The following is a 229,525-nucleotide window of genomic DNA, read 5'->3' as shown; positions in this document are numbered from 1 at the left end:
CTCATAGCCGAGCTGGACGAACACCGAGGTATCGGCCGAGATCGAGATTTCACCGCGACCGCCGCCGCGATAGACGTCACGGTTGCGGCTCGACTGATCCAGCACCGTGCCCGCAAAGGTGCGGACACTGGCGAAGGTGAAGCCGTTATAGTCGAACGTCAGTTGTCCGCGCGTCTTGCCGCCGGTGAAGTTGATCGTCGCGCCCGCTTCGTTCTGGCGATACTGCACCGGCTCGGACGCGGTGAGCGGCACGGCCGCAGAGGTGCGTGGTTCGACGGCGCGGGAGGCCCGCAGCCGGGCCGACAGCGACAGGCTGGAATTTGCATCGAAACGCCCGTTCGCCCCGGCGAACCAGGTATTCTCGTCGCGCTGCGATTCCGAGAAATAGCGACGCCCGGCATAGCCCGCGCTCACATCCAGCGAATAGCGGATGTCGTTGTTCGACAAGGTAGCACGCGGGGCGAAGGCGACATAACCATCGCTCGTCCGCGGCGATTTGACCGCGTACACGTTGTCCGAGAAGCCGACTTCGCTGTCCAGCCGCGGAAACAGCGTGAAGCTGCCCAGCCGCAGACCCAGCGCCTCATATTCCGGGCGCGGACGATCGAGCACCGATTCGTTACGGCCGCGATCATATTGTAGCGGCAGATCGGGGGCGACGAGGCTTTCGCCGACATTCTGCGCCCGCGCCTGCGCCGAGCAGACGACGCCAAGTGCCAAACACGCCCATGCTGAACCATAGCCACGCACGATCAATCCCCCAAAACTGCGCTGGCGCTGGCGCTTACTGCGTCAGATAGTTTGACGTGCCACCGCCCACAGAGACCCCCGGTCCCTGCTCCACCTGCTGGTCCGCGACGCTTCCCGTCGCGCCCGTGCCTTCGTTCTGGCACCGCGAAACCGTGGTGCTCAGGTTGCGTACCGCCGCCCGCGCGGTGCCCGACAGATTTCCCTGCAGAACCGCACTGAGCGCCTTGGTTGTTGCACCGCAACCACCACCGGACTGATCCAGCACGAACGCAAGCTGGGCCTCGAGCGCGCCGATGCGCCCGTCATCGGCCTTCCCCTCCAAGGCCGCACGCAGTGCCTGCACGACTGCATCAACCTGCTTCGCCTCATCCTCAGGGGTCGGCACCGGAGCGGCCGCGACGGGCCGCTCCGCACTGCCCGTCTGGGTGGCGGCAGGATTGGCAATCAATAGCGAAGACCCTGCAATAGCTGCAAAAATTCCGCGCACCAAATCCATCCCCCTGTCCGACCCTGCCCCAAAAGGACAGGAATTTCTCAACCATCGCGGCGCTTGCCCCTACCGGCACCCTACCGCAGAAACGCGAATACTCAGAAGAAGCGCTCGCCAATACGAATGGTATCACCGGGCGACACAAGCGTAGAGGCTTCCAAGCGAATCTTCTGTTCTTTCAATTCCCCAGCACGCTTTACATACACGAATTTGCGGCCCGCACGATAGCTAAAGCCTTCTGCCGTGGCCACTGCGTTCAGAACTGTTAACCCGGAGGAATAGGGATACTGTCCCGGCTTTTTCACTTCTCCGAGAATATAATAGGGGCGGAAGCTTAGAACATCGATACTGACTTTGGGTGCGCGGATATAACCATCCGCCAGCTTCGCGCGGATCTCTTCTGCTACATCGCTGGCAGTCCGGCCCTGTGCCCGAACATCGCCGATGAGCGACATCGAGATGGAACCATTTGCGTTTACAAGAAATTCCCCGGAAAGCGTCGGCTCATCATAGACAAGGATTCGCACCTTGTCTGCAACCCCCAGGTGATAATCCTGCTCCACGGACACCACGGGTGCCGCCGGCGCAACTTCCTGCGCAAATGCGACACCGCCGAAAGACAGCAGCAAGAAAACAACGGTTAGAAAACGCTTCACCTCGTTATTCCCCTTTCGCCCCGAGCTATCAAGAAACCGAATATTAAGCAATGCATTACGGCGACGTAACGGGGTTTTTGCAGATTCCGCGGGGGCGAATTGTAGTGACAAGGGGCAAATGATCCGATCCCAACCGTGGCCCGCGATGGATGGATACGACGCGCCAGTTCGGGCCCAGGAACAGGTGGTCGAGCGGCAATAGCGGTTGCATTGCAGCATCGCCGATCCGCGCCGGCCAGGTCGGCAGGAGCTGGGTCGCGCGACGCATCGGCGCGAATTGTGCCTCCAGCTGCCGCATATGTTGCTGCCAGGCCGGCAAGTTGAAGTCCCCGGCGATCAGCAGTCGGTCACGCGGCAGCCGCGCGACTTCCTCGCCCAGCCGAGCAAGATCGGCGCGCTGACCAGCATAGGGCCAAGGACGCGCCAGATGCACGGCAAGCACGTCCAGATCGCCGCACCCGCCGTCCAGCCGCGCCCAGGCGGCAGAAAGCGCCCGACGATTCTCGGAGTCGCCCTTCGCCAATCCCTCCGCCGCGCGGACCGGCAGCCGCGTGAGAATCCAGGTCGAGCAACGATCGCTGGCCGCGCAATTGATCCGCCGCGGTACCAGCGGCGACAGCAACCGCAGCAGCGGCGATTGCGGGCCGACTTCCGCCAGCAGCACGATGTCGGGTCGCTGCGCCAGGATCCAGCGGGCCGCAACCACGGGCGTCGGATTGTCCTTCCAGGCGTTGAACTGGACGATCCGCAGATCGTGCGCGACGCTCCCTGCTTCCGCTGCCGGTGCGGCGCGAAGGCCGGGCAGCAGGATCACCGCCGCATATCCCAGCCCCGAAATCCCCGTCGCCAGCGCGATCCGCCGATGCCTGGCCGCAAGGCAGATCGCCCCTGCAAGCGCCAATAATGGCCAGGCCGGCGCGACAATGTTCGCGGCGTCGCCCGCCTCCCACCAGCCTCCGAGCAGGCCGCAGCCCATGGCGAGCAGCGCGACGCCCGCAAGCACGGCGCCCAGCGCCTGCCGCAAGCGCCCCGATGCGGGCCAGCGGAATCGCGCGCGCGCCCAACCAAGTCGCCGCATGGACCCGATTCCCCCGTGGTGATGGAAATTGCCGAAGCGTTAAGCGTTCCGTAACGATTATCTGCGCAGAAATACAGCATGGCCAAGCTCCAGGAAACCGCAGACGCACGCGCAACGGCATCGACGCAGCGTCCATCCCTGTGGCCGGCCTCCGCCGATCGCCGGGATTTCGTACCTTCGCCGGTGCATGGCTATCAGACCCGAATCGCCATCGCGGCGGCCTGCCTCGACGATAGGCCCGAGGACCATGCCCGCTGGCCCGGCGCGGTTCGCATCGCCATCCTGGCGGGCGGCGTGGCGGGATCCTGGTGGCTAGCGTTCCAGATCGCTCGCCTGCTCTTCTAAGAGACCGTTTGGGAATTCGGCGGCGGAGGGCTGGCGAAGGATTTTTTGTCGCGCGCAAGAAGCCAACCGCAGGCGATGCCGGAAGCATCGGCGAGGATTGGCGACGCTGCGGCGGCGAAAAAGACCCGCCAGGCCGACCCGATCGAATTTCCAAACGGTCTCTGAGCAGCACCAGATCCAGGCAGCACGGAATCGAAGCGACGCCCTGTTCGCGTCGCCTTAACCTTCTGTAAACCATAGTCCTTTAGCAGATATAAGCCACTCCTCCGCTACGCCGATCCTGCATCAGGCGGAGTATGCAGGATGGGTAAGCGTATCGCGGCAGCGTGTATTGCCGTGCTGTTTGTGTTACCGAATACCGTTGCAGCCCAGGACAACCGGTACGTACCGGTCACCGGATCGGCGGAGGCCCCCCGCGGCTTTGTGGCGCTCTGCCGGGAAGACGCGCAGCTATGCAGCGCGCTCGGCGGCACCCCCGAACGGGCAGACGCGCCATTGACCGAAGCGACGGCCAGCATCGTGCCCGCAGTGCATTCCCTGCCGTTGCCGTCGACGCCCCCCGCCCAACCCGATGCCGATCCTGCAACGCTGCTTGCACGCGTCAATCGGCTGGTGAATGGGCATGTCCGCCAGCGCACCGATCTTGCGCAATTCGGCCAGGGCGAGTTGTGGCGCCGCAGCGGCATCGGCCGCGACGCGGTCGGCGACTGCGAGGATATCGCGATCGAGAAGCGCCTGCAGTTGATCGCCGCGGGCTATCCCGCCGAACGGCTGTTCTTCGCCGTCGTCTATCGCCGCGATCTTGGCCTCCATGTCGTGCTCGTCGCCCGCACCGACGCCGGCGACATGGTACTGGATAGCCGCTCCCCCTATGTCCGCCCCTGGTCCGAGGCCGCCTATGACTGGATCAGCGCCCAGGCGCCGGGCGAAGCCGGGCGCTGGAAGATGGTTGCCGCCTCCGCTGGACGCTCCTGACGCGCTCGGGGTTGATCCTCCGATCAATTTCGCGGAGCAGGGCCGCGGTTCGATCGAAGGAACAAGGCATGTCGAAGGCGACGCGCGCGACACGCGCGCTCGAAGGGGCGAAGATCCCGTTCAGCGTGCACCGCTATGATTATGATCCCGATGCCGACCGAATCGGGATGCAGGCCGCCGAAGCGCTGGGCGAACCACCCGCCCGCGTGCTCAAGACGCTGATGGCGCTGGCCGATGGAAAGCCCGTGCTCGCCATCCTGCCCTCCGATCGACAGGTGGCGATGAAGCGGCTGGCGGCGGCGCTGGGGGCGAAGTCCGCGGAAATGATGAAGCCCGCCGATGCGGAGCGGCTTTCCGGGTACAAGGTGGGCGGGATCAGCCCGTTCGGACAAATGCGGCGCGTGCCGGCGGTGATCGAGGAATCCGCATTGGCCGAACCCTTCGTCTATATCAATGGCGGCCAGCGCGGCCTGCAGGTTCGCCTCGCGCCTGCCGATGCAGCCCAACTGCTCGCCGCAACAGTCGCGGCGATCACCGCCTGACTCCGCCTAGAGCGGCTGCGCGTGCCGCGCCGCTTCCCGGAGCAGATCGACGACGTGCTCGAGCATCGAAGGCCGCCCTTTGGGGCCCTTCACCACCGTGGCGACGACATAGGCGTGCACCTTCGCCCGCAACCGGGCCTCGGCGCGCAGCCGCATCCAGTCGCCGGGCGTCGCGCCCCGGCCCCCCGCCGCGTCCCCGAACGGCAGCGTCGTGGCGGCCCCGCGCATCAAGCCGGAAAGGGCCGCGCCGCCGGCCGCCGCCCAGTCGCCCAGTTCCTCCATCATGTCGCGCATCAAATGGGTATCGATCGGCTGCGGGCGCCAGTGCAGCGGATAATAGGCGATCGTCTGCAGCGTGCGATCGGCCTCTTCGACCACCCGCCGCGCCAGCGGATCGGCGACCCGCCGCACGACCGGGGCGATGCGCGTCGCCACGAAGCGCGTCTGTTCGATCAGCCCATCCTGCCAGTCCGCCTGGGAGAGTTCGGCGTCCAGCGTCTCGATCAGGTCCGCCGCCGCCTGTTGCAGGACCGCCCGTGCCAGCGCGACATGGGTGTCGCGCCAGCGCCGGATCGGGCCACGTCCGAAAAGGCGCATCAAGACCAAGCGAAGGGCTCCGGTAGGTTCATGCGACGACCTGACCAGAAATGGCGGCCAATCTCAACCGTTCAGCGCACACCGAAAGCAGGCACGCCCGGCGGCACCGCCGCGTTGCGCCAGCGTTCGACCGGCACCGCTTCCAGCACCCCCTGCGGCGTCGTGCGGCGCTGGATCAGCGTCGCTTCCTGCTGCCGGGTCGATCCGATCGTGGCGGCGGTGCGGACCCAGAAGCTGCTCGACTTGAACGAGGTGCCCCAGGGCAACGTCACATGCTGGTCGTTCAGATCCTTGAGCGTCAGATAGCCCTGCCGCGCCCGCACCGCGACCAGCCGGCTGGCAATCAGCGGATCCTTGAACAGGATGCGCATCAGCTCCGGCTCGGCGGCATTGAGGTTGATCGTGGTGATGCCCGGCAGCGCCGTCACCACCCGTTCCAGCTTGTCGGCAACCTTGGGTTCGATCCCTGCCAGCCGCAGCGGACGCAGATCGGTGATCGGCCCTTGCAGACGGACATATTCGATGGCCGCCACCACCTGCTCGGGCTTCATCCCCACATCGTTGGCGATCTCCTGCAGCAACACCACCGCGCCAGCCTCGCCGGTGCGAACGGAATTGATGTTGAACCGCCCTTCGGCATCCGCGATCGCAAGATCGAACGTGCCGCCTTCGATCGGCGCATCCTTTTCGGCCAGCTTGGCCCAGGGCTCGCCGCGATGATCGACGTCGCCCGCCTTCTCCCCGTCGCGGCGCAGCGCCACCAAGGCGGAAAGCGCGCCCCCGCGCACGATCGCCTGCGCCCGTGCCGCCTCGCGCATCCGCAGCCCGCGATCTAGCGCCAGTTCCTCGCGATCGATCATCAGCAGCACCAGCCCGCTGGCGATCGCCACGAACATCAGCACGTTGACAAGGATCATCCCGCGCTCCTGCTCGTCCTGGATCGGGGGCGGATTCATTGCGGGACGGGCTCCACCGCCCGTGCGGGCAACGTCACCACGCGGTGAAGTGCTACCGGCACGCCGCCGGGGCCGGTCGCGCGCAAATCCAGCGCGATCGCGCGCGGCCAGCGCTGCTTGGCCTCCTCGCTGGCGTCCAGGGGCCAGCGATCGCTCCACGCGCCGTCCCAAAAACGCCACCGTGCGGTGACAACGCCCGGCAGCAACCGCTGCGGCGCGGGAGCCGCACGCACCAGCACGCCACCGGCCACCGCATATTGTACCTGACTGGTGACACCGCCGGTACCGGGCGCGCTGCGCACGAAGGACAGCCGATCGCCCCTGCCTTCGATCGGTCCGCTGGCCAGTTGGTCGAGATCGCTGGTCAGCACGAACATCGTCCGCTGCAGCGCCGACAGGCGGTCGAGCCGCGCTTCGGTCCGGCCGTTCACCCGCAGGATGCCGTCGACCAGGGCGAGGCCGGCTACCGCGATCAGCGCGAACAGCCCCAGCGAGATCATCAGTTCGATCAACGTGAAGCCGGCCTCTCCGGCTTCGCGGCGCTGGGTCACGATCCCGAACTCACCGCAACGCTGGCATATCCCTCGCGCGAGGCGACGACGATCGCGAAATCGCGCGCAACCGATCCGTCGGTGCGGAACCGCACCGGGCCGGTGACCCCGTGGAAGCCCTTGGCATCCACCAGCCCGTCCATGTTCAGCGCATTGGCCTCGCGCAGCTTGTTGGCGACACCGGCGGCATCATAGGCAAGCGCGGTGATCGTGCCGGGATCGCCGCCGTTGCGCGCCTCGAATGCCTGCGCGAAGGAGGCGAAACCGCCGGGATCGGGGCACGCAAGCCAGGCGCCGTCCAGTGCTTCGAGCGCCTCGGGCCGGTTATCAAGCCCCTGGAGGGTGCCCAGCAGTTGCACGCCGCTGCCACGCAGCGCCCGCGCGGCCGCCAGCACCCCTTCGCCGCTTCCGGGCAGCAGCACGGCATCGGGGGCATCGCCGGCGGCGGGCAGCGGCGCGCCCGGCTTCACCTGCAACACCCGCAGCGTGAGTCCGATTTCCTGCTCCATCCGCCCGGCGGCAAGGCTGGCAGCGGCGCACCAGGGCGAACCATCGTCGATCATCACCACCGATCGCACGCCGCGCGTGCGGGCATAGCGCAGGATCGCGCTCGTCACCTGCGCGGCGGTGATGCCGAAAATCCAGACGCCCGGCTGGCGCAGCACCGAATCGTTGCTGAATGCGATCACCGGCACGCGATTGGCCACCGCACTGCCCACGGCAGGCACCTCGGCAGCGGTGAGTGGACCCAGGATCAGCGCGGGATGGCGGCGCAGCGCTTCCCCGGCGGCGCGGGCGGCGCCATCGGGCGTGCCGCCGGTATCGAACCGCAACACGAACTCCGCGGTTTCCGCGAGCAAGGCTGCCTGGTACATGCTACGCCCGAGCGCCGCTCGCGGCCCGCTGAGCGGCAGCAGCAGGGCGATGGGACGCTTGTCCTTCTTCTCGCCCGCCCATGCAACGGAAGGAACGCAAACCGATGCCGCGGATAGGACGAGGCCCGAGGGCAGCAGCCGCAGCAGGGACCGACGGTCCATTGCAAACTCCGGATTCAACGAATGAGGCACGGCGGCGTCTTATCCTCTTCGCCGGGCTGGGCATAGGGGCCTATGCCCTGGCGATGCTGGTCACCGCACCGGCAAGCCTGCTCGTCCGCAAACAGCCCTGGCGCAGCGGCGTGGCGGGGACGATCTGGAACGGCGAAGTCGGCGTGGCCGGCGGCAGCAAGCTCGAATGGCAGCTGGCGCCGCTGCGGTCGCTGACCAGCCTGGGGCTGGCGGCGGACTGGAAGGCGAGCGGGCCGGACACCGATCTGGGCGGTCGGGCGTTGCTGCATCTGGGCGGGCGCACCGTGCTGGATCATGTCAGCGGCGCGGCGGATGCCAGCCTGCTCCAGGCCATCCAGCCCGATCTGCCCTTCACCTGCCAGTTGGTGATGCAGGTGGAGATGGCCCGGATCGCGGTGGGCGGCGGCGCCCAGATGCTCGACGGCAAGGTGACGACCGATCCCGGCAGCTGCCGGCCCAAAGCGGCAGGCAGCGCCGCGACGGCGGTACCGGCGCTGCTGCTGACGGCGGAACATGTCGGCCCGCGCACGACGATCCGGCTTACCCCGGCGACGCAGCGGCGGCAGCTGCTGCTGGATGCAATCCTCAGCGAGGACGGCACGCTCGATCTGGGGATGAGCAAGGACGGTGCGGCGGCGCTGCCGTTCGTGGGGCTGCCCGGCGGGGCGAGGATTCAGGGGAAGATGTGAGCTCGCCCTCTTCTAAAAGCCCTCTCCCGCTTGCGGGAGAGGGTTGGGTGAGGGTGAGTCGTGCACGTCAGGCAGTGCGGCCAGTTGGTGTCGGATCGCTTCCAGAACACCGTCCAAGTTCTGCAGCACATCGACGTTCGAGAACCGGACCACCCGATATCCCTGCCCCTCGAGCCACGCCGTCCGAGTACGATCGGCCTCCTCCCCATGCTGGCTGCCGTCGAGCTCGATCGCCAGCCCCTTCCCCGCGCAGAGGAAGTCCACGACATAGGGCCCGAGCGTCGCCTGAAAACGGATCTTGTGCCCGTCGACCTGACGGTTCCGCACCCGCGCCCATAACGCCCGCTCGGCGTCCGTCGCCTCTCGACGAAGCGTCCTCGCATGCGGGTTCGTGGGACGTATCGTGGGCATCTCGCGTCGCTTCCCCCTGGCACCCTCACCCAACCCTCTCCCGCAAGCGGGAGAGGGCTTTTGGCTCACCCCCCCACCAGATTGTTGAGGTTGATGATCGGCAGCAGGATCGCCAGCACCATCAGCAGCACCAGACCGCCCATCACCAGCAGCACCATCGGCTCGACCAGCGCGACCAGCGTGGCGACCAGCGCATCCAATTCGCGCTCCAGCTCGCCCGAGGCACGGCCGAGCGCCGGCGCGAGCTTGCCCGAGCTTTCGCCCGAGGCGACGATGGCGACCAGCATCGAGGGGAAGATATCCGCCTCCTGCATCGCCGCACGCAGGCTGATGCCCTCCCGCACCCGCATCGCCACGCCCAATGCCTTTTCCCGAACGAAATGGTTGGGCGTCACCGCCGCCGCGGCGTGCAGCGCCTCGACCAGCGGCACCGCGCTTCCCACCAGCGTCGCGAGGCTTCCAGCGAAGCGGGCGGCGTTCATCTGGCGGCTGAAGCGGCGGAACGGGCGGCGCTCGGCGAAGAAGCGATGGACGCGCAGGCGGTTGGCCGGCACCCGCAGCCAGCGCCCGAACGCAACGATGCCGAGCCCGATCGCGAGGAGCAGATACAGCCCGAAGCCCTGCAGGAAGGCACTGATCGCGATCAGCGCCCGCGTGAGCAGCGGCAGGTCGGCACCGCGGGAGACGAACACCTTCACGATGTCCGGCACGACATAGACCATCAGCAGCACCATCATGCCGAACGACACGCACGCCAGCAGGGCCGGATAGAGCAGCGCCAGTTGCAGCTTCTGGCCATTGGCCTGGCGATTTTCGACGAACTCGGCGAGGTGGTTGAGCACGTCCGGCAGCCGCCCCGAAGCCTCGCCCGCCGCCACCGAGGCGCGGTAGAATTCGGGAAAGGCCTTGGAGTGCTGGGCCAGCGCGGCGGCAAAGCTGCGCCCGTCAAGGATCGCGCCGCGCACGTCGAGCAGCAGCGAACTCACTGCCGGCTGTTCGGACTGGGTGGCGACCAGGCGCAACGCCTCCTCGATCGCGATGTCCGAGCCGACCAGCGTGGAAATCTGCCGGGTGACGGTGGCAAGCGCGCGGGCGCTCACGCCGCCGCGGCCAAGGCGCGGCAGGGTGATCGATCCGATCGAGCGTCCCCGCTCCGCCGCGGGTTCGACGGAAAGCGGCAGCAGTGCCTGCTCGCGCAGCAGCGCGCGGGCGGCGGCGGGGCTGGAGGCCTCGATTACGCCGCGCTTGGCGGCGCCGGTGCGGTCTGCCGCGCGGTACGCGAAGGCGGGCATCAGATCCTCCCCTGCAAGGGGAGGGGGACCGCGCCGAAGGCGTGGTGGAGGGGTGTCACGGCTGCAAGGGAGGGTCCGTGTCCCCAGCGTGGACACCCCTCCGTCGCGCTGGCGCGCGCCACCTCCCCTTGCAGGGGAGGATTGGAAATTGGCGTCACGCCTCGTCCCTCACGACGCGAGCGACTTCCTCGACCGTGGTAACCCCGGCCTGGAGCTTCGCCACACCGTCATCCAGCAGACTCGGATTGTCCGCCCGCGCATGGCGTTCGATCTCCGCCTCGCTGGCGCCGTCGTGGATCAGCTTCTGGAACGCGTCATCCACCGCGACGACCTCGTAGAGCCCGGCGCGGCCGCGATAGCCCTCGTCATGGCACTGGTCGCAGCCGACCGCGCGCCACAGCGGCGCCCCTACCGGCAGCGCGCCGCCGAGCAGCAGCGAATCGGCTTCGCTCGCCACGTCCTCGCGCCGGCAATGCGGGCACAGCCGCCGCACCAGCCGCTGCGCGCACAGGCCGACGACCATCGGCGCCAGCAGATAGCGCTCCACCCCCATGTCGATCAGCCGCGTCACCGATCCGACTGCGCTGTTGGTATGCAGCGTCGAGAGCACGAAATGCCCGGTCATCGCCGAGCGCACCGCGACCTGCGCGGTTTCCTGGTCGCGAATTTCCCCGACCATGATCACGTCCGGGTCCTGGCGCAGGATCGCGCGCAGGCCGCGCGCGAAGGTCATGTCGGTGCGCGGATTGACCTGGGTCTGCGCCACGCCCGGCAGCTCATATTCGATCGGATCCTCGACCGTCATGACGTTGCGCTTGCGGTCGTTCAGCCGGGTCAGCGCGGTGTAGAGCGTCGTCGTCTTGCCCGAGCCGGTCGGCCCGGTGACGAGCAGGATGCCGTGCGGCCGCTCGAGCAGTCGGCCGAACACCGCCTGGTCGCGCGCGCTCATGCCCAGGCCGGACAGGTCGAGCTTGAGCGAGCCCTTCTCCAGCAGACGCAGCACCACCCGCTCGCCATGCTGGGTCGGGATGGTCGAGACGCGCGCATCGACGTCATGGCCGCCGATGCGCAACGTCACGCGGCCGTCCTGCGGCACACGACGCTCGGCGATGTCGAGCTTGGCCATCACCTTGATACGACTGACCAGCAGCGGCGCCAGCGCGCGCGGCGGCTCGATCATGTCGCGCAGCACGCCGTCGACCCGGAAGCGGACGACGAGGCGCTTCTCCTGCGTCTCGACATGCACGTCCGACGCGCCTTCCTTCACCGCCTCCATCAGCAGCGCGTTGATCAGGCGGATGACGGGGGCATCGTCGCGGGTATCAAGCAAGTCGTCGACGCTGGCGGCACTGTCTGCCAGCGCAGCCAGATCCATACCGCCCAGATCGATGTCGGCAGCGGCACCCCCGGCCCCGCCATAGGCCTGGCCCAATGCGCTATCGAAGGCTGCGCCCTCCAGCCGCACGAAGCGCACGCCGGGCGCGAGCCGCTGCACCTCCAGCATTCCGTCCAGCCCGGCATCGTCACGGTGGACGCATTCAAGCCCATCGGCCCCCGCCCGCAGCAGCACGCCGTGGCGACGAGCGAAGCCATAAGGCAGGCTGGGCACATCGGCGACGATCATCGGGCAAGCTCCACCGTGGCGGACACCCGGCCGGGCGCCGCCAGTTTCTGGATGGTCAGTCGCCGTACCCGCAGATCGCTGGTGGTCGTCACGTCGGCGAGCCAGTGGACCACCGAATCATAGCCGGCATCGGCGATGCTCGCCCGCACGCCGCCATCGGCCGGCGCCGCCGTGAGCGTCACGCCGAAGCTCCCCGCCGACTGCATCGCGATCTCGGCGGGCGTGCCGGTGCGGCGCTGCGGCCGCGCGGTCGTGAGCGTGCCGGCCGCGCGGATTCGCGCGTTCAGGGTTTCATAGGTGCGGATGTCCGCCAATGCCGTCGCCCGCGCGCCCTGGATCGGCTTCACCACGCCATAGACGAACAGCAACGTGCCCAGCACCGCCGACAGGATGGCGAGCAACCTGCGTTCCCGCGGAGACCGCGCCTGCCACCATTGGCCGCCCCATGTCAGGCCGGCATCGAGCGTGGGCAATTGGGAGCGGAGAAAGTTTCTCATGCCGCGTTCGCCGTAATGCGGATCGTGCCGTCTGGCGAGGCCGTCGCCTGCCCGCGAATCCGCGCCGCCCGCAGCGCTGCGGCGATACGTGCCGCAAGATCGGGCGCGCCAGCTGCGCAGTCGAGCGTCATCACCGTGCCCTCGAATCGGATCGCCTGTACCGAGATCGATCCGGCCAGCGGGCTCAGTCCCGCCGAAACCCGCGCCAGGAGCGGCACGAAACGATCCGGCGGAGCACTGCTGCCGGCGGGGAGAAGATCGGTCACGCGGCCCTTGAAATCGCCCGAAAGATCCGCACCCGGCGCCGCTATTGCGACTAATTCGCGCGTTTCCGACGCGCGGCGCTTGGCGATAATGCTTAGCAATACCGCATCTCCGCCGGCGATCGCGACATGCGCGGCGGCGCCGATCGCGACGATCCAGCCCAGCCTGCGCCAGCCATTCCCGATGCGGCCGCCGCGCGCCGCATAGGCGCCCTGGCGCAAATCGAGTTCGGCCGCCGCCGCCTTCGCACGCGCCGCCGCCGGGCGCGTGTCCGCCGCCGCTGCTTGCGCCGGCATCGGATCGGGCAGCGGATCGGCCAGCCTATGGACCAGCGGACGCCCGGCCGCTTCCCACGCGGCGGGCAGCAGCGGCAGCGGCAACGCGAAGCCGGCGCCGTCCGCGGCCCGCACCAGCGCACGGCCATCCCGAATCTCGACGCTCCAGCCCTCGGCCGGGCGCGGCAGCAGCAGCGCATCGGGCACCATCGGCGCGGCGCCCAGCCCCTGCGATTCGGCAAGCGCCACCCAGCCGGCCATTGTTTCGCGCCGCACCGCGCCGACCAGATAGCGCGCCGGCGCGTCCTCCGGATTCAGCTTCGCGCCCAGCGCCAGGTGGAGCGAATCGATCGGTTCGGCGACCTGATCCTCGATCGCAAAGGGCAACGCGGCCAGCCGCTTGGCACGATTCGGCAACGGCAGGTCCACCGCGAGCAGGCGCACCCGCTCCGTCGGCACGACGATGGTTGCGGGTCCATCCTCGTCGACTATGATGAGTCGATCGCCCGCCAGCGTCCACAAACCCGCGGCGTGCGGCGACGGAAGGTCCGGCGATCGGACGCCGTGTGTCATGGAAGCTTCATGGGAAGGACGCATGGGGCGGGGATGCGCATAGTTTTGAAACCATTTTGTGACATTGCATCGCAGCGCGCGCCGCGCAAGCTCCGCCAGGTCGGCGAGCAGGAAGCCGGGCTCACGCTGATCGAGATGCTGATCGTGCTGGTGATCATCGCGGTGGTCGCCGGCCTCATCACCGCCAACGTGATCAACCGCCCCGACGAGGCGCGGGCGACCCGGGCGAAGGGCGATATCACCAATATCGAAGGCGCGCTGAAGATGTACCGCCTCGACAATGGCGACTATCCCACCACCGAGCAGGGCCTGAAGGCGCTGGTGGAAAAGCCCACCATCCCGCCGGTGCCGGCGAACTGGGCGCAGGGCGGCTATCTCTCGGCGGCACCGCTCGATGCCTGGGGCAAGCCCTACGAATACAAGTCCGAAGGCGGCGGTTTCACGATTCGCTCGTTCGGCAAGGACGGCAAGCCGGGCGGCGAAGGCGTGGACGCCGACATCGAAGGCAAGGGCTGATGGCCGATCGGGGGGCCGGCAGCGCTGCGCGTCGCGCCTCCCAGGCCGGCATGACGCTGATCGAGATGCTGATCGTCCTCGCGATCATCGGCGTCGCCGCGGGCGCGGTGACGCTGGGGATCGGCGCCGCCACCCGCAAGCCCAGCGTCGAAACCGAAGCGCGCCGCCTCGCCTCCCGCCTGCAAGCCGCGGCCGACGATGCGATGCTTGGCGATCTGCTTATCGCCTTCACCGCCGAAAAGCACGCTTACGGCTTCGCCACGATCGGCACGGACGGCAAGATGACGGCCCGCAGCGACGACGCCCTCGCGCCGCACACCCTGCCCAGCGGCATTACCGTGACGCTCGATACGCGTCCACCGGTGGTGCTGGGCGTCGATGGTGCGGGCAGGCCGATGTCCGCGACGATCGAAAATGGCAGTCAGCGCTGGATCGTCCGCTATGACGGCCTGACCGCCACCGCTACCCCCGCACCGAACGCCTGAGCGATGGACGACCGCGGTTTCTCGCTGATCGAGGCTTTGGTGGCGCTGGCGGTGCTGGCCATCGCCACGGTGGGCCTGATGCGCACGGTGCAGACCCATATCGATTCGACCCGCGGGCTGGAACGCCGCGCCGCTGCCATGTGGGTCGCCGAAAACCGGCTGGCTGAGCTGGACGCGGGCATCCCGGCCGCGCCGCAGGTGGACATGCTGGGCGAACGCTGGCGGATCGTCGTCGATCGGCGCAGCACCAGCGACCCCGAAATCGTGCGCGTGCGGATCAACGTGTTTCCGGCAACCGAAAAGTCACCGCTTGCATCGCTCGATGGCTTCGTGGACGGGCGGAAGGGATGAATCGCCCGTCCCTAACCCCGCGCCAGACGCGCACCGCGCTCGATCTGCTGACCGGCGCCGTGGTCGTCTCCGTCGCCTTTGCGCTTGCCGGGCTCACCTGGCGGATCGCCGGCCACGCCGGCACTGGCGCGATCACCATCCCGTCGGGCAACAGCGCGACCGCCACCGCGCCCGACATGAGCGCGGCCATCGCCCTCGCGCCATTCGGCAAGGCGGTGTTGGTCGATGCGCCGCAGCCGACGACGCTGCCGCTGGAGCTCAAGGGAATCGTGGCCGCGGTGCCTGCCGAACTTTCGACTGCGTTCATCGCGGTCAACGGGGGCCCGCCCCAGCCCTTCCATGTCGGCCAGGCGGTGAACGGCGCGACCGTCGCGACGATCCAGCGCGGTCGCGTGCTGCTCGATACCGGCGGGCGCCACGAATTTCTTGCCTTTCCCGATCCCAGCCTGTCGCCCGAACAGCGCCAGGCGGCAGTGGCCGAGCCCGCCCCGCAGGATGGATCGACGCCGCCCGCACCGATCCAGGCATCGGCCGCTTTGCCCGGCAACAGCGCCGCGATCCTGCAAAAGCTCGGGGCGACACAGACGGCGGAAGGCTTCCGCATCGGCGGCGACGGCCCGCCGGGCATGCAGGCCGGCGACGTCATCACCTCGGTCAACGGCACACCGCTTTCCGATACCCAGGCAGCCAATGCCGCCTTCGCCGCCGCCCAGCAAAGCGGTTCGGCACAGGTCCAGATCTTGCGCGACGGCAGGCGGATCTCGCTTACCGTGCCCCTTCGTTGAAGAGAGAAACCGTGACGATTCGCTCCGCCCTCGCCTGCCTCGCCCTTGCGCCGATGCTCCTCGATCCGCTGATCGTGGCGGCGCAGACGGCTGCACCGCAGGAAGCGGCCGATATCGTGATCAACATGCGCGGCGTGGAGATTGCCGATGTCGCCGATCAGATCTCGCGGATCACCGGCCGCACGCTGATCCTCGATCCGGCCGTGAAGGGCGTCGTCACCGTCACCTCCTCCAGCCCGCTGAGCCCCGGCGGGGTTTGGGACCTGTTCCAGTCGGTGCTGCGCGCCAATGGCTATGCGGCGGTGCGATCGGGCCGTGCCTGGCGGATCGTGCCCGCCGCCAATGCGGTGCGCGACGGCGGGTTGCCGGCACGCGGCATCGCGGGGCAGGAACTGATGACGCGCATGGTCCGGCTGGCCAATGTGCCCTCCGCCGACGCCGCACGCATCGCCCGCCCGCTGGTCGCCAGCTTCGGCAGCGTCGAACCGCTCACCAGCCCCAACGCTATCGTCATCACCGATTATGCCGATAATGTCCGCCGTATCGAGGCGATCGTGCGCCAGCTCGATGGCGGCGGCGGCGCCACCTTCGCGGCGATCGCGCTCAAGAACGGCAGCGCGCCCGCGGTGGCGCAATCGCTGCAGAACGTGCTCGGCGGCGATCAGGGCACCGGCACGCGCGTGGCGGCGGACGAACGCAGCAACACCGTGCTCATCCGCGGCACGCCTGCGTCCGTGACGGAGGCACGGCGAATGGTCGTCTCGCTCGATCAGCCGGGCGGATCGACGCCGATCACCCGCATGTTCCGCCTGAACTATGCCGATGCGGAGACGGTGACGGACGTGCTGCGCGGCGTGCTCGGCCTGGGCGACACGGTCGACAATCCGGTGGCGAACAGCCTTTCCAACACCAATGCCAATCCCTTCGCCCGGCTGGCCAGCCAGAGCGCGCTTTCCAACGGCGCCGCCGCCGGCATGGCCAACGGCATGACCGGCACCCCCAGCGGCACCGGCGTCCAGGCGGCGACGGCAACGCAGGCGCCGATGATGCAATCGACCACGCCACAGACGCCCAAGGGCTTTTCGACGCCGGACCTGACGGTGCAGCCGGCGCCCGAGCTCAACGCGATCGTGGTCCGCGGTGCACCCAGCGCCATCGCCTCGATCGAACCGCTGGTGCGCGACCTCGACGTGCGTCGCCCACAGGTGATGATCGAAGCCGCAATCGCCGAGATCACCGGCGACGATGCCGAACAGCTGGCGGTGCAGATCGGCACCAGCGGCGCGGTGCTGAGCCGCGTCACCGGCGCGGGCACCTCGTTCGATGCGGCGGGGCCGTCGCTTGGCGCCGTGCTTACCGCACTTGGGGTTCCCGCCGGCTCGATCCTCGGCACCACCGCCAGCGGCTTCACCGGCAATTTCAAGATCGGCGACGATTTCTCGGTGCTGCTCCAGGCGCTCGGCACCTCCAGCCGTGCCAACCTGCTCTCCACGCCGCAGATCACCGTGCTCGACAACGTCGCCGGCGAGTTCATCGCCGGCCAGAACGTGCCGTTCGTCACCGGATCGATCCTAACCAACTCCAGCGCGGCAACGCCGTACAACACGATCGAGCGCAAGGATGTCGGCATCACGCTGCGCGTGCTGCCGCGGATCAATGCCGGCGACACCATCCGCCTGCAGGTAAACCAGGAAGCCTCGTCGATCGCCAGCACCACCGTGTCGCGCGCGACCGACCTCATCACCAACAAGCGCGCGATCAACACCACGGTGCTCGCAGACAACGGCTCGACCATCGTGCTGGGCGGCCTGACCAGCGACGATTATCAGGACGTGCGCCAGCAGGTGCCGGTGCTGGGCAACATCCCGCTCATCGGCGAGCTGTTCAAAGGCCGCAAGGAACAGCATTCGAAGCGCACGCTCTTCATCTTCCTGAAGCCGACCATCCTGCGCGACGGCGCCGATGCCAGCGCCGCGGCCAAGGATCGCTATGCCCGGCTGCGCGCCGAAGAGGCACAAAATGCCAAGCGCAACAGCCTGTTGCTCGCCCCGCCACCGGCACGGCTGAAGGTGGAGATCGACGGGATCTACTGAGCCGCCGGCTCCGGATCGGCGGCGGGCAGCGGCACACGCGCCTGCTGGCCGCCGCGACTGAACAGCGCCGCGTCGATCGCCAGCGATTCGAGCTTCCAGCCATCAATGCTGTCGCCGATCGTGAGCGTCCGGTTCTGCCCCTGTGCGGTGCGGACCATCGCCACCGCGTCGCTGCCCAGCCGGCCGACGATGCCAGTCAGCTGCGGTGCATCGGGCGGGAGGGCGGCGGCATCGCCGGCGGACGCCGCGAACAGCGGACGATCGAACACCCGCACCAGGGGCGGCTCGGCGGCGACCGACAGCGGCGGCAAGCTGGGCTGTACCCGGCGTTGCGGCGCAGCGGGGGGGAGCAGCAGCAGCAGCGGCATCGCCACCGCCGAAACCGCGGCGACCGCCAACACGATCGCTTGCGGCCGCGCGATCATCGCACCGCCCCGATCAGGTCGCCGCGCAACCGCACCCCGCTACCTTCCGCGGGTTCGATCCGCCAGCTGCGGAACCGCAGCAGCGGCCGTTCGCGCTCGATCGCATCGGCCACGGCGATGACTGCCTTTTCCGGGCCGGACAGGCGAATCGTCACTGCGATCAGCGGTGCCGGCGCCGCTGCCGGGGCCAACGCCTCGACCAGCACCCCACCGCCCCGCGCAAGCCGTTCGATACGAACACGCATCGCCGCGTCGCCGCCTTGCGCAGGGAATGCCAGCGACGGCGCCAGCACCGCGATCGGCGCTGCCGGCGCAGCCGCCAGGCCCGCGAGCCGCGCCCGCTCCGCACGCGCCTTGGCCAGCGCGCCGATCGCGGCGCCGGTCCAGGGTGCAAGCGACAGGGCCAGCACCAGCCCGAGCAGGACGCCGTACAGAAGCGGCCGGCGGCGCATCACGCCACGATCCGCCGCAACAGTACGATCGTCCGTCCGTCGGCTTCGCGCTGGTGGACGTCGCGCAGACCGGCCAATGCGGGGGTCCGGCGGAGCGCAGCGCGCAGGGCATCGGGATCGCCGGTCGCCACCTCGATCTCCGTCATCCCATCGGCGCGCCGCTCCGCCCGCACCAGCGTGGCATCGGACGGCAGCGCCGCGGCGAGCTGATCCAGCAGCGCGGCCGGTCCCGGCGCAGCGATCGCCCGGCCCAGCGATTGCCGGGCCCGGCCGCGTTCCTGCGCCGCGGCAAGGCGGGGGGCGAGCGTCGCGGCGATCCGGGCCTCGTCCCGCGCGACGGCGTGGCTGAGCAGCGCGGCGCCGGCGATCGTCAGCAACGGCCCGGCGGCGATCGTCAAGGCCAATGCCGCCACCATCGCGCGTGGATGGCGCGCGCCTGCGGCCGCATCCACCCGCACATCGCGGCCGGGGCGCCCCAATGCGCGCAACCGGGCAACCGCATGACCGGCAAGGCTCGGGCGGGGCGGCGGGGGATCGCGATCGGCAGTATCCGGCGTCATCCGCCCGCGCTTAGCCGGCCCTGCCCGCTTGGCAAGTGTCACATATATGACCGCATTTCGACTTCACGGTGCAACGCCTGCTCCATCACCGCTTCATCTGCCTTCCCCATGGACGAAGCGTACGCCCGGCCCATGCACCGGACACAACAGGGGGAATCGATGACGGACGTGACCGAAACACCGTTCGGATATACCGACGGCGACGTGGATACCAACCACAGCACCGCCACCACGCTGAACGAGCTCGCCGAACAGCGCTATTCGCGCCGCACGCTGCTGCGCGGGTCGAGCGCGATCGTTGCCGCCACCATGGGTGGCTCGCTGGTCGCAGCGTGCGACAATAATGATGTGGGCAGCGACGCGCCGCCGACGGTGGCCGCCGGCACGGCCGTGACCACAGCCTCGGGCCGTATGGTGACGCTGACTGGCACCGCCACCGACGACAAACAGATCGCGACGATCGCCTGGACTCAACCCAGCGGCCCGCTGATCACCCTGTCCAATCCGAACAGCAACACGGTATCCTTCATGGCGCCGGTCGTTTCTGCGGCAACCGATTTCCGCTTCCGCTTCGCCGCGATCGATTCGAAGGGCCAGACCAGCTCGGCCGAGACTATCGTGACGGTCAATCCGCCGGCGCTGGGCTTCACCGCCGTCGCCAAGAACAAGCTGGACGTCGTGACCGTGCCGGCCGGCTACACCGTAAGTGTGATCAACCGCACCGGCGATCCGATCGCGGCCGGCGTTGCGGCGTACAAGAACGATGGCACCGACACCAATTTCGCCCAGCGCATCGGCGATCATGGCGATGCGCTCTACTGGTACGGCCTCAGTGCCACCGGCACGCCCGATGCCACCAGCTCGACGCGCGGCCTGCTCGTGCAGAACCATGAAAACATCAATGACCAGTATCTGCACGTCGCCGGCCCGACCACCGTCAACGGCGCGCGCCCCGAATCGGAAGCGCAGAAGGAAATCGACTGCCACGGCGTTTCGGTCACCGAAGTCGCCGAAGGTGCGAACCGCGCCTGGAGCGTGAAGCAGGATTCGAGCTTCAATCGCCGCATCACCCCGGCCACGCCGATGGCGTTCAACGGTCCGGCCAAGGGATCGAATCTGCTCAAGACCGCCTTCTCGCCCACCGGCGTCGCGGGCCGCGGCACGATCAACAACTGCGCCAACGGCACCACGCCTTGGGGCACGGCGCTGACCTGCGAAGAGAATTGGGCAGGCTATTTCCGCCGCAGCGGCGACAATGCCAATCGTTCGGCCAAGGAACTCACCGCGCTCAGCCGCTATGGCGTGTCGAGCAGTACCGGCAGCTATGGCTGGTCCACCGTGGTTGCGGCGGACAGCGCCAACACGCTGTTCCGCCGGTGGGACGCCCGCGCCGGCACCGGAGCGGCGACCAGCGACTTCCGCAACGAACCGAACCAGTTCGGCTGGGTCGTCGAAATCGATCCCTATGCGCCGGCATCCACCCCGCGCAAGCGGACCGCGCTGGGCCGCATGGGCCATGAAGGCTGCTGGCCGGGTGCCTTCGTCGTCGGCAAGAAGCCGGCCTGGTACATGGGCGACGATTCCCGCCGCGAATATATCTACAAGTTCGTCTCGGCGACGGCCTGGGTCGCCGCCGACGCCAACCCCACCGATCGCCTCGCGATCGGCGACAAGTATATGGACAGCGGCACGCTCTACGTCGCCCGGTTCGCCGCCGACGGCACCGGCACCTGGTTGCCGCTGGTCTATGGCCAGAACGGGCTGGACGGCAGCAACGCCGCCTATCCCTTCGCCGATCAGGCCGATGTGCTGGTGAATGCCCGGCTCGCCGCCGACAAGCTGGGCGCGACGCCGATGGATCGCCCGGAGTGGACGGCGGTGAACCCGGTAACCGGCGAAATCTATGTCACCCTGACCAACAACAATGCCGCCGGCCGGCCGCTGAACGGCACCGACCCCGCCAATCCCCGCCACTATAACGATCCCAAGGGCGGCACGGCACAATATGGCAACCCCAACGGCCATATCATCCGCATGAAGGAAGCCGATACCGAAGCGACCAGCTTCACCTGGGATATCTACGGCTTCGGCGCGGGCGCGGATCTGGACAAGACCAACATCAACCTTTCGTCGCTCGACGACAGCAACGATTTCTCCAGCCCCGATGGGCTGGTGTTCGCCCGCGCAACCCATGCCGGTGGCCAAGCGAAGCCGATGCTGTGGCTGCAGACCGACGACGGTGCCTATACCGACGTCACCAACTGCATGATGCTGGCAGCCCAGCCGGGCACGGTGGGCGATGGCGGCGCGCGCACCATCACCAACACCGGATCGGGCGGCGCGACGGCCACCCAGGCGACCCGCATCGGCGCGGCGCCCGGCGCAAATCTGCGCCGTTTCCTGGTCGGCCCGGTCGAGTGCGAGATCACCGGCGTGGATTCGACGCCGGACGGCCGCACCCTGTTTGTCGGCATCCAGCATCCGGGCGAAGGCGGCACGCCGGCGGCGCCGACCAGCAACTGGCCGGACAGCCAGGCTGGCGGCACCGTCGCCAAGACGATCCGTCCGCGCTCGGCGGTGGTGGTCATCACCAAGAATGATGGCGGCGTCGTCGGCCTCTGAGCCGGAATAGCGGCGGCAGGATCGGGGGAGGAGGCCGATGGCGGCCCCCTCCCCCTTTCTCATGCGGCGGCCGCGCGCCCTGCCGCCTGGATGAACTGGAACACCTCGGCCTCGAAGCCAGGATCGGCCTGGCCCTGCCAACTGCCCATGTCTTCATACATCCGCTGCACGCCCGCCTGCATCGCCGGCGTGGCCACCGCGTTGAATGGCGCGAGCAGCGTACGCCATTCGGCGAGGAATGCCCGAGCCGCCGCACTCGAAGGATCAAGCGGCAATGCGGCCTTGATCCGGGCGCCCAGTTCCTTCCAGCGCGCCGCATAGGCTTGCTGGTCGAAATCACCGGGCATCTTCGCCTGCGAGGCGGCGAAATCGCGTACCGCTTCCTCCGTCAGGTAACGGGCGGAAAGCGCCTCCCATTGCGCCTGGTTGCTCATCGTTCGTTCTCCTTGTTCGATCAGCGAGCAGAAGGTCGCGACGTCGAGGGGCTCGCTGCGCTCGACGCGGGACTTGGCTTCGAGGAGCAGCGCACGCGATCGGGCGATCGCATTGGCCTGGACCTCCAAATGGGTGAGTTGCGTATCGATCAGTGCCGCAAGATCGAGCGCGCGGCGGGACAGCAGGCGCTGCACCTGCGCGAGCGTCAGGCCCGCGCGCTTGAGCGCAAGGATCTGGTGCAGGCGCGCCAGTTCCCCCGGCCCGTAATGGCGGCGACCGGCAGCGGTGCGCAGCGGCGTGAGCAGCCCCCGCGCCTCATAGAAGCGCAGGGCGCGGGCGCTGATCCCCGTCCGGCGGGCTACCTCGGCAATATCGAGAATCAACCAGGCACCGCTTATGCCGCTTGACGCTGCGTCAACCGCAAGCCCCCAATGCGGCGCGCTCGCGCCGCTCCGCTTGCTTCATCATCCCGAAGGCGTCCCCGACCATTACATCAACAGGTGATGATTCAATGGTCGGGGCGCGATCCGGTCAAGGCCGGGCTTGGCCCGGAAACCGTTCGAACTTCGGTACCGCAAGAGCGGCGGGGAGAGCTTCGCTCAGCGATCGGTGCGGCTGACGATCTTGGCGATGCCGTCGGGCGTGATAATGACCATGTGCGCGTCGCCGCCCTTGCAGTTGGCGCGCCACAGCGGCAGGCCATCCTGATCTGGCAAGCGCTGCGAGCTGTCGACATGGTCACACTTCAGCCCGGCATCCATGATCGCGCGGATGAACACCGCGTTGCGCTGGGCATCGGTCATCGCGATCACCTGCGCGGCGACATTGTCGCCCGCCGCACCATTCCCCACCACGGCATTGCTTTCCGCTGCCGTGTTCACCGCCGCATTGCCGGTCGCCTCGCTGCCGGACTGGCACCCCGCCAGCGCCAGCGCTGCCAAGGCGGGAAGAAGGATCCACTTGGTCATGGCTGCATTCTCCAGAAATCCCGGCGCGAAGGCCTGCCGCGCCGGGGATAGTCCATCATTCGCCCAAAGCATTTGCGATCGTGAAGGTTCCGTATCGAATCGGTGGAATCACCGCTGATAGGCCTTGGGCAACGCGCCTTCCGTCGGCGTCCAATAGCGGTCGCGCAGGCGCGTCTGGCGGCTGGTGAGCGGTTGTTCGACGCCGTCGACGAACAGCTTCACCGGCAGGCTGCCGATTTCGAGCGGATCGCCGTCCCACACCACCACGTCGCCGACCCGGCCGGGCCGCAGCGAGCCGAACGATTCGCCCATGCCCAAGGCTTCGGCCGGCTTTGAGCTGATCGCCGCAAAGGCCGCATTCCAATCGAGCCCCGTCGCCCCCGGCACGCGGGTGAGCGCAACAAGATTGCCGGCATATTGCTTTTCCAGCCGCGCCTGGCGGGCTTCGTCGTCGTTGATCGTGCCGATGCCCACCAGCACCCCCGCCGCCTGCATCCGCCCGACATTGGACTGGGTGGCGGCAAGCTGTTCGAAACTCACCGGCAGATCGGTCAGGGCATTGGCGATCACCGGCACGCCGGCGGCGGCGATCTGCTTCGCCACCGTCCAGCCCTCGGTAGCGCCGACCAGCACCAGCTTCAGCGCCGGCGTCTCGCGCTTGATGTCGAGCAGCACCAGAATGTCCGACGCGCGCTCGACATGGACGAGCAGCGGCACCTTGCCCTGCACCACCGGCGTCAGCGCCTCGGCATCGGCACGGGTGAGGAACGAATCCTTGCCGCGCTCGGCGAAGCTCGCCGGATTTCGCGCGAAGTCGCGCAACTGGGCGATGATGTTGCGCAGCATCGCCACCGCCGCGGGGCGGCTGCCGCCCGCCAGCTGGGCACCGCTTTCGCCATATTCCATGAACTGGAAGGCGCGGGGGCGGGAAACCGGGTGCAGGTCGCTGCGCAGATCGATCACGGCGCCCTGGCCGGCGAAGATCGATCCCTTGCTCGCTTCCGGGGCGACGACGGCCCGGGTGATGCCCTCGGCACGGTTGATCGGGATCGGGGTCGACCGCGGATTCACCGCGGGGGCAACGTCGAGCGCGGCGTTGAACAGCGCATTGCCTGCCGAGGCATCGTTGGTCGGGCCGACGGCATCGACCTCGACAATGCCCATCCGGGTGAAGCCAGCGAAGATGCCGGGGGTGACATAGCGTCCACCGGCATCGACCACCTGCATCCCGGCAGGCACCGCCACGCCGCGACCAGCCGCCGCCACCTTGCCGCCGCGAACCACCACGGTGCCACCCTCCACGGGCGCAGATCCATCGCCGATCACGAGCTTGGCGTTGGTGATCGCGACATCCTGCGCCATTGCAGGCGCCGCCAGTGCGGCACAGGCCGCAGCGGCGAGAAGAAGGGTCTTCCTCACTTCACATCCCCCTCGCCCGGCTGGCCGAGCTCGAAATCGGAAACCGGACGCCGCTTGGGATCCTTCGCGTCGTACAGCAGCGCGCCGTCCACCCACACCATGTCCGGCCGGGTATAGACGCTGAACGGATTGCCGTTCCACAGCACCACGTCCGCCATCTTGCCGGGCTTCAGGCTGCCGGTCTTGTCGGCAATGCCCAGCGCCATCGCGGGATTATAGGAGAGCCACTTCCACGCTTTCTCCTCCGAGATGTCGAAGCCGCTGCGGAGCGCCGAGGCACGCGCCTTGGCGACTTCCTGATTCAGCCGCTGGATGCCGTTCGCATCGTCCGAATGGATCATCGCGCAGGCGCCTTCCTTCTCGAGGATCGCCAGGTTTTCCGGCACGGCATCATAGGATTCCATCTTGAAGCCATACCAATCGGCCCAGACGGCGGCGCAGGTGTCGTTCGCCTTCAGCAGGTCTGCGATCTTATAGGCTTCCACAGCGTGGTGAAATGCCGAGACGCGGTAGCCGAACTCCTTGGCCATATCCATCACGATGGCCATCTCGTCGGCGCGGTAGCAGTGGTTCTGCACCCGGATCTCGCCTTCAATCACGCCGCGCAGCGTATCCATGGCAATGTCGCGCGCGGGCGGTTCGCCGCCATCCTTCTCATATTTGTCCCAGCGGCGCTTATATTCGACCGCCCTCGCCCAGGTCTGGCGATCGACGGCGACATTGCCCATCCGGGTGGAAGGCTGACGGCCGCGGCTGCCATAGACGCGCTTGGGGTTTTCGCCGCACGCCATCTTCAGGCCATAGGGCGCACCGGGGAACTTCATGCCCTGCATGGTACGGGCATAGACGTTCTTCAGCACCACCGAGCGGCCGCCGAACAGATTGGCCGATCCCGGCAGGATCTGCAGCGTCGTAACCCCGCCATTCGCGAGCGCGCGGCCGAAACCCGGATCCTGCGGCCAGACGCTATGTTCGGCCCAGACATCGGCGGTGACCGGCCCGGTCGCCTCGTTGCCGTCGGACAGTGCGTCGACACCCGGCGACGGATAATCGCCCAGATGGCTGTGGATATCGATCACGCCCGGCGTCAGATACTTGCCCTGCCCGTCGATCACCGTCACGCCGGCTTCCGCCGTCAGGCTCTGCCCGATCGCGGCGATCTTGCCATCGCGGAACAGCACCGCGCCGCGATCGATCCGCCCGCCCTCGCCATCGAAGATGGTGACGTTGGTGACGAGGGTCGGCACGCCTGGATAGGCGCGATAGGTGGAGGGAAAGGGATCGTGGCTATAGCCCTTGCCGATACCAGGGCCCTTCGACTGCCCGCCCGCCTGTTCCGGCGCGGATTTGGCGGCGCCGGAGGGGCGGCTGCCATCCCCTGCGCAGCCGATCAGGGCGGCACATGCGGCCACCATCGCCACGGTTCTGATCAAGCGCTACTCCTCGCAATGTTCTGATTTACCCCAGCGACGATTGATCGCCGCAGACGCAGGCTTTGGCAAGCGCGCCCGACGAGAACCGAGATAAAATCCCGCAAAACTGCGCTTTTCGTATCGCTCCCTATGGCTTTTTGCTTGGAAGTAACGGATGCTGGTGCACTCGTAGCCTCGGCTTCGACCTGTGCAGGGGCAGGTGGTTTGCGCGTCGATAAAGAATTACATCCGATGGGCGACCGCTCATCGAGCCGAAGCAGAACTGCGGCCAAGGGGCTGGCCCTGTTCGCGATGCTGTGCAGTGCAGTCGCGCTCGCCGGCTGGACGCTCGACATACCGCTCCTCTATCGCTTCCTGCCGCGCGCCTATCCGATCTGGCCACTCACCGCGCTCGGCTACGGGTTGCTGGGTGCGGGCATTCTGGCGGACAGCGCCGATCGCGTTCGCCTTTCCCGCTATCTGCTCGCCATACCCATGCTGATCGCGATCGGCACCGGGCTCCAGCCGCTGATCAACGACAGCCTCAGCTTCAATTTCGGCTTGCACCGCACCGCCGCCGGAATCCACGAGGGCGGACTGCATATCCATCCCGGCCGGCCGGGGGTGAACGCCATCGTCGTGTTCCTGATGCTTCCCCTCGCCCTGCTCGCGCGGCGCAGCGCCTGGAGGATGTTGCGGGACGTATCCCCGCTCATCGCGATGGCACCGCTGGCGCTGGCGGTGGCATCCGCGACGATGCTGCTGATTTCCGGCGACCCGCCGAAGCTGAATGCCGGGCTGCGCGCGTCCATCCCGGGCACCTTGATGTCGCTTTCACTGACGGCCGCCGTGCTGTTCGGCCGCGCCAGCAGCCCCGCCCGCCTTGGGCGGGTGGAGCGTTCCGATCCGATGCGCATCCAGGCGGTGGTGGCGGCGGCGATCATCCTGCCCGCCCTGCCCGCGATGATCGAACTCGCGGTGGAGCGCGGCCCCGCCAGCGGCGGTTCCACGTTCGGGCAGATCGTGCTGGTGCTGTTCAACCTGATCGCGATCGGTCTGGTCTCCTTCTGGGCAGTTCGCCGGGTCGGGCGGGAGCAGGCCGCCCGCGCCGAGCTGTCGATGGCGCTGGACAGCGCCATCGTCATTATCAGCGATCCGACGGGCGCGATCCTGCACTGGTCGCAGGGATGTGAGCAGCTCTATGGCTGGTCCGAGCGGGAAGTGCTGGGCCAGAACAAATATATGCTCCTGCGTGCGCAGTGCCCCGATTGGCAGACCAGCTATTCGCTGCCCGATGCCGACGGCGCCCAGGAACTGATCGAACGGCGCAAGGACGGAAGCGAGATCCATGTGATCGAGCGGCTCCAGCATCTGGGGGAATCGCCGCGCCCCTATGTGGTGGTGCACAACATCATCGACATCTCCGAACGCGTTTCGGCCTTGCGGGCGCTGCGGGCGAGCGAGGAACGCCTGGCCCAGGCCACTGCCGCGCACGAGCTGGGCATCTTCGATTTCGATCTGGCCAGCGGCCGGATCGAATGGTCGCCGGGGACGGAGCAGCGCCTGGGATTGGCGCCGGGCGCGCTTTCCAGCCTGGAAGCCTGGCGGGAACATGTGCTGCCGGAAGATGTGGATGACCTGCGCGAAACCGTCCTGCGCGCAATTCCGGAGCGGGCCGAGCGCTTTTCTTTCCGCTACCGGCTGGTGAAGGGCGGCGCCGCCGGGCGCACGCTCGAAGGCTCTGCCCGCTGCTTCTACGATAATGACGGCGCGCTCGCACGGGTCGTCGGCGCGGTTCTCGACATCACCGAGCGGGACGAACGCGAAGTTGCGCTGCGACGGCGCGAGGCGCAGTTGCGCACCGTTCTGGAAACCGTGCCCGACGCGATGATCGTCCTCAACGCACAGGGCACCATCCTCCAGTTCAGCACCGCCGCCGAAACGCTGTGGGGCTATCGCGCCAGCGAGGTGGTGGGACGCAACTTCTCCATGTTGATCCCGGAGGACGAGCAGGAACCGGACGAAACGGTGTTCCGCCGCTTCATCGAAACCGGCCAGGGACTCGTCGGTGAAGTGCTGGTCGGCACGGCGGAAACCGCGGACGGCCGGCGCTTCCCTGCCGAACTGCGTGCTGGTGCGGCGAAGAGCGACGACGACATGCTCATCACCGTCTTCATCCGCGACCTTACCGAGCGGGTCGCCGCGGACCAGCGGCTGAGCGAACTGAACAACGAGATCGCCCATGTCTCCCGCCAGAGCGCGATGAGCGAAATGGCCGCCGATCTGGCGCACGAGCTTAACCAGCCGCTCAGCGCGACGGGCAACTTCCTTGCCGCTGCCCGGATGCTGATCGAACGCGGCGAATCCGGCGAGCGCGTGACCGACCTGCTGCGCATGGGATCGGAACAGACGCAGCGCGCCGGCGAGATCATCCGCCGCCTGCGCGCCTTCGTCGCGCGCGGCGAAGTGGAAATGCGCGTCGAATCGGTGGAGCGCACCATCCGCGACGCGGTGGAGCTGGTGCTGGTCGGCACCGGCCATTTCAACCTGCGCGTCAATCTGCAGCTTGATCCGGCCGCACGCTTCGTGCTGGCCGATCGCATCCAAGTGCAGCAGGTTCTGGTTAACCTTTTGCGCAATGCCGTGCAGGCACTGAAAATGGTCGCACCAGATGATCGCCAGATAACAATCACTTCCGAGTCACTACCGGATCAATTGATCGCAATTACGGTTACCGATAGCGGCCCGGGCATCCCGCCGCATATATTGGAAAGCATGTTTTCGCGCTTCAGCACGACGAAGGGGGGAGCGGCAGGAATGGGTATTGGACTTTCGATCAGCAAGCGTATCATTGAAGGCCATGGCGGGGTACTCAGCGCGGGAAATGCTCCGGGAGGGGGAGCATCGTTCCGCTTCACCCTGCCAGCCGTGGAAGAAGGTGAAGAATAATGACCCGAACCATCTACATCGTCGATGATGACGATGCCGTCCGCGCTTCGCTGCACAGCTTGCTTTCCGTCCGACCCGATCTGATCGTGCGCGGCTATCGTTCGGGCGATGCGTTTCTGGAGCAGGAGCCGGAACTCGATTCCGGCGTGGTACTGCTCGATTTCCACATGCCGGGATCCAGCGGGCTGGACGTCCTGCTCAAGCTGGATCGCTCGCCCAAATTCGTCGCGATCGTGCTCACCGGTCAGGGCAATGTCGGCCTTGCGGTGCAGGCGATGAAGGCCGGCGCGCTCGATTTCATCGAGAAGCCCTATGAAGCCGAATTCCTGCTGAAAGTGATCGACCAGGCGTTCTCGCGGCTGGAAGAGGATAGCGAGGCAGCCGCCCGCCTTGCCGGGGCAGAGGCCAAGATCGCGAAACTCTCCCCGCGCGAGACGGACGTGCTGAAGGGGCTCATCGAAGGAAGATCCAACAAGATCATCGCCTATGAGCTCGATATCAGCCCTCGCACGGTCGAAATCTACCGCGCCAACCTGATGGAAAAGCTGGAAGTCCGCAGCCTTTCGGAAGCGCTGCGGATCGCCTTCGCCGCGGGCCTGTTCCCGAAAAGCTGACGCTGCCGCCTGCCCAACGGATCGCAAGGGTGACGCAGCCGCGTGACCTTTGCGATCTTCCTCTAGGCGCTTCGCTGCGTTTCCGACAGGTCGAGCAATGCCGTGATCGACGCGACGGGATCTTCCGTGCGCACATGGTGGACATGCGGCGCGCTCGTCCCCTCCGGCTCGGCGCCGATCAACACCAACCTGCACCAGGCCCTGTCCGCAGCCAGCGCGGCGATGCCGCCCGGATGGCGCGCTGCTGCCGCCGCATCGGCCACCAGTGTCGGCGACTGGGCCGTCAGCCGCCCGACCCGCACCGGATCGACGCTTTCCATGCTGACCACATCGGCACCGGATAGCGCGAGTCGCGCAGCAAGCATGCTGCGCAGCCCGGCTTCATCTATCATCAGAATCACCAGCATGTTCGCGAAAACCAAGCCGAACATCTCGCCACCGTACTGTCCTTACCCTGGAAATCTGCCTAGCCATCGGCGGTCGCCACGGCATGAGATAGCATAACAAGAAGCGGACAGCCTCAGAAATTGAATACGATATCTGCGTACCCATAGCGGGCATCGCCATGATGCGCCGCATTCGGCGCCTGGTTCAGAAATGTGCCCTTGGCGAGATAGGCGGCGCCCATTTCCAGCCGCAGCTTCTTTGCGATGAGCGTTCGGCGCAGGCGCAGCTCGAATTCCGTGCCCGCATGGCGGCCGACGGAGCCGGTACGGTCGCGGACGGCGGTGAAGGCGAAGGTGTCGGTCCGCTCGGCCAGCCACAGGTCGCGCGCCGATAGCATCACGTCGAACCGCTTCGACGGCTTGGCTTCGATACGAGCGCCAGGCGAAACCAGGTTGGCCAACCCCACCGGCCCGAACAAAGAGACGGGGCCGTAATCCGCCCGTCGCGCACCGAACAGCGAATCGAACCGACCATAGGCCGCATTCGGCCCGTCGCCGCTTGCATAGTCGAACATCGCGGAGACGCGCGGCGACCATCCGAGCGGGAGTGTATAGCCCATTTCCGCATGGACGAAGCCCGCACGAACCGTAAGGTCGGTGCGGTCGCCGATGGCGGTGGTGGCACGCGCGCGACCATGCTGGATCGCCGCTTCCACTTCGAAATCGATCCTGCCCTTCGCCGCGGCAAGGCTAGAGCGAAGACCGACAGTAACGAGGCGCCGGTCACGTGTCAGAACACCCGGCCGGTCCTTTTCCACCAGGCGATAGACATAGCCGCCCACGCTAAGCCGTTTCGCGAGACTCAACACATTGCCGTCCGCTCCGAAGAAGGCGACATTCGCGCTCACGCGATCCAGTTGCACCTTGTTGTCGAAGATCGCGTCCATCGTATCCGGCAGCGCCGTCATCGGATGGGTCCAGAACAGGGTCAGCTGGTCGCGCGCCTTGGTCTGATAATCGATCCTGGCCCCGAGATAGGAAGGGAAGCTGTTGCCGAAATCGGCACGGGCGACGAGGCGCTGGGCGCCAAACGTCATGGTGAAGCGCCCGGCGGTGGCGGACAGGCTGTCCTTCGCACCGAACACGCCATGTGCCGTGTAGCGGGCATAGGCCTGCAGCGGCTCGATCGTGTTGACGTCGGTCGATTTAACCGACGAATTATGGCCCTCGCCATAGCCGCGCGCATCCAGCAGTTCGCCGCCGACGAGGAACCCGTCCATCTCCACCTGCGCGTTCACCAGCGTGCGGAAGGAAACGAACGCGGTGCGCGAATCTAGCTTGGGCCGGAACTGCCCGTCGATGCCCTCCGTCCGGCCGCGCACGCTGCCACCGATCGTAAAGGTCGGGTGAAGCGCACCAGCCTTGGCCGCTGCCTCCTGGGCGTTGGCGCTGCCGGTACCGGCAAGGATGCATGCGGCAATCGCGTGGCCGATCGCACCGCGCCAGATAATCTTCGTCACGCCAGGCTCCAGTGGAAATCAATTTTTCCCTTATAGGAAGGCGGCGAAAATACCGGACGAGCATCTGCCTCCGGGATTTTCCGGATGCGGCGTTATCCAAAAGTACAGGACAAAATGTGCCAAGAAGCATCACTTCGTCTATTTTAGATCTAATGCTGGGTCGTCAGCATAAGCCCTTTGAACGAACGAAGGCATTGGATTGGAATGCGGAATGCTTGATTTCATTGATAATTGGCCATTGGCGAAGAAACTCCTGGTCGCATTCGGATTTCTCACGCTTCTGCTCACCGGCCTTGCCGTCAATGGCTGGATCTCGAACCGCAGCCTTACCAATGTCGCGCGACAGCATGTAGAACATAGCGTCGCCGGGATATCGAAAATCTCAGACATCATCAGTGATGTCAAAGAGATGCGAATTATTGTTTACAGCTATTACAATGCTGTAACGGCGGAGGATCGCACCAAGCTCGTGAAGCGGATGGCCGATGCCTCCGAACAGCTGGATACGCATGTGAAGGCCTTTGGCAGCGCGGTCGGGGCCTCGATGGCAGGCGATGTCGCCCGGATGGCGCAGATCAAGGACCGGCTGGACGATGTGAACGGCAGGACTTTCGCAGCCGTCAACGCCGGCGACGGTTCGGCGATCAAACTCATCAAGGGCGAAGGCAAGGAACGCTCGCACGACGCGATCGACCAGGCGCAGGCGATGCTCGAAAAGGTACGCAACAGCGCCAAGGATGCGAATGCCTCCGGTCAGGCGATGTCGTGGCTGGCGCTGTGTATGACGATCGGCGTCTCCATGCTCACCCTGATCGGCCTGGTGGCGGTTTGGCTGATGATCAACCGTACCGTCGCGCGGCCGATGGCGCAGCTTGCCGGGATAACCAAGACGCTTGCCGAAGGCGGCAATGCGGTGGTGCCCAGCATCGCGCGCGGGGATGAACTGGGAGAGATCGCGCGTGCAGTGGAGCAGTTTCGTAGCGCCGCGATAGCCCGGAGTGAAATCGATGCCCGTGCCGCCGCCGAGCAGCGCCTGGTGACCGATGCGCTGCGGGATAGCCTGACGCGCGTGATGCAGGGCGATCTCACCGCCGATGTGACGGCCGATTTCCCACCCGCCTACGCCGAGCTGAAGACCAACCTCAACGCCGCGTTAGCCGGCCTGCGCGACATGATCGGGTCGGTGCTGGAATCGACCGCCAGCATCCGCACGGGCTCGGACGAGATCGCCAGCGCCTCGGAGGACCTGGCCCGTCGTACCGAAACCAACGCCGCGAGCCTGGAAGAAACCGCCGCTGCGGTAACCCAGATGGACCAGCGTCTGCGCACCACCGCCACGGCCGCCAACGGCACCGTCCAGCGGGCGGATCACGCGATCGGCGTCGTCTCGTCGGGACGCAAGACGGCGGACGAAGCGGTACAGGCGATGACCCGCGTGGCGGACAACGCCAAGGGCATCGACAGCGTGATCGAGGGCCTCGACAAGATCGCCTTCCAGACGCGCGTTCTTGCGATGAACGCCGCGGTGGAGGCCGGCCGTGCCGGCGAAGCGGGCCGCGGCTTCGCGGTCGTCGCCGATCTGGTCTCGGCACTGGCGATGCGCGCCGAAGAGGAAGCGGGCCGCGCCCGCAACCAGTTGACCGCGACGCAGGCAGACATCGTCACCGCCGTCGGCATGGTCGAAAAGGTCGACGGCGAGCTCGCCCGCATCACCACCAATGTCAGCGAGGTCCATCAGCTGCTCGGCGGGATCGCCTCCGACAACCAGGCGCAGTCCGCGGCAGTGACACAGATCTCGCAGACGATCGGCGCGATGGATCAATCGACCCAGCAAAATGCCGCCATGGTCGAACAGACCTCGGCCGCAGCGCGCAACCTCACCGCCGAGGTCGCCGCACTTGCTCAGCGGGCCGAGCGCTTCAATATCGGGGCGGGAGCGCCGCAGACATCGCTCCGGCGCTCTATCGCCGCACGTCCGGAGACCGACCGACGCATAGCAGCATCCGGCTATGTCTCCCCCGTGAAGCCGCTGGCGATTGCTGCAGCCGATAGCGGGGATTCCTGGGCGTCGTTCTGATCGCCCGTTTCGCTTGCGCCGCCTCGACCACAAAAAAGCCCCGGACGGCGACGTCCGGGGCTTCCTGTTTCAGCACATGCGGCGATCAGGCGGCGACCGCGCGCTCCTGCCCGGTCAGGCCTTCCATGATCGAACGATTGACGTCGATCAGCGCCAGAATCGGTTCCCGCCCGGCGACGACGTCGCTCGTGAAGCGGTCGACCCACAGGCCCAGCGAGATGATCTTCGCGCGCAGTTCGTCCGGCAGTTTGTTGCCGCGCGTGCCGCAATCGGTGATGAAGACCGACCACATTTCGCGGTTCCGATAGAGCGCAGGCATCAGGAGCGCGCCCTTCAGCCCGGCCTCATGCGCAGCCATCATCTCGCCGGTGATTTCGCGCATCAGCCGCAGTTCCGCGGCGCGTGGCGTCTCGGCCCGGCTGCGGGCCGCCTGATAAGCATTGATGGTCATCGTGGCTCCTTTGCTACTGCCCTATTCTAGGAAGATTTTGCCGGGTTGGGCCTCCGCCTTCCTATAAGATTCTTGCGTCCCACGGTGCGGACGCATCTCCAGGGACAGGCCGTGACCGACTTCATCCTTCCACATGCCCTTCCGGCCGCGCTCGACGGGCGCGAGACGGTGAAACTGCTTTCGCTCGACTGCTTCGACACGCTGCTGTGGCGCGATTGCCATGCGCCGCGCGACCTGTTCGATGCGCTGCCGGAAACCACATCGCTGCAGCGCCAATGGGCGGAAATGCGGGCTCGCACGGCGGAAATGGTGCAGCACGGGCGCAACGAAGTCACGATCGCCGACATCTATCGCCAACTGTTCCCGAACGCCGGACGCGCGGTCATCGAAGCCGCCATCGCTGCCGAGCTCGAGGCGGAGGCACGTCACTGCTTCGCCTTCCAGCCGACCGTGGAGCTGATGCGCGAAGCCAAGCGCCGCGGCATCGGCGTGATCATCGTTTCGGATACCTATCTCGATGCCGAGCAGCTGCGCACGCTGATCTCCCGCGCCGCGGGAAAGGATGTCGCCGCGCTGATCGATCGCATCTTCTGTTCGTCCCGCTATGGCCGCTCCAAGGGCGAAGGGCTGTACCAGGACGTGCTCAAGGCCTTGAAGCGCGCACCGGACACCATCTTGCATATCGGCGACAACGCGGCCGCCGATGTCGGCGGCGTCGCGCCGCTGGGAGTGCAGACGCTCCATCTCCGGCAGTTCCTGCCGGCCACCGAACAGCGCCTGCGCCTGGAATCCGCGGTAAGCGCGATGCTGCAACCGCGGCTGCCCGGCACGATCGCAGCCCAGCAACCACATCGCGCAGCACTCGCCGCGGTCGAACCGCAGATCGAGGATGACGCCGAAGCCCTCGGCTTTTCGGTGCTTGGCCCGGTGCTGCACGCCTTCGAACGCTGGCTGCAACAGGAAGCCGAAACGCTGCAGGCGGAGCGCGGCGGCACCGTGCACTGGCTGTTCATGATGCGTGACGGCCTGCTGCCGATGCGCGTCCATCAGGCCTCCGGCCATGCCGCACCGGGCCATCCGGTGGAAATCAGCCGCTTCACCGCCACCGCCGCGGCGATGACCAGCGAGGCCGCGGTGGAACGCTATCTCCAGTTCGATCTCGGCAACGATCTCGACGCGGCCGCGCGCCAGCTGCTGTTTCCCGCGCCCGAAGCGAAACTATTGCTGCGCAGCCTGCCCAAAGAGGCCGGCAGGATCGGCGCATTCCTGCGCGAGATCCGCAAGCCGACGCGGATGAGGCAGATCCACAAATCCGCCAAGGCCTTCAGCGAACGGCTGGTGGCGCATGTCCGCCGCCTGGTCGATCCCCAGCCGGGCGACACGCTGATGCTGATCGATCTGGGCTATAATGGCTCGGTCCAGAATCAGATCGATCCCCTGCTGACCAAACAGTTCAACGTCCATGTCGCCGGCCGCTATCTGCTGCTGCGGGAACAGTTCTGCAGCGGCTATGACAAGAAGGGTCTGCTCGACGAAAGCAGCCACGATGTCCAGATGCTGGAAACCCTGTCGCAGAACGTGGCGGTGCTGGAGCAGATCTGCACCGCAGCACAGGGATCCGCCGTCGATTACCGGGCGGATGGCAGGACGATATGCCAGACCAACAGCATCAAGGGCCGCCAGAGCCAGACGCGCGAGCGCATTCAGGCCGGTACCGTCCGGTTCGAGCGCGAGCAGGCCGCAATGCGCCTGCGGGGCTCGCCGATCGATGAACTGTCCCTGTGGCGCAGCGCTGCCGCCGCAACGCTCACGCGGCTGATGTATCTGCCGCTGCCGCACGAGCTGACGGTACTCAACGGCTTCGAGCACGACGTCAACATGGGTCTCGGCGATACGGTCGCGCTGTTCGACCCGGAAATCGCACGCCGCGGGCTGCGCCGGCGCGGCCTGTTCTACATGAAGGGTTCGGAACGGATGTACCTGCCCGCCGAACTGATCGGCGAGGGGCTGCCGATCCGGCTGTCGCTGCTTGCGCAGAAGCGCTTCGGCCTGCCGTTCAAGAACGCCGATTTCGTCGACAGCACGATTTCGCTGCCGTTGATCGTTGCCGATGGCACCACCGCCTCCACCGGCGCCGTCACCGCCACGCCGACGCACGACGGCTATTATCTCGCGCCGATCCCGATCGAGGATTGCCGCTTCTCGGTAGGGGTACAGTTCGGGCAGCTGTTCGATTGGGTGCAGGTGGAAAGCGCGGTGTTCATGCCGGTCGAACGATTCCTGAGCCAGAACCAGCGACCGGGGGAAGAAGAACAGGATGCGATGCCCTCGCTGGAGGGCATGGTGCAGACCGCGCCGCACCTGTTCCACTGCGAGAATGAATTCGCCTTCATGATGGTGCCGCCGCCGCCGCGTGCGGACGATCGGCCGATGATGCTGGCGATCACCTTCCGCCCGATCGCCCGTCGGGAAACCCAGGCCGCTGTCGCATCCCCGGCTGCCGCCCCGGTGCACGCGCCGGGCGTGCGATGATTCGTCACTAAGCAATAGTCCCGAAGCACCGCTTGCGCCCCAAACCATCCTATAATTCTGGAAACATCCAGGGAAAGTTTTCGAGCCCGTCATGCTGAACGCCGTAGGCTTCATAATCATTTTGGGTTGCGTGTTCGGCAGCTTCGTCATCTCGGGCGGCAAGTTCGAGATCATTGCCCATGCGCTGCCGCACGAGATGATGGCGATCGCCGGTGCGGCGATCGGTGCCTTCATTGTCGGCAACTCGATGGCGACGGTGAAGAAGGCCGGCGCCGGCCTAGTCCGCGCATTCAAGGGCGGCCGGTGGAAGGCTTCCGACTATACCGATCTGCTGACGCTGATGTTCACCCTGCTGTCGCTGTTCAAGCGTGCGGGGGCCACCGGCATCGAACCGCACCTCGACAAGCCCGAGGAAAGCGACATCTTCAAGCCCTATCCCCGGCTGCTCGCTGATCATCACCTCATCGAATTCACCTGCGATTACCTGCGGATGATGACGGTGAACTTCGAGGATCCGCATCAGCTGGAAGCGGCGATGGAAGCCGATATCGAAAAGCATCACCACGAAGAAACGGGCCCCCAGCATGCGCTGCAGCTGATGGCCGATGGCCTTCCCGCCATCGGCATCGTCGCCGCCGTGCTCGGCGTGATCAAGACGATGGGCTCGATCGACCAGCCCACGGAGATCCTGGGTGCGATGATCGGCGGCGCGCTGGTCGGTACGTTCCTGGGGGTGCTGCTTTCCTACTGCGTGGTGGCCCCGCTCGCCACCAAGCTGCTCGAAACCATCGAGGGGGATTCCAAGCCCTTCTCCATCGTGAAGACCGCGATCGTCGCCTACGCCCAGAACCAGCCGGTGCAGGTGGCCATCGAAATCGCCCGTCGCATGACGCCTTCCGCGTACGCGCCGAGCTTCCAGCAACTCGAAACCGCTCTCGACGAGGCCAAGAATGGACTTTCCCCTGCCACCGCTTGATGCCAGCGCCGACGACGCGCTCGCGCTGCCCGCCCACGGCACGACCGTGACGGCCGCCGATCTCCAGACGCGCCTGCTCCAGGCGATCGATGGCGACGGCCCGGTCGAAGTCGATGCCTCTCAGGTGGAGAGCGTCGGCCAGGCGGTGCTGCAACTTCTGATCGCCGCCCGAACCGAAGCCGAACGGATCGGCAAGTCCTTCACCATCCTCAACCCCAGCACTGCCTTCACCGATCGTGTAAACCGCTGCCAGCTCGCAGCGGCGGTCGGCATTGATACCGGAGACCTCCTGTGACCAAGCTGATCCTTACCGTCGATGATTCCGCGAGCATGCGGATGCTCTTGAAGACCTCGCTGACGTCGCAGGGCTTTCGCATCGAAAGCGCGAATGACGGCCAGCATGGCCTGGAGCGCATGCACGAGGTGAAGCCGGACCTGCTCATCACCGACATCAACATGCCGAAGATGGACGGGTTCGAGCTGATCGAGGCCGTGCGCAAGGTGCCGGAATTCAAGGGCGTTCCGATCCTCGTTCTCTCGACCGAATTCTCGGACGAAAAGAAGACGCGTGCCCGTAACGCCGGCGCGACGGGCTGGATCACCAAGCCTTTCGAAGCCACCAAACTGGGAGCGGCCATCCGCCGCGTTTGCCCGTGAGCGACGAATTCGACGATATCCAGGCAATCTTCTTCGAAGAATGTACTGAAGGCCTCACCACCGCCGAGGAAGGTCTCTCGGCGATGCAGGCAGGCGATGTCTCCGCAGAGACGATCGCCGGCGTGTTCCGTGCGGTGCACTCGATCAAGGGCGGCGCCGGCGCGTTCGGCCATTCGGACCTGACGGCCTTCGCCCACAAGTTCGAAAACGTGCTGGACGAAGTCCGTGCCAACAAGATCGTGCCGACTCCGGGCGTCATCCGCGTGATGCTGAGCTCGTTCGACGTGCTGTCGGACCATGTCGAAGCCGCCAAGGGCAATGCCCCGCGGCCGAACGACGGGGCCGCGCTCAGCGCGCTGGAACAGGTGCTCGCGAACAAGGGCGTGCCCGAAGGCGATGCTCCTGCCGCCGCCGCTCCTGCCGCTGCCGCACCGGCACCGGCCCCTGCCCCTGCGGAGGAAGAGGAAGACGAATTCGGCTTCCGCCCGGTCGGGGTGTCGCTGGAGGATCTCGACTCGCCAGCCGACGAACCGGCCGGTTGGGTCGTGCGCTTCAAGCCGTCGCGGGCGGCGCTCGCCAATGCCGGCGAGCCGCTGCTGACGGTGCGCGAGCTGGAAGGATTGGGCGCGCGCGTCGAATCCGTCGATCTCAGCGGCCTGCCCTCGCTTCGCGACATCGATCCGGAAGACAGCTATGTCACCTGGGTGATCGCCGCGCCGGCCGAGCTGCCGGAGAGCGACCTTTCCGACTGCTTTGATTTCGTCGCGCCGGATTCGGTGATCGAAATCAAGCGCGCAGCCGAAGACGTGCTGCCGGAAGGCGCCACCGAAGCCGAAATGGATGGCGACGAGATCCCGTTCGTGCCGGTCACCGCGACGGTGGACGACTTCATGGATCTGGGTGCCGATCCGGCGCCGGCCCCCGCGCCGGTTGCCGTCGAGGCGCCCGCTGCAGCCCCTGCTCCCGCGCCGGCAGCCGCAGCGGCACCGCCCGCTGGCGGTGGCGGAATGCCGCCGGCAGGTGGCGGTGGTGGCGGCACCGGTGGCGGTGGCCCGGCAAAGCCGGCCAACGAAGCCGCGCAGACGATCCGCGTCGACCTGATCAAGCTCGACCTGCTGCTCAACCTGGTCGGCGAGCTGGTGATCCGCAACTCGATCCTGGCCGACCGGCTTTCGCCGGCCGATCGCCAGCGCGTCGAACTGCCCGAACTGGCACGCCTCACCCGGCAGATCCAGGACAACGTCATGTCGCTGCGCGCCCAGCCGATCCGGCAGGCCTTCAGCCGCGTGCCGCGCATGCTCCGCGATCTTTCGGTCGAGACCGGCAAGCAGATCAACCTCGAGACGACCGGTGAGACGACCGAAGTCGACAAGGGCGTGATCGAGAAGATCGGCGATCCCTTGACCCACATGATCCGCAACGCCGCGGACCATGGCCTGGAAAGCGCCGAGGAGCGGATCGCGGCGGGCAAGGACCCCGCCGGCACGATCAAGCTATCGGCCGAGCAGAAGGGCGCCCGCATCTTCGTGCGCGTCGCGGACAATGGTCGCGGCATCAACCGCGAGCGCGTCCGCGCCAAGGCGGTCGAGAAGGGCATCATCAGTGCCGATGCCCAGCTGACCAACGAGGAGATCGATCAGCTGATCTGCGCGCCGGGCTTCTCCACCGCGGAGAAGATCTCGAACATCTCGGGTCGCGGCGTCGGCATGGACGTGGTGCGTTCGAACGTGGAAGCCCTGGGCGGCCGCGTCGAGATCCACTCGGTACCGGGCGAAGGCACGACCTTCACGATGATCCTCCCGCTCACGCTGGCCATTCTGGACGGCATGATCGTGCGGCTCGCTGGCCAGCGCTTCGTCCTGCCGCTGACGCACGTGCTGGAGACGATCCAGCCCGAGCCCGGCCAGGTGAAGCGCACCTCGCCCGACAACGAAGTGATCGACATGCGCGGCGAATATCTGCCGGTGAAGCGTGCGACCGAGATCTTCGGCCTCAACGACGATCGCAACATCGAAGACTCGCTGGTGGTGATCGTCGAGAGCGAAAGCTCGGGCAAGGTCGGCCTGGTCGTCGACACCATCGATGATCGCCGCGAAGTCGTGATCAAGAGCCTGGATCAGAACCTGCATCCGATCCGTGGCCTGGGTGGCGCGACCATCCTCGGCGACGGCTCGATCGCACTGATCCTCGACATCGAGGCGCTGGTTTCCTCGCCCTCCCGCTATACCCCCAAAGGACTGGCAGCATGAGCACCACCCCTGACACCGCCAATGATCGCAAGATCGTAACCTTCTCGCTGGCAAAGCAGATTTTCGGGATCGACATGAGCGCGCTCATCGAAATCCGCGAATGGGACGAGCCCACCCCGCTCCCCAACGTGCCCAGCTTCGTGAAGGGCGTGACCAACCTGCGCGGCAACGTGATCCCGGTCGTCGGCCTGGCCGAACGGCTGGGCTGGGAACCCAGCGTGCTCCATGCCCGCTCGTGCATCCTGGTCGTCAACATCGCCGGCAAGCAGGCCGGGTTCCTGGTCGATGAAGTCAACGACATCGTCGGCATCAACGTGGGCGAGATCCAGCCGGCACCGGCGGTCGAGACCACGATGGAGGAAAGCGTGATCGCCGGTCTCGTCCGCATCGCCACCCGCGCCAAGGACGGCAGCCGGGACGAGAATGGCAGCATGGTGCTGCTCCTCGATCTCGACGCGCTGAGCCTGACCAAGCACCTGGATCTGGCAGCATGAGCCCCGCCGGGGGCGCCACGACGGCGTCCGCCGGCGCCGGGAACGGGATGGCACCGGGCCAGGTGGCGGAGCTCACGCACCGCGACTTCCAGGCCATCGCCGCGATCATGCACGAGGATGCCCGCATCGCGTTGAGCGAGGCGAAGACGACGCTGGTCCAGTCCCGCCTCGCGCGGCGGCTGCGCAAGTTCGGCCTCACCCGCTTCAGCGACTATGTCGATCTGGTGCATAGCGACGCGGAAGAACGCCATGCGATGGTGGTCGCGCTAACGACCAACCACACGCATTTCTTCCGCGAGCCGCACCACTTCGATCATTTCCGCGAAACGGTGCTGCCGACGCTCAAGCGCAAGCAGGGGCCGATCCGAATCTGGTCGGCAGGATGCTCCTCGGGCGAGGAAGTCTACACGATCGCCATGTGCCTGCTCGGGCCGGACCGCAGTTCGGCATCGTGGCTGCGCCATGCCGACGTGCGGCTGCTCGCCACCGATATCGCCCCGCATGTGGTGGAATCGGTGCAGCGCGGAGTCTATGCCGAGAATGTCGCCTCGGGGGTTCCCGAACCCTATCGCTCCACCTGGATGCGCCCCGCTGCCGGTGGCTTCCAGATGGCGGACGAGGCGCGCCAGCTCGTCACGGCCAAGGTGCTGAACCTGTTCGAACCATGGCCCCTCAAGGCCGCCTATGACGTGATCTTCTGCCGTAACGTGATGATCTATTTCGGGGACCCGGCCAAGGAAGAGCTCGAACATCGTTTCGTCGAGCAACTCGCCCCCGGTGCTTTCCTCTATATTGGACATTCCGAACGACTGATCGGCCCCGCCGCTGCCAAGATGCGATCGTGCGGACACACTATTTACCATAAGCCGGAGTCCAGGGCATGAAACCAGTACGAACGCTCATCGTCGACGACAGCGCATCCATGCGCGCGACGCTGAAGCGGATGCTCTCGGCCGATCCCGATATCGAAGTGGTCGGCATGGCGCCGGAGCCGTTCGCGGCCCGCGACATGATCAAGGCGCTCAACCCCGACGTGCTGACGCTGGACGTCGAAATGCCGGGGATGGACGGCCTGTCGTTCCTCGAGCGCATCATGCGCCTTCGGCCGATGCCGGTGGTGATGTGCTCCACCCTCACCGCCCGTGGTGCGGAAGTGACGATCGAGGCTCTGCGGCTAGGCGCGGTTGATTACGTTACCAAGCCCAGCGGCACGCCCGAGGATATCGAACGCGACGCACATCTGCTGTGCGAAAAGGTGAAGAGCGCCGCCCGCTCGGTGGCACGTGCCGGGCCGCAGCGCCTGCCGGTGCAGCCGAGCGTGGGAGCCCGCGGTGGCGCTGCCGGCCAGCTGATCGCGATCGGATCGTCCACCGGCGGCGTCGAAGCGCTGTTCTCGATGCTGCCGGCACTGCCGGAGGATTGCCCGCCGATCCTGATCGTCCAGCACATGCCGGCAACGTTCACGCGGAGCTTCGCACAGCGTCTGAATGCCGAATGCCGGGTGCAGGTCGTGGAAGCTACCGATGGTGCACAGGTCACCCCGGGAACCGTCTATATTGCTCCTGGAGGCGAGAAGCATATGGAACTTTCTGGTGGGGCTAACGGACGGATCAAGCTGATCCCGGGCGATCCGGTCACCGGTCACCGGCCGTCGGTTGACGTCCTGTTCCACTCGGTAGCAAAGCTCGGATCGGGCGCCGTCGGCGCCATTCTCACCGGGATGGGCAGCGATGGCGCGCAGGGGCTTCTGGCCATGCGCAGCGCCGGTGCCCGTACCCTCGGGCAGAGCAAGGAAACCTGTGTGGTATGGGGCATGCCCCGCGCCGCGAAGGAAATTGGCGCGGTGGAAAAGGAAGTCGGCCTGTCGGCGATGCCGGAGGCGATCCTGAAAGCCTGTCGCGAAACGGTTAAGGTTGGGAGCGCATAAAAATGCCCGCTGCATCACAGATCAAGGTGATGGTCGTAGATGATCAGACCAGTATGCGGGCGATGATCCGTCGTGCGCTGCAGGATCTCGGCTTCAAGGATGTCCGCGACAAGCCCAGCGCCACCGAAGCGCTGCCGGCGATCAAGAGCGATCGCGTGCACCTGGTCATCTCCGACTACAACATGCCCGACATGGACGGGCTCCAGTTCCTGGAAGCGGTTCGCGCCGATCCAGTGATCGGGAAGACGGTGTTCATCATGCTCACCGGCTCTTCCGACCGCGAGGTCGTGCAGAAAGCCGCCGCCCTGGGCGTCAACAACTATGTCGTGAAGCCCTTCGCGCCCGCAGCGCTGAAGGAAAAGATCGAACGCGTTTTCGGTGAGCTGACCTGATGCGTAGAGTTTCCATCGTCCAGGGCGAAAACGCGGTCATCGCCGAGCCCCATGTCATCATCTCGACCCTGCTGGGAAGCTGCGTGGCCGCGTGCCTGTACGACCCGGTGGCCAAGGTGGGCGGCATGAACCATTTCCTGCTGGGGGAACCTGGCGCGGACCACAAGGTCTCGGGTTCGGACATGGCGCGGTACGGCGTGCACGCGATGGAACTCCTGATCAACAGCATGATGGCCAAGGGCGCTTCGCGCTCGCGGCTCCAGGCCCATCTATATGGTGGTGCCAACATCATCTCCGGCCTGGGGAGCATCGGCGCGTCCAACGCGGCCTTTGCCCGCCGGTTCATGGAAACTGAAAGCATTTCGATCGCGCATTGCGATCTCGGCGGCACGCTTGCCCGCAAGGTCGAGTTTCTGCCGCACGAGGGCAAGAGCCGCTGCACCAAGGTGGCGGAGCGTGTCCAAGAACGTCCCGTCGCGCCCCCGCCCATGCCCGCACCCGGCGGAGAATTGGAGCTTTTCTGATGTCGTGCCTGCCCATGTCGGAGCCCTCGAATCCGCACCCCCTGCCCGGCTACGATCCGTTCGCGGGCGTGCTGCACAGCGTGATGGCCGGCGAGATCCGCGAAATCCGCGAGAAGCTGGAACTGCTGGCCGAAGTGCTCGTCTGCGACGAGCATTTCGCCAACAACTATCTCGAGCAGCTCCAGGCGTTCGATTATCTCATCCAGCACGCCGATGAGTGCGTGAACCTGCTCGATCGCATCGCGGGCGGCGAGGATTCGCTCTCGGCGATCAGCCATGTGCGCCTCGGCGCCGTGCAGGATCGACTGCGTACCGCGCTGAAGGGTCAGTAACATGGCCCGCGGGGGGGACATGCGGCCGATCATCGTCAAGAAGGTCAAGAAGGTCGCGGGCGGGCATCATGGCGGCGCGTGGAAAGTGGCCTATGCCGACTTCGTGACCGCGATGATGGCGTTCTTCATGCTCCTCTGGCTCATCTCCAATCCCGACAAGGATCGGCTGAAGGGCCTGGCGAAATATTTCTCCCCGACGGTCGCCGACAATGCGCCCTCGACTCCGGTCAGCAACACTGCGCCCGGCGCGGGTGGCCCGACGCGGCGATCCGAAGCCGATCCCAGCCCTGCAAAGGGCCAGCCGACCTTCCAGGCGGCAACCGCCGGCACCGCCCGTGGCGGCACCGCCGAGGTGCCGGCCACGATGCGGGTGATGGCGTCCGAACTGATGGTGGCGCTGGAAGCCGCCTCGACGGCGCAGGGCAAGAAGAATGTCGAGGTCCAGCAGGATCGCAACGGCCTGCGGATCACGCTGATGGATACCGATCAGCAATCGATGTTCAAGCCGGGCACGGCGGAGCTCAACCCCTATGCGCGGCAGCTGCTCGCCAAGGTAGCGGGCAAGATCGCCAATATCGGCGCCCAGATCGCGATCGAAGGCCATACCGATGGCGCCGGCGGGCAGAGCGATGCCAACTGGCTGCTCTCGGGCCAGCGCGCCCTTGCCGCACGCACGGCGCTGGTGGCGAGCGGCGTGACGCCGGATCGCTTCGCCGAAGTGATCGCCATGGGCGCTACCCAGCCGGTCTATCCCGATCAGCCCGCCCGCCCCGAGAACCGCCGCATCAGCATCGTTCTGAAGGGGCAGACCTCCGCCCTTCCCAGCGACTCCAGCTTCAAGTTCTGAGGGCGCCGTGAAGAAGATCCTCTTTCTGCTCGTCGTGCTTGCAGCCGGCCTCGGCATCGGCGGCGGCGCTGCCTATGCGATGGTGCGGATGCTGGGCATCGGCGCATCGGCCGCCCAGGCCGAAGCCGAAGCCGAGAAGAAGGAAGAACCGGCCAGGTTCGTGCCGACCGGTCGGGTATTGGCACCGCTGGTCTTCGCCGATGGCCGGCTGGCCGGCTATGCCGCGTTCGAAGTCCAGCTGGAAGTCGATGAAGCCAAGGCGGACTTCGTCACCGCCCGCATCCCGCTGCTGCTCCACGCGATCAACATGCGCACCTATCGCACACCGCTGGCGGCCGGACCGGACGGCATGTTGCCGAACCTGGACGCATTCCGAAAGGTGGTCGACACCGCCGCGACCGAAGCGTTCGGCGCCCATATGATCCGCAAGGTCGCCGTCACCGCAGCGACCCCGGCGTAACGCTCAGATTCCGTCGGCTACCGGTTCGAAGCCGCGCGCCGCCAGCCCGTCGGACAACGCTGCGGCACAGGTTTCGAGGCGTGCCGGATCGGTCGCCCGCACCACGAAATTGGCCCCGACCCGGCCTTCGCGGAAAAACGGATAGCTGCCGATCGAAACGCCCTGATATGCCCGTTCGGTATCTGCCAGCAGATCGGCGATCTCGCTTTCCGCCACCCAGCAGCCGATCGTGCGGGACAATACCGGGCGGCCGCCCTCCAGCGTCCCGGTCAGCGCGTCGAGCATCCCTGCGGCGATGTGCGGCACGCCCGCCAGGATGAACAGGTTGCCCACCTGAAGGCCCGGCGCGCCCGACATCCGGTTCGGGATCAGTTGGGCGCCCTGCGGGGCGCGGGCCATGCGCAGCCGCGCTTCGGTCAGCCCCCCGCGGCTGGCATAATAGCCTTCCAGCATCGCGCGGGCGTCCGGGTGGATCTCCACCGGCACGCCCAGCGCCGCAGCAATCGCGTCCACCGTGATGTCGTCATGGGTGGGGCCGATGCCGCCGGTGGTGAAGCAGTAATCGTTCCGCAGGCGCAGCGTGGTCACCGCCTCGACGATCGCGGCCTGCACGTCGGGCACCACCCGCACCTCGGCCAGCCGAATGCCCTGGACGTTCAGCCAGCTGGCGAGTTGCGCTACGTTTCGATCCTGCGTGCGGCCCGACAGGATTTCGTCGCCGATCACCACCAGGGCCGCTGTCCAGATCCGCTCTTGCATGCCGACTGCGCTACGCTCTCGCAAAGCCCGGTGCAAATGCCTATATTGCCAGGATGACCGAATATGTGAACGTCACAGCGGAGATGCCGCTGGCCCGCAGCCATGCCATCAAGCTTCATGGTCCCGACGGGTTCGAAGGGATGCGCCGCGCAGGCCGTCTCGCCGCCGAGATCCTGGACGCGCTGGTGCCGCATGTCGTGCCGGGCGTGACGACACAGGAACTGGACGACATCGTCCGCAAGATGACGATCGACGGCGGCGGCGTGCCGGCGACCCTCGGCTATCGCGGCTATACCCATAGCTGCTGCATTTCGATCAACCATGTCGTCTGCCACGGCATTCCCGGCGATCGGGCGCTGAAGGACGGCGATATCGTCAACATCGACGTGACGCCGCTGGTGGATGGCTGGCACGGCGATACCAGCCGGATGTTCCTGGTCGGCGACGTGCCGATCAAGGCGCGCCGCCTGGTCGACGTGACCTATGAATGCCTGATGCTCGGCATCGAGCAGGCGAAGCCGGGCAATCATCTCGGCGATATCAGCCACGCCATCCAGCGCCATGCCGAGAAGCATCGTTATGGCGTGGTGCGCGATTTCTGCGGCCACGGCGTGGGGCGGCTGTTCCACGACGCGCCGGAAGTGGTCCATGTCGGCCGTCCGGGCACCGGCCCGGAACTGAAGCCGGGCATGTTCTTCACCATCGAACCGATGATCAACACCGGCCGCCCCGATGTGAAGCTGCTCGACGATGGCTGGACCGCGGTGACGCGCGATCGCTCGCTGTCGGCGCAGTTCGAACATTCGATCGGCATCACCGAAACCGGCTGCGAGATCTTCACGCTCAGCCCGAAGGGTCTGCACCAGCCGCCCTATTGAAGAACACGTCGAGACTGTGAACTTCCTGAACTTAGCGTCGAAAATGCGAGAGGGCGCGACGTAACAATCTTGCGCCCCCTCGCAACATCCGGTATCGGGCTGGCCAGCATCAAGAGTCGGGCCGACGCCCGGCACCAACCTGCCCCGTGCAAGGTGGTGCCTCCATCGAAATGGAGGGATGTGGCCGAAACCGGCAACACGGTGTCCACGCCACATTTCCCGTCGTCGCCCCGCCTCCCGCAACAGGAAGAAGGCAGGAAAGCGTGACGACCGAAGCCCAACAATTCGCCAGCGACAATTATGCCGGCATCTGCCCCGAGGCCTGGGCTGCGATGGAAGCCGCCAACCAGGGCCACGCCCCGGCCTATGGCGACGACCATTGGACCCACACCGCCGCCGACGCCTTCCGCACCCTGTTCGAAACCGATTGCGAAGTCTTCTTCGCGTTCAACGGCACCGCCGCCAATTCGCTGGCGCTGGCCGCGCTCTGCCAGTCCTACCACAGCGTGATCTGCTCGGCGGCGGCGCATGTCGAAACCGACGAATGCGGCGCTCCCGAATTCTTCTCCAACGGCTCCAAGCTGCTGGTGGCGCAAAGCCAGGACGGCAAGCTTACGCCGGAGGCGGTCCGCGCCGTCGCCACCAGCCGCTCCGACATCCATTTCCCCAAGCCGCGCGTGGTAACGATCACCCAGCCGACCGAAACGGGCCAAGTCTATACGATCGACGAAGTGAAGGCCCTCTCCGCCGTCTGCCGCGAGCTGGGCCTGAAACTGCACATGGATGGCGCCCGCTTCGCCCATGCCTGCGCGTCGCTGAACTGCGACCCGGCGGAAATAACCTGGCGTGCCGGCGTCGACGTGCTCTGTTTCGGCGGCACCAAGAACGGCATGGCCGTGGGTGAAGCGGTGCTGTTCTTCGATCGGGCGCTGGCCCAGGATTTCGACTATCGCTGCAAGCAGGCCGGGCAGCTCGCCTCCAAGATGCGTTTCCTCGCCGCGCCCTGGGTTGGAATGCTGGAAAACGGCGCCTGGTTGCGCAACGCCGCCCACGCCAATGGCTGCGCCCGGCAGCTGGCCGAACAGATTGCGGAGCTACCGGGCATCGAACTGATGTTTCCGGTGGAGGCCAACGGCGTGTTCGTCCGCGCCAGCGATGCCGTGCTGGCGGAACTGCGGATGCGCGGCTGGCGCTTCTACACCTTCATCGGCGGCGGCGCCCGCTTCATGTTCGCCTGGGATGCCGATCCCGCTCGGGTCGACCAGCTGGCGGCGGACATCCGGGCGGCGAGCACCGCGACGGCGCTGGCGGCCTGACGTCCGCGCCGCCGCTCCTCCCCCGCGCCGGCGGGAGAGGAGCGGCCGCACTCAGCCGACGAAGGCGCGTTCGATCACGAAATCGCCCGGCGCGTTGTTCGAACCTTCCTTGAATCCCTTGCCTTCGAGCAGGGCGGCGAAATCGCGGATCATGTCCATCGATCCGCACAGCATCACTCGGTCCGTCTCCGGATGCAGCACGGGGTCGCCAGCCACGCCTTCGAACAGCTTGCCATTCTCGAGCAGTTCGCCGATCCGGCCGCTGGTGTGGAACGGCTCACGGGTCACCGTGGGCACATAATGGAACTGCGCCGCTGCCTGCTCGCCGATCAGCGGATCTTCCGCCAGCTTGCCGACCAGCTCGTCGTGATAGGCAAGGTCGCTTACCCGGCGCACGCTATGCACCGCGATCACCTGTTCGAACCGTTCATAGATTTCGGGATCGCGCGCGACGCTGAGGAACGGCGCCAGGCCGGTGCCGGTCGAGAGCAGGAAGAGCCGGCGCCCGGGCAGCAGCGCGTCCGCGACCAGCGTGCCGGTGGACTTCTTGCCCAGATAGATGTCGTCGCCCGGCACGATCTTCTGCAGCTTCGAGGTCAACGGGCCATCCTGCACCTTGATCGACAGGAATTCGAGTTCTTCCGCCCAGGACGGGCTGGCAACCGAATAGGCCCGCATCAGCGGCTTGTCGCCTTCGCCCTGCAGGCCGATCATCACGAATTCACCCGAACGGAAGCGGAAGCTAGCCGGGCGTTCGATCGCGAAACTGAACAGATGCTCGTTCCAATGGCGCACCCAGAGCACCTTGGCGGTAGCGAAAGCGGGATGTGCGGGCAGCAGCGCGGGCGCGCGCGTATCGACGGTCATGGGGGGAAGGATCCTCGCTCGAACTCTCTAAGCGATCGCGCCATCCGGCGAGCGGGGGCGCAATCGGGGAACATGAACGCGGCCCTCTGCCACCAGAAGCGCGCCACGTCCAGAAAGTAGGACTTCAAGCCGCTAAACTCGCCACGCCGGCATTTGCCCTGTCGCGAAGCTGTCATCAAATCCTAAGGCCTCATTTACCAGCGGCTGCGTAGGTGCCGGTCGATGTCGACACTGCCTGCGCACCATTGCCGCCTTCTGGATTGGCTCACGCCAGCCGAGCGAAACCCGCCGTCGCTTGCCCTGGATGCCCCCCTCGCGCAGGCCGTGCGCCATTTCGAGGAGGAAGCCGATCTGCGGCTGCTGCCCGTCGTCGATGGGGTGAACAGGCCAACGGGCGCAATCTTCGAGAAAGACGTCCGCCGGCTGCTGCTCAATCCGTTCGGCCACGCCTTGCTGCGCAATCCTGCCTATGGCCGCCGGGTCGACGCGCTGATTCGCCCCTGCCCCGTCGCCGATCTCGACGGGCCGGAACGCTCGATCCTCGATGTCTATGCCGCCGAAAACGGCCAGGAAGGCATGATCCTGACCCGCAAGGGGCGCTTGTTCGCGGTCATCAGCAACCGGCGACTGATCCGGCTTGCCGCGGACGAACAGTTGCACGATGCGGAACGCCAGATGGCGCGCGCCCGGCGCATCGAGGCGGCAAGCGAACGCATCGAAGCGGAGATCGCAGCGCTCGCGGACCAGTTGCGCGGACTTGCGGCAGGGCTGCGCGGCGGCGCGACTGCCACCGCGGACCGCGCCGCGATCAACAGCGCCGCCGCGAACGCCCTCGCCGCCGCGCTGGCGCAGCGGCGCGACAATCTTGCCGTGATCGCCAGGGAAACCGATGCCCTGGCGGCGACGCTGGACGCGATCGGCCGCGATACCGTCACCGCCCGTGCCTCCACCGCCGAGGCCGTCCAGCTTGTGGATGACAGCCGCGCCCGGATCGTCGAACTCGACGCGTTCGCCCAGACCATCGGCACGGTGACCAGCGTGATCGGTGGGATCGCCGGGCAGGTGAACCTGCTTGCCCTGAATGCCGCAATCGAAGCCGCGCGGGCCGGGCCGGCCGGGGCAGGCTTTACCGTCGTCGCGCACGAGGTGAAGCTGCTGGCGGGCCAGGCAGGCCGCGCCGCGGAAAACGTCGGCGCCCAGGTTGCCGCGATTCGCGCCGCGGTCGATCGGGTAACCGCCAACCATGAACGCGTGGAAGCCGCGATCGCCGCGATCGCGGCCCTTACCCGCAACGTCGAATGCGCCGTGCGTGAGCAGCACATCGCAACCCACACGATCGCCCAGAACGTCGCCGAAAGCGTCGAAAGTACCGATGCAGTGCAGGGCGATATCACCCGGGTGGGAGAATCCGCCAGCGCCGCTGCGCACAACGCCACCAGCATCGCGCAACTTTCCGCCGACCTGCTGGACGGAGCGGAGCAGCTATCCGCAGGGATCCATCGGTTCCTATCCGAGCTACATGCCGCCTGAACAGGCAGCAGCTGCCATTTTATTAGGCACAATTTCGCTCGCGAAACCGTTCGGCGCTTCCCACTCGCTAGCTACTCCCGTTCTGGCACGCGGGTTGCTAAAACACCCAGGAATCAGACGTACTGCGGCTCGACACCCGCTGGCCTGGGGGAAGAAGTGAAGAAGATCGAAGCCATCATCAAACCGTTCAAGCTCGATGAAGTGAAGGAGGCCCTGCACGAAGTGGGCGTTTCCGGCATCACCGTCACCGAAGCCAAGGGATTCGGGCGCCAGAAAGGGCATACCGAACTGTATCGCGGTGCCGAATATGTCGTCGACTTCCTGCCGAAGGTGAAGCTGGAAGTGGTGGTGGAAGACGGCGTTGCCGAACGCGTGGTCGAAGCCATTGCCGCCGCCGCACAGACCGGCCGTATCGGCGACGGCAAGATCTTCGTCATCCCGGTGGAAACTGCACTGCGTATCCGCACTGGCGAGCGGAACGAAAACGCCGTTTGACGCGACGCAACGCGCAGCGGATTGTGCAGACGCGAAAAGAAATTTAATTGCCCGGTTCCTCGGGCACACGAAAGAGAGCGAAAGGGCTAAGTACGATGGCGAATACGGCCAGTGACATCCTGAAGATGGTGAAGGATCAGGAGATCGAATGGATCGACCTGCGCTTCACCGACCCCAAGGGCAAGTGGCAGCACCTGACCATGGTCGCGTCGGTCCTCGGCGAGGACGAGCTGACCGACGGCCTGATGTTCGACGGTTCGTCGATCGAAGGCTGGAAGGCCATCAACGAATCGGACATGATCCTGAAGCCGGATCTGGACGCGGTCTGGACCGATCCGTTCTCGGCCACCCCGATGCTGATCCTGGTCTGCGACATCGTCGAGCCCTCGACCGGCGAGCTTTATGCCCGCGATCCGCGCTCGACCGCGAAGCGCGCCGAGGCGTATCTGAAGACCACCGGTATCGGCGACACCATCTATGTCGGCCCCGAAGCCGAGTTCTTCATGTTCGACGACGTCCGGTTCGAGAACAGCTACTCGACCAGCTACTACAAGATCGACGACATCGAGCTGCCGGGCAATTCCGGCCGCGAATATGAAGCCGGCAACCTCGGCCACCGTCCGCGCGCCAAGGGCGGCTATTTCCCGGTCGCGCCGGTCGACTCGGCCGTCGACATCCGCGGCGAGATGGTTTCGACCATGCTGGAGATGGGCCTGCCCTGCGACAAGCACCACCACGAAGTCGCCGCCGCGCAGCACGAGCTGGGACTGACCTTCGGCACGCTGGTGACCACCGCCGATCGCATGCAGATCTACAAGTATGTCGTGCACCAGGTCGCCCAGGCCTATGGCAAGACCGCGACCTTCATGCCGAAGCCGATCAAGGAAGATAACGGCTCGGGCATGCACACCCACATGTCGATCTGGGAGAAGGGCAATCCGCTCTTCGCCGGCAACGGCTATGCGGGCCTCAGCGACACCTGCCTGTATTTCATCGGCGGCGTGATCAAGCACGCCAAGGCGCTCAACGCCTTCACCAACCCGTCGACCAACAGCTACAAGCGTCTGGTCCCGGGCTACGAGGCGCCGGTGCTGCTCGCCTATTCGAGCCGCAACCGCTCGGCGTCGTGCCGCATCCCGTACGGCACGGGCAGCAAGGCGAAGCGCGTCGAGTTCCGCTTCCCGGATGCGCTGGCCAACCCGTATCTCTGCTATTCGGCGCTGCTGATGGCCGGCCTGGACGGCATCCAGAACAAGATCCACCCGGGCGACCCGATGGACAAGAACCTGTACGATCTGCCGCCGGCCGAGCTGGCCGAAGTGCCGACCGTGTGCGGTTCGCTCCGCGAGGCGCTGGACAGCCTGGAAGCCGATTTCGACTTCCTGCTGAAGGGCGACGTGTTCTCGAAGGACCAGATCGAGGCCTATATCGAGATCAAGCGCGCCGACGTGGCCCGTTGGGAAATGACCCCGAGCCCGGTCGAGTACGACATGTACTATTCGAGCTGATCCCGATCGGATCGGTTTCAGGAAAGGGCGTCCGGAGCGATCCGGGCGCCCTTTTCCTTGGCCCCTCCGCCCCCCCGGCACCGGGTTCATCGGCGATAGGCGAATACCGAGGCCGGCCTTGGCGCGCCCGTTTCCGCAACGGTATAGCGCGCAAGCAGCGTCACCCTGTCCAGGGGCAGGGGCGATCGCCCCGGATCACCGACCAGCACCTCGATGCCCGCCGCCACGCACGCATCGAGAAAGACCATGGCGCGGGCGGCAACGTCGGGTGCGTAGAACAGGTCGCCCGCCAGGACGAGGTCGACCGGCGGCGGCCAATCCATCACATCGCTTTCGATCCCGGCAAGCGTCACGCCGTTCAGCGCCGCGTTCAGCGCGATCGCGGCACGGCCATGCGCATCGACTTCCGACGCGGTCACGCGCGCCGCACCCGCACGGGCAGCAACGATACCGACCAGTCCCGATCCCGCCCCAAGATCCAGTATCCGACGACCTGCCACCAAGGCCGGGTTGGCCTGCAGATGCTGGGCAAGCGCCAGGCCGCCGGCCCACCAGAAAGCCCAATAGGGCGGCGGTGCGTCGTCCCCGACCCATCGACCGACGCCGCTCGCCGCCCCCGCCTTGTGCAGTCGAACCCCCATCACGCCGGGCACCGGCTCCACCGGAAGCCGGGCGCGGATAAAGGCCTCCACCCCGCTCAAAGGGCACGTCCCAGCCAGGCGACGCGGCCGATCAGCTCGAACTGGCCCGCCCGCACGAACCGCACCGGATAGGCCGGGTTGTCGCTGATGAGGTCGATGCCCCCCACCGCCGCCCGAACCCGCTTCACCAGCAGTTCGCCATCGACCCTGAGGACGAAGATTCCTCGCAGATCGATGCGGCGCTTGTCCCGATCGACCAGGATTTCATCGCCATCGTCGAGTGTTGGCAGCATCGACTCGCCGGTCACGCGGATCATCGATGCGGCTTCCGGCCGCACGCCGAGCTGGCGGAGCAGCAACGGCGGGAACGGGAAGGGCTGGCGCAACGCCTCTGCATCGGCATGTGCCCCGGCCCCGGCCCCGGCAGAGGCGCAGACATCGAGGCGCGGCACCGGCACCAGCGCAGCCGGCATCGGACCGCCCAGTGCCGCCTCGCCCACCCCCAGATAGGCGGCAAGCCGGGCACGATCGCGCTCGCCGAGCTTCCGCGGCGAGCCCCGGTTCAGATATTGCTGCAGATAGGCGGCATTGCGCCCGAGCACGCGCGAAAGTTCGGACAGGCTAAGCCTCCGATCGGCCACCAACCGGGCCAGCGCAGCACGTTGTTCTTCTGCATCCATACCCCCTTTCCTACACAAAGGATTTTTCCTAGGCAAGTCGCGCAATGAGAACAAATAGTGATCATTGCGCGACGAATCAGGTGGAGGAAATGGATGTCAGTACATCAGGAAATCGAGGCTTTCCTGCAGCGGACGCGAATGCCGGCGGCACGATTCGGCCGGCTGGCGGCGGGGGACCCGCGACTGGTCTATGATTTGCGACTCGGCAGGGCGCCCGGCCCGGCCCTGTCCGCCCGGCTGCGCGCCTTTATCGCCGCGCAAGGCGCCAGCCGGCGAGCCCCGCAATGAGGGCGCGCCGGGATGTGGGTGCGCGGCTGGAGCAAAGCCTGCAACTCTCCGCGCACGCTGCGGCGTGTCCGATCACGATCGTCGCTGCCCGATGGGTCCGCTGGGCAAGCGCGAGCTTCGACGGGGGCCGTCACGAACTCACGATCGAACTGGAAGCGACGCCCGCCGCGGCCCGTTGGCTCATGGCCCTGCCGGAAACGGAATTGCCGATCCCAGGCCATCTGGTCGCTGATCTGATCGTCGTACAACGCGCGACGGTCTGCGGAAGAACAACCGCGCGGCTGGAGGTGCTGACGGTCGAAGCCTGCTGATGCGCGCCTTCAGCCGAGGCGGACAAGCGTGCGCAAGGTGGCAAGACCGTCGTCCAGCCTGCGATCGGTGCGGATGCGAAGCTTCCGGGCGCGCGCAGAAGCGGTGCCGTCGCGGCGGATAACGCCGCGTTCAAGCCGCTCCAGCAGCGCATGGGCTGCGCTGTCCATTTCCTCCTCCAGCCGCCGCATCTCGGGCCGGCGGCGTGCCGCCGGCTCGGAAGCGGGATGCACCGCGTGGAGATCCAGCATCGGACGCAAGGGCTCGGCAGCAGAAAATGTCGCCGCAAAGGGCGATCCCCTGCCCTGGCATGCCGCCACCCCCGACGGCGCGGCGACGCCATTGCTGCGCGGTGCGCCCACGTCGCGCCCCTCCCTTCGAAACCGCCGCGTGACGGCACGGCGAAGGGAACCAACCACGGCAAGCCCCCCCGTACATGCGACTGCGGCGCCGGCCGCTGCGAATATCTGGCCGAGCGCCCACGTCTCGCTATTGCCTGAAAGCACTCCTACCTTCGCCGATGCAGACATCGCGAAGGCTCCAATAACCAGCGCGCTGCCGGCCGTAACGGCAGCGATAGGTACGAGCGGCAGCTTCATGCGTTCACCCGATACGTGTGCGACCACGTGTTGCTCATGCCATCTTTATGGCAAGGTTTTCATACACTATGATCTAGTTCGCAAGATTTACACGCCTGTTACCGTGAACTTACAGAAATAATTCCGCAGGAATCGGCGTCAAAAACCTGAAAAGACCCTGAAAATTTTTTCTTGCCGTCAGCAGCCAGCGATGGCTGGGCAAGGGCCGGCCTTCCCCACCCGCCCCACCGGGCATAGGGTGAGGAAGCCCTCCCCAGCCGGACGATCGTCAGGCAGGCGCGGTGACGTCTTCCAGGGCGGCTATCACCGCGCGGTTGAAGGCGGGGATGTCGCCAGGCTTGCGGCTGGTGATCAGGTTGCCATCCTGGACCACCGCCTCGTCGATCACCTCGGCCCCGGCGTTGGCGAGATCGGTACGGATCGACGGCCAACCCGTCAGGCGCCGTCCGGCGACCGTGTCGGCTTCGGCGAGGAGCCAGGGTGCATGGCAAATCGCGGCGACGACGCGGTTCGAATCCATGAATGCGCGCACGATCTCCACGACCTTCGCGTTCGTACGCAGCGTGTCCGGGTTGCCCACGCCGCCGGGCAGCAACAGCGCATCGAAGGGCTCGAGGTCGACCTGCTCCACGGTGGCATCGGGGGTGATGCTCCTGCCCTTCTCGCCACCGCTCTCGGCCGTGATCGGCTGCAGATCGAGCGAGGCGAGCGTCACCTCGGCACCAGCATCGAGCAGCGCCTGGCGGGGTTCGAACAGCTCCGATTCCTCGAAGCCGTTGGTCGCGATCATCAATATACGGGCGTTTTGCAACTGGGCCATGGGCCAATCCTCTCCAGATATGCGGGATAGCGGGGCAACCCATGCACCCCGCGGCAGGTTCCGGAACGAATTGTTGCTGCGACGCATTTTGGCGGAACCGCATGAGGAGCAGCAATGAACAGCGCCGACATCGTCTATGTCGAGGACCATGAACCCGGCATCACACGGCGCAAGATGCGGCATGGCTGGGGCTATTTCGATACGCGCGGCACCCGCATCACCGATCGGGCGGAAATCGCGCGGCTGAACGCCATCGGCCTGCCGCCCGCCTATGTCGATTGCTGGTTCTGCCCGGATGCTTGCGGCCATATCCAGGCGACCGGCTATGACGCGAGGGGGCGCAAGCAGTATCGCTATCATACCCGCTTCCGCGAAGCGCAGGAGGCCGCGAAATATGATCGCTGCGGCCGCTTCGGCGAATTGCTGCCCCGGCTGCGGCGCCAGGTGCAAAACGATCTCCGCCTGCGCGGACTGTGCCGGGAAAAGGCGCTGGCGGCAGTGGTGCGTCTGCTCGACCTGGGCACCATCCGCATCGGCAACGAGGCCTATGCGCAGGAAAACAAGAGTTTCGGCGCAACCACGCTGCGAAAGCGGCACGCCCAGGTGAGGGGCAGCGTATTGAAGCTGGAGTTCCGCGCCAAATCGGGCAAGCTGCGGATCGTAACCATCTCGGACCTGTCGCTCAGCCGCTTCGTAAAGCGCTGCCAGGATCTGCCCGGGCAGCAGCTGTTTCGCTGGATCGACGATGCCGGTGCGCCGCACCCGGTAACCTCCAGCGACGTCAACGCCTATATCCGCGGGGCGATGGGCAGCGATTTCACCGCCAAACATTTCAGAACCTGGGGGGCGAGCGTGATCGCCTTTCGCACCCTTGCGGAAGCTACGGCACCGATCGGGCTGAAGACCCTGCTTGAACCGGTGACGCAGGCGCTCGGCAATACGCCCGCGATCGCCCGAAAATCCTACGTCCACCCGCGCCTGATAGCGCTTGCTCGGGACCATATCTCGCAGGATGCGTTTCGCGCCGGCTTGCGCCTGCCCCGCGCGACACAGTACCTCAACCGTCACGAACGCGGCCTGATCGCCTTCCTCGATACGGACTCCGCCGAACAGCCAGCCAAGGCAGCCTGATCCAGAATGCTACTGACCACGACCAAAGCCACGCCCAGCCATTTCAACCGCCAGCTCGCCACCTTCTTCGGCGATACGCCGGACTGGATCGCCGATCATTGGCTGAGCATCCTGATCGCAACCGGTATCGCCGCCGGGATCGTGCTGGTCCTGCACACCTTGCGATCCTGGGGAATGCGGCTTTGCCGGCGCAGCGAGCCGGGTCATACCAACTGGTACACCATCTTCGGCCGTACCATCGCCCGCACGGGGAATTTCTTCATCCTGATGGTCGCGATCCGACTGGTGGTCGGCTATGCGCAGACGCCGCCGCTGCTCGACAAGACGGTGTCGTTCCTGTTCACGATCGCCACCGCCTTCCAGGCCGCGATCTGGGTACGCGAAGTCATCTTCGGGCTGATCGAGCACCGCACCCGCGGGGAAAATGCCAGCGAGAGCCTGTCGAGCGCGATCGGCATCATCCGGCTGCTGATCTCGATCGCCCTGTTCGCCATCGCGCTGGTGATGGTGCTCAGCAATATCGGTGTGAACGTCACCGGCCTCATCGCCGGTCTGGGTGTCGGCGGTATCGCGATCGGTCTCGCCGCGCAGGGCATTTTCGGCGACCTGATCGCGGCGCTGTCGATCCTGTTCGACCGGCCCTTCCGCGTCGGGGACAATATCAAGTTCGATCAGACGCAGGGCACGGTCGAAGGGATCGGACTCAAATCCACCCGCGTCCGCGCCTTTGACGGCGAACTGCACGTCATTTCGAACCGGCAGCTGCTCGACAAGGAGATCCAGAACCTCACCGATCGCCACAAGATTCGCCTGCTGTTCAAGATCGGGGTGGCCTATGAAACGCCGCCCGACATACTCGACCGCCTCCCGCAGATACTGAAGGAGATTGTAGAGGCGAACGGCGCTACGGCCGTACGCCACGGCTTCTCGGGCTTTGGCGCGAGTTCACTCGATTATGAACTGATCGCCGAAGTGGCGTCCGGCGATTGGAGCATCGCCCATCCGACGCGGGACCGGATCGCTACCGGCATCCTCCGCAAGTTTGCAGAAGAGGGCATTTCGATCCCCTATCCGACGCAGACCGCCTTCACCGCCGCCCCGGACGGCAAGCTGATCATGCCCTATGCCGAGGTGCAGCCCGTGCGCCGGGTCGATTCCGCGCCAGGCGAGAACGGCTAGAAGCGATAGCTCGCGCCCAGGCGCAACGTGCGCGGCTGCTGCGGCGTGCGTTGCGTCCCGTCCTGCACGGAGAGCGGATTGCCCAGCGAAAATCGATTGCCGCGCCCATCGAGCAGATTGGCGACATCGAGCGTGAGGGTGATCGGCCCCCGCGACCAGGCGAGTGCCGCGTTCGCGTCGACATAATTGCCCTGCGGAAGGTGCAGATCCCCCACCCCCAGCCACGAGCGCCCGATATATCGCGCAGTCCCGCGCAGGAGCAGGCGGCTGCCGCCCCGCAAGGTCCATTCGCGCTCGGCGGCAGTCCGCACGGTAATGGCGGGCGTGTTGGGCAATGCCTGCAGCGTGTCGCGCGCGAATTCGGGGTTGGGTCGGTCGAGCACGGCACGGGTCAGGAACAACGCGCCGGACAGGCGGAGACCGCTCGGTGACCGCCAGTTGAGGCTGGCCTCCAGGCCATGGATCCTACCGCTGCCGATATTGGCGGTGATCGGTCCCGAAACGCTATACAGGTCCGACTGGATGTGCCGCCAATCGGTGGTGGACAGCGCAACGCTGCCGGACAGGCCGTCGCTGCCGCTGCCCAAGCGCAGCCCGGCTTCGACCATATCCACCGTATCGGGGCGATATACCACAAAGCCGGCAGGAGGCGGTGCCGACGGATCTCCCGACGACAGCGCATTGAGCGCATAGCCGCCCAGACGATAGCCACGCTGATACCGCAGATAGGCCGTCAGGCGCGACACCGGCGCCCAGCCGATCGCCGCGCTGGGCAAGAAGCTGACATTGCCGGCACCGGGCACGTCGATCGTCGTCAGATCCTGATCCCCGCCGGGAAGGATGTTGGTGCCTTGCAAGTCGCTATAGGCCGCGCGGCCGCCGATCGTCGCGTTCAACCGCGGGGTGATCGGCACCGTCACTTCGCCGAAAAGGGCAACATCGACCACCTGGTTGCCGACACCGCGGAACGGCTGATCGATCCCGGCGACCTTGAAGGATTGCGTCATGCGATCCTCGCTCAGCGTGGCATAGGCGCCCAGCACCATGCCGGCACCATTGTCGCGATGGCGGGCCAGCCGGATCTCACCATTATACACCCGAACGCGATTGTCGGTGGAGATGCCCGACGTGAAATCGTCACCGGGGCTGGTGGCATCGTAGAGCGCGGTCAGGTGGTTCTCGATTGCCGAGAAGGCCGCCGTCAGGGTCTGGCCATTCGCCCAACGATGGGTGGCCGTGACATAGGCCAGGCGAAAATCGTTGAGCGCAGGCTGCGCGATCGCGGCGCTTCGTGCCAGCGGCGGATCGCCCGCTTCGGTATATTGGCCATCGGCGTGATAGATGCGCTGGTAGACGCCGCCGATGTCGATGGTCCAGTCGTTGCCGGCCTGATAGCGCAGGGCGGCGCGCGCACCGGCCAGATCGGTGCGATTCACGTTTCGCCGGCCCCGCACGACGTCATCGATATATCCGGGATCCCGCCCGCCATAGCCCACCAGCCGCAACGCGGCCCGATCGCCGATCGGCGCGTTGATCATCGCCATCGCATCGCCGCCGATGCCGCCATGCGAAACCGCCGTCGCGCCGCCCGCCACTTCGCCTTCCCACACCCCCGGACGCGGCCGATGCGGGGTGATGCGAACGATCCCCCCCAGCGCACCGGCGCCATAAAGCGTGCCCTGTGGCCCTTCGAGCAATTCCACGCGGGCCATGTCGTACAGCGCGAGGTTCGGATCGGGGGCGCTGTAGTTCAGCTGCACATCGCCCAGATACTGGCCAACAGTGGCCTGGCTGGCACCGGTGAAGCTGCTGTCGGCGATGCCCCGTACGAACAGCTTTTCGCGGCCGGGCCCCAGATTGGTGGCGGCAAGCATCGGCAGCGCCGCCACGATCGCGCGACTGTCGCGCGCGGTGCCCGCCCCCTGCATCAGCTGATCCTGATCCAGTACCCAGGCCGATCCGGCATAGTGGCGCAGTTCGGTCGCACGCTTGCTGGCGGTAACAACGATGTTCGCGGGCTCGGGCTCGGCTGATGGCGGCGGTGTCGGCCGCTCCCGCTCCACCGGGCGCGGCGGCGGAGGAATCCGTTCGATGCGATACAGCCCCGCCGCCGCCCGCACCGCACGCAGGCCGCTATCGTGCAAAACGCGCGCGAGCGCTTCCTCAACGGTCATCCGCCCACGAAGCGATCGGCGCAGCGCACGATGCGTCAGCGCCGGCTCGGTGGTAGCGACGCTGACCCCTGCCTGGCTGCCCACCGCGATGATTGCGCTGGCAAGCGTGCCCGCCGGGATGCGGAAGTCTCGCCGTGCCTCGGGCTGTTGCAGGCGCGGGCCCGCCGCCGCCGGCATGGGGCTGCCGACAGCGCAGACAAAGGCCACGCCGGCTAGCCGGCAGGCCGATCTCCGCAGTCTTCCCGTCATACGATCTGTACGGTCACGGTGCGCGGACGAGCCTCCGTTGGCCGTCGACCTTCTCGACACGAACCGGCAGCAGCGCTTCGATCTGACGATCCAGTGCCGCAGGATCGCCGATGGTCAGTACGCCACTGACATGCAGGCTACGGATCTCCGGCGCGACGTGCACCGGCGTACCGGTATAGCGTTCCAGGTCGCGCGCGACATTCTCGATCGGGCTGTCCGAATAGACCAACCGTCCCTTGACCCAAGCCAGTGCGTCGTCCGGCGCGATCGTCTGCACGATATCCTGGGTATCGCCCGCAGCGCGGTGCAGGGCAGTACCGGCCGGAAGCCGCGTCACCGTCGTCCCGCCCGCGGGTGCCGAGACGGACACGAGCCCGCGGCGCACGGCGACACCGAAGGCGCCGTTCTGGTTGAGCACGTCGAACTCGGTGCCCAGCACCCGAACTTCGCGGCCCGCCGCCGAAACGGTGAAGGGCCGCTTCTCCTCATGGTGTACATCGAATACCGCCTCGCCAGACCGCAACTCGGCGGTCCGCACGCTATCGCCGAGCTTCACGACGATCTCGGTATTGCGATTGAGCGTCAGCCGCGACCCGTCCGCCAGCGCCACGACCCGCATCGACGCGCCGTCGGTGCGATAGGTCTGCCCGGCCGGCTCGCCGAGATGGACGAACTGGGGCAGGCCGATCACCGCAGCGACCGAGGCCGCTGCCGCGATCACGCCGGGGAACCACCAGCGTGCCACCCTGCTTTGCTTTGCGGCGCGGTGCGCGTCCAGCGAGACGACGGCTGCGGCCGCTTCCGATGCAACGGGCGCCTCCGCCGGCAGGGCATCGGCGGCAACCCATAGCCGCTCCACCCTGGCATAGGCCTCGGCATGGGCGGGGTCGGCCTCCATCCAGGCGAGATGGTCCAGCCAGACCTGCTCGTCTTCGCATTCCTGCAGCCGGACGAACCATTCGACCGCCGCTTCGTCAGGATCAACCCGTGCCATCACCTGTCCGCCCCGCTCATCTTCTGCCCCTGCGGGGCGTAGGACGAAGCCAACCGCCGTGCACCGCAAGACCATGTTCGTGTTTGCTGCGTCATCGGCCTACTTTCGTCATCAGGTGCTTCAGCGCCCGCATCATGTGTTTTTCGATCAGGCTGCGGGAAACGCCCATGCGCTCCGCCACTTCGCTGTGCGAAAGCCCTTCCAGCTTATGCATCCGGAAGCTGCGCTGCACCGGTTCGGGCAGCTCCGCGAGCGCCTTGTGCATCTGGCGGACCTGGTCGCGAGCGATCAGCACTTCATCCGCGGGCACGCTGTCGCTCACATCCTCGCCGGCGTCGGTGAGGGTATGGTGGCTATCGCGCCATGCATGGTCGCGTGCCGCCCGTGCCTGACTTTGGCGAAGGCGATCGAGCATGATGTTGTTGCCAAGCCGATAGAGATAGCCGCCGGGGCTATGGATTTCCTGATCGGGCAGCCCCGCGATGCGGACATAGATCTCCTGCACGAGATCCTCCGCCTCCGCTTCCCCCACCCGCTTCACGAAATAGTGCAACAGCGCCGTCCGTCGCGCCAAAAAGGCTGCGATCAACGCAGAAGGTTCAGGCATGGGTCGGGTACGCGCCTTTCCGCTGGAACTGAGGCAAACATAGTTGCGCATAGTTGCGGAAGTCTGAGGGGCCAAGAGCGGCGTTTTACGGGCCGCGCTGGACGCTCGATAGTGCGCCACGGCCTCAATGTCCCAAAAGCGTACGGATCGCCGAAACGATCGCCCAGCCAATCAGAACGAGAACCGCCCAGGAAGCGAATGCGCCGAACAGGATGATCGCCAGCCGGACACCCCCGGACAGCTTCGGCTCGTCCGGGAACGCCATATCGGCATCGCCTTCATCGGTTCCGTCCTGGGGATGCGGCAGCGTGAAATGGAACAGCCGATCGGCCGCTGCCATCCAATCCGTCTTGCTATCGTAATGCACGGTATCACTCCGCCTGCGCCGCCGGTCGATCGGCGGCAGCGTTTGGGTTCGGAGGAAAGCGCCCGCCCACGGGGGAACGGGCGGGCGCCCGCCTCAGCGCTTCGGCGAGGCGACCGGAGGCTTCGCCAAGGCCTGCTTTGCCTTCTTTTGCGGCTTCTGCAGGTGCGACGGGGGAACCGCTTTCTTGCTGGTCCGGGCCTGCGTCGGCGACTGCGCCGAAGCGGGAGCAGCCAGGCCGACCGAGACCAGCGCGGTGGCGAACATCCATCCGGTAAACTTCATGGGAGACCCTTCTTATCGTTCGGATCGCGCCGTCATCAGCGCCTCCGATCCCATGACGAAGCACCGCGATCGGCACCGGACGGCAGCACGCGATTTTTTCTCCCGAACCCGTGCCCTCGCCCGGAGCCATCCGGTGCAGCCGCCGCGACTTCGTCGATGGGCAACCCCGGCATGTCGCCGGGACGGAAAGGATGAACGATGCGCCTTACCTCTCTCTGCGCGCTTGCGGCCCTGGCTTCCACCGCACTGCTGATCCAGCCAGCCCAGGCGCAACACCGGCAAGACCGCTATGGCACCGGCGCCGTGCACGGCTATCACTATGGCTATGGGGACGGATATGGGGACGGCCGCGGCGACGGCTATCATGAAGGTTATGCCGAGGGCGATGCGAACGGCTATGACGATGGGCATGGCGACGGATATCGCAGCGGCTATGCGGACGGCCGACGCGAGGCACGTCCCTATCGCGATCCCTGCCGGGCGAGCGGCGCGCAAGGCGCCATCCTTGGCGCGATCGGCGGCGGCCTCGGCGGCCATCTGATTGCCGGCGCAGACGACAAGTTGATCGGCACCATGCTCGGCGCGCTGGCCGGTGGCGTCGTCGGCGACGCCGTGCACCGCCGTGATCGCTGTCGCTGAAAATAAATCACCAGATCATTGCGGTGCCGCCGCGAGGGTTTCGTCGAAGAAACGAAGGCTCGCGGCAAAGCGAACCGATCCACAAGACAAGGTGAACGCATGAACATGACGCACAAGGGTATCGTTGGTCTGATCGCTTTCGGGACCGTTCTGGGAGCCGTTACGCCGGCATTTGCCCAGAGTTCGATGCCCGGCCCCTATGTCGTAGGCCGCATCGGTTCGCAGGTCGATGCGGACGTGAAGTTCAAGGGGAAGGACGCGCGCACCCCCTCGACGCTGCCGCGCGATGTCGATCTACGTTCCGGCAAGTCGTTCGAAGGCGGCCTCGGCTATGACTTCGGCAATTTCCGTCTCGAAAGCACCGTCGGCTACACCGCCGCGAATGTCGATGCATCGCAGCTCAACACGGGTGGACTGATCACCCGCGGTCGCACCAAGACGCTGAGCATCGGCGTCGCCGGCTATTACGACATCGATACCGGCACCAGGCTGCGTCCGTTCGTCGGCGGTGGCATCGACGCGGTGCGCGTCACCGAGCGGCTGTCGCGCCTGACCTCCACGGGCCAGGGCAGCCGCATCTCCGACCGCGACTGGGGCATCCGCTGGCATGCCGATGCCGGCATCGGCTATAAGCTGACCGAGAAGACGACCGTCGAACTCGCCGCGCGCTATTCGGAAAGCTCCAGCCTCAAATTCGCTGGCCGGATGCCGCTTGCGGCCGGCGGAACCACCGCTGCCACCTATCGGCCGAAGCTCTCGGCTACCTCGATCACCGTCGGACTGCGTCAGCGCTTCTGACGGTGGGGGCCGGCGGTTGGGTCCCCCTGTATCGGCCGCCGGCCCTATTTTCGCTCCCTGTAGTATCCGTTGTGATCCAGCGAGTCTGGTCGCCGAAACTCGCTTGACCACGACGGATACTCCAGCAACGAAGAAGGGATCACCTCCCCCCTTCGTCCAGGCTCAGCAGCGTGGCATTGCCGCCCGCGCTGGTGGTATCCACCGACACCGCCCGCTCCGCACAGAAGCGGTGCAGATAGTGCGGGCCGCCCGCCTTGGGGCCGGTGCCCGACAGGCCCTCGCCGCCAAAGGGCTGCGAGCCGACCACCGCGCCGATCATCGAGCGGTTGATGTAGAGATTGCCGACGCGCGCCTCCGCCTCGACCAGCTCGGCCGAGCGGGCGATGCGGCTGTGCAGGCCCATCGTCAGGCCGAAGCCCTCGGCGTTCACCCGCGCCACCGTCTCGGCGAGCTGGCCCGCCTTCCAGGTGGCGACGTGGAGGATCGGGCCGAACCATTCGCGGGTCAGGTCCTCGGGGCGATCGATGCGGATCATCGTCGGCGGCACGAACAGGCCGGTGGCGGGGACCGCCACGGTCTTCAGCCACTGGGCCTTGGCGCTGTCGCGATAGGCCATCAGCTTGTCATAGGCCGCCTGGTCGATCACCGGGCCGATATCGGTGCGCGGATCGGCGGGGTCGCCCAGGATCAGCAGCTCCATCGCGCCGCGCAGCATCTCGATCACACCCTCGGCGATCTCTTCCTGCAAGAGGAGCAGGCGCAGCGCCGAACAGCGCTGGCCGGCCGAGCGGAAGGCCGAGGTGATGACATCGGCGACCACCTGCTCGGGCAGGGCGGTGGAATCGACGATCATCGCGTTGATGCCGCCGGTTTCGGCGATCAGCGGCACCAGCGGGCGATCCTCGCCTTCGAGCAGTGCTGCCGCGATCTTCTTGGCGGTCGGCGTCGAGCCGGTGAAGGCCACGCCGGCGATGCGCGGGTCCGACGTGAGCGCGGCACCGACTTCCGGGCCGCCGGTCACCAGCACCAGCGCATCTTCCGGCACGCCCGCCTGATGCGCGAGGCGCACGGCGGCGCGGGCGATCTCGGGTGTCTGCGGGGCAGGCTTGGCGACCACCGCGTTACCGGCGACCAGCGCCGCTGCGGTCTGGCCGAGGAAGATCGCCAGCGGGAAGTTCCACGGCGCGATCGTCGCCCAGACGCCGCGGCCTTCCATCCGCAGCTCGTTGCGCTCGCCCGTCGGCCCGGGGAGGGTGATCGGTGCGAGGCCGGTGCGGGCCTGGAGTGCATAGTAACGGCAGAAATCGGCGGCCTCGCGGACCTCGCCGAGCGCGTCGGGAATGGTCTTGAAGGCTTCCTTCACGGCCAGCGCCATCAGCTCGATGCGGTTCTCCTCGAGCAGGTCGGCGAGGCGCTCAAGAATCGCGGCGCGGGTGGCGAGCGGGGTGGCGGCCCAGCCGGGGAAGGCGGCAGCGGCGCGGTCGATGGCCGCGCGCACATCGGCAGGCGCGCTCGCGCCAGCAGCGGGTAACGGCTTGGAAGCAATTTCCATCGCCGTTTCCGCGAGGGTCGTCCGCTCCGCGAGATCTATCCCGCCCGAATTTTTCCACGCGCCGAACAGCTCGACCGGCAGTGGGATGCTCGGGTGCCGCGTGCCACCGACCGCCGCGATCTTCTCGACCGGATCGGCGAGCAGTTCGGCTTCGCTCAGCTGCTCGTCGGCGAGTTGGTGGACGAAGCTCGAATTCGCGCCGTTCTCCAGCAGGCGGCGCACCAGATAGGCCAGCAGGTCGCGGTGCCCGCCGACCGGCGCGTAGATGCGGCAGTGATAGCCCTGTTCGCCCACCAGCCGCTCGTACAGCCCTTCGCCCATGCCGTGGAGGCGCTGGAACTCGAAGTCGCGGCTGTCGCCCGCCCAATCGAGGATGGTGGCGACGGTCAGCGCATTGTGGCTGGCAAAGGCCGGCACGATGTTCCTGGCCGCCAGCATGTCGCGCGCGCAGGCGAGGTAGGAGACGTCGGTCGCCGCCTTGCGGGTGAACAGCGGATAGTCCACCAGGCCCTCGACCTGGGTGCGCTTGATCTCGCTGTCCCAATAGGCGCCCTTGACTAGGCGGACATGCATCGGACGGCCCAGATCATCTGCCCAGCCGATCACCGATCGGGCGCGCTTACCATAGGCCTGCACCGCCATGCCGAAGCCGGTCCAGCCGCGCAGTTCGGGACGACGTGCGACCGATCCGATGATGTCGAGGCTCATCTCCAGCCGCTCGCTTTCCTCGGCGTCGACGGTGAGCGGGATGCCCTGCGCCGCCGATTCCGAGGCGAGCTGCGCCAGCATGTCGGTGAGTTCCGGCACGCAGCGATCATATTGCGCAACCTCGTAGCGCGGGTGGAGCGCGGAGAGCTTTACCGAGATCGAATGGCCCGCCTTGGGATCGCGGCCGACCGCGCGGATCGCCTCGAAATAGGCCTGGAAATAGCGCTCGGCATCGGCCTTGGTCCGCGCCGCCTCGCCCAGCATGTCGAAGCTGGCGGTGAAGCCCTTGTTCTCGGGCTTCTTCATCCGCTTCATCGCCTCGTCGATGGTGCGGCCCATCACGAAGACCTCGCCCATCCGCTTCATCGCGGCGCCCACCGCCTGACGGACAAAGGGCTCGCCGGCGCGCGAGATCAGGCGGCGGAGCGCGCCGGTCTTCTCGTCGCCGACCAGCGCGCGGCCGAGCATCAGGCCCCAGGTCGCCGAATTGACCAGCACCGAGTTGGATTTGCCCGAATGCGCCTTCCAGTCGGCGTCGCCGATCTTGTCGGCGATCAGCAGGTCGGCGGTTTCGGGGTCCGGCACGCGCAGGAACGCCTCGGCCAGGCTGAGCAGCGCGACGCCCTCGGACGAGTTCAGCCGATATTCCTGGAGGAACTGGTTCACCCATCCGCGGTTCTGCGCGGCACGCAGGTCGGCCAGCAGCGCCAGCGCGTGATCCATCACCCGTTCGCGCGACTCGGGGGTGAGTCGCGCACGCTCCAGCAGCGGTTTTAGAACATCGGGTTCGGCCGCGCGGTGCAGCTTGGCCATCGTTTCGCGGTGATGTGACGGTACGGCAGTCGGCATTTTCAAGTTTCCGGTCGGCTAAGGCTTGCGGGGACCCCCGTGCCTTCACTAGATGATGGGGCGCCTATGAAAGATAATTACGCGAGAGGATAGTCTTCGGTGGCAGCGACCGTCACGCCTACCCAGATGGCCGAAAGTGTCGGTGCCGAGCACGTCTCGGACTGGGTGGAGGTGACCCAGGCGATGATCGACCAGTTCGCGCAGGCGACGGGCGACCACCAGTTCATCCATGTCGATCCGGTGCGCGCGGCGGAGACGGTGTTCGGCGGCACGATCGCGCATGGTTTCCTGTCGCTCTCGCTGATGCCGATGCTCGCCGCGCGCACCGATGCCCCGGCCATCGCAGGCGCAAGGATGGGCGTGAACTATGGGGGGAACAAGGTGCGGTTCCTCACGCCCGTGCGCTCGGGCAAGCGGGTGCGCGGGCGCTTCACGCTGAAGAAGTTCGTCGAGCGGCAGCCCGGCGTCTGGGAGCAGGTGCAGGACTATCGGCTCGAGATCGAAGGCGAGGAGAAGCCGGCGGTGATCGCCGAGTGGATCGCGCTGGTGTATGTTTGAACGACAAAAAGCCCCTCCCCTGCAGGGGAGGGGCTTTAGAATTCAAAAGAGAGGAACCCTATGCGCTCCGCAGTCATCGTTTCCACCGCCCGCACGGGCATCGGCCGGGCCTATCGCGGGGCGTTCAACGCCACGCCGGCGCCGACGCTGGGCAGCCATGCGATCAAAGCCGCGGTCGAACGTGCCGGGATCGAGCCGGGCCAGGTCGACGACGTGGTGTTCGGCGCCGCGCTCCAGCAGGGCAGCCAGGCGCCCAACATCGCCCGCCTCGCCCTGCTGCGCGCGGGCTTGCCGGTGGAAGTGCCGGGCATGTCGATCGACCGCCAGTGCGCGTCGGGCCTGATGGCGATCGCCACCGCGGCCAAGCAGATCGTCGTCGACAATATGGATATCACGCTGGGCGGCGGGCTGGAATCGATCAGCATCGTCCAGACCCCGCAGATGCGCGTCGAACCCGATCGCTCGCTGATCGCGCTGCACAACGATACCTATATGCCGATGCTCCAGACCGCCGAGACCGTCGCTGCGCGCTACGGCATCGGCCGCGATGCGTGCGATGCCTATGCGCTACAGTCGCAGCAGCGCACCGCCGCCGCGCAGGCCGCCGGCAAGTTCGACGACGAGATCGTGCCCGTTACCGCGACGATGAACATCGTCAACAAGGAGACCAAGGAAGTCTCGCAGAAGGAGATCACCCTCGCCAAGGACGAGGGCAACCGCCCCGAGACGACGCTGGAAGGCCTGCAGGCGCTGCAGCCGGTGGTGCCGAACGGCACCGTCACCGCCGGCAATGCCAGCCAGCTGTCGGACGGCTCCTCGGCCGCGGTGCTGATGGAGGAGAAGCTTGCCGAGAAGCGCGGCCTCACCCCGCTCGGCCGCTATGTCGGCATGGCGGTGGCGGGCACCAAGCCCGACGAGATGGGCATCGGCCCGGTCTATGCCATCCCCAAGCTGCTCGAACGCTTCAACCTGAAGATGGACGATATCGGCCTGTGGGAGCTGAACGAGGCGTTCGCGGTGCAGGTCCTCTACTGCCGCGACAAGCTGGGCATCCCCAACGAACTGCTCAACGTCAATGGCGGCGCGATCTCGATCGGCCACCCCTATGGCATGTCGGGCGCGCGGATGACCGGCCATGCGCTGATCGAAGGCAAGCGCCGCGGCGCCAAATATGTCGTCGTCACCATGTGCATCGGCGGCGGCATGGGCGCGGCGGGTCTTTTCGAGACACTGTAACCACTTGACCGGAGGGTGCGGCACGCTGCACCCTCCACAACATGACAGCAGCCAGCTATCGCGACGGGGTGTCGCTGCGGAACGGCCTCCGCGCCATCGGCCAGAGCTTCGTGGCCCGGGGCCGCGCGACCCGCAGTGAACTCACCAGCGCCCTGATCCTGGCAGGGCTGGCGGAAGCGCTGCTGTTCCTGGTAATCCACTTCTTTCATCCGCCAACGGCACCCGGCCTGACCGTGCTTTGGCGGCGTGTCGCGTTCGAACAGTCGCTGGCGTTGCTCCCGCTGGTGCCGCTGATCGGTATTGGGGTGCGACGGCTGCACGATGTCGGCGTATCCGCCGTCCCGGGCATTCTGCTGGCCCTGATCGCGCTGGCAAGCGACCTGAACCAGCAGCTGGCGGCGATCGGGTTGCACGAAGGAATCCCGATGCCGGCCTGGGCAGGCCCGATCGCGCTGCTGATCCTGGCGGTGGCGCTCTTCTGGTCGCCATCGGCCGGCGCCAACCGGTTCGGCCCCGATCCGCGAACGCGGTGAACCTCCGCACGATTGCGGAGGGCTAGCCATAACCTATTGCCCTTTCCGCAATGTTAGCGATACCCTTGTGCATCGGCCGATCGACAAGGTCGTTACAAACGCGGTGAGGGCGCGATGGGGAATAGCGTAGGGCTCGTGGCGGACATCGGCCGCCAATCCGTCCGGTTCGGACTCACCGGCGGTGCGGAGGGGGATGATCCGCGTGAACAACAGCGTTTTTTCAACACCGATCACCCCACCTTCACCAGCGCCCTTGTCAGCTATCTCACGCGTGTGGGCTTGCGCGATGCCCGTCTGCCGAGTGCGTTGGCGGTGGCGGGCGCAGTCCGTGGCGAACTGATCAACCTCACCGGCAGCCGATGGTATATCTCGCTATCGGGGGTGGAGGCGGTGCTGCGCGAACGCCCGATCGCGCTCAACGAATGCTCGGCCAATGCGCTGGCGCTGACCCGGCTTCCGCAGGATGCCTTCACCCCGCTCTCCGGGCCGGCGCCGAAGCCCCCTGTTCCGTCCGGCAACTATGCGGTGGTCGGTGTCGGCACCGGCCTGGGCGTCTCCGCGCTGATCGGCTCGGACGGAAAGCTGGTGCCGGTGCAGAGCGAGGCCGGCCATATCGGCTTCGCACCGCAAACCGCCGAAGAGGAACGCTTTGCAGCCTTCTGCCGGGCGCGCGGAATGTTGGTGGAAGTGGAAACGCTGCTCAGCGCGTCGGGCCTGTTGCTCGCCTATGAAGCACTATCGGGTGGCAAGCGGCTGCTGACCCCGGAAGACGTGACCCGCAACGTCAGCCGCGATCCGGTCTGCAAGGCGGTAGTTCAGATGTTCGCTGCCCATCTCGGCGCCTTTGTCGGCGATCTGGCACTGACGTTCGATGCCTGGGACGGCGTATTCATCACCGGCGCCATCGCCCGCGCCCTGCAGTCCGATCTGGCGGCTCCCTGCTTTCGCAAGCGGATGGAGGCACGCACCGCGTTCCGCCGCCAGCTCTCCGAGGTGCCGGTGGCGCTGGTCAACCGCAACGACCTGGAACTGATCGGCGCGGCCGCCGCGCTTCGGAACGCCTGAAGGCCGCCGCACGTTACCCGGCCATATCCTCCAGGAGAAGATCATGGCCGACACCGTAGAACTGAAGAAGCATTTCTGGTCCAAGCTGGCGTCGAGCCCCTTCCTGATGGTGGGCCTGCAGGATGGCCAGCACAGCGAGCCCCTGACTGCGCAGCTTGATGAGGACCAGGTCGATACGATCTATTTCTTCATCGGCAAGGATAACCGCATGGCCAAGGGCGGGCCGGCGATGCTGCAATTCGTGTCCAAGGGGCATGATTTCTTCGCTTGCCTGGCCGGCACCGCACGCATCGACAACGACTTCGCGATGATCGACAAGCTGTGGAACAACCAGGTCGAGGCCTGGTTTCCTGGCGGGAAGTCCGATCCCAATCTCGCGCTGCTCCGCATCGACATCGACGATGCCGAGATGTGGGAAACCGACATGTCGGTGACGGGCAAGCTCAAGATGCTGTTCGGCGGCAAGATCCGGGCGGACGAAACCGGCAGCCACGCCAAGCTGGATAGCACCGCCGAATCCTGATCCCAGATTGACCGGGCGGCGCGGCTGCGCGATCCAGAGGCATGGGCCCTTCCCTCGCGCACCGCGTCCGCACCGAAGCACATGCCATATGGCTCGCGATCCGCGATCCGCGCACCCCGCTGGCGGCAAGGATCGTCGGCGTCCTGGTCGCAGCCTATGCGCTGTCGCCGATCGATCTGATCCCGGACTTCATCCCCGTGCTCGGGCTTGTGGACGACGCGGTCGTAATCCCGCTGGGCATCTGGCTGTTCGAGAAGCTGATTCCTCCGGATCAGTTCGCCGAACATCGCGCGCAGGCGGAAATGGCGAGCCGACGCCCGGTAAGCTGGGGCGGAATCGCGATCATCCTCGGCCTATGGGCACTGCTCGCCTGGCTCGTGTGGAGCTGGCTCGTAACATCCTATGATTGATGGAAAGACTGCCTCGCCCGAGGGGCGGCCGCCCCCTCATCCGGCGTGGGAGGCCATCCACTGTTCGACCACCGGCGCAATGCGGTTGCGCCACTTGGATCCGTTGAAGATGCCGTAATGGCCGACACCTTCGGCCAGATGATATTGGCGATAGGCTTCGGGCAGGTTCTTGGCGCAGGTGAGCGCTGCCTTGGTCTGTCCGATGCCGGAGATGTCGTCGCGTTCGCCTTCGATCGCCAGCACGCCGATATCGGTGATCGCACCCGGATCGACCAGCCGGCCACGATGCGTCATCGTTCCGTTGGGCAGGGCGTGGGACTGGAACACGACGTCGATGGTCTGAAGGTAGAACTCGGCCGTCATGTCGCAGACCGAGCGATATTCCTCATAGAACTTCATCGTCGCATCCGCGCTCTCGTCGTCGCCCTGGACGAGGTGCTTGAACATTTCCCAATGCGAGATCAGGTGGTTGCCAAGGTTCATCGTCATGAAGCCCGCGAGCTGCAGGAACCCCGGATACACCTTCCGGCCGGCACCCGGATAGGTCATCGGCACGGTGGCGATCACGTTCTGCTCGAACCAGCTGAACGGACGTTCGGTCGCCAGCGTGTTTACGGCGGTGGGCGCCTCGCGCGTGTCGATCGGGCCGCCCATCATCGTCAGCGTGCGCGGGCGGTTGGGGTGCTTGTCTGCGCTCATCAGCGCTGCGGCAGCGTAGCAGGGTACTGAGGGCTGGCACACCGCCAGCATGTGCGGACGCGGATCGCCCTGCCCGCCGATATGCTCCAGGAACGCGATCACGTAATCGATATAATCGTCCAGATCGAAGCGCCCCTCGGCGGTGGCTACCAGCTTCGCGTCGCGCCAATCGGTGATGTACACGTCCGCCGCCGGCAGCATGCGCTCCACCGTGCCGCGCAGCAGCGTGGCATAATGGCCCGACATCGGGGCGACGATCAGCAGCTTGGGCCCGCCTTCGACACCCTCGCGCACGAAGCGCTTCAGCTGGCCGAAGGGCTTCCGCAGGACAATTTCTTCCCGCACCGCCACCTGCTTGCCGTCGATCATCGTCTGTTCGAGCAGGAATTGCGGCTTGCCGCGTGGCGCCGAAGCGTGGGCGAATACCTCCAGCGCCGAGGCGAGCACGGGGCCGCCGCCGAAATAGGCGAAGGGATTGGCCGGATTGTTGAGCAGGCCTGCACCGAAATTGGCCAGTGCACTGGCACCGGCTAACATCGAACGCTGAATCTCGTAGGCGTCGTACAGCATAAAAGTCCTTCCCCGTGCCCCGATCCCTGCAGCGGGGGTTTGTTATGGTCCATATAGACCGCACGGTTGTGCGCCGCAATGTCGTAGCTATGCGGAACGGGACAATCGCAGGTGGTTCCCCTGCCCCACGAACCGCGCTACGCGCTCCAACATGGCCGACACGAACCCGACGCCTGCGCCGCGCCGCAAGCTCAGCAGCCTGCTCGTCATCTGGCGGTTCACGCGCGGATATCCGCTGCAGATCGCCGTTGCCACCGTGGCGCTGCTCACCTCGTCCCTGGCGACGCTCTGGATTCCGCGCACGTTCAAGCAGATCGTCGACAACGGGTTCTCCGCTGGCGCCGACACGAGCGAGATCGGCGTCTATTTCCAGGGCCTGCTCGCGGTGATCCTGGTACTGTCGATCGCAACCGCGATACGATTCTACTTCGTCTCCTGGGTCGCGGAGCGCACGGTGGCGGACCTGCGGGTGGCGGTCCACCGCAACCTGCTGCGACTGCCGCCGAAATGGTTCGAGGAGAATCGCCCCTCGGAAATCGCGTCGCGACTCACCTCGGATACCGCGCTGGTCGAACAGGTGGTGGGATCGACGGTATCGATCGCACTGCGCAACCTGCTCACCGGCATCGGCGGCGTCATCTATCTGTTCGTGCTGGCACCGAAGATCGCAGCCTATCTCATCGTGGGTATGCCGCTTACCGTGTTGCCGATCGTGTGGCTGGGCGGCCGCGTGCGCCAATATTCGCGCAACAGCCAGGATCGCGTAGCCGATATCGGCGCGATCGCATCCGAAACCCTGGGGGCGATGCGCATCGTTCAGGCTTTCGGGCAGGAACCGCGCGAGGGGAAGCGATTCGAGCTGGCGGTAACGCGCAGCTTCGCCGCGGCGAAGAAGCGCTTCGCGCTGCGCGCGGTGATGACCGCGCTGGTGATCGGCCTGCTGTTCACCGCGATCACGCTGATCATGTGGGATGCGGTGGCGGGGGTCGCGGCCGGGCAGATCACCGGCGGCGCGATCACGGCGTTCGTCATCACCGCCGGCCTCGTCACCGGATCGTTCGGGGCGCTGACCGAAGTCTATGGCGATCTGCTGCGAGCCTCGGGCGCCGCCAGCCGCCTGGCGGAACTGCTCGCGCAGGAGACGGATATCGCCGCCCCCGCCCATCCGATCGCCCTGCCCCGCCCGGCCGAAGGCGCGATCGCGTTCGATGCGGTTACCTTCCGCTACCCCACCCGCCCGGAGGTATCGGCACTCCAGGATTTCTCACTGTTCGTCGCGCCCGGCGAGACCGTTGCCGTGGTAGGCCCCTCGGGCGCCGGCAAGTCGACGCTGTTCCAGCTGCTCCAGCGCTTCTACGATCCGGAATCGGGCGAGATCCGCATCGACGGCGTCGCCATCCCCAAGGCCGATCCGGCCGAAATACGCAGCCGGATCGCGATGGTGCCGCAGGAAACCGTGATCTTCGCCGCCAGCGCGCGCGACAATCTGCGCTACGGCGCCTGGGATGCGAGCGACGACGCCATCTGGGCCGCGGCCGAAGCCGCCAACGCCGCCACCTTCCTGCGGGAACTGCCCCAAGGCCTTGATACCTTCCTGGGCGAAGGCGGGGCCCGCCTTTCGGGCGGCCAGCGCCAGCGGCTGGCCATCGCCCGCGCGCTGCTCCGCGATGCGCCGATCCTGTTGCTGGACGAGGCAACCAGCGCGCTCGATGCGGAAAGCGAAAAGCTGGTGCAGGATGCGCTGGAACGGCTGATGCAGGGCCGGACCACATTGGTCATCGCGCATCGCCTCGCCACCGTGCGCGCCGCCAGCCGGATCATCGTGATGGACGCCGGCCGCATCGTCGAAACCGGCACCCATGCCGAGCTGGTCGCCAAGGCCGGCCTCTACGCCCGGCTTGCGGCGCTGCAGTTCCAGGAAAGCGCCTAGGCTGCCATCGCCTTGCGCTGGGCGATCCACGCGATGAAGTCGCAGGCCTCCAGCGGCCGCGCGAACCAATAGCCTTGCGCTTGCTCGCACCCCATATCGGCAAGCAGCGCAGCCGCATGATCGGTTTCGACGCCCTCCACCACCACCCGACGGCCCAGCTTGTGGATCAGGCCCACCATTGTTTCGACCAGCACGTAATCGGCATCGGAAACGGCGTTCAGCCTGCGAACGAACGTCTGATCGACCTTCACCACCTGGGCGGGCACCTGTTGCAGATAGGCAAGGCTGCTATGGCCGGTCCCGAAATCGTCGATGGCCAGCGCGATGCCCGCACCCGCAATCTCGCGCAACATCGCCAGCGCCCTTTCCGGCTGCTCCATCATCGCGCTTTCGGTGAGTTCGATCTCCAGCAGCTCGGGCCGGAGCTGCCGGGCCAGCAACGCCAGCTGGATCCGCTGCACAAGATCGACCTCCATCAGATTGGCGGCCGAGATGTTGATCGACAGCATCAGATCCAGCCCCATGGCCTGCCATTGGGCGAGCTGATCCAACGCGCGGTCCAGCACCCATTGCGTCGCCGGCCGTGCGAGGGAGGTCTGCTCGATGATCGGGATGAACTCGGCCGGCGATACCTCGCCAAACACGGGATGCCGCCACCGCAACAAGGTTTCGGCGCCCAGGCAGGCACCGGTACGCAAATCCATGCGCGGCTGATAGACCAGGCGCAACTGGTCCTCCGCCTCGAGCGCTGCGCCGAAATCCTGCAACAGCCGGTAATGGCGACGCATCATCGCATCGCGCTTGGAGGAATAGAGGCCGATCCCGCCATCGACGCGACGCGCAGCCTGTGCCGCGCTCGCAGCGCCGCGCAGCACATCCTCCGCCGTCACCGCCCCCAGCTGGAAGGGCCGCACGCCGATCGCGACACTCGTAACGAATCGTGCGCTCGAATTCGCCCGAACGCGCTCAAATGCCTGTTCCAGCATGGGAAGATAGGCGTCCACCGTCGCGCCCGGCGACGAGAGAAACGCGAATTGCGTCGTCCCGACATGGTAGATGGTTCGCTCCGCTCCCAAAGCGCCCTGAATGGCAAGCGACGCCTCGCGGATCATCTCGTCGAGCCGCGCCGGCCCCATCGCACCGATGATCCTGGCAACCTGGTCGTCGCGCGCGAGATCGGCGACGACCGCGATCCGCGCTTCGCCGGGGCGATCCCGGGCGAGATCGACAAGGTCGTCGCGAAACTGGGCACGCGTCGCCAGGCCGCTGATCGGATCGATGCGGCCAAAGGCGTGCTGCAATTCGATCTGGGCCATCACCATCGCCGCGAGATCGGTCAGCGCCGACAGCTCGCTGGCGGTGACGGCACGCGGCTCGGCGCCCAGTACGCACAGCGCGCCAAGCCCATGGCCGTCGCTCGTGACCAAGGGCGCCCCGGCATAGAAGCGCGTCCCATTCTCCGCCAGCAGGCTGTCCGCATAATAGGGATCGGTGGCGAAATCCTCGATCACCACCGCGCCGCAGGAAACCGCCACTTGCGAACAGGGTGCCTTGTGCCGGGGAATGCCGGTATGCGCGATACCGACACGCGATTTGAACCACTGCCGATCTCGATCGGTCAACGACACCGCCGCAAATGGCAGGTCGAAAATCTGCGCCGCCATCCGCGTGATACGATCGAAACTTTCGCTGGGCGGCGTGTCGAGCAGCTTCAATTGGTGGAGCGCATCCAGCCGCGCGGCTTCGCGATAGTCCTGCACAATCGTTTCCCTTCACCACCCATTATAGCGGGGCGAGGTCAAGATTTCTCAGGAATGCAGAAGCATAGGGTTATCCAGCCACCATGCTCTTCGCCACCGCCTCGGCAACCTTGATGCCGTCGATCGCGGCCGAGAGAATGCCCCCTGCATAGCCGGCGCCTTCGCCCGCCGGAAACAACTGCGGCGTATTGAGGCTCTGGAAATCTGCACCGCGGGTGATCCGGATCGGCGAAGAGGTCCGTGTTTCGACGCCGGTCATCACCGCCTCCGGGTGGTCGTAGCGCGCGATCTGGCGACCGAACACCGGCAGCGCCTCGCGGAAAGCCTCGATCACGAAACCCGGCAGGCAGGCGGCAAGATCGGTCGGCGTCACGCCCGGCTTGTAGCTGGGGATCACCTGCCCCAGCGCCGTCGAAGGCCGCCCGGCGAGCAGGTCGCCCACCAGTTGACCCGGCGCGTGATAATTGGCGCCCCCAGCGATGAAGGCGGCATCTTCCCATTTGCGCTGGAGCTCGATGCCGGCGAGCGGCCCGTCCGGATAATCGCGCGCAGGATCGATCGCCACCACAAGCCCGGAATTGGCGTTGAACTCGGCGCGCGAATATTGGCTCATGCCGTTGGTGACGACGCGGCCTTCCTCACTGGTCGCCGCCACCACCCGGCCGCCGGGGCACATGCAGAAGCTGTAGACGGTGCGGCCATTGGCGCAGTGATGCGACAGCGCATAGGCCGCCGCGCCCAGATCGGGATGCTTGGCGCAGTTGCCGAAGCGGGCCTGGTCGATCCAGCTCTGCGGATGCTCGATCCGCACGCCGATCGAAAAGGGCTTGGCCTCCAGATGCACGCCCATGCGGTGGAGCATCTCGAAGGTCGGCCGCGCGCTATGGCCGACCGCCAGCACGACATGATCCGCCTCCATGAAGCTGCCGTCGTGCAGGTGCAGGCCGCGCATCTTGCGCTGGGCGTCCAGTTCGACCCCGTCGACGCGGGTCTGCCAGCGATATTCGCCGCCGAGCTCCTCGATGGTGCGACGCATGCTCTCCACCATCGTCACCAGCCGAAAGGTGCCGATATGCGGATGCGCCTGCCACAGAATGTCGTCCGGCGCGCCGGCCTTCACGAACTCCTCCAGCACCTTGCGGCCGAGAAAGCGCGGATCCTTGACCCGGCAATAGAGCTTGCCGTCGGAGAAGGTCCCCGCTCCGCCCTCGCCGAACTGGACGTTCGAATCCGGGTTCAGTTCGGAACGGCGCCACAGGCCCCAGGTGTCCTTGGTCCGCTCGCGCACGATCTTGCCGCGGTCAATGATGATCGGGCGGAAGCCCATCTGCGCCAGGATCAGCCCGGCGAACAGCCCGCACGGTCCCGCGCCGATCACCACCGGGCGCAGGCCTCGCCAGCCCTCGGGCGCATGATAGGGCTGCCGATACCGCATGTCCGGCGTCGGCCGCACATCCTTGTCGCCGGCCAGCCGCGTCAGCACCGGGGCTTCGTCGGCCAGATCGACATCGACCGTATAGACCAGCTGGATGGCGTTGCGGCGCCGGGCATCGTTCCCGCGCTTGAACACGGTGAAGCCCCGCACATCGGCCTCCGCCACACCGAGCCGCCGCGCGATCGCCGGAATCAGCGCATCGGCAGGATGATCGAGGGGCAGGTACAATCCGGAAAGGCGCAACATCGAAATTCGGGTTCCAGCAGATGCGGGGGAGCAGCGCTCCCTTTAGCCCCATGGGCTCGCACGGCAAACCGGGGATTGTCGCGATCGGCCGCATAAGGCGGAGCGATCTCCGCGAACCTCCTTCATCACGCGCGGCAAGGCAGAGCCGTTACCGCTTCTGCGCCTGCGCACCGCCGGTCAGTGCAGATCGTTCATTGCCGGCATAGGCCGCCATGCGGAGAGAACCGGCAGCAGCGACCATCATCGCCGTCGCGCCGCGAACGTCCGGCTTGCCGTGGCCGGAATGACGGCGCACGCCAAATCCGGCCATTCGCTCATACCCCACCGGGATTAGGCCTGGTGCCCGAAATTGGCATCTTCGCCATCGTCACCGCCGACTTGCAGATCGATCGCAAAGCCATGCGCCCGGCCATTGTGGCGCGGGGACGTTTCAAGCCTCCCGCCGGGGCGCCCCTTCGGTGCGGTGCTGTTCGCGGCGCTCTTCTTGTTCGCTTTACGGCGAGCGGCTGGGCGATCGCTTGCTTCGATGCGGAAGAACGAGATGCTCTCCTGCAGATCGTCCGCCTGATTCGTGAGTGCGGCCGATCGTGCGGAGATCTGGTCCGACGCCGCGGCGTTCTGCTGCGTGACCTTGTCCAGTTGCTGAATCGCTTCGTTGATCTGGCGGGCGCCGATATCCTGCTCCCTGCACGCGGCGCTGATCTCCGCCACCAGTTCAGCCGTCCGGCGAATGTCAGGCACCAAGCGCGTCAACATTTCCCCAGCCTCGGCAGCAGCGCTGACCGTGCTGGACGACATGGTGCCGATTTCAGCCGCTGCCGTTTGACTGCGCTCCGCGAGCTTGCGCACTTCCGCGGCGACGACCGCGAAGCCTTTGCCGTGTTCGCCCGCACGCGCCGCCTCGACAGCGGCATTCAGCGCCAGCAGATCGGTTTGGCGCGCGATCTCCTGGACGATGCAGATGCGCTCTGCGATCGTCTGCATCGCTTGCACGGCCCTTGTCACCGCCGCTCCACTCGTCTCGGCATCCTTCGAAGACTGGCGGGCGATCTTCTCCGTCTGCGCGGCGTTATCGGCATTCTGCTTAATGTTGGAAGCCATCTGCTCCATGGAAGCCGAAGCTTCCTCGGTGGACGCTGCCTGTTCTGTCGCGCCTTGGCTCAACTGCTCCGCGCTTGCGGAAAGTTCCTGGCTGCTTTCCGCAACCTCATCCGAAGCGGACGCGACCTCGCCGGCGAACTTGGCGAGATTGTCGACAAGGGTGTTCACCGCATCCTTCATGCGGCGATGGTCGCCTTCGCAGTCGATCGCCACCCGGTGCGTCAGATCGCCGGCGCTTGCCAGCGCGAGCACCCTGTTGCCTTCGCCGATCGGATGCAGAATTGCGTCCAGCATCCCGTTAATTCCAGCAACCAAGCCGCCAAAGTCACCCTGGAAGCGCGCGGCATCCCCGCGCTCGCTCAACTTGCCCTTCGTCGCGTCGACGATGAGACGCTGAATCTCGTCCGTAATTCCCTTCAGATTCGCGCGGAGCGCTTCGACGGTTGCATTGATGAAGGCCTTCTTTCCAGGAAACTGCTCGAGCGATGCCGCGAAATTACCGTCGCCAAACTCCTTGATGCACGCCATCGCCTTCTTCTTCACGGCGATATGGCCTGCGACCATGTCGTTGATGCCCTGCGCGACCACCCTGAAGTCACCGCGGAACCGCTCGACCGGCAGGAAAATGTCGATGTCGCCAGCATTGTGCTCGGCCGACATCCGATTCATCTCGGCTATCAGCCCCTTCAGATTCCCGCGAAGCGCCTCGATCGTTTCATTGATGAACGCCTTCTTGCCCGGGAAGCTATCCAAAGGTGCTTCGAAGTCGCCTTCCCCGAGCGCCTTGACGCAGGCCATGGCCTTTTTCTTCACGGCGATGTGGCCCGCGACGGTGTGGTTGACCGTTCGGGCGATCGCGGCAAGATCACCCCGGAAGGCATCCACCGGCAAAACGACGTCGATATCCCCGAGGTCGTGCTGCGAAGACACATGGTGCGCTGCCTCGCGCAACTCGGCAACCGGCGTCGTTACCACATCCAGCAGTTCGTTCACTGCGATGAGCAAGTCTCTGGCTTGGTCGGTTGCAACATCCTCGCGGGCACGGCGCGAAAAATCGCCATCAGCGATTCGTTGCGTCAGGGCGCGAACTTCCGCCAAGGCCACCTCGATACGTGCCGTTTTCTTGAATGCGCCCGAGAACACCATGTTGCCTTGCCTTCGTCATTTGATTTATTTTCAACAGACAGGGCCAACCGCAGCCACGCCACGTTGAACGGTCTCAATATTAAAGACATTATAGCAGAGGCAAAAACACCGCCGATTGCGTACGTAGTATCGCTTAGCTCGAACTATAGTTAAGAACACCCCTACAATCATACTTCGGGTCGATTAACCTTTTGGTAGACCAGCATCACACGCGATCCGCGCGGCGCTTCAACGATCCGCAGATTTGGAACGGTATTCTTCGGAGCAACGATCCGCAGCACCGTAGCGCGAGCGAGCCAGCAGGGCGGCATAAGACTAGCGCGTTCGCCCCATCCCTCAACCTTCTCGACCCAGCCCGACGCGCTCCGTTCAATCCCGGGCCAGCGAATCCCGCAACGCCTGCGCCTCGCGGTTGAGCGTCGCCAGCCGCTCGATCGACAGGTCGGTCTTCTCGAGCACCGCCTCGCCCAGGCAGCCGCATTGCTCGCGGATCGCCCTGCCCTGGTCGGTAAGGAACACCTGCACCTGGCGTTCATCCTCCGGATTGCGCTTGCGGGTGGCGAACCCGGCCGCTTCCAGCCGCTTCACCAGCGGCGTGATCGTGCTCGATTCCAGCCCCAGCCGCTCGCCGATCGCGCCAACCGTGCGCCCCTCCTTTTCCCACAGCGCGTGCAGCACCAGATATTGCGGATAGGTGATCCCCAACCGATCGAGGATGGGTTTGTAGACACGCGTGATCGCCATGCTCGCGCTGTACAGCGAGAAACAGAGCTGGCCGTCGAGCGGAAGCGGGGCAGGCATAGGCAGAAACTCCTCCCCGCCAAGCCGCGGCGGGATAAAACATATATCGCGATAAAGAATCCTCTGGACAAGGGGCGCAGCATTGCCTATCTACTCGTTATCGCGCTAATGATTATCGCCGAAATTAAAAGGAGACACCCGATGTCGGTCGATGTGAAGTACACCACCAAGGCAACCGCAACCGGCGGCCGCGACGGCAGCGCGCGTTCGGAAGATGGCGTTCTGGACGTGAAACTCTCCACGCCGAAGGAACTGGGCGGCGCCGGCGGCGCTGGCACCAATCCCGAGCAGCTGTTCGCCGCGGGCTATTCCGCCTGCTTCATCGGCGCGCTCAAGGCAGTCGGCGCCGGGATGAAGATCAAGGTTCCGGCGGACGTCACGGTCACCGCGACGGTGGGCATCGGCCCGCGTTCGGAAGGCGGCTTCGGCATCACTGCGGATCTGCTGGTCAGCCTGCCGGGCATGGACCGCGAAGAGGCGCAGAAGCTGGTCGACGCCGCGCACCAGGTCTGCCCCTATTCGAACGCCACCCGCGGCAATGTCGATGTCGGCCTGACGCTGGCCTGAGAACGCCCACCCCTTCCTCTCCTTCGCGGGAGGGGATCATGGCGCCTGGCGGTCTGCCGCCGGGCGCCTTCCGCTTCCTCCGGGCCGACGACATCGGCCTCCGGCGGCCGCTTCGGGGCGAGGGCGCGTTCCTGCAGGCGCTAGACCCGCCGATCCAGCAGCGATCCCATCATCTGGTCCTGGGTACGGATCACCGACAGGTTCGCGCGAAACGAGAAAAGCGCCTTGCGCTGCTCGACGTCCTCGCTCGCGAAATCCACCTCGGGCGCCTCGACATTCCCGTCCGCATCGGCATCCTGCGATTCCGGGTCGTAGCGCGGTGCCGTACCCGGCACGGCCGGCACGGGCTTGGCAGTCACGCCGCCGCCCGCCGCCGCAGCCTGGTACAGCGCGATCGGCTGATAGGCGTGGTTGACGGTCTTGCCGATCGCATTGGCCGCGGTCACCGCCTTGGCGGTCTCACCCGTGGTGTTCGCGTTCGCTACGTTCTGCGCGCTGACGTTGATGCGCGCGACGCTGGCCTGAACCCCCGTAAGGGCAATGTTGGTGGCGATCATGGCGCTGCTCCGATGTGCCAGTTTCGCAGCCAGCCGTGAACAAATGGTGGAGAAACATGCCTAACCGCGCGACCACCAACCGAGGCCGTGCCCGCCCGATCGGCAGGCACGGCCCCAGGCGCGTCACTTGCGGATAAAGGCCAGCAGATCGGGGTTCAGCACATCGGCATGCGTGGTCAGCATCCCGTGCGGGAAGCCCTTATAGACCTTGAGCTCGCCATTCTTGACCAGCTTCACCGCCAGCATCGCCGCGTCGGCGATCGGCACGACCTGGTCGTCGTCACCGTGCATGAACAGCACCGGCACCTGGATCTTCTTGAGGTCCTGCGTCTGGTCCGTTTCGGAAAACACCTTGATGCAGTCATATTGCGCCTTGATGCCGCCCATCATGCCCTGGCGCCACCAATTCTGGATCACGCCCGGCAGAATCTTCGCTCCCGGCCGGTTGAAGCCATAGAAGGGCCCGGTCGGGACATCGAGGTAGAATTGCGCGCGGTTGGCGGCGAGTGCTGCCCTGAAGCCGTCGAACACCTCGATCGGGGTACCGCCGGGATTGTTCGCGGTCTTCAGCATCAGCGGCGGGATCGCGCCCACAAGCACCGCCTTGGCGACGCGACCCGGCCTTGCCCGCGCGACATAGGCGGCGACTTCGCCGCCGCCGGTCGAATGGCCGATATGCACGGCGTTCTTGAGGTCCAGCGCCTCGGCCAGTTCCAGCACGTCGGCCGCATAGGTCGCCATGTCGTTGCCGGTATCGGTCTGGGTCGAGCGGCCATGGCCGCGGCGGTCATGGGCGATCACGCGATAGCCCTTTGCCAGAAAGTACAGCATCTGGGCATCCCAGTCGTCCGCGCTCAGTGGCCAGCCATGATGGAACACGATCGGCTGCGCGGTTCTGGGGCCCCAGTCCTTGTAGAAGATCGTCGTGCCGTCCTTCACCGTGATGCTGTGCATGGCCGCGGCGCCTTCCGCCGTAGCGACCATGCCCATTGCCTGGGCCGCAGGAGCGATCGTGGCAGCGGCGCCGACCACCAGCGCCCCTTCCAGCACCCCCCGCCGGCTGACGCCCGGCATGTTCCTGAATCCGTCCATTTTCTGCTCCCTGTTGTCAGACGGGGAGGCGAATGCGCACTCCCATCTTCAGCGCGCACCCTGGCAGCCGCAGCCGCTGCGCGGAATCGAACCAGGGTATAGGGGGGCTCAGCCGTCGGGAGGGGTCGGCGCCGCGCTCGGGCACGCGCCGGCCGGGGGCCGCTGGCGCCCGGGATCCCGCCGGACCCAGACGAGCACCAGCAGCATCGCGAGTGCTGGCACGCCGATCGCCGCGGCCAGCGCCGGGGGCGCCGGCGCCGCGCCAGGCCCCGATGTCGCCCCGGCAAAGGCATAGACCGCGCCGAGGCCGATATCCGCCAGCGCCGCCGCCACGATCAGCGGCCAGCGCCTTCCGCCGGACGCACCGAGCGCGACGATGGACGCCTCCGCCAACACCGGCACCGCGCGGCAAAGGATCACCGCGAACACGCCATGCCGCGCGACCCAGCGGTCGAAGTCGGCATAACCCTGCGCACCCAGGATTCGCCGTGCCGCCGGCGTGCCGGCCCGGCCCAGCCACAAGCCCAGCAGGCAGCCTGCCGTCAGCCCGGCGGCGTTCACCAGCGTTCCCGCCCAGCCGCCCAGCATCGCCCCCATCGCCGTTGCCACCACGCTAGACGGCACCGGAAGAACGATGTCGAGCGCGAGCAGCACCGCGCCGGCACCCGCCGCAAGCCGGTGCTCCGCCGCGAGTATCGCCGCCGTCTGCCGGTCGATCGCCGCACCAAAGAGGAGGAAGAGGATCACACAAAGGGCGAACAGCATCCCCGCCGCCCCAATCCCCCGCAACCACGCGGAAGATCGCGGGCTCAACACCGGATGCATGGCCGGCCACCCCACGCGATCGCGGCGCGCCCGGCCCGGTGCGGGGCAGGGTCGACGGGCGCGCGCGTGGATATCAGGGCCTCCAACGCCCGATGTCACCCCAGGTCGGCGCCCGCTTCGCCGGTGCGGCACTCGTCGTCAGCCCTTGTGGCGCCGCCTCGGGCGGATTGAACAACTGGCAGGCGGGCAGGGTCGTCGGATCGATCCCTGCCACTTCTCCCCAGATATCCTGGCTGGGCTGCGTCACGCTGAAATTGGTATAGTTCTGGCTGACATAGGGCGCGTTCGCCGGCGCAAGCGGATAGCCGGAGAAATAGAAGGATTGCGGCATCACCTGGCCGGCCGAATTTGCCTGGAAGCCGTAGCCGAACAGGATTCCGCCCTTGTCGGTAAGGTCGGCGCTCGCGCCCACCTGCATCACATAGCCATTCTGCGCGCTCACCCAGAAGGAATAGCCTTGCCCGCCCGCACCGATGCGGGCGCTATCCTCCTTGCTATAGGGTAGATGCGAGATGAAATCGCGCCGGGGCGGGTGATTGAGTCCCGAAAACAGGCAGATCTTCGGCATCCAAGCCGGTCGCCCCTCGCCCGCGATGAAATAGGCGACATTCCCCAGCGAAATGAACTTGCAAGAATAGTGATTGTCGAGCGGAAAGATCGGCAGACAATATTCATCATACCGCTCTTCCATCGCCCCTTCGCCGGACTTTCCGACCCAGGTCGAATCATAATAGGTCTTGCCATAGGATGTCTGGTACGTCGCGCCGGCCGGCGGCTTGCCCTGGTACGGGGGCGGGTACTTGCCGGCATCGGGGCCATAGACGCGGTACATCGTCCAGTCGGACTGCCAATAGATCGGCCAAAGCGGATCGGCGGGGTCGCCCTTTTTGCGCTTGTAGACACAATTCTCCACCTGACAGGGGCTAACCTCGGAAGGGTTATGGGCGCCATAGGTCTGATAGGTCTGCGCCGCGGCGGGCCATGAAAGCACTGCCGCCAATCCGACGGCAGCCGACCGTGCCAGTATTTTCATCATCACCCCCCATTTCAGCGAATCATTGCATCGAGCGCATGTTCAGCCCTGCATTCTTTTCAACAAAGACAACACATCGTACAAGAGAACATTCGATCCATTCCGCCTATTTCGATAAGTCAATTCAATCCAATCAATTGCTTTGGAAATATCATCAAACTATCTCTGGGTTATCTTTTATGAACCGCAATCGCATTCATATCGCCACAAAATACCATTGACTCATTTCCGCTATATATATTCGATCCCAATCCGGGAACATCAAGATTATGACGCGAACCTTAAAGTTCGCCACGACGATCCATGCGCGTATTCTTGGGGGAGCAAAATGACGAGTATGGTGAAGCTTAGCTGGCGCGAGCCGCGCGGACTTGCCGATGTGCAATCGCTTGTCCAAGGCGCGATCGATCTCGAATTCTCGACCCTGCCGCCCTATCTATACGCGTCGATGACGATCCTGCCGGACACCAATGCGCCGGCGAAATCCCGCCTGCAATCGGTGATCATGCAGGAAATGATCCACATGTGCCTGGCGTGCAACATCCTGAACGCGATCGGTGGCACGGTGGCGATCACTCCCCCTTCCTATCCCGGCCCGCTGCCCCATTCCGTGGGCGGCAGCCTGATCGTCCATCTCTATCCCTTTTCCGAAGCGGCGGTGCTGCAGGGCATGGCGATCGAAACGCCGTTGGAACCCATTGATCCGCGTGTGCTCTTCCAGCGTTCGCCCGGCACCGAGGAAGAAGTGACGATCGGCGTCTATTATGAAAGGCTGAAGCTCGCGCTACAGGCCCTGCCCGATACCGACTGGACGCCGAACCGCAACCAGGTGGACGACGCCCAATTCTTCCAGGGGCAGGTTTTTGCCGTCAACAACTGCGCCGATGCGTGCAACGCGATCGATCAGATCGTCTCCGAGGGCGAAGGCACGCCGAAGACGCCGGCAAACCAGGGCAGCCCGCTCGATTTCCAGAACGAGCTCGCCCATTATTATCGTTTCTGGGAAATGCAGAAGAACCGGGTCCTTGAAAAGGACATCGCACCGGATCGGAACGACTCCGGCTACCGATGGGGCGGCCCGCTGGGGGTGGACTGGACGGCCGTCTACCCCGCGATTCCGGACCCCGAACAGTTTGATTTCAGCAAGGAGTCGGAGGCGGTCCAGCTCGCGCAGGCGAAATGCAACGCGGCATATACCGATATGGTCGCCGCGCTGCGGGAAGCATTTGGCGGCGCGGCCGGGCAACTCGGCGTCGCGGTGCGCGCCATGTTCGATCTCCGCATGGCGGCGATCCAGGCGCTCAATACGCCGCTTCGCAACGGCATGGTCGCCGGCCCCGCCTTTCTCTGCGCGCAACCCGTCACAACCGCTGCCCCCGCGATGGGAGAGGTCGCATGAGCATCCTCGAATTCCCGCGAATCTATTTCAGCGGCGAGATCAGCTGGGATCCCGTCACGACCAACAACAACACCTATCCCAGCTGGCTGGCCAATTACGACGAGGTGAACGCCGATCCGCAACTGGACGGCGATACGGTGCAGCCCAACCAGGTCACCAAATATCGCCAGCTCGCGATCGAGCAGATCCCGACGCAGAACTGGAATCCGGCGGGCACCTATCGCTCGATCTTCTACAATTGCCGCGTCTCCGGTGTGGATATCGGGGCGGGACTGGATACCACCGATCCGTTCGTCAGCGCGCCGGTCAATTTCGCCGGCATGTTGATCGATGCCGAACCCTATGGCCCCTACACCTCGCAATTGTTCTTCGATTCGATGCGATTGGGCATTGATGGCGGTTGCCGCATTTTCGGCGCGCCCGTCGTGCGGGCAAGCGACAGGTACATCAATTTCAACGCCAACCGCGCCAACGCCGTGATCGCCGGCGTCGCCTCCGTGATGTGGCAGGCCTGCTATGCCTGGGATCCGGCGACGCTGAAGATCGACGCGTTTGATTCGCCCGCGCTGCAGGCGCTGCTCGCCAGCATGGGTGAGCCGGGGGTGAAGGGCGTGATGACGCGTTTCTGCACCTATCGGACGATCTATTACGACGACCTTGGCCTCGCCGACGGTTCCGACGCGGAAATGGCGGAGAAGGCCGGCGAACTGGTCAAGAAATTCATGGCCGGCGGCTTTCAGCCCAATCCCGCCCGCAGCCTGCTCGTGGGCACGGCCGGTATCTGGCGGGAAGGCGATCCGATCCACGAGCCGGGCGACCGGACACTCGTCACCACCAATGCACCGGTGCCGATCGGCAAGGGTCTCAAGCCTGTGCCGCTCGGTACCGGCTGGGCACGGGTGAACGGCAACCGGATCGCGCTCGATCTCTCCAACGCAGTCCCCTGGAATACCACGGCGCCGGACAAGGCCGATATCGGCAACCTGTACCTCTCCGCCGGCGATGCGCCGATCGCAACGCTGGCGCCGAACAGCTATGATCAGGCAGCCTATCTGGCGACCTCCGGCATCATCGACGTCCCCCTTCCCGAGACCCAGGCCGCGCTCGACCTGGACGCGCTGACATTGTCCGCCGACGTGAACGGCAAACGCGTCCCGCTCCTCGTCGAACAGCCGCTGCGGGCGATTCCGCTCGAACCCAACCTCTATGTCGACCAGGGAGACCCCGCCGAGGCGGTGGTTCAGGTCTATGACGGCGGCGTGCCGGCCGGCGCGAACATCGTCGTCACCATGTCCGAAGTCGGTTCGCTGGAAAACAATCCGCTCGTCTCGGCGACGGATGCCAGCGGCCGCGTTCGATTTCCGCTGAAGACCTCGGTCGCGACGGTCTCCGCGCTCGTCTTGCAGCCGGGCAACAATCCGACGCTGCCGGTCACCACGAACAACTTCAACCCGCAGGTCTTCACCTACATGTATCTGCGCGTCCTGCCGGGCGACGACGAACTCGCCAAGCTCGAGCCGAGCTGGGAGAATGTCTATGCGCATGTCCTGTCCTATTGGCAGGCAATCGCTCCCTGCATGGACAATTGGCTGCGGCTGGATGACGAGGCGCAGGTCCGGGCCTATGCGTCGACCATCAAGAAATTGACTGACCCCGGCTATTTCGAACGGTTCCGCTACATGCCGGCAACGCGCGATCTTACGCGGGGCCAACGGGCCCTGCTCTATAACTTCCTCGATGGCACCACCCCGGAGGCTACGCTGCTGCAGGCGACGCCGGCGGCGACGACAGCGTCCGAACCGGAACCGGCAACACCGGACTTCGCCATTCTGGCCCGCGAAATGCGCTGAGAGCAGCCCGTTGCGCTGGACAATATCGCTGGCGGCAGTTGCCGCCTCCTTCGTCGCGCCTGAAGCGCTTGCCCAGACGATATCCGCAGATGCGGGGAAGCAGGATATCTTCGTCACCGCATCCCGCACCGGGGACATTGCCGGCATCGCCATCGCGGATCGCGAGGTCATCGCGCGCCGGCAGCCGGCTTCACTGATCGAAGTTCTGGACGACCTACCGGGCATCCGCGCCTTTTCCACCGGCGGTCCCGCCGGCGGGACGTTCCTGTCGATCCGGGGCGGCGAACCGAATTTCACGACAGTGATGATCGATGGCGTCCGGCTCAACGATCCAACCGGCAGTGCCGGAGGCGCCTTCGATTTCGCCCTGCTCGATCCGTCGATCGTTGCGCGGGTCGAGGTTTCGCGGATGAGCGGATCGGCCATCCATGGTTCCGATGCCTTGTCCGGGGTTGTGCAGATCGTAACCCGCACGCCAACGCAGAACGGCCTGCGCGCCGGCGCGCAGGGATGGATCGACAGCCGCTATGGCGGCGCCGCCTCGGCAAGCATCGCTGGCGGCTGGGCCGGCGGGGGCGTGATCGCCTCCGGGGCCCGCTACGATAGCGGCGATGGAGATCCGGCGGGATCGCTTCGCCGCGACCAGCTGTTCGGCAGGGCCCACCAGCAATGGGGCGATTTCCGCCTCGCGGCCCTGGGACTCTACACCACCACCGACGGCACGCGCTTCCCGGAGGACAGCGGCGGCCCCCTGCTCGCCGTGATCCGCACGCACGAACGCCGCAGCGGCGATCTGAGCCTGGGCGCCCTGTCGCTCGCCCGTGATCCCTCCGCGCGGATACGGCCCAGCCTGTCGATATCCTGGTCGGTTCAGCATGGCGACGGCAATGCGCCGCCGATCGCCCCCGGCGCCCTCGATGGCGTACCCGCCACCACCGTCCAGGATCGCTTCGCCCGGTTCGAAAGCATCGCCGCGCTCGCCGGTGAGCTTGGGCCGTTCACGCTTTCCACCGGCGGCGCGATCCTGCGCGAGGAAGGTAGCAGCACCGGCACGCTCGACTTCGGCTTTCCGCTCCCGGTGCAATTCGCGCGGACCCGAACGACCCGTAGCGGCTTTGGCGAAGCGACCCTGCACGCATCGGGCGGCCTGACGCTCGGCGGCGCCGTGCGCTACGACAAGCTGTCGGGCGGTAGCGGCAACTGGACCGGACGCGGCAGCGTCCGCTGGGAGACGCGGCCCTCCGGCCCTGCACTCTTCGCGCATCTCGCCAATGGCTATAAGCGCCCGAGCCTCTATGCGCTGGGCCACCCGTTGATCGGCAATGCATCGCTCGCACCGGAGACCAGCCGCAGCCTGGATCTCGGCATCGAGTTGCCGGTGCCGGGCGGCCAGGCCAGCCTAACGTTGTTCGACAATCGCTTCCGCAATCTGATCGATTTCGATCCGGTCGCCTTCGGGCTGGTCAATCGGGCGCGGGTCGGCACGCGCGGCGCGGAAGGCGCGCTGGCGCTGCGGCTGGGGCATGGCTGGTCGGCTGGGGGCACCCTCACCTATCTTTCGGTGGAGAGCGAAACCCCGCTGCGCGGGCGCCCCGCCTTGAGCGGCAATGTCCGCCTCTCCTGGGAGCGCGGCGCATGGCGCACCGATACGACCCTGCGCGGCAACAGCGACGTCAACGACAGCGCGGTCCCGACAGGGCTGCGAGTTACGCCCGGCCATCTGGAGGCGGATGCCGCGCTCGCCTATCGGATCACATCGCGCCTGCGGATTCGCGCTACCGTTCGCAATCTCGGGGATAATCGCAGTTGGGATGCCGTCGGCACGCCCGCGCCCGGGCGCAGCCTGCGCCTGTCGATCGTGCTGGATTGAAGGTCGGCGAAACAGCAGGACCAGCGGACGCCATCCAACGCCCAAAGCGCGCCTGATCGGCGCGCCGATGGGCCGCCCACTGACGGCAGCCAATGCCGGGGCGAAATTCGCCGCCGGGCATTGCGCGCGCCACACCGCGCTGCGTCGCACCATTCCCCTCTTGCCCGAAAATGAAGAGAACGTTACAACATCTCATTGTTGCTGCCGGGTCCAGGATCCGCGGCGTCGATATCCCGGTGTGCCGCGATCCCTGCCGGCGCCCGAATCAATCAGGGGATTCCGCATTGCTTCGTTCTGTTCGTACCGGCGCGCTTGCCGGCGCTCTGCCAGCCGCTGTCCTGCTTTCGTGCTCGCCTGCCTTTGCGCAAACCGAACAGGAGGTTCGCGCCGACGGCGAGCGTGAGGAAATCACCGTTACCGGGGTCCGCCAGTCCTATCGCGGCAACTTCGCTCTGCGCGAGATCCCCCAGTCGATTGCGATGATCGACGAACAGCTGCTGCAGGAGCAGAACATCACCCGGCTGACCGATGCGCTGGACCTGAATGCATCGGTGGCACGGCAGAACACGCTGGGCGGCCTGTGGGATGCGTTCGCGATCCGCGGTTTCGCCGGGGACGAGAATCTGCCCAGCGGCTATCTGGTAAACGGCTTCAACGCCGGACGCGGCTTCAGCGGCCAGCGCGACGTGGCGGGTATTGAGCGGATCGAAATATTGAAGGGGCCGGCCGCGGCGCTGCTCGGCCGCGGCGAACCGGGCGGCACGATCAACCTCGTCACCAAGCAGGCGCAGCTCGGCCGCAGCTTCGGTTCGGCGGCGCTGCAATATGGCAGCTTCGATCGGGTGCGCGCGGAAGGCGATGCCAACATCGCGCTGACCGGCGGAGTCACCGCGCGCCTGATCGGCTATGTCGAGGATGGCGACACCTTCCGCGACACGATCCGGCAGAAGCGCTGGGGCCTGCTGCCCTCGTTCGGCTTCGCGCTCGGCGCGAACACGCGGGTGACCTATGATTTCGAATGGACACGGGTAGAAACCCCGTTCGATCGCGGCATCGTCGTGCTCGGCGGCAACTTCGACACCGTGCCACGCTCCCGCTTCCTGGGCGAGCCGGGCGACGGTGATACGGTGGCCCGCGCCACCGGCCACCAGCTGCGCCTCCAGCACGATTTCAACGATCGCTGGAGCCTCTCGATCGGCGCCAGCCGGCGTGACACGTTGCTCACCGGCTTCTCGTCGGACGCCGAACTCACCGCCTCGCGCCAGAAGCTGTTCGTCGACGGACGCTCGCTCTCCCGCCAGCGCCGCAGCCGCCGCTACGATGCGGGGCAAACCGTGGTGCGCGCCGAAATATCGGGCGATTTCGAAACCGGACCGCTGCGGCACCGAGTGATCGTCGGGGCCGATCACGATCGCTTCGTTTATGATCAGCTGTTCACCCGCGTCCGTCCACCGCTGGTTTCATCCGCGCCCAGCGACCGCGCGGGCTATGTGATCGACCTCCTCAATCCGGTCTATGGCCGCTTCCCCTTGCCGACACCAACGGTCAACACCGATCGCCGCGACCTGCAACAGGCCAGCGGCGCCTATGTGCAGGACCAGATCAGCGTGACCGATCGGCTCCAGATCCGTGTCGGCGGCCGCTACGACCATCTGTTGCTGCGCACCGATAACGACCTGACCCGGATGACCAGCCGGCGCGCGCGCGGGCGCTTCAGCCCGCAGGCGGGCATCGTCTATCGCCTGAGCGATCCGCTGAGCCTCTACGCCAGCTATGGCGAGGGGTATCGCGCCAATGTCGGCACCGATGCCGCCGGGCTGATCTTCGAGCCCGAGACCACCCGATCGATGGAAGCCGGGATCAAGCTGGCCGCGTTCGGCGGGCGGCTGAACGGCACCATCGCCGTGTTCGAGATGAACAAGCGCAACGTGCTGGCCAGTGATACCAACAATCCCGGCTTCTCGGTGGCGATCGGCAAGGCGCGCAGCCGCGGCGTCGAAGTGGACCTGAACGGCAAGCTCCCCGGCGGGTTCGATCTGCTGCTCAGCTATGCCTATGTCGATGCCGAGGCGCGTTCGAATGTGCTCGATGCCAACTTCTCGTTCCAGGTGCATCCGGGCGACCGGCTGATCAATATCCCCGATCACACGCTGAACCTGCAGCTAGCGCGCGACGTCACGATTGCCGGCAGGAAGGCACGGTTCGGCGGAGGCGTGCAATATGTCGGCGAACGTTCGGGCGAAACGGGTACCCGTTTCACGCTGCCCGCGCACACGCTGGCGCGCGCCTTCGGCGAAGTCGAGCTGACCGATCGGGTACAGCTGTTCGGCACGGTGTCGAACCTGTTCGATGTGCATTGGTACGCCAACAGCTACAGCCCGCTCTGGGTGCAGCCGGGGGCACCGCGCACCGCCACGATCGGGCTCCGCGCGACTTTCTGAACGCGGCGCCCCAGCCGTTCCTGTACCGCTTCTATGATGGTTGAGACGATGAACACCCCCTCCCGCCGCTACGCGGCACTGCTGGCTGCCGTGCTGCTCCCATTGGGCGCAGCCCCGCTGTCCGCGCAGGACGTGCTGGAACTGCCGCCCACGCTGCCCTGGTCGGGCAAGAGCGAAGCACTGGTCGCGCGGCCGGGAGATCCCTGGATCACTCCCGCCGAGGCCGCCGGTTTCAAGACCACGCCGCGCTATGCGGAGGTGCGGGCATGGCTGGAGCGGCTGGATGCGGCGTCTCCGCGCATCAGCCTGCACAGCTTCGGTCGCACCGGTCGCGGCCGCGAGATGCTGTATGTGCGCGCGAGCAACGGCGGCAGCCCCAAGCCCGTCGTGCTGATCCAGGCCGGCATCCATTCGGGTGAGATCGACGGCAAGGATGCCGGGCTGATGCTGTTGCGCGACATCGCCCTGCGCGGCAAGGCCGATCTGCTCGATCGCGTCGATCTCGTCTTCGTGCCGATCTACAATATCGACGGCCATGAGCAGATGAGCCCCTGGAACTTCGTCCATCTGCGCGGGCCCGCCCAGAAGGGCGAAGACGCCAATGCCCGCAACATCGACCTGAACCGCGATTACGCCAAGGTCGATGCGCCCGAGACGCGGGCGATGATCGGGCTGATCCGCCAGTTCGATCCCATCCTCTATGTCGACTGCCATGTCAGCGAAGGTTTCGACATGCAGTATGATATCACCTTCACCTATGCCGGCTGGGGGCGATATGCGCGCCACCGCGCCACCGCCGACTGGCTGGAACAGCGCTTCGGCCCCGCCGCGATGCGGGCGCTGCGCCAGGCGGGCCACACCCCGATCGTCTACCCCAGCCCGATCGACACACGGGTGCCGACCAAGGGCATCCGCTACAGCCCCGAAGGGCCGCGCTACTCGACCGGCTATGGCGACTTCATCGGCATGCCGACGGTGCTGGTCGAAAACCACATGCTGAAGCCCTATCGGCAACGCGTCCTGGGCACCTATGTGCTGCTGGAGGCTGCGCTGCGGATCGCGGCGAGCGATGCCGAACGGATCGCCGCCGCCAAGGCGCAGGATCGCGCCGCCCGCCCGGCCACATTGCTGACCCGCTGGACACCCGCAGAACAGCCGATCGGCTGGATCGATCAGTTCAAGGGCGTGGCGTTCGCGATGGCCCCTTCCCCGGCATCGGGGCGGATGGAGCAGCGCTGGCTGGGCAAGCCGATCACATTTCGGATGCCGATCATCGGCCAGCGCCCGACCGAAACCGTGCGCCTGCCCCGGGCCTGGTGGATTCCGCCCGAACAGGCGGAGGTGATCGATCGCCTGCGCGTCCATGGCATCGCCTTCGAAGCGATTGCTGCGCCGCGAACGCTGAAGCTGGATCGGGTCCGTCTGGTCGATGCGAAGCTTGCCCAGCCCAAGGAAGGGCGCGTGCCGATCACCGCCGGCTTCGTGCATGGCCAGGCGGAGGAGACGCTGCCCGCGGGTAGCGTGCGGGTTTCCGCCGATCAGCCGCTCGGGCTGCTGGCCGCGGCGCTGCTGGAACCAGAGAGTCAGGATTCGTTTCTCGCTTGGGGTTTCTTCCCGGAAATGCTCGCGCCCGCCCCCAATACCGACGCCTATATTCTGGCGGCGCTAGGCGACCGCCTGCTTGCGACCGAGCCGGCGATCAAGGCGGAATTTGAGGCAAAGCTCCGTGCCGACCCCGCTTTCGCCGCTGATGGCGATGCGCGGCTGGCCTGGCTGTTCGGCCGGGCCGGGCCAGGGCATCCGTTCGTGCTACGCTATCCGATCGCGCGCGAGGTGGAATGAACGCCGTGCACAGGCCAGCGCCGTGAACGGGGCTGGCCGCACCGCGTGAGAAGGGGCGCGAACTTTCGCATCGAAATGCCCGAAAGGCGCGCCCTTCCAGTACCGGCTTGCGTCCTCGCCACGCACCCGCCTAATCAATTATGCCTCGCAATAGCACTTGGCACCGGTCGACCACGCCCGTAAGGAGCCCCTCCTGCGAATGATTCGCATCATTGTCCCGGGGGTGAAAGTGGTATCTGTACGAAGCGTATTGCTGGTGTCCGCATCGATGGTTCTGGCGGCACCGGCATGCGCGCAGGAGACACCGGCTGGCGACGCCGCTTCCGCCAGCGAGATCACCGTTACCGGTCGCGCCCAGCGCCTCTATCGGGTTGAGCAGACCACCGTCGGCAAGGCTGCGGAAGACCCGATGAACATCCCGCAGGCGGTACAGGTCATCAATGCCGATCTGTTCACCGATCAGGGCGCCCGCGACGCGACCGACATCTATCGCAACATCTCCGGCGTCACCGCCTTCAGCTATGCCGGCGTCACCTTCCGCGGCTTCCGGCAGGATCAGTCCTTCTACGACGGCCAGCGCGGCAATCCGTTCATCGGCTTCTCGGTCCCGCAATTGTTCAACATCGAACGGGTGGAGGTGCTGAAGGGGCCGGCAGGCCTGTTCTTCGGCCCCGGCTCGCCTGGCGGGATCATCAACTATGTCTCCAAGACCCCTGCGGACAAGACCGGCCTGCGCGCGGTCATCACCGGCGGCAGCTACGATCGCGTCGGCATTTCCGCCGAGGCGGGCGGCCCGGTCGATCGCCAGGGCATCGTCACCTATCGGCTGGGGGGATTCTATGAATCGATGGATCCCTTCCGCCGCAACACACAGAACAAATCCCGCATCGGCGATGGCGGCATCGCCATCAAGACCAACCAGGGCGGCAAGCTGACGCTACAGGCGACGATCTACGACAGCCAGTTCCAGGCCAACCGACTCCGCGGCATCCTGGTGGACGATGCCGGCCATTTCCTCACCAGCATCCGCTGGAACGCGAACGAAAAAACCGATTTCCTGCACCTGCGCTCGCAAGCCTATCAGGCGCGCTATGCAACGGCGATCGGCGACCGCGTCACGTTCGACGCGGGGGTGCGCTATTTCAAGGCGACCGAAACCCAGCAATATCACGAACCGCGCGGGCTCGATCCCGCCAATCCCGATCTCGTCCGGCGCGAGTTTCGCGATCAGATCCGCCCCGTCGACGGCTTGTCCTTCATGGCCAATGCGACGGCGCGGGTGGACCTGCTCGGCATGGCGCACAAGTTCCAGGCGGGCGCCGACTGGTATCACGAAACCAGCGTCCTGCGCTCGCGCATCCTGCGGGCGGGCGTGACCTCGCTCAGCCTCAGCAACCCCGCCTATGGCCGCGGATCGGGCGACGCCGCTCGCGCCGCGCTGCTGCCCTTCACCGTCACCGATACGCGAACCAAGCGGAAGGGCGCCTATCTGCAGGACCAGGTCAGTATCACCGACGCACTGCTGCTGGTCGCCGGCCTGCGCTACGATCGGTTCGAGGACGGGGTCACCGTGAGCACCGGCAACGCGGTTTCCGGGCGTTCCCGCTATGCCGATAGCGATGTGACCTTCCGGGGCGGCGCGATCTTCAAGCCGCGCCAGGATGTCTCGCTCTATGCCAGTTGGTCGCAGAGCTTCGAACCACAGGCCGCCGCCGACCAGAACCGCGATGCCGGCGGCCCCTTCGCGCCGGTAACCGGCAACCAGTTGGAAGCGGGCGTGAAGACGCAATTGTTCCAGGGCCGGCTGCAGGCGAATGCCGCCGCCTATCGCATCGTGCGCAAGAACATCCTGCAGGTCGATCCCGGCCGCGCACCGGTCAACGGCATCGATCCGCTCGCGCCGATCGGCGAAGTGACGAGCAAGGGCTTCGAAGTCGATCTGGCGACGGACCTGACGCCCAACTGGGTGCTGCTGGCCAACTATGCCTATAACGATGCGCGGATCACCGGCACCGTTCCGGGCCAGTCGATCACCAACGCTATCGGCGATCGGTTCGCCAATGCGCCGAGGCACCAGCTGGGGTTCTGGACGCGCTATCAGGTGCCGGCGTTCGGCGCGGCGTTCGCGTTCGGAGGCGAGCATGTCTCGCGCCGGATCAGCCTCTCCGGTCAGGCGGTGCGGCCATATACCGTGTTCGACGCCTCGATCACCAAAGGGCTGGGTTTCGCGGAACTGCTGCTGCGGGTGGATAACATCTTCGACCGGGTGTACGCGGCCTCTGGCTTCACCGCGCAAAGCGGGCATTTCCCCGGCGAGCCGCGGACCTTTCTGGCAGAACTCCGCCTGCGGTTCTGAAAGCCGCATGGCAGCCCGGCAAGAGCGCCGATGCGACGCATGGTTGTAATAAAATATTGTCACCCGACCCGCACGACGCCAAAGGCGTGGCGGCGGGAGGTAGATGCATGCGCGACGACAAGACCGGATCCCCTCGACGGGAGGATACCGACACGGCGATCGAGAACCCCGAGCGGCGCGCGCTGCTCGGCGCGGTGGGGATGGCCGGCGTGCTCGCCGCATCGCCGGCATCGGCGGCGCAGGGCTCCCGGCAACGGCGCGGCGCGCTGACGGAGATCGAAACCGTCGTCGTGATCTACGCGGAGAACCGAAGCTTCAACAATCTCTTCGCCGATTTCCCCGGCTTGGCCGAACCGCTTTCGGCGGTGCCTGCCGCGCGCACGGCACAGCGCGATCGCGACGGAACGGTGCTCGCGGCGCTGCCCAAAATCTGGGAGGGGATGGTGCCCGACGAGCAGATTGTCGAGCATCGTCGCTACAAGATCGGGCCGGACGATCTGGGCCCGCTGCCCAATGCCCCCTTCGCGCTGAAGACGCCGGAAGGCGATCCGCTGCCGCACGGCGTCGTCACCCGTGATCTGGTCCACGCCTTCTACCAGAACCAGCTGCAGATCAACGGCGGCCGCAACGATGGCTTCGTCGCCTGGGGCGATAGCGGCGCGCTGGTGATGGGGCATTATGGCGAAGCCTCCGCCAAGCTGCGCCTGTGGCAGATCGCGCGCGAATTCACGCTGTGCGACCGGTTCTTCATGGGGGCGTTCGGCGGCTCCTACATCAACCACCAATATCTGATCGCGGCGCGTCCGCCCTTCTATCCGGATGCGGACAAGAGCCCGGCGCGCGGCCGCATCGCGCAAGTGGAAGGCGATGACCCCAAGGGCATCCGCCTGAAGTGCAAGCCCGGTTCGCCCAAAAGCGCGATCGACGGCCCGCCAGACTTCGTACCGAGTTCGCTCACGCCCGATTTCTGGTCGGTCAACACGATGCTGCCGCCCTATGCGCCCACCTATCAGCTCGATCCCGAACGCCCGGGCTATGCCGATTGGAGCGATGCCAAGACGCTCGTGCCGCAGCACCATGCCACGATCGGCGATCTGCTGTCGGCCAAGGGCGTGGACTGGGCCTGGTACGCGGGCGGCTGGAACGCAGCGCTGGCGGGACATGCCAATGACGGCAGCTTTCCCAGCCGGCCGAACTTCCAGCCACATCATCAGCCGTTCAACTATTTCGAACAGTTCGCCCCCGGCACCGCCGCACGCGCCAGGCACCTGCGCGACGCCGGCGAAGGCGAAACGGCCCGCACCAACCGCTTCCTGGCCGATGCCGCGGCCGGCACCCTGCCTGCTGTCAGCTTCTACAAGCCGCAGGGCAACCTCAACATGCATGCCGGCTATTCGGATGTGGAAGCGGGGGACCAGCACATCGCCATGGTCGTCGATGCCCTGCGCCGCAGCCCGCAATGGCAAAAGATGCTGGTGATCATCACCTTCGACGAGAATGGCGGCTGGTGGGATCACGTCGCCCCGCCCAAGGGCGATCGCTGGGGACCGGGCACGCGCATCCCCGCCGTGATCGTCTCGCCCTTCGCCCGGCGCGGCCATGTCGATCACACGGTGTACGATACCGGCTCGATCGCCCGGTTCCTCACCCGCCGCTTCGGCCTCGCGACGCTGCCCGGCCTGATCGAGCGCGAACGGGCGATGATCGCCGCCGGCGGACCCGCACCGGGCGACCTGACCGGTGCGCTGACGATCGGCTAGCCAGACAGTTGGTCCCGCGATTGGATGGTGTCTTTTCCTGCCCGGAGTAGAGGAACGCACCATGGGAGAGCCTCTCGACCGGAGCGCCCGCATGACAGCGGCGGTCCGGCGCGCAATACAAGATCTTCAAGAGAGCCTATACCAGCTTGCCTTGATGTAGACCGATCCCGCCTCATCGCCGCCATCCCGGCGAACGCCTGGATCCATCGCCTCTTGGTCTGAGCAAGCGCCGATAGCGCGCCCCAATGGACCCCGGCTCTCGTCGGCAGGGGTAGTTGGGAGCAGCCACCGCTGCTCCTACATGTCAATTGGGATGAGAGGTCTGGCCAGGCACCACCGCAGAACCTGAAGACGGTCGACGCCGACAACAGCTTGATATGCAGGCTGATCACCCATGATGCGGCGACCAAGCGCGCGCCGGCGTCGCTTGTTTTGCGCCCGGACGTGAAGTCACCACCGGGACGAATGCAAGAACGGCTGCAGCCCGAGAGCGAAGGCACAAACCCTCAACATCCCACCGTAAACACCTCCCCGCGATCCGGCGAGCGAACAGGCAATCAAATCGATAAATTCACGAGATTATTGTCGATCGACCAAAGCCTTCGGCAGCGCGTTGCCAGCTTCGGACGATACAACCATATCCGTTGCAAATATCGTTGCACGCATCTAGCCTATGACTCGAGTATCCCAACTGCTCGATACGGACGTTTCTGTTTAGTTAACCTTTTCTAACCATACCGTGCCGCTCCGGAAATATAGGGGACATCGATGGATTGGTTTATAGGCGAAATTCGCATATTCGCACCGATACTCCAACAAAGCGAAGTGCATTGGCTTCCCTGCGATGGTCGATTGTTAGAAATAACAAGATACCAGGCACTATATGCGCTTCTCAGCACAGCTTTCGGCGGCGATGGCAAGAAAACCTTCGGGATTCCTGACCTGCGCGGCCGTGCGATTGTTGGGGCGAACGGCTCTTTCGGCAGCGGTAGTTCGTATCCCGTTGGCGGTAAGGGAGGCCTTCCGAAGGTTCCGCTTACCGAAGCGCAGTTGCCCATGCACAATCACGATATGCAGGTGGCGGCAGTCCCCGGCACAACCACAGCCCTGGCCGGCACCGTCTATGCGGAGCCAACATCGCCGCTCGTGCAACCGCTGTACACAGATTTTCGCGCCCCACTTGTCGATATGGATCCCGATACGGTCAAGCCGGTGGGCGGAAGCCTCCCACATGAGAATATGCAACCATCCACCGCGTTAAACTATTACATTGCAGTCATTGGCATCTGGCCGCCGCGGCCGTAACAGGGAGGGTTGAATACATGAACGCTTTTCTTGGCGAAATTCGCCTTTCTGGATCACGAATTCTTCCGAAGGGATGGCAACGCTGCCTCGGACAGACTCTAAAGATTAAAGATTATGACGCGCTATACGCACTTATTGGTACCACCTATGGGGGCGACGGCACGACAAACTTCGGCCTGCCCGATCTAAGGGGTCGCGTGCCTATCGGCACAGGAAACGCCGAGGGCACAATATACAAACCAGGAAATAAAGTGGGAAGCGCTTTCGTAACCCTCAAGATCTCCGAAACCCCGGTCCACTTCCACCGACTTTCTGTTACCGATAACGTAGCGACCACCGCCATCCCAATACAAGCCAAATCAACGTTCGGATCACAGCCATCAGATACAACTTTCTACGTCGATTCTTCGTATGGCGATCTCGTATCTGAGGTATACTTTGGCAAGACGTCTATTTCCGAATCTGGAAATGATGTCGAGCATCTTAATATTATGCCGTCCTTGGGATTATATTACATGATTGCTGTAACCGGGATCTGGCCAAATAACTGACACAGAATAATTCAAATTATAGGATGGAACAACGCTATGTCTGATTGCTACATCGGCGAAATTCGGGCATTTCCATACAGCTATGTACCATATGGATGGCTACTCTGCGATGGAACGACCTACAACACAGGCCAATATCCAGCCTTAGCCTCGCTATTGGGGAATACATTTGGCGGCAACTGGCCAGCAACCTTCACTGTTCCCGACCTTCGCCAGCGCATTGCGGTGTCGGTCGGAGAAGCGAATGAGCTCAAGCCGCACAACTTTGAATTAGGCAAGCCCATCGGCGAAGCCGCGGTGCAACTTTCTTATTACCCGCGGCACACGCACACACTTCAGAAGAAGAATGTCAAAGGTGGCGCACTGGCAAAAACCAGCCGCCCCAATATTCACAGCAATTTCGGTCAAGTTACGGGCCCTAACAATACCACATACATGGCATCGTCGCCCGGCTCCGCAACAACCCAATTGTCGCCGAATATGCTGTCATTTTTCGGGAAACAGCCCGTTGCTCCACACGAGAACCGCCAGCCATTTTTGAACATGTTATACGCAATTGCACATGACGGCGAGTATCCCGTTCCCGAAGATTGATATGTGCTGATAATACGCGCTGCCCCTCCCACGGAGAACCGGCGTGGAGGGGAAGCGAAATGTAAAAGGGTGCGACACGTCCAATATGGCGAAACTACGGGCTTGGACGACGGGCGTGCACGGCCCCGATACAGCGCAGCGCCTCTGTCCATCCCGCCTTGATCCAAGCGATTGGTGCATGGTTATATGCTGCCCGAACGGTAAGCGCGCAGCGATATGCAAGCAACCGCAAGCCGTTACTCTACCGTAACGGACTTCGCCAGGTTGCGCGGCTGATCCACATCGGTGCCCTTGGCCACCGCGACATGATAGGCCAGCAGTTGCACCGGTACCGCATAGACCAGCGGCGCGATCAGCGGGTGCACCTTGGGCATGGTAATCGTGGCGATGCAGCCGTCGCCGGCCGCCTGGATGCCGTCATAGTCCGAGATCAGCACCACCTTGCCGTCGCGCGCCTGCACTTCCTGCATGTTGCTGACGGTCTTGTCGAACAGCGGGCCCGAAGGCGCGATCACGATCACCGGCACGGCATCGTCGATCAGCGCGATCGGGCCGTGCTTCATCTCGCCGGCAGCATAGCCCTCGGCGTGGATATAGCTGATTTCCTTCAGCTTCAGCGCGCCTTCGAGCGCCAGCGGATAATCGGTGCCGCGGCCGAGATAGAGCACGTCCCGCGCCGCCGCGATCACCCCCGCCATCGCCTGGATCGATTCGTCATAGGCAAGCGCGGCGTTGAGCGAGGCCGGCGCCTCGGCCAGGTGGCGGACGATGCGGCGCTCCTCGGCCTCGTCCAGCTTTCCCTTGGCCTTGGCGAGATTGGCCGCCAGCGCGGCCAGCACCGCCAGCTGGCAGCTGAATGCCTTGGTCGAGGCGACGCCGATCTCGGGCCCGGCATGGGTGGGCAACAGCAGGTCCGCCTCGCGCGCCATGGTGCTGGTCGGCACGTTGACCACCGCGGCGATCGTCTGCCCCTCGCTGCGGGCATGGCGGAGCGCGGCCAGCGTGTCCGCCGTCTCGCCCGACTGGCTGATCACGATCATCAGCCCGCCCTCTTCCATCACCGGCGCGCGGTAGCGGAATTCGGAGGCGACATCGATGTCCACCGGCACGCGGGCGAACTGCTCGAACCAGTATTTCGCCACCATGCCGGCATAATAGCTGGTGCCGCAGGCGACGATGGTGACGCGTTTGATCGCGGACAGATCGAAGTCCGGGATCGGCAGCGTGACCTGCTCCTCCATGCGCTGGAGATAGGCGCGCAGCGTCTGGGCGACGACGATCGGCTGCTCGTAAATCTCCTTCAGCATATAGTGCCGGTGGTTGCCCTTGGAGATCAGCTCGCCGGTGACGCCCGAGATGGTGATCGGGCGCTCGACCGGGTTGTTGTCCCTGTCGAAGATCTCCGCGCCGTCCCGCGTGATGACGACCCAGTCGCCCTCTTCCAGATAGGCGATGCGCTGGGTGAGCGGCGCCAGCGCCAGCGCGTCCGAGCCGAGATAGGTCTCGCCCTCGCCATAGCCGACGACCAAAGGCGAGCCGAGCCGCGCGCCGACCAGCAGATCGGGATGCCGGCGGAACAGGATGGCGAGCGCGAAGGCGCCGTGGAGGCGCGGCAGCACCTCACGCACCGCATCCGCCGGGGCCATGCCGGCCTCCACCTTCTCGCTCACCAGGTGCGCGACGACTTCGGTGTCGGTCTCGCTGGTGAAGGTGCGACCGCGCGCGGTGAGTTCCTCGCGCAGTGCCTTGAAGTTCTCGATGATGCCGTTGTGGACCAGCGCCACTTCGCCGGTGGCGTGCGGGTGGGCGTTGTTGGTGGTCGGGCCGCCATGCGTCGCCCAGCGGGTATGCGCGATGCCGGTAGTGCCGGGCAGCGGGTTGGCGGCGAGTTCCTTGCCGAGGTTGACCAGCTTGCCCGAGGCGCGGCGACGTTCGATCCGCCCGTCTACATCCGTCGCGATGCCGGCCGAATCATAGCCGCGATATTCCAGGCGCTTGAGCCCTTCGAACAGACGCTCCGCAACGTCTTCCCTGCCGACGATTCCTACGATTCCGCACATGGCATCCGCCCTCCTGCCCCAGCCCTAGCGCGGGCCGGGGGCCGCCGCTAGCGGGGCTATACTGACGGAGGGGCTGAATGGGTCTGCCAGCAGTTAAGCCCCTCCTCCTTGGAGGGGTTGGGGGTGGTGGGATTCCAGAACGGATGTCACTCGCAATCCGACATCGAAAAAGGCCTTCGTCATTCCCGCGAAGGCGGGAATCCATTGCCCCGTGCGCTGGGGGAAAGGACCTCGGCACCAGCGCCAATGGATCCCCGCTTTCGCGGGGATGACGGCGTTCTTTAGCTACGAACGATAACCCCATCCTCAGGAAAGGTTCATGCTCGCGGCCCTCGGCCCCTGTCGCTCAATGCGGGAAATTGGTGTCGTTGAAGATCCGCGCGAACTCGGCCGGGTCGGGCTCATGGCCCTGCTCCTCCCGAAACCGCACCGCGCCCTTTTCCCACACCTCGCGGATCGCGCCGGCAATGCCCTCCGGAAACTGCATCCGCTGCACCACGATGCCCCGCCAGTCGCCGTCGCCGCCGAACGCCTCGCGCAGCGCCGGCTCGGCGGCGGTAAGCTGGGCGTCGCTCTTGTCATCGAGCGCCCCAATCGCATCGAGCACATAGGCATCGAGCAACTTGAGGAACGGCTTGTCGGTATAGCGATCGGTCATTTTGCGGCCTTTCGTGCCTTCATGGTTGCGCGGAAGGTCGTGGCCCAGCCCTGCTTCTTCAACGTCTCGGGGCGCGTCACGGCGAGCGCATCGGGCTCGACATCGCGGGTGATCACCGATCCGGCGCCGATGATCGCGCCGTCGCCGATCGCCACCGGCGCCACCAGCGCGCTGTTCGATCCGATGAACGCACCCTCGCCGATCACCGTCTTCCGCTTGAGGAAGCCGTTGTAATTGCAGGTGATCGTGCCCGCGCCGATGTTCGCGCCGGCGCCGACGCTGGCATCGCCCAGATAGGTGAGGTGGTTGGCCTTGGCGCCCTTGCCCAGCACCGCGTTCTTCAGCTCGACGAAATTGCCGACATGGGAGTCCGCCTCCAGCACTGCGCCGGGGCGCAGGCGGGCGAACGGGCCGACGGTCGCACCGCTGGCGATGGTCGCGCCCTCGATATGGCTGAACGCGCGCAACGTGACGCCGTCCGCGACGGTGACGCCGGGTCCGAACACGACGTTGGGCTCGATCGTCACGTCCCGGCCGAGCACGGTGTCATGAGCGAACCACACCGTCTCCGGCGCGATCAGCGTCGCGCCTTCCACCATCGCACGCGCGCGGCGGGCCTGCTGCCATTCGGCTTCCAGCGCGGCAAGCTCGCCCCGGCTGTTGACGCCGGCGACTTCGGTAGCGCCGGTCTCGATCACTGCCGCCACCCGGCCGTCGCCATTGGCCAGCCCGACAATGTCCGTCAGATAATATTCGCCCGCCGCATTGTCGCTGGTCACGCGGTCGAGCAGCGCGAAAAGATCGGCACCGCGCACCGCCATCAGCCCCGAATTGCACAGGGTGACGGCCCGTTCCTCAGGGCTCGCGTCCTTGTATTCGACGATCTTCGACAGACGATCGCCGCTCGCGACGATCAGCCGGCCATACGCCCCCGGATCGGCCGGGCGGAAGCCAAGCACCACCACGGCGGGGCTGTCCGGCCCATGCAACCGCTCGACCATCCGCCGCATCGTCGCGGTGGTGACCAGCGGCACGTCGCCATAGAGGATCAGCACGTCGCCCTCGAAACCCGCCAGTGCCGTCTTGGCCTGGAGCACCGCATGGCCGGTGCCGAGCTGCTCGGCCTGGTGCGCGGTTTCCGCGCCCAGCGGCGTCACGACGGCCTCGACCTGCTCGCGACCGGCGCCGACGACCACCACTTCGCGTGCAGCGCCCAGTGCCTTCACGCTGTCGATCAGATGGAGCAGCATCGGCCGCCCGGCGATCGGGTGGAGCACCTTGTGGGTATCGGATTTCATCCGCGTGCCCTTGCCGGCGGCGAGGATGATCGCGGCGATGGGTGCAGTCACGTGGCAGTCTCCGGTCAATGGGATGCAAACCCCTGCCACGGTGCCGGTGGCTTTTCCATAGCGATGCTGCCATGCGCGCGGCCATGTCCCTGCGCTTCCAGTCCATCGGCTTCGATCTCGACGGCACGCTGCTCGATACCAGCGGCGACCTCGCCGCCACGCTCAACCGCGTGCTGGCGGAAGACGGCCGGCCGCCGCTGCCGCTGGCACGCATCCTCGGCATGGTCGGGCGCGGCGTGGATGTGCTGCTGGAGCAGGCGGTCGCCGCGACCGGCGGCGGCGATGCGGCAGTGCTCGCGCGGCTCCACCCGCGCTTCGTCGCCACCTATGGCGCGCATATCGCCGAGCATAGCCGCCCCTATCCCGGCGTGCTCGACGCGCTCGATGCGCTGGCCGCGCAGGGGATCACGCTGGCGGTGGTGACCAACAAGCTCGAGGCGCTCACCCTGCCGCTGCTGGAAGCCACCGGCCTGCTCCCGCGCTTCGCCACCGTCATCGGCGGCGACACGCTCGGCCCCGGCACCGCCAAGCCTTCCCCCGCGCCGATCCTGGAGATGCTGCGCCGCTGCGGCGGCCCCGCCGCGTTCGTCGGCGATTCGCTCTACGACGTGCAGGCGGCGCAGGCGGCGGGCGTACCGGTAATCGCCTGCAGCTTCGGCTTCTCGCAGGCCCCGGTCGCAACGCTGGGTGCAGACGCGGTGATCGACAGCTTCGCCGAACTCATCCCCGCGCTCGCCCGAATCAGCGTTTGACAGCCATCGTCCCCGCGGCGAAACACAAGATGTCGGAAAGGGAGAGAATCCGGTTCGCCGGATCGCCGAAGGAGCAACCGCCCCGGAAACTCTCAGGCAAAAGGACCTTCCGACAACCACATTCTGGAGAGTGGCGCCCCGTGCGCCCGCCGACGGGATAGCGATCTCAGGCAAACGGACAGAAGGGGCCCGCAACCGAGTGTTTTAGGAGACGGGTTCCGTGGCGACCAAGGGCGTCGGGCCGAATGCAGGGCCGATCAGCATCACCGATGTGTTCACCATCGGCATCGGGCCATCGAGCTCCCACACCGTCGGGCCGATGCGTGCCGCGCGCGATTTCGCCACCTGGGTCAGCGCGGACGGCCGTGCGGTCGCGAAGCTTTGCTGCGAGCTGTTCGGCTCGCTGGCCCTCACCGGCAAGGGCCACGCCACCGATCGCGCCGTGGTCCTCGGCCTGGCGGGCGAGCGGCCGGAGGGCGTCGACCCGGATGCGGTGGATCCGATGCTGGCGACCATCGCCGCCGAGCGCCGCATCCTGCTGGGCGGCACGGCGTCGGTCGCATTCGATCCCGACGCCGACCTCAAGTTCCGCAAGCGCCAGTTCCTCCCCGGCCATCCCAACGGCATGAAACTGCGCGCAACGCTGGTCGATGGTGCGGTGCTGGAGCGGACCTATTATTCCGTCGGCGGCGGCGCGATCCGCCGCGAAGGCGAGGAAGACGCCGCCGGGTTGAGCGCAGGCACCAACCACCCCTTCGCCAGCGCCCGCGAGATGCTTGAACGCTGCGCCGAACTCGGGCTCGACATTGCCGGGCTGATGCTCGCCAACGAGCGCGGCTGGCGCAACGATGCCGCAACGCTTGCGTTCGTCGACGGCATCCATGCGGCGATGAACGCCTGCATGGACCGCGGCATGGCGCAGGACGGCATCCTGCCCGGCGGGCTGGACGTTCCCCGCCGCGCCCGGAAGCTGCACCAGAAACTGATGGCGCGCGGCCCCCGCGTCGAGCCCGCGTCGGTGCTCGAATGGGTGAGCCTGTGGGCATTGGCGGTGAACGAGGAGAATGCGGCCGGCGGCCGTGTCGTCACCGCCCCCACCAACGGCGCGGCGGGCGTGATCCCGGCGGTACTGCGCTACTATGAGTGCTTTGTCGGCAACGCGACCCAGGCGGGCAGCCGTCGCCTGCTGCTTACTGCCGCCGCGATCGGCATCCTCTACAAGCGCCAGGCATCGATTTCGGCAGCCGAGATGGGCTGCCAGGGCGAGGTGGGCGTCGCCTGTTCGATGGCGGCGGCGGGACTCGCTGCCGCGCTGGGCGGCAGCAATGCGCAGATCGAGAATGCCGCCGAGATCGGCATGGAGCATAATCTCGGCCTCACCTGCGATCCGATCGGCGGGCTGGTGCAGATCCCCTGTATCGAGCGCAACACGATGGGCGCGGTGAAGGCGATCAACGCCGCGATGCTCGCGCTCCACGGCGACGGCACGCACAAGGTCTCGCTCGACGCGGTGATCGAAACGATGCGCCAGACCGGCCTCGACATGCGCTCCAAGTACAAGGAGACGAGCCTCGGCGGCCTGGCGGTCAACGTCGTCGAGTGCTGAGGGACGACGGAGCTGGGACCAGCACGGCTCCGGATAGAAATTTCGCACCATCCACCCAACACGCGTCATCCCCGCGCAGGCGGGGATCCATTGGCGCTGGTGCCGCGGTTCTTTCCCCCAGCGCACAGGGCAATGGATCCCCGCCTTAGCGGGGATGACAGTGGTTGCTAGAGGATAACCGCCGAAGCCAGCGGACACGTCTTGCTTAAGGCTGGGCGGGCCTGAACTCGAAGTTCATCCCCGAGACGCGGCTCGGCTGAAAGCCCTTCCAGATGGTGGAGGCCGGCGCGCCCGGGCTGAACCCGGCATAGCGGCCGCCGGGCGCGCCTGCCCATTTGCCGTCGTTCGAATTGGGCACCAGCCCGTCGAGATAGGCGCCCTTGGCCGCCTCGCCCTTGACGGTGCGGTCGAGGAACGCGGTGATGAAATGCGCCTGCACCGCCATCAGCCGGTCCTTGCGCCACACCGCGTCCTCGAACCAGTCCATGTCCCAGAAGCTCTCACGCATCGCCGGCGGCGCGCCGATCAGGGCAATACTGTGCGCGGCCTCGCGGAAGGTGAGCAGATAGCGCGGCGCATGCACTTCCTGCTCGAACAGGCTGCGCACGCCGGGATCATAGCCGACGACATGATCCTGGCTGCCGACGATGAACAGCGTTGGCGTGCGGATCGCCGCGACGCCCGGCTCGGCCCAGAGCTGCACGCCACGCAAATTGTAAGGCGGCGCGATCGCCACCACCGCCTTGAGATCGGCGACCTTGAGCGTATCTGCCTGCGCCCCGCCTGCGACATAGGGTGAAAGCACGCCGCGCGTTGCCGCTGCCAGCCCCGGATGGAGGGGGGCGCCGGCGGCGGTAAGAACGCCGTAACCGCCCATCGAATAGCCGATCAGCGCGGTGCGGGCCGCATCGGCGGCGGCGAACAGCCCCTGCCCGGCCCGTGCGCGCCGCTGCGCCTCGGCCGCGACGAAGGCGATGTCGAGTGGGCGACGCGAAAGCGGCCCGGCTGCCGCCGCGGCGGTGCGGATAGTGATTGGCGGATCGCGAAAGGCGGGTGCCACCACCACATAGCCCTTGCTCGCAAGATTTTCGCCCAGCCAGGAAAGCACCTCGGGCGTGTTGCTATAGCCGTGCGCCAGGATCACCAGCGGAAAGCGTCCTTGCGCCACCGCCGCGCCGGGCGTCGCCAGGCCGGGCACCTCGAACGCGACGTCGCCGCCCTTTTCGCCGGGCAGGCCCGCCCGATACCGGATGCCCGCGCCCTTGGCCGCCGCCGGATACCAGAGCGTCACGGGGATATGCCGGTCGGCGATTACCGGCTTGTCGATCCCTTGCAGCGCGTCGGCCTGCGCTGCTTGCACAAATTCCAGCGTGGCGACGCCGACACCATGGCTGCCCAGCGCTGCCAGCTCCGGTGCATCCACGCTCGGTTGCGCCGGCGCCTGCTGCGCGCGCGTGTCTCCAAACGCAAAAATCGCGGCTGCGCATGTCGCGGCCGCGATCCATTTTCTGCCGATCATTCGATCCCCTCTCCCAATGGAGGGGCGGAAGCAGCGCTCCCGCCCCATCGCATCGACATGTATCAGTAATTCACGCCAAAGCGGATACCGGCATAGCGGCGGAAATCACGCGGCAGCACGCCCTGGGTGGCGATCGCATTGGCCGAACCAGCGGCGCTGCTGACGTTGAAGTTCCCCGAGCTATTCACCAGCGACTGGAAATACTGCTTGTCGAACAGATTGTTGACGAACAGCGTGGCTTCCCAGCGGCGCCCGTGATCACGCACGCCCGCGCTCAGGTTGAAAATGCTGAAGGCGCCCTGGAACGTCTCCGGGTCGCGCGCGACATAGTGCAGGCTGGAGGTATACTGCCAGCTCGCCTGGAACACGCCGTTCAGCTTCTCGGTCAGCGCCGGTGCATATTCCACGCTGGCACTGCCCTTCCACTCCGGCGACTGGATCGCGCGGGTGCCGGTCAGGTTCTGATACGAGGGCGAGCCCGCCACACAGCCCAGCGCCGGGGTCTGCAGCGGGTAGCACTGCGCGACCGGGAACGAGGTATAGGTCGCGTCGAGATAGGTCGCACTGCCGTTGACCGAGAGATCGCGGGTGATGCGTGCGGCCGTCTCGAACTCCAGCCCTTTGGTGTTGAGACCGCCGACATTGGTCAGGCGATAGTTGCTGCTGCCGTCGGCCAGCGTCTCGATCGATTGCGCCTGCAGGTCGGTGTAGTTGGTATCGAAATAGGTGACGTTGAAGGTCATCCGGCGGCCGAAGAACTGGGTGCGGACACCGAATTCCTTGTCCTTCGACGTCTCGGGACGGATCGGGCCGGCGGCAGCGCGATTGCTGTTGAAGCCCGTGGTCAGATCGTAGGTCTGCCCCTTATAGCCGGTCGCATAGCTGCCGAAGACCATCACGTCGCGGGTCGCCTGATATTGGAGGCCCAGGCGATAGGTGGTGGCATTGTCGCTGGCGTGGCCGGCAAAGCTCGCGGGCACCGCCAGGTTCTTGTCGAGGAAGGTATATTTCACCCGCTCGTTCTGGGCGCGGCCGCCGATGGTGGCGGTCAGGTTCTTCACGAACTCCCAGTCGATCTGGCCAAAGCCTGCGATCTGGCGCGAGCCCGACGTCGCGTACCAGTTGGCGAGCGAGAAGGCCGGGCCGCGCATGAACGGCCGCTGGAAGCCGACATTGGCGTAATAGAGGCCCAGCGCGTAGCGGAACGCGTCCGTCCCCGGCGAAAGCAGGCGGATTTCCTGGGTGAACAGCCGCGACTTGAACGCGCCGACCTGGATGTTGCGGCCATAGGTGCCGGGCGCCGCCGTATCGTCATGGTCGATATAATCGTCCATGCGGAACTTGTCGTAGGAGGTGAGGCCCAGCACGTTCATCTTGCCGATGTTGATGTCGGTGCGGAGCATCGTGCCCCAGCCCCAATATTTGGTACCGGCGCGATCGTTGTTCGCCGCCTTCTGGTTGAGCGGATCGACGGTGATCCCAGGCAGCGTCACGTCGGCGGTCAGGCCCGGCTGGCGGCGAAGCACCGCACCGGGCGTCATGCGGATGAACGGACGGCCGACAGTGGTGTTGCCGTTCATATAGTTGCCCGACAGCGTGAAGACGACATCCGGCGATGCCTTCCACTTCAGCTTGGCGCGGGTGCTCAGCGTCTCGCGACCATTGACGTCGCGGCCGTCGATCACGTTGCGGACGTTGCCGCCCCAGTTCGAATAGCTGGCCGAAAAGACATAGCCGAGCTTGTCGTTGATCGGGCCGGTGACGCTGAAGTTGCCGCCATATTCGCCGTCGTCGGTGGCGAGCGTGTTCGCCTTGACGTGGAAATCGTTGGTCGGCTGGGTGGTCATGATCTTGATGAGGCCCGCCGAGGCCGCCTTGCCGTACAGCGTGCTCTGGGGACCGCGCAGCACTTCGATCATCGCCACGTCCGGCAGATCGGTGAAGGCGCGCGCCTGGAAGGCAAGCGGCACACCGTCCACCGTCACCGCCACCGACGATTCAACGCCGATGCCGAACGCGAAGGTGCCGACACCGCGCAGCGAGACGTTGGAGTTGACCGGGTTTTCCGCCGTACGAATGGTCAGCGACGGCGCGACCTTGCCGAGATCCTGGAAATGGCGAACGCCTTGCGCTTCGAGCTGCGCAGGGGTGACCACCTGCACCGCGAGCGGCACGTTCTGGATATTCTCGAACCGCTTCTGCGCCGTCGTGGTGACGATGATCTCGTTGTCGTCCTTCACCGGCTTGGCAGTCTGGGCCGGCGCGCCCGCTGTATTCAGGCGCTCGTCCGCCGTCGCCGCTTGAGCCGCGCCGGCAAGAAACGATGCGGCGAACGCAAGCGTGCGCAGCGAAAGCTGGTAACCCGTCATCAATCATGCCCCTTCGAAAGGTGAACTGCGTTCTCCTCTCCCCATGCCGGGCCGCTGCACCATATGGGCATGCCGGTCGTCTCATATGTAGGAATTGTAGGACAATAGCGTGCAGCAGCGTCACTTTTCCGAATATTACTTGATGAGAACGATCAAATTCCCTGCACTGCTGCACAGATGCAACACTTTGGGTGCACCCCAAAAGAGAAGGGGCGGAAGCACTGCTCCCGCCCCATGATCTGCTCCGCGTGGGAAAGGATCAGTAGTTCACGCCGAACCGGATACCCGCATAGCGCCGGAAATCGCGCGGGAGGATCGCCTGGGTCGCGACCTGATTTCCGAAATTGCCCGCCGAGTTCACCAAGGACGGATAATATTGCTTGTCGAACAGATTGTTGACGAAAATATTGGCTTCCCAGCGACGACCGTGATCGCGAACGCCGGCACTGAGATTGAAGATGCTGAACGCCCCCTGAAACGTCTGCGGGTCGCGCGACACATAATAGACGCTCGACTGGTATTGCCAGCTCCCCTGCAGCACGCCGTTCAGCTTCTCGGTCAGCGCCGGTGCATATTCCACGCTGGCCGATCCCTTCCACTCGGGTGCCTGCACCGCGCGGGTGCCGGTGAGATTCTGGAACCGCGGCGAACCGTCGAAGCAGCCCGTTGCCAGTACCTGCAAGGCATAACATTGCGCCACCGGGAACGACGTGTAGGTCGCGTCCAGATAGGTCGCCGCGCCACTGATCGTCAGGTCACGGGTGACACGCGCAGCGGTCTCGAACTCAAGGCCCTTGGTGTTGAGGCCACCGACATTGGTGAGGCGGAAATTGGAGGTGCCGTCCGCCAGCGTCTCGATCGACTGGGCCTGCAGGTCGGTGTAGTTGGTATCGAAATAGGTGACGTTGAAGGTCATCCGGCGCCCGAAGAACTGGGTGCGGATACCGAGTTCCTTGTCCTTCGACGTCTCCGGCCGGATGGGCCCCGCCGCCGCGCGGTTGCTGTTGAAGCCGGTCGTCAGGTCATAGGTCTGGCCCTTGTAGCCGGTGGCGTAGCTACCAAACAACATCACGTCCGGCGTCGCCTGATATTGCAGCCCGAGGCGATAGGTGGTGGCGTTGTCACTCGCATGGCCGGCCCAGCTGGCGGGCACCGCCAGGTTCTTGTCGAGGAAGGTGTATTTCACCCGCTCGTTCTGCGCGCGGCCGCCGACGGTAGCGGTCAGGTTCTTGACGAACTCCCAGTCGATCTGGCCGAAAATTGCGATCTGGCGCGAGCCTGTCGTCGCATACCAATCTGCGAGCGAGAAGACGGGCCCACGCTTGAACGGACGCTTGAAGCCGGTATTGGCGTAATAGACGCCAAGCGCGTAACGGAACGCGTCCGTTCCCGGCGAGAGCAGGCGGATTTCCTGGGTGAACAGGCGCGACTTGAACCTTCCGACCTGAATGTTGCTGCCCTGCGGCACAGTGGCTGAGGTGTCGTCTACGTCGAGATAGTCATCAAGCTGAAACCGGTCGTACGAGGTGAGCCCCAGAACATTCAGCTTCCCGATGTTGATGTCGGTCCGCAACATCGTGCCCCAACCCGAATATTTGGTCCGAGCATCATAGTTGTTGCTAATGGTCTGGTTCGTCTCACCGATGGTTACACCGGGCAGGGTGACGTTGCTGGTCTGCCCAGGGACATTGCGCAGCAGCGCCCCGGGAGCCATCCGGATGAACGGTCGGCCGACGGTGGTGTTACCGTTGATATAGTTACCCGAAAGCGTGAAGGTGACGTCCGGCGTCGCCTTCCACTTCAGCTTGCCGCGTGCGCTGGCATTTTCGCGGCCGTTCACCTGCTTGCCGTTGAACAGGTTCTTTACGTTGCCGTCCCAGTTCGAATAGCTGGCCGAAAAGACATAGCCGAGCTTTTCGTTGATCGGGCCGGTGACGCTGAAATTGCCGCCATATTCTTTATCGTCGGTGACGACGGTGTTGGCCTTGACGTGAAAATCATTGGTCGGCTGCGTGGTCATGATCTTGATCAGACCCGCCGAGGCGGCCTTGCCGTAGAGCGTGCTCTGCGGCCCGCGCAGCACTTCGATCATCGCCACGTCGGGCAGATCGGTGAAGGCGCGTGCCTGGAAGGCGAGCGGCACGCCGTCCACCGTCACCGCCACCGACGATTCAACGCCGATGCCGAACGCGAAGGTGCCGACACCGCGCAGCGAAACGTTGGAGTTGACCGGATGCTCCGCCGGACGAATGGTCAGCGAAGGCGCGACCTTGCCGAGATCCTGGAAATGGCGAACGCCTTGCGCTTCGAGCTGCGCAGGGGTGACCACCTGCACCGCGAGCGGCACGTTCTGGATATTCTCGAACCGCTTCTGCGCCGTCGTGGTGACGATGATCTCGACATTTTCCTGATCGGCCTTGGCGACACTCTGCGCTGCCGCCATGCCCGTTGCCGCGGCGGTCGCGGCCGCATCGTTCGTCTGTGCCTGCGCTCCGCCCGCGGCCAGCGATGCCACAATCGCAAAATGACACACCGATAGATTCAATGCCTTCATGATACTCCCCTTTATCCGCGATTAGACATCGCCCTCTACTTTTAGGTCGGTCACTTGACGGTTAACGTCGGCGCCCGAAAATAACGGAAAAGTCCGTTAATCTGTCGAAACCATTACTTCGACGCCACTACGTTGCTCGAAAGCCACACTTGCGGCAGGCCGCCCCTCGACGGTGAGCACCCGCGCGTCCCCCGGCGGCAACAGCAAGGTGATGCGGGGCTGCGCCGGCGGAATGGCGCCGTCGATATCGAGCCGCACGGTCACGCCGGCGGTATCGGCGGCACCGCGCACTTGCCATCGCGTGACCGGGCCATGCCCATCCCCGGCATCCTCGATGACCTCGCAAGCGAATTTGCCTTCCCGCGGCGGATACAGCCAAAGGCCCCGGCGCGCCGGGCCAGGCCGCCAGCCGGGCTCGGCGAGATCGACGAGCATCGCCGAACCCGCACGCGCGAACAGCGGCGGCGGCCCCTCCAGCGGCGCCGAGACGGTGACGGTCGCGCCGCCCGGCATATGCTCCCCGCTCCACACGTCGATCCATTCCACCCCGGCCGGCAGATACAGGCTCCGCGCCGTCGCGCCGGGTTCGACAACCGGTGCCGCGAGCAGGTCGGGGCCCAGCATATGCTCGTCGCTTTCGGCCCAGCATTGCGGATCGTGCGGGAAATCGAGCCAGGTCGGCCGCACGATCGGCGCATAATCGGCATGGTACCGGTGCAGCAGATCATAGAACAGCGGGATCAGGCGCTGGCGCAACGCCATCATCGCACGGATCGCCGGCAAGACTTCCGGATACATCCATGGTTCGTTGACGGTGCGGTCGTCATTCCAGCTATGGATGCTGAAGCGCGGCATCAGCACGCCCACCTGCACCCAGCGCACCAGCAGTTCGGGCGACGGCGCCGGGCCGGAAAAGCCACCCACGTCATGGCCGCTGTTCGAAACGCCCGACAGCGCCAGCCCGATCGCCATCCGGCCATTGTAGCGCAGCGTCTTCCAGTCGGTTCGGTTGTCGCCGCTCCAGGTCTGGGCATAGCGCTGCAGCCCGGCCATGCCCGATCGGGTGACGACATAAGGCCGCTGCTCGGGCCGCGCCTCGATCTGCGCCTGGCGGGAGGCGCGCATCATCAGCAGCGGCTGGATCGGCCGGGCGGCCGAGGCGGGGATCGCCGCGCCGAAGCCGGCGAAGCGCGCCCGCGCGTCCCAGATCTCATATTCGTTATTATCGTTCCACGTCGCCACGATCCCCTGGTCGAGCAGCGCGCTGCGCACCTGCCGCCGCCACCACGCGGCGGCGGCGGGGTTGGTGAAATCGATATAGCTGCCCACTTCGTCCCAGAACTGCGCCTCCACCGGCACGCCCTGTTCGTCGGCAACGAAATGGCCGGCAGCGGCCACCGCGTCGTACAGCGGATGGCTGCGCAGCAGTGCCGGCTTGATATTCGGCACCAACGCCACGCCGGCGTCGGCATAGCTGGCCACAAAGGCCTTGGGATCCGGGAACTTGTCCCGGTTCCAGTGGAATACGTAGCGCTTGTCGCCGATCGAAGTATAGCCGGACGAAAGATGGAACGACGTGCAGCCGATATCGTGCTGCGCCAGCTTTTCGAGGAACCCGCCCATCTGCGCCGCCGCGTCGGGCGCGTCGGTATAGGTCATGGTGGAGCCCGAATAGCCGAGCGACCAGCGCGGCATCAGCGCGGGACGGCCGGTCAGCCAGGTGAAGCGTCGCGTGACCGCCAGCGGATCCGGCCCCGCGATCATCCACAGGTCGATATCCCCCTGGTCGGCAACGACATGGCGATAAAGCCCGTGATAATTGTCCAGCTCGCGCCCGAAATCGAAGCCGATATCGGCAACGCTGTCATAAAAGGCGCCGTGGCAGCGGCCTTCGGCATCCGCGACCAGCACATAGGGGATCGACTTGTACAGCGGGTCGCTATGCTCCGCGTCATAGCCCATCGGATCGAGGCTGGTGAGGCGGAAGCTGCGGCCGGACCGGTCGCAATCGCCGGTGCGGTCGCCCAGGCCATAGAAGCGTTCGCCGGGCTTGCGCGCCAGATAGTGATGCGCCTTGCCGTCCCACCAGCCAAAGTCATAGGCTTGGGTCGGTCGGTCTTCCGCCATCCACCGCCAGCCTTCACCGTCATGCTGTTCCCAGCGGCAATGAAGCCCATGCAGGTGCACGGTCACCCGGAGGCGATCGGTTTCCACCACCAGCCGCTCCGCGTCCTGCTCCAGCCGATAGGCCGGGCAGGCGAAGCCGGATACGTCCATCCGATCGCGGCCGGGATCTGCAATATCCTCCTGGCCGGGCGCGATTGCCCAGCTTGGCGGGCTGGTGACGGTGCCGGTGGCAAGCAGCAACAGCCGCATCACGTCCTGCTCCAGCACGAACAGATGCGCGACGGCCCCGGTATCCGCCGCGAGCGTGATCCTTCCCTGCCCTTCGCCCGCAAGGGCAAAGCGCGGGGGATTGGAAAGCGTGGCGCGTCTCATTTCACAGGCTCCGGTAGACGAAGATGGCGCAGGCCGACGATCAGCACCGCCGCGCCAAGGATGTCGAAAACAGAAAGCATCCCGAACAGCGGGGCATAGCCGATGCGATCCGCCAGCTGCCCGATCAGCAGCGAAAACAGCAGGCCGCCGATCCATCCGGCCTGGCCGATAAAGCCATTGGCGGCGCCTACTTCTTCGGCGGTGAACACGTCGGCGGACAGGGTATTGATGAGCACCGAGATCATCTGATGGGCGAAACCGCCCACACAGAACAAGGCGATCGCCATATAGGGGCTCGCCGCCAGCCCGATACAGCCCGGCGCGATCATCAGCACGGCGGCCAGGGCAACGCCGGCCACGCGCGAGGCGATCAGCGGCATTCGGAAGCGGCGAACGAGGAAGGGCGAAAGATAGCCGCCCAGCACGCCCCCCAGATCCGCGGCGAGAAACGGCAGCCAGGCGAATAGCGCGATCTGCTTCAGGTCCATGCCCCGCTCGGTCGCCAGATAGAGCGGAATCCAGAAGCTGAAGGTCTGCCACGCCGGCTCGGCCAGGAAACGCGGGACGGCGATGATCCAGAAGCGGACGGTGCCCAATATCTCCCGCGCCGACGCGCGACGCGCCGGCGCGACCGGGCGGTCTTCGGCGATCAGCGCGCGCTCTGCATCGGTGATCGCAGGATGCGCGCCAGGGCTGCGATACCAGCGATACCAGGCCGCCGCCCAGACCAGGCCGATCGCGCCCGTTACCACGAAGGCGATCCGCCAATCGGCCCAGATCGATACGATCGCCACCACCGGCGGCGCCAGCAGCGCGCCCAGCGAGGTGCCGGCGTTGAACCATCCCACCGCCACCGATCGCTCGCGCGCCGGAAACCATTCGGCGATCGCCTTGATCCCCGACGGCACCGCCGCCGCTTCGGCAAGGCCCAGCAATCCCCGGAAGAACAACAAGCCCAGCCACCCTGCGGCAAAGGCGTGCAGCATGTTGGCCACCGACCAGGCGACACCGAACAGCGCGAACCCGGCCCGCAGCCCCACCCGGTCGACGATCATGCCGGCGATCGGCTGCATCACCGTATAGGCCAGCTGGAACGCGCCGACGACATAGCTGTATTGCTGCGTCGTCATGTGCAGCACGGATTTCAGTTCGGGCGCCAACACCCCAAGCGAATTGCGCGCCAGATAGTTGGCAATGGTGCCGGCACAGATCAGCCCAACGATCCACCAACGAAGATGCGGAATGCGCCGCATATGCCCCTCTGCCCCCTATGCCAACCGCCAGATTCGACGGACCCCTGTTCTTATTGGTAAGACCGAAATGCCTAATGAGGCCTTACCAATCAACTGTTCGTTTCCAGCACCTGTACATTCCCCCGTTCGCACGCGGCGCGAATGCCAGGATGCGCGAGATGGTCGGTGACGAGGTGATCCACGGCCGCGATCTCGGCGATCCGCACCGGCGCCGGCCGCCCGAACTTGCTCTGGTCGGCGGCCAGAATCACGGTGCGCGCCTGTTCGATGATCGTCTGCGAAACGCGCACCTCGTCCACGTCGAAATCGAGCAGCGTGCCCTCGGCATCGATTGCGGATGCGCCGATCAGCGCAAAATCGACTTTGAAGCCGCGCAGGAAATCCATTGCCAGCGCGCCGACCACGGCACGGTCGCTGGAACGCACCTTCCCCCCGGCAACGATCACTTCGATCGTCGGCACCCCGCCCAGGATATCCGCCACGTTCAGATTGTTCGTCACGACGAGGAGATTGCGGTGATGGACCAACGCCCGCGCGATGGCTTCCGTTGTCGTGCCGATATTGATGAACAGGCTGGCGCCGTCGGGCACCAACGCCGCGGCCGCTGTGCCGATCGCCGCCTTGGCGCTCGTTGCTACCTGGCGGCGCGCCTCGCGATCGAGATTGTCGACGCCCGACGTGACGATCGCACCGCCATGCACGCGCGAGAGCATCGCCCGCTTGGCCAGCACGTTCAGATCGCGCCGGATGGTCTGGGGCGTCACATCGAGTTCGCCGGCCAGTGCCTCCACGGTGACGCTGCCCGCCCGACGCGCAAGCGCCAGGATACGCGCGTGGCGCTGGGCGACGATGTCCGGCAGCTCTTCCACCATCAGGCGCTGCGCCGAAGGCCGGGCGCCACATCGCGGGCGAGGTAATCGGCAAGCCGTTCCATGGTGCCCGACGGCACGTGCAGGCCCAGCTTGCTGCGGCGGAACAGAATATCCTCAGCCGTCTCCGCCCATTCGCGGTCACGCAGATAGCTGACTTCCCGTTCCGTCAGGCCGCCGCCGAAATCCTCGCCCAGGTCGGCCATGCGCGTCGCATCGCCCAGCAACGCCGCCACGCGGGTGCCATAGGCACGGGCAAGCCGCCGGAGCAGCGCCGCCGGCAATCCCGGCCGCGCTGCCTGCAAGGCGGACAGGAACGCTTCGAAGTCGCCATCCGCGATGTCGCCGCCGGGCAACGCCGCACCTGCCGTCCACGCGGCACTCGCCGGCAGGTACGGGGCAAGTTCCGCCAGGGCATGTTCCGCCAGCTTGCGATAGGTGGTTATCTTGCCGCCGAAGATGCTCAGCATCGGCGCCTGGCCCTCGCCGCCGTCCAGGTCGAGCACATAGTCGCGCGTCACCGCGGAGGCATTGCCCTTCTTGTCATCGTAGAGCGGGCGGATGCCGGCATAGCTCCACACGATATCGGCCGCGCCGGGGGCGTGCGCAAAGTAGCGCGCCGCAGTATCGAGCAGGTAGCGCGTTTCTTCTTCGCTGATCTGCGCACGGCCCGGCGCGCCTTCCCAAACCGCGTCGGTGGTGCCGATCAGCGTGAAGGCGCCTTCATAGGGAACGGTGAACACGATCCGCCGATCAGGGTTCTGCAGCATGAAGGCATGATCGCCTTCATAGAGCCGCGGCACGACCAGATGGCTGCCCTTGACCAGCCGTAGTCCCCGATCGGCGACAACGTCGGGCACGCGGCCCAGCACCTCGGCCACCCATGGCCCGGCCGCATTGACCAGTACCCGCGCCCGGACGCTGTGGCTGCCCCTATGGTCGGCCACCGTCGCGCACCATTCCGTGCCCTCCCGCCGCGCATCGATCAGCCGCGTCCGCGTGCGGATGTCCGCCCCCCGCTCCGCCGCGTCGATGGCGTTGAGCACGACCAGCCGGCTGTCCTCGACCCAGCAGTCCGAATAGACGAAGGCCTTGCCCCGCGATGCCTTCAAACCGTTCCCGAAAGGCGTGCGGGCAAGATCGATCGTGTCCGTGCCCGGAAGCTTTTTCCGGCCGCCCAGATGATCGTAGAGAAACAGGCCAAGCCGCACCATCCAGGCCGGACGCGGCGACTGGGTCTGCGGCAGCACGAAGCGCAGCGGCCAGATGATGTGCGGCGCCATGCCCCATAGCCGCTCGCGCTCGATCAGCGCCTCGCGCACCAGGCGGAACTCGCCATATTCCAGATAGCGCAGGCCGCCATGGATCAGCTTGGTCGACGCGGAGGAGGTGTGGCTGGCCAGATCCTCCTGTTCCACCAGCAGCACGGAAAGGCCACGGCCCGCCGCATCGCGGGCGATGCCCGCACCATTGATGCCGCCGCCCACCACCAACAGGTCATACGGATCGCGGCGTTGCGTTTCAGCCATGCTTCGTTCCAGTCAATTCTTCATACTTCTATAGCAGGATCGCCGCGGAAACGAAAGCGTTGACGCGCGAACGAAAATGAATGAGCCTTCAAACGAACATGGAGGGGAAGAAGGTGAAGCAGGGCCACATCCTGGCGATCGATCAGGGCACGACATCGACGCGCAGCGTCGTTTTCGATTCGCGGGGGCGCCGGATCGTCACGGCCCAGGTCGAATTCGCACAGCATTACCCTGCACAGGGCTGGGTGGAGCATGATCCCGAGGATATCTGGCGCGACACGCTGGCCACCGCGCGGGAAGCCATCGAAAAGAGCGGCATCGACGTCGCCAGCATCGCCGCGATCGGCATCACCAACCAGCGCGAAACGACGATCCTGTGGGATCGCGCGACCGGCGCTCCGATCTACCCCGCCATCGTGTGGCAGGATCGCCGCACGGCCGATCGATGCCAGCAACTGAAGGCAGAGGGCGCCGAATCGATGGTGCGCGCCCGAACCGGGCTGCTCGTCGACCCCTATTTCTCGGCGACGAAGATCAGCTGGATCCTCGACCATGTCGACGGCGCCCGCGCCCGCGCCGAACGCGGCGAGCTGGCCTTCGGCACCGTCGACAGTTTCCTTCTCTGGCGCCTGACCGGCGGCGCGGTCCATGCCACCGATGTCACCAACGCCGCCCGCACCTGCTTGTGGGACATCCATCGCGGCGCCTGGGACGAGGATCTCTGCCGTCTGTTCGGCGTGCCCGCGGCGGTGCTGCCGTCGGTGGAAGATAACGCGCATCGCTTCGGCACCACCGATCCCGCGCTGTTCGGCGCCGAAATTCCGATCGCCGGCATGGCCGGCGACCAGCAGGCCGCGCTGTTCGGGCAATGCTGCTTCGCGCCGGGCATGGTGAAATCCACTTATGGTACGGGCTGCTTCATGCTGATGCACACCGGGGAAGAGGCGGTCGCCTCCACCCACCGGCTGCTCACCACGCCCGCCTATCGGATCAACGGCCGCACCTGCTATGCGCTGGAAGGATCGATCTTCATCGCCGGCGCGGCGGTGAAGTGGCTGCGCGACGGCATTGGCGTCATCACCCATGCCCGGCAGACCAACGACATGGCGACGCGCGTGCCGGATAGCCACGGCGTCTACATGGTACCCGCCTTTGTCGGGCTTGGTGCGCCGCATTGGGATCCGGATGCACGCGGGGCGATCTTCGGGCTCACGCTCGGCGCCACCCAGGCCCATCTCGCCCGCGCCGCGCTCGAAGCCGTCGCCTACCAGAGCTACGATCTGCTGGAGGCGATGGTGCAGGACGGCGGCGGCCAGCCGGCCACGCTGCGGGTGGATGGCGGCATGGCCGCAAACGACTGGCTTTGCCGCTTCCTGGCGGACATCCTGCAGGTTTCGGTCGAGCGGCCGGACGATCTGGAAACCACCGCGCGGGGTGCTGCCTTCCTCGCCGGCCTCGCGGTGGGCCTGTGGCCGGGGCTGGACGCGCTGTCCGATATCTGGACCCGCCATGCCTGTTTCGAACCAGGCATGGCGGCAGACCATCGCGCGACGCTGCTCGCCGGCTGGCACGACGCCCTGGAGCGGACGTTACGCTAGCGGCGGTCGGCGCTCAGGCCGCGTCGACCATCACGATCTCGCTGTCCTCGATCGCGGTGATCCGCAGGACATCGACATCCTTGATCGCCGCCCCGTCGCGGGCATGCACCTGCACGCCATCGATCTCGACCGCGCCGATCGCAGGCACCAGATAGGCGCGGCGATCACTGCCCAGCGCATATTCGGCCGTCTCGCCGGCCCGCAACGTCGCGCCCAGCACCCGCGCATCGGTCCGGATCGGCAGCGCATCGCCATCGCCTTCGAAGCCGCTCGCGAGCACCACGAACTGGCCGGCGCGATCGGTCTTCGGGAAGGGCCGCGTGCCCCAGCTCGGCTTCTCGCCGCTGCGGGTCGGCTGGATCCAGATCTGGAAGATGCGGGTCGTCTCGTCTTCGCGGTTATATTCGGAATGGGCGATCCCGGTCCCCGCCGACATCACCTGCACGTCCCCGGCCACGGTGCGGCCGTGATTGCCCAGATTGTCCTGGTGGGTGATCGCGCCGTCGCGGACATAGGTGATGATCTCCATGTCGCGATGCGGATGGGGCGGAAAGCCGGTCTGCGGCGCGATGGTGTCATCGTTCCACACGCGCAGATTGCCCCAGCTGGTCCGCGCCGGATCATAATAATTGGCGAAAGAGAAATGGTGCTTGGCATCCAGCCAGCCGTGATTGGCACCGCCAAGGCTGGAAAAGGGGCGAAGTTCGATCATCCTGGGTCTCCCGGTGGCGGCGGCGCCACCCGGCGCCGCTGCGATGACCGGGATATAGTCGGGCTCGACTTCTCCGAAGAGTGGGATAATTTGCGCGGAAACGTTCTAGGAAATTGAAATGTCGAATCCCGGCACCCCCACGTTCGACCAGCTCCGCATCTTCCTCGCCGTGGTCGATTCCGGCAGCTTCGCGGGCGCCGGGCGCACGCTGAATCGCGCGGTTTCGGTGATAAGCTATGGCATCGCCAACCTGGAAGCGCAGCTGGGCGTGCTGCTGTTCGATCGCGAAGGCACCAAGAAGCCCCGCCTCACCACCGCCGGCGAAGCGGTGCTGGCGGAGGCACGGGCCGTCGCGCAGGGAATCGACGGCCTGCGCGCCAAGGTGAAAGGCCTGCTCGACGGCCTGGAGGCGGAGGTGCACCTGGCGGTGGACGTGATGCTGCCCACCCGCCGCCTGGGCGAGGTGCTGCGCGCCTTCCGGGCGGCATTCCCCACCGTGACGCTGCGCCTGCATGTCGAAGCGCTGGGCGCGGTGACGGGGCTGGTGCTGGATGGCCAGGCGGTGCTGGGCGTGTCCGGCCCGCTGGCGATCGGCATGGAAGGCATCGAGCGCGAGGCAGCCGGTTCGGTGGCGATGGTGCCCGTCGCAGCGCCCGATCATCCCCTGGCCCGGCTGGACCCGATCCCGCCCGGTGCAGGACGCGATCACGTCCAGCTCGTGCTGTCCGATCGCTCGCCGATCACCGCCGGGCGCGACTTCGCCGTCATAAGCCCGCGCACCTGGCGACTGGCCGATCTGGGCGCCAAACACGCCTTGTTGCGGGAAGGGATCGGGTGGGGGAACATGCCACAGCCGTTGATCGAACCCGATCTCGTCGCGGGAACGCTGGTGCGACTGGCAATGCCGGATAGCCCCGGCGGCATGTATCGCTTCAGCACGATCTGGCGCCGCGACACGCCTCCCGGCCCGGCCGCCACCTGGCTGCGCGCCCGCTTCGTCGAGGCCGGACGCGGCGATGGCGACGTGGAAGGCCTGGGCGAAGTCTAGCGCGCCGGCGGCAGCGGCGCCGCTCACCCCTCGCGGATCGCGTGCTCCAGGTCCTCGGCATGCGCGCTCGCCGGCTCGGAAGGGGCCGCCGCCGCCGCGAGTTCGGTTTCAACCCGTGCCCCACCGGTCAGGGTACGGTGCACCGGGCAGCGATCGGCGATCTCCAGCAGCCGGGCGCGCTGCGCCGCGTCCAGATCGCCATCGATCTCGATACGCCGGGTGAACAGGTCCGCCGGGACGATCCCGGCCTGCCGCTGATGCCCGGCCAAGGTGCGGATTCCCGTCACCGGCCAGCCCTTTTGCAGCGCATAGACCCGAAGCGTCATCGTCGTGCACGCCGCCAGCGCGGAGGCGAGCAGCTGATAGGGCGTCGGCCCCGATCCCATGCCCCCGACCGACACCGGCTCGTCGAGCAGCAGCGCGGTACCGGCCACCTGCACCGCGACCTGGAACTTGCCCGCGCCGGTGTCCCGCGCGACCGCGTCGAGCGCCAGCGGCCCGCTCATGCCGCCTGCTCCGCCGCGAGCTGGGTATCGATCGCGATGCCCTGTTTGAGCGTCAGCGTCACCGGCGTGCGCTCGGCGATTTCGGCAAGCCGCGCCTGTCCCGCCGCATCCGGCCCGGTGATGGAAAGGATACGCCGGATCCGGGGGCCCTCCGTCCCCGATACCAGCCGCAGATCGACATCCAGCGCCTCGATCCGCCACCCCTTGCGATCGGCATACATCCGCAACGTCATCGCCGTGCAGGCCCCCAGCGCCGCGAGCAGCAGATCATAAGGGGCAGGGCCGGCATCGCTGCCGCCGCGCGACTCGGGCTCGTCCGCAAGCAGCGGATGGCGGCCGGCCTCGATCCGGGTTTCCAGAAGATCGGGGCCGATATGGGCAAGGGCATGGGCCATGGGGTTCGCCTCCTTCAGATTGCCAGCAGCGCGATCGCGTCGATCTGCGCGGCATTGAAGCCTTGATCGGCCAGCGCGGGCACAAGTTCCGCCGCCGGCTGCCGCTGTCGCCGCGTCTTGCAGACGAACTGGCGGATCGCCTCCAGCCGGGGATCGGCCAGCGGCGTCGCCCGCCGCGATCCGAACAGCAGATCCAGCGCACGCCCGATCTTCGAACGCGGCGTGCCGGGGCTGGCAGCGGCACAGCCGCAGCCTGCGGCATCCTGCAACGCGACGGATACCGCCGCCCATTCGGTGCTGCTGAGTTGGGGAATGCCTTGGCTGCGCATCGAAACCTCCTGTTTGCGCCCTGTTGCTAGCAAGCTCCGGCCCTTCGGATCAGCAGGATAAAATAGGGCGTTTCGTTCGAAAAACTGGAACAGTCGCGTGGCTGGAGCGCCTACGCCTTGTACGGCAGGCCGATCGCGCAGGCACCCCAAACGAGCGTACAGGCGAACACCCGGCAGCCTTGGACTAGAATGACGATCGAAGGAGATCGTGATGGCACGCTGCGCCCATATGAATGCCGAAACCGTCCGGGACGTGACGCCGAGCGCACGCGGGTGCGAGGAATGCCTGAAGATCGGCAGCTGGTGGGTCCATCTGCGCCTGTGCCGCAGCTGCGGCCATGTCGGTTGCTGCGATCAGTCGCCCAACCGCCACGCCACCGCCCATTTTCACGCGACCGGCCACCCGATCATGGAAGGCTATGATCCGCCCGAGGGCTGGGGCTGGTGCTATGCCGATGCGATCGAGGTCGACCTGCCCGATCAGACTCCCCAGGACGGGCCGATCCCCCGCTTCCTGTGATCCGCCGTCAGCCCGTGGTGATCAGGCGATAGCCGACTCCCGGCTCGTTGCGGATCAACGACTGCGTCGAATCGGCATCCAGCTTCCGCCGCACGCTGCGCGCTGCGACCCGCAGATATTCGACGTCGTTCTCATGGCCCGCGCCCCAGACGTTGCGCAGCAGCTGGCTGTGCGTCACCACCCGGCCGGGGTGCTTGGCCAGTTCCACCAGGAAGGCGAACTCCTTGGGGGTCAGGTGCACTTCCTCCCCCGCCTTGAGGATCCGGCGGCCGGCGATATCGATCTCGACGTCGCCGATCCGCAACTGCGGCGTCGTCACTTCGGCGGACAGGCGGTGGCGAAGCGCGGTGCGTATGCGGGCCAGCACCTCTTCGGTATCGAACGGCTTGGTAACATAGTCGTCGGCGCCAAGATCCAGCGCCGTCACCTTCTGATCCGTCCCGTCGCGTGCGGAAATCACGAGCACGGCCACCCCCGCCCCTTTGAGCAGCGGCACCAGTTCCAGCCCGTCGCGATCCGGCAGGCCCAGATCGAGCAACACCGCTTCCGGCTTGTCGATCTGCAGCGCCGTCAACGCCTCGCGCGCCGTGCCCGCTTCCACCACGCGATGCCCCGCCCGCGTCAGGCTGGTGACCAGCAGGCGGCGGATCGCGGGTTCGTCATCCACCACCAGCAGCTTTGCAGACGGCGTCATTCGAGCGGCGCTCCCTTGATCAGATGGGCTTCATCGAAATGGATCGCAAAACAGGCACCCGGCGCATCGACGCGATTGGCGGCATCCACCCGCAGCCCCATCGCTTCGACAAAGCCCTTGACGATGGCGAGGCCAAGCCCGGTTCCGCCCTTGCGATCCGATCCTTCGATCCGGGCAAAGGTTTCGAACACGCGACGCTCCTCTCCCGGCGGAAGCCCCGGACCTTCATCAAGGATGCGCAGCACCAGGCTATAGCGTTCCCGCTGCGCGGAGATGGTGATCGGGGTCGCCGCCTCGCTATATTTGGCAGCGTTTTCCAGCAGGTTGATAAGGCAATGGTGGAACAGCCGGGGATCGACCCGCACGAACGGGAGATCGGGCGGCACGTCGAGAATGATCGCGCGGCCTTCCAGGGTGCGGCGAAGATCATGGACCGCCGAACCGATCGCATCCGTTAGGTCCACCGGCTCGTTCGACTGATGCAGCGCACCGGCCTCGATCCGCACCATATCCAACAGATTGGCGACGAACCGGTTCAGCCGCTCGGCCTCGGCACGGGCGGCATCGATCTGGCCCGCCTGTTCCTCGGAGGCGGCGCGCATCTCGCCCAAGGTGCCCAGCACGGTCGTCAGCGGGGTGCGCAGGTCATGGCTGATCGACGATAGCAGCGTCTGGCGCAGCCGGTCGCGCTCGCGCAGTTGCGCCACGCTCGCCATCTGCGCCTCCAGCAGGATGCGCTCCAGCGCCAGGCCGGCCTGATCGAGCAGGCTCAGCAGCATCGGCAGCTGATCGGATCGAACCGGCACCGCCGCATCGCTGCGCGCGACACCGAACACGCCCAACACCCGCCCGCCTGCCGCCAGCGGCTGGAACAGCCATTCGGAAGCCGTGAGCGTATCCGAGCCGCGGCCCGCCGCCTGGTTGTTCTCGAACGCCCAGCGCGCCGCCGCCTGCTCGATCGCGTCCAGCCGATCCTCGGGCGGGAATGCCGCGCGCAGCGCCAGGCCGGCCGGCTCGGGAAGCAGCAGCACGGTATGCACCCCCAGCAGCCTGCCCACCTCGGCGCAGAGCAGCTGCCCCAGTTCCTCCGGCTTGCGGGTGCCGGTCAACAGCCGCGCGAAACCGGCGAGTGCGCCGTTCTGTGCCGCGCTCCGCTGTGCCAGAACGGCCTGTTCGCGCACCTGCGCCGCCAGCTTGCTCGCCACGATCGCCACCGCCAGCAGCACCAGAACGGTGATGATGTTCTGCGGATCCTGGATCGTGAAGGTGCCGGTCGGCGGGATGAAGAAGAAATTATAGGCCAGCGACGAGATGAGCCCGGTGACGATCCCCGTGCGCAGGCCATAGCGAGTAGCCGCAACCAGCACCGGCACCAGGAACAACAGGCCGACATTGGTGATGCTGCCGGCCGTGAAGACGCCGGCGCATACCAGCGTGATGAGCGCCACCAGCCCGAGCGAGACGAGATAGCCCTCCAGCCGTCCCCAGGCCCCGGCCCTGCGACGCCGCTCGGCCGGGGGCTTGCCGACCTGCATCGGCAGCACATGCACCGACACGCCCGGCGTATCGCGCACCAGGCGATCGACCACCGATCCGTGCCGCAGCTCGAACCAGCGGGAGCGTGCCGATTTGCCGACGATCAGCTGTGTCGCGCGGGCATCGACGGTGAACCGCTTCAACCCCTCCACCACGTTCGTCGCCGGCAGCGTCGCGACCTGCGCACCCAGTTGTGTCGCCAGATGCAGCGTTTCGGCCACCCGCGCCTTCTCGGCGTCGCCCAGCAGGGCGGTGCGCGGCGTTTCGATATGGACGGCGGTCCAGGGGGCGTGCAGCGCATCGGAGATCCGCTTGGCGGCGCGGACCAGCTCGGCCGATCCCGGCAGCTCGCTCACCGCCACCACCAGCCGTTCGCCGGCCGCCCAGGTACCGGCCAGCGCGTGCGCCCGCAGATGTTCCAGCATCTGCGCGTCGACCGCCTGCGCCGCGCGGCGCAGCGCGAGTTCGCGCAGCGCGGAGAGGTTCGACTTGGAGAAGAAATGGACCAGCGCGCGCGAGGCTTCCTCGGGCACATAGACCTTGCCGTCCTTCAGCCGCTCGATCAGCTCCTCGGGGGGGATATCGACCACTTCGATATCCGCATTCTCGATCACGCGATCGGGCAGCGTCTCGCGGACGCGGACCTTGGTGAACGACGCGACGACATCGTTCAGGCTTTCGAGATGCTGGACGTTGACCGTGGAATAGACGTCGATGCCGGCCGCCAGCAGTTCCTCGACATCCTGATAGCGCTTGGGATGGCGCGCGCCGGGCACGTTGCTGTGCGCCAGTTCATCCACCAGCACCAGCTGCGGCCGCCGTTCCAGCACCGCATCCAGGTCCATCTCCTCCAGCGTCCGGCCCTGATAGTCGATGCGCGACCGCGGGACGATCTCGAAGCCGCGCAGCTTGGCCTGGGTTTCCGCCCGGCCATGCGTCTCCACCACGCCGATCACCACGTCGACGCCCGCCTGCTGCCGGGCCGCGCCGTCGCTCAGCATCTCATAGGTCTTGCCGACGCCCGGCGCGGCGCCCAGGAACACCTTCAGGCGGCCACGCCCCTCTTGCGCGGCGGCGCGCAGCAGGGCTTCGGGATCGGGTCTGGTTCGCTCGCTCACCGGGCGGCTTGTGCCCCCGGCGGGCGATGCTGTCGAGAGCGGCGTGGGGGCGGGTGGCGCGCGCGAAGGTGCGGCCCGCCCCGTTGCGGCGCGCTTAGAGACCGTTTGGGAATTCGGCGGCGGAGGGCTGGCGAGGGATTTTTTGTCGCGCGCAAGAAGCCAACCGCAGGCGATGCCGGAAGCATCGGCGAGGATTGGCGACGCTGCGGCGGCGAAAAAGACCCGCCAGACCGACCCGATCGAATTTCCAGACGGTCTCTTAGAAGCGGAAGCGCACGCCCGCCCGATAGACGCGCCCGATCTGATCGTAGAGCGCCGGGTTGTTGAAGATGGTCGATGGTGCGGGATCGCGATCGAGCAGGTTGTCGATCTTGCCGTACAGCGTCACGTCCTTCACCACATCGAACGTCGCGCCGATATCGAGATAGAAGGATCCGGGCATATAGTTGTTGTCGATGGTCGGCTGCCGGGTGGTCGATGCCGGGCATCCCGTCTGGCACACGATATACTGGTTGCCGATCGTGCCGCTGCTGAACCAGCGCTCCTGCACCAGCAGCGAGAAGCGGCCCGCATTGTAGGTCTGCACCGCCAGCCACTTCCAGTTCGGCGTGGCGCCCAGGTTGTTGCCGGCATTGTCCACCGGCACCGTGCCGATCAGGCCGGTATCGGTGATGTTGTTGATCACGTGCGTGGCAAGCGCGCGCACCGTCAGGTCGCCCGGCAGGCCAAGCGGCCGCTGCCAGCGGTAGCTCGCCTCGATGTCGAAGCCTTCGGTGCGGATCGAGGCGAGGTTGAACGCCTGGACGTTGATGAAATTGGGCCCGGCCGTGTTGTTCAGGTTGAACGCGCTGCACGTATCGAGCAGCACCTTCTGGAAACAGAGCTGGACGATATCATTGGCCGCGAGGCTGGAAATGACTTCGTTGATCTTGATCTTGTACCAGTCGAACGAGAGGCTCAGTCCCGGCGCCCAACGCGGGTTGGCGAGTGTGATGCCGGCGGTCGTATTGCGGGCGATTTCCGGCTTCAACGTGGTGTTGCCGATCGAATTCTGGATCACGAGCACATTGATCTTGTTGAACGGATCGAAGAAGTTGGGCAGCGTCGTCGTCACGGGCGCGGCGAAGAGTTCGGACAGGTTGGGCGCACGCACGTCGCGCGAGGTTACCGCCCGGATGCGGAAACCATCGACCGGCAGATCCCAGGTGCCGCCCAGCTTCCATGCCCAGACCGTGCCCGAAGTGCTGTAATCGGTCACCCGCGCCGCGCCGTTCAGGCTCGCCCGACCGAGCTTCTCGGAGTTCAGGAACGGCAGGTTCGCCTCGAAGAACGCTTCCTTCACGCTATAGGCGCCGCTGCCATTCTTGTAGTTGCCGGCATACCAGTTGTTGCCGCTGGCAAGCAGCGCCGGATCGTCCGGATAGTCTCCTCCGGGCGCGCTCGCCGCGAAGCCCGCGCCATAGGGATCGGCGCGCACCTTGTAATATTCGTGGCGATATTCGCCGCCGAACGCGATCGAAAGCGGCCCGGCCCAGAGATCGACGGGTGAACCGGAGATATTGATGCTCGCCACATCCTGCGTCTGTCGGGTGCGCTGGAACGGCCCATGGTCGGGCATGATATAGCGCAACGCCGCCGCCGAGGGGTTGCCGCCGATGATGTTGAGCGGCTGGCAGCCATTGGCCCGCGCCGTCGGATCGCGACAGACGATCGCACCGTTGAGCGTCGTCGCATCGATCGCCTGGTTGAAGCGGCGCGACAACAGGATGTTGCGAACGTCGATGTCGGTATAGTTGGTGCCGTGCTCGCCATAGATGTCGTAGGTCCAGGCAGTCCCGGCAACCTCCACCTTGCCCTTGCCGCCCAGGACGAAGCGATATTGGCGACGATCGGTGTAGACGCGGGTATTGCCCAGCGCGGCATTGCTGGTGCCGTACTGGAAACTGGTGATGCCTGCCGTCGCGCAGGCCTGCTGGACCAGCGCGGGCACGAACGGATTGGCGCATTGCAGCGTCAGGCCGGGCCGGTTCATGCCGTTGACCGGCTGGTTGTTGGTCTTCACCTGGCCGATATTGACGGTGAAGTAGAGCTCATTGTCCGGTGCGACGTCGAAACCGATGCGGCCATAGCTGTTGATCCGCTCGATCGCCGATTTCAGCGAGCGGCCGGCGTCGACATTGCCGGAAAGGTCGCCGCCCAGGCAGAAACCGGGAAAGCAGCCGGTCACCGCGCCCGAGGCATTGCGCGACGGCACGCCGTTCGATCCATATTGGAACTGGAAGGGCTGGCCGCTCTTGTCGAAGGCAATGCCCTGCAACGGACCTGCGGTGATCAGGCCATATTTGGCGAAGGTGATCGACTGTGCCCAGTCGCGCACCACAAATTGTGGCATCCCGTCATTCAGCACGCCGCGATCGATCAGCGACCGCTGGGTGAACCAGTTGCGGCCGTTGGCCAGCTTGGTGCCGAACTCGCCGCCACCAATGCCTTCTTCCTTGTCATATTCGAAACTACCGACCAGATGCAGCCGATCGCCCAGCGCGCTGGTGCCCGCCGCCAGCTGGAACAAACCGGTCGCATCGTCGCCATAGGTGGTGATGCCGCCCTGGATATTGCCGCGGATGCCCGTGAAGCGCGTATCGGTGATGAAATTGACCACGCCGCCCACTGCATCCGAGCCATAGGATGCGGAAGCGCCGCCGTTAACGATATCAACGCGTTTGACCAGCAGCTGCGGGAACAGGCTGACGTCCGGCACCCCGGTGACGTTTGCGCCCACCACCCGCTGCCCATCGAGCAGCGTCAGCGTGCGGATCGTACCCAGACCGCGCAGCGAAAAGGAACTGAGCCCCTGCTGCCCGCTGGAGGTGCTGAAGGTATTGACCTGCGTACCCGAAGAGCCCTGCAGCGACGGCAACTGCGCGATGGTGGTAAAGACGTTCGGCTGTGCATTTGCCGCGATCTGTTCGTCGCCGAGCACCGTCGTGGGGGTGGGTGCGGTGAAACCGCTGACCGCGATGCGCGATCCGGTCACGATGATTTCGCTCGCTTCCGCTTCGGAAACAACCTGCCCCTGGCGATCGGCGGGAACGGCTTCCTGCCGGGCGGGAACCGTGACGGACGGTTCGGTCTGCGCCCAGGCCGGAATCGGCAGCAGCGAAAGGCCGGCAACGATCAGCCGCGTCGACGGACGCGAGCGAAGCAACGCCTTGCGATCTAGTTTCTTTGCGAACATCCTCACCTCCCTGGTGTTTCGTCTTGCCGGATCGTTCCGGACGGGAGAGGAGGCAGAAGGAACGGTTCAGGTCGCAGCCGACGCGCCGGCGTCCGCACCGCAAAACCCATAAGAGCACAGCATAGAATCGATGCGGCGCAATCCCCTCGCAGCCTCTCCCATGATATTCTTTTCTTTCGCAGCCATCTTCGGGTTGCCGCAGAACCGGGCATCACGGCCCGTTTCTATCGCCACCTTCGCATGTTTACGTTAACATAAGACCTATGGCCGGGCGGATGCGGAGTCAATAGTCCGTGTAGATAGGTTGGCACCCTACTGGTCGGGGTCGCGCGACCGATCCGATCGCGCAACTTTCACATGGGGCATTAAACACGCGCCGATCCTGTGCCATTGGGCACGATCCTCACCGCTTGGATCGACCCGCATCATGCGCCTGTTTCGCCCCGCTTTGCTGCCGCTTGCCCTGACGCTGGTCTCCACGTCTCCCCCGCCCCGCGCGGCCTTGGGGCAGCAAGACGAGCCCGCCGCGAAAGTGGATCCCTTTGTCGGCGTGGATGGCGGCGGCGTGGCCGGGGGAAACACCGTGCCTGGCGCGGGCGTGCCCTTCGGTTTCGTATCGTTCAGCCCGGATACGACCAACGGCGACACCAATGGCTATGATTCGCACAGCCCGATCCAGGGGTTCAGCTACACCCATGTCAGCGGCACCGGCGGGTCTGCCAAATATGGCAATTTCCGCGTCACCCCGATCAGCGGAGCGCTGCGCATCCACCACCTGCATTTCGATCGTCGCGACGAAGCGGCGTCGCCCGGCTATTACCGGGTCGGGCTGGCCAATCGTGACGGCGGCGTAACCCAGGTCGAACTCACCGCCTCGCGCCTCGCCGGCTTCCAGCGCCTGACCTTCCCCGTCGGCGCTGACGGCCACGTCGTGCTCGACGCCAGTTCGGTCATCGCGATGCGGGGTGCGGGCCAACGGACGCGCAATGCGCGGGTGCAGCTGATCGACAATCGCCACATGGCCGGCGAGGTTACAGTGGAAGGCGGCTGGAACCCGGTACCCTACACCCTGTATTTCTATGCCGAGTTCGATCGCCCCGCGTCAGCCTTTGGCGCGTGGAAAGCCCGGCAAGGGGCGATGGAAACCTTCCATGGACCCGGCACATGGGAAGGCGGGAACCAGACCAAAGCTCCCGCCGACCGCCAGGGGCTGATGATCGAATATGATACGCGGATGGAATTCGCGAACCGGCTCGGCACATATTTCACCTTCGATACCAGCACGGCGCGCCAGGTCCGGATGAAGCTCGGCGTGTCGTTCCTCGGCATCGAGAAGGCGCGCGCCAATCTGGCTGCCGAACTGCCGGACTGGGACTTCGATGCAGCTGTCACGCGGGCCAGGGCGGCGTGGGATGCGGCGCTGGCAAAGATCAACGTCACCGGCGGGACGGACGAGCAACAGCGCATCTTCTATACCGCGCTCTACCGCGCCCACACGATGCCGCACGATCTGAGCGGCGAGAATGTGTGGTGGCGCTCCAGCGAGCCGCATTACGAGGATTTCTACACGCTGTGGGATACCTTCCGCACCGTGCATCCGCTGCTCACGCTGATCCAGCCCCAGCGACAGCGGGAGATGATCCGCTCGCTGATCGACACCTATACCCATACCGGCTGGATGCCGGATGCCCGGATCGCGGGCGGCAACGGCATGACGCAAGGCGGATCGAACGGCGATGTGCTGATCGCCGATGCGGTGGTGAAGGGAATTGGCGGCTTCGATGCGGCGCTTGCCTATCAGGCGATCCGCAAGAATGGCGAGGTGGAAAGCGATCAGCCCTTGCTGCAAGGCCGGGTGCTGCGGGACTATCTGGCGCGCGGCTATGTCTCACTCGAACAGCCCCGCTCGGCATCGCGCACCCTGGAATATGCCTATGACGATTTCGCGATCGGCGCCGTCGCCAGCCAGTTGGGCAAAGCCGCCGATGCAGCCCGCTACCGCGCACGTTCCGCAAACTGGAAGAATCTGTGGGACGGCCGGCTCGGCTGCATCCGTCCCCGCTATGCCGATGGCAGCTGGATCGAGAATTATTCGTGCACCGACGAATATCCCGATCGTTCGACACCCTGGTGGGAAGCGCCGTTCTACGAAGGCAATGCGCTGCAATATTCCACCTACATCCCGCACGACATTGCAGGGCTGATCGAAAAGACCGGCGGCAACACCGGCTTCACCGCCTGGCTCGATCGCCTGTTCGAAGGCCATTATTCGCAGGGCAATGAACCCGATCTTCTGGCCCCCTTCCTCTACATCCATGCCGGTCGACCGGATCGCACCGCCGACATCCTGCGCGACCTGATGGCGAAGCATTACAAGCTCAGCCGCACCGGCTTGCCGGGGAATGACGATGCGGGTGCGATGTCCAGCTGGTATGTTTGGAATGCGATGGGGCTCTACCCCAATGCCGGCCAGCCCTATTATTATATCGGCACGCCGCTGTTCACCCGCAGCCGAATCGCGCTCGAAAACGGCAAAAGCTTCACCGTGGAGGCTCCGTCGGCATCGTCCGCCAATCGCTATGTCACCGCAGCGAGACTGAACGGGAAGCCGATCGACCGGGCCTGGATCAGCCATGCCGAACTCGCCGCCGGGGGCGTGCTCACGCTGGAGATGGGCGCCACCCCAGGCGCCTGGGCGACGCGCTTCACGGCGCCCCCGGACGGCTACCGGCGCTGAGGGCGTTCAACGCAGCGTCTTGATGATCGCAGAAAAATCAAGCGCCGCGCCTTCGCCCTCGACGAACGCCGCGTAGAGCTGCTCGGCGCGTTCGCCCATCGGCACCTGCGCGCCCACGCTGGCGGCCGCTTCCATCGCCAGCTTGAGGTCCTTGAGCATCAAGGGTGCTGCGAACCCGCCCTGATAGTCGCGATCGGCCGGGGTTTCCGGGCCGACGCCGGGGACCGGGCAATAGCTCGTCATCGACCAGCTCTGGCCCGAGGAGACCGAGGCGATGTCGAAGAAGCGCTGCTGGTCGAGCCCCAGCTTCTCGGCGAGCGCGAAGGCTTCGCAGGTGGCGACCATCGTCGCGCCGAGGATCATGTTGTTGCAGATCTTCGCCGCCTGGCCTGCGCCGCTGGTGCCGGCATGGATCACGGCCTTGCCCATGTCGCTCAGATAGGGCTCCGCCCGCTCGAACGCGGCGACGCTCCCGCCGACCATGAAGGTGAGCGTGCCGGCGGTCGCCGCGGCAATCCCGCCCGAGACCGGCGCGTCGACCGCGAGCAGCCCGCGCTGGGTCGCGGCCTCGGCGACGCGGCGGGCGGTGGCGACGTCGATCGTCGAGCAGTCGATCAGGATCGCGCCCGCTTCAGCACGGTCGAGCAGCGTCTCGGTGTAGAGCGCCTCCACATGCCGCCCGGCGGGGAGCATGGTGATGATCGCCTCGGCGCCTGCGATCGCCTCGGCGGCGTCGGTGGCGGGCAGGCAGCCGGCCTTCTTCGCGCGCTCCAGTGCCTCTGCCGACAGGTCGAAGGCGCGGACGTCATGGCCGGCCTTGGCGAGGTTCGCCGCCATCCCGCCGCCCATATTGCCCAGGCCGATAAAAGCTACGCGTGCCATTCAGGTACTCCCCTCCCGCGTGCGGGAGGGGCTGGGGGTGGGCGCTCCCTCTCCACAAGCGATGGTGTCGCGGATGCCGGGGGCCCACCCCCCGGCCCCCTCCCGCACGCGGGAGGGGGAGTGGTTCAGTGCCTCAACGCCCCGTCCAGTTCCCCGGACGCTTCTCGACAAACGCCGTCATGCCTTCCTTCTGGTCTTCGGTACCGAACAGCGCGTGGAACAGGCGGCGCTCGAACTGCACACCTTGGGCCAGCGTCGTCTCGAACGCGACGTTGACCATCTCCTTGTTCGCCTTCACCGCCAGCGGCGGCATCGCGGCGATGGTCGCGGCGGTCTGCACCGCTTCCTCGACCAGTTCGGCGGCGGGCACGATGCGGCTGACCAGCCCGGCGCGCTCGGCTTCGGCGGCGTCCATCATCCGGCCGGTGAGGCACATCTCCATCGCCTTGGCCTTGCCGACCGCGCGGGTAAGTCGCTGCGAGCCGCCCATGCCCGGCGAGACGCCCAGCTTGATCTCGGGCTGGCCGAACTTGGCGGTATCCGCCGCGAGGATGAAGTCGCACATCATCGCCACTTCGCAACCGCCGCCCAGCGCATAGCCGGCGACCGCGGCGATGATCGGCTTGCGGGTGCGGGTGAAGCTGTCCCAGCCGGCGAAGAAATCATGGCCGTACATGTCGGCAAAGCCCTGCGCCTGCATCTCCTTGATGTCGGCGCCCGCGGCGAAGGCCTTTTCGCTGCCGGTGAGCACCGCGCAGCCCTGGGACGGATCCGCATCGAAGGCGCGCATCACGTCGAGCAGTTCGTTCAGCACCTGCGCATTGAGCGCGTTGAGTGCCTTGGGCCGGTTGAGCGTGACCAGCGTCACCGCGCTGCGCTGCTCGACGAGAAGGGTTTCGTAGGAAGACATGACGTTCTCCGTTCAAGGCGCCCAGGCCTGCGCGGGCGGCAGGGGGGCGAAGATGGCATCGATCGCGGCGCTGTCCACCGCTTCCGGGGTGGAGGGAGCCCAACGCGGGGCATTATCCTTGTCGACGATTACCGCGCGCACGCCCTCGGCGAAATCGGGCAGGCGGCAGACGCGGGTCGCCACCGCATATTCCTGCGCCATCTCGGCGGCGAAATCGGGCATGGTGCGCCCCTCGCGGACGATGCGCAGCGACACCTTGCAGGCTTGGGGTGACTTGGCACGCAGCGTCGCCAGCGTGGCCGCGGCCCAGTCGCTGTCCTCGGCTTCGAGCGCGACGAAGATTTCCTCCACGCTGTCGCCGGCGAACAGCCGATCGATGTCCGCATAGTGGGCGAGGATCTTCGCGATCGGCGGCGCGATCGACAGATCGGTGAGGATCGCCAGCGCCTTGTCGGGCGTGGTGGTGATCTGCGCCTTGGCGGAAGCCAGCGCCTCGGCGGGGAGATAGTGGGTGGCGAGGCCGAGCGCGAGGCACTCGGCGCCGTCGAGCCGGTGGCCGGTCAGCGCCAGATACTCGCCCATCCGCCCCAGCAGGCGCGAGAGATACCAGCCGCCGCCCACGTCGGGGAACAGGCCGATGCCGGTCTCGGGCATGGCGAACTTGGTGTTCTCGGTCGCGACCCGGAACCGCGCCGGCTGCGAGATGCCGACGCCGCCACCCATCACGATGCCGTCGGCAAAGGCGACGATCGGCTTGGGATAGGTGAACAGCCGGTGGTTGAGCCGATACTCGATGCGAAAGAAGTCCGCCGCTTCCGCACCGTCGCTCGCGCCGCTGTCTGCGATCATGCGGATGTCGCCCCCGGCGCAGAAGCCGCGGCCCTCGGCATGGTCGAGCAGCACGATATGGATGCTATCGTCCTGCGCCCACGCGTCGAGCGCGTCGAGCATCGCCCGGCACATCGCGGTGTTGAGCGCGTGGAGGGCCTTGGGGCGGTTGAGGCGCAGGCGCGCGACGGGGCCTTCGACCGCGGTGAGAATTTCGTTCATTCGCGCACCAGCTCCCGCCCGACGATCATCCGCATCACCTGGTTGGTGCCCTCTAGGATCGAATGGACGCGCAGGTCACGCCAGAAGCGCTCGATCGGGTAATCCATCAGATATCCGTAGCCGCCATGGAGTTGCAGCGCGCGGTCGACCACCGCCGAGCCGGTGTCGGTGGCGAGGCGCTTGGCCATCGCGGCGAAGCGGGTCTTGTCGGGGGTGCCGGCGGTTACCTTGGCAGCGGCGAGGTAGAGCAAAGCGCGGGCGGCCTCCAGCTCCGTCGCCATGTCGGCGAGGGTGAACTGGGTGTTTTGGAAATCGGCGATCGCCTTGCCGAACTGCTGCCGCTCCTTGGTGTAGCGGACCGCCTCGTCCAGGCAGCGCTGCGCCCCGCCCAGCGAGCAGGCACCGATGTTCAGCCGCCCTCCGTCCAGCCCCATCATCGCGATACGGAAGCCCTCGCCCTCCGCACCCACGAGGTTCTCCACCGGCACGCGGACATTGTCGAGGATCACCTGCGCGGTGGGCTGCGAGTGCCAGCCGAGCTTGCGCTCCTGCGCGCCGAAGCTGACGCCGGCCATGTCCTTTTCGATCGCGAGGCAGGAAATGCCCTTGGGGCCGTCCTCGCCGGTGCGGACCATGGTGAGGTAGAGGTCGTTCTCGCCGCCGCCCGAGATGAACTGCTTGGTGCCGGTGACGATATAATGGTCGCCGTCGCGCACCGCGCGCGTCTTGAGCGCGGCCGCGTCCGAGCCCGAACCGGGTTCGGTGAGGCAGTAGCTGGCCAGCCGGTCCATGGTGACCAGGCTGGGGAGATACTTGTCCTTCACGGCCGGCGCGCCGAAGCGGTCGATCATCCAGGCGGCCATGTTGTGGATCGAGATGAACGCCGAGGTGGAGGGGCAGCCATAGGCCATCGCCTCGAAGATCAGCGCCGATTCGAGCCGGCCGAGGCCGATGCCGCCCGATTCCTCCGAGACATAGATCGCCGCGAAGCCGAGCTCGGCGGCGGCCTTGATCGTGTCGCGCGGGAAGATGTGCTTCTCGTCCCATTCGGCCGCTTGGCGGGTGATCGCATCGGCGGTGAACTTCTGCGCCATCGCCTGGATCTGGCGCTGGTCGTCGGTGAGGTCGAACTGGTGGGTCATGGGTTCAGCCATTTGCAGAAAGCTAGAGCGTATCCTCCCCCGCCAGGGGGAGGTGGCGCGCGACGGAGGGGGAGGATGCCAGAACATCGGCCGGCGTGCTTCCTCCCCCTCCGACCCGCTGCGCGGGCCACCTCCCCCTGGCGGGGGAGGATATTGGTTTTGAGTCACCCCATGGTCGGGATAACGAAAGCGTTGGCCGCGTCGCCTACGCCGCCATCTGGCCAGCGCTGGGTGACGGTCTTCACCTTGGTCCAGAAGCGGACGCCCTCCATGCCGTGCTGGTTGACGTCGCCGAAGGCCGAGCGCTTCCAGCCGCCGAAGCTGTGATAGGCCACCGGCACCGGGATCGGCACGTTGATGCCGACCATGCCGACATTCACCCGCGCCGCGAACTCGCGGGCGGCGTGGCCGTTGCGGGTGAAGATCGCGACGCCGTTGCCGTACTGGTGCTCGCTCGGCAGGCGCAGCGCGGTCTCGAAATCGGGCGCGCGCACGATCTGGAGGACCGGGCCGAAGATCTCCTCCTGGTAGCTCTTCATCGCCGGGGTCACGCGGTCGAACAGCGACGGGCCGATGAAAAAGCCCTGCTCGTGGCCCTGCAGCGAAAAGCCGCGACCGTCGACCACCAGTTCCGCGCCTTCGTCGACGCCGGTCTGGATCCAGCCCTCCACGCGGGCCTTGTGCGCGGCGTTGACCACCGGGCCGTACTGGGCCTCGGCATCGGTCGACACGCCCACCCGCAGCGAACGAATCGCCGGGATCAGCTTTTCGCGCAGCGCATCGGCGGTCTTGTCCCCGACCGGCACGACCACGGGGAGTGCCATGCAGCGCTCACCCGCCGAGCCGAACGCGGCGCCGGAGAGATCCGCCACGACCTGGTCGAGATCGGCATCCGGCATGACGATGCCGTGGTTCTTGGCGCCGCCCATCGCCTGGACGCGCTTCCCCGCCGCGACGCCGCGCTGGTAGACATAATGCGCGATGTCCGACGAGCCGACGAAGCTCACCGCCCCGATCGCCGGATGGTCGAGGATCGCGTCGACCATCTCCTTGTCGCCCTGCACCACCTGCAGGATTCCCTCCGGCGCGCCGGCCTCGCGCATCAGCTCGGCGAGGCGGACTGGCACCGAAGGATCGCGCTCGGACGGCTTGAGGATGAAGGCGTTGCCGCAGGCGATCGCGACCCCGAACATCCACATCGGGATCATCGCCGGGAAGTTGAACGGAGTGATGCCCGCACCGATCCCCAGCGGCATCCGCATCGAATAGACGTCGATGCCGGGACCCGCACCCTGGGTATACTCGCCCTTCAGCGCGTGCGGGATGCCGCAGGCGAACTCGATCACCTCGAGCCCGCGCTGGATGTCACCCTTGGAATCCGCGATCACCTTGCCATGCTCGGAGGAGAGCAGGTGGGCGAGCGCGTCCATGTTCGCCTCGACCAGTTCCTTGAAGCGGAACATCACCCGGGCGCGGCGCTGCGGGTTGGTCGCGGCCCAGCCGGGCTGGGCGGCCTGCGCAGCCGCCACCGCGCGATCAAGATCGGCCGAGGTGCCGAGCGCGACCTGGGCCTGCACGCTGCCGCTATTGGGATCGAACACATCCGCGCGGCGGCCAGCGCCACCTCCGCCGTGGCCCGAGATAACATGATCGATCAAGCGCATATCTGGCTCCTCGCTCTCCTGCCGACACCGTTGAAGCACCCCAGTGACGCAGGCAAGAGCACGAATATGCAGGTTGTAACTGCAATTTTGCAGCTGCACCGCACCGGGGCTACAAGGCGGGCATGAACTGGGACGATCTCCGCATCTTTCTGGCGGTGGCGCGTGCGCAACGGCTGAGCCGCGCGGCGGCGACGTTGGAGATGGATGCCACCACCGTTTCGCGGCGACTGCGCAAGCTGGAAACGACGCTGGCGCTGCGCTTGTTCGAGCACGCGCCGACCGGGCATATGCTAACGGAGGACGGCCAGCGGCTGCTGGACCAGGTCGAGCGCATGGAAGCCGAAGCGCTCGACATTGCAGGCACCCAGCCCAATGGCATGGGATTGGCCGGCACGCTACGGGTCAGCGCCTCCGAAGGCTTCGGCACGCGGATCATCGCGCCACGCCTGCAGGGCTTCACCAGCCGATTCCCGAATATCCAGATCGATCTGATCGCATCAAGCGGGTTCCTGAGCCCATCGCGACGCGAAGTCGATGTCGCGGTCATGCTCGCCCGTCCGCGCGCGGGGCCGCTCGTCGCCAGCAAGCTTACCGATTACGCCCTTGGCCTCTATGCCACGCGAGCCTATCTCGCCGCCGCCCCGCCGCTGCGCCAGCCGGCCGACCTGCTGGGCCATCGGATGACGGGCTATGTCGGCGATCAGATCTACGCGCCGGAGCTTCGCTACCTCGCCGAAATCGATCGGCGGCTGGCGCCACAGGTCCGCAGCACCAGCATCAACGCACAGGCGGAAATGATCGCGGGCGGCCATGTCTGCGGCATCCTGCCCTGCTTCATCGGCGATGCGATGCCGGGGCTGGAGCGGCTCCTGCGCGACACCATCGATATCCAGCGCAGCTTCTGGCTGGTGGTGCCACGCGATCTGCGCGGCCTACCGCGAATCGATCGGTTTCTGGGGTGGCTCGTCGAAGAGATGCAGCCGCTGCGCCACGCCATGCACGGTACGTCGCAAACTCCCGCCGCGCCAAGCCGCCGCGTCTTGCCGCGCAGTATTCCCGGCGATAGCGAATCGACATGACTCATTTCGCCCTGTTCGCCGCCCTGTTCGCCGCCGCCCCCCTGGCCGCTGCCGACGATCCGAATTTCGACCCTGCGACGGTGCGCGAGACCGACGCGATCGAGTGCCGGCTGGATGCCCCGAGCTACAACGGCTTCGCATTCGCCATTTCGGGCGAGGAGGCGCTGGCGAAAAAACGCCATTGGCGCAAGATCGACAGCGGCAATCCCTTCCTGACGGAATATGAACTACCTGCCCCGATCCAGGTGGCCGGCAGCTACAGCACTCGGCGCATCGCCTTTTCGTCCAATGCGATCCTCGCCATTCTTGATCTTGCCGATCCCGGCGTGATCGCAGGGAAGCAGGGGATCACCAATGCAGCCGATGCCGAACCGCTGATCGACGAACTGGTCCAATCGGGCAAAGCCAGCCGCGCCGAAATCGAAAAGGCCATGCCTTTCCGCAAGTTCCTGGGGGAGAAAGTGCTGGTCGATTCCACCGAGCTGCCGGCCAATGGCGAAAGCTTCGGTACCCATATGGTGATCGCGCGTACGGTCTCCAACGCGACGTCCCATCCGGGCAAGACGCTCTATGGCTGCTCGTATCAAATCGAGCCCATCGGCAAGGACGGCAAGCCGCTATAGGCGCCCGATAAACGCAATCTACGGTACGCCGGACAATTCTGGAAGAAGACCCGGGCGGCGGCTTCGGCCCCGCCGGGGATCAGGCTGTTTCAGCGCTGATCGGAAGGAAATGGTGGAGCCGAGGGGGATCGAACCCCTGACCTTCGCAATGCCATTGCGACGCTCTCCCAGCTGAGCTACGGCCCCATTCCCTCGGGAGGCGTGCCCTTTAGAAGGGGCTCGCCAGCTTGGCAAGGGCACTTTTGCACCCCTGCCAAACTTTTTTCAAACTTAGTTCTCGTCCTCGTCGCTGCCGGTCTCGACGCCCAGGTCGTCGTCGCCGCCCAGATCGACGTCGTCGTCCGCCGAGGGTTCCTCGTCGTCGGCACCGATATCCAGATCGTCGTCGCCCACCAGATCGGCGTCTTCCACCTCGGCCTTGTCCTTATCGGCCTTCACGGCCTCGAACGGCAGCGGCTGCTTGGACTTCAGGATCGGCTCGGGCTCCCAGGCATAACCGCAGTTGATGCAGGTGACGGGCTCGTCCTTCGTCAGATCGTAAAAGCGCGTACCGCACTTCGGGCAGCTGCGCTTGGTGCCCCATTCCGGCTTCACCATGTGTTGCCTCTTCGCCTTTCGCTTGTTCGGATGTTCGGGATTTGGGTGATCCCGGAAAGTGGGGGGCGCCTTGCCATGCCGCAAGCCGCCTGTCAAAGCCGCGGCCATGTCGAACGCTGCTTCCCGCCCCCTCACCGCTTCCGCGCGCGGCCCGCTGCGCGGCACCGTCACCGTTCCCGGCGACAAGTCGATCAGCCACCGCGCGATCATGTTCTCCGCGCTGGCCGTGGGTGAAAGCCGCATCGAGGGCCTGCTGGAAGGCGAGGACGTGCTCGCCACCGCCGCCGCAATGCGGGCGATGGGCGCCAGCGTGGAACGCGGCGACGACGGCACGTGGCGCGTGCACGGCGTGGGCGTCGGCGGGCTGCAGCAGCCGGCACAGGCGCTGGACATGGGCAATTCGGGCACGTCGACCCGTCTGCTGATGGGCCTGGTCTCCAGCCACCCGATCAGCGCCACCTTTGTCGGCGACGCTTCGCTGTCCGGCCGGCCGATGGGCCGGGTGATCGAACCCTTGGGCCAGATGGGCGCCGAGATCAGCGCCAGCCCCGGCGGCCGGCTGCCACTGATGGTGCGCGGCATGTGCCCGGCGGTACCGATCACCTATACGCTGCCGGTCGCCTCCGCCCAGGTGAAATCGGCGGTGCTGCTCGCCGGGCTCAACACCCCCGGCGTCACGCGCGTGATCGAGCCGGTCCCCACCCGCGACCATAGCGAGCGGATGTTGCGCGGCTTCGGCGCCGAGCTGACCGTGGAAGACGGCCCCGAGGGCAAGATCATTTCGATCACCGGCGAGGCCGAGCTCAAGCCCCAGCACATCGTCGTCCCCGGCGACCCCTCCTCGGCGGGCTTCTGGATGGTCGCGGCGTCGATCGTGCCGGGATCGGAAATCACGATCGCCAATGTCTGCATGAACCCGACCCGCACCGGCCTGATCACCGCGCTGCGGCGGATGGGCGCCGACATCGCCGAAACCAACGCCCGCACCGTCGGCGGGGAGCCGGTGGCCGATCTGGTCGTCCGCCACGCACCGCTCAAGGCGATCGAGGTCCCTGCCGATCTGGCGCCGAGCATGATCGACGAATATCCGGTGCTGTTCGTCGCCGCCGCGCTGGCCGAAGGACGCACCGTCGCCCGCGGTGCACATGAGCTGCGCGTCAAGGAATCGGATCGCATCGCCGCCATGCGAGCAGCGCTGACCGCCGCCGGAGTGCAGACCGAGGAGTTCGAGGACGGCCTGGCCATTCACGGTTCGGCCGGTGCGCCGCTGCCGGGCGGCGGCAACGTCGCGACCCTGCTCGACCACCGTATCGCGATGAGCATGACAGTGGCGTCGCTGGCTGCGGCCCAGCCGATCGCGATCGATGATGTCGCGCCGGTGGCGACCAGCTACCCCGACTTCTTCGAGACGCTGGAGTCGCTGACCGGCTGACCACAGGTGCGGCTTGACTAGGGATGGCATCATCCCGATTCATGGGCATCGCGGTATTTGCTCGGCAGACCCGGCTCCGCCCATCTGCTTCGCTTTCGACCAGGGTTTCGTGTTCGTGCTTTCTATCCTTTCCTCCAGGCTCCCCGTGCCCATGTCGAAACGCGCCGTCTTTCGCGGGATCACCGCATGATCATCGCCGTCGACGGCCCCGCCGCTTCGGGCAAGGGAACCATCGCGCGCGCGCTCGCCCGGCATTATGGCCTGCCGCACTTGGATACCGGGCTGCTCTACCGTGCGGTCGCGGCGAGCGTGTTGCGCGAAGGGCTGGCTCCCGAACAGGAAGATGATGCGGTTTCCGCCTGCGGGTTCGACGATGCGCTGCTCGCCGATCCGTGGCTGCGCACGGACGAGGTCGGGCAGATCGCCTCCATCGTCTCCGCGCATCCGCTGGTGCGCGCCGCGCTCCTCCAGCGCCAGAAAGCGTTCGCCCACCAACCTGGTGGCGCCGTGCTCGACGGACGCGACATCGGCACGGTGATCGCCCCGGACGCCGATGTGAAGCTATTCATCAAGGCAACGCCGACGATCCGCGCCCAGCGCCGCCACTTGGAGTTGCGCAAGAACGGCGTCGGCAGCAGCCTGGACAAGGTACTCGCCGATATTCGCGCGCGCGACGAGCGCGATTCGCAGCGCAGCGAGGCGCCGCTGGTCCAGGCCGAAGATGCCGCGGCGCTGGACACCAGTTTCCTGTCGATCGATGCTGCCGTGCAGCGCGCGATCGAGCTGGTCGAACGGCGCCGCGCAGCGCGGGGCTGATTCCAGCCAGCCCCACGCGCAACCAGCTTATTTGCAGCTGTCGCCCGGTCCGGCGTCCAGATCCAGGCAGCGGCCGTCGATCTCGACGGGGACCGGCACCTTGATTAGCGCCGCAAGCGTCGGCGCGATATCCACCGTTTCCACCGACAAGGGCTGTTCGAAGCCCACCATTCCCTTGCGCCAGAACAGGATCGGCACTCGGCGATCATAATCCCAGAAGCTGCCATGGGTGGCGACATAGCCGCCGACCGGATCGAGGATCGGCGTAACGCGCGGCTTCAGCGCCACCACCAGATCGCCCGAACGCTGCGGATCATAGGAGGCGCGGGCGCGCTCCAGCAGGCTCCAGGTCTCGGGCGGGGTGTGGGCGACCGGGGTCGCTTCGATCTGCGCGCGGGTGAACACCGCCTGCACCTGTGGATTCGCCGCATAGAGCTTCACCGCTTCGGCCAGCACGGCAGCGCGCTTCGCCTGCGGCACCGCGGGCGAAACATACACGTCGCCGCCCGGCCCGCCGGCCAGCACCGCGCCGGCCAGCCCCAGCTTGGCGGCAAGCGCACGGCCGATCGCGCCGCTGGTCACGTCGGCGGCGATACGCTGCTCGGTCGGTGCCGCATGTTCGCGGTGGCGCTCGGGCAGGTCATGGCCGCCATGGTCGGCGGTCAGCACCACCTGATAGTCGACTCCCGTGCGATCCAGCGCCTCGAACAGCTGCCCCAGCGTTTGATCGAGCGAGAGCAGCTGCAGGCACATCTCGCTGCCTTCGGTGCCGTAGCTGTGGCCGACATAGTCCGTCGCCGATGCGCCCAGGATCAGCAGATCGGTATGGCCCTGCTGCCCCAGCTTCATGTCGGTCGCCAGCTTGGCACCCAACGCCAGCACGGCATCGTCGAGTTCGGGCGAGGCGCGGAACGCCTTGGCATCGCCCGCCGCGCGGGCGAAACGGCCATCGCCCACCGTCTTGTTGCCGCCAAGCGGAATGGCCCGGCTGCGCGCCTGGCAGAAGCCGGGCAGGTTCAGCGCCGGCTGCGCCTCGGCGATGCGGGCGGAGGTGGCGGCGTTGATCCTGGTCACCGCCTCGGGTGCAGCGCGGCCGGCATAGGAAACGAAGGCCTTGCCGTCCCACCACCAGAGTTCATCGACCTTGTGGCCGCCCATCATCACTGCGGCGCGATCCTTGCCCGCGACCGAGACGACCCGCGACTGCGGATCGACGGCTTTCATCCACTCGCCCAGCGTCGGCACCTTCAGATGCTTGTCGGAAACGGTGTAATGTTCCGAATCGGTGCCGGAAACGCTCTCGTCCTCGGCGCAATAGACGCGCTTGTCGGCGCGCGGCGCGGCAAAATCGGTCCAGTCGTTGGCGATGATGCCGGTACGCGAGGGATGATCCCCGCTGAGAATCGTAGAATGGCCCGGGCAGGTCTCGGTCGCGGCGTGGCTCTGATAGCCGGCCGGGAAGACCGCCCCGGTCATCAACCGGGCAAAGCCGCTGCCGAACTGCGCGCGATATTCGGCGAACAGATCGGCCGAGAACTGGTCGACCGAAATCACCACGATCAGCCTCGGCGGAGTCGCCGGCAAGGCAGCGGCGGGAGCGCTTTGCTGGGCCATGGCGGGGGTAGCGGCGGCCAGCGCCAGCGCGGCGGCAGCGAAGGGGGCAAGCAATTTCATCGGGGGCCGGCTCCGGGCACGGGAGGTTGAATGTACCCAGCTATTGTCGAACGCAGCGAACTGGGCAAGGACCGTGGCATGGCCCAGCTTCGTTTCGCTTTGATGTCGCTCCTGTTCCTCGTCGGCTACGCCGTACCGGCGACCGCACAGGGCTTTGCCAAAGGCCCGCATGTCCGCAGCGAACTCGTGGCGGAAACGTCGACGCCGAAGCCGGGCAGCGCGGTCACGCTGGCGCTGATCTCAACCCCCGATCCGAAATGGCACGCCTATTGGCAGAACCCCGGCGATGCCGGCCTGCCCGCCGAGGCGAAATGGACGCTGCCCGCCGGCGCTCGGGCGGAGGCGTTTCGCTACCCGGTGCCGCAACGGCTGTTGATCGCGGGGCTGATGAACTACGTCTATGAAGGCACCTTCGTCCGCCTGACGACGCTGCACATCCCTGCCGACGCGAAGGGCACGCTGCCGATCAAGCTCAAGCTCGACTATCTGGTCTGTACGGATACCTTGTGCGTGCCGGAAAAGGCCGATCTGGAGACCAGCATCACCATCGGCGACGGCAGGATCGAGCCGGCCACACGCGCGAAGTTCGATGGCTGGCGGGCGAAGCTGCCCCGGCCGCTCAGCGCCCCGGCCAGCTTCCAGAAGGAAGGCGGGACGCTGCGGATCGCGGTGCCCTACCCCGCCGATGCGCCTGCCAAGGATGTCTATTTCTACCCGCTGACCGCCGATACCATCGAATATGCCGCGCCGCAGACGGTCACCCGCGACGGTGATCGGCTCGTGATCGCCACCAAGGCCCGCGCTGCCCCCAGGGCACTGGAAGGCGTGCTCGCGATCGACGGCCAGGGGCTGCAACTCACCGCCACGGCCGGTGCGGTCCCCGTTGCCAAGGTCGCCAGCGCCGGAACGCCCTGGCTGGCAGCCCTTGGCGCGTTCGCGGCGGCGGTCCTGGGCGGGCTGATCCTCAACGTGATGCCGTGCGTCTTCCCGATCCTGAGCCTGAAGGCGCTGAGCCTCGCAAAGGCGAATCAGGATGCCGGCAGCCCCCGTGCCGAAGCGCTCGCCTATACGGCTGGCGTGGTGCTGGTCTGCCTCGCACTAGGCGGCCTGCTGCTGGGCCTGCGCGCCGCGGGAGCAACGGTCGGCTGGGCGTTCCAGCTGCAGGATCCGCGCGTGATCCTGGTCCTGCTGCTGCTCGTCGCCGGTATCGCCTTCAACCTTGCCGGGCTGTTCGAAATAGCCACCCCGGCCATCGTCAACCGCACCGCGAGCAAGGGCCATGGCGGCGCCTTCGCCACCGGCGCGCTGGCGGCGTTCATCGCCACGCCCTGCACCGGGCCGTTCATGGCCTCCGCGCTCGGCGCCGCACTGGTGCTGCCCTGGTTCGCCGGGCTGGCGATCTTCGGCGGGCTGGGCCTGGGCATCGCCCTGCCCTTTCTGCTGCTCGGGTTCGTGCCCGCATTCCGGCGCATGCTGCCCAAGCCGGGCGCATGGATGGCGACGATGCGGCATATCCTGTCGATTCCGATGTTCCTCACCGCGCTGGCGCTTGCCTGGGTGCTCGGCAAGCAGGCGGGGGTGGACGGCATGACGATCGGGCTGGCGGCGACGCTGCTCGCGACGCTGGGCCTTTGGTGGGCCGGCGCTCGGCAGGCCAAGGGGCGCAGCCGCGCTTGGCTGCCGGCGATGCCGCTGCTGCTGCTGGCGCTGGCGGGCGTCGGGCTGGTGCACCCTGCCCCGGCCGGCGGCCAGCCGGCAGCGATGGCCGGTGCCGAGCCGTTCAGCGAATCGCGCCTGGCGGAGCTGCGCGCGCAAGGCCGGCCGGTCTTTGCCTATTTCACCGCCGATTGGTGTCTCACCTGCAAGGTCAACGAAAAGGGGGCGATCGAAACCGCCCCCGTCGAACGCGCGCTGGCAGACGGCAAGGTGGCGGTGCTGGTCGGCGACTGGACCAATGGCGATGCGGCGCTGGGACGATTCATCGAAGCGCACAACCGCGCCGGCGTGCCGCTGTACCTTTGGTACAAGCCCGGCAAGGACACACCCGAAGTCCTCCCCCAGGTGCTGACGCAGGATCTGCTGACGGGGCTGGCGAAGGGCAAGTAACGGCCCTTCCCATTTCCCGGCTTGTGCGGCGCAACGAAGCATTGCAGCATGGCACCAGATAGCCACTCCGGCGTTTGGGAGCTCTGATGGGATCAACGGGGGCGTTCGACGAAATTTGGGGGCATGGCGGTCCGGAGGCGCCGCGCGAGGCGTTTGCGGCACTGTCGCAATGGATTGCGGAAACGCCGCCGGACGAACTGCAACGGCGGCAGCATTCGGCCGAAGCAGCGTTCCGCCAGCTGGGCATCACCTTCGCCGTCTATGGCGACAGCGACGCCGCCGAACGCATCATTCCGTTCGACATCGTGCCGCGCATCTTCCTCCGCCGGGAATGGGAGAAACTGAGCGAAGGCCTGGTTCAGCGCGTCGAAGCGATCAACGCCTTTCTCGAAGACATTTACGGCGCCCGCCGCATCCTCGACGAGGGCATCCTGCCTCCCGAGCTGGTTCTCCATAACGAACAGTTCCGCCCCGAAGTCGCCGGCATCCGGCCGCCGCACGGCGTGTGGGCGCATATCTGCGGCATCGATCTGGTCCGCACCGGGCCGGACGAATTCTACGTGCTGGAAGACAATGCCCGCACGCCCTCCGGCGTCTCCTACATGCTGGAAAATCGCGAGGCGATGATCCGGCTATGCCCGGAACTGTTCCGCGATTTCCGCGTCGCCCCGGTCGACAGCTATCCCGACATGCTCCTGGAGACGATGCGCTCCGTCGCGCCTTCGGGCCGGGCGCGGCCGGTGTGCGTCGTGCTGACGCCGGGCCATTTCAACTCTGCCTATTACGAACACAGCTTCCTCGCCGATTCGATGGGCGTCGAGCTGGTCGAGGCGGCCGATCTCGTGGTCGATGACGACATCGTCTATATGGAGACGATCGCCGGCCGCGTGCGGGTGGACGTGATCTACCGCCGCATCGACGACGACTTCCTTGATCCGCTGGTCTTCCGGCCGGATTCGCTGCTCGGCGTGCCGGGGCTGATCGCCGCCTATCGCGCGGGCAATGTCGCGCTGCTCAACGCGCCCGGCAACGGCATCGCCGACGACAAGGCAATCTACAGCTACATGCCCGAGATCGTCCGCTTCTATTCGGGCGGCGAAGCCAAGCTGCCCAATGTCGAGACGTGGCGCTGCCGCGAACCGCAGGCGCTGAAATATGTGCTCGATCATTTGCCCGAGCTGGTGGTGAAGCTGGTCGATGGCTCCGGCGGCTATGGCATGTTGGTCGGCCCCACCGCGACGCACGCGCAGATCGAAGCGTTCCGCGCCGCGCTGATCGCCGAGCCGCACCGCTATATCGCCCAGCCCACGCTCGCGCTCTCGACCGTGCCGACGCTGACCGAAAAGGGCCTGGCGCCACGTCATGTCGATTTCCGCCCGTTCGTGCTGACCGGCAGCGACAAGGTGCGCGTGGTGCCCGGCGGGCTCACCCGCGTGGCGCTGCGCGAGGGGTCGCTGGTGGTCAATTCCAGCCAGGGCGGCGGCACCAAGGATAGCTTCGTGCTGCTGGGAGACGCGGCATGAGGGAGGGTTGCACGCACCAAACGCACCATCGTCATCCCCGCGCAGGCGGGGATCCATTGGCGCTGATGCCGCAGTTCCCGCCCACAACGCACAGGCGAATGGATTCCCGCCTGCGCGGGAATGACGATGGATGTTTGGCGGACGTCGGCCTGAAAGCTGATCTGGTGGAGGAGCGCCGCCCATGATGATGCTCTCCCGCACCGCTGCCGCCCTCTACTGGCTGGGCCGCTATGTCGAGCGCGCAGACTTCATCGCGCGACTGGTGGAGGCCACCATCCGCCTGGACGCGCTCTCCCCCCGTCCCGCCGGTGAAGCGGCATGGCAGAGCGCGCTCGCCGTCAGCTATACCGACGAAGCCTTCGCCGCGACCGGCCACCCCGCGACCCAGGCGCATGTTGCCCGCTTCCTGACGCTCGACGCCGGCAACCCCGGCGCGATCATCCGCTGCCTGGAAATGGCGCGCAACAATGCCCGTGCCGTGCGCACCGCGCTCACGCGCGAGGCCTGGACCGCGATCAACCGCGCCTGGTGGCTGTTCGCGAACCGCGCCTCCACCGGCGGCGCGACCGAAACGCTCAACCTCGTCGAGCAGATCAAGGGCGAGACGCGCGGCTTCGAAGGCGCGATCCACCGGATGATGCGCAACGAAGCGACGCTGCTGATCCAGCTCGGCGCCGCGATCGAGCGGGCCGACAACACGGCGCGGCTGGTCGATGTGAAATATCATCTGCTGCTGCCGGCGGGCGAAAGCGTCGGCGGCGCGGTAGATCGCGACCAGTGGACGACGATCCTCCAGACCGTCTCCGCGGTCACCGCCTATCGCTGGCTCTATTCGGAGGGGCTGCGGCCGGACAATGTGATCGACCTGCTTGTCAGCCGCGCGGAGCTGCCGCGCAGCCTCGCCGCCTGTGTGGAGGAGAGCGTTACGCTGCTCAGCGCGCTCGCCAAGCGCACGGGGCTGCAGGGCGAAGCCGATCGCATGGCCCGCGCCCGCCTCGCCCGTATCCAGAAGGCGCGCACGCCCGACATCATCGTCGGTGGACTGCACGAATATCTGGAAACGTTCATCACCGAGAACGCGCTGCTCGACGGCGCGATCGCTCGCCAGTTCCGGTTCCTCTGATGCGCATCGCCGTCGAACACCGCTCGGTCTATCGCTTCACCCAGCCTCAGGCGCGGATCGTCCAGATGCTGCGGCTGACCCCCTGCGACACCCAGCACCAGACGGTGGTGAGCTGGATGGTCGGCGTCGATTGCGATGCGCGGCTGCGCGATGCGGTGGACGGATACGGCAATGCCGTGACCATGCTCTACGCCGAAGGGCCGATCGAGGCGATCGAGATCGCGGTCACCGGCGAGGTGCTGACCACCGACAATGCCGGGGTGGTACGCGGCGCAGCCGAGCCGCTGCCCCCTGCCCTGTTCCTGCGCACCACGGCCCGTACCGCTGCCAGCCCGGAACTGGCCGCCTTTGCGCGGGATGTGAGCGACGGGACAGGCGATCCGATCGAACGGCTGCACCGGCTCAACCAGGCGCTGCACGCGCGCTTCCGCTGCGTACCGGATGTGCCGGATACCGGGCTCACGGCGGCAGAGGCATTTGCCGGCAAGGCACAGGCGTCGCGGGATCTGGCGCAGATGTTCGTCGCGGCTGCCCGCACGCTCGATGCGCCGGCCCGCTATGTCTCGGGATACCGGCTGGACCACATGGCCCAATGCGCGCCGCATGGCTGGTGCGAAGCCTGGGTAGCCGGCCTCGGCTGGATCGGCTTCGATCCTGTTACCGGCATGTCGCCCGGCGATGGCCATGTCCGCGTGGCGGTGGGCCTCGACGCCGATGGCGCTGCTGCCATTGCCGGCCGGCGTATCGGCCATGGCGATGAAGAACTCGCGGTGGACGTGCAGGTCGATCGTCTTGGCAACGAGGAATAGGCGCAGGCCCAACGTTGCCGATACGCAACGCAGGGCGGCAATCGGTCGCAACCGCTGGCACCGCGCGCCATTGGCCGATACAGGAACCTCGAGCCCGCCCTGGGCGACACAGCATCGCAGGCACAATCCATGACCGTCCTCATCCAGGAAGCCGATCTGATCGAGAGCGTCGCCGACGCGCTCCAGTATATCTCCTATTACCACCCGATGGATTACATCCGCGCGCTGGGCGACGCCTATGAGGCCGAACAGTCCCCCGCCGCGAAGGACGCCATCGCGCAGATCCTGACCAACAGCCGCATGTGCGCGGAGGGGCATCGCCCGATCTGCCAGGATACCGGCATCGTCACGGTCTTCATCAAATGGGGCCAGAAGTGCGTGCTCAACAGCGAGCGCTCGCTGCAGGACGTGGTCGATGAAGGCGTCCGCCGCGCCTACCTGCATCCGGAGAACCGCCTGCGCGCCTCGATCCTGCGCGATCCGGCGTTCAGCCGCGTCAACACCAAGGACAATACGCCCTGCGTGCTCAACGTCGAGATGGTCCCCGGCGACCATGTCCATGTCGAGCTGGCGGCCAAGGGCGGCGGCTCGGAGAACAAGTCGAAGTTCGCGATGCTCAACCCGAGCGACTCGATCGTCGACTGGGTGCTCGAAATGGTCCCGAAGATGGGCGCCGGCTGGTGCCCGCCGGGTATGCTCGGCATCGGCATCGGCGGCACCGCCGAAAAGGCCGTGACGCTCGCCAAGCAGTCCCTGATGGGGGACATCGATATGGCCCAGCTCAAGAAGCGGGGCCCGCAGAACGATATCGAGCGGCTTCGCATCGAGATCTTCGACAAGGTCAATGCGCTCGGCATCGGCGCGCAGGGCCTGGGCGGCCTCTCGACGATCCTCGACGTGAAGATCCTCGACTATCCGACGCACGCGGCGTCCAAGCCGATCGCGATGATCCCCAACTGCGCCGCCACCCGCCACGCGCATTTCAGCCTCGACGGCAGCGGCCCGGTCTATCTCGATCCGCCGAGCCTCGACGAATGGCCGAAGGTGGAATGGGCGCCGTCGAAGGAATCGATCCGCGTCGACCTCGACACGCTGACTCCGGAAGTGGTGGCGAGCTGGAAGCCGGGCGACCGGCTGCTGCTCAACGGCAAGATGCTCACCGGCCGCGACGCCGCGCACAAGCGCATCCAGGACATGCTGGCCAAGGGCGAGGAACTGCCCGTCGATTTCAAGGGCCGGGTGATCTATTATGTCGGCCCGGTCGATCCGGTGCGCGACGAGGTGGTCGGCCCGGCCGGCCCCACCACCGCGACCCGCATGGACAAGTTCACCGATATGATGCTGGCCCAGACCGGGCTGATCGCGATGGTCGGCAAGGCGGAGCGTGGGCCCGTGGCGATCGAGGCGATCCGCAACCACAAGGCGGCCTATCTGATGGCGGTGGGCGGCGCGGCCTATCTCGTCGCCCGCGCGATCAAGGACGCCCGCGTCGTCGGCTTTGCCGATCTCGGCATGGAAGCGATCTACGAGTTCGACGTGAAGGACATGCCGGTCACCGTCGCGGTGGATGCGACCGGCGAGAGCGTCCACCACACCGGCCCGCTGGTGTGGCGCGAGAAGATCGCCAAGGAGCGGCTGCTCCAGTCGGCATAAGTCCATGGGTACGCCAGCCGAGAGACCGTGGCGCCTTTATGGTCGCGTGTTGCTGGCGTGCCTGTACCTGTTGGCGGGCGTGCTGCACCTGTGGGTGCCGCGCCCGTTCCTGGGCATCACGCCCGCCTGGGTACCCCATCCCGAAATGGTGATCGCGCTCACCGGCGCCTGCGAAATCGCCGGCGCGATCGGGCTGTTCACCGTCCGGCTGCGGAAGTTCGCGGGCGCGATGCTGGCGCTCTATGCGCTGTGCGTCTTCCCCGCGAACGTCCAACATGCGGTACAGGATCTTTCCACCGGCACCGGGCTAGGCTGGGTCTATCATGTCCCCCGGCTATTTGCGCAGCCCCTGCTCTGCTGGTGGGCACTATGGGCCGCTGGTCCCTGGCAGCCGCGCCGCTAGCGCATTTTCAAGTTGACCGGGGACGGTCAACGGCTCGGAAAATGCGGCAATCAACAATTTAGAGCGTCTTCGCCCAAGGTGAAAACGCTCAGGTCGATCCCGGCCCCGCAGTTCCTGCCACCGCTGTTTCCTCGAACCCGTGTGACGGCTCCGTCGGCACGGCAAACTCGCGCGCGGACAATCGGTGATCAATCGATATGTCTGACAAACATGCTGGACATAAACTTTCTTCTGTGCAAGTTTACTTTCACATATGGAGCAAAGATGCAGTCGAACGCGGACAACGCGTCGGCCGGCATCCGCGTAGCGACGATCTGTGCCAACGCCCGCAAGCCGGGCAGCATCGTCGTCGCCAGCGCGCACGGAGGGGAGACAGCGTACCGCCAACCACCTGATTCTCGGCATTTCAGGCCCAGCGCCGCGAGAGGCGCAATCGACACCGCAGCCACAAGATGCGCGATCCGCGCCACGATGTTCTGCGCTTGATTTCAATCGGTTCCAAAAGCGAATCCGGCATATGACAGGGGAGATTCCAATGAAGAACATGCAATTGCACCGCACGGCACTGCTCGCCGGCACCATCGCGGTGGTGCTCGCCGCGCTGCCGGCCGTTGCGCAGACGACAACCGCAAGCACCGCCGAGCCGGCCGCCGCAGGCGATCCCGATGCCGCGATCGTCGTTACCGGCCTGCGCGCCTCGCTCCAGTCGGCAAGCCAGCTCAAGCGCAATTCGGAATCGATCCTGGATGCGATCGTCGCGCAGGACATTGGAAAATTGCCGGACAATCAGGCGATCGAAGCCCTCGCCCGCCTGCCCGGCGTGCAGGTGACGCGCAGCGACGACGAGGCCAATGGCATCCTGGTCCGCGGCCTGCCCAATGTGATGACCACCTTCAACGGGCGCGAACTGTTCACCGTGGAGAACCGCCGCGCCAATCTGCAGGATTTCCCGGCCGGCGCGCTGGCGGGGATCGAGGTCTATAAATCCGCGACGGCGGATCTGGTCGATCCGGGCCTGGCCGGTCTCATCAACGTCCGCACGCGCCGCCCGTTCGACTTCAAGGGGCTGGAGCTGGCCGGCAGCATCCGCGGTGCCTGGAACGAGCAGACCAGGAAGATCGACCCCACCTACAACCTGATGCTGAGCGATCGCTGGACCACCGGCATCGGCGAGATCGGGCTGCTGGTGAACTATTCGCTGGTGCAGACGCGCTATCGCAACGCCGTGCGCTTCATCAACAGCGACGTGACCACGATCGATCGCGGCAACACCGACCCCGCCGACGACGTGGTGGTGACCACGCCGGGCGTCGGCGGCAACGTGCATGTGCCGAACGAAATCGGCCTCTATTACAGCCGCGGCAAACGCGTGCGCCCATCGGTGAACAGCGCCTTCCAGTGGCGCCCGTCCGAGAATTTCGAAATGTATGTCGAAGGCCTGTGGCAGGGCTATCGCGGCGAGAGCGCGAATGACCGGTTCGGCAGCAATCTGGTCGATCGCAGCGACGAGGGCCTGCGCGCCACCTTCAGCAACGTCGTGCTCGACCCCAAGGACCCGACGCGGATCACCCGCCTGAGCAAGAGCGGCGGCAAGCCGGGCGAAACCTATCGATCGACCACGAACGACCAGGGCGACACCTATCAGGCCGCCACCGGCTTCAAATGGAACACCGGCCGCGCCGAAATCACCGGCGAGGGTGCCTGGACCAAAAGCGTCTATACCTGGAAGACCTACAGCCTCGACGGACAGACCCGCACCTCGCCCACGCTCGACGTGGACTTCGATCGCAACAACGGCGTGTCCTTCGCCCTGCCCGGCTTTGCGGCGCTGGAGCCCGCCAACTGGAACTGGCGCGGCTTCTATGACAGCCGCGGCCGTTCGGAAGGCGCCGGCACCCAGTGGCGGCTGGACGTAAAGCTCGACACCGACTGGGCGGTGGTGAAGCGGCTCGATTTCGGGATGCGCGCCACCACCCACACCGCCCGCACCCGCTCCGGCGATCGCTATGCCTGGACCGCGCCGTTGGGCATCCCGCTCGCCTCGCTCCCGGTCGGCCCGCTCGAAGTGGTCAGCGACGGTTTCCGCGGCAACGACCAGCCGTTCCGCAACTGGCTCACCCCCAGCCGCAACGGCATCCGCGACAATTACGAGAAGCTGCGCCTCGCTTCGTACGAGGCGATGAAGAAGCTCGACTGGGCGAGCGATGTCGCCAACTGGAGCACGCCGGAGGCGCAGATTCCACCGCGCAGCGGCTTCGACGCCAGCGAAAACAGCTATGCAGCCTATGCGCAGAGCCGCTTTGATCTTGAACCCGCCGGCGCCCCGATCGACGGCACGCTCGGCATCCGTATCGTCAACACCGATGGCCAATATTCGGGTACGTTCCAGCAGACAGACGCCAACGGCGTGATGACGCTGGTACCGCTGACGACCCGCCAGAATTATGTGAACGTGCTGCCGACCTTCCAGGCGCGGTGGAAGATCACGCCGAAGCTTCAGCTCCGCGTCGGTGCGACGCGAACCTTCACCCGCCCGTCGTTCGGCGATCTCAATCCCACGCGCACCATCTCGATCGTCAATCCCACGCGCAACCCGAACGAGACCCGCGCCGCCTTTGTGAACAGCGGCAACCCTGATCTGAAGCCGCTCACCTCCGACAATTACGACGTCAGCCTGGAATATTATTTCGGGAATGCCGGCTCGGCATCGGCGGCCGTTTTCCGTCGCGACGTGGAGGGCTTCATCAACACCTACACCCGCGACATCCAATATGGGAACTACGGCCTGGTCAGCCTCACCCAGCCGGAAAATGCCGGCAAGGGGAAGATCCAGGGCGTCGAGGTGGCCGGACAGACCTTCTTCGATTTCCTCCCGGGCTGGCTTTCCGGCTTCGGGGTTCAGGCCAATCTGACCTATCTCGATGCACAGAACGCGCTTCCCCGCGCGCTGGGCACCGGCGCCCCGATGGTTCGGATGACCGGCGTGTCGAAATGGACCTACAACCTGGCAGGCTTCTACGAAAAGGGCCCGCTGGCGGTGCGGCTTTCCTATAATCGCCGCAGCGGCTGGGTGAACAGCTACAGCCGCAACAGCAACGAGAGCCAATATGCGGGCGAGTTGGCGCGGCCGGTTTCGCGACTCGATTTCTCGACTTCGTACGAATGGAACAAGAACGTGACGCTCACTTTCGAAATGAGCAACATTCTCGCGCAACCGTATGAAAACTACCGCTACTACAGCCAGACGGCCTTTTATTCACGCGACGTGCGCGACGAAGGTCGGTTCATGTCGCTGGGCGCACGCTTCAAATTCTGAGCGGGCCGCCTGTGCTGCCGGGGCACCGATCCACGCCCCGGCAGTGCCCTGGCGCGTCTTCTGACGTCGCATTTTCCGATCCGTCGACCATACATGCTTCTTCAGAAGACGCTCTAGGACCGCGGCGATGCAAGGGAGCGCCCGGCCGCGAGGCGCTTGCGGCAGCGCGCCACTACCGTCTCGAACACCGGGCCCGCCACCGCCCCGCCGAACAGATAGATCGAGGTGGCAGCCACATCGAATCGGTGCCCGGTAAGCCCGATCGCAAAGCCGCGCGAAAGGGATTCCGGCAGGAACGCGATGGTGGCCGCGACCGCACCCACCCCGATCGCCCCACCGATCAGATAGCGCCTCGTCCGGGTCAGCCCCGAAACCCGATCCAGCAGCAGAAGGCCGAAAAGCAGAAGGCCGCCGACCATCAGCTTCGCGGCAGGCCCGACATCGTCGGCGACCTTCCAGGCCGTGGCCGGCAGCCGATCGAAGCCCGTCCCGATCGCTGCCGCGCCCGGAGACATACCCAAATAGGCGATGAGAAGGCTCGGCAGGAAAACCGCCGTAACCCAGGCCCCGATCCAGGCCCCGAACACGCATCGAAACGCCATCAACCCCTCCCAACGCAGCGATGCCACCCTATTCCGGCAGGATGCGAACGCGCCTTTTGCCCCAATAGCTGAGATCGATCGAGAAATGGATCGGCGCCCCCTTGCGGGTCAGGATCATCTGATCCCCCCGCCCACCCGCGCCGGTATATTCATAGGTCCAGCCCTGTTTCTTCAGCGCGTCGGTGACCTTCAGCACTGCGGACTGGTCGCGATCGTGCCACAGCGTGATCTGGCGGAAGCCGCCACTGCCGTCACCGCCGGCCAGGTCCAGCGCCGCCTCATACGGCCCCTCGCCCAGCAGCATCACGCCCGAGCGGCGGCAGCGGAGATGCGCCCCATCCATCTGGATGCAGGTGACGAACCCGGCGCGCTTCGCGTCGGCCAGGCTGCCGCGTACCGGCAGGTCCGCATAGGCCAGCGACGGCGGGGCCGACTCGGGCGTGGCCGATTGGCATCCCGCAAGGAGCAACGGCAGCGCGGCGCTGACGGCCCTGCGCAACGGGCAGCGGCGGTTCTGATCGGATGCCGGCACCTCTTCCCCTCCGCTCTTGCCCTTGGGAGAGCCTAGACTGCCGCCGGCTCCGGTGCAAAGGCACGCAGGAAGAAGTCGACGATATAATCCGCCTCTTCTTCGATTTCGGCATCGCTGAACTGATAGCCGAGCATCGCCCGCTGATGCGATCCCATGGTCAGGCTCGTCAGCGCGAAAGCCGCTCGCAGCGGATCCGCGGTACGCAACTGGCCCTTGCGCATCGCATCTTCCAGATACGCCGCCACAATCTCGCGGGTGCGCTGCGGCCCCCGACGAAAGAAGATCGCGCCCATTTCCGGCGAACGCTCCACCTCCGCATGGATCACCCGATGCAGCCGGGTCGCATCCTTCGAGGTCACCTTGCGCAGCAGGCTGCGGACGAATTCGCACAATGTCGCCTGAAGATTGTCCGACGGGACCAGCAGGTGCATGACCTGCTCGCGATATTCGCGCGTGACTTCATCGACGCACGCATCGAACAACTCTTCCTTCGACGCGAAATAGCTCCACAGCGTGCCTTTGGAACCGCCCAGTTCCGCCGCGATGGCGGACATGGATACGGCGACATAGCCATTCTCCATGAAATGCCGCTTGGCGATCGCGATGATCGCTGCACGGCGATCCTGCTTCCTAGCCTCGCGCTTGCCCATGCACTTTGGGGTAACGATCTCCATAACCGTACTATAGGGTACGATTTTCTATTGACAAGGGCGAACCCGCATCCCATCTGGAACTCGTACCCACTAGTACGGTTTTTCCAGGCCATGATGAGTCGTTTTCCTACACGGCACTTGTTGCTGTCTGCAGCCGCCGCCTCCGTGGTGGCCGCATGCGCGCCGGTGCCCAATCTCGGTGCCCGTCCCGAAGTGCGTGCGGCGGACAGCTATGTCGCCAGCCAGTCGTTCGCCGCCGCCGCACCGTCGCAATGGCCTGCTACCAACTGGTGGGCCGCCTATAACGATCCGCAGCTCAACGCATTGATGGAAGAGGCCTTTCGCGGTGCGCCCAACCTCGCCGCCGCCGCCGCGCGGCTGCGCGCTGCCCAGGCCTATGCCGTGCAGGCCGGCGCCGCGGGCCTGCCGCGGGTCGATGCCAGCGGGTCTGCCGCCGCCAACCAGATCAACACCGGCAACGGGCTGCCGATCAAGATCCCGTCCGACGTGCAGACGATCGGCTATGGCACGCTGAATCTTGGCTTCGATCTCGATCTGTGGGGCAAGAACCGCGCCCAGCTCGCCGCCGCCACCTCCGAAGCGGAAGCGGCGCGGCTGGAACTGGAACAGGCGCGCCTCGCGCTGTCGACCAACATAGCCGCCGCCTATGCCGATCTCGCACGCCTGGCCGCCGATCGGCAGGTGCAGGAACGCGCGCTGCAGGTCCGGCTCGAAACCCAGAAGCTCGTCACCGATCGCGTGACCAACGGGCTCGAAACCCGCGCCGAGGAAAAGCAGGCCGCGGCCGCCGTACCAGCGGAGCGCGCGCAGCTCGCCGGTATCGACGAGCAGATTGGCCTCACCCGCAATCGCCTTGCCGCACTGCTCGGCCAGGGGCCGGATCGCGGTCTATCGATCGCGCTGCCGACGGCGCCGACGGAGGCCCGCGGCCTCCCCGCCGACGTGACGACCGATCTGATCGGCCGCCGGCCGGACATCGCCGCCGCGCGTGCCCGCGTCGAAGCCGCCGCCAGCAAGATCAAGGTGGCGCGCGCCGCCTTCTATCCGTCGATCCGCCTCAGCGCGCTCGCCGGCTATGGCGCGCTCGGCCTCGATAATCTGGTCAAGGGTAACGGCGCCTCGGTGTTCCAGGCCGGCCCGGCGATCAGCCTGCCGATCTTCCATGGCGGCGAACTGCGCGGCCAATATGCCGGCGCTCGCGCCGCCTATGACGAAGCCGTGGCGAATTACGATAACAGCGTCACCACCGCCTATCACGATGTCGCGGATGCAGTGACGAGCCAGAAGGCACTGGCCACGCGGCTTTCCGAAAGCCGCCAGGCGCTTGCCGATTCCGAACAGGCCTATGCAATCGCACGGCAACGCTATGAAGGCGGGCTGTCGCGGTTTCTCGATGTTCTGACCGCCGAGGAGAGGGTGTTGCAGAACCGCCAGATCGTCGCCGAGCTGGAGGCGCGTGCGTTCGCGCTCGATGTCCAGCTCGTCCGCGCGCTCGGCGGAGGCTTTTCCACCAACAATGCGGCAACTGCCGCTTCCGAGGTCCCGACCCATGGCTGACGCAGAACCCGCCATCCACTCCGCCCGCTCCGATTCCGATCGGAAGACGCCTGCCCCCGCCGCCGCCGCCGCCACCGTCGATGCCGACGAAGGTAGCCGCAAGTCGCTGCGAAAGCGCCTGATGCTCGGCATTGGCGGCCTCGTGCTGGTCACGAGCCTTGGCTATGGCGGCTATTATGCCGCCGTCGGCAGCCATTATGTGAGCACGGACAACGCCTATGTCGGCGCCGACAGCGCCAGCATCACGCCGATGACCGGCGGCCAGGTGCTCCGCGTCGCGGTATCCGACACGCAGGCGGTGAAGAAGGGCGACGTGCTCGTCCAGATCGATGACAGCGACGCCAGGATCGCGCTGGCCCAGGCCGAGGCGGATCTCGCCCGCGCCACCCGCCAGTTCGGCCAGACCGCGGCGACCAGCGATGCCCTCGCCGCGCAGGTGCAGGCACGCGAGGCGGATATCGCCCGCGCGCGCGCGCAGGTGATCGCTGCACAGGCCGATTTCGAGAAGTCGCGCATCGATCTCGCCCGCCGCCAGAAGCTGGCACCGAACGGTGCGGTTTCGGGCGAGGAACTGACGTCCGCAACCAACGCCTTCCAGGCCGCGCGCGCCAATCTGGAACTGGCCAAGGCCGGGCTCGCCCAGGCCACCTCCACGCGCGTGGCGGCCAGTGGCCAGCTGGCAGCGAACGAGGCGCTGGTGCGCGGCACCAATGCCAACACCGCGCCGGAAGTGCTCGCTGCCCGCGCCAAGGTGGAACAGGCCAAGCTCGATCTCGCCCGCACGGTGATCCGCGCGCCGTTCGACGGCGTCGTCACCCGGCGCGCGGTGCAGGTCGGCCAGCGGGTGGCGCCGGGCGCGCAGTTGATGCTGATCGTGCCGCTCAACCAGCTCTATGTCGACGCCAACTTCAAGGAAGGCCAGCTCACCCGGGTGAAGGTCGGCCAGCCGGTGACGCTGACGTCGGACCTCTATGGCAGCGGCGTCGAATATCATGGCCGCGTCGTCGGCTTCTCGGGCGGCACCGGTTCTTCCTTCGCGCTGATCCCGGCCCAGAACGCGACCGGCAACTGGATCAAGGTGGTCCAGCGCCTGCCGGTCCGCGTCGCGCTCGATCCGAAGGAACTGCAGGCGCACCCCTTGCGCGTCGGCCTGTCGATGGATGCCGAGATCGATACCTCGGCCAAGTAAGGACATCCTATCATGAGCGGGCAGATGCAGCGCGGCGGCTTCCTGTCGGGGCCGTCGCTGATCCTTGCCGGCGCGGTGCTGGCGCTGACCAACTTCATGGTCGTGCTGGATACCACCATCGCCAACGTCTCGGTGCCGCACATCGCCGGCAGCCTGGGCATTTCGGCGAGCCAGGGGACCTGGATCATCACCTCCTACGCCGTCGCCGAAGCGATCTGCGTGCCGCTCACCGGCTGGCTCGCCGGCCGGTTCGGCGTGGTACGGGTCTATATCGTCGGCATGATCGGCTTCGGCCTGTTTTCGGTGCTGTGCGGCATGTCGACCACGCTCGGCATGCTGGTTGCCTGCCGTATCGGCCAGGGGCTGTGCGGCGGTCCGCTGATGCCGCTTACCCAGACGTTGCTGCTGCGCATCTTCAAGCCAAGCCAGCACGCCCAGGCGATGGGCCTGTGGGCGATGACCACCGTCGTCGCCCCGATCCTCGGCCCGATCGCCGGCGGCACGATCAGCGACAACTGGTCGTGGCACTGGATCTTCTTCATCAACATTCCTGTGTGCGCGCTGTGCGTGTTCGGCGGGCTGCGCCTGCTCACACGCGCCGAAACGCCGACCGAAAAGCTCTCGGTGGACAAGGGCGGCCTGGCGCTGCTCGTCCTGTGGATCGCCGCGCTGCAGATCATGCTCGATCTCGGCCGCGAGCATGACTGGTTCAACAGCACCGCGATCGTCTGGCTGGGCGTGGTCGCCGCGGTCGGCTTCCTGATATTCCTCGCCTGGGAAATTACCGAGAAGAACCCGATCGTCGATCTGCGCGTGTTCCGGCATCGGGGCTTCACCGTCTCGGTGATTTCGCTGAGCTTCGCCTTCGCAACCTTCTTCGCGTCCGCCGTAATCATCCCGCAATGGCTCCAGTCGAGCCAGGGGTACACCGCCACCTATGCCGGCTATGCCACCGCCTTTTCAGGCGTGGCGGCGGTGTTCATGTCGCCGGTGGTCGCCAAGCTTTCGGGCAAGGTCGATCCCCGATTGCTGGTTTCGGCCGGGGTGTTGTGGCTCGGCCTGTCGTCGCTGCTCCGTGTCTATTGGAACAGCCAGGCCGGCTTCTGGACGTTCGCCTTCCCCCAACTTCTGCAGGGTTTCGGGATGCCGTTCTTCTTCATCCCGCTAACCACGCTCGCGCTGGGATCGGTGCTGCCGGAGGAAACCGCCTCCGCCGCCGGCGTGATGAGCTTCCTGCGCACCATGGCAGGCGCGATCGGCACCTCGATCTCGACCAGCATCTGGGACAACAGCACACGGGTGGCCCGCAGCGAGATCGTTTCGCGGATGCACACCGATCCGACGCTGAATGCGTTGTCGGCGCAGGGTTTCTCGGTCGATCAGGTGCGCAGCGTCGTGGCCCGGCTGGTCGATCAGGAAAGCCTGACGCTGGCGACGACCCATATCTTCCTGCTGTCCGCGATCATCTTTGTCTTCGCTGCAGGCATCATTTGGTTCACGCCGCGCCCAACCCGCGCGGTCGATACCAGCGCCGCACATTGACCCATTGCTGCGCACCGCGTGTCGTTCTTGCAACGACACGCGGAGATGTGTGCCTGCAACAGCACAAAAGTTACAAAAATACGTCATTCGCGCATTGACAGCCCCCGCCCCCCGGCTAGCTTGTTCGAAGCAAAGAAAAACGTTCCTGGGGCGGATGTTTGACGGCGATTTTGATCCGATAACGGGGTGATCAAATGGCCGACCATTTTCAACACTGCATCGCTGCCTTGCCAGGGTCGCACATGCCTGCGGAACATATGTGTCTCGCCTGAGCGATTGTGGCGCGTGCATCGCGTTTTCGTGCCCGCCGGCCTTTGACGGCAGTCTTTCGGCTCGAACGCGCCGCCATGCGATGTAAGCGTGCGGGAACGGTAAGAATGTGCCGTTCCGCTTCGGCCCTGCCGCAATAGCGGTATTGCCACCGCCCCGAAGGGCGGGGCAGCACGGGTCCGGTAGTAGTTACTATTGGTAGGACCATGCCGAGTTCCCGGCTGCGGGGCGCGGTTGGTGACGTGCGGCCACCGCTCCGGGCGTGGCGCGCACAGCGTATCCCAGTGCCGATCGAACCGCTCCGAAGCACCGTGCTTTCGGGAAAGAGCCTCTGCGTCACGGCGCGGTTCGGCGGCACCGGGATACGGGCGGACAGGAAGAACGAAAACAAGCGGCAAAAGCCGCGTCCAGGAGCGAACGAGCGTCAACCATCAGCCTCGGGGGGCACGATCGAATGCACTTTCGCGATACAGGTTCGTTTACGGCGTTGGCCGTCACGCTGGCGCTCGCCGCGACACCGGCGTTCGCCCAGGATGGCGCAGCGCCGCCCCCGGATGGTGGCGACATCATCGTCACCGGAACCCGCGTCACCGGCCTGCGCGCCGCCGACAGCCCGGCACCGATTCAGCTGCTGAGCGCCGCCGAACTGGCCCGCACCGGCCAGCCAGACCTGATCCAGGCGCTCGCCCAGAACTTGCCGAGCGTGCAGGCCCAGGCCTTTGGCAGCGATCTCCAGGCGCACAACCTGCAGATGAAGCTGCGCGGCCTGAGCCCCAACCACACGCTGATCCTGTTGAACGGCAAGCGGCGCCACGGCACCGCCAACGTCTCGATCGCAGGCGGCCCTTATGGGGGCAGCGCCGCACCCGACATCAGCTTCATCCTGCCGCTGTCGATCGATCATATCGAAGTGCTGCAGGACGGTGCCGCTGCGCAATACGGTACCGATGCGATCGCTGGCGTCATCAACATCATCCAGAAGAAGGCCGATCACGGCGGCATGATCACCGCCACCGGCGGCCGCTATTTCGATGAAGGCGGCAAGACCTATGCGGTCTCCGCCAATGTCGGCTTCGCGCCGATCGAGAACGCCTTCGTCAACGTGACGGTGGAGAAGAAGAAGAAGGGCTTCAGCTTCCGCGGCGACATCAACCCCCAGGTCTTCGGCGACAATGCCGTCGCCCGACGCTACCTCTCGCTGTACCCGGCGATCCGCACGCTGCCCAATTATCCGTACACCAACCGCATCATGGGCGATCCGTCGATCGAGCAGACCTCGGTGATGGCCAATGCCGGCTATGACTTTGGCGGCGGCTACGAACTCTATGCCTTCGGCAGCTACGGCCACAAATATGCCCGCGCCTATGAGAATGTCCGCACGCCGGACGTAATCGTCAGCGCCGCCGGCGTCCCCTTCTACCCTGCCGGTTTCCAGCCGCTCGAGGCCATTCGCGAGACCGATTATGCCGTCACCACCGGCTTCAAGGGCCCGCTGGGCGCCGGCACGTTCGACATCGCCTCGACTTATGGCGACGATTTCGTCGGCGTGCATGTCGAGAATTCCGGCAACGCGCAGCTCTATCGCGCCACCGGCTTCACGCCGACCGAGTTCCACAATGGCGACTTCAAGGCCAGCCAGTGGACCAACACGCTCGACCTCACCTACCCGATCGAACTGGGCCTGGCCGAGCCTGCCAACCTCGCCGGCGGCCTGGAGTGGCGACGCGATACCTATGGCATCGTCTCGGGCGATCCCGCCTCCTATTATGGCGGCGGCGCCCAGTCCTTTTTTGGCTATAGCCCGAACGATGCCGGCAACCACCGCCGCACCAACTTCTCGCAATATCTCGATCTCAGCATCAAGCCGGTCGCGGCGTGGCTGATCGACGGCGCGATCCGCCATGAGCATTACAGCGACTTCGGCGACACCACGGTGTTCAAGCTGACCAGCCGCTACGACCTGTCGGACGCCTTCGCGATCCGCGGCACCGTCTCCACCGGCTTCCGCGCGCCGACACTGGCCGAGGGTTTCTATTCGGGCATCAACGTCGCTCCCAGCGGCATCTCGGGCGTGCTGCCGGCCAATTCGGCGGCGGGCGCGGCGCTCGGCTTCGGCGGCCTCAAGCCGGAAAAGTCGACCAACTTCAGCGCCGGCTTCGTCTTCCACCCCGCCAAGCGCCTGAGCGTGACCATCGACGGCTACTGGATCGACATTCGCGACCGGATCCTGATCTCCAGTTCCTTCTACGGCTTCCGCGGCCAATATTGTCCCCAGGGCTATGCCGGTTCGAATGCCAGCCGCTGCGTCGCCTACAATGCCGACAACTATCTGACCTACAACCAGACTTCGGTGTACAACGCCGTCGCCACCGCGCTCGGCGGCTCGATCCCCAGCTATGTGCTGCTCGACGTCAATGGCGAGCGGAACATCGACGGATCGGTGGCGGTGCAGACCTTCGTCAACGGCGCCAAGGTGCGCACGCGCGGCATCGACTTCACTGCCAACTATGCGTCGGACTTCGGCGATTTCGGTACCGTCGACTGGTCGCTGACCGCCAATTACAATGAGAACCAGGTGCGCGGCATCTCCGGCCTCCCGGCGCCGCTCTACGTCAACCGCACCGATCCCAGCCGATCCGCGCTGATCGATCGCTACAGCCTGGTGCAGCTGGAAAACAGCACCCCCAAGTTCCGCGCGACGCTGGGCGCCTTCTGGAAGCGCGGCATCTTCAGCCTCAACCTGCGCGAAAGCTACTACTCCCGTGTCTATGCGCTGGAATCGACGCCCGGCAACAGCCCGCTGCGCGGTGCCGACACCATCGTCCCGGTCAACGCCGCCTTCATCACCGATGCCGAGCTGACCGTGCAGGTGCTGAAACCGGTCAGTCTCTCGATCGGCGCCAACAATCTGTTCAACCATTATCCGACCGAGCGATCCGCGGAAAATATCCGAAACCCCCAGCTGATCTCCGGCTCGCGCGCCTATTCGAGCAACCTCTATCCGACGATCTCGCCCTACGGGATCAACGGCGGATATTATTACGGCCGGATCAGCGTGAAATTCTAAGTAACCGCCGGCCGGAAGCAGGCCTTCCGGCCGGCCTGTCGCGTACGAGAACATAGGTTCGGGAGTGATGCACTTGCTACCATCTTCACTGGATTGGCTGATCCCGCTGCTGGGTCTGCTGGTCGCCGGGCTCGCTGCCGGTTTCGCCGGCGGCGTATTCGGCATTGGCGGCGGCTTCGTCGTCGTGCCTGCCCTGCTCGTCATGCTGCCGCTGCTGGGCGGCGAGCATCATCAATATGCCCATGTCGCGATCGGCACCTCCGCCGCGACGATCATCATCACCTCGATCCGATCGGTGATGAGCCACAACAAGCGAGGCTCGGTCGATTTCGAGATCCTCAAGACCTGGGCGCCCTGGGTGGTGCTGGGCGACGGCATCGGCGTGCTGCTCGCCAGCCATGTCGACGGACGCGTGCTCACCATGGTGTTCGCCAGCGGGGTACTGCTGATGTCGGTCAACTTCCTGGTGCCGCGGCTGGGCAACCGGGTGATCAGCGATACGATGCCGATGGGCGTCGCCCGCGTCGCCATCGCCGGGGGCCTGGGCACCTTCTCGTCGCTGCTCGGTATCGGCGGCGGCACCATCGCGATCATGGTGATGACGTTGTGCGGCCGATCGATCCACCGCGCCGTCGGCACCGCCTCCGGCATCGGCACGCTGATCGCCATCCCCAGCGCGATCGGCTTCGCGATCATCGGCCTGCGCGAACCCGGCTTGCCCTGGGGCTCGCTGGGGTTCGTCAACCTGCCGGCGACGCTCGCCATCGCCTCGATGTCGATGCTCACCGCGCCGCTCGGGGTCGCCGCCGCCCATGCCTTGCAGCCGGCCATGCTGAAGCGGGTCTTCGGCATTTACCTCATCGTGATTTCCTTCGTGATGTTCCACAACGCGCTCAAATTCTGACGCGCGACTTCAAGCCGTTCAGGGAGACTATCGCCATGACCATCCTCGAAGTCCTCAAGACCCCCGAAGTTCAGGACGATCTTCGCGAACGCGGCTATTCGCGCCGCGATCTGGGCCGGATCGCCGCCCTGCTCGGCGGCGGCGTCGCGCTCAGCCGCGCCGCGCCGGCCTTCGCCCAACAATCGGCCAAGGCAGTGATCGGTGCCGTGCGCATCGGATCGAACGAATGCTGGACCGGGCCGCTGCCGGCGGGCGCCCGGGCCGCGATGAAGATCGTGATGGAAGGCAATCGCTACGAACCGAATGACGAACATGCCAAGCTGTTCGCCGCGGTCTCTGCGGTGGAAGGCCTGCCCGCCACGCATATCAAGGCATGGCCGGGCTCCAGCGATCCGCTCAACCGTGCCGCCGTCACCTTCGCGTCACCGACGCGCGGAATCGTCACCGCGGACCCCACCTATGAGCAGATCTGGCGCACCGCCGCCTGGATCGGTGCGAAGGTGAGCAAGGCACCGCTCGGCCCGCAATATCAGCATGACGTGAAGGCGATGCTGGCGGCCGATCCAAACGCCGGGCTGTATTATGTCTGCTCGCCGAACAACCCCACCGGCACGCTGACGCCGATCGCGGACATCGTGTGGCTGGCGGAGAACAAGCCCAAGGACGCGGTGCTGATCGTCGACGAAGCCTATATCCACTTCGCCGATGCGCCCAACGCCGCCAAGCTGGTCGCCGCGCGTGACGACGTGCTGGTGATGCGCACCTTCTCCAAGCTGTTCGGTATGGCGGGGATGCGACTCGGCCTCACCTTCGCGGCGCCGTCGCTGCACGAGAAGATGATGCGGTACGACGGGATGCAGGTGACGAACATGCTGCCGATGACGGCGGTGGCGTGCGGAACCGCTTCGATCCCGCTCGCCAGCGAGATCAAGGCACGACGCGACGAGATGATCGCGGTGCGGGAACGGGCGATCGCCCACCTCCAGAATCGCGGCCTGAAGGTGCTGCCCGGCAGCCACGCCAACATGTTCATGACCGAATGGAAGGGCAAGGCGCCGAAGGAAATGATGGCCGCGCTGCTCGCGCAGAAGGTGCAGATCGGCCGCTCCTGGTCTGCCTATCCCACCATGTCGCGCGTTACCGTCGGCTCGGCCGAGGATATGCAGAAATTCGCCCTCGCGGTGGACAAAGTACTGCTCGCCTGATCCATTCCCTTCCCGGCTGCGCGGCCCGCTCCCGCGCAGCCCCCCCCTTTTGAGGGGGCGAAGGGGCGCCCGCCTTGGGCTGGGCCGGCGCGGCCGGCATCGCCATGATGCGCGTCATGCGAGAGACGCCCGATAGTCGGACGGGCACGGCCCCGCCCCGCGTTCGCCAGAGCGCCGAAGACGATCGCACCCGCGTCCATCGCGCCGGTTCGCGGCAGGCAGCGGCGCTGCTGCTGGCCGCAGCCATCTTCGTCCTCGACAGCTTCTCGCAACTGAGCAGCGCGGTGGCCACGCTGTATCTGCTCGTGCTGCTCGTCGCCAGCGGGTCGAGCGGCGCCCGCCTGCTCTGCTGGTCGATCGGATGCGCGGGGCTTACGCTGGCCGGTATGCTGATCGCCCATGGCATCGCCCCGCCCATCGATACGATCGTGCGAATGCTGGTGAGCCTGGCGACGAATGCCGCCACCACCGGGCTGCTGCTACACCGTCAGGCGATGGACCGCCGCGTCGCGCACCAGGAACGCCGCTACGCGACGATGATGGATTCGCTTGCCGTCGCCATCTGGGAGCTTGATTTCCGCCCCGTCACTGCCGCGATCGCCGGATTGCGCGCGGAAGGTGTGGTCGATCTTGCCGGCTATCTGCGCGCCAATCCCGATTTCGTCGCGGCGACGCAGCGCCGGGTGCGGATCACCGATGTGAACCAGACCGCGCTGACGCTGATGGGCGTCCCGAACAAGCAGGCATTCTTCCGCAAGCTCGTCGATTTCCTGCCCGACGCCGATGCCAGCTTTGCGGCGTGCATCCTCGCGATCGATGAACAGCGGCCGATGTTCCAGGCCGAATCCCGTCTAGTCGCCGCCGATGGCACGTCGATCGACGTGATCGTAGCGTTCAGCTTCGCCCCCGGCACCAGCCTGGATCGCGTGCCCGGCAGCATCCTGGACATTCGCCAGCACAAGCGGTTGCAAGCCACGGTGGAACGCACGCGGATCGAGCTGGAACGGGTGCAACGCACCGTGGCGATCGGCGCCATGTCGGCGTCGATCGCCCATGAAATCAACCAGCCGATCGCCGCGATCCAGAGCTATGCCGATTCAGCCCGCCGCTGGCTCGCCCACCCCGAACCCGATCTGGGCGAAGTCCGCCGGTCGCTCGCCGGGCTCGACCTGGCAGTCACCGCCACGCGCGATGTGATGCACCGGGTGCGCAACCTGGTGGGAGGATCGCGTGCCGAGATCGCACCGCTTCTGCTGGAAACACTGGTATCGGACACGGTGGCGATCGCTGCCCGCGACCTCACGGCGCATGGCGCGACGATCCGCTTCACCAAAACAGGCACCGCACCGATCCGGGGGGACAGCATACTGCTCAAGCATCTGCTGCTCAACCTGATAACCAACGCGCTACAGGCGATGGAGGCGGCCGGCACCTGCGACCCGCAGATCGAGGTGGCAATGCGGGCCCTGCCCGGATGCGCGCAACTGGAGGTTCGGGATAGCGGGCCGGGGCTGGCGACGTCGGCCGCCGATACACCGTTCGAAACCTTCTACACCACCAAGCCGGGCGGCATGGGCCTGGGCCTTACCATCTGCCGGTCGATCATCGACCTGCATGAGGGGCGGATCGATATCGCCAACCATCCCGAAGGTGGCGCCATGGTGTCGATCGCGCTGCCGCTGGCCACGGACACGCCCTGCATCAGCGCAGCGCCGTAACGAGCGAGGCCGCCAGACGATCGGGATCCAGCGGCTTTTCCAGCAGCGCCACCAGGCCGTAGGCGGCGGCACGTTCCCACGTCTGGGGTGTGGCATAGGCAGTCATCAGGATCATCGGCACCTGCGAGCCCTCCTCCCTGACCAACCGGCACAGATCCAGTCCCGAAAGCCCCGGCATCTGCAAATCGGTCAGGATGCAGGCGACCTCCGTCGGTGCCGCCTCCAGAAACGCCTCGGCGGAATCGAACGGGGCGATGCCATAGCCGAGCGACCGGACAAGGCTGGAAATCGCGCCGCGCACCAGCGGGTCGTCGTCGATCACGGCAAGGATGGGGGCTGGCACACTGGGAACTCCTCGGCGCCCCGGAAACCCGGAACTTCGCGGAGAAATAGGGACATCTGCCCGCCGCCGGAAACTATACGCGTGTTTATCGGGATTCTACGAGACCTGCACCGCGCCCGCCGCCTCCGCCGCGCGGACGAGATCGGGTACGGTGCGCAGCCCCATCTTCCGCATCAGGCTCGCCCGGTGCAGCTTCACGGTGATTTCCGCGATCCCGAGTTCGCCCGCGATCTGCTTGTTGAGCAGGCCACGGACCACACCGTCCATCACCTGCCGCTCGCGCGAGGTAAGCGATCGAAGCCGGCCCTGCAGCGCTTCGCGTTCCTGGAACGCGCTATGCCGCGCCGTCGAACGCGCCAGCGCCGCGTTGACGGCATCCAGCATGTCCTGATCTCGGAACGGCTTGGTCAGAAAATCCACCGCGCCCGCCTTCATCGCCTTGACGGACATCGGAATGTCGCCATGGCCGGTCAAGAAGATCGCCGGGACGTCCAGCCCCCGCTCTGCCAGCCGGGCATGGCATTCGAAGCCGCCGATATGCGGCATCCGAACATCCACCACCAGGCAGCACGGCGTATCCGGGATGGGGGCTTCCAGCAATTCCTGTGCCGATGCGTAGTTGCGCACCGCGAAGTCGACGGAACGGAACAGCGAATCCAGCGCACCCAGCACCAGCGGATCATCATCCACCACCAGCACGATGGGCCTGGCATCCTGCGCCGCGGCAGCGGGCATCGATGACATGGGGCACTCCTTTCGTGCGCAAAGTGCAAAGCGCGCCGTTTTTCGACAAGCCCGGTTGTGGTCCCGTCCATACCCCCCAATCGGGTGGTTCGAACGTCGCCGCGCCAGGCGAAGCAGAACCTTGGTATAGGCGCCTCATCCGATGGTCTCGTTCACCTCTGCGGAGGTTCGATTCCCCGTCGTCGCCTGCCGCGCGAAACTGCGCCCCGAACGAACGGGGATTGCACCATGTACCACGAAGCTTTGATCGAAACGGGCGCCTTCGGTTCCACCGGTGCGCTTCCGCAACTCGCGGTGCTTGTCGATCGCGCCATCCGCTCCCTGGAGGAAGATCCGCCGCTCGCCCGCCGCTGCCTGGAGCGCCTGTCGCGCCTGGTGGGCGCGGCACCGGCCGCCGCGGAGGCCGCCCTGCTGCCCGAACGCATCGCCGCGCCGGCCATGGCGGCCGCGAAGGGCGGACTCGCGGGTTGGCAGATCCACCGCGTGACCGCCTATATCGATGCCCGGCTGGAGCAGCCGCTCGCCACCGAAATGCTGGCGGAGATCGTGCAGCTCAGCACCGGCCATTTCTGCCGCGCGTTCAAGGTCAGCATGGGGGAGCCTCCCCATGCCTATATCATGCGCCAGCGCATCCGCCGGGCGCAGACACTGATGCTCGAATCGCGCGACAGCCTGTCGCACATTGCCTGCGCCTGCGGCTTGAGCGACCAGGCGCATCTCACCCGGCTGTTTCGCCGGCTGGTCGGCACCACCCCGCTGCTGTGGCGGCGCGCCTGGCAGCAGGCGGCCTGACCCGAGATTCCGCAAAGATCGTCAAAAGGCGCCGATCCGATACAGGACGACGGGCGGCGGCTGCGCCACCCTCGCGATCCGCAGAGGCGGAACCATCCTGGGCAAGGGAGCCTTACGCCGCCATGGCCAAGCATGAAGCGCGCGCGATCGGCGAATGGCGCGGGGTAGTGTTCGACGTCGCACAGATCGACGTCACCGCCGCGAGCGACGATCTGCTGATCGTGGGGATGCTGGAAAAGGACGTGCCGGGCCGCGGCAACGGCGGTGCTACCGAGCTGGACCACGCGTTGCACGGCACGCTTTCGCGCCTGCGCGCGGGCGGTATCTTCAACGGAGATTTCGGCGAAACGCTGATGCTCACGCGCCCGCCCGCACCGATCCGCGCGGCGTCGCTGATGCTGATCGGCATGGGCGCATCCCCCGCCATCGCACCGGGGCCCGCGGGCGACCTCACCGAACTGGCGATGCGGACGGCGCTGCGGATCGGCGCCGGCTCGGTCGCCTGCCTGCTCGGCTGGTCGGAACTGGACATTCCCGCCGACCAGGTGGCGCAAAGTGCGGCCGCGATGATGCACGGGGCGCTGCGCGCGGTGGACGCGCATCCCAATCGCGCCCGGATGCGCTGGACGTTCGATGTCCGCAACGGCCATGCCGACCGAACCGAGGAAGCACTGTGCGCGGCGCTTGTGGATTGGCGCTAAGGGGTGGATGCTAACGCTATCAGATCGTGATAGGATCGCGCTCCACCGATAAGGTTCTTCGTACAGGATGTTGACCAGGGCTCAAAGCGGACGCAGCAGCGCTGGCACGCATGCGCCGATCCGCATCCTTCTGGTCGACGATCATGTGCTGCTGCGCGAAGGCGTTCGGGCGGTGGTCGGCACGCAACCGGACATGGAGATCGTCGGCGAAGCGGCGGGCGGTGCGGAAGCGATCGCCGAATATGCCAGGTTACACCCCGATCTGGTGCTGATGGATCTGCAGATGGCCGACATGTCCGGCCTGGACGCGATCGCCGCGATCCGCGCCGCCTCCCCCGATGCCCGCATCATCGTGCTGACGACCTATTCCGGCGATGGCCGCGCGATCAAGGCGTTGCGGGCCGGCGCGATGGGCTATCTGCTCAAGGCGAGCCTGCGCAACCAGCTGCTCGATGCGATCCGATCGGTATATCATGGCGGCAAGCATCTCGATGCATCGGTTGCCACCGCCATTGCGCTGCATGTGCTCGACGAAGCGCTCACCGAGCGCGAGGTGGCGGTGCTGACGCTGGCCGCTTTTGGCAATTCGAACAAACAGATCGCCGCCCGCCTCGATATCGGGGAGGAAACGGTGAAGGGCCATATGAAGACGGTCTTCGCCAAGCTCGGCGCCAACGACCGCACCCATGCGGTGACGATCGCCGCGAAGCGCGGGCTGATCGAACTCTAGTCTCCGCACCCTCAATCCGGCGCGACGCGCCGGATCGCATCAAACCTGTCCAATACCCGTTCGGCTGCGACCGCCTAAGGCTGCGGGCGGCAGACGGCTGTCGTGCTTGTGCCTGGGCACGGGCAACAGGGCAGCACGCCAACTATTCGAAAGAATAGAACGGTACGCATAAATTTATCCGAGTTTTCGGAAAATTCGCGCCGGCTATTCTGCACCCATCGACGCCGGACCCCGGCAGAAAAAGGAGCCGCACCATGACCCTCACCGCCACCGCCACGCCGGGCAAGTCGCTGCTATCGCCGACGAACCATGCGCTCGTCCTGATCGACTACCAGTCGCAGATGGCGTTCGCCACCAAGTCGATCGATGCCACCGTCCTGCGCAACAATGCCGCGCTGATCAGCCGCGGCGCCAAGTCGTTCGGCGTGCCGACGATCCTGACCACCGTCGCCGAGAAGAGCTTCTCGGGCCCGATGTTCAGCGAAGTGACCGATGCGTTTCCGGGCCAGGAACTGCTCGACCGCACCTCGATGAACACCTGGGAAGACGCCGCGGTGATCGAGGAGGTCAACCGCATCGCCAAGCCGCGGATTGTGTTTGCGGGGCTGTGGACCAGCGTCTGCATCGTCGGTCCGGTGGCATCGGCGATCGACCAGGGCTTCGAAGCCTATTTCATCGCAGATGCCTGCGGCGACATCTCGACCGAAGCGCATGAGCGCGCGGTGCAGCGGATGATCCAGCTGGGCGCGGTGCCGATGACCGCGCTCCAGTATCTGCTCGAACTGCAGCGCGATTGGGCGCGTGGTGAGACCTATGAGTCCACCACCGGCATCGCGAAGCAATGGGGCGGCGCCTATGGCCTGGGCGTCACCTACGCCAAGACGATGTTCGGCGCCTCCGAAGGCCATTGAGTTGCCCCCGGGGTCCGGCGGCGCGCGCCCTCTCCAGCGCCGCCGGGCCTACCCCTTTTCCTGCCCCCCAACGACAAGGAATGCTCCCATGACTTCCACCGTGACCACCAAGGACGGCGTCTCGATCTTCTTCAAGGATTGGGGCCCCAAGGACGCCCAGCCGATCATGTTCCACCATGGCTGGCCGCTCTCGTCGGACGATTGGGATGCGCAAATGCTGTTCTTCCTGGCGAACGGCTTCCGCGTCGTCGCGCATGACCGCCGCGGCCATGGCCGCTCCGAGCAGGTGAGCGACGGCCACGACATGGACCATTATGCCGCCGACGCCGCCGCCGTTGCCGAACATCTGAACCTTCGCAACGCTGTACATATCGGCCACTCGACCGGCGGCGGCGAAGTCGCGCGCTATGTCGCCAAGCACGGGATCCCGCAGGGCCGCGTCGCCAAGGCGGTGCTGGTCGCCGCCGTGCCGCCGATCATGGCGAAGACCGAGGCCTATCCGAACGGCCTGCCGCTTGAGGTGTTCGACGGCTTCCGCAAGGGCACCGCGGACAACCGCGCGCAGTTCTTCCGCGACGTCGCCGCCGGCCCGTTCTACGGCTTCAACCGCGAGGGCGCGAAGGTCTATCCGGGCGTGATCGACAATTGGTGGCGCCAGGGCATGATGGGCAGCGCCAAGGCCCATTATGACGGCATCAAGGCATTTTCCGAAACCGACCAGACCGCCGATCTGAAGGCGATGACGGTGCCGACGCTGGTACTGGCCGGCGACGACGACCAGGTGGTGCCGTACCATCAGGGCGCCGAGCTGCAGGCCAAGCTGCTCCCGAACCCGACGCTGAAAATCTATCCGGGCTTCTCGCACGGCATGCTCACCGTCAATGCCGACGTGATCAACCCTGATCTGCTCGCCTTCGTGCGCGGCTGATCAATCGGCGCCGGAGAGGAAGCAGCATGAAACCCTATCTGATCTCGCTCGCCATCGGCTTGCTGGTGGGGGTCATCTACAGCCTCTTCGGCGTCAAGTCGCCAGCACCGCCGACGATCGCATTGATCGGCCTGCTCGGCATGCTGCTGGGCGAGCAGGCGGTGCCGGTGGCGAAGCGGCTCTTCGCCGGCCACGACGTGGTCGCCTATCTCCGGACCGATTGCGCCGAGCAGGTGCTCGGGCGGCCGGTCAAGAAGCCGGACGACGCGGCGTGAGCCTCACCCGCCGCCAGACCCTCGCAGCCGCCGGCGCCACCGCCGCCGGTGCGCTGCTGCCCACGCCGCTCTTCGCAAGGAACGCCCGCATGCCCGCCACCGACCTGATCCTCGTCAACGCGCAGGTGACGACGCTCGACCGGGAAAACCCGGTGGCCGAGGCGATCGCGATCCGCGACGGCAAATTCCTCGCGGTGGGCAGCGAGGCGGAGGTCCGCGCCGCCGCCGGCCCAAACGCGCAGGTGATCGACGCGCAGCGCCGCCGGGTGATTCCCGGGCTGATCGACAGCCATATGCACATCATCCGCGGCGGCCTGAACTACAATATGGAACTGCGCTGGGACGGCGTGCCCAGCCTTGCCGACGCGATGGCGATGCTCAAGCGCCAGGTCGACAACACGCCGGCGCCGCAATGGGTGCGCGTGGTCGGCGGCTTCACCGAGCACCAGTTCGCCGAGAAGCGGCTGCCGACGATCGACGAGCTCAACGCGGTCGCCCCCGACACGCCCGTCTTCATCCTCCACCTCTATGACCGCGCGCTGCTCAATGCCGCGGCACTGCGGGTGGTGGGCTACACCAGGGACACGCCCAACCCGCCGGGCGGCGAGATCGTCCGCGATGCCGCCGGCAACCCCACCGGCCTTTTGCTGGCGCATCCCAATGCGACGATCCTCTATTCCACGCTCGCCAAGGGCCCGAAGCTGCCCGAGGAGTATCAGATCAATTCCACCCGCCACTTCATGCGCGAAGTGAATGGGCTTGGCGTCACCGGCGTGATCGATGCGGGCGGCGGCTTCCAGAATTATCCCGATGATTATGCGATCATCGAAAAGCTCCACGCCGACGGTCAGCTGACCGTGCGGATCAGCTACAACCTCTTCACGCAGAAGCCCAAGGAAGAGCTCGCCGATTTCGCCGGCTGGGTGAAGCAGGTGACCCCGGGGCAGGGCGACGACAGCTATCGCCACAATGGCGCGGGCGAGATGCTGGTCTATTCGGCCGCCGATTTCGAGGATTTCCGCGTCGCCCGGCCGGACATGCCGCCGACCATGGAAGGCGATCTGGAGCCGGTGATCCGCCTGCTCGCCGAGCATCGCTGGCCGTGGCGCCTCCACGCCACTTACGACCAGACGATCGGCCGCGCACTCGACGTATACGAGAAGGTGAACCGCGATATTCCGCTGACCGGCATCCACTGGTTCTTCGACCATGCCGAGACGATCAGCGACCGCAACATCGACCGTATCGCGGCGCTGGGCGGCGGCATCGCCGTGCAGCATCGCATGGCCTATCAGGGCGAATATTTCGTCGAGCGCTACGGCGCGAAAGCCGCCGAGCGTACCCCGCCGATCGCCAAGATGCTCGCCGCCGGCCTGCCGGTGGGCGCCGGCACCGATGCGACGCGGGTGGCGAGCTACAATCCCTGGGTGTCGCTCAGCTGGCTGGTGACCGGCCGCACCGTCGGCGGGCTCAAGCTCTATCCGGGCGCCAACCGCGTCAGCCGCGAAAAGGCGCTGGCGATGTGGACGCACGAGAACACCTGGTTCTCGAACGAGGTCGGCAAGAAGGGCCAGATCAAGGCCGGGCAGCTCGCCGACCTGGCGGTGCTGTCGGCCGATTACTTCGCGGTGCCCGAGGACCAGATCGTCCATATCCGCTCGGTGCTGACGCTGCTCGGTGGCGCAGTGGTGCATGGCGATGGCGACTATGCCCCGCTCGCGCCCACGCTGCCCCGGCCGATGCCCGACTGGTCGCCGGTCGCGACCTTCGGCGGATACCACCAGTCGCCCGAGGCGCGTGCCCAGCTCGCCTCCGCCTGCGCCTGCCACAGCAGTTGCTCGGTCCATGGCCATGACCATGCCGCCGCGCTCGGTGCCAATGTGCCCGCCGCCGACGTCCAGAGCTTCTGGGGTGCCCTCGGCTGCGGCTGCTGGGCGGTGTGAACCCGCTCTTTCATTCTCAGGAGTCAGCCCATGCGCCCCTTCCTCCTCGCCTGCGCCCTCGTCGTCGCCACCCCGGTGCTCGCCCAGCAGACCGCCGATTATGCGGTCGGCCCGCAATACGACACCACGCACGTCTATGTGCCGGAAGACCAGTTCGACAGCTTCGTCACCAGCTTCCAGGCAACCTTCGGCGGCACGACCAGCAAGCAGGGCGTGTTCCAGGTGACGCCCACCACCAGCCTCACCAAGTCGCAGCTGGTGCTCACGCCCGCCGGCACCGTCTCGGTATTCGGCTTCAAGACGCCGATCCCGTTCCCGTTCGGCGACGAGCGCACCGGCTATCTGGTGACCGACATCGACGCTGCGGTGAAGGCGGCGGTGCAGCACGGCGCGGTGCGTCGTCTGGTCACGTTCCCCGATCCGATCGGCCGCGATTCGCTGATCCAGTGGCCGGGCGGGGTCAACATGCAGCTCTACTGGCACACCACCAAGCCGAGCTACGCGCCGCTGGAGACCGTGCCGGAGAACCGCATCTATCTGACCGAGGACGCCGCCGATCGCTTCGTGAAGAGCTGGGTCGGCTATGCCAAGGCCAAAGTAACCGCCGATGACCGTGCCGCGCCCGGCGCCGAGGTGGGCGAGCCCGGCAAGACGATCCGCCGCATCGCGATCACCAGCGGCTATGGCAAGATGGTGGTGTTCGTCACCGATGGCCTGCTGCCCTGGCCCTATGGCCGCGACATGACCGGCTATGCCGTGCCCGATCTCGACGCGACGCTCGCCAAGGCCAAGGCGGCCGGGGTCGAGACGCTGGTACAGCCTTATGCGGCCGCCGCCGGCCGCGCGGTGATCGTCCGCTTCCCCGGCGGCTATATCGCCGAGATCCACAGCGCCCCGGCCAAGTGACCATGGCGACGCCCGATCCGCGCTTCGTCGACGCCATTCTCGATTGGCGGCCGACCTGGTTCCTCGCCCGGCTGCTGCTGGTCGGCGCCTATCTGCTCGGCGGGGCGGTGAAGCTCACCGACTGGCCGGGCGCCGTTGCCGAGCAGGCGCATTTCGGGATGAATCCGCCGGCACTCTGGGCGGCGCTGACCATCGCGGTGGAGTTGATCGGGCCGGTGCTGATCCTCACCGGCCGCTGGATCTGGCTGGGGGCCGGGATGCTGGGGGTGTTCACCCTGCTCGCCGCGTTCACCGCCAATGCCTTCTGGACGATGCCGCCGGGCCCCGCGCGGTTCGGCGCGACCAACGCCTTTTTCGAGCATCTCGGCCTGATCGGCGGCTTCGTCCTGGCGGCACTGGTGGCGGAGCAGGCGAAGCGCCGTGGCTAGCCTCGCGGCGGCGGTGATGCTGCTGGCGGGACAGGTCGCCGGCTCCACGCCGCCACCGGTCTCCCCGGCCCCCGAAGCGTGGCAGGCACCGACCCTCAGCATAACGCGCTATGACGAGGACTGGTCCGATCTCGCCGATGTCGAAAAACGCGCCCACCACTGGACCGGCCGGTTCAAATACATCCCGCTCGGCGGCGATGCATGGCTTTCCACCGGCGTCGAGGTCCGCCTGCGCAGCGAATCCTTCCGCAACAACACGCTCGGCAACGCCGCGTCACCCGACGACACCTATCTCTGGAACCGCGCGCTGCCCTATGCCGACCTGCATGTCGGCCGGGTCCGCGCCTTCGCGCAGCCGATCCTCGCTTATGCCGCCGGGGTCCGCCCGGCCAACGGGCCGATCGACCAGACGCGCACCGACCTGCTCCAGGGCTTCGCGGAAGTCGATCTCGGCGCGGTCACGCTGCGCGGCGGGCGGCAGATGCTGTCGCTGGGCACCGAACGGCTGATCGGCACGCGCTATGGCCCCAATGTGCCGCTCGCCTTCGACGGCGTGCGCGGGATCGTGGCGGTGGGGCGGGCGAAGATCAGCCTGCTTGCTGTCGCGCCGGTGGCACCCCGGCTCGGCACCTTCGACGATCGCACCTCGCCGACCAAGCGGCTCTGGGGCGCCTATGCGGCGTTGCCGAGCATCGACCTCTATTATCTCGGCTATCGCAACCGCACTGCGCATTTCGGCGACCGCACCGGCCGCGAGCTGCGCCACAGCCTCGGCGTACGCCTCCATGGCGCGCGAGGCGACTGGCACTGGAATGTGGAGGGCGTCGCCCAGTTCGGCCGCTTCGCCGACGGGCCGATCGTCGCCTGGACGCTCGGCACCGAGCTTGGCCGCACGCTGCCTACCCTGCCCTTCGCCCCCGATGCGGTGCTGCGCTTCAACCTGATCAGCGGCGACAACCATGCCGGGGACCGCCGGCTCGGCACGTTCAACGCGCTGTTCCCCAAGGGCAAATATTTCGGCGAGCTGTCGCCGCTCGGCCCCTATAACCTGATCAACCTCAATCCGCGCATCGCCGGTACGCTGGGCGGCGGGGTTTCCGCCAGCATCGCGGGCAGTGCCTATTGGCGCTACACCACGGCCGACGGCGTGTACGACATCCCCGGCAATCTGCTCCGCACCCCTGGCACCAGCCGCGCCCGCTTCATCGGCACGCAGATCGAAGGCGCGCTGGCCTGGCAGGCGACCGCCGAACTCGAGCTTTCCGCCTCGCTTTCCTTCTTCCAGGCCGGTCGCTTCCTGCGCGACACCGGCGCGCCCCGCCCGATCCGGATGATCGGCCTCGAAAGCAATTTCCGTTTCTAGGGAACCCGCCATGCCCGATGCCAAGCCCGCCTCCCCGCTGCCCGCGCTGCTGTTGCTGCTGTCGGTAACGACCGGACTCGTCGATGCGGTGAGCGTGCTGGGGCTGGGCAAGGTGTTCACGGCGAACATGACCGGCAACATCGTCTTCCTCGGCTTCGCTGCCGCCGGCGCACCGGGCTTCGCCGTCGCCCCCTATGTGATCGCGCTAGCGGCATTTCTGGGCGGCGCGCTGGTGGCCGGTCGGATCGGCACGGCGATGGCCGACGGGCCCCTGCGGCACTGGCTGATGACCGCCGCTGCGATCGAAGCCGCGCTGCTCGGCATCGCCGCGCTGGTCGCCGCACGTTCGGGCGCGTCTGCCCTGTCGGCGGGCGCGGATCTCTATGCCATCATCGCGCTTACCGCGCTCGCGATGGGTTTTCGCAACGCCACGATCCGCCAGTTGAAGGTGCCGGATCTTACGACGACCGTCCTGACGCTCACACTCACCGGGATCGCGGCGGATTCGCACCTCGCGGGGGGCCGGAATCCGAATATCGGCCGGCGAGTCGCGGCGGTGCTGGCGATCCTGCTCGGTGCGCTGGTCGGTGCGGCGATGCTGCTCCGCTGGGGATTGGCCGCCCCGCTGGTGCTCGCCGCCGTTGTCGTCTTCATCGGCACGCTGGCCTGCGCCCGCCATCCCGCGGCACAGGCACCGGCCGGACGATAGCCGCGCACGCCCGCCACCGCCGCCTCCGTGCGCGGCGATGCAACGGTGCGCGTGGAGGCAGGGAGCGAACGCAGGCGAAAGCCGGTTTTACGGCGCCGCGCAGCGTGCTAGCCGATGGGCACATGGCATCTGCACCACGCCCCGCCTTTTCGACCCGTTGGCGCCTGCGGGACACGCGTGCGCAGGACGAAGCGTTTCTGCGCCGCCTCCACGACGCCGTCCGCGCGCCGGAACTGCTGCTTGCCCCCTGGAGTGCGGAACAGAAGGACGCGTTCCTTGCCGATCAATATCGATTGCAACAGGCGCATTATCGGCAGACCCGCCCGAACGCCGATTATTGGGTGATCGAACAGAAGACACCGCCTCGCGCGATCCGGCCGATCGGCCGAATGTCACTCGATCGCACCGAACCGGAATGGCGGCTGATGGAGATCGCGTTGCTGCCCGAACGGCGGAATCGCGGACTCGGATCCGAACTGATCGGCTGGGTGCAGCAAGCGGCGCACCACGCCGGTGCGGAGGCGGTCACCCTTCATGTCGTCACCTCCAACCGATCGGCGCATCGCCTCTATGTTCGGCTGGGCTTTGTCGAGGTGCCGTCGCCGTTGGAAACCCACCATATGCTGCGCTGGACACCCCCCGCCTAGAGCGAGAGGAGGTCTCGCTCTGACGTTTCCGCCGCAGGCGGAGCACGCCGACTGCAGCGCGCTGCCTCAAGCGATCCTCCCCAGAAAGCTCGCCCCGGTCCCGTCCCCGTCGAGCCGAAGGTCGCCGCCATGCGCCAGGAAGATCTGGCGCGCGAGCGCCAGCCCGACCCCGGTTCCCTCCGGCTTGGTGGTGAAGAAAGGGCGGAAGATGGCCTCGCGATCCGCCGCATCGATGCCACGGCCATTGTCCGCCACCCGGAACAACGCCTGGCCCTCGGCCACGTCGATCCGCAAGGAAACCGCACCTTCCGCATCGTTGCCAACCGCTTCGGCGGCATTCTGCAGCAATGCCCATAGCGCGGCGCTCACCTGATCCGGATCGGCGCGCAGAAACGGCACACCATGCACATCTACCTGCAGCGGAAGTTCGGGCCAGCGCGTTGCGAACAGTCGGGCAAGATCGGCCGCGAGTTCGCTCGCCGGAACCGGCTGCAGCCTGGGGACTGGCAGCCGCGCCATCGCGCGATAGGATTCGCCGAAACGCTGCAATCCCGCCGCGCGGCGCGCCACCGTTCCCACGGCATCGCGCAGTGCCGGCAGCGCCGGATTGGCATCGTCGAGCATGTCCGCAGCGGTACGACTGAGCGATGCGATCGGCGTGAGGGCGTTGACGATCTCATGGCTCAACACCTGCACCAGATCGCGCAGGGTTGCCGCCTCCGCCGCCTTCAGTTCGGCATCGATGTCGATCAGCGCGGCGAGCCGGCTCTGCGCGCCGCCATGCGCGAAGTCGCTCGTGGTCAGCGCATAGCTGCGGCCGCCTATCGCCACCGTGGCCGGGCGACCCGCGGCGTCGCCGATCGCCTCGACGAGCAGCGGCGGTGGATCGACGACCAGGTCGGCCGCACCGAACAGCCGCCGCGCCGGACGGTTGATCGCATACAGCCGTCCCTCGCCGTCGAGCGTCACGATCGGCGCGGGGGAGAGGTCGAGCAGCGCGGTGAGCCGTCGTTCGCGATGCGCAGGGTCGGATGCGGTCAGCGGTGCGGCCACCGGCGCCAGCTGCGGTCGCCGCGCCTCCACGATCCCGGTCACCAATCCCCAAAGCGCCGCAAGCACGGCAACGAGCGCACTGGCATACATTCCGGCGCTCCATGCCGCCATGAATGCGCCGCCCGCGAGCAGCAGCAACATCCCGCGCAACAGCGATGCCCAGCCCCTAGAGCCCATATTTCGCCATCCGCCGATAGAGCGCCGCCCGCGTCAGGCCCAGCTCGGCCGCCGCCCGGCTGACGTTGAAGGCATGGCGCTTGAGCGCCGCGGCGACCAGCGCGGCCTCGCTGCGCCCGAGGTTGAGGTCCGCCTTGATCGCGCGCGGCTCCAGCGTGTCCTCGGGCAAGACAAGTCCCAGTGCGGAGACATCGATCGCCGCACCGCTGCCGAGCAGCACCGCGCGCTCGATCGCCTGGCGCAGGCCATGAACGCCGTCCGGCCAGGAATCGGCGGCGATCGCGCGCGCCGCTTCCTCGGTCAACGGCCGCAGCGGCTGGCCGTAGCGCCCGGCGTACAGGGCACAGAAATGCCGTGCCAGCAGCAGCGCGTCATTCCCCCGGCCTGCCAGCGGTGGCAGGTCGATCTCCACCGTATTCAGTCGGAAGCGCAGGTCGTCGCTCAGCGCCGCGCGAGTGCCGGCACGGTCGCAGCGGCTGGTGGAAAGCACGCGCAGCCCGCCCAGGCGCCGCGCCAGTTCGGGCTGCAGCGCCGGCGCGAGCTGATCCACCGCCTCGATCAGAAGCGTTCCGCCTGCCGCCGCCGCCACGCGCGCCGCGATGGTGGGCAGATCCGCCACCGCCGCATCGAGCGTCTCCAGCGGCCGCTCGGCGCGCAGCGAGGCGCGGTGGAGCAATTGCGCCGCCAGCGTCTTGCCGCTGCCCGGCGGGCCGGTGAGCAGCACCGATGCATCGGTCGGTCCGACGCGCCCGATCAGCCCGCGCGCCGCTTCTATCGCGGGGGCTTCGCCGAGCAGCAGCAGCGCTTCCTCCCCCGCCGGAGCGGGCGCCGCCGCCAGCTTCGCCCGGCGCAGCGCCACCGCGCGCTGGACCGTGGCGAGCAGCCGCTCGTTGCTCCACGGTTTGATCACGAAATCGCTCGCCCCGCCCCGCATCGCCTGCACGGCGACCGCGATGCCGCTATGTCCGGTCACCACCACCACCACCGCGTTGCGATCGGCGGCGATCAGCCGGTCGAGCAACCGAAATCCTTCCTCGCCGCTGGTCCGCCCGCGTGCGAAGTTGAGATCGAGCAGGATCGCGTCGACCGATCCTTCCGCCAAGCGCACCCAGGCAGCGTCGGGATCGGCAGCACCGAGCACCCGCATGGCGTTGCGCTCAAGCAGCAACGTCGCCGCCCGCACGATGTCGGGATCGTCGTCGATCACCAGGATGGTCGGCGATTCGGTGGGCACAGGCTTGACCGCTCCGGTTCAGTGTTCGAAATCGGACACTAGCTTGGACACTGTTCGCTTCGAGCGCCAGAACTTTCCAAACAATCTCATTATATCCGTGCCTTAGGGTGGATCGCTCGCCTGGCGTACACTGGCCGCCATGGACGTTTCGCCTCTCCACACGAACGGCGCCGCGATGGACCGGCGGATCGAGCGCCCCCATGCGCGCCGCCGCAAGCTGCTCGTCCGTTTCGGCCTCGGTTTGGCGGTCGCCGCCGCGGTCGCTGCGCTCTGGTGGTTCCTCCCCGGTTCGGGCAGTCTCGCCGTCGACGCCGCGACGCTGCGTACCGCGCCGGTGACGCGTGCCGCCTTCGCCGATTACGTGCCGCTGCGCGCGCAGGTTGCCCCGCTCCAGACGGTGTACGTCACCGCGGTCAGCGGCGGTCAGGTGGAAGCGCTGCTCGCCAGTGACGGTCAGGCGGTTGCAGCCGGCGCGCCGCTCGCCCGGTTGGCGAACCCGGAACTCGCCCTCGATGTCGCCAGCCGCTCCGCCAATATCGCAGGACAGCTCAGTTCGATCAGCGGCCAGCGCCTGTCGATCCAGCAGAGCCGCGAGCAGAGCCAGCGCGACATCGCCTCCGCCCGGAACGAACTGGCCAAGGCAGAGGCGCTGTTGCGCCAGAAGCAGATCCTGTTCGACAAGCAGATCGTTACCGCCGCCGCGCTGGCACCGCTGCGCGACGAGGTCGCCTATCAGCGCGCCCGGCTGGACGCGCTCACCCGCAGCGACCGGGAAGCGACGAAGATGCTCACCGACCAGGCCTCCGGCGTCGACGCGACCGCCGGCGAACTGCGCGAAAGCCTGGCGATGACCCGGGCCGGCCTTGCCGCGTTGATGGTGCGCGCGCCGGTGGCGGGGCGGCTGACCGCCTTCACGCTCCAGCCGGGGCAGATGATCAAGCCAGGCGAAACCTTGGGCCAGGTTGATTCCGAGCGCGCCTGGAAACTCACCGCCGATGTCGACCAATTCTATCTCGGCCGGGTTCGCAACGGCCTCACCGCCATCGCGGAAATCGATGGCCGCCGCCTGTCGCTGACGGTCATCAAGGTGCTGCCCCAGGTCACCGAAGGGCGATTCCGCATCGAGCTCGGCTTTACGGGCGTGCCGCCCACCGGCCTAAACCGCGGCCAGACGCTCGACGTGCGCCTCACCCTCGGCGCAGACCGTCCCGCGGTGGTCGCGCCGGCGGGCGGCTGGCTCGATGCCGGCGGCACCACCGCCTTCGTGCTGACTGGCGAGGGTCGTGCGGTGCGCCGGGCGATCACCACCGGTCGCCGCAACCCCGATCAGGTCGAAGTGACCAGCGGCCTCGCGCCCGGCGACCGCATCGTCACCACGCCGCTCGCCACCTACGCCCCCTACCAGACCCTGCTCATCCACTAGGAGCCCGCCATGATCGAACTGAACGCCATCCATCGCGCCTATCGTTCCGACGAAGTGGAAACGACCGCGCTCGCAGATATCGACCTGAGCGTGCAGGCCGGCGAATTCGTCGCGATCATGGGCCCGTCGGGATGCGGCAAGTCGACACTGCTCAACATCCTCGGCACGATCGACCGGCCGACCAGCGGCACCTATCTGTTCGAGGGCGAGGACATCGCCAAGGCACCCGAGGCGCAACTGGCCAAGCTCCGCCGCGACCGGCTCGGCTTCGTGTTCCAGAGCTTCAACCTGATCGACGAGCTGACCATCGCCGAGAATGTGGCGCTGGCGCTCGCCTATCGCTCGATGCCCGCGCGCGAGAAGCGCGAACGGGTGGATGCGGCGATGGACCGGGTCGGCATCGCCCATCGCCGCAACCACCATCCGCACCAGCTTTCGGGCGGGCAGCAGCAGCGCGCCGCGATCGCCCGCGCGATTGTCGGGGAACCGAAGCTGATCCTGGCGGACGAACCGACCGGCAACCTCGATACCGAAAACGGCGCGCAGGTGATGGACATCCTCACCCGCCTCAACGCCGATGGTGCGACGATCGTGATGGTCACCCACTCTCCGGCCCATGCCGATATCGCGCGCCGGACGGTGCACATGCTCGATGGCAGGATCCTCTCCGCGGTTCGGCGGGCGGCGTGAAGCTCGATCGCGCGCTGACGGTGCTGGTACTGCTGCTCCTTGCGGTCGTCCTGCTCCGCCATCTCTCCGCCACCCGCGAACCGGGAGTGACGCCATGACGTCCGCCTTCACCAGCTTCTATCGCTCTCTCACCCGCCACAAGCTGTTCGCCGCGCTCAATATCGGCGGGCTGGCGCTGGGAATCGCGGTGTTCCTGGTGCTGAGCCTGTTCGTCCGGTTCGAGACGGGGTTCGACCGCTGGATCCCCGGCGCGGACCAGCTCTATGTGGTCCAGGAAACCTACCACATGCCGGGCTATCCGGAGACGCCGAGCCCCTACACCATGGGCAACGAGCTGCTCCAGCTGCGTGCCGATTATCCGCAGCTGCAGGGAGCCCGGATCGCGCAGATGGGCGCGACGGTGCGCCAGGGCAGCTCGAACACCCGCGAGGCGATGGCGGCCGTCGATCCCAATTTCTTCGCGCTGATGCGGCTTCCCGTCGTTGCCGGCGATCCGACGCGCACCCTGGCCGATCCGGACGGCCTCGTGCTCACCCAGCGCGCGGCAACCAGCTATTTCGGCCCCAAGTCGCCGATCGGCCGGAGCCTGACCGTCATCGCCAACGGCACCACCTATACCTACCGCGTCGGGGCCGTGATCGCCGACATGCGCAAGGACCAGAGCTATACGTCCGAACTGTTCGTGCCGCTGGTCGCATCCCGCTTCGCCAACGAATGGTTCGATCATTGGGGCAGCACCTCGCTGGTTACCTTGCTGCGATTCCCCGATCGCGCCGCGGCCAGGCAGTTCGAAGGGGAACTCGCTCGGTTCGCCGCGCGGCGGGTGTTCGGCGACGACATCAAGAAAGGGCAGTGGGAACAGTCGCTGCGCCCCCTGGTCGACAACCACCTGTATGCGGCATCCGATCGCGCGGTGGTGACCACGCTGGGCGCGGTGGGCGTGCTCACGCTGCTGATCGCGATCGTGAACTATATCAACCTCGCTACCGCCCGCGCCGGATTGCGGGCACGGGAAGTCGCGGTGCGCAAGGTGCTGGGCGGCACGCGGCGCTCGTTGATCCGCCAGTTCATGATCGAAGCGATGCTGACCGTCGCCTTGTCGGCGCTGATCGGCCTCGCCCTTACCGAAATCGCGCTGCCCCTGGTCAACGCCGCCGGCGGCATGTCGCTGCACCTCACCTATGTCGGAACGGACAGCGTCCTTCTTCTGCTGGTTCCCCTCATATTGCTGGTCGGCATGATCGCCGGCCTGTATCCGGCAGCCGTGCTGGCGGGTTTCCGTCCCGCCGCCGTCCTTGCAGCTGCCCGCGCGCCCGGCGGCGGCCGGGCCGGTGCCCGCGTCCGCGCCGGGCTGGTGATTGTCCAGTTCGCCGTCGCCATCGCCTTCGCGATCGGCACCACCGTCATGCTCGCCCAGGCCAACCATGTCCGCAATGCCGATCTCGGCTTCCGGCGCGACGGCCTCTATGTCGTACGCTCGCTCAACAGTGGCTCGATCCTGCCCGAGCAGAAACGCGCCCTGCTGCGCACCTTTGCCGCACTGCCGGGCGTCAGCCACGTCACCCTCGCCCAGAACGCGCCCGGCGACCAGAGCGTCACCAATTTCTCCTCCATCTACCAGCCGGGCATGCAGGGGATACGGTCGCCCTCGCTGATGGATGTACGGATCGGAGAAGGGTATTTCGACACGTTCGGCGCGCGTCTGATCGCCGGCCGGCAGCTCGACCCGTCCCGCCCGTCGGACGACATGGCCCAGCATGTCAAAGGCAGCACCCCTGCTTTCAACACCGTGATCAATCGCACCGCGGTAGGCCTGCTCGGCTTCGCCAGTCCGCAAGCGGCGATCGGCAAGCAGGTGGACGGCAACGGCATGATGACGATCATCGGCGTCGTCGACGATCTCCGCTTCCGCGGTCCGCGCGAGGCAATCGCCGGGACCTTCTACCGCTATGACAGCCGCCCGCTCAACGACGCCTTCATCACGATCCGGTACAGCGGCGATCCGCAGAAGATGGCCGACGCGGTGGAGGCCAGCTGGAAGCGCATCGTGCCGACCGAACCCTTCGAAGGCCGCACCATCGAGGAAAATCTCTACAAGGCCTATTACGAGCAGGACACGCGCCGCGGCCGTCTCTTCACCATGGGTGCGGTGCTGGCGATCGCGATCGGCTGCATCGGGCTTTACGGGCTCGCGGCGTTCGACACGACACGGCGGATCAAGGAGATCGGCATCCGCAAGGCGCTCGGCGCCTCGACGCGGGACGTGCTTCAGCTGCTGGTCGGCAAGTTCCTGCGGCCGGTGCTGTTCGCCAACCTGATCGCCTGGCCGCTGGCCTGGGTGGCGATGCAGCGCTGGCTGTCGACCTTCGACGACCGGATCGGCCTGTCGCCGGCCTATTTCCTGCTGGCCTCCGCCATCGCCGTGCTGATCGCGGTGGCCACGGTGATCGGCCAGTCCTGGCGCGTCGCCCGCGCCGAACCCGCCCGCGCGCTACGCTACGAATAGGAGCCATGATGCCCCGCCTTGCCTGGATCGCTCTGTATCGTTCGCTCACCCGCGACAAGCTCTATGCCGCGCTCACCATTGGCGGGCTGGCGGTGGGGATCGCCACCTTCCTGGTGCTTGCGCTCTATGTCCGCTTCGAGACGAGCTACGAGCGTTGGATACCGCGCTCCGACCGGATCTACCGCGTGGATACCGCCGTGCAGTTTCCCGGCAGCCCGTTCAACGGCGCCTATCCGGCAACCATGGCGGGCCTGTTCGAAATGATGCGGGAGGATTTTCCCGGCCTGATCGGCACGCGGATCCGTGGCGGCGACCGCGCCATCGGGGAACGCGGCGGCGCGGTGCTGCGCGGCGGGGTCGCGACAACCGAGGATGTCGCGCAGGTCGATCCCAGCTTCTTCGACGTGTTCGCACTGCCGATGGTGCAGGGCGCCGGCGCCGGCGCGCTGGCGGACCCCACGGCCGCGCTGCTCAGCCGATCCGCGGCGCGACGCTATTTCGGCAGCGCCGATCCGATCGGGCAGACGATCACCGTCAGCATGGACGCGCCCGCCAATTACCACGTCGTCGGGGTGTTCGAGGATCTGCCGAAGAACAGCGAGTTGCACCTCGCCATCCTCATCCCGATCCCGAAAACGCCGCCGCCTTCCGAATGGACCTGGTACAAATGGGGCACCGCATCGGTCGCGACCTTCCTGCGGTTCGAAACGCCGGAGGCTGCACGCGCCTTTGCCGCGAAGCTGCCCCCCTTCATCGATCGCCGTGCCAAGGTCGATTTCGGGCCCGGCGCTTCAAGATGGCTGTCCCAGCCGCTCGTTCCGATCGCGGACACGCATCTGAAGCCGATGGGCTCCGAAAGCGCCAGCCGGCAGCTGATGGTGGCGACCCTGGGTACCATCGGGCTGCTCACGCTGCTGATCGGCATCGTCAATTATGTGAACCTCGCCACCGCCCGCGCCGGTCTGCGCGCCCGGGAAGTGGCGTTGCGCAAGGTGGTGGGCGCCAGCCGCGCTGCGCTGATCGGCCAGTTCCTGGGCGAGGCGATCGCGGCCGTCGCCATTGCCGCGCTGCTCGGGCTGATGCTTGCGGAAGTGGGGCTGCCGCTGGTGAATGCCGCGGGTGGCACCTCGCTCGCGATGCCCTATGGCTGGGCGTTGCCGCTGCTCGCGGGCGTGACGCTGGTCGTCGGGCTGGCCGGCGGCTTCTACCCGGCGCTCGTCCTGTCGCGCTTTCCCGCCGCCACCGTACTCGCTTCGGCGCGCGCGCCGGGGGGTGGCAATGCCGGCGCACGGCTGCGTGAGGCGCTGGTGGTGCTCCAGTTCGGCCTCGCCATCGCCTTCTTGATCGGCACGGTGGTGATGGCCGTGCAGATGCGCCATCTGCGCGCGGCGGACCTTGGCTTTCGCCGCGAAGGACTGATCACCATCGCGTCGCTCGCCGATCCGAAGATCGGCCAGGACCAGGCCAGAACCATGCTCCGCGCGCTGCAGGCACTGCCCGGCGTCCAGAGTGTCGGCACCGCGAACATCGCGCCTGGCGGTGAAGGCACGAGCAATATCGATATCGTCGAACAGCCCGGACCGCCGGGTACCGGTCCGATGCTGCGGCTGGTCAGCGTCGGCCCCGGCTTTTTCGACACGTATCGCCCCCGCCTGCTGGCCGGCCGCCTGTTCGACAACGCCCACGCCGCCGACGATTCCAGCGATTGGAAGCGGTGGAATCTCGGGCGGAACGTCATCCTCAATCGCCAGGCGCTGGCCACACTCGGCTTCCGCACGCCGGAGGAAGCGATCGGCAAGACCGTGGGCAATCCCCGCCCCCGGACGATCATCGGCGTGATCGACGAGCTACGGTTCTTCTCGGCGCGTACCGCCGATACCGGCAGCTACTACATGTACACGCCGAACGCCGTGTATCTGCATATCGGCGCGGTGCGCTTCACCGGCGATCCGCGCGCGATGCTCGACAAGGTGGAGGAAAGCTGGCGACGGATCATCCCGCAAGTGCCGTTCCGCGGCGATACCGCCGATCACCGGCTGGCCGATCTTTATCGGGAGGACGAGCGGGCGACTCGGCTGGTCGGCATCGGCACGGGACTCGCGGTGCTGATCGGTTGTGTCGGGCTGTGGGGGCTGGCCGCGTTCAGCACCGCGCGACGGGTGAAGGAAATCGGCATTCGCAAGGCGCTCGGCGCCTCGGCGAGCGACGTCGTGCGCCTGCTGGTCGGCCAGTTCCTGCGGCCGGTGCTGCTCGCCAACCTGCTCGCCTGGCCGCTGGCCTGGTTCGCCGCGCGGACATGGCTGGCGGGCTTTGGCGACCGGATCGCGCTGTCGCCGCTTTACTTCCTCGGCGCCAGCCTGATCGCCACCGCCATTGCGGTGGTGACCGTGCTGGGCCAGTCGCTGCGGGCGAGCCGTGCCGCACCGGCCTGGGCGCTGCGGCACGAATGATGCGGCGTCACTCCGCAACGAAGCCAGGCGGGGGCGTGCGGACGAGGAAATGGCCCTTCACCCCCTGCGGCCATTCCTTGAACGGTACACGGCCATGTTCGCTGGCGGCATAGTGGACGGCATAATCGAGAATGGCCTGGGCCGCATCTGCGTCGGGCGTGAAGCGGCCGAGCACATAGCCGACCTTGCCGGGCGCGCGCAGATGCACGGTGCAATGCTCGTTGCAGGCGAACAGGCATGGCATTTCCTGCACGGCGACACCGGCATAGCGTGCGTCCTTCGCCTGCACGGCGCGCAACGCCTCCACCAGCCGCGCGCCGCCACGCACGCCTTCTGCATCCTCGCGCAGGGCGACACTGTGGCGACAGGTATTGCAGGCGACGATCGCGGGGCCGTCTTCCACGGGCTTCAGCATCAAGGGTTCTCCTGGAAAGGGGTTATCGTTCGAACAGGCGGTCGGCCATCGGCTCGCGTGCCTGCCAGCCGCGCTGCTCGAGTTCGGGTCGGTCGGAATCCACGGCGGGATAGCCGATGCACAGCAGCGCAATCAGCGACCAGCGCGCAGGAACGTCGAGCATCGCGGCAACCGCGTGCGGATCGAGAATGGAAACCCAGCCCATGCCGAGCCCGCGCACGCGCGCGGCCAGCCACAAGGTGTGGATCGCGGTGACGCAGGAATAGCGCAGCATTTCCGGCATGGTGGCAATGCCCAGACCATGCCCCGCCCCCGGCGCTTCGTCGCAGAAGACGGCGAGAAGCTCCGGCGCCTCGCGGATGCCGTGAAGCTTGAGGGCGCGATAGGCGGCATCGCGCGACTGCCCGGCATAGGCCGATGCCGCCCGTGCATTCTCGCCATCGACATGCGCGGCGAGGCTGGCCCGAATGCCCGGCGAGCATAGCCGCACCACCCGCCAGGGCTGGGCATTCCCCACCGACGGCGCAAGCGCCATGCAGGCGAACAGATCGTCCATCTCCGCCGCCGCCACCGGATCGGCGGCGAAGTGGCGCACGTCGCGTCGCCAGCGCAGCAGCGCATCGAACTGCCGCCGGAAATCGGCGTCGAAGGCGGGCGCGTTGCTCAGAACTCGATCCCGGCCTGTGCCTTCACGCCGGAACGGAAGGGATGCTTCACCTGCGTCATCTCGGTTACGAGGTCGGCGGCGTCGATCAGCGCATCGGGCGCATTGCGGCCGGTGACGATCACATGCTTCATTGGCGGACGCGCCGCGAACACCGCCAGCACCTCGTCCAGCGGCATATAGTCGTAGCGCAGCGCGATATTCAGTTCGTCCGCCAGCACCATGTGATAACCGGGATCGGCGATCATCCGCTTCACTTCTTCCCAGGCGGTGCGGGTGACGGCGATATCGCGGGCGCGATCCTGCGTATCCCAGGTGAAGCCTTCGCCCATCGGCTTGAATTCCACCTGCTCGGGAAAGGCATCGAACACTGCCTTCTCGCCGGTGTGCATCGCCCCCTTGATGAACTGGACGACGCCGACCTTCATGCCGTGCCCGATCGCGCGGACGACCATGCCCATGGCGGCGCTGCTCTTGCCCTTGCCCTTGCCGGTATGGACGATCAGCAGTCCCTTTTCCTCGGTCTTCGTCTCCATCATCGTCGCGCGGGCGGCCTGGATCCTGCGCATCTTTTCGGCATGGGCTTCCTCGTCGCGGGTCATCGGGATTCCTTTCGAAGCAGCGTGACGTCCATGATCCAGCCATGGCGGGCACGGAGCGCGGCGCGCCTGGCGGCGATGCGGGGGCCTGCCTCGGCCAGCGGGCCGTGGTCCAGCGCCTGTTGCGGCATTCCCAGATAGGCGCCCCACCAGATGGCGAGCCCCACCGGGTCGAGCGTTTCGAAGGCACAGCCGCCGTCCAGCATCACCACCAGCGTATCGGCGCCATCGGGCCAGCCCTGGCGGCGCAGCAGCCGCCCGGTGGTGATCGTCACTGCGCCCGCCAGCGCGTTGAGCGGAATCGCATGGGCGGCGGTGAGCGCCTGTATGCTGGTGATGCCGGGCACCACCCGCACCGAAATGTCCGGCAACCGGGCGGCGATCCGCAACGTGCTGTCGTAGAGCGAAGGGTCGCCCCATACCAGCAGCGCTACCGATCCTCCCCCCGGCAGATGGGCAGCGATGGCCGCGCGCCAGGCGGTGGCAATGGCGTCATGCCAATCCTGCACGGCCTGCACATAATCGCCCTCGCCGGCCCGCACCGGCATGTCGAACTCGGCGATCGGCACCGGCCGCGCCAGCACGGCCGCGCAGATGGCATGGCGCAGGTCGGCGAGATCGCCGGCATTTTCCTTGCGCGGCACCAGGATCAGGTCCGCAGCGTTCAGCGCCCCTACCGCCTCGCCGGTCAGATGGTCTGGGTTGCCGGTGCCGATACCGATCAGATGCAGCGCGATCATGCCGCCGCCGCGATCAGATGGAAGAAGCTGCCGGTCACCCGCCCGCGCACCGATCCCGTTTCGGCAACCGCGGCGCCTTCCGCATCGGCTACATCGGCAAGCGGCGCATCGGCTTGCGCGATGATGGTGGAATAGTGGAACTCATGGCCTATGAGCTGCGCCCCGGCGGGAATGCCGGCCAGCGGCGCGCGCAACGTCGCACGCCGGTACCCCAGGTGCATCCGCCGCTGGGCATGGCTGGTGACGAGCCCGAGCAGCCCCGCCATGCGGTGGCGCGTTCCCGCCTTGTCGATCAGCGCCTCGCCCAGCACCATATAGCCGCCGCACTCGCCATGCACCGGCCGCGCCTCGGCATGGCGACGCAGGCCGGTGAGGAATCCGTCGGCGGCGGCGATGGTCCCCGCATGAAGCTCCGGGTAACCGCCGGGCAGCCAGACGAGATCGGCATCGGCGCTGGGCGCCTGATCCGCGAGCGGCGAGAAGGGCAGGATCTCCGCACCCGCCTTGCGCCAACCTTCCAGCAGATGCGGATAGAGGAAGGAAAAGGCCGCATCCTGGGCGATGGCGATGCGCTGGGCCGGCGGCATGGGCAGGCCTCGCCCTGCCACGCCCGCGCGACCGCAAGCCGCGGCGGCATCGCGAATCGCCGCCAGGTCGACATGTTCGCGCACGAACGCCGCATATCCCGCGATCAGGCGATCGAGATCGGGATGCTCCACCGCCTGCACCAGCCCCAGGTGCCGCTCCGGCAGCGCCAGATCCGCCCGGCGCGGCAATGCGCCCAGCACGGTGATCCCGGCAGCCGCCATACCTGCCCGGACGAGCCGTTCATGACGCGGGCTCGCGACGCGGTTCAGGATCACCCCGGCGAACGGCACCGCCGGATCGAACCGCGAAAAGCCGAGCGCGGTGGCCGCCGCCGACTGCGCCTGGCCGGACAGGTCGAGCACCAGCACCACCGGCCAACCGTTTCGCCGCGCAAGATCGGCGGTGGCGCCGGTGCCGCTCGCGCCTTCCCGCGCGACGCCGTCGAACAGCCCCATCGATCCTTCGGCCAAGATCAGATCGGCATCGGTGCCCTCGGCCGCGATCGCGTCGAGCAGGTCTTGATCCATCGCCCAGCTGTCCAGGTTGAACGATGGCCGCCCGCATGCCGCGCGGTGAAAGGCGGGATCGATATAATCGGGTCCGTTCTTGAACGGCTGCACCACCACGCCGTCCTCGGCCAGCGCGCGGAGCAGACCCAGCATCACCGTGGTCTTGCCGCTGCCCGAAGCCGGTGCAGCAACGATCAGGCCAGGCAGGCTCATTCCTGGGCCCCCGCGAACGGCGAGTCCACATGCTGCGGCCGGAAGCGCCGGTCGTACCCCGCCGCATACAGGCTGCTTTCGGCGAACCCCTCCGCCGCCAGCACGCGGCCGACCAGGATCAGCGCGGTCCGTTCCATGCTGCCCTGAACGGCGGCGTCGATCGTCGCCAGCGTCGCGCGCACGATACGCTGATCGGGCCAACTCGCCCGCCACACCACCGCGACCGGGCAGTCCGCGCCATAGGCCGGCAGCAGATCGGCGACGACCACGGCGAGATTGTGGATCGAAAGATGGATCGCCAGCGTCGCACCCGTCGCCGCGAAGTTCACCAGGCTTTCGCGCTCGGGCATCCGGCTGGCGCGGCCGGGGGTGCGGGTGAGGACGAGCGACTGGCCGAGTTCGGGCAGCGTCAGTTCGGCCTCCAGCGCCGCAGCGGCAGCCGAAAAGGCCGGAACGCCGGGCGTGACGGTGAACGGAATGCCCAGCGCCCGCAACCGGCGCAATTGCTCGCCCATCGCCGACCAGACCGAGACATCCCCCGAATGCAACCGGGCGACATCCTGCCCGGCCGCATGGGCGGCGACGATCTCGGCCAGGATCGCATCGAGATCCATCGGCGCGGTGTTCACGATCCGCGCACCGGGCGGGCAATGGGCCAGCACCGCCTCCGGGATCAGCGACCCGGCATATAGGCAGACCGGGCTTGCCGCGATCAGATCGCGGCCACGCAGCGTGAGCAGATCGGGCGCGCCTGGGCCGGCGCCGATGAAATGAACGGTCATGCGGAAGCTCCTTCGGCAATGGCGCACGTGGCCAGGCGATCGGCGGAAATGTGGCGAGGTACGAGCAGCCGTCCTCCGGGACCGGCAGCCGCCAGCGCAGCCGCTTCGGCAACGCTGCCGGTGCCCCGCGCAACCAGGCTCGCGGGGGAACAAGTGGGCGTCGCGATGCCCGCGACCGATTCCACGGCAAGAGCGGGTAGGTCCAAGGCCGTGAGCAGCGGCACCTTGTCGGCCGTGGTGGCGACATGGGTGATTGGCGCATCCACCGCCTGCATATGCGCCTGGGCCCTGGCCAACGCCGATCGCAGCGATTCTGCGGTCGCGCCGCTGCGATAGCCGAAACCGGCGACGATCATCGTGTGATGCTCCACTGCACCACCGGATAGCGCGCGCGCCAGCCATGGCGGCCACCAAGCGGCACCGCCTCGGCAAGTTCGATCCGCAGCAGGCTGCCGCCCCGTTCGGCGTGCCACTGGGCAAGCAGTGCTTCGGATTCGAGCGTGACCGCATTCGCCACCAGCCGTGCTCCCGCGGGCAGCCGCGCCCACAGCGCCTCCAGCAGGAATTGCGAAAGGCCGCCCCCGATGAAGACGGCGTCGGGCGTCTCCTCCGGCAACAGCGCCGGGGCACGCCCGACCAGAACCGCCAGCCGGTCCACCCCCAGCGCCGCCGCGTTGCCACGGGCGCGCTCCGCCCGCACCGGATCGGCCTCGATCGCCACCGCACGATTGGCGGGGTGGGCGAGCAGCCATTCGATCCCGATCGATCCGGAGCCGGCGCCTATATCCCACAGCAACGCCCCCGGCCGCGGGCCAAGCGCAGACAGGGTCAGCGCCCGCACCGGCCGCTTCGTGAGCTGGCCATCGGATGCGAACCAGGAATCGTCCCTGCCACAGGCAACCGGCAGGACCATGCCCGCGCCCGCAACCTCGATGCCCACCGTCACCGGATGCGCGACATCGCTGAACGCATAGGTGTCGGCCGACACCGCACGAACCCGCTCGCGCGCGCCGCCCAGCGCCTCCAGCAAATGCAGCCTCGATGCGCCGAATCCGGTCCCGTCCAGATAGCCGGCGATCCCCGCCACCGCCGCGCCATCGCGCACCAGCACCAGCAGCCGCCGGCCGGGCACCAGATGCGGCCGCAGGCGCGTCACGGGCGCCGCGTGGAGTCCAAGGCATGGCGTATCCTGCAACGCCCAGCCCAGCCGCGCCGCGGCACGCGCAAAGCTGGACAAGGCGGGAAGCGCGATCCATTCGCCGGGCACGAGATGGCGCGTCACGCTGGTTCCCGCGCCGAACCAGAAGGGGTCGCCCGATGCCAGCATCACGACCCGCCGGCCGCGCTGCGCCAACAGCAGCGGAACGCCGTCCGCAAAGGGGACTGGCCATTCAACGGCTTCACACCTAAGCCCCGGCAGCAGCGCCAGGTGGCGGGGAGCCCCCATCACCAGCTCTGCCGCATCCAGCGCCAAGCGGGCGGCCGCGGAGAGGCCTTCCACGCCATCCTCGCCGATACCGAGGATCGTCAACCAGGGGAGCTCAGCCATGCCGAACGTCCTGCTCCTGGGCGGCACCACCGAAGCGAGCGCGCTCGCCCGCCTGCTCGCGGAACAGGGCGTGGAAACCACGCTCAGCTATGCCGGCCGAACCGACAACCCCCGGCAGCAGCCGGTGCCGGTGCGCATCGGCGGCTTCGGCGGCGTGGAGGGGCTGGCCCGCTATCTGCGCGAACAGCGCGTGACTCATCTGGTCGATGCGACCCACCCTTTCGCCGCCACGATGAGCGCCAACGCCGTCATGGCCGCCCAATCGGCGGGGGTACCGCTGATCGCCCTCACCCGCCCGGCATGGTGCCCGACGGAGGAAGATCGCTGGACGCGCGTGGCCGACATTGCCGGCGCCGTCGCTGCACTGGCCGGGCCGGCGAAACGCATCCTGCTGGCGCTGGGCCGGATGCACGTCGCCGCGTTTGCCGCCCAGCCGCAGCACCATTATGTCCTCCGCTTCGTCGACGTGCCGGGTGCGCCGCCGGCGCTGCCCGATCATCACCTGATCGTCGATCGCGGCCCCTTCACACCGGAAGCGGACCATGCGCTGATGGCGGCACACGAAATCGATCTGGTGGTCTGCAAGAACGCCGGCGGCAGCGGCGCCGAGGCGAAACTGATCGCCGCCCGCAGGCGCGGCATTCCGGTGCTGATGATCGACCGCCCGGCCCTGCCCGCGCGTCGCGAAGTGGCCCGCCCCGAAGCGGTGCTCGCGTGGCTGGGTCATGCGCCCTCCACCGCGAAGCGCGGCGTATAGAGGATCGGCCGCCCCGTGCGGGGGATCAGGCGGGTCTGGCTGGAACCGAGGATCACCATCGTCCGCATGTCGGCCATTTCGGGCCGTGCCTGTCCAAGCGACACGATCCGCAGATCCTCTTCGGGGGTGGCGACGGCGCGGGCGAACAGGATCGGGCGATCCGCGCCACAGCTTTCCCGCAGGACCGCCAGCGCCCGCGCAAAGCCCTCCGGCCGTGCCTTGGAACGGGGGTTGTAGAAGGCCATGGCGAAATCCGCCTCGGCCGCCAGGCGCAGCCGCTTCTCGATGAGCGCCCAGGGCTTGAGATTGTCGGAAAGATTGATCGCGCAGAAATCATGGCCGAGCGGCGCGCCGGCCCGCGCGCTCGCCGCCAGTATCGCGGTGATACCGGGCAGCACGCGGATGTCGAGGTCGCGCCGGTCCGGCGGCCCTGCTTCCAGCGCCTCGAACACCGCCGCCGCCATCGCGAACACCCCCGGATCGCCCGACGATACCACCACCACCCGCCGCCCCTGTGCCGCCAGGTCGAGTGCCAGCGCGGCACGGTCCAGTTCCACCCGATTGTCGGAGGCGTGGAGCACCAGCCCCGCGCGCCGCGGCACCCGCGCGACATAGGGGATATAGCCGATCACATCGGTCGCCTGCGCCAGTGCGGCGGTGACCTCGGGCGTCACCAGCGCCGCGTCCCCCGGCCCCAGCCCGGCAATGGCCAGCCATCCGCTCATGGCCGCCGTCCCCGGCCATGGATCAGCAGGATCGAGAAATAGGGCGTCACCCTTTCCGCCGCCGCCAACGGGGTCACCCGCTGTTCCGGCATGGCCGCATGTTCGACCAGCCAGGCCTCCTCCTCGCGCCCGGCGGTGGCCACCGCCCGCCGCAGCTTTGCAAGGTTTCGGCCGATCTTCATCACCACCACCGCATCCGTATCCCGGATACGCCGCGCCAGCTCCTCCTCGGGCAGCGTCGCCATCACGATCGTCAGCACGTCGTCGCCCCAGGTGATCGGCTGGCCGGTGGCGTTCCACGCACCGGCCATGCCGGTGATCCCCGGCACCACCGCCACGGGCACCAACCCGGTCAGCCGAGTGTGGAGGTGCATGAACGAGCCATAGAAAAACGGATCGCCCTCGCACAGCACCACGACATCCTCGCCGCTCCGGGCAAGCGAAAGCAGCCGATCGGTACACTCGGCGTAAAACGCCGAAAGGCAGGCATTGTACCGCGGATCGGTGACGGGAATTTCCGTCGTCACCGGATACTCCATCGGCAGTTCGATCGCGTCGGCGCGAAGCATTCCCTCGGCGATCCGCCGGGCCTGCCCCGGCCGCCCCGCCTTGCGGAAATAGGCGACATGGCGGGCCGACCGCACCAGCCGGTCGGCCCGCACGCTCAGCAGATCGGGCGCGCCCGGCCCCAGGCCGACGCCGTGGATGGTGCCAAGGCGCCTCATTCGGCGCGGCTCGCCAGCGCGTTGACGGCGGCAACGGTGATCGCGCTGCCGCCCAGTCGTCCTTCGACGATGCAGCAGGGCACCGGCGGCGCCTGCCATAACGCAGCCTTGGACTCGGCCGCGCCGACAAAGCCCACCGGGCAGCCGATGATCGCCGACGGCCGCGGGCAGTGCGGATCCTCCAGCATGTTGAGCAGGTGGAACAGCGCGGTCGGTGCATTGCCGATCGCCACCACCGCCCCGGCCAGATGGGGGCGCCACAGCTCCAATGCGGCGGCGGAGCGGGTGTTCGCCATGGCCTGCGCCAGCACCGGCACCTGCGGATCCTGCAGCATGCACAGAACGGGATTGTTGGTCTGCAGCCGGGTGCGGGTAATCCCTTCCGAAACCATCCGCGCGTCGCACAGGATCGGTGCGCCGTCGGCCAGCGCGGCCCGCGCCGTCGTCGCGAAACCCGGCGAGAAGCGGATATGGGGCGCCAGCGCCACCATGCCGGCGGCATGGATCATCCGTACCGCCACCGGCTCCTCTTCCGCCGTAAAGCGGGCAAGATCGGCCTCGGCCCGGATCATGGCGAAGGACTGGCGATAGATGGCGGCGCCATCGGTTTCGTAGCTATGGGGCATCAATCGGTTCCGAAAAGTGCGCGCAGCGCAGCGGGCGTGAGTCCGGGATGCGCGGCCGGCTCGCCCGCCCGCGCATCGAAGGCGAGGTCGAGGGCGCCTTCCCGTCCGGTCACAACGACATGGGCGGCATCGGCGCGGGCGCAGCCCTTCGCGCAGCCCGAAACATGCAGCTGCCCGGAAATGTGCGGCGCCAGTTGCCGGGCGAGATCGCGGGTCGCAATGCTCGCCTGCGGGCACAGCGGTGCGCCGGGGCAGGCATCGACGCGTAGCAACGGATCGGCGGGATCGACGATCATGCCGGGATGCCCATGCGTCAGGCCCTCGCCCAGCAAGGATCGCCACGGCGTGACGCGGATCGCCGAGAGCCCCTGCTCCGCCAGTTCCACCAGCCTCGCGGAATCGATCTGCCCGAAGGCGACGCCCAGGACCATGCCGAGCGGATGCCGCCCCGGCACCATGCGGGCGCCGGGCGCGGCGGCGAAGACATCCCCCTGCGCCCAGTGCGGAAGGGGCTGCCGATGCTGCCCCATCCTGCCGGCGGCGCTGCCGCCGCTTTCGACGAACCAGCGTGCCAGCCGGACCAACGCCCCCGCTTCGGTGCCGCGCGGCACCGCGACGCCGGTGGGCCTTCCCTCGGCTCGCAGGATCAGGCGCCCGCCTGCCGCGCGTTCGATACGGAAATCGCCCGATACGCCGGACAGGCGCGGCACAGGCCCGGCATCCACCACGAAACCCGCTTTCCCCGGCAACGCCGGCAGATCCCCCAGCATCCCCAGCAGGTCGGTTGCGATACGGTGCGTGTCGTCACCCAACCGCCAATCGGGCGCGACCAGGAGCGTGCGGCATTTCTCGCGTGCCGGGTCGGGATCGACCAGATCCAGCGCGATCAGACGTTCGAGCAACGCCGGCCACCCCGTCTCGGCCACCCCGCGCAGTTGGACGTTGCCGCGGCTCGTCAGATCGATCAGGCCATTCCCCCAGGTCAGCGCCGCGTCGCAAAGCCCCAGCAGCTGATCCCGCGTCAGCCGGCCGAGGCGCGGCTTCACCCGCACCAGCAACCCGTCGCCCGCCGCCATCGGGCGCCACGCATCGGGGCACCAGCCGCGCACCAGAAAGCCGCTCATGCAGCACTCCCCAGCGCGGCCAGGATCGAATTGCGCCGCGTCGGCCACAGTCCGGCGCTATGGAGCGCCGCGAATCGCGCCGTTATCGCTGCCAGCGCCGCAGGGTTCGCCTCGGCCAGAAATGCGCACACCTCCGGATCGCCGAGCGTGGCATCATGATACAGATCGAACAGCTGCGGCGGCACGGCGCCTGCCAGATGGGCGAAGGTGCCGAGGTGATCGAGCGTCGCCGCGATCTCCGCTGCGCCCCGGAAGCCGTGCCGGCGCATCCCGGCGATCCAGCCCGGATGGGCGGCGCGGGACCGCACGACGCGGGCGATCTCCTCGGTCAGCGGGCGGGCAACCGGGCGGGCGGTATCGCGGGAATCGAGATGATAGAGCGCGGCGTTCCCGCCCCCCAGCGCCTTGGCGGCAGCAAAGCCCGCCTCATGTGCGGCATAGTCGGCGGCGAGCAACAGGTCCGTCTCGGGCAGGTCCTGCAAATGCACAAAGGCATCCGCCCCCGCCACCCGCGCCCGAATGCCCAGCGGATCGGCCTGCGGCGCCGGCCCGTCCAGCGCATGGTCGGACGCGGCCAGCCATGCCGCGCCGGCCGCCCGCCGCGCCGCTTCGGTATAGGTCTCCGCCGCCACGCCCATTCCCAGACCGTAACTGCCGGGCTGCGGGCCATAGACGCGAGGGCCAGCATCCCGCCCCGCGAACGGATTCCATTCCGGCGCCTCGTCGCGCATCGTCAGCGCCCGCACCGCCTGGCCGAACAGTTGCGGCAACGTCGGGAAGGCATCGCGGAACAGGCCGGAGACGCGCAGGGTCACGTCGATGCGCGGGCGATCAAGCAGCGCGATCGGCAGGATTTCCACGCCCGTCACCCGCTCCGATCCATGGTCCCAAATCGGGGCCGCCCCCAGAAGGTGCAGCGCCATCGCGAATTCCTCGCCGGCGGTGCGCATGGTCGCCGATCCCCACAGGTCGACCACCAGCCCCTTGGGATAATCGCCATGATCCTGGAGATGCCGGCGGATCAGCTCGTCGGCGAGCACGATGCCCTGGGCATGTGCCGCGCGGGAGGGCACGGCGCGCGGATCGATGGTGTAGAGATTGCGCCCCGTCGGCAGCACGTCGCTGCGCCCGCGGAACGGCGAGCCGGACGGCCCGGCCGGTACGCGCCGCCCCGCCAGCCCCGCGATCAGCCCGTCCCGCTCGGCGGCTCCGCACGCGCCGCGGCCGAAGACATGCAGGCCGTCGCCGAACTGCCCTTCCTTCACGTCACACACGAAGCGGTCGATGCGGGTGATCGCCTCCGCCGTGCTGGTGGCGGTGTCGAGCCCCAGCTCCGCCTCGAGCCCGACCGCGCGCGCCTCGTCGCGGATCGCGGACTGCAGCCGGTCGCGGCGGGCGGGATCGAGCCCCACCGCGTTGGAGAACTCGTCGAGCAGCGCCTCGATCCGGCCGAGCCCCGCGCCGCTGCCGGCCGTCTTCAGCGGCGGCGGCAGGTGGCCGATGGTGACGGCGCCGATGCGCCGCTTGGCCTGCGCGGCCTCGCCGGGATCGTTGACGATGAACGGGTAGAGGATCGGCAGACCGCCGGTCAGCGCCTCGGGCCAGCAACCGTCGGACAGCGCCACCGTCTTGCCGGGCAGCCATTCGAGCGTGCCATGCGCGCCGATATGGACCAGCGCATCGATCGCCCGCGCCCGCAGCCACAGATAGAAGGCGACATAGCCATGGCGCGGCACACGGGCGGTATCATGATAGCTGTCTTCCCGCGTGGCGGGGTCGCCCCGCTCGGGCTGGAGCGCGATCAACAGGCGACCGCTTTGCACCGCCGGGAAATGGAAGCTGCCGTCCTGGACCAATGCATCCGCCTCCGGCGCGCCCCAGGCCGCGTCCAGATCGTTGCGGAGCGCCTCCGGCAGGGAGCCGAGCGCCTGTCGATAGTCCGCCAGCGACCAGCAGCACCGGGCCGTTTGCAGCCGGCCGGCAAGATCCGTTACCGTCTCGCCCAGATCGGCGGCAATGGCCTCGACGGAGGCCAGCGCATCCAGCCCCACGGCATGGGCGACCTGCCAGTCCTTGCCGGGATAGGTCGAGAGGACGAGCGCGACCCGCTGCTCGGCGTGCGGCTTCGCGGCGAGCGCGATCCAGCCGGCAACGCGATCGACGATGGCGGCGATGCGCGGTGGCTCGGGCTGGTGGACGGTGCGCGCGAAGCCCAGCGCCGCGTCGCGGGCCTCGGCCTGCTTGAAGCTGGCGACGCCTGCGAAGATCCGGCCGTCGATCTCCGGCAGCACGACGTGCATCGCGAGATCGGCCGGCGACAGGCCGCGATCGGAACCGGCCCAGGCCTCGCGCGGTGCGGTGGCGAGCGCCAGCTGGAAGACGGGGACGCCGGCCGCGTCGAGCGGCGACTGCCCCGCCGCGTCGCGGGCGGAAAAGGCGGTGGCGTTGACGATCGCCGCGGGGGCGAGCTCGCGCACCCATTGCGCCACCTGCGCGCGGGCATCGGGCGCCTTGAGCGACGGCACGAAGATCGACAACGTGTCGAAGCCCTTGCGCTCGAACGCTTGATGGAGCGCCGCGAAGGGCGCGACGTCGCAGGCCGCGAGATAGGAGCGATAGAAGACGATCAGGACCAGCGGGCGGCCGGTGCGGGTCCAGCCTTGCCGCTCCGCCTCCCCACATCCCGCGTCATCCCCGCGCAGGCGGGGATCCATTTGCCAGGACGCCGGGGACAGGAGCCGAGAGCTTCCCACCAATGGATCCCCGCCTCCGCGGGGATGACGGGTGGAGGGAAGGAACGCGCCATGTTCCGGGTGCCACAGGCCGAAGCCCGGGAGTGGGGTGTAGGGGGCAGCGGCGTCACCGCCGATCCCCGCCGCCCTCGCCAGCACCCCCAGTGCCGCCCGCGCCGCCTCGGCGCCGCCGGCATCGCAAAGCCCGGCCAGTTCCCGCAGCACCGGTGCCGCCACCGTCGACGCCGCATCCAGCCGTTCGTCCGGCCGCCCATCCGCCGGTAGCACCGCCAGCGCGATACCGCGCGCACGGGCGAGCACCTCCACCTGCTGGAGGCCGTAGCTCCAATAGGGCATCCCGCCGATCAGCCGGATCAATATGCCCTTGGCGCCCGACAGCGTCCGCTCGACATAGGTGTCGACCGAAAGCGGGTGCATCAGCGCCGCCAGGTTGGCCAGCCGCAGCGAGGGCAGTTCCCCCCGCCCCGCACGCCACGCCGCCGCGAACGCGCCGAGGTCGCTGTCGGAGAAGGACAGCACCACCAGGTCCGCGGGCGCCTGCCCGAGGTCCTGGGGCACGGCGTTCTCCTCCAGCCCGTGCGTTTCGCGGAACAGGACGTGCATCGCTGTGGCTGCCTCAGCCGGCCAGCACCGCGCGGAAGGCGTCCGGGCGCACATCGTCATGCTCGGCGATCGCGACCAGCGCGGTGCCGCGCGGTTCTCCGGCACGCCAGGGCCGGTCGTACTGGTGCCGTACCCGCGCACCGACCGCCTGCACCAACAGCCGCATCGGCTTGCCGGACACGGCGGCATAGCCCTTTACCCGCAGCACCTTGTGCTCGCGCGCCAGTCGCTCGATCCGGGCGACCAGTTCGGCCGGATCGGCGATCTCGCCGAAGGTGACGACAATGCTGTCGAAATCCTCATGCTCGTGATCGTCCTCGCCGTCATGGTGCGAAGGACGCGCGGCGAGGTCGTCCTCGGCGGCGGCGCCCAGCCCCAGGATCACGCGCGGATCGATCGCACCTTCGCGGATCTCGACCACCGGCACCGGGCGCGGCGCCTCGGCGGCGATCACCGCGCGGGCGGCGGCCACGCCCTCCGGCCCGGCGAGATCGATCTTGGTCAGCAGCACCATGTCGGCGCAGGCGAGCTGGTCCTCGAACACTTCGGCGAGCGGCGTCTCATGGTCGATGCCCGGGTCGGCGGCGCGCTGCGCCTCCAGCGCAACCAGATCGGGCGCGAACCGGCCCTCGGCGACGGCTTCGGCATCGGCCAGCGCCAGCACGCCGTCGACGGTGATGCGGCTGCGAATCGCCGGCCAGTCGAACGCCTTGAGCAGCGGCTTGGGCAGCGCCAGGCCGGAGGTCTCGATCAGGATATGGTCGGGACGCGGCTCGAGTGCGAGCAGCCGCTCGACCGTGGGGATGAAATCGTCGGCGACGGTGCAGCAGATGCAGCCATTGGCCAGCTCGACTATGTTCTCGGCCGGACAATCGGGGATCGCGCAGGATTTCAGGATCTCGCCGTCGACGCCCAGCGTGCCGAACTCGTTGACCACCACCGCGAGGCGGCGCCCCCCGGCATTCTGGATCAGGTGGCGGATCAGCGTGGTCTTGCCGGCGCCGAGAAAGCCGGTGACGATGGTGACGGGGACCTTGGCAAGGTCGGTCATGGTATCTTCCCCCCCGCGCCGGAGCGAACATGGGCGGGGGCTTGCCGGAACCCATGTCCGGCCGGCGCGCGACGACGGGCGGGCGCGAAGGACGCCCGACACCACGCGACCGTGCAGCCCCAGCCGCACAGCTTCGTCGCTCGAACGGAAGCAGATACCGTGCCGCGGCCATCCCCTGGACCAAGGCAAGAGCGACCGTTGCGCCGGCAGGTCTCCTGGCTCGCGGGTCACAGCTTGATGCACGCCTTCCCAGGCCCGTCGGGCCCAGTGGCTGCCCCGTTTGCCGGGGCCCGTGCATCGCGCTATCCGCTTACAGTTGCAGGGACAGCCGCGGATTTGGGAAGCAAGCTCCCCGCACCGCATTCCCGATTAAGCCCCTGTGGGGGGCACCGGCGCGATCTTGAGTGAAGGCCCGTGCAGGCCTTCGCCCAAGTTCCTAGACGCGCACCTCGATCTCGTCCAGCCTCTGCCAGCGATAGATGGCAAAGCTCACCAGCCAGCAGGCGATGAACAGCCCGATGATCGCGAATCCCAGGCTGTTGAAATGCGCGCCCAGCGCCGCGGCCATGCTCCACGGCCAGCCGGTCAGGCCCAGCTTGTCGCCGATCAGTGCCAGCGTCTCGATCCCGCCGATCACGATCGCCACCAGCGCGGAGATCAGGGTGATGGTGACGTTGTAGTAGAGCTTGCGGATCGGCTTCACGAACGCCCATTGATAGGCGCCGAGCATCACCACTCCGTCCAGCGTATCGACCAGCGCCATGCCTGCCGCGAACAGCGCGGGCAGCACCAGCAGCGTGCCCAGCGACACGCCGTGCGCCGCCTGGCCCGCCGACATGCCGAGGATCGCCACCTCCGTCGCGGTATCGAATCCCAGCCCGAACAGGAAGCCGAGCGGCGCCATGTGCCAGCTCTTGCTGACCAGCCGGAACATCGGCCCGAACAGCTTCGACAGCGGCCCGCGCGATGCGAGCAGCAGGTTGAGGTCATCCTCCACATAGGCGCCGCCGGCGCGGACATGGGCGAAGGTCTTCCACACCGATCGCAGGATGATCAGGTTCATCGCGGCGATCCCGAACAGGAACAGCGCAGAGACACTGGTGGCGACCACGCCTCCCACCTCCTTGAACGCTCCCGCTCCCGCCAATGCGCCGGTCGCGAGCGCGATGCCGGTCGAAGCGATGGCAATAATCCCCGAATGGCCGATCGCGAACCACAGGCCGGTGGCGATCGGCCGCTGGCCGTCGTTCATCAGCTTGCGGGTGACGTTGTCGATCGCGGCGATATGATCGGCATCGACGGCATGACGCAGCCCCAGCCCCCAGGCGAGCAGCGCGGTGCCGAGCATCAGCGGCTGGGCGTGGAACAGGGCAAGGGCCCAGCCCCAGGCGGCGATATTGGCGGCGATCAGCCCCGCGAACAACAGGGCGACGCGCGCGCGCAAAGACAGGACGGACAAGGAATCAGCACTCCGGCGGCGTCCTGCGACCTGGCCGGGGCCCACCGCGAACGGCCGGCCCCACGCCCCGATCGGACGCCTGATGCGACCGACGCGCGAAGCCGCAAGCGGCCCCCGCCGCTCGTGCGTCGCTCAGACGGAGTACACCGTGCCGCGGCCATCCCCTGGACCAGGGCAAGAGCGACCGGACGCCGGCAGGTCTCCTGGCTTGCGGGTCACGGCACGCTGCACGCCTTCCCAGGCGTTGCCGCCCAGTGGCTGCCCCTCCCATGGGGGCCAGTGCATCGCGCTATCCGCTCACAGTTGCAGGGACAGCCGCGGATTTGGGGGACCGCCCCCGCACCGCATTCCCGATTAAGCCCCTGTCGGGGCACCGGCGCGATCGAACCGTTGGTTAGGCGAGCGCCGGGCACATGGCAACCGCCCGGTTGACGCCCCTTGCCGAGCGGCTAGGCTTCTGCCCCACAACGCGAAATTGGGGGTCCGATCCATGCACACGCCGTTCTTCGCCGCCGCCGCGGCGCTTTTGCTCGCGGGCGCCCCCCTCCCCGCCCGGGCGCAGGGCCATCCCCAGGCGGAGGCGCAGGCGCTGGAATTGCTCCAGCGCGGCATCGGCTTTCGTACCGTTGCCGGGCCGGGCAACCAGACGCCGTCCTATGCCGCCTATCTGAAGTCCGTGCTGGTCGCCGGAGGCTTTGCCGATGGCGATGTGGAAATCGTGCCCGTGGGCGACACCGCCTATCTGGTCGCGCGCTATCGCGGCACCGGCAAGGCGAAGAACGGCGCCAGGCCGCTGCTGATTTCCGGCCATATGGACGTGGTGGAGGCCAAGCCGGCCGACTGGACGCGCGATCCGTTCACCGCCGTGGTCGAGAACGGCTATATCTTCGGGCGTGGCGCGACCGACATGAAGTACGACCTGTCGACGATGGTCGCCACGCTGATCGACCTGAAGCGCAGCGGCTTCCAGCCGGCCCGCGATATCGTGCTGCTGCTTTCCGGCGACGAGGAAACCGCGATGAAGACCACGGCGGCGATGGCCGATCGGTTTTCAAACGCCGAAATGCTGCTCAACATCGATGGCGGCGGCGGCGCGCTGGACGAGGCCGGCAAGCCGACCACCTTCGGCATCGAAGGGGCGGAGAAGACCTATGCCGATTTCGAGCTGACCGTCACCAATGCCGGCGGCCATTCCAGCGCACCCCGCAAGGACAATGCGATCTACGCCCTCGCCCATGCGCTGACAAGGATCGAGGGCTACGGCTTTCCGGGCCAAGTGGACGCGATCACGCGCGCCAGCTGGGAAGCCGCCGCGAAGGAAACGACGCCCGAGCGGGCGGCGGTGATCCGCCGTTTCGTCGCCAACCCACAGGATGCCGAAGCGCTGGCCGTGCTGCGCGCCGATCCCGCCACGGTGGGACAGACCGGCACCACCTGCGTCGCGACGATGGTGAGCGCCGGCCACGCCACCAACGCCCTGCCCCAGCGCGCGACCGCGAACATCAACTGCCGCATCTTCCCCGGCACGCCGGTGGAGGCGGTGCGTGCCACACTCGTGCAGGTCGTGGGCGATCCGGCGGTGCGGGTCCGCACGCTCGAAAGCGGTAGCGTCGCCAGTCCGGCCTCGCCGCTGCGCCCGGACGTGATGCAGGTGGTGACGCAGGCGATCCACGCCCGCTTTCCCGGCGTGCCGGTGGTGCCGGCGATGAGCGCAGGCGCCAGCGATTCGATGTGGTTCCGCGCAAAAGGCGTGCCCAGCTATGCGATCAGTCCCAAATTCATGAAGGACAGCGACAATTTTGCCCATGGCCTGAACGAGCGGACGCCTCTCAGCGAACTCGCGCCGTCGATCGCCTATTACCGCACCGTGCTGACGGCGCTGGCGCGCTAAAGCCAGCCGAGCTCGCGAAAACTGGTTATCCCGGTGCGGGTCACGATAAGATGATCGACCAGACGCACGCGCAGCGGCTCCAGCGCCCGGCCCAATAGCCGGGTGGTGGAGCGATCGGCCGAACTGGGCGTAGGATCGCCGCTGGGATGGTTATGCGCCATCAGCACCCACCGCGCATCGAAGGCCAGCACATCGGCCACCACCGCGCGCACGGGCAGGTCCAGCATCTCGCTGCCCTCGCCGGCAACATGGCGCATCCCCAGCAACTGACAGTCGCGGCCGAGATAGGCGAACGCTCCCATCTCGCGCGTGCCGTTCGCCAATCCTCCGAACAGGTCGATGGCCGCACGCAGGTCGGCGATATGCAAAAATGAGTAGGGCGTGAACATCGCCACGCGGTGGCACGGTTGGCAACGACACCGAAGCGCCACTGACTCCGCATCGGAGGTCCGATCCGGAGCAAAGGCGGATGACTCGGCCGCCTGGCCCGGCTAGGTTCGGTGCCATGCAGCAATATCTCGACCTGATGGCCCGCGCGCTGAACGACGGCGTGGAAGTGATGGATCGCACCGGTACCGGCACCCGCACTGTGTTCGGCGCCCAGATGCGATTCGATCTGCGCCAGGGCTTTCCGCTGCTCACCACCAAGAAGCTGCACATCCGATCGATCCTGATCGAGCTGCTCTGGTTCCTGCGCGGTGATACCAATGTCCGCTGGCTGCAGGAGCAGAAGGTCAGCATCTGGGACGAATGGGCCGATGCCAATGGCGATCTCGGCCCCGTCTATGGCAAGCAATGGCGCGACTGGGAGGCAGCGGATGGCCGCCATATCGATCAGATCGCCGCGTTGATCGAAACGCTGAAAAGCAACCCGGCGTCCCGCCGCATGGTGGTTTCCGCCTGGAACCCGGGAGAACTGGGCGCCATGGCGTTGGCGCCGTGCCACTGCCTGTTCCAATGCCATGTGGCGAACGGCCGGCTGAGCCTCCAGCTCTACCAGCGCTCGGCCGATATCTTCCTGGGCGTGCCGTTCAACATCGCCAGCTACGCGCTGCTTACCCATATCCTGGCGCAACAGGCGGGGCTGGAGGTCGGCGACTTCATCTGGACCGGCGGCGATTGCCACCTGTACCTGAACCATCTGGATCAGGCGCGCGAACAACTCGGCCGTACGCCCGGCTCGCTGCCGCGTCTGGAAATCCTGCGCCATCCCCCCTCGGTCGACGCCTATGCCTATGAGGATTTCGCGATCCACGACTATGTCGCGCAACCGCATATCAAGGCACCGGTTTCGGTATGATCAGCTTCCACCTCGCCCGCGCCGATAATGGCGTGATCGGCCGTGACGGCCAATTGCCCTGGCGCCTCCCGGCCGACCTGAAGCGCTTCAAGGCCCAGACCATGGGCCGTCCGATGATCATGGGCCGCAAGACGTTCGAGTCCTTTCCCGCCCCGCTACCGGGGCGCCGCCACGTCGTTCTCACCCGCGACCGCACCTGGCAGGCGCCGGGCGCAGAGGTGGCGCACAGTCCCGAGGAAGCCTTGCGAATGGCGGGCGCGGACGTCGCGGTGATCGGCGGAGCGGAGATTTTCGCACGCTTCCTCGATCGCGCCGAACGGATCGAACTCACCGAAGTGCATCTGGCCGCGATCGGGGATGCCCATGTCCCGCCGTTCGACGCCGCCTGCTGGCAGGAAACCATGCGGGAAGACCATGCAGCCGAAGGCGATCGCCCGGCGTACAGCTTCGTCACCCTCGAACGGGCGCGATGAGGCACGCGATCCTGATCGGGCTGTTCGCGGTGGTGGCCACCGCCGCGATCGGCGTTTTCGGGATCGCCCCCGTGGTGGTGGAAGCGGGCATGAACCGGGTGGTTCCCACCGCGCTACCGGTGGTCACGGCGCAAACCCGCGCGCTCCATGCGCGGCTCGCGATTGCCGACATGCACGCAGACACCTTGCTGTGGCGGCGCAGCCTGCTCGACTACGCCAATCGCGGGCAGGTCGATCTGCCGCGGCTGCTCGCGGGCAATGTCGCGGTGCAGGTCTTCGCTTCGGTCACCAAGACGCCGCGTCACCAGAATTACGATGCGAACGCGGCCGATTCGGACAACATTACCCTGCTGACCATCGCGCAGCTTCAGCCCCCGCGCACCTGGGGATCCCTGCTTCAGCGCTCCTTGTGGCACGCCGAGAAGCTGGCGCGCGCGGCCCGGGGATCGGGCGGTCAGCTTCGCGTGATCCGCACCCCCGCGGATCTGGATCGCCTGCTCGCGGATCGTGCGACCGGGCAGCGCGCGGTCGGCGGCCTGCTCTCCATCGAAGGGTTGCAGGATATCGAAGGGGATATCGCCAATCTCGATCGGCTCCATGCAGCCGGGTTCCGGATGGCGGGCTTCACGCATTTCTTCGACACCCCCGTCGCGGGGTCGATGCACGGCATGGCCAGGGGCGGGCTCACGCCGCTCGGGCGACAGGTGCTGCGGCGGATGGAAGCGATCGGCATGATCGTCGATGTCGCCCATGCCAGCCACCGCACGGTGGCCGATGTCCTGGCAATGGCCCGCCGCCCGGTGGTCTCCAGCCATGGTGGTGTGCAGGCGACGTGCAAGGTCAACCGCAACCTGAGCGATGACGAGATCCGCGGCATCGCTGGCACCGGCGGCGTGATCGGCATCGGCTATTGGGACGCGGCGATCTGCTCGACCAGCCCCAAGGCCGTGGCGGAGGCGATCGCCCATGTCCGCGACCTGGTGGGCATCGATCATGTCGGCCTGGGATCGGATTTCGACGGCGCGGTGACGACCGGGTTCGATTCCGCTCAGCTGATCGTCGTCACCCAGGCGCTGGTCGATCGCGGCTTCTCCGAACAGGAAATCGCCAAGGTGATGGGCGGGAACATACTCCGCGTGCTGCGGGCGGGAATGGCGCCCGCGCGATAGCCCCGGCGAAGAGAATGCCGCCCATTGGCATCGCCCACCCCAGTGCCTATAGCCAGCCCCATGCAGCGGCTGGACGGCGGCTCGGCGGTTCCGCTTCCTCTCCGGGGCGCGATCGTTGCGCTCGGTAATTTTGATGGCTTTCATTTCGGGCACCAGGCTGTGGTCGGCCGGGCGGTGGAGCGGGCGCGGGCGGAAGGAAGGCCGACGATCGTCGCCACCTTCGATCCCCATCCCCGCCGCTTCTTCCAACCCGATGCCCCGCCCTTCCGGCTGACGACGCTGGACCAGCGCGAGCGGTTGTTCGCTGCCGCGGGGGCTGATGCCATGCTGGTCTTCCATTTCGATGCGACGCTGGCACGGCTCTCCGCACGCCAGTTCGCGGAACAGCTGATCGAAACGATCGGTGCGGCCGGCGTGGTGACCGGGGAGGATTTCACCTTCGGCAAGGGCCGCGAAGGCGATGTCGCCACGCTGGCATCGCTCGGCACCGCGCTCGGCTTCACCGCCGAGACGGTGGCGCCGGTGCATCAGCAGGGGACGATTGTTTCTTCGAGCCGCATTCGCGCGCATCTGAAGGCCGGCCAGCCGCGCGAAGCCGCGGCGTTGCTGACCCGCCCGTTCGCGATCGAAGCGGTGGTGGAAGGGGGGGCGAAGCTAGGCCGGCAGCTCGGCTATCCCACCGCGAACATGCGGCTGGGCAATTATCTCCGGCCTGCCTATGGGATCTATGCGGTACGCGGGCGGCTTGCCGACGGCCAGGTGCTGAACGGTGTCGCCAACCTCGGCATCCGCCCCAGTTTCGATCCGCCCGTGGAGCTGCTCGAAAGCTTCTTCTTCGATTTTAGCGGGGATCTGTATGGCCAGATCGTGGAGGTCGCGCTGATCGAGTATCTCCGCCCGGAAGCCAAGTTCGACAGCCTCGAGGCGCTGACCCGGCAGATGGACGAAGACGCGGCACGCGCGCGGGAATTGCTGCGGGGCTGAACCCGCCGCGCTCAATGCGGCAGGAAACTCTTCACCAGCGAGCCCGCAACCAGCGCCCAGCCATCGACCAGCACGAAGAAGATGATCTTCATCGGCAAGGCGATCGTCGGGGGCGGCAGCATCATCATGCCCATCGCCATCAGCACGGCGGAAACCGCCAGATCGATCACCAGGAACGGCAGCAGCAACAGAAAGCCGATTTCGAACGCGCGGCGAAGCTCGGAGATCATGAAGGCCGGCGCCAGCGTCGTCAGGGGCGTTTCGGCGCGCGTCGCGATCTTCTTGTTCGCCAGATCGGCGAACAGCTTCAGATCGCTGTCGCGCACCTGGCCGAGCATGAACTGCCGGAACGGCTCGGTCGTCTTCTCGAACGCCACCGTCTCGGTCAGCTTGCCCTTGGTATAGGGCTCCACCCCGTCGGCCCAGGCCTTCTCGAACGTCGGCGCCATCACGAAGAAGCTCAGGAACAGCGCCAGGCTGATGATCACGGGGTTCGGCGGCACGCCGGGCGTGCCGATGCCGGTGCGCAGCAGCGACAGCGCCACCACCATACGGGTGAAGCTCGTCACCGTCATCAGCAGTCCCGGCGCCAGGCTCAGCACGGTCATCATCAGCACGAGCTGGATGGCCTTTGCGGAAAGCGGGCCTTCGCCGCCGATGCTGATGGTCGCGCCCTGGGCCGCGGCCTGTGCCGGTGCGGCCCCCTGCGCGTACGCCGCAACCGGCAATACGATCAGCAGCAAGGCCGCGAACAGAAACTTACGCATTGAGCGCCTCGCGCACCGCGCGCTTGTTCCAGCGCGTGGTGTCGCGCGGGCCGCGGGTGCGCGTGGATGCCGCTGCCGACTTGGCACGGCGCGGGCGCGACGCGGCCAGAGACGCAGGCTCGGTATCGAGATGCCCGGACTCGGAAAGCGCGGCGTCGAACGCATCGGCATCCGCGGAACCGGCATCGGAACGGGCGGAATCGGAAGGTTCGGGGCCCGAAGGCTCGGGGTCGGTCGGCGCCGGATCGGCATCGTTCGCCGGCACCAGCATCCAGCCCGGTTGCTTCGCGAGCGGCGCAGGCGCGGCATCCGCGATGGGGGCCGCGTCGGACATGTCGGTCTCGGGGCGGATGCGATCCACCATCGCGCGGAAATCGAGCTTGCCGGCGAGCTTGGTCACGCCTGCCTTCAGGGTGGCGAGGTCCGCCTCGATGCGGGCCGGCGTTTCGGCCGGTGCGACAGGTTCCGCCACCGGCTGCACCGGCGCCACGATACCGGTTTCGATCGTCGCATGGCCTTCCGGGCCGATCAGGATCAGATGCTCGCAGCCGTCGCGGCGGATCAGCGCGACCGATCGCTTGGCATCGACCGCCAGCCGCTCGACCAGTTCCACGCGCTTGCGCCCGCCCCCGGCAACCCGGCCAGGCAGGCGCAGATCATATCGCCGCACCGCCCACAGCGCGCCAGCGAGCATTCCCAGCACCAGGCCCAGCGCGCCCAGCGTACGCAGCATCGACAGGATGTCCATCAGTTACGCGACTTCTTGATGAGTTCGGAAATTTCGAGCGACATCACCTCGCCGTCGACGAGGATGCGGCCGGTGGCGACGAGTTCGCCGTTCACATAGACCAGGCTCGGATCGTCCTGGCCGCAGTCGAGCGGGATCATCGCGCCGCGGCTCATTTGCAGGATCTGCCGGACGGGCACTTCGGTCGAGCCGAGTACCACCGACATTTCGATCATGATTCCATCGAGTACCGACATGCGTCTCCCTTTCCCCCAGACTTATAGGAACCTTTTTTCCGCCCCAGGCGCCCGGCCCGGCAAAAATTGCCTACAATGATGGCATGGGCCGTTTCGGGCCGTGGAGGATCGACGGATGGATTTGGATGCTTCGCTGGGCGTTTCCGCCTCGGGTTTGCGCGCGCAGTCGCTGCGGATGCGGGTGATCGCGGAGAACCTTGCGAACCAGGACTCGGTGGCAGAGACGCCGGGCGGCGATCCCTATCGCCGCCGCGTCGTCAGCTTCCAGGCCGAAGTCGATCGCGCGACCGGCGCGACCGGCGTGAAGGTCAGGTCGGTCCAGGGCGATCAGTCGAACTTCACCAAGGTCTATCAGCCGGGTCACCCGGCCGCGGACGCACAAGGCTATGTGCTGAAGCCCAACGTCAACGGGCTGATCGAAAGCGCCGACATGAAGGCGGCACAGCGCAGCTATGAAGCCAATCTCAACGCCATCGAAGCGGCCAAGAGCCTTACGATGCGCACCATCGATCTGCTGAAATAAGGGGTAGCCTCACATGTCTATCGGAGCATTGGACGCCACCAAGGCGTATGGCCGGGTCGCGTCCCTTGGAAACAGCCTCGGCAAGGCGGATGAGGCGGGCAGTGTCGGCACCGGCAATTCCGGTTTCGGCGCCATGGTCGAGAACCTCGTCGGCGGCACCGCCGACAGGCTGCGCACCGCCGAGGCCGCATCTGCCAAGCAGGTGGCCGGCAAGGGCGATCTGATCGACGTCGTCACCGCGATCGGCGCGGCGGAGACCGCGCTCGACACGATGGTGGCGGTGCGCGATCGCGTGGTCGGCGCCTATACCGACATCATGCGTATGCAGATCTGATCCGGGCAGCCTCGCCATGACGCCCACGCAACTGATCAGCCTCACGGAATCGGCACTGTTCCTGATCCTCACGGTCGCCGGCCCGCTGTTGCTGACGTCGCTGATCGTGGGCGTCGTCATCGGCCTGCTCCAGGCGCTTACCCAGATTCAGGAAACCACCCTAACCTTCGTGCCCAAGCTGGTGGCGATGGGGCTGGTGTTCCTGCTGATGCTTCCCACGATCGGCCAGGCGCTCGGCGCGTTCATGGGCAAGATCAGCGATATGATCATCCACGGATGATCGTCCCCCCCGATCTCGCACTGCACGTCACGGCGTTCTTCATCGTGTTCGCACGGGTCGGCGCGGTGCTGATGCTGCTGCCGGTGTTCGGGGAAGACGCGATTCCGGGCCGCATCCGCCTGTTCATCGCCTTCGCGATGTCGGCGGCGATGTACGGCCTGATCGGCGCCCCCGCCCGCACGGCGGTGGAAGCGGGCGCGATCCTGCCGGCGGTGCTCGTCACCGAACTGATCACCGGCCTTGCCATGGGCATGATCGTCAAGATCCTGTTCTTCGCGATTTCGATGGCCGGATCGCTGATGAGTATGCAGATCGGCCTGTCCGCGGCGGTGATGTTCGATCCGGCCCAGTCCAGCCAGGCGCCGATCCTCTCGAAGCTCGTTGGCCTGGTCGCCGCGCTGGCGTGCATGGGGATGCAGGTGCATCACCTCTGGCTCGGCGCGATCGTCCACAGCTACCAATCCTTTCCGATCGGCGGGATGCCGCCGATGCACGACTTCGCCGAGCTCGCCATACAGGCGATCAGCCGCTCGATGACGCTGGGCATCAGCCTCGCGGCGCCGTTCCTGGTCTATGGCATCATCTTCAACGTCGCGCTGGGCCTGGCGGCCCGTGTCGCACCGGCGATCCAGGTCTTCTTCATCTCGCAGCCGCTCAACCTGCTGCTCGGCCTCGCGCTGGCCATCACCACCATCGGCACCATGCTGACCTTCTTCACCCGCGCCATGGGTGATGCGATGCAAGGGGGCTGGTGATGGCGGGCGGCGGCGAGGATTCGGACGACAAGACACAGGAACCGACCGACAAGAAGCTCGAGGACGCCCGAAAACGCGGCGACGTGCCGATGGCGCCGGAAATGCGCCATGCGGCGATGTTCACCGCCGCGCTGGTCGTGATGGGCGGCCTGGGCACCTACACCATCCAGCATCTGGGCAACCTGTTCGTGCGGCTTTGGGGCAGCGCCGACGATTTCCACATGACGCCGGAAGGCGGACAGGATTTCGCGACCGGCCTGTTTACCGCGATCGCCACGGCGCTCACCCCGATCATGGCGGCGCTGTTCGGCTTCGCGGTCCTCGGCGGCGTGCTGCAGGGCCGCCCGATGATCAGCTGGTCGCGGGTCAAGCCCAAGTGGAGCAAGCTCAATCCCATGAGCGGCGCGAAGCGGATGTTCGGGAAGCAGGCGCTTGTCGAATTTCTGAAAACCTTCACCAAGCTCTGCCTGGTCGCCGGCATCGCCGGCACGATCGCCTGGCCGCACGCGGCAACGATCGATCGGCTGGTGGGTGCCGATCTGGTCGATACCGGGAGCGTCGCCAGCGCCATTGTCGTCGCGATGCTGCGGCCGGTTGCCATGCTGGTCGGCGCGCTGGCGCTGTTCGATTTCGTCTGGCAGCGCCGCGCCTATCTGAAACGGATGCGCATGAGCCTTCAGGAAGTGAAGGACGAATACAAGCAGAGCGAAGGCGATCCCAAGATCAAGGGGAAGATCCGCGCCATCCAGATGCAACGGGCACGCAGCCGCATGATGTCCAACGTGCCCAAGGCGAGCGTCGTCATCACCAATCCCACCCACTATGCCGTGGCGCTGCAATATGATCACGGTGCGATGGGCGCTCCGGTGGTGGTGGCCAAGGGCGTTGACAGCATCGCGCTCAAGATCCGCGAGATCGCCACCGCGAACAACATTCCGCTGGTGGAAAACCGCCCGCTGGCCCGCGCGCTCTATGCCAGCGCCGACCTCGACCGCCCGATCCCGGTGGAGCATTATGCTGCCGTCGCGGAAGTCATAAGCTACGTGATGAAGATCGCCCGCAACCGGCGCTGATCCGCGACGCGGCTACAGCCGGCGATACAATATCAGCGCATCGACCAGGCCGCGTTCGGGATGATCGAACGCCTCGGGAACCCGCCCGACGGTCTCGAAGCCCAGTGCGTGCCACAGCCGCACGGCCGGGACATTGCTGCTGACGACGAAGTTGAACTGCATCGCCCGAAAGCCCCGCGCCCGCGCCTCCGCGAAGGAATGCACTGCCATCGCCCGCGCCACGCCGCGCCCCCGCGCCTCGGCAAGCGTGGCATAGCCGCAATTGGCGATATGCGCGCCGCCGCCCGCCTGGTTGGCACGCAGATAATAGGTGCCGACCACCATGCCGTGCGCGATCGCGACGAAGCTTTGGCGATCCCCGCCCAGCCAAAAGGCCACCGCATCGTCGCGCGATAGATCGCGATCGAGTGCATAGGTTTCCCCTGCCCGCAGCACGGATTCCAGGATATGCCAGATCGCGTCCGCATCGGCGGGGGTTGCGGGTCGGATATCCATGCACCGCCCGTCTAGCGCCGGAATTCGCGCCGCGAAAGCCGGTCGGCAGCCGGAAGCCTCAGACCTCGATGTCGAGCTTGGCGAGTTCCACCCGGACGCGGAGTTCGATCTCGCCCATCAACTGGGCCAGCGCCGGGTCCTCCGGGGGCGCGATCGTCTGCGTCCATTCCACGATGTCGCGCAGACGCGCGGGGTTCGGCGCTCCGGCGATCAGTTCCTTGTGCAGGCGATCGAGCATGTCGATCCCGCGTTCGGCCTTGCGGGCAAGCTTGCGGCGCCGCTCGACCACCGGATTGGCGACCGCGATCGCCACCAGCATCTGCACGGTGGTGGCCGGCGTGGCCGCCGGCGCCGGCAGGGGCTGCACGGTCGCGGGGCGGGATTCTTCGGTCGCTGCGGTCAGGCCAGACACAGACTTTGGCAGCACCCCCAACAGGTTGCGTGCCATAATCGGTGAAAGGCTGTCGATGCGCACGAATTCCAACCCTCGTGAGCCCGGTTGGCTCTCCTCTTCCTATAAGAAGAATATCGTTAAGTTTCCACTTCGCCCGAGAGGTTTATGTACCGTCTGTACGGATCGATGCTGGCGCTCTTGCTCGCCATTGCCGGCGCGCCCGAAGCGAGCGGTCAGACGCGCATCAAGGATATCGTGGACGTCGAGAACGTTCGCGAGAACCAACTCGTCGGCTACGGCCTGGTCGTCGGTCTGGCGGGCACGGGCGATCGCATCCGCAACGCGCCGTTCACCGAGGAATCGATGCAGTCGATGCTCGAACGGATGGGCGTGAATATCCGCGGCACGCAGATGCGCACGCAGAATGTGGCAGCCGTTTCGATCACCGCGACCATGCCCCCCTTCGCCCGCTCCGGCTCGCGCATCGATGTGCAGGTTTCTGCGCTGGGCGATGCCACCAGCTTGCAGGGCGGCACGCTGATCGCGTCCTCGTTGCGCGCGCTGGATGGCGAAATCTATGCCGTCGCGCAGGGGCCGCTGGCCGTTTCCGGCTTCAAGGGCCAGGGCGCGGCCGCCAGCGTCAGTCGCGGCGTCACCACCTCCGCGCGCATTGCCGGCGGCGCGATCATCGAACGCGAAGTGCCGTTCGCCCTGCGCTCGTCGACCAGCCTGAAGCTGGCGCTGAAGAACCCCGATTTCACCACCGCCGATCGCATCGCCCGCGCGATCAACGGCCGCTATCCCGGCGCCGCGCAGATGCTCGATCCTTCCACGGTGGAGGTCCGCGGCGCACCCGGCAGCCAGGGTTCGGTGATCGATCTCGTCACCCAGGTCGGCGATCTCGAGGTGAAGGTGGATCAGCCGGCGCGCGTCGTCATCAACGAAGCCTCGGGCACGGTGGTGATGAACAGCGACGTGCGGATCACCCCCGTCGCCATCGCCCAGGGCGGCCTCACCATCACCGTCACCGAAGCGCCGCAGGTCTCGCAGCCCGCGCCCTTCTCGAACGGCCAGACCACGGTGGTGCCGCGCACCCAGGTGCAGGTGAACGACGGCAACGGCGCCAGCCTGGCGGTCATCAACGGGCCGTCGCTGCAATCGCTGGTCAGCGGGCTCAACACGCTGGGCGTCTCGCCGCGCGACCTGATCACCATCTTGCAGGCCATCAAGTCGGCCGGCGCGCTCCAGGCCGAAATCGAGGTGCAATGATGCCGACCACCCCCATCCTCCCGGCCACGGCGGCCACGGCGACTACCACGCCCCAGCCGCCCAAGGTGGATCCCAAGAACGCCAAGACCGCGCAGGAATTCGAAAGCGTTTTCCTGGGCCAGATGGCGAAACTGATGCTCGAAAGCGTGCAGCAGGACGGCGAATTTTCCGGCGGACATGGCGAAGAGATGTTCCGCGGCGTTCTCGCCGAAAAGCTCGGTGCCGAAATGGCGCGGCGGGGCGGCGTGGGCCTCGCCCCGGCCGTGCTCGACCAGATCCTCAAGCTACAGCAAGGACAGAAATGATCACCCAGCTTGTCGACGCAATGGTGTCCCTCACCGCCTTGATGGAGGAAGAAAGCGAACGTCTGTCGCGCGCGCCCTATATCCCCGAACTCGGCGAGATCGCCAACGCCAAGCTGCGGCTGGCCGGGAATATCGAGGCCGAGATCGCCCGGCTGAAGCGGCAAGGCCCGGACGATTGGCTCGAATCGCTGGAACCGGAGGATCGCGCGGCGCTCGCAGAGGCCAGCAAGACCCTGCGCGATGCGTCGATCGTCAACGCCCGCATCCTGTCGCGCCAGATCGAGCTTTCTGCCGACATGATGGCTGCAATCGCGGCAGAGGCCCAGCGCCTCACCGGCAGCCGCAGCACGACCTATGGCGCGTGCGGCGGGATCGCCGGGCTGGATGCACCCGCGCCGATCTCGATCAACGCGCGCCTCTGAACGCCGATCGAATCAACCCCGCCGCCGGCGCCATCCCGGAACTTCCGTCCTTCGCGACGGCAGCGAAATGACTTGGCCTCTTCTTTCCGATTCTTTGTTGCACCGCGACGAATTACCGTACCGATCCGGGGCACCAGGCACCCATTACTTGCTCAGATTTAACACCTAACACTATGTTTTTTATGCGTAAATTCTATGGTTAAACAGAGTTTAAAATGTTGCTGTAAATCATGTGCGGTTGAGCTATGAGGGGGTGTCAGCCAGAGAGAGTCTATGTGCACCTGTCCATGTCGGCGGAGGGCTCACGGCTGGAAGCTTGGCTAGAGGGAGGTCTTTCATGAAGCGTTTGAAGACGATTTTGGCGGGTGCGGCGATGGTCGCCGGCGCCTATGCCGTTACGGGCACTGCCCAGGCGGCAACCTATGTTTGCGGCGCAACGGGCACCTGCTCGTTCGACGGCACGACCGGTGGTTTCTCGAACGTCCGCCGCAGCGCCGGCGCGACCGCGAGCGACACGTTCAAGATCACGCTGCCGACCGCGGGTCAGGTCAAGCTGACCTTCACCACCGCGAACCTGACGTTCCTGTCGGCGAGCTTCAACGGTGTCAATTTCACCCCGGTCGCGGGCGTGGAGAAGATCTTCAACATCGCCGCTGGCGGTACCTATGACCTGCTGGTCTCGGTGAAGAACAACACCAGCCGCGTCGCTTCCTACAGCTCGACGATCGATTTCGTCGCGGTGCCGGAGCCGGCTGCTTGGGGCATGATGATCGCCGGTGTCGGCATGGCGGGTGCGGCGCTGCGCCGTCGTCGCCGCGCGCCGCGCGCCGCGATGGCCTGAACCAGCTGCAAAGCCAAGAAGAAGGGGCGCAGGCAATGCCTGCGCCCCTTTTTTTGTGTCCGCGAGCGCCGCGCCGCGCCGCGCGCGTCAGGATCAGCCGTTGCCGCCCTTGCCCAGCGCCGTCTTCAGCATCGAAAGTTGCTTGCGGTAGATGTTGGTCATCGCGCTGAAATCGGCCTGGACCTTGCCCATCTTGAGCAACTGGTCTTCGAGCGTGACATTGTTGCCGTCGGGCTTGGTCTCGCTGACATCCTTGTCGAACACGATGCCGCTGCCGATCGGCTGCACGGCGCCCAGGCTCTTCATCGCGCCGGTCAGCTGGACCTGCGGCTTCGACACGACGACACCGCTACTCCCCAGCAGATCGCCGAAGTTCGGCTCCGATACGTCGCGCGCCTTGTAGCCGGACGTCTCACTGTTGGCGAGATTCTGCGCGATCACCTGCTGCCGCTGCGAGAGATTCTGCATCCGCAGCTGAATCGCGGAAAAGATCGAAGGCATGTCTGACATGGTTATCGTCCCAGGAAGATCGAAGTCGAGTTATTCTGGCTGAGCCGGTTCAGCGCCGCCTGATAATTGGCGAGTTGCGCCTTCTCGATCGCAGTCGAGGCCTTGCCGGTATTGGCCGACTTGATCGAGCCATCGGCGAGCGCCGCCTTGCCGCTGTCCCAATAGAGCGACCGATAGGCGCTCTGTGATACCGAAATCGCATCGGTGATCTTGGCGAGCGCGACCTTCGCATTGTCGACGGTCGCCAGGCTCAACGCCTCGCTGAGATCCAGGCCGAAGCTGCCACCAGGACGCACCTTCGGCGCCGAACCCGATACGGTCGCCTGGTTCGCGATCCGCTGCGGTTCGAGCCCGAGCTTCGCCAGCGCGTCGGTCTCCCCCGTGCCCGCAACCAGCTCCATTTCGTGGCCGGCCTTCATCGAGATACGCAGCGTCTGCACGCCATCGAACGCGCTGGCGCTGATCGTGCCCTTCGACGCGCCCAGCATTCCCTGCATCCGATCGGCGATCGTCTTGAGCGTATCGTCCTTTTCGATGGTGACCTTGCGCAAGGCGCCGCCATCGGCGCGGAAGGAGAAGCTGTCCCCCACGCGCAGGGTCGTCTGGGTCGTCACCTTTTCGGAAACGGCGGGATTGATCGTCCCGCGCCCAAAGCCCAGTGCGGAGACGGCATTGTCGCCGCCCTTGTCGGCAGCGATGCGGACCGGCTCGGTGCGCAGCAGCGCCTTGCCGAACTGGTTGGTGCTGGCGATCGCGCCGGTACCGGCGTCGATCCGCGTGACGAAGCCGTCGACCGGCCCTCGGCGCGTCGCGCCAAGATCGCCGGTGGTGCGGCCGCCCGCATAGAGATCGTTGCCGAGGAACGCGACGCTGTCGACCTGATCGTCCGCGCCGGTGCCGATATAGGTGGTGCTGGCGCTGCTCAGATTCGCATCGATCCGGGTGACGAAGCCGTCGCGTTCCCCGCTGAGGCCGTTGACCTGCGTCCCGCTGAGCGCGCTGCTGGTCGCGCCGCCCACGGCGATGCTGCCGTCTGCCCCTACGGCGATGGCGCGTGCATCCGCCGCGCCCAGATCGATGCTGGCAAGATCGTTGGACAGCGCCGTGGCGTCCATCTTCATGACCTTGGCATTGCCATCCTGCGACATCAGGGCCAGCAGATTGCCGTCCTGGCCGATGGCGAGCGCATTGATCGTTTCGCTGCCGGTGGTGCCGATGGTGCGGCGTTCGGCGATCTTGCCGTCCGCACCGATCCGCGCCACCATCGCGTCCCCGCCCTCGCCCGAGACCCGACCGGCGACATAGACCGATCCGTCATTGCCGACCGTCACCGCCTTGGCGGTGTCGATCCCGGTCGAACGCACGACGGTCGAAAACGCCTCGTCGCCATTGGCCGCATATTTGGCGACGACCATGTCGCCATCCGAGGTGACGCCGTTGAAATTGCCGGTCACCGTCCCGGCGACGACGACGCTGCCGTCGCTGCCCAGCGTGACCGCCGCACCCTTGGCATCGCCAGCGGCACCCAGGTTGCGCTGCCACACGACCTTGCCTGCGCCGTCCATCTTCGTCAGGAACAGGTTGTTGTCGCCATCCGACAGATTGGCGCCCAGATCCCCCTTGGTCGTCCCGACGACATAGGTATAGCCCTTGCCGTCGCTGACGACCGCCGCCGCGTCGGTGCTGGCATAGGCGTTGTTGGTCTTTTCGGTCTTCGACGTCACCTTGCCGTCGAGGTCGACCGAACTGGTGGTGACGTTGGTGGTCTTGCCGGCAAGCTCGTTCTGCTTGGTGGCGTTGCGATCCAGCGCCTGGATCGTGCCCATCGACACGCTGGTCTGCGCGCCGGCGGGATCGTTCAGCCGGAAGACCTGCGTCGCGGTGGGCGCATCGAGCGCGGTCTGGCCGGTGGCGACGACCAGCGAATCCTTCGAATTCACCTGGTCGAGCGAAACCTGTTCCAGGCCATCCGGGACATCGAGGCGCAGGCGCCACTTGTTATCCTTGAACTCGGGCACGAAGCGCCCGAGCCACCGCGTCACCGGGTTGCCCTTGGCATCCAGGCGCGGCGTCCCGTCGTCATTATAGACCAGCTGCGAACTGATCTGCGCGTTCAACGCATCGGCGACCGAGTCCATCGTCGGCGGCTGCGGCCCCTGCGCCAGATCGATGGTGAAGGTCTGGGTAAGCCGTGGACGGCTCAGCGTCACTTCGAACTGTTCTGTCCCGGTGAGCCCGGGCAGCGGATCGGAACGCTTGGAGACGAGCGACTTGCCGGGCACCTGATAGGTGGTCGCCGAGGCGAGCTGGGTGGATGTCGTCGTCGAGGTCGGTCGACCGAAGGCAAGATTTACCTTGTCGGACGGCGCGGTTGCCAGGAATCCCTGAAGCTCGGCCAATCCCTTGGTGAAGGCCTTCTGATAGCTGGCGCGCTGGGCGTCCGACGTGGTCTTCGCGGCCGCCGCGTCGGCGAGCACACGCAATTTATCGAGCGCCTTGTAGGTGGTGAAGCTGGTCTGCACATCGTCCGGCAGCAAATTCCCGCTGCTGTCGATGTTGGACTTCTCGAGAAGGGTGCGTGCCGCGAGGATGGAAGAAATCGATGTCGCGCCGTTCGCCTGGGCCTTCGGGTCTTTCCAGGGGGGCGTGGTCGGGGCGAGGGTGAACTGTGCCTTGGCCGTGCGCACGGCCTTGCTTTCGAAGGTGAGCGGGGCGGTCATCGAAAAGGCATTCTGCCCGGTGAGCATACTCAGCCCAACAAGACTTGCCGACAAATTAACCGTCATCCGACCCGTTCCTTCCCCTAACAAGTCTATAATAGAGGAAAGCGCGGCCCTGCGGCGGCGCACGGTCCATTTTCTGCAGGGATGAACATGGCTTCTCTCGCCACCGTGGGCGAACCGCCCGAGCTGAAGAAATATTCGGGGCCGCAGCGTGCTGCCGCGCTGATGCTCGCGCTCGGCCGCGAGCATGGCGCGCCGATCTGGGATCAGCTTTCCACCGACGAAATCAAGGAACTTTCCTCCACCATCGCCGGGCTGGGCCGCATCCCCAGCACCGTCGTGGAATATCTGCTCGTCCAGTTCACCGGCGAAGTGGCGAGCATGGCCTCGCTCCACGGCAGCTACGAAACCACCGAACGCCTGCTCGCCGGCATCCTGCCGGGCGAAAAGGTGAAGGAGATCATGGAGGATATCCGCGGTCCCTCCGGCCGGACGATGTGGGACAAGCTGTCCAACGTCTCCGAAACCGTGCTGGCCGGCGCGCTGAAGCAGGAATATCCGCAGACCGTCGCGGTCATCCTCTCCAAGCTGCGCCCCGATCACGCCGCCCGCGTGCTCGCGGAACTGCCGCGCGAATTTGCGGTGGACGTCATCATGCGTATGCTCCGGATGGACACGGTGCAGAAGGAAGTCATCAATCAGGTCGAACAGACGTTGAAGACCGAGTTCATGACCAACCTGTCCCGCTCGCAGAAGCGCGATCCGCACGAAAGCATGGCGGAACTGTTCAACTCGCTCGATCGCTCGACCGAGGAAGCGATGCTCACCGCGCTCGATGCCAAGGCGCCGGAAAGCGCCGAGCGCATCCGCGCCCTCATGTTCACCTTCGAGGATCTCGCCAATCTGTTGCCGCCGGCGATCGCCTCGATCGTCCGCAATGCCGACAAGCGCGAAATGGCGCTGGCGCTGAAGGGCGCCCCGGATCAGCTGAAGCAGATGTTCTTCAATGCGATGACCGAGCGCGCCGCCAAGCTGATGCGCGAAGACATGGCCTCGATGGGGCCGGTGCGCGCCCGCGATTGCGAAGAGGCGCAGTCGAGCCTCGTCCGCCTGGCCAAGGACCTCGCCGATCGCGGCGAGATCCTGCTGGTCGATCCGAAATCCGACGACGCAATGATTATCTGAGGACCATGGCCGCATGAGCATCCATGTCGAACGTTTCGCCTTCGATCGGGTCTTTTCCGCGCCGGTGCCGGAAAAGAAGCTGGTCGACGAAGACGCGCTGATCGAACTCGCCGCGCTGCGCGCCGAAATCGCGCTGCTGAAATCGGATCAGGAAGCGGTGATCGCCCGCGCCCGCGCCGAAGGGTTCGAGGCAGGCCTGGCCCAGGCGCGCAGCGAGCGCGAAGTCGCGCTGCTGAACGCCGTCGATGCCCTGCACGCCGGCATCGAGGTGATCGATGCCCAGTTCACCGAGATCACCGACCGCGTGACGAGCGAGGCGACCGAAGTCGCGCTTGCGGCCGCCGATCATATCGCGGCGCGCGCGATCGAACGCGCGCCGGGCGATGCCGTGGACGCGGCGATCGGCCGGGTGCTCGGCCAGGTGGCGCGCGGCACCGAATTGCAGGTCCGCGTCCATCCCGATCTTGTCGACGATATCGAAGCAAAGATCGCCGACCGCCAGTCCAAGGACCGCCGCCGCCTGAACCTCAGCGTCGCGCCGGATGCCACGCTGGCGATGGGCGATGCGCTGATCAACTGGGATGAAGGCGGCCTCGCCCTCAGCGCGCAGGCGCGTCGCGACGCCATCGCGGCCGAGCTGGAAAGCCTGTTGCTGCATTGATCCCGGGAGCGCGAACGGACGGCGCGTCCGCCGCGGAGCACCGTTCGTCCCGCCGCCCCGCCTGCAGGGGATGACGGCCCCTCCCCGCCTGCATAGGCCAGGCGCGATCGGAGGTGCGCGTAACCATGCAGGCTTATGATATCGATATCGGTTCCTGGCGAACCGGCAATCCGGATCGCGGCGAGCATGGCTGGTGCTTCGGCTTGCCGCCCGGCATCGCGCCCGAACAATGGCCGCTCGATCCGGTCACCGGCCATCCGCTGGTCCACGGCTTCACGCTGCTGCTTCCCGAAGACTATCGGGTGCATGGCCCCGATATCGTCGCCATCGCCTTCTTCGCCACGCCTGCCGATGGGAATGACGGCGGCGCCCGCACCTGGAACGATGCCGTCGCCGAGATTGTGGAGGCCCCCGGCAGCGATCGGCCGCAGGATCCCGATCTGGCACGTTGGTGGGAGCGCGCGCGCCAAGCCCATCCGCGGCTCCACCGGATGAAAGACATTCTCGACTATTCCTATGCGGCCGTGCTGCTCACCCGGGCGGAGTTCGACGGGCCGCTCTGCCGTCCGCCGGCGCCGGTGCTGCCGCCCGAGCGCCATGATGCACCGCCTCCCGACTGGATTTCGGCAGGTTCGGCGCCGGCATTCGAGACGTTCAGCGGGCAATCCCCCTTTGCGGATACGCCCGATCCCTGGTCCATCCACCGCCCGCTCCGCCTTCTGCCGCGTGCCGAGGATCCCAATGCCGGGATCGCGCCGCAGGAAACCTGGGACAATGCCGATGCCGCGAACGGCTATCGCTCGCCCTATTACACGGCGGAGGACGGCGAATGGCACGAACAGCCGTGGCTGAAGGACCATGGCTATAACCATCTGGGCGGCACGATGCGGCCATGCCAGGCGGTGCCCGCGTTCAGCCCCTTCTATATCGAGTTCGAAGAGATGCTGGGCGGCTATAATTTCGGGGGCGGCAACGCGCAGCTCGACCTTCGCGACCTGCAGTTCGATTGGGCCTGCGGCTGATGGCGCCGCCGCGCTAGGCAAAAAATTCCCACCCGGCAGAAACTGCCGCGCCTGGCCTTCCTATAACTAGAGAAGACCAGGGGCATTCCGCGCCCCGTAGCTAGTGCATGGGGCGGCTTTGGAAGCGATCAAGAATCTGGTAGCTCAGTTGGGCTCCAAGCGGCTCATGCTGATGGGAGGCGTGGCGATCGCCCTGATGGCGGCGCTGACCATCGTCGCGATGACCAGCTCCAAGTCCAACATGGGCTATCTCTATACCGATCTCGATCCCGCCGCGGCTTCCACCATCACGGAGAAGCTGAAGGCGCAGAACGTGCCCTATACCCTCTCCGCCGATGGCACCGCGATCATGGCGCCGGAGGAAAAGCTCGCCGAACTGCGCATGAGCATGGCCGGCGAGAAGCTGGGCGGCAAGATCGGCTATGAGGTGCTGGACGAGGAACAGCCCTTCGGCGTTTCCGCCAGCCGCGCCAAGATGAACGAGACGCGCGCCATCGAAGGCGAGCTTTCCAAATCCATCCAGACGATTCAGAACGTTACCGCCGCCCGCGTCCATATCGTGATGCCCGAGCGCGCGATGTTCGCCAACGAAAGCCGCAAGGCAACGGCAGCCGTGACGGTGAAGACCAAGAGCCATCTTGGCTCGGAATCGATCGCCGCGATCCGCTATCTCGTCTCCTCCTCGGTGCCCGAACTGTCGCCCGATTCGATTTCGGTGGTCGACCAGACCGGCGCACTGCTGGCGCGGGCAGGCGATCCCGATACGGCCGGAGCCGGCGATGCCGACGAGCGTCAGCAGGCGGTGGAAGCCAAGCTTCGCGCCGAAATCGAAGCGCTGCTCCAGCCGATCGTCGGCGAAGGCAAGGTGCGCGCGGAAGTGTCGGCGCAGATCGATCGCGACCAGACGCGCGAGGAATCGAACGTCTATGATCCGGACAAGCAGGTCGTCGCCCGCCAGGTGAGCGTCGAGACCGGTGACCAGAACAAGGAAAGCGACGCCGGTCCCC

General features: G+C 66.5%; 214 protein-coding genes, 1 tRNA gene and 4 riboswitches (2 of these 219 running past the window's edge). Of the genes, 114 read left to right on the top strand and 101 right to left on the bottom strand.

The genetic code is table 11. The annotated features are described in order from the left end of the window. From DD559_RS14905 to DD559_RS14890, 4 genes are all read right to left on the bottom strand, one after another. Positions 1-720 carry the 5' portion of an outer membrane beta-barrel protein gene (locus DD559_RS14905; RefSeq protein WP_165831106.1) on the bottom strand. 552 nt of this gene lie to the left of the window's left edge, so the window shows 720 of its 1,272 coding nt (coding positions 1-720); the start codon lies at positions 718-720; the stop codon falls past the left edge of the window. A 64-nt stretch (positions 721-784) separates the two neighbouring features. Further along, on the bottom strand, positions 785-1,246 hold the full coding sequence (locus tag DD559_RS14900; protein ID WP_133243831.1) for a hypothetical protein: 462 nt from the start codon (positions 1,244-1,246) through the stop codon (positions 785-787). 92 nt (positions 1,247-1,338) lie between these two features. After that, entirely contained in the window at positions 1,339-1,896 is a 558-nt protein-coding gene (locus DD559_RS14895) for a polysaccharide biosynthesis/export family protein (protein ID WP_116469884.1), read from the bottom strand. A gap of 55 nt (positions 1,897-1,951) precedes the next feature. Continuing rightward, positions 1,952-2,974: an endonuclease/exonuclease/phosphatase family protein gene (locus DD559_RS14890; RefSeq protein ID WP_133243830.1), complete on the bottom strand. Its 1,023-nt coding sequence runs from the start codon at positions 2,972-2,974 to the stop codon at positions 1,952-1,954. A 78-nt stretch (positions 2,975-3,052) separates the two neighbouring features. Between DD559_RS14890 and DD559_RS14885 the strand changes: the two genes are divergently transcribed. From DD559_RS14885 to ybaK, 3 genes are all read left to right on the top strand, one after another. Next, complete coding sequence (locus DD559_RS14885) at positions 3,053-3,319, top strand: hypothetical protein (RefSeq protein WP_116469882.1); 267 nt, start codon at positions 3,053-3,055, stop codon at positions 3,317-3,319. A gap of 303 nt (positions 3,320-3,622) precedes the next feature. Further along, positions 3,623-4,294, top strand: coding sequence for a transglutaminase-like cysteine peptidase (locus DD559_RS14880; protein ID WP_116469881.1), 672 nt, complete (start codon positions 3,623-3,625; stop codon positions 4,292-4,294). Positions 4,295-4,362: 68 nt separating this feature from the next. Then, positions 4,363-4,836: a Cys-tRNA(Pro) deacylase gene (ybaK, locus tag DD559_RS14875; RefSeq protein ID WP_116469880.1), complete on the top strand. Its 474-nt coding sequence runs from the start codon at positions 4,363-4,365 to the stop codon at positions 4,834-4,836. A 6-nt stretch (positions 4,837-4,842) separates the two neighbouring features. On the opposite strand, the gene DD559_RS14870 is transcribed toward ybaK, so the two are convergent. The 4 genes from DD559_RS14870 to DD559_RS14855 all read right to left on the bottom strand — a co-directional run bounded on the left by DD559_RS14870 (position 4,843) and on the right by DD559_RS14855 (position 7,977). After that, entirely contained in the window at positions 4,843-5,433 is a 591-nt protein-coding gene (locus tag DD559_RS14870) for a hypothetical protein (RefSeq protein ID WP_116470933.1), read from the bottom strand. Positions 5,434-5,504: 71 nt separating this feature from the next. Continuing rightward, positions 5,505-6,389 carry a type II secretion system minor pseudopilin gene (locus tag DD559_RS14865; RefSeq protein ID WP_116469879.1) on the bottom strand — a complete coding sequence of 295 codons (885 nt, stop codon included), beginning with the start codon at positions 6,387-6,389 and terminating at the stop codon, positions 5,505-5,507. Further along, entirely contained in the window at positions 6,386-6,940 is a 555-nt protein-coding gene (locus DD559_RS14860) for a PulJ/GspJ family protein (protein WP_116469878.1), read from the bottom strand. The genes DD559_RS14865 and DD559_RS14860 overlap by 4 nt, the downstream gene beginning before the upstream one ends. Next, a complete protein-coding gene (locus DD559_RS14855; RefSeq protein WP_116469877.1) occupies positions 6,937-7,977 on the bottom strand; it encodes a penicillin-binding protein activator in 1,041 nt (346 codons plus the stop codon). Before DD559_RS14855 ends, DD559_RS14860 begins: the two co-directional genes overlap by 4 nt. A gap of 83 nt (positions 7,978-8,060) precedes the next feature. On the opposite strand from DD559_RS14855, the gene gspN reads away from it, so the two are divergent. Then, the gene (gene gspN / locus DD559_RS14850; RefSeq protein WP_116469876.1) at positions 8,061-8,696 is read left to right on the top strand and encodes a type II secretion system protein N; all 636 of its coding nucleotides are present in this window, start codon (positions 8,061-8,063) and stop codon (positions 8,694-8,696) included. A 12-nt stretch (positions 8,697-8,708) separates the two neighbouring features. Here gspN and DD559_RS14845 read toward each other — a convergent pair whose 3' ends face one another. The 5 genes from DD559_RS14845 to gspL form a co-directional block, all read right to left on the bottom strand. Then, positions 8,709-9,107, bottom strand: coding sequence for an endonuclease domain-containing protein (locus DD559_RS14845; RefSeq protein ID WP_116469875.1), 399 nt, complete (start codon positions 9,105-9,107; stop codon positions 8,709-8,711). A 65-nt stretch (positions 9,108-9,172) separates the two neighbouring features. Further along, the gene (locus DD559_RS14840; protein WP_116469874.1) at positions 9,173-10,399 is read right to left on the bottom strand and encodes a type II secretion system F family protein; all 1,227 of its coding nucleotides are present in this window, start codon (positions 10,397-10,399) and stop codon (positions 9,173-9,175) included. A 154-nt stretch (positions 10,400-10,553) separates the two neighbouring features. Next, entirely contained in the window at positions 10,554-12,023 is a 1,470-nt protein-coding gene (gene gspE / locus DD559_RS14835; protein ID WP_116469873.1) for a type II secretion system ATPase GspE, read from the bottom strand. Beyond that, positions 12,020-12,520: a type II secretion system protein M gene (locus tag DD559_RS14830; RefSeq protein ID WP_116469872.1), complete on the bottom strand. Its 501-nt coding sequence runs from the start codon at positions 12,518-12,520 to the stop codon at positions 12,020-12,022. The genes gspE and DD559_RS14830 overlap by 4 nt, the downstream gene beginning before the upstream one ends. After that, entirely contained in the window at positions 12,517-13,632 is a 1,116-nt protein-coding gene (gene gspL, locus DD559_RS14825; protein ID WP_116469871.1) for a type II secretion system protein GspL, read from the bottom strand. Before gspL ends, DD559_RS14830 begins: the two co-directional genes overlap by 4 nt. Before the next feature lie 45 nt (positions 13,633-13,677). Between gspL and gspG the strand changes: the two genes are divergently transcribed. From gspG to gspD, 5 genes are read left to right on the top strand one after another with little or no spacing between them, the layout of a single operon-like run. Continuing rightward, positions 13,678-14,148, top strand: coding sequence for a type II secretion system major pseudopilin GspG (gene gspG / locus DD559_RS14820; protein WP_276308188.1), 471 nt, complete (start codon positions 13,678-13,680; stop codon positions 14,146-14,148). After that, entirely contained in the window at positions 14,148-14,633 is a 486-nt protein-coding gene (locus tag DD559_RS14815; protein ID WP_165831105.1) for a prepilin-type N-terminal cleavage/methylation domain-containing protein, read from the top strand. The genes gspG and DD559_RS14815 overlap by 1 nt, the downstream gene beginning before the upstream one ends. A 3-nt stretch (positions 14,634-14,636) precedes the next feature. After that, positions 14,637-14,984, top strand: coding sequence for a type II secretion system minor pseudopilin GspI (gene gspI, locus DD559_RS14810; protein WP_116469869.1), 348 nt, complete (start codon positions 14,637-14,639; stop codon positions 14,982-14,984). After that, on the top strand, positions 14,981-15,769 hold the full coding sequence (locus DD559_RS14805) for a type II secretion system protein N (RefSeq protein WP_116469868.1): 789 nt from the start codon (positions 14,981-14,983) through the stop codon (positions 15,767-15,769). Before gspI ends, DD559_RS14805 begins: the two co-directional genes overlap by 4 nt. Positions 15,770-15,780: 11 nt before the next feature. After that, positions 15,781-17,862, top strand: a complete 2,082-nt coding sequence (gene gspD, locus DD559_RS14800; protein WP_240610277.1) for a type II secretion system secretin GspD — start codon at positions 15,781-15,783, stop codon at positions 17,860-17,862. Here the strand turns inward: gspD and DD559_RS14795 are convergent. Genes DD559_RS14795 through DD559_RS14785 form a run of 3 tightly spaced genes read right to left on the bottom strand, consistent with a single transcriptional unit; the run spans position 17,856 to position 19,299 of the window. Beyond that, positions 17,856-18,287: a hypothetical protein gene (locus DD559_RS14795; RefSeq protein ID WP_116469866.1), complete on the bottom strand. Its 432-nt coding sequence runs from the start codon at positions 18,285-18,287 to the stop codon at positions 17,856-17,858. The two genes, gspD and DD559_RS14795, sit on opposite strands and share 7 nt — an antisense overlap. Further along, on the bottom strand, positions 18,284-18,739 hold the full coding sequence (locus DD559_RS14790; protein ID WP_116469865.1) for a hypothetical protein: 456 nt from the start codon (positions 18,737-18,739) through the stop codon (positions 18,284-18,286). The genes DD559_RS14795 and DD559_RS14790 overlap by 4 nt, the downstream gene beginning before the upstream one ends. Then, positions 18,739-19,299, bottom strand: coding sequence for a hypothetical protein (locus tag DD559_RS14785; protein WP_116469864.1), 561 nt, complete (start codon positions 19,297-19,299; stop codon positions 18,739-18,741). Before DD559_RS14785 ends, DD559_RS14790 begins: the two co-directional genes overlap by 1 nt. 159 nt (positions 19,300-19,458) lie before the next feature. Between DD559_RS14785 and DD559_RS14780 the strand changes: the two genes are divergently transcribed. Further along, positions 19,459-21,921, top strand: coding sequence for a PhoX family protein (locus DD559_RS14780; RefSeq protein ID WP_116469863.1), 2,463 nt, complete (start codon positions 19,459-19,461; stop codon positions 21,919-21,921). Positions 21,922-21,980: 59 nt separating this feature from the next. On the opposite strand, the gene DD559_RS14775 is transcribed toward DD559_RS14780, so the two are convergent. The 4 genes from DD559_RS14775 to DD559_RS14760 all read right to left on the bottom strand — a co-directional run bounded on the left by DD559_RS14775 (position 21,981) and on the right by DD559_RS14760 (position 26,158). Then, positions 21,981-22,739 carry a MerR family transcriptional regulator gene (locus DD559_RS14775; RefSeq protein ID WP_116469862.1) on the bottom strand — a complete coding sequence of 253 codons (759 nt, stop codon included), beginning with the start codon at positions 22,737-22,739 and terminating at the stop codon, positions 21,981-21,983. A gap of 216 nt (positions 22,740-22,955) precedes the next feature. Then, entirely contained in the window at positions 22,956-23,324 is a 369-nt protein-coding gene (locus tag DD559_RS14770) for a hypothetical protein (RefSeq protein WP_116470931.1), read from the bottom strand. Between the two features lie 108 nt (positions 23,325-23,432). Next, the gene (locus DD559_RS14765) at positions 23,433-24,686 is read right to left on the bottom strand and encodes an amidohydrolase family protein (protein ID WP_438270422.1); all 1,254 of its coding nucleotides are present in this window, start codon (positions 24,684-24,686) and stop codon (positions 23,433-23,435) included. Between the two features lie 53 nt (positions 24,687-24,739). Further along, positions 24,740-26,158 carry an amidohydrolase gene (locus DD559_RS14760; protein ID WP_116469860.1) on the bottom strand — a complete coding sequence of 473 codons (1,419 nt, stop codon included), beginning with the start codon at positions 26,156-26,158 and terminating at the stop codon, positions 24,740-24,742. 249 nt (positions 26,159-26,407) lie between these two features. Here DD559_RS14760 and DD559_RS14755 point away from each other — a divergent pair, with 249 nt between their 5' ends. Then, positions 26,408-29,104 (top strand): PAS domain S-box protein, encoded by a 2,697-nt coding sequence (locus DD559_RS14755; RefSeq protein WP_116469859.1) that lies wholly within the window; start codon positions 26,408-26,410, stop codon positions 29,102-29,104. Then, complete coding sequence (locus DD559_RS14750) at positions 29,104-29,718, top strand: response regulator transcription factor (protein ID WP_116469858.1); 615 nt, start codon at positions 29,104-29,106, stop codon at positions 29,716-29,718. The genes DD559_RS14755 and DD559_RS14750 overlap by 1 nt, the downstream gene beginning before the upstream one ends. 62 nt (positions 29,719-29,780) lie before the next feature. Here the strand turns inward: DD559_RS14750 and DD559_RS14745 are convergent, their stop codons facing one another. The 3 genes from DD559_RS14745 to DD559_RS20480 all read right to left on the bottom strand — a co-directional run bounded on the left by DD559_RS14745 (position 29,781) and on the right by DD559_RS20480 (position 31,982). Continuing rightward, positions 29,781-30,149 carry a hypothetical protein gene (locus DD559_RS14745; protein WP_240610276.1) on the bottom strand — a complete coding sequence of 123 codons (369 nt, stop codon included), beginning with the start codon at positions 30,147-30,149 and terminating at the stop codon, positions 29,781-29,783. Between the two features lie 89 nt (positions 30,150-30,238). Then, a complete protein-coding gene (locus DD559_RS14740) occupies positions 30,239-31,624 on the bottom strand; it encodes an alginate export family protein (protein ID WP_165831104.1) in 1,386 nt (461 codons plus the stop codon). A 163-nt stretch (positions 31,625-31,787) separates the two neighbouring features. Next, the gene (locus DD559_RS20480; RefSeq protein WP_438270427.1) at positions 31,788-31,982 is read right to left on the bottom strand and encodes a hypothetical protein; all 195 of its coding nucleotides are present in this window, start codon (positions 31,980-31,982) and stop codon (positions 31,788-31,790) included. On the opposite strand from DD559_RS20480, the gene DD559_RS14735 reads away from it, so the two are divergent. Beyond that, a complete protein-coding gene (locus tag DD559_RS14735) occupies positions 31,905-33,701 on the top strand; it encodes a methyl-accepting chemotaxis protein (protein ID WP_438270421.1) in 1,797 nt (598 codons plus the stop codon). The genes DD559_RS20480 and DD559_RS14735 overlap by 78 nt on opposite strands. Before the next feature lie 85 nt (positions 33,702-33,786). On the opposite strand, the gene flaF is transcribed toward DD559_RS14735, so the two are convergent. Continuing rightward, positions 33,787-34,152, bottom strand: a complete 366-nt coding sequence (flaF, locus tag DD559_RS14730; RefSeq protein ID WP_116469855.1) for a flagellar biosynthesis regulator FlaF — start codon at positions 34,150-34,152, stop codon at positions 33,787-33,789. An 84-nt stretch (positions 34,153-34,236) separates the two neighbouring features. Between flaF and DD559_RS14725 the strand changes: the two genes are divergently transcribed. From DD559_RS14725 to DD559_RS14665, 13 genes are all read left to right on the top strand, one after another. Then, positions 34,237-36,684, top strand: coding sequence for an HAD family hydrolase (locus DD559_RS14725; protein ID WP_240610275.1), 2,448 nt, complete (start codon positions 34,237-34,239; stop codon positions 36,682-36,684). Between the two features lie 91 nt (positions 36,685-36,775). Next, positions 36,776-37,660: a flagellar motor stator protein MotA gene (motA, locus tag DD559_RS14720; RefSeq protein ID WP_116469854.1), complete on the top strand. Its 885-nt coding sequence runs from the start codon at positions 36,776-36,778 to the stop codon at positions 37,658-37,660. Continuing rightward, on the top strand, positions 37,635-37,955 hold the full coding sequence (locus DD559_RS14715; RefSeq protein WP_116469853.1) for an STAS domain-containing protein: 321 nt from the start codon (positions 37,635-37,637) through the stop codon (positions 37,953-37,955). Before motA ends, DD559_RS14715 begins: the two co-directional genes overlap by 26 nt. Then, entirely contained in the window at positions 37,952-38,317 is a 366-nt protein-coding gene (locus DD559_RS14710) for a response regulator (protein WP_019367848.1), read from the top strand. The genes DD559_RS14715 and DD559_RS14710 overlap by 4 nt, the downstream gene beginning before the upstream one ends. Then, positions 38,314-40,566 (top strand): chemotaxis protein CheA, encoded by a 2,253-nt coding sequence (locus tag DD559_RS14705; RefSeq protein ID WP_116469852.1) that lies wholly within the window; start codon positions 38,314-38,316, stop codon positions 40,564-40,566. The genes DD559_RS14710 and DD559_RS14705 overlap by 4 nt, the downstream gene beginning before the upstream one ends. After that, positions 40,563-41,060, top strand: a complete 498-nt coding sequence (locus DD559_RS14700) for a chemotaxis protein CheW (RefSeq protein WP_116469851.1) — start codon at positions 40,563-40,565, stop codon at positions 41,058-41,060. Before DD559_RS14705 ends, DD559_RS14700 begins: the two co-directional genes overlap by 4 nt. Then, on the top strand, positions 41,057-41,944 hold the full coding sequence (locus DD559_RS14695; protein ID WP_116469850.1) for a CheR family methyltransferase: 888 nt from the start codon (positions 41,057-41,059) through the stop codon (positions 41,942-41,944). The genes DD559_RS14700 and DD559_RS14695 overlap by 4 nt, the downstream gene beginning before the upstream one ends. After that, complete coding sequence (locus DD559_RS14690) at positions 41,941-42,987, top strand: protein-glutamate methylesterase/protein-glutamine glutaminase (protein WP_116469849.1); 1,047 nt, start codon at positions 41,941-41,943, stop codon at positions 42,985-42,987. Before DD559_RS14695 ends, DD559_RS14690 begins: the two co-directional genes overlap by 4 nt. 2 nt (positions 42,988-42,989) lie before the next feature. Beyond that, the gene (locus DD559_RS14685) at positions 42,990-43,379 is read left to right on the top strand and encodes a response regulator (protein ID WP_026008828.1); all 390 of its coding nucleotides are present in this window, start codon (positions 42,990-42,992) and stop codon (positions 43,377-43,379) included. Continuing rightward, the gene (locus tag DD559_RS14680) at positions 43,379-43,903 is read left to right on the top strand and encodes a chemotaxis protein CheD (protein ID WP_116469848.1); all 525 of its coding nucleotides are present in this window, start codon (positions 43,379-43,381) and stop codon (positions 43,901-43,903) included. Before DD559_RS14685 ends, DD559_RS14680 begins: the two co-directional genes overlap by 1 nt. A 14-nt stretch (positions 43,904-43,917) precedes the next feature. Further along, positions 43,918-44,235: a hypothetical protein gene (locus tag DD559_RS14675; protein ID WP_438270411.1), complete on the top strand. Its 318-nt coding sequence runs from the start codon at positions 43,918-43,920 to the stop codon at positions 44,233-44,235. Between the two features lies 1 nt (position 44,236). Next, positions 44,237-45,082 (top strand): flagellar motor protein MotB, encoded by an 846-nt coding sequence (locus tag DD559_RS14670; protein WP_116469846.1) that lies wholly within the window; start codon positions 44,237-44,239, stop codon positions 45,080-45,082. Between the two features lie 7 nt (positions 45,083-45,089). Continuing rightward, on the top strand, positions 45,090-45,542 hold the full coding sequence (locus DD559_RS14665) for a hypothetical protein (protein ID WP_116469845.1): 453 nt from the start codon (positions 45,090-45,092) through the stop codon (positions 45,540-45,542). A 3-nt stretch (positions 45,543-45,545) separates the two neighbouring features. Here DD559_RS14665 and DD559_RS14660 read toward each other — a convergent pair whose 3' ends face one another. Further along, a complete protein-coding gene (locus DD559_RS14660; protein WP_116469844.1) occupies positions 45,546-46,301 on the bottom strand; it encodes a competence/damage-inducible protein A in 756 nt (251 codons plus the stop codon). 53 nt (positions 46,302-46,354) lie between these two features. Here DD559_RS14660 and map point away from each other — a divergent pair, with 53 nt between their 5' ends. Both map and DD559_RS14650 read left to right on the top strand, forming a co-directional pair. Next, complete coding sequence (map, locus tag DD559_RS14655) at positions 46,355-47,179, top strand: type I methionyl aminopeptidase (RefSeq protein ID WP_116469843.1); 825 nt, start codon at positions 46,355-46,357, stop codon at positions 47,177-47,179. Between the two features lie 101 nt (positions 47,180-47,280). After that, positions 47,281-47,390: riboswitch (SAM-I-IV-variant riboswitch) on the top strand. A 52-nt stretch (positions 47,391-47,442) separates the two neighbouring features. Continuing rightward, positions 47,443-48,495, top strand: coding sequence for a threonine aldolase family protein (locus tag DD559_RS14650; protein WP_116469842.1), 1,053 nt, complete (start codon positions 47,443-47,445; stop codon positions 48,493-48,495). Between the two features lie 51 nt (positions 48,496-48,546). Here the strand turns inward: DD559_RS14650 and DD559_RS14645 are convergent, their stop codons facing one another. Further along, positions 48,547-49,362 (bottom strand): ferredoxin--NADP reductase, encoded by an 816-nt coding sequence (locus DD559_RS14645; RefSeq protein ID WP_116469841.1) that lies wholly within the window; start codon positions 49,360-49,362, stop codon positions 48,547-48,549. Between the two features lie 222 nt (positions 49,363-49,584). On the opposite strand from DD559_RS14645, the gene DD559_RS14640 reads away from it, so the two are divergent. The 3 genes from DD559_RS14640 to glnA all read left to right on the top strand — a co-directional run bounded on the left by DD559_RS14640 (position 49,585) and on the right by glnA (position 52,895). After that, a complete protein-coding gene (locus tag DD559_RS14640; RefSeq protein ID WP_116469840.1) occupies positions 49,585-50,892 on the top strand; it encodes a methyl-accepting chemotaxis protein in 1,308 nt (435 codons plus the stop codon). A gap of 156 nt (positions 50,893-51,048) precedes the next feature. Then, positions 51,049-51,387 (top strand): P-II family nitrogen regulator, encoded by a 339-nt coding sequence (locus tag DD559_RS14635; protein ID WP_116469839.1) that lies wholly within the window; start codon positions 51,049-51,051, stop codon positions 51,385-51,387. Between the two features lie 95 nt (positions 51,388-51,482). Next, complete coding sequence (glnA, locus tag DD559_RS14630) at positions 51,483-52,895, top strand: type I glutamate--ammonia ligase (protein WP_116469838.1); 1,413 nt, start codon at positions 51,483-51,485, stop codon at positions 52,893-52,895. An 86-nt stretch (positions 52,896-52,981) separates the two neighbouring features. Here the strand turns inward: glnA and DD559_RS14625 are convergent, their stop codons facing one another. Both DD559_RS14625 and DD559_RS14620 read right to left on the bottom strand, forming a co-directional pair. Further along, complete coding sequence (locus DD559_RS14625; RefSeq protein ID WP_240610401.1) at positions 52,982-53,587, bottom strand: class I SAM-dependent methyltransferase; 606 nt, start codon at positions 53,585-53,587, stop codon at positions 52,982-52,984. Between the two features lie 5 nt (positions 53,588-53,592). Further along, the gene (locus tag DD559_RS14620) at positions 53,593-54,216 is read right to left on the bottom strand and encodes a S24 family peptidase (RefSeq protein WP_116469837.1); all 624 of its coding nucleotides are present in this window, start codon (positions 54,214-54,216) and stop codon (positions 53,593-53,595) included. A 93-nt stretch (positions 54,217-54,309) separates the two neighbouring features. Here DD559_RS14620 and DD559_RS14615 point away from each other — a divergent pair, with 93 nt between their 5' ends. Further along, on the top strand, positions 54,310-54,504 hold the full coding sequence (locus DD559_RS14615) for a hypothetical protein (protein ID WP_116469836.1): 195 nt from the start codon (positions 54,310-54,312) through the stop codon (positions 54,502-54,504). Next, positions 54,501-54,815: a hypothetical protein gene (locus tag DD559_RS14610; RefSeq protein WP_240610274.1), complete on the top strand. Its 315-nt coding sequence runs from the start codon at positions 54,501-54,503 to the stop codon at positions 54,813-54,815. Before DD559_RS14615 ends, DD559_RS14610 begins: the two co-directional genes overlap by 4 nt. Positions 54,816-54,824: 9 nt before the next feature. Here the strand turns inward: DD559_RS14610 and DD559_RS14605 are convergent, their stop codons facing one another. Next, positions 54,825-55,175 carry a hypothetical protein gene (locus tag DD559_RS14605; RefSeq protein WP_133243829.1) on the bottom strand — a complete coding sequence of 117 codons (351 nt, stop codon included), beginning with the start codon at positions 55,173-55,175 and terminating at the stop codon, positions 54,825-54,827. Positions 55,176-55,680: 505 nt separating this feature from the next. Continuing rightward, the gene (locus DD559_RS14600; protein ID WP_116469834.1) at positions 55,681-56,232 is read right to left on the bottom strand and encodes a DJ-1/PfpI/YhbO family deglycase/protease; all 552 of its coding nucleotides are present in this window, start codon (positions 56,230-56,232) and stop codon (positions 55,681-55,683) included. A 114-nt stretch (positions 56,233-56,346) separates the two neighbouring features. Here DD559_RS14600 and DD559_RS14595 point away from each other — a divergent pair, with 114 nt between their 5' ends. Continuing rightward, entirely contained in the window at positions 56,347-57,363 is a 1,017-nt protein-coding gene (locus tag DD559_RS14595) for a DNA topoisomerase IB (protein ID WP_116469833.1), read from the top strand. 6 nt (positions 57,364-57,369) lie between these two features. Next, a complete protein-coding gene (locus DD559_RS14590) occupies positions 57,370-58,542 on the top strand; it encodes a mechanosensitive ion channel family protein (RefSeq protein WP_116469832.1) in 1,173 nt (390 codons plus the stop codon). Here the strand turns inward: DD559_RS14590 and DD559_RS14585 are convergent. From DD559_RS14585 to DD559_RS14565, 5 genes are all read right to left on the bottom strand, one after another. Then, on the bottom strand, positions 58,539-60,893 hold the full coding sequence (locus DD559_RS14585; protein WP_165831103.1) for a TonB-dependent receptor: 2,355 nt from the start codon (positions 60,891-60,893) through the stop codon (positions 58,539-58,541). The genes DD559_RS14590 and DD559_RS14585 overlap by 4 nt on opposite strands. A gap of 85 nt (positions 60,894-60,978) precedes the next feature. Then, positions 60,979-61,959, bottom strand: coding sequence for a FecR family protein (locus DD559_RS14580; protein WP_165831102.1), 981 nt, complete (start codon positions 61,957-61,959; stop codon positions 60,979-60,981). Positions 61,960-62,050: 91 nt separating this feature from the next. Next, positions 62,051-62,566, bottom strand: a complete 516-nt coding sequence (locus DD559_RS14575) for an RNA polymerase sigma factor (protein ID WP_165831101.1) — start codon at positions 62,564-62,566, stop codon at positions 62,051-62,053. A gap of 124 nt (positions 62,567-62,690) precedes the next feature. Continuing rightward, complete coding sequence (locus tag DD559_RS14570) at positions 62,691-62,933, bottom strand: hypothetical protein (protein ID WP_165831100.1); 243 nt, start codon at positions 62,931-62,933, stop codon at positions 62,691-62,693. A gap of 93 nt (positions 62,934-63,026) precedes the next feature. Then, positions 63,027-63,215 (bottom strand): hypothetical protein, encoded by a 189-nt coding sequence (locus DD559_RS14565; RefSeq protein WP_116469827.1) that lies wholly within the window; start codon positions 63,213-63,215, stop codon positions 63,027-63,029. A 198-nt stretch (positions 63,216-63,413) separates the two neighbouring features. On the opposite strand from DD559_RS14565, the gene DD559_RS14560 reads away from it, so the two are divergent. Both DD559_RS14560 and DD559_RS14555 read left to right on the top strand, forming a co-directional pair. Next, positions 63,414-63,854: a glycine zipper 2TM domain-containing protein gene (locus DD559_RS14560; protein WP_116469826.1), complete on the top strand. Its 441-nt coding sequence runs from the start codon at positions 63,414-63,416 to the stop codon at positions 63,852-63,854. 99 nt (positions 63,855-63,953) lie between these two features. Continuing rightward, the gene (locus DD559_RS14555) at positions 63,954-64,652 is read left to right on the top strand and encodes an outer membrane protein (protein ID WP_116469825.1); all 699 of its coding nucleotides are present in this window, start codon (positions 63,954-63,956) and stop codon (positions 64,650-64,652) included. Between the two features lie 139 nt (positions 64,653-64,791). On the opposite strand, the gene DD559_RS14550 is transcribed toward DD559_RS14555, so the two are convergent. Then, the gene (locus DD559_RS14550) at positions 64,792-67,725 is read right to left on the bottom strand and encodes an L-glutamate gamma-semialdehyde dehydrogenase (protein WP_116469824.1); all 2,934 of its coding nucleotides are present in this window, start codon (positions 67,723-67,725) and stop codon (positions 64,792-64,794) included. A gap of 135 nt (positions 67,726-67,860) precedes the next feature. Between DD559_RS14550 and DD559_RS14545 the strand changes: the two genes are divergently transcribed. The 6 genes from DD559_RS14545 to DD559_RS14520 all read left to right on the top strand — a co-directional run bounded on the left by DD559_RS14545 (position 67,861) and on the right by DD559_RS14520 (position 72,086). Further along, complete coding sequence (locus tag DD559_RS14545; protein WP_240610273.1) at positions 67,861-68,319, top strand: MaoC family dehydratase; 459 nt, start codon at positions 67,861-67,863, stop codon at positions 68,317-68,319. Positions 68,320-68,379: 60 nt separating this feature from the next. Continuing rightward, positions 68,380-69,555: an acetyl-CoA C-acyltransferase gene (locus tag DD559_RS14540; RefSeq protein WP_116469822.1), complete on the top strand. Its 1,176-nt coding sequence runs from the start codon at positions 68,380-68,382 to the stop codon at positions 69,553-69,555. 41 nt (positions 69,556-69,596) lie between these two features. Further along, positions 69,597-70,088 (top strand): DUF805 domain-containing protein, encoded by a 492-nt coding sequence (locus DD559_RS14535; protein WP_116469821.1) that lies wholly within the window; start codon positions 69,597-69,599, stop codon positions 70,086-70,088. A 114-nt stretch (positions 70,089-70,202) separates the two neighbouring features. Next, positions 70,203-71,153 carry a glucokinase gene (locus DD559_RS14530; protein WP_116469820.1) on the top strand — a complete coding sequence of 317 codons (951 nt, stop codon included), beginning with the start codon at positions 70,203-70,205 and terminating at the stop codon, positions 71,151-71,153. Positions 71,154-71,196: 43 nt separating this feature from the next. Next, positions 71,197-71,676, top strand: a complete 480-nt coding sequence (locus DD559_RS14525) for a pyridoxamine 5'-phosphate oxidase family protein (protein ID WP_116469819.1) — start codon at positions 71,197-71,199, stop codon at positions 71,674-71,676. A 41-nt stretch (positions 71,677-71,717) separates the two neighbouring features. Next, the gene (locus DD559_RS14520; protein ID WP_116469818.1) at positions 71,718-72,086 is read left to right on the top strand and encodes a YkvA family protein; all 369 of its coding nucleotides are present in this window, start codon (positions 71,718-71,720) and stop codon (positions 72,084-72,086) included. Between the two features lie 36 nt (positions 72,087-72,122). Here the strand turns inward: DD559_RS14520 and DD559_RS14515 are convergent, their stop codons facing one another. After that, complete coding sequence (locus DD559_RS14515) at positions 72,123-73,355, bottom strand: polyhydroxyalkanoate depolymerase (protein WP_116469817.1); 1,233 nt, start codon at positions 73,353-73,355, stop codon at positions 72,123-72,125. Positions 73,356-73,506: 151 nt separating this feature from the next. Here DD559_RS14515 and DD559_RS14510 point away from each other — a divergent pair, with 151 nt between their 5' ends. Then, on the top strand, positions 73,507-75,285 hold the full coding sequence (locus DD559_RS14510) for an ABC transporter transmembrane domain-containing protein (RefSeq protein ID WP_116469816.1): 1,779 nt from the start codon (positions 73,507-73,509) through the stop codon (positions 75,283-75,285). Here DD559_RS14510 and DD559_RS14505 read toward each other — a convergent pair. The 5 genes from DD559_RS14505 to DD559_RS14490 all read right to left on the bottom strand — a co-directional run bounded on the left by DD559_RS14505 (position 75,282) and on the right by DD559_RS14490 (position 81,774). Next, the gene (locus DD559_RS14505; protein WP_116469815.1) at positions 75,282-77,045 is read right to left on the bottom strand and encodes a putative bifunctional diguanylate cyclase/phosphodiesterase; all 1,764 of its coding nucleotides are present in this window, start codon (positions 77,043-77,045) and stop codon (positions 75,282-75,284) included. The two genes, DD559_RS14510 and DD559_RS14505, sit on opposite strands and share 4 nt — an antisense overlap. Positions 77,046-77,115: 70 nt before the next feature. After that, positions 77,116-78,726 (bottom strand): NAD(P)/FAD-dependent oxidoreductase, encoded by a 1,611-nt coding sequence (locus tag DD559_RS14500; RefSeq protein WP_116469814.1) that lies wholly within the window; start codon positions 78,724-78,726, stop codon positions 77,116-77,118. A 148-nt stretch (positions 78,727-78,874) separates the two neighbouring features. Continuing rightward, a complete protein-coding gene (locus tag DD559_RS19860) occupies positions 78,875-79,021 on the bottom strand; it encodes a hypothetical protein (RefSeq protein WP_165831099.1) in 147 nt (48 codons plus the stop codon). Positions 79,022-79,056: 35 nt separating this feature from the next. Next, complete coding sequence (locus DD559_RS14495) at positions 79,057-80,973, bottom strand: methyl-accepting chemotaxis protein (protein ID WP_206364506.1); 1,917 nt, start codon at positions 80,971-80,973, stop codon at positions 79,057-79,059. Between the two features lie 369 nt (positions 80,974-81,342). Next, complete coding sequence (locus tag DD559_RS14490) at positions 81,343-81,774, bottom strand: MarR family winged helix-turn-helix transcriptional regulator (RefSeq protein WP_116469813.1); 432 nt, start codon at positions 81,772-81,774, stop codon at positions 81,343-81,345. A 141-nt stretch (positions 81,775-81,915) separates the two neighbouring features. Between DD559_RS14490 and DD559_RS14485 the strand changes: the two genes are divergently transcribed. Next, entirely contained in the window at positions 81,916-82,341 is a 426-nt protein-coding gene (locus tag DD559_RS14485; RefSeq protein WP_116469812.1) for an organic hydroperoxide resistance protein, read from the top strand. Positions 82,342-82,481: 140 nt separating this feature from the next. On the opposite strand, the gene DD559_RS14480 is transcribed toward DD559_RS14485, so the two are convergent. The 4 genes from DD559_RS14480 to DD559_RS14465 form a co-directional block, all read right to left on the bottom strand. Further along, a complete protein-coding gene (locus DD559_RS14480) occupies positions 82,482-82,898 on the bottom strand; it encodes a flagellar basal body rod protein FlgC (protein WP_116469811.1) in 417 nt (138 codons plus the stop codon). 123 nt (positions 82,899-83,021) lie between these two features. Further along, the gene (locus DD559_RS14475; RefSeq protein WP_116470925.1) at positions 83,022-83,852 is read right to left on the bottom strand and encodes an alpha/beta fold hydrolase; all 831 of its coding nucleotides are present in this window, start codon (positions 83,850-83,852) and stop codon (positions 83,022-83,024) included. Positions 83,853-84,098: 246 nt separating this feature from the next. Then, a complete protein-coding gene (locus DD559_RS14470; protein ID WP_165831098.1) occupies positions 84,099-84,755 on the bottom strand; it encodes a TVP38/TMEM64 family protein in 657 nt (218 codons plus the stop codon). A gap of 133 nt (positions 84,756-84,888) precedes the next feature. Continuing rightward, on the bottom strand, positions 84,889-85,806 hold the full coding sequence (locus tag DD559_RS14465) for a hypothetical protein (protein WP_133243828.1): 918 nt from the start codon (positions 85,804-85,806) through the stop codon (positions 84,889-84,891). 370 nt (positions 85,807-86,176) lie between these two features. On the opposite strand from DD559_RS14465, the gene DD559_RS14460 reads away from it, so the two are divergent. The 10 genes from DD559_RS14460 (at position 86,177) to DD559_RS14415 (ending at position 101,816) form a co-directional block, all read left to right on the top strand. Further along, positions 86,177-87,247, top strand: a complete 1,071-nt coding sequence (locus DD559_RS14460; RefSeq protein ID WP_116469808.1) for a ferritin-like domain-containing protein — start codon at positions 86,177-86,179, stop codon at positions 87,245-87,247. Further along, positions 87,244-89,097: a hypothetical protein gene (locus DD559_RS14455; RefSeq protein ID WP_116469807.1), complete on the top strand. Its 1,854-nt coding sequence runs from the start codon at positions 87,244-87,246 to the stop codon at positions 89,095-89,097. The genes DD559_RS14460 and DD559_RS14455 overlap by 4 nt, the downstream gene beginning before the upstream one ends. Before the next feature lie 10 nt (positions 89,098-89,107). Next, a complete protein-coding gene (locus DD559_RS14450; protein ID WP_165831097.1) occupies positions 89,108-90,967 on the top strand; it encodes a TonB-dependent receptor plug domain-containing protein in 1,860 nt (619 codons plus the stop codon). A gap of 284 nt (positions 90,968-91,251) precedes the next feature. Continuing rightward, positions 91,252-93,408: a TonB-dependent siderophore receptor gene (locus DD559_RS14445; RefSeq protein ID WP_240610272.1), complete on the top strand. Its 2,157-nt coding sequence runs from the start codon at positions 91,252-91,254 to the stop codon at positions 93,406-93,408. Between the two features lie 48 nt (positions 93,409-93,456). Beyond that, a complete protein-coding gene (locus tag DD559_RS14440) occupies positions 93,457-95,250 on the top strand; it encodes a M14 family metallopeptidase (protein WP_240610271.1) in 1,794 nt (597 codons plus the stop codon). A gap of 199 nt (positions 95,251-95,449) precedes the next feature. After that, the gene (locus DD559_RS14435) at positions 95,450-97,606 is read left to right on the top strand and encodes a TonB-dependent siderophore receptor (protein WP_116469803.1); all 2,157 of its coding nucleotides are present in this window, start codon (positions 95,450-95,452) and stop codon (positions 97,604-97,606) included. A 107-nt stretch (positions 97,607-97,713) separates the two neighbouring features. Beyond that, on the top strand, positions 97,714-99,366 hold the full coding sequence (acpA, locus tag DD559_RS14430) for an acid phosphatase (RefSeq protein WP_116469802.1): 1,653 nt from the start codon (positions 97,714-97,716) through the stop codon (positions 99,364-99,366). A gap of 768 nt (positions 99,367-100,134) precedes the next feature. Then, positions 100,135-100,671, top strand: coding sequence for a phage tail protein (locus DD559_RS14425; protein ID WP_116469801.1), 537 nt, complete (start codon positions 100,135-100,137; stop codon positions 100,669-100,671). Between the two features lie 17 nt (positions 100,672-100,688). Further along, a complete protein-coding gene (locus DD559_RS14420) occupies positions 100,689-101,222 on the top strand; it encodes a phage tail protein (protein ID WP_116469800.1) in 534 nt (177 codons plus the stop codon). 36 nt (positions 101,223-101,258) lie between these two features. Beyond that, entirely contained in the window at positions 101,259-101,816 is a 558-nt protein-coding gene (locus tag DD559_RS14415; protein WP_116469799.1) for a phage tail protein, read from the top strand. Between the two features lie 236 nt (positions 101,817-102,052). Here the strand turns inward: DD559_RS14415 and glmS are convergent, their stop codons facing one another. The 3 genes from glmS to glmU form a co-directional block, all read right to left on the bottom strand. Further along, positions 102,053-103,876 (bottom strand): glutamine--fructose-6-phosphate transaminase (isomerizing), encoded by a 1,824-nt coding sequence (gene glmS / locus DD559_RS14410; protein WP_116469798.1) that lies wholly within the window; start codon positions 103,874-103,876, stop codon positions 102,053-102,055. Between the two features lie 346 nt (positions 103,877-104,222). After that, the gene (locus tag DD559_RS14405) at positions 104,223-104,534 is read right to left on the bottom strand and encodes a hypothetical protein (RefSeq protein WP_116469797.1); all 312 of its coding nucleotides are present in this window, start codon (positions 104,532-104,534) and stop codon (positions 104,223-104,225) included. After that, complete coding sequence (gene glmU, locus DD559_RS14400) at positions 104,531-105,883, bottom strand: bifunctional UDP-N-acetylglucosamine diphosphorylase/glucosamine-1-phosphate N-acetyltransferase GlmU (protein ID WP_116469796.1); 1,353 nt, start codon at positions 105,881-105,883, stop codon at positions 104,531-104,533. The genes DD559_RS14405 and glmU overlap by 4 nt, the downstream gene beginning before the upstream one ends. 83 nt (positions 105,884-105,966) lie before the next feature. On the opposite strand from glmU, the gene gph reads away from it, so the two are divergent. Together gph and DD559_RS14390 are read left to right on the top strand one after the other, a co-directional pair. Then, a complete protein-coding gene (gene gph / locus DD559_RS14395; RefSeq protein ID WP_116470924.1) occupies positions 105,967-106,635 on the top strand; it encodes a phosphoglycolate phosphatase in 669 nt (222 codons plus the stop codon). 27 nt (positions 106,636-106,662) lie between these two features. Further along, a riboswitch (glycine riboswitch) is annotated at positions 106,663-106,753 on the top strand. Positions 106,754-106,855: 102 nt separating this feature from the next. Further along, the gene (locus DD559_RS14390) at positions 106,856-108,241 is read left to right on the top strand and encodes an L-serine ammonia-lyase (protein ID WP_116469795.1); all 1,386 of its coding nucleotides are present in this window, start codon (positions 106,856-106,858) and stop codon (positions 108,239-108,241) included. Between the two features lie 205 nt (positions 108,242-108,446). Here DD559_RS14390 and DD559_RS14385 read toward each other — a convergent pair whose 3' ends face one another. The 7 genes from DD559_RS14385 to DD559_RS14355 form a co-directional block, all read right to left on the bottom strand. After that, positions 108,447-109,664, bottom strand: coding sequence for an alpha/beta hydrolase family protein (locus DD559_RS14385; RefSeq protein WP_240610270.1), 1,218 nt, complete (start codon positions 109,662-109,664; stop codon positions 108,447-108,449). A 158-nt stretch (positions 109,665-109,822) separates the two neighbouring features. Then, entirely contained in the window at positions 109,823-112,129 is a 2,307-nt protein-coding gene (locus DD559_RS14380; RefSeq protein WP_116469793.1) for a TonB-dependent receptor, read from the bottom strand. A 259-nt stretch (positions 112,130-112,388) separates the two neighbouring features. Continuing rightward, entirely contained in the window at positions 112,389-114,683 is a 2,295-nt protein-coding gene (locus DD559_RS14375; RefSeq protein WP_240610269.1) for a TonB-dependent receptor, read from the bottom strand. A 96-nt stretch (positions 114,684-114,779) separates the two neighbouring features. Beyond that, the gene (locus DD559_RS14370; RefSeq protein ID WP_116469792.1) at positions 114,780-117,182 is read right to left on the bottom strand and encodes a glycoside hydrolase family 31 protein; all 2,403 of its coding nucleotides are present in this window, start codon (positions 117,180-117,182) and stop codon (positions 114,780-114,782) included. Next, positions 117,179-118,435 carry an MFS transporter gene (locus DD559_RS14365; protein WP_116469791.1) on the bottom strand — a complete coding sequence of 419 codons (1,257 nt, stop codon included), beginning with the start codon at positions 118,433-118,435 and terminating at the stop codon, positions 117,179-117,181. Before DD559_RS14365 ends, DD559_RS14370 begins: the two co-directional genes overlap by 4 nt. Before the next feature lie 89 nt (positions 118,436-118,524). After that, positions 118,525-119,307, bottom strand: coding sequence for a DeoR/GlpR family DNA-binding transcription regulator (locus DD559_RS14360; RefSeq protein ID WP_116469790.1), 783 nt, complete (start codon positions 119,305-119,307; stop codon positions 118,525-118,527). Further along, positions 119,307-120,833: a glycerol-3-phosphate dehydrogenase gene (locus DD559_RS14355; protein ID WP_116469789.1), complete on the bottom strand. Its 1,527-nt coding sequence runs from the start codon at positions 120,831-120,833 to the stop codon at positions 119,307-119,309. Before DD559_RS14355 ends, DD559_RS14360 begins: the two co-directional genes overlap by 1 nt. 80 nt (positions 120,834-120,913) lie before the next feature. Here DD559_RS14355 and glpK point away from each other — a divergent pair, with 80 nt between their 5' ends. Beyond that, positions 120,914-122,431 carry a glycerol kinase GlpK gene (gene glpK / locus DD559_RS14350; protein ID WP_240610268.1) on the top strand — a complete coding sequence of 506 codons (1,518 nt, stop codon included), beginning with the start codon at positions 120,914-120,916 and terminating at the stop codon, positions 122,429-122,431. 13 nt (positions 122,432-122,444) lie between these two features. Here glpK and DD559_RS14345 read toward each other — a convergent pair whose 3' ends face one another. Continuing rightward, positions 122,445-123,143: a pirin family protein gene (locus DD559_RS14345; protein WP_116469787.1), complete on the bottom strand. Its 699-nt coding sequence runs from the start codon at positions 123,141-123,143 to the stop codon at positions 122,445-122,447. Positions 123,144-123,261: 118 nt separating this feature from the next. On the opposite strand from DD559_RS14345, the gene DD559_RS14340 reads away from it, so the two are divergent. Beyond that, entirely contained in the window at positions 123,262-124,191 is a 930-nt protein-coding gene (locus DD559_RS14340) for a LysR family transcriptional regulator (RefSeq protein WP_116469786.1), read from the top strand. 23 nt (positions 124,192-124,214) lie between these two features. Here the strand turns inward: DD559_RS14340 and DD559_RS14335 are convergent, their stop codons facing one another. From DD559_RS14335 to DD559_RS14325, 3 genes are read right to left on the bottom strand one after another with little or no spacing between them, the layout of a single operon-like run. Next, on the bottom strand, positions 124,215-124,697 hold the full coding sequence (locus tag DD559_RS14335) for an OsmC family protein (RefSeq protein ID WP_116469785.1): 483 nt from the start codon (positions 124,695-124,697) through the stop codon (positions 124,215-124,217). Then, positions 124,694-125,092 carry an OsmC family protein gene (locus DD559_RS14330; RefSeq protein ID WP_116469784.1) on the bottom strand — a complete coding sequence of 133 codons (399 nt, stop codon included), beginning with the start codon at positions 125,090-125,092 and terminating at the stop codon, positions 124,694-124,696. Before DD559_RS14330 ends, DD559_RS14335 begins: the two co-directional genes overlap by 4 nt. 14 nt (positions 125,093-125,106) lie before the next feature. Continuing rightward, on the bottom strand, positions 125,107-125,421 hold the full coding sequence (locus DD559_RS14325) for a hypothetical protein (protein WP_116469783.1): 315 nt from the start codon (positions 125,419-125,421) through the stop codon (positions 125,107-125,109). Positions 125,422-125,632: 211 nt separating this feature from the next. Between DD559_RS14325 and DD559_RS14320 the strand changes: the two genes are divergently transcribed. Then, on the top strand, positions 125,633-125,941 hold the full coding sequence (locus DD559_RS14320) for a UBP-type zinc finger domain-containing protein (RefSeq protein ID WP_116469782.1): 309 nt from the start codon (positions 125,633-125,635) through the stop codon (positions 125,939-125,941). 7 nt (positions 125,942-125,948) lie between these two features. Here DD559_RS14320 and DD559_RS14315 read toward each other — a convergent pair whose 3' ends face one another. The 3 genes from DD559_RS14315 to DD559_RS14305 all read right to left on the bottom strand — a co-directional run bounded on the left by DD559_RS14315 (position 125,949) and on the right by DD559_RS14305 (position 132,524). Next, positions 125,949-126,635 (bottom strand): response regulator transcription factor, encoded by a 687-nt coding sequence (locus tag DD559_RS14315; RefSeq protein WP_116469781.1) that lies wholly within the window; start codon positions 126,633-126,635, stop codon positions 125,949-125,951. Beyond that, positions 126,632-129,289 (bottom strand): DUF4118 domain-containing protein, encoded by a 2,658-nt coding sequence (locus tag DD559_RS14310; protein WP_116469780.1) that lies wholly within the window; start codon positions 129,287-129,289, stop codon positions 126,632-126,634. Before DD559_RS14310 ends, DD559_RS14315 begins: the two co-directional genes overlap by 4 nt. A gap of 259 nt (positions 129,290-129,548) precedes the next feature. After that, entirely contained in the window at positions 129,549-132,524 is a 2,976-nt protein-coding gene (locus tag DD559_RS14305; protein WP_116469779.1) for a TonB-dependent receptor plug domain-containing protein, read from the bottom strand. 427 nt (positions 132,525-132,951) lie between these two features. Between DD559_RS14305 and DD559_RS14300 the strand changes: the two genes are divergently transcribed. Further along, a complete protein-coding gene (locus tag DD559_RS14300) occupies positions 132,952-135,261 on the top strand; it encodes a GH92 family glycosyl hydrolase (protein WP_116469778.1) in 2,310 nt (769 codons plus the stop codon). Positions 135,262-135,267: 6 nt separating this feature from the next. Here DD559_RS14300 and mmsB read toward each other — a convergent pair whose 3' ends face one another. From mmsB to DD559_RS14275, 5 genes are all read right to left on the bottom strand, one after another. After that, entirely contained in the window at positions 135,268-136,143 is an 876-nt protein-coding gene (gene mmsB / locus DD559_RS14295; RefSeq protein ID WP_116469777.1) for a 3-hydroxyisobutyrate dehydrogenase, read from the bottom strand. 133 nt (positions 136,144-136,276) lie between these two features. Continuing rightward, positions 136,277-137,053 (bottom strand): enoyl-CoA hydratase, encoded by a 777-nt coding sequence (locus DD559_RS14290; RefSeq protein ID WP_116469776.1) that lies wholly within the window; start codon positions 137,051-137,053, stop codon positions 136,277-136,279. Positions 137,054-137,065: 12 nt separating this feature from the next. Continuing rightward, positions 137,066-138,103, bottom strand: a complete 1,038-nt coding sequence (locus DD559_RS14285; RefSeq protein WP_116469775.1) for an enoyl-CoA hydratase/isomerase family protein — start codon at positions 138,101-138,103, stop codon at positions 137,066-137,068. Further along, the gene (locus DD559_RS14280) at positions 138,100-139,245 is read right to left on the bottom strand and encodes an acyl-CoA dehydrogenase family protein (protein WP_116469774.1); all 1,146 of its coding nucleotides are present in this window, start codon (positions 139,243-139,245) and stop codon (positions 138,100-138,102) included. Before DD559_RS14280 ends, DD559_RS14285 begins: the two co-directional genes overlap by 4 nt. Before the next feature lie 164 nt (positions 139,246-139,409). Beyond that, positions 139,410-140,909 (bottom strand): CoA-acylating methylmalonate-semialdehyde dehydrogenase, encoded by a 1,500-nt coding sequence (locus tag DD559_RS14275; RefSeq protein WP_116469773.1) that lies wholly within the window; start codon positions 140,907-140,909, stop codon positions 139,410-139,412. Between the two features lie 122 nt (positions 140,910-141,031). Between DD559_RS14275 and DD559_RS14270 the strand changes: the two genes are divergently transcribed. Together DD559_RS14270 and DD559_RS14265 are read left to right on the top strand one after the other, a co-directional pair. Continuing rightward, entirely contained in the window at positions 141,032-141,988 is a 957-nt protein-coding gene (locus DD559_RS14270; protein WP_116469772.1) for a LysR family transcriptional regulator, read from the top strand. Further along, entirely contained in the window at positions 141,985-142,611 is a 627-nt protein-coding gene (locus tag DD559_RS14265; RefSeq protein ID WP_116469771.1) for a hypothetical protein, read from the top strand. The genes DD559_RS14270 and DD559_RS14265 overlap by 4 nt, the downstream gene beginning before the upstream one ends. A 110-nt stretch (positions 142,612-142,721) precedes the next feature. On the opposite strand, the gene DD559_RS14260 is transcribed toward DD559_RS14265, so the two are convergent. Further along, positions 142,722-142,797 (bottom strand) — tRNA-Ala (locus DD559_RS14260). Positions 142,798-142,881: 84 nt separating this feature from the next. Continuing rightward, positions 142,882-143,208, bottom strand: coding sequence for a TIGR02300 family protein (locus DD559_RS14255; RefSeq protein WP_116469770.1), 327 nt, complete (start codon positions 143,206-143,208; stop codon positions 142,882-142,884). Positions 143,209-143,314: 106 nt separating this feature from the next. Between DD559_RS14255 and aroA the strand changes: the two genes are divergently transcribed. Then, on the top strand, positions 143,315-144,640 hold the full coding sequence (aroA, locus tag DD559_RS14250; RefSeq protein WP_116469769.1) for a 3-phosphoshikimate 1-carboxyvinyltransferase: 1,326 nt from the start codon (positions 143,315-143,317) through the stop codon (positions 144,638-144,640). Positions 144,641-144,826: 186 nt separating this feature from the next. After that, entirely contained in the window at positions 144,827-145,456 is a 630-nt protein-coding gene (locus DD559_RS14245; protein WP_116469768.1) for a (d)CMP kinase, read from the top strand. Between the two features lie 27 nt (positions 145,457-145,483). On the opposite strand, the gene DD559_RS14240 is transcribed toward DD559_RS14245, so the two are convergent. Then, positions 145,484-147,130: an alkaline phosphatase family protein gene (locus DD559_RS14240; RefSeq protein WP_116469767.1), complete on the bottom strand. Its 1,647-nt coding sequence runs from the start codon at positions 147,128-147,130 to the stop codon at positions 145,484-145,486. A 30-nt stretch (positions 147,131-147,160) separates the two neighbouring features. Here DD559_RS14240 and DD559_RS14235 point away from each other — a divergent pair, with 30 nt between their 5' ends. From DD559_RS14235 to DD559_RS14200, 7 genes are all read left to right on the top strand, one after another. Beyond that, complete coding sequence (locus DD559_RS14235) at positions 147,161-149,236, top strand: protein-disulfide reductase DsbD family protein (RefSeq protein ID WP_240610267.1); 2,076 nt, start codon at positions 147,161-147,163, stop codon at positions 149,234-149,236. Between the two features lie 86 nt (positions 149,237-149,322). Then, positions 149,323-150,759 (top strand): circularly permuted type 2 ATP-grasp protein, encoded by a 1,437-nt coding sequence (locus DD559_RS14230; RefSeq protein ID WP_116469766.1) that lies wholly within the window; start codon positions 149,323-149,325, stop codon positions 150,757-150,759. A gap of 187 nt (positions 150,760-150,946) precedes the next feature. Beyond that, a complete protein-coding gene (locus DD559_RS14225; RefSeq protein ID WP_206364574.1) occupies positions 150,947-151,882 on the top strand; it encodes an alpha-E domain-containing protein in 936 nt (311 codons plus the stop codon). Continuing rightward, a complete protein-coding gene (locus DD559_RS14220; protein WP_116469764.1) occupies positions 151,882-152,691 on the top strand; it encodes a transglutaminase family protein in 810 nt (269 codons plus the stop codon). The genes DD559_RS14225 and DD559_RS14220 overlap by 1 nt, the downstream gene beginning before the upstream one ends. Positions 152,692-152,820: 129 nt before the next feature. After that, positions 152,821-154,344, top strand: a complete 1,524-nt coding sequence (locus DD559_RS14215) for a fumarate hydratase (RefSeq protein WP_116469763.1) — start codon at positions 152,821-152,823, stop codon at positions 154,342-154,344. A 4-nt stretch (positions 154,345-154,348) separates the two neighbouring features. Continuing rightward, positions 154,349-154,747, top strand: a complete 399-nt coding sequence (locus DD559_RS14210) for a DoxX family protein (protein ID WP_116469762.1) — start codon at positions 154,349-154,351, stop codon at positions 154,745-154,747. Between the two features lie 535 nt (positions 154,748-155,282). Beyond that, positions 155,283-158,063 carry a TonB-dependent receptor gene (locus tag DD559_RS14200; RefSeq protein WP_240610266.1) on the top strand — a complete coding sequence of 927 codons (2,781 nt, stop codon included), beginning with the start codon at positions 155,283-155,285 and terminating at the stop codon, positions 158,061-158,063. A 113-nt stretch (positions 158,064-158,176) separates the two neighbouring features. Here the strand turns inward: DD559_RS14200 and DD559_RS14195 are convergent, their stop codons facing one another. Genes DD559_RS14195 through DD559_RS14185 form a run of 3 tightly spaced genes read right to left on the bottom strand, consistent with a single transcriptional unit; the run spans position 158,177 to position 159,871 of the window. Further along, complete coding sequence (locus DD559_RS14195; protein WP_116469760.1) at positions 158,177-158,665, bottom strand: hypothetical protein; 489 nt, start codon at positions 158,663-158,665, stop codon at positions 158,177-158,179. Between the two features lie 28 nt (positions 158,666-158,693). Continuing rightward, positions 158,694-159,197 carry a hypothetical protein gene (locus DD559_RS14190; protein ID WP_240610265.1) on the bottom strand — a complete coding sequence of 168 codons (504 nt, stop codon included), beginning with the start codon at positions 159,195-159,197 and terminating at the stop codon, positions 158,694-158,696. A gap of 32 nt (positions 159,198-159,229) precedes the next feature. Continuing rightward, a complete protein-coding gene (locus tag DD559_RS14185; protein ID WP_116469758.1) occupies positions 159,230-159,871 on the bottom strand; it encodes a TetR/AcrR family transcriptional regulator in 642 nt (213 codons plus the stop codon). Positions 159,872-159,988: 117 nt separating this feature from the next. On the opposite strand from DD559_RS14185, the gene DD559_RS14180 reads away from it, so the two are divergent. The 7 genes from DD559_RS14180 to DD559_RS14150 all read left to right on the top strand — a co-directional run bounded on the left by DD559_RS14180 (position 159,989) and on the right by DD559_RS14150 (position 171,323). Beyond that, positions 159,989-161,428 carry an efflux transporter outer membrane subunit gene (locus DD559_RS14180; RefSeq protein WP_240610264.1) on the top strand — a complete coding sequence of 480 codons (1,440 nt, stop codon included), beginning with the start codon at positions 159,989-159,991 and terminating at the stop codon, positions 161,426-161,428. Further along, positions 161,421-162,617: an HlyD family secretion protein gene (locus DD559_RS14175; protein WP_116469756.1), complete on the top strand. Its 1,197-nt coding sequence runs from the start codon at positions 161,421-161,423 to the stop codon at positions 162,615-162,617. The genes DD559_RS14180 and DD559_RS14175 overlap by 8 nt, the downstream gene beginning before the upstream one ends. 12 nt (positions 162,618-162,629) lie before the next feature. Next, positions 162,630-164,159, top strand: coding sequence for a DHA2 family efflux MFS transporter permease subunit (locus DD559_RS14170; protein WP_116469755.1), 1,530 nt, complete (start codon positions 162,630-162,632; stop codon positions 164,157-164,159). A 757-nt stretch (positions 164,160-164,916) separates the two neighbouring features. Then, positions 164,917-167,496: a TonB-dependent receptor plug domain-containing protein gene (locus DD559_RS14165; protein ID WP_240610263.1), complete on the top strand. Its 2,580-nt coding sequence runs from the start codon at positions 164,917-164,919 to the stop codon at positions 167,494-167,496. A 67-nt stretch (positions 167,497-167,563) separates the two neighbouring features. Then, the gene (locus DD559_RS14160; RefSeq protein ID WP_116469753.1) at positions 167,564-168,400 is read left to right on the top strand and encodes a sulfite exporter TauE/SafE family protein; all 837 of its coding nucleotides are present in this window, start codon (positions 167,564-167,566) and stop codon (positions 168,398-168,400) included. Between the two features lie 35 nt (positions 168,401-168,435). Beyond that, positions 168,436-169,605, top strand: a complete 1,170-nt coding sequence (locus DD559_RS14155; protein ID WP_116469752.1) for a pyridoxal phosphate-dependent aminotransferase — start codon at positions 168,436-168,438, stop codon at positions 169,603-169,605. A 74-nt stretch (positions 169,606-169,679) separates the two neighbouring features. Further along, complete coding sequence (locus DD559_RS14150; RefSeq protein ID WP_116469751.1) at positions 169,680-171,323, top strand: sensor histidine kinase; 1,644 nt, start codon at positions 169,680-169,682, stop codon at positions 171,321-171,323. Here DD559_RS14150 and DD559_RS14145 read toward each other — a convergent pair. Both DD559_RS14145 and DD559_RS14140 read right to left on the bottom strand, forming a co-directional pair. Then, the gene (locus tag DD559_RS14145) at positions 171,307-171,666 is read right to left on the bottom strand and encodes a response regulator transcription factor (protein WP_165831096.1); all 360 of its coding nucleotides are present in this window, start codon (positions 171,664-171,666) and stop codon (positions 171,307-171,309) included. The two genes, DD559_RS14150 and DD559_RS14145, sit on opposite strands and share 17 nt — an antisense overlap. A gap of 96 nt (positions 171,667-171,762) precedes the next feature. Then, complete coding sequence (locus tag DD559_RS14140; protein ID WP_116469749.1) at positions 171,763-172,410, bottom strand: response regulator transcription factor; 648 nt, start codon at positions 172,408-172,410, stop codon at positions 171,763-171,765. Positions 172,411-172,638: 228 nt separating this feature from the next. Here DD559_RS14140 and DD559_RS14135 point away from each other — a divergent pair, with 228 nt between their 5' ends. The 12 genes from DD559_RS14135 to DD559_RS14080 all read left to right on the top strand — a co-directional run bounded on the left by DD559_RS14135 (position 172,639) and on the right by DD559_RS14080 (position 182,743). Beyond that, a complete protein-coding gene (locus tag DD559_RS14135) occupies positions 172,639-173,202 on the top strand; it encodes a helix-turn-helix domain-containing protein (RefSeq protein ID WP_116469748.1) in 564 nt (187 codons plus the stop codon). A 122-nt stretch (positions 173,203-173,324) separates the two neighbouring features. Further along, positions 173,325-173,903 (top strand): M17 family peptidase N-terminal domain-containing protein, encoded by a 579-nt coding sequence (locus DD559_RS14130; RefSeq protein WP_116469747.1) that lies wholly within the window; start codon positions 173,325-173,327, stop codon positions 173,901-173,903. 67 nt (positions 173,904-173,970) lie between these two features. Beyond that, positions 173,971-174,633 carry a response regulator gene (locus tag DD559_RS14125; protein ID WP_116469746.1) on the top strand — a complete coding sequence of 221 codons (663 nt, stop codon included), beginning with the start codon at positions 173,971-173,973 and terminating at the stop codon, positions 174,631-174,633. A 254-nt stretch (positions 174,634-174,887) separates the two neighbouring features. Further along, positions 174,888-175,544, top strand: a complete 657-nt coding sequence (locus tag DD559_RS14120) for a hydrolase (RefSeq protein WP_116469745.1) — start codon at positions 174,888-174,890, stop codon at positions 175,542-175,544. An 88-nt stretch (positions 175,545-175,632) separates the two neighbouring features. Next, positions 175,633-176,472 (top strand): alpha/beta fold hydrolase, encoded by an 840-nt coding sequence (locus DD559_RS14115; RefSeq protein WP_116469744.1) that lies wholly within the window; start codon positions 175,633-175,635, stop codon positions 176,470-176,472. A gap of 26 nt (positions 176,473-176,498) precedes the next feature. Further along, entirely contained in the window at positions 176,499-176,747 is a 249-nt protein-coding gene (locus tag DD559_RS14110; RefSeq protein ID WP_116469743.1) for a DUF1427 family protein, read from the top strand. 89 nt (positions 176,748-176,836) lie between these two features. Beyond that, positions 176,837-178,690, top strand: a complete 1,854-nt coding sequence (locus tag DD559_RS14105) for an amidohydrolase (RefSeq protein WP_116470920.1) — start codon at positions 176,837-176,839, stop codon at positions 178,688-178,690. A 30-nt stretch (positions 178,691-178,720) separates the two neighbouring features. Further along, positions 178,721-179,596 (top strand): VOC family protein, encoded by an 876-nt coding sequence (locus DD559_RS14100; RefSeq protein ID WP_116469742.1) that lies wholly within the window; start codon positions 178,721-178,723, stop codon positions 179,594-179,596. A gap of 2 nt (positions 179,597-179,598) precedes the next feature. Beyond that, a complete protein-coding gene (locus DD559_RS14095) occupies positions 179,599-180,024 on the top strand; it encodes a DoxX family protein (protein ID WP_116469741.1) in 426 nt (141 codons plus the stop codon). 16 nt (positions 180,025-180,040) lie between these two features. After that, positions 180,041-181,387: an alginate export family protein gene (locus DD559_RS14090; RefSeq protein ID WP_116470919.1), complete on the top strand. Its 1,347-nt coding sequence runs from the start codon at positions 180,041-180,043 to the stop codon at positions 181,385-181,387. 10 nt (positions 181,388-181,397) lie between these two features. After that, on the top strand, positions 181,398-182,096 hold the full coding sequence (locus DD559_RS14085; RefSeq protein WP_116469740.1) for a YoaK family protein: 699 nt from the start codon (positions 181,398-181,400) through the stop codon (positions 182,094-182,096). Between the two features lie 122 nt (positions 182,097-182,218). Beyond that, entirely contained in the window at positions 182,219-182,743 is a 525-nt protein-coding gene (locus DD559_RS14080; RefSeq protein ID WP_116469739.1) for a GNAT family N-acetyltransferase, read from the top strand. A 66-nt stretch (positions 182,744-182,809) separates the two neighbouring features. Here the strand turns inward: DD559_RS14080 and DD559_RS14075 are convergent, their stop codons facing one another. Continuing rightward, positions 182,810-183,973 (bottom strand): sensor histidine kinase, encoded by a 1,164-nt coding sequence (locus DD559_RS14075; protein ID WP_116469738.1) that lies wholly within the window; start codon positions 183,971-183,973, stop codon positions 182,810-182,812. Then, positions 183,963-185,207 carry a sigma-54-dependent transcriptional regulator gene (locus DD559_RS14070; RefSeq protein ID WP_116469737.1) on the bottom strand — a complete coding sequence of 415 codons (1,245 nt, stop codon included), beginning with the start codon at positions 185,205-185,207 and terminating at the stop codon, positions 183,963-183,965. The genes DD559_RS14075 and DD559_RS14070 overlap by 11 nt, the downstream gene beginning before the upstream one ends. Positions 185,208-185,346: 139 nt before the next feature. On the opposite strand from DD559_RS14070, the gene DD559_RS14065 reads away from it, so the two are divergent. The 4 genes from DD559_RS14065 to DD559_RS14050 all read left to right on the top strand — a co-directional run bounded on the left by DD559_RS14065 (position 185,347) and on the right by DD559_RS14050 (position 192,276). Beyond that, on the top strand, positions 185,347-186,630 hold the full coding sequence (locus tag DD559_RS14065) for an efflux RND transporter periplasmic adaptor subunit (RefSeq protein WP_240610261.1): 1,284 nt from the start codon (positions 185,347-185,349) through the stop codon (positions 186,628-186,630). Between the two features lie 9 nt (positions 186,631-186,639). Continuing rightward, positions 186,640-187,320 carry an ABC transporter ATP-binding protein gene (locus DD559_RS14060; protein ID WP_116469736.1) on the top strand — a complete coding sequence of 227 codons (681 nt, stop codon included), beginning with the start codon at positions 186,640-186,642 and terminating at the stop codon, positions 187,318-187,320. Between the two features lie 94 nt (positions 187,321-187,414). Then, positions 187,415-189,826 carry an FtsX-like permease family protein gene (locus DD559_RS14055; protein WP_116469735.1) on the top strand — a complete coding sequence of 804 codons (2,412 nt, stop codon included), beginning with the start codon at positions 187,415-187,417 and terminating at the stop codon, positions 189,824-189,826. Between the two features lie 8 nt (positions 189,827-189,834). Next, entirely contained in the window at positions 189,835-192,276 is a 2,442-nt protein-coding gene (locus DD559_RS14050; protein ID WP_116470917.1) for an ABC transporter permease, read from the top strand. A gap of 7 nt (positions 192,277-192,283) precedes the next feature. Here the strand turns inward: DD559_RS14050 and DD559_RS14045 are convergent, their stop codons facing one another. The 8 genes from DD559_RS14045 to cbiE are packed head-to-tail and all read right to left on the bottom strand — an operon-like array spanning position 192,284 to position 198,335. Beyond that, the gene (locus tag DD559_RS14045) at positions 192,284-192,691 is read right to left on the bottom strand and encodes a DUF1636 domain-containing protein (protein ID WP_116469734.1); all 408 of its coding nucleotides are present in this window, start codon (positions 192,689-192,691) and stop codon (positions 192,284-192,286) included. Between the two features lie 22 nt (positions 192,692-192,713). Beyond that, positions 192,714-193,358: a 5,6-dimethylbenzimidazole synthase gene (bluB, locus tag DD559_RS14040; protein ID WP_116470916.1), complete on the bottom strand. Its 645-nt coding sequence runs from the start codon at positions 193,356-193,358 to the stop codon at positions 192,714-192,716. Continuing rightward, positions 193,355-193,957 carry a cob(I)yrinic acid a,c-diamide adenosyltransferase gene (cobO, locus tag DD559_RS14035; protein WP_116469733.1) on the bottom strand — a complete coding sequence of 201 codons (603 nt, stop codon included), beginning with the start codon at positions 193,955-193,957 and terminating at the stop codon, positions 193,355-193,357. The genes bluB and cobO overlap by 4 nt, the downstream gene beginning before the upstream one ends. Then, positions 193,954-194,694, bottom strand: coding sequence for a precorrin-6A synthase (deacetylating) (gene cobF, locus DD559_RS14030; RefSeq protein ID WP_116469732.1), 741 nt, complete (start codon positions 194,692-194,694; stop codon positions 193,954-193,956). The genes cobO and cobF overlap by 4 nt, the downstream gene beginning before the upstream one ends. Further along, a complete protein-coding gene (locus tag DD559_RS14025; protein WP_116469731.1) occupies positions 194,691-196,004 on the bottom strand; it encodes a cobyrinic acid a,c-diamide synthase CobB in 1,314 nt (437 codons plus the stop codon). The genes cobF and DD559_RS14025 overlap by 4 nt, the downstream gene beginning before the upstream one ends. Then, entirely contained in the window at positions 196,001-196,786 is a 786-nt protein-coding gene (gene cobM / locus DD559_RS14020) for a precorrin-4 C(11)-methyltransferase (protein ID WP_116469730.1), read from the bottom strand. The genes DD559_RS14025 and cobM overlap by 4 nt, the downstream gene beginning before the upstream one ends. Beyond that, positions 196,783-197,142, bottom strand: a complete 360-nt coding sequence (locus DD559_RS14015) for a cobalamin biosynthesis protein (RefSeq protein WP_116469729.1) — start codon at positions 197,140-197,142, stop codon at positions 196,783-196,785. Before DD559_RS14015 ends, cobM begins: the two co-directional genes overlap by 4 nt. After that, complete coding sequence (gene cbiE, locus DD559_RS14010; RefSeq protein WP_116469728.1) at positions 197,139-198,335, bottom strand: precorrin-6y C5,15-methyltransferase (decarboxylating) subunit CbiE; 1,197 nt, start codon at positions 198,333-198,335, stop codon at positions 197,139-197,141. The genes DD559_RS14015 and cbiE overlap by 4 nt, the downstream gene beginning before the upstream one ends. Here cbiE and DD559_RS14005 point away from each other — a divergent pair. After that, positions 198,334-199,092 carry a cobalt-precorrin-6A reductase gene (locus DD559_RS14005; RefSeq protein ID WP_116469727.1) on the top strand — a complete coding sequence of 253 codons (759 nt, stop codon included), beginning with the start codon at positions 198,334-198,336 and terminating at the stop codon, positions 199,090-199,092. The two genes, cbiE and DD559_RS14005, sit on opposite strands and share 2 nt — an antisense overlap. On the opposite strand, the gene cobJ is transcribed toward DD559_RS14005, so the two are convergent. From cobJ to DD559_RS13970, 7 genes are all read right to left on the bottom strand, one after another. Continuing rightward, on the bottom strand, positions 199,059-199,817 hold the full coding sequence (gene cobJ, locus DD559_RS14000) for a precorrin-3B C(17)-methyltransferase (protein WP_116469726.1): 759 nt from the start codon (positions 199,815-199,817) through the stop codon (positions 199,059-199,061). The two genes, DD559_RS14005 and cobJ, sit on opposite strands and share 34 nt — an antisense overlap. Next, the gene (cobI, locus tag DD559_RS13995) at positions 199,814-200,542 is read right to left on the bottom strand and encodes a precorrin-2 C(20)-methyltransferase (protein WP_116469725.1); all 729 of its coding nucleotides are present in this window, start codon (positions 200,540-200,542) and stop codon (positions 199,814-199,816) included. The genes cobJ and cobI overlap by 4 nt, the downstream gene beginning before the upstream one ends. After that, a complete protein-coding gene (locus DD559_RS13990) occupies positions 200,539-201,168 on the bottom strand; it encodes a precorrin-8X methylmutase (protein WP_116469724.1) in 630 nt (209 codons plus the stop codon). The genes cobI and DD559_RS13990 overlap by 4 nt, the downstream gene beginning before the upstream one ends. Then, positions 201,168-202,292 (bottom strand): ferredoxin-like domain-containing protein, encoded by a 1,125-nt coding sequence (locus DD559_RS13985; protein WP_116469723.1) that lies wholly within the window; start codon positions 202,290-202,292, stop codon positions 201,168-201,170. Before DD559_RS13985 ends, DD559_RS13990 begins: the two co-directional genes overlap by 1 nt. Beyond that, positions 202,289-205,648: a cobaltochelatase subunit CobN gene (gene cobN / locus DD559_RS13980; protein WP_116469722.1), complete on the bottom strand. Its 3,360-nt coding sequence runs from the start codon at positions 205,646-205,648 to the stop codon at positions 202,289-202,291. Before cobN ends, DD559_RS13985 begins: the two co-directional genes overlap by 4 nt. Before the next feature lie 13 nt (positions 205,649-205,661). Beyond that, positions 205,662-206,699, bottom strand: coding sequence for a cobalamin biosynthesis protein CobW (cobW, locus tag DD559_RS13975; RefSeq protein WP_116469721.1), 1,038 nt, complete (start codon positions 206,697-206,699; stop codon positions 205,662-205,664). Positions 206,700-206,887: 188 nt separating this feature from the next. Next, a riboswitch (cobalamin riboswitch) is annotated at positions 206,888-207,108 on the bottom strand. Positions 207,109-207,135: 27 nt separating this feature from the next. Continuing rightward, the gene (locus DD559_RS13970; RefSeq protein ID WP_240610260.1) at positions 207,136-208,158 is read right to left on the bottom strand and encodes a HoxN/HupN/NixA family nickel/cobalt transporter; all 1,023 of its coding nucleotides are present in this window, start codon (positions 208,156-208,158) and stop codon (positions 207,136-207,138) included. A 176-nt stretch (positions 208,159-208,334) separates the two neighbouring features. Then, positions 208,335-208,551, bottom strand: a riboswitch (cobalamin riboswitch). A gap of 97 nt (positions 208,552-208,648) precedes the next feature. Here DD559_RS13970 and DD559_RS13965 point away from each other — a divergent pair. Next, positions 208,649-210,049, top strand: a complete 1,401-nt coding sequence (locus DD559_RS13965; RefSeq protein WP_116469719.1) for a M20/M25/M40 family metallo-hydrolase — start codon at positions 208,649-208,651, stop codon at positions 210,047-210,049. Here the strand turns inward: DD559_RS13965 and DD559_RS13960 are convergent. Next, positions 210,046-210,438 carry a JAB domain-containing protein gene (locus DD559_RS13960; protein WP_116469718.1) on the bottom strand — a complete coding sequence of 131 codons (393 nt, stop codon included), beginning with the start codon at positions 210,436-210,438 and terminating at the stop codon, positions 210,046-210,048. The genes DD559_RS13965 and DD559_RS13960 overlap by 4 nt on opposite strands. A gap of 116 nt (positions 210,439-210,554) precedes the next feature. Here DD559_RS13960 and DD559_RS13955 point away from each other — a divergent pair, with 116 nt between their 5' ends. From DD559_RS13955 to DD559_RS13940, 4 genes are read left to right on the top strand one after another with little or no spacing between them, the layout of a single operon-like run. Then, entirely contained in the window at positions 210,555-211,349 is a 795-nt protein-coding gene (locus tag DD559_RS13955; RefSeq protein ID WP_116469717.1) for a thymidylate synthase, read from the top strand. Further along, complete coding sequence (locus DD559_RS13950) at positions 211,346-211,822, top strand: dihydrofolate reductase (RefSeq protein WP_116469716.1); 477 nt, start codon at positions 211,346-211,348, stop codon at positions 211,820-211,822. The genes DD559_RS13955 and DD559_RS13950 overlap by 4 nt, the downstream gene beginning before the upstream one ends. Continuing rightward, positions 211,819-212,991: a dipeptidase gene (locus DD559_RS13945; RefSeq protein ID WP_116469715.1), complete on the top strand. Its 1,173-nt coding sequence runs from the start codon at positions 211,819-211,821 to the stop codon at positions 212,989-212,991. Before DD559_RS13950 ends, DD559_RS13945 begins: the two co-directional genes overlap by 4 nt. 60 nt (positions 212,992-213,051) lie before the next feature. Beyond that, on the top strand, positions 213,052-213,975 hold the full coding sequence (locus DD559_RS13940; protein ID WP_116469714.1) for a bifunctional riboflavin kinase/FAD synthetase: 924 nt from the start codon (positions 213,052-213,054) through the stop codon (positions 213,973-213,975). 11 nt (positions 213,976-213,986) lie between these two features. Here the strand turns inward: DD559_RS13940 and fliP are convergent, their stop codons facing one another. Genes fliP through DD559_RS13925 form a run of 3 tightly spaced genes read right to left on the bottom strand, consistent with a single transcriptional unit; the run spans position 213,987 to position 215,726 of the window. Next, positions 213,987-214,742 (bottom strand): flagellar type III secretion system pore protein FliP, encoded by a 756-nt coding sequence (fliP, locus tag DD559_RS13935; protein WP_116469713.1) that lies wholly within the window; start codon positions 214,740-214,742, stop codon positions 213,987-213,989. Continuing rightward, positions 214,735-215,490, bottom strand: a complete 756-nt coding sequence (locus DD559_RS13930; protein ID WP_116469712.1) for a FliO/MopB family protein — start codon at positions 215,488-215,490, stop codon at positions 214,735-214,737. The genes fliP and DD559_RS13930 overlap by 8 nt, the downstream gene beginning before the upstream one ends. Beyond that, positions 215,490-215,726: a FliM/FliN family flagellar motor switch protein gene (locus DD559_RS13925; protein ID WP_116469711.1), complete on the bottom strand. Its 237-nt coding sequence runs from the start codon at positions 215,724-215,726 to the stop codon at positions 215,490-215,492. Before DD559_RS13925 ends, DD559_RS13930 begins: the two co-directional genes overlap by 1 nt. A gap of 115 nt (positions 215,727-215,841) precedes the next feature. On the opposite strand from DD559_RS13925, the gene flgC reads away from it, so the two are divergent. From flgC to flhB, 5 genes are read left to right on the top strand one after another with little or no spacing between them, the layout of a single operon-like run. Beyond that, on the top strand, positions 215,842-216,249 hold the full coding sequence (flgC, locus tag DD559_RS13920) for a flagellar basal body rod protein FlgC (protein WP_116469710.1): 408 nt from the start codon (positions 215,842-215,844) through the stop codon (positions 216,247-216,249). A gap of 13 nt (positions 216,250-216,262) precedes the next feature. After that, positions 216,263-216,583: a flagellar hook-basal body complex protein FliE gene (fliE, locus tag DD559_RS13915; protein WP_116469709.1), complete on the top strand. Its 321-nt coding sequence runs from the start codon at positions 216,263-216,265 to the stop codon at positions 216,581-216,583. Positions 216,584-216,599: 16 nt separating this feature from the next. Further along, positions 216,600-216,863: a flagellar biosynthetic protein FliQ gene (locus DD559_RS13910; RefSeq protein WP_116469708.1), complete on the top strand. Its 264-nt coding sequence runs from the start codon at positions 216,600-216,602 to the stop codon at positions 216,861-216,863. Then, the gene (gene fliR, locus DD559_RS13905) at positions 216,860-217,618 is read left to right on the top strand and encodes a flagellar biosynthetic protein FliR (RefSeq protein WP_116469707.1); all 759 of its coding nucleotides are present in this window, start codon (positions 216,860-216,862) and stop codon (positions 217,616-217,618) included. Before DD559_RS13910 ends, fliR begins: the two co-directional genes overlap by 4 nt. Next, positions 217,618-218,691: a flagellar biosynthesis protein FlhB gene (gene flhB / locus DD559_RS13900; protein ID WP_116469706.1), complete on the top strand. Its 1,074-nt coding sequence runs from the start codon at positions 217,618-217,620 to the stop codon at positions 218,689-218,691. The genes fliR and flhB overlap by 1 nt, the downstream gene beginning before the upstream one ends. Positions 218,692-218,703: 12 nt before the next feature. Here the strand turns inward: flhB and DD559_RS13895 are convergent, their stop codons facing one another. Together DD559_RS13895 and DD559_RS13890 are read right to left on the bottom strand one after the other, a co-directional pair. Beyond that, a complete protein-coding gene (locus DD559_RS13895) occupies positions 218,704-219,186 on the bottom strand; it encodes a GNAT family N-acetyltransferase (protein ID WP_116469705.1) in 483 nt (160 codons plus the stop codon). A gap of 58 nt (positions 219,187-219,244) precedes the next feature. Next, positions 219,245-219,634 carry a flagellar assembly protein FliX gene (locus DD559_RS13890; protein WP_116470915.1) on the bottom strand — a complete coding sequence of 130 codons (390 nt, stop codon included), beginning with the start codon at positions 219,632-219,634 and terminating at the stop codon, positions 219,245-219,247. 111 nt (positions 219,635-219,745) lie between these two features. On the opposite strand from DD559_RS13890, the gene DD559_RS13885 reads away from it, so the two are divergent. The 4 genes from DD559_RS13885 (at position 219,746) to DD559_RS13870 (ending at position 222,417) form a co-directional block, all read left to right on the top strand. After that, positions 219,746-220,849, top strand: a complete 1,104-nt coding sequence (locus DD559_RS13885) for a flagellar basal body P-ring protein FlgI (protein ID WP_116469704.1) — start codon at positions 219,746-219,748, stop codon at positions 220,847-220,849. Then, the gene (locus tag DD559_RS13880; RefSeq protein WP_438270410.1) at positions 220,849-221,154 is read left to right on the top strand and encodes a rod-binding protein; all 306 of its coding nucleotides are present in this window, start codon (positions 220,849-220,851) and stop codon (positions 221,152-221,154) included. Before DD559_RS13885 ends, DD559_RS13880 begins: the two co-directional genes overlap by 1 nt. Then, positions 221,151-221,576 carry a flagellar protein FlgN gene (locus tag DD559_RS13875; protein ID WP_116469702.1) on the top strand — a complete coding sequence of 142 codons (426 nt, stop codon included), beginning with the start codon at positions 221,151-221,153 and terminating at the stop codon, positions 221,574-221,576. Before DD559_RS13880 ends, DD559_RS13875 begins: the two co-directional genes overlap by 4 nt. Positions 221,577-221,913: 337 nt before the next feature. After that, positions 221,914-222,417 (top strand): FxDxF family PEP-CTERM protein, encoded by a 504-nt coding sequence (locus DD559_RS13870; RefSeq protein WP_116469701.1) that lies wholly within the window; start codon positions 221,914-221,916, stop codon positions 222,415-222,417. A gap of 93 nt (positions 222,418-222,510) precedes the next feature. On the opposite strand, the gene DD559_RS13865 is transcribed toward DD559_RS13870, so the two are convergent. Beyond that, complete coding sequence (locus DD559_RS13865; protein WP_206364505.1) at positions 222,511-222,927, bottom strand: flagellar basal body protein; 417 nt, start codon at positions 222,925-222,927, stop codon at positions 222,511-222,513. A gap of 2 nt (positions 222,928-222,929) precedes the next feature. Further along, positions 222,930-225,713, bottom strand: a complete 2,784-nt coding sequence (locus tag DD559_RS13860) for a hypothetical protein (RefSeq protein WP_116469699.1) — start codon at positions 225,711-225,713, stop codon at positions 222,930-222,932. A gap of 87 nt (positions 225,714-225,800) precedes the next feature. Between DD559_RS13860 and DD559_RS13855 the strand changes: the two genes are divergently transcribed. The 4 genes from DD559_RS13855 to fliF all read left to right on the top strand — a co-directional run. Beyond that, on the top strand, positions 225,801-226,835 hold the full coding sequence (locus DD559_RS13855; protein ID WP_438270409.1) for a flagellar motor switch protein FliG: 1,035 nt from the start codon (positions 225,801-225,803) through the stop codon (positions 226,833-226,835). 13 nt (positions 226,836-226,848) lie between these two features. Then, positions 226,849-227,496, top strand: a complete 648-nt coding sequence (locus DD559_RS13850) for a FliH/SctL family protein (protein WP_116469697.1) — start codon at positions 226,849-226,851, stop codon at positions 227,494-227,496. Between the two features lie 125 nt (positions 227,497-227,621). Next, the gene (locus DD559_RS13845; RefSeq protein WP_116469696.1) at positions 227,622-228,518 is read left to right on the top strand and encodes a hypothetical protein; all 897 of its coding nucleotides are present in this window, start codon (positions 227,622-227,624) and stop codon (positions 228,516-228,518) included. Positions 228,519-228,684: 166 nt separating this feature from the next. After that, positions 228,685-229,525, top strand: the 5' portion of a protein-coding gene (gene fliF / locus DD559_RS13840) for a flagellar basal-body MS-ring/collar protein FliF (protein ID WP_240610259.1). It continues 716 nt past the right edge of the window; the window shows 841 of its 1,557 coding nt (coding positions 1-841); it begins with the start codon at positions 228,685-228,687; its stop codon lies off the right edge, out of view.

The organism is Sphingomonas pokkalii, from assembly GCF_003096275.1.
In the GTDB taxonomy this organism is placed as follows: Bacteria; Pseudomonadota; Alphaproteobacteria; order Sphingomonadales; family Sphingomonadaceae; genus Sphingomonas; species Sphingomonas pokkalii.
The sequence above is the reverse complement of the archived record's forward strand: the minus strand, read 5'-3'. Positions and strand labels throughout refer to the sequence as shown.

Coding starts and splice junctions, on each gene's coding strand:
- DD559_RS14240 (WP_116469767.1), bottom strand. CDS start 147,130: ATGAAATTGCTTGCCCCCTTCGCTGCCGCCGCGCTGGCGCTGGCCGCC.
- DD559_RS14760 (WP_116469860.1), bottom strand. CDS start 26,158: ATGGTGGCCGCATGTGCCGCCCTGATCGGCTGCGCAGGGGATGGCAGC.
- ybaK (WP_116469880.1), top strand. CDS start 4,363: ATGTCGAAGGCGACGCGCGCGACACGCGCGCTCGAAGGGGCGAAGATC.
- DD559_RS14125 (WP_116469746.1), top strand. CDS start 173,971: ATGTTGACCAGGGCTCAAAGCGGACGCAGCAGCGCTGGCACGCATGCG.
- DD559_RS14470 (WP_165831098.1), bottom strand. CDS start 84,755: ATGCTGTTCGCCCTTTGTGTGATCCTCTTCCTCCTCTTTGGTGCGGCG.
- DD559_RS14535 (WP_116469821.1), top strand. CDS start 69,597: ATGACAGCAGCCAGCTATCGCGACGGGGTGTCGCTGCGGAACGGCCTC.
- DD559_RS14170 (WP_116469755.1), top strand. CDS start 162,630: ATGAGCGGGCAGATGCAGCGCGGCGGCTTCCTGTCGGGGCCGTCGCTG.
- glmS (WP_116469798.1), bottom strand. CDS start 103,876: ATGTGCGGAATCGTAGGAATCGTCGGCAGGGAAGACGTTGCGGAGCGT.
- DD559_RS14805 (WP_116469868.1), top strand. CDS start 14,981: ATGAATCGCCCGTCCCTAACCCCGCGCCAGACGCGCACCGCGCTCGAT.
- cobF (WP_116469732.1), bottom strand. CDS start 194,694: ATGATCGCGCTGCATCTGATCGGTATCGGCACCGGCAACCCAGACCAT.
- DD559_RS14815 (WP_165831105.1), top strand. CDS start 14,148: ATGGCCGATCGGGGGGCCGGCAGCGCTGCGCGTCGCGCCTCCCAGGCC.
- DD559_RS14790 (WP_116469865.1), bottom strand. CDS start 18,739: ATGCGCCGCCGGCCGCTTCTGTACGGCGTCCTGCTCGGGCTGGTGCTG.
- DD559_RS13850 (WP_116469697.1), top strand. CDS start 226,849: ATGAGCATCCATGTCGAACGTTTCGCCTTCGATCGGGTCTTTTCCGCG.
- DD559_RS13965 (WP_116469719.1), top strand. CDS start 208,649: ATGCACACGCCGTTCTTCGCCGCCGCCGCGGCGCTTTTGCTCGCGGGC.
- DD559_RS14680 (WP_116469848.1), top strand. CDS start 43,379: ATGCGTAGAGTTTCCATCGTCCAGGGCGAAAACGCGGTCATCGCCGAG.
- cobO (WP_116469733.1), bottom strand. CDS start 193,957: ATGACCCGCGACGAGGAAGCCCATGCCGAAAAGATGCGCAGGATCCAG.
- DD559_RS13860 (WP_116469699.1), bottom strand. CDS start 225,713: ATGACGGTTAATTTGTCGGCAAGTCTTGTTGGGCTGAGTATGCTCACC.
- DD559_RS14120 (WP_116469745.1), top strand. CDS start 174,888: ATGACCCTCACCGCCACCGCCACGCCGGGCAAGTCGCTGCTATCGCCG.
- DD559_RS14785 (WP_116469864.1), bottom strand. CDS start 19,299: ATGACGCCGGATACTGCCGATCGCGATCCCCCGCCGCCCCGCCCGAGC.
- DD559_RS14455 (WP_116469807.1), top strand. CDS start 87,244: ATGAGCATCCTCGAATTCCCGCGAATCTATTTCAGCGGCGAGATCAGC.
- DD559_RS14130 (WP_116469747.1), top strand. CDS start 173,325: ATGGCCAAGCATGAAGCGCGCGCGATCGGCGAATGGCGCGGGGTAGTG.
- DD559_RS14700 (WP_116469851.1), top strand. CDS start 40,563: ATGAGCACCACCCCTGACACCGCCAATGATCGCAAGATCGTAACCTTC.
- DD559_RS14085 (WP_116469740.1), top strand. CDS start 181,398: ATGCCCGATGCCAAGCCCGCCTCCCCGCTGCCCGCGCTGCTGTTGCTG.
- DD559_RS14610 (WP_240610274.1), top strand. CDS start 54,501: ATGAGGGCGCGCCGGGATGTGGGTGCGCGGCTGGAGCAAAGCCTGCAA.
- DD559_RS14515 (WP_116469817.1), bottom strand. CDS start 73,355: ATGCTGTACGACGCCTACGAGATTCAGCGTTCGATGTTAGCCGGTGCC.
- DD559_RS14420 (WP_116469800.1), top strand. CDS start 100,689: ATGAACGCTTTTCTTGGCGAAATTCGCCTTTCTGGATCACGAATTCTT.
- DD559_RS14765 (WP_438270422.1), bottom strand. CDS start 24,686: ATGGCGCAGGATGTCGCGATCACCAACGCCAAGCTCGTGATCGGCGAT.
- DD559_RS14305 (WP_116469779.1), bottom strand. CDS start 132,524: ATGTTCGCAAAGAAACTAGATCGCAAGGCGTTGCTTCGCTCGCGTCCG.
- DD559_RS14885 (WP_116469882.1), top strand. CDS start 3,053: ATGGCCAAGCTCCAGGAAACCGCAGACGCACGCGCAACGGCATCGACG.
- DD559_RS14115 (WP_116469744.1), top strand. CDS start 175,633: ATGACTTCCACCGTGACCACCAAGGACGGCGTCTCGATCTTCTTCAAG.
- DD559_RS13990 (WP_116469724.1), bottom strand. CDS start 201,168: ATGCCCCATAGCTACGAAACCGATGGCGCCGCCATCTATCGCCAGTCC.
- DD559_RS13960 (WP_116469718.1), bottom strand. CDS start 210,438: ATGTTCACGCCCTACTCATTTTTGCATATCGCCGACCTGCGTGCGGCC.
- DD559_RS14220 (WP_116469764.1), top strand. CDS start 151,882: ATGCGCATCGCCGTCGAACACCGCTCGGTCTATCGCTTCACCCAGCCT.
- DD559_RS14510 (WP_116469816.1), top strand. CDS start 73,507: ATGGCCGACACGAACCCGACGCCTGCGCCGCGCCGCAAGCTCAGCAGC.
- acpA (WP_116469802.1), top strand. CDS start 97,714: ATGCGCGACGACAAGACCGGATCCCCTCGACGGGAGGATACCGACACG.
- cobJ (WP_116469726.1), bottom strand. CDS start 199,817: ATGAGCGGATGGCTGGCCATTGCCGGGCTGGGGCCGGGGGACGCGGCG.
- flhB (WP_116469706.1), top strand. CDS start 217,618: ATGGCGGGCGGCGGCGAGGATTCGGACGACAAGACACAGGAACCGACC.
- DD559_RS14675 (WP_438270411.1), top strand. CDS start 43,918: ATGTCGGAGCCCTCGAATCCGCACCCCCTGCCCGGCTACGATCCGTTC.
- DD559_RS14585 (WP_165831103.1), bottom strand. CDS start 60,893: ATGCCGGCGGCGGCGGGCCCGCGCCTGCAACAGCCCGAGGCACGGCGA.
- DD559_RS14230 (WP_116469766.1), top strand. CDS start 149,323: ATGGGATCAACGGGGGCGTTCGACGAAATTTGGGGGCATGGCGGTCCG.
- glpK (WP_240610268.1), top strand. CDS start 120,914: ATGAGCCTTCAAACGAACATGGAGGGGAAGAAGGTGAAGCAGGGCCAC.
- DD559_RS14175 (WP_116469756.1), top strand. CDS start 161,421: ATGGCTGACGCAGAACCCGCCATCCACTCCGCCCGCTCCGATTCCGAT.
- DD559_RS14325 (WP_116469783.1), bottom strand. CDS start 125,421: ATGCGCAGCCAAGGCATTCCCCAACTCAGCAGCACCGAATGGGCGGCG.
- cbiE (WP_116469728.1), bottom strand. CDS start 198,335: ATGGCTGAGCTCCCCTGGTTGACGATCCTCGGTATCGGCGAGGATGGC.
- DD559_RS14015 (WP_116469729.1), bottom strand. CDS start 197,142: ATGATCGTCGCCGGTTTCGGCTATCGCAGCGGCGCGACCGCAGAATCG.
- DD559_RS13870 (WP_116469701.1), top strand. CDS start 221,914: ATGAAGCGTTTGAAGACGATTTTGGCGGGTGCGGCGATGGTCGCCGGC.
- DD559_RS14660 (WP_116469844.1), bottom strand. CDS start 46,301: ATGCAAGAGCGGATCTGGACAGCGGCCCTGGTGGTGATCGGCGACGAA.
- motA (WP_116469854.1), top strand. CDS start 36,776: ATGCTGAACGCCGTAGGCTTCATAATCATTTTGGGTTGCGTGTTCGGC.
- DD559_RS14100 (WP_116469742.1), top strand. CDS start 178,721: ATGCGCCCCTTCCTCCTCGCCTGCGCCCTCGTCGTCGCCACCCCGGTG.
- flgC (WP_116469710.1), top strand. CDS start 215,842: ATGGATTTGGATGCTTCGCTGGGCGTTTCCGCCTCGGGTTTGCGCGCG.
- DD559_RS14870 (WP_116470933.1), bottom strand. CDS start 5,433: ATGCGCCTTTTCGGACGTGGCCCGATCCGGCGCTGGCGCGACACCCAT.
- mmsB (WP_116469777.1), bottom strand. CDS start 136,143: ATGGCACGCGTAGCTTTTATCGGCCTGGGCAATATGGGCGGCGGGATG.
- DD559_RS14425 (WP_116469801.1), top strand. CDS start 100,135: ATGGATTGGTTTATAGGCGAAATTCGCATATTCGCACCGATACTCCAA.
- DD559_RS14340 (WP_116469786.1), top strand. CDS start 123,262: ATGTCGAATCCCGGCACCCCCACGTTCGACCAGCTCCGCATCTTCCTC.
- DD559_RS13890 (WP_116470915.1), bottom strand. CDS start 219,634: ATGGCACGCAACCTGTTGGGGGTGCTGCCAAAGTCTGTGTCTGGCCTG.
- DD559_RS14245 (WP_116469768.1), top strand. CDS start 144,827: ATGATCATCGCCGTCGACGGCCCCGCCGCTTCGGGCAAGGGAACCATC.
- DD559_RS14580 (WP_165831102.1), bottom strand. CDS start 61,959: ATGGCACGGGTTGATCCTGACGAAGCGGCGGTCGAATGGTTCGTCCGG.
- DD559_RS13855 (WP_438270409.1), top strand. CDS start 225,801: ATGGCTTCTCTCGCCACCGTGGGCGAACCGCCCGAGCTGAAGAAATAT.
- DD559_RS13985 (WP_116469723.1), bottom strand. CDS start 202,292: ATGAGCGGCTTTCTGGTGCGCGGCTGGTGCCCCGATGCGTGGCGCCCG.
- DD559_RS14415 (WP_116469799.1), top strand. CDS start 101,259: ATGTCTGATTGCTACATCGGCGAAATTCGGGCATTTCCATACAGCTAT.
- DD559_RS14555 (WP_116469825.1), top strand. CDS start 63,954: ATGAACATGACGCACAAGGGTATCGTTGGTCTGATCGCTTTCGGGACC.
- DD559_RS14560 (WP_116469826.1), top strand. CDS start 63,414: ATGCGCCTTACCTCTCTCTGCGCGCTTGCGGCCCTGGCTTCCACCGCA.
- fliP (WP_116469713.1), bottom strand. CDS start 214,742: ATGCGTAAGTTTCTGTTCGCGGCCTTGCTGCTGATCGTATTGCCGGTT.
- DD559_RS14620 (WP_116469837.1), bottom strand. CDS start 54,216: ATGGATGCAGAAGAACAACGTGCTGCGCTGGCCCGGTTGGTGGCCGAT.
- DD559_RS14025 (WP_116469731.1), bottom strand. CDS start 196,004: ATGAGCCTGCCTGGCCTGATCGTTGCTGCACCGGCTTCGGGCAGCGGC.
- DD559_RS14600 (WP_116469834.1), bottom strand. CDS start 56,232: ATGGCCCAGTTGCAAAACGCCCGTATATTGATGATCGCGACCAACGGC.
- DD559_RS14865 (WP_116469879.1), bottom strand. CDS start 6,389: ATGAATCCGCCCCCGATCCAGGACGAGCAGGAGCGCGGGATGATCCTT.
- gph (WP_116470924.1), top strand. CDS start 105,967: ATGTCCCTGCGCTTCCAGTCCATCGGCTTCGATCTCGACGGCACGCTG.
- DD559_RS14780 (WP_116469863.1), top strand. CDS start 19,459: ATGACGGACGTGACCGAAACACCGTTCGGATATACCGACGGCGACGTG.
- DD559_RS14320 (WP_116469782.1), top strand. CDS start 125,633: ATGGCACGCTGCGCCCATATGAATGCCGAAACCGTCCGGGACGTGACG.
- DD559_RS14365 (WP_116469791.1), bottom strand. CDS start 118,435: ATGCGGCGCATTCCGCATCTTCGTTGGTGGATCGTTGGGCTGATCTGT.
- DD559_RS13895 (WP_116469705.1), bottom strand. CDS start 219,186: ATGGATATCCGACCCGCAACCCCCGCCGATGCGGACGCGATCTGGCAT.
- DD559_RS14105 (WP_116470920.1), top strand. CDS start 176,837: ATGCCCGCCACCGACCTGATCCTCGTCAACGCGCAGGTGACGACGCTC.
- DD559_RS14370 (WP_116469792.1), bottom strand. CDS start 117,182: ATGAGACGCGCCACGCTTTCCAATCCCCCGCGCTTTGCCCTTGCGGGC.
- DD559_RS14475 (WP_116470925.1), bottom strand. CDS start 83,852: ATGCACAGCATCACGGTGAAGGACGGCACGACGATCTTCTACAAGGAC.
- DD559_RS14290 (WP_116469776.1), bottom strand. CDS start 137,053: ATGTCTTCCTACGAAACCCTTCTCGTCGAGCAGCGCAGCGCGGTGACG.
- DD559_RS14500 (WP_116469814.1), bottom strand. CDS start 78,726: ATGTTGCGCCTTTCCGGATTGTACCTGCCCCTCGATCATCCTGCCGAT.
- DD559_RS14185 (WP_116469758.1), bottom strand. CDS start 159,871: ATGGAGATCGTTACCCCAAAGTGCATGGGCAAGCGCGAGGCTAGGAAG.
- DD559_RS14075 (WP_116469738.1), bottom strand. CDS start 183,973: ATGGGCTCTAGGGGCTGGGCATCGCTGTTGCGCGGGATGTTGCTGCTG.
- DD559_RS13865 (WP_206364505.1), bottom strand. CDS start 222,927: ATGTCAGACATGCCTTCGATCTTTTCCGCGATTCAGCTGCGGATGCAG.
- DD559_RS14275 (WP_116469773.1), bottom strand. CDS start 140,909: ATGCGCTTGATCGATCATGTTATCTCGGGCCACGGCGGAGGTGGCGCT.
- DD559_RS14300 (WP_116469778.1), top strand. CDS start 132,952: ATGCGCCTGTTTCGCCCCGCTTTGCTGCCGCTTGCCCTGACGCTGGTC.
- DD559_RS14140 (WP_116469749.1), bottom strand. CDS start 172,410: ATGTCATCGATGCCCGCTGCCGCGGCGCAGGATGCCAGGCCCATCGTG.
- DD559_RS14770 (WP_116470931.1), bottom strand. CDS start 23,324: ATGACCAAGTGGATCCTTCTTCCCGCCTTGGCAGCGCTGGCGCTGGCG.
- DD559_RS14565 (WP_116469827.1), bottom strand. CDS start 63,215: ATGAAGTTTACCGGATGGATGTTCGCCACCGCGCTGGTCTCGGTCGGC.
- DD559_RS14095 (WP_116469741.1), top strand. CDS start 179,599: ATGGCGACGCCCGATCCGCGCTTCGTCGACGCCATTCTCGATTGGCGG.
- DD559_RS14540 (WP_116469822.1), top strand. CDS start 68,380: ATGCGCTCCGCAGTCATCGTTTCCACCGCCCGCACGGGCATCGGCCGG.
- DD559_RS14840 (WP_116469874.1), bottom strand. CDS start 10,399: ATGCCCGCCTTCGCGTACCGCGCGGCAGACCGCACCGGCGCCGCCAAG.
- DD559_RS14645 (WP_116469841.1), bottom strand. CDS start 49,362: ATGACCGTCGATACGCGCGCGCCCGCGCTGCTGCCCGCACATCCCGCT.
- DD559_RS14155 (WP_116469752.1), top strand. CDS start 168,436: ATGACCATCCTCGAAGTCCTCAAGACCCCCGAAGTTCAGGACGATCTT.
- DD559_RS14215 (WP_116469763.1), top strand. CDS start 152,821: ATGACCGTCCTCATCCAGGAAGCCGATCTGATCGAGAGCGTCGCCGAC.
- DD559_RS14050 (WP_116470917.1), top strand. CDS start 189,835: ATGCCCCGCCTTGCCTGGATCGCTCTGTATCGTTCGCTCACCCGCGAC.
- DD559_RS13930 (WP_116469712.1), bottom strand. CDS start 215,490: ATGGACATCCTGTCGATGCTGCGTACGCTGGGCGCGCTGGGCCTGGTG.
- glnA (WP_116469838.1), top strand. CDS start 51,483: ATGGCGAATACGGCCAGTGACATCCTGAAGATGGTGAAGGATCAGGAG.
- DD559_RS13925 (WP_116469711.1), bottom strand. CDS start 215,726: ATGTCGGTACTCGATGGAATCATGATCGAAATGTCGGTGGTACTCGGC.
- DD559_RS14080 (WP_116469739.1), top strand. CDS start 182,219: ATGGCATCTGCACCACGCCCCGCCTTTTCGACCCGTTGGCGCCTGCGG.
- DD559_RS14065 (WP_240610261.1), top strand. CDS start 185,347: ATGGACGTTTCGCCTCTCCACACGAACGGCGCCGCGATGGACCGGCGG.
- DD559_RS14890 (WP_133243830.1), bottom strand. CDS start 2,974: ATGCGGCGACTTGGTTGGGCGCGCGCGCGATTCCGCTGGCCCGCATCG.
- DD559_RS14335 (WP_116469785.1), bottom strand. CDS start 124,697: ATGAGCGGGCCGCTGGCGCTCGACGCGGTCGCGCGGGACACCGGCGCG.
- DD559_RS14235 (WP_240610267.1), top strand. CDS start 147,161: ATGTACCCAGCTATTGTCGAACGCAGCGAACTGGGCAAGGACCGTGGC.
- DD559_RS14590 (WP_116469832.1), top strand. CDS start 57,370: ATGCTACTGACCACGACCAAAGCCACGCCCAGCCATTTCAACCGCCAG.
- DD559_RS14830 (WP_116469872.1), bottom strand. CDS start 12,520: ATGAGAAACTTTCTCCGCTCCCAATTGCCCACGCTCGATGCCGGCCTG.
- DD559_RS20480 (WP_438270427.1), bottom strand. CDS start 31,982: ATGTTCTACATGCTGTCGCGCGACATTGGTAAGGCTGCGGTTCGAGAT.
- cobM (WP_116469730.1), bottom strand. CDS start 196,786: ATGACCGTTCATTTCATCGGCGCCGGCCCAGGCGCGCCCGATCTGCTC.
- DD559_RS14160 (WP_116469753.1), top strand. CDS start 167,564: ATGCACTTGCTACCATCTTCACTGGATTGGCTGATCCCGCTGCTGGGT.
- DD559_RS14525 (WP_116469819.1), top strand. CDS start 71,197: ATGGCCGACACCGTAGAACTGAAGAAGCATTTCTGGTCCAAGCTGGCG.
- DD559_RS13885 (WP_116469704.1), top strand. CDS start 219,746: ATGTACCGTCTGTACGGATCGATGCTGGCGCTCTTGCTCGCCATTGCC.
- cobI (WP_116469725.1), bottom strand. CDS start 200,542: ATGAGGCGCCTTGGCACCATCCACGGCGTCGGCCTGGGGCCGGGCGCG.
- fliE (WP_116469709.1), top strand. CDS start 216,263: ATGTCTATCGGAGCATTGGACGCCACCAAGGCGTATGGCCGGGTCGCG.
- DD559_RS14265 (WP_116469771.1), top strand. CDS start 141,985: ATGACTCATTTCGCCCTGTTCGCCGCCCTGTTCGCCGCCGCCCCCCTG.
- DD559_RS14055 (WP_116469735.1), top strand. CDS start 187,415: ATGACGTCCGCCTTCACCAGCTTCTATCGCTCTCTCACCCGCCACAAG.
- flaF (WP_116469855.1), bottom strand. CDS start 34,152: ATGACCATCAATGCTTATCAGGCGGCCCGCAGCCGGGCCGAGACGCCA.
- DD559_RS14575 (WP_165831101.1), bottom strand. CDS start 62,566: ATGCCTGAACCTTCTGCGTTGATCGCAGCCTTTTTGGCGCGACGGACG.
- DD559_RS13950 (WP_116469716.1), top strand. CDS start 211,346: ATGATCAGCTTCCACCTCGCCCGCGCCGATAATGGCGTGATCGGCCGT.
- gspI (WP_116469869.1), top strand. CDS start 14,637: ATGGACGACCGCGGTTTCTCGCTGATCGAGGCTTTGGTGGCGCTGGCG.
- DD559_RS14595 (WP_116469833.1), top strand. CDS start 56,347: ATGAACAGCGCCGACATCGTCTATGTCGAGGACCATGAACCCGGCATC.
- DD559_RS13955 (WP_116469717.1), top strand. CDS start 210,555: ATGCAGCAATATCTCGACCTGATGGCCCGCGCGCTGAACGACGGCGTG.
- DD559_RS13940 (WP_116469714.1), top strand. CDS start 213,052: ATGCAGCGGCTGGACGGCGGCTCGGCGGTTCCGCTTCCTCTCCGGGGC.
- DD559_RS14495 (WP_206364506.1), bottom strand. CDS start 80,973: ATGGTGTTCTCGGGCGCATTCAAGAAAACGGCACGTATCGAGGTGGCC.
- DD559_RS14210 (WP_116469762.1), top strand. CDS start 154,349: ATGGGTACGCCAGCCGAGAGACCGTGGCGCCTTTATGGTCGCGTGTTG.
- DD559_RS14745 (WP_240610276.1), bottom strand. CDS start 30,149: ATGTTCGGCTTGGTTTTCGCGAACATGCTGGTGATTCTGATGATAGAT.
- DD559_RS13880 (WP_438270410.1), top strand. CDS start 220,849: ATGCCGACCACCCCCATCCTCCCGGCCACGGCGGCCACGGCGACTACC.
- DD559_RS14670 (WP_116469846.1), top strand. CDS start 44,237: ATGGCCCGCGGGGGGGACATGCGGCCGATCATCGTCAAGAAGGTCAAG.
- DD559_RS14435 (WP_116469803.1), top strand. CDS start 95,450: ATGATTCGCATCATTGTCCCGGGGGTGAAAGTGGTATCTGTACGAAGC.
- DD559_RS14550 (WP_116469824.1), bottom strand. CDS start 67,725: ATGGCCAAGCTGCACCGCGCGGCCGAACCCGATGTTCTAAAACCGCTG.
- DD559_RS14640 (WP_116469840.1), top strand. CDS start 49,585: ATGTCGACACTGCCTGCGCACCATTGCCGCCTTCTGGATTGGCTCACG.
- DD559_RS14695 (WP_116469850.1), top strand. CDS start 41,057: ATGAGCCCCGCCGGGGGCGCCACGACGGCGTCCGCCGGCGCCGGGAAC.
- DD559_RS14685 (WP_026008828.1), top strand. CDS start 42,990: ATGCCCGCTGCATCACAGATCAAGGTGATGGTCGTAGATGATCAGACC.
- DD559_RS14715 (WP_116469853.1), top strand. CDS start 37,635: ATGGACTTTCCCCTGCCACCGCTTGATGCCAGCGCCGACGACGCGCTC.
- DD559_RS14750 (WP_116469858.1), top strand. CDS start 29,104: ATGACCCGAACCATCTACATCGTCGATGATGACGATGCCGTCCGCGCT.
- cobN (WP_116469722.1), bottom strand. CDS start 205,648: ATGCACGTCCTGTTCCGCGAAACGCACGGGCTGGAGGAGAACGCCGTG.
- DD559_RS14900 (WP_133243831.1), bottom strand. CDS start 1,246: ATGGATTTGGTGCGCGGAATTTTTGCAGCTATTGCAGGGTCTTCGCTA.
- DD559_RS14405 (WP_116469797.1), bottom strand. CDS start 104,534: ATGACCGATCGCTATACCGACAAGCCGTTCCTCAAGTTGCTCGATGCC.
- DD559_RS13845 (WP_116469696.1), top strand. CDS start 227,622: ATGCAGGCTTATGATATCGATATCGGTTCCTGGCGAACCGGCAATCCG.
- DD559_RS14380 (WP_116469793.1), bottom strand. CDS start 112,129: ATGACGGGTTACCAGCTTTCGCTGCGCACGCTTGCGTTCGCCGCATCG.
- DD559_RS14440 (WP_240610271.1), top strand. CDS start 93,457: ATGAACACCCCCTCCCGCCGCTACGCGGCACTGCTGGCTGCCGTGCTG.
- DD559_RS14880 (WP_116469881.1), top strand. CDS start 3,623: ATGGGTAAGCGTATCGCGGCAGCGTGTATTGCCGTGCTGTTTGTGTTA.
- DD559_RS14060 (WP_116469736.1), top strand. CDS start 186,640: ATGATCGAACTGAACGCCATCCATCGCGCCTATCGTTCCGACGAAGTG.
- DD559_RS14090 (WP_116470919.1), top strand. CDS start 180,041: ATGCTGCTGGCGGGACAGGTCGCCGGCTCCACGCCGCCACCGGTCTCC.
- DD559_RS14490 (WP_116469813.1), bottom strand. CDS start 81,774: ATGCCTGCCCCGCTTCCGCTCGACGGCCAGCTCTGTTTCTCGCTGTAC.
- DD559_RS14135 (WP_116469748.1), top strand. CDS start 172,639: ATGTACCACGAAGCTTTGATCGAAACGGGCGCCTTCGGTTCCACCGGT.
- DD559_RS14485 (WP_116469812.1), top strand. CDS start 81,916: ATGTCGGTCGATGTGAAGTACACCACCAAGGCAACCGCAACCGGCGGC.
- DD559_RS14460 (WP_116469808.1), top strand. CDS start 86,177: ATGACGAGTATGGTGAAGCTTAGCTGGCGCGAGCCGCGCGGACTTGCC.
- DD559_RS14615 (WP_116469836.1), top strand. CDS start 54,310: ATGTCAGTACATCAGGAAATCGAGGCTTTCCTGCAGCGGACGCGAATG.
- DD559_RS14045 (WP_116469734.1), bottom strand. CDS start 192,691: ATGCTGAAGCCCGTGGAAGACGGCCCCGCGATCGTCGCCTGCAATACC.
- DD559_RS14200 (WP_240610266.1), top strand. CDS start 155,283: ATGAAGAACATGCAATTGCACCGCACGGCACTGCTCGCCGGCACCATC.
- DD559_RS14690 (WP_116469849.1), top strand. CDS start 41,941: ATGAAACCAGTACGAACGCTCATCGTCGACGACAGCGCATCCATGCGC.
- DD559_RS14345 (WP_116469787.1), bottom strand. CDS start 123,143: ATGATCGAACTTCGCCCCTTTTCCAGCCTTGGCGGTGCCAATCACGGC.
- DD559_RS14270 (WP_116469772.1), top strand. CDS start 141,032: ATGAACTGGGACGATCTCCGCATCTTTCTGGCGGTGGCGCGTGCGCAA.
- DD559_RS14855 (WP_116469877.1), bottom strand. CDS start 7,977: ATGGACCGTCGGTCCCTGCTGCGGCTGCTGCCCTCGGGCCTCGTCCTA.
- DD559_RS14280 (WP_116469774.1), bottom strand. CDS start 139,245: ATGACCCACCAGTTCGACCTCACCGACGACCAGCGCCAGATCCAGGCG.
- gspN (WP_116469876.1), top strand. CDS start 8,061: ATGCTGGTCACCGCACCGGCAAGCCTGCTCGTCCGCAAACAGCCCTGG.
- DD559_RS14375 (WP_240610269.1), bottom strand. CDS start 114,683: ATGAAGGCATTGAATCTATCGGTGTGTCATTTTGCGATTGTGGCATCG.
- DD559_RS13875 (WP_116469702.1), top strand. CDS start 221,151: ATGATCACCCAGCTTGTCGACGCAATGGTGTCCCTCACCGCCTTGATG.
- DD559_RS14795 (WP_116469866.1), bottom strand. CDS start 18,287: ATGATCGCGCGGCCGCAAGCGATCGTGTTGGCGGTCGCCGCGGTTTCG.
- DD559_RS14255 (WP_116469770.1), bottom strand. CDS start 143,208: ATGGTGAAGCCGGAATGGGGCACCAAGCGCAGCTGCCCGAAGTGCGGT.
- DD559_RS14360 (WP_116469790.1), bottom strand. CDS start 119,307: ATGGTGGAAGAGCTGCCGGACATCGTCGCCCAGCGCCACGCGCGTATC.
- DD559_RS14110 (WP_116469743.1), top strand. CDS start 176,499: ATGAAACCCTATCTGATCTCGCTCGCCATCGGCTTGCTGGTGGGGGTC.
- DD559_RS14355 (WP_116469789.1), bottom strand. CDS start 120,833: ATGGCTGAAACGCAACGCCGCGATCCGTATGACCTGTTGGTGGTGGGC.
- DD559_RS14480 (WP_116469811.1), bottom strand. CDS start 82,898: ATGATCGCCACCAACATTGCCCTTACGGGGGTTCAGGCCAGCGTCGCG.
- DD559_RS14225 (WP_206364574.1), top strand. CDS start 150,947: ATGCTCTCCCGCACCGCTGCCGCCCTCTACTGGCTGGGCCGCTATGTC.
- DD559_RS14755 (WP_116469859.1), top strand. CDS start 26,408: ATGGGCGACCGCTCATCGAGCCGAAGCAGAACTGCGGCCAAGGGGCTG.
- fliR (WP_116469707.1), top strand. CDS start 216,860: ATGATCGTCCCCCCCGATCTCGCACTGCACGTCACGGCGTTCTTCATC.
- DD559_RS13945 (WP_116469715.1), top strand. CDS start 211,819: ATGAGGCACGCGATCCTGATCGGGCTGTTCGCGGTGGTGGCCACCGCC.
- gspE (WP_116469873.1), bottom strand. CDS start 12,023: ATGATCGTCGCCGATGTGCCCAGCCTGCCTTATGGCTTCGCTCGTCGC.
- map (WP_116469843.1), top strand. CDS start 46,355: ATGACCGAATATGTGAACGTCACAGCGGAGATGCCGCTGGCCCGCAGC.
- DD559_RS13910 (WP_116469708.1), top strand. CDS start 216,600: ATGACGCCCACGCAACTGATCAGCCTCACGGAATCGGCACTGTTCCTG.
- DD559_RS14845 (WP_116469875.1), bottom strand. CDS start 9,107: ATGCCCACGATACGTCCCACGAACCCGCATGCGAGGACGCTTCGTCGA.
- cobW (WP_116469721.1), bottom strand. CDS start 206,699: ATGACCGACCTTGCCAAGGTCCCCGTCACCATCGTCACCGGCTTTCTC.
- DD559_RS14315 (WP_116469781.1), bottom strand. CDS start 126,635: ATGACGCCGTCTGCAAAGCTGCTGGTGGTGGATGACGAACCCGCGATC.
- DD559_RS14520 (WP_116469818.1), top strand. CDS start 71,718: ATGGGCCCTTCCCTCGCGCACCGCGTCCGCACCGAAGCACATGCCATA.
- DD559_RS14330 (WP_116469784.1), bottom strand. CDS start 125,092: ATGGCCCATGCCCTTGCCCATATCGGCCCCGATCTTCTGGAAACCCGG.
- DD559_RS14530 (WP_116469820.1), top strand. CDS start 70,203: ATGGGGAATAGCGTAGGGCTCGTGGCGGACATCGGCCGCCAATCCGTC.
- DD559_RS14195 (WP_116469760.1), bottom strand. CDS start 158,665: ATGGCGTTTCGATGCGTGTTCGGGGCCTGGATCGGGGCCTGGGTTACG.
- DD559_RS14285 (WP_116469775.1), bottom strand. CDS start 138,103: ATGAACGAAATTCTCACCGCGGTCGAAGGCCCCGTCGCGCGCCTGCGC.
- DD559_RS14005 (WP_116469727.1), top strand. CDS start 198,334: ATGCCGAACGTCCTGCTCCTGGGCGGCACCACCGAAGCGAGCGCGCTC.
- aroA (WP_116469769.1), top strand. CDS start 143,315: ATGTCGAACGCTGCTTCCCGCCCCCTCACCGCTTCCGCGCGCGGCCCG.
- gspL (WP_116469871.1), bottom strand. CDS start 13,632: ATGACACACGGCGTCCGATCGCCGGACCTTCCGTCGCCGCACGCCGCG.